Annotated in this window: 218 protein-coding genes, 3 tRNA genes, 1 other RNA gene and 2 pseudogenes (2 of these 224 cut by a window edge); 129 read left to right on the forward strand and 95 right to left on the reverse strand. The window is 70.8% G+C overall.

Annotated features, from left to right (window positions below):
• On the forward strand, window positions 1-114 hold the final stretch of the coding sequence (locus HUG12_RS02115) for a CobW family GTP-binding protein (RefSeq protein WP_179267189.1). 1,188 nt of this gene lie to the left of the window's left edge; 114 of the gene's 1,302 nt are visible here — the last part of the coding sequence; the start codon falls outside the window, past its left edge; its stop codon occupies window positions 112-114.
• A gap of 265 nt (window positions 115-379) precedes the next feature.
• Here the strand turns inward: HUG12_RS02115 and HUG12_RS02120 are convergent, their stop codons facing one another.
• On the reverse strand, window positions 380-682 hold the full coding sequence (locus HUG12_RS02120; protein WP_246308123.1) for a hypothetical protein: 303 nt from the start codon (window positions 680-682) through the stop codon (window positions 380-382).
• 67 nt (window positions 683-749) lie between these two features.
• On the reverse strand, window positions 750-1,145 hold the full coding sequence (locus HUG12_RS02125) for an SRPBCC family protein (protein WP_179267190.1): 396 nt from the start codon (window positions 1,143-1,145) through the stop codon (window positions 750-752).
• 139 nt (window positions 1,146-1,284) lie between these two features.
• On the opposite strand from HUG12_RS02125, the gene HUG12_RS02130 reads away from it, so the two are divergent.
• The 3 genes from HUG12_RS02130 to hemL all read left to right on the forward strand — a co-directional run bounded on the left by HUG12_RS02130 (window position 1,285) and on the right by hemL (window position 5,458).
• Entirely contained in the window at window positions 1,285-1,467 is a 183-nt protein-coding gene (locus tag HUG12_RS02130) for a hypothetical protein (RefSeq protein ID WP_179267191.1), read from the forward strand.
• A 448-nt stretch (window positions 1,468-1,915) separates the two neighbouring features.
• The gene (locus HUG12_RS02135) at window positions 1,916-3,616 is read left to right on the forward strand and encodes an ammonium transporter (RefSeq protein WP_246308124.1); all 1,701 of its coding nucleotides are present in this window, start codon (window positions 1,916-1,918) and stop codon (window positions 3,614-3,616) included.
• 501 nt (window positions 3,617-4,117) lie between these two features.
• The gene (gene hemL / locus HUG12_RS02140; RefSeq protein WP_179267192.1) at window positions 4,118-5,458 is read left to right on the forward strand and encodes a glutamate-1-semialdehyde 2,1-aminomutase; all 1,341 of its coding nucleotides are present in this window, start codon (window positions 4,118-4,120) and stop codon (window positions 5,456-5,458) included.
• Between the two features lie 209 nt (window positions 5,459-5,667).
• Here hemL and HUG12_RS02145 read toward each other — a convergent pair whose 3' ends face one another.
• Window positions 5,668-5,973 (reverse strand): MazG nucleotide pyrophosphohydrolase domain-containing protein, encoded by a 306-nt coding sequence (locus tag HUG12_RS02145; RefSeq protein ID WP_179267193.1) that lies wholly within the window; start codon window positions 5,971-5,973, stop codon window positions 5,668-5,670.
• Window positions 5,974-6,050: 77 nt separating this feature from the next.
• On the opposite strand from HUG12_RS02145, the gene HUG12_RS02150 reads away from it, so the two are divergent.
• Both HUG12_RS02150 and HUG12_RS02155 read left to right on the forward strand, forming a co-directional pair.
• The gene (locus HUG12_RS02150) at window positions 6,051-6,245 is read left to right on the forward strand and encodes a hypothetical protein (protein ID WP_179267194.1); all 195 of its coding nucleotides are present in this window, start codon (window positions 6,051-6,053) and stop codon (window positions 6,243-6,245) included.
• Between the two features lie 93 nt (window positions 6,246-6,338).
• Window positions 6,339-7,055, forward strand: a complete 717-nt coding sequence (locus HUG12_RS02155) for a DUF5828 family protein (protein ID WP_179267195.1) — start codon at window positions 6,339-6,341, stop codon at window positions 7,053-7,055.
• Window positions 7,056-7,140: 85 nt separating this feature from the next.
• Here the strand turns inward: HUG12_RS02155 and HUG12_RS02160 are convergent, their stop codons facing one another.
• The gene (locus tag HUG12_RS02160; RefSeq protein ID WP_179267196.1) at window positions 7,141-7,542 is read right to left on the reverse strand and encodes a VOC family protein; all 402 of its coding nucleotides are present in this window, start codon (window positions 7,540-7,542) and stop codon (window positions 7,141-7,143) included.
• Window positions 7,543-7,601: 59 nt separating this feature from the next.
• Here HUG12_RS02160 and HUG12_RS02165 point away from each other — a divergent pair, with 59 nt between their 5' ends.
• Window positions 7,602-7,838, forward strand: a complete 237-nt coding sequence (locus HUG12_RS02165) for a hypothetical protein (protein ID WP_179267197.1) — start codon at window positions 7,602-7,604, stop codon at window positions 7,836-7,838.
• A 127-nt stretch (window positions 7,839-7,965) separates the two neighbouring features.
• The gene (locus tag HUG12_RS02170; RefSeq protein ID WP_179267198.1) at window positions 7,966-8,364 is read left to right on the forward strand and encodes a helix-turn-helix domain-containing protein; all 399 of its coding nucleotides are present in this window, start codon (window positions 7,966-7,968) and stop codon (window positions 8,362-8,364) included.
• Here the strand turns inward: HUG12_RS02170 and HUG12_RS02175 are convergent.
• On the reverse strand, window positions 8,355-9,632 hold the full coding sequence (locus HUG12_RS02175; RefSeq protein ID WP_179267199.1) for an outer membrane protein assembly factor BamB family protein: 1,278 nt from the start codon (window positions 9,630-9,632) through the stop codon (window positions 8,355-8,357). The genes HUG12_RS02170 and HUG12_RS02175 overlap by 10 nt on opposite strands.
• Before the next feature lie 187 nt (window positions 9,633-9,819).
• On the opposite strand from HUG12_RS02175, the gene HUG12_RS02180 reads away from it, so the two are divergent.
• The 5 genes from HUG12_RS02180 (at window position 9,820) to HUG12_RS02200 (ending at window position 13,389) form a co-directional block, all read left to right on the forward strand.
• Entirely contained in the window at window positions 9,820-10,026 is a 207-nt protein-coding gene (locus tag HUG12_RS02180; RefSeq protein ID WP_179267200.1) for a hypothetical protein, read from the forward strand.
• Window positions 10,027-10,169: 143 nt separating this feature from the next.
• On the forward strand, window positions 10,170-11,429 hold the full coding sequence (thrC, locus tag HUG12_RS02185; protein WP_179267201.1) for a threonine synthase: 1,260 nt from the start codon (window positions 10,170-10,172) through the stop codon (window positions 11,427-11,429).
• A 108-nt stretch (window positions 11,430-11,537) separates the two neighbouring features.
• On the forward strand, window positions 11,538-11,813 hold the full coding sequence (locus tag HUG12_RS02190; protein WP_179267202.1) for a hypothetical protein: 276 nt from the start codon (window positions 11,538-11,540) through the stop codon (window positions 11,811-11,813).
• A 181-nt stretch (window positions 11,814-11,994) separates the two neighbouring features.
• Window positions 11,995-12,936, forward strand: a complete 942-nt coding sequence (locus tag HUG12_RS02195) for a methyl-accepting chemotaxis protein (RefSeq protein ID WP_179267203.1) — start codon at window positions 11,995-11,997, stop codon at window positions 12,934-12,936.
• A gap of 6 nt (window positions 12,937-12,942) precedes the next feature.
• Window positions 12,943-13,389: a chemotaxis protein CheW gene (locus HUG12_RS02200; protein ID WP_179267204.1), complete on the forward strand. Its 447-nt coding sequence runs from the start codon at window positions 12,943-12,945 to the stop codon at window positions 13,387-13,389.
• 55 nt (window positions 13,390-13,444) lie between these two features.
• On the opposite strand, the gene serA is transcribed toward HUG12_RS02200, so the two are convergent.
• Window positions 13,445-15,031: a phosphoglycerate dehydrogenase gene (gene serA, locus HUG12_RS02205; RefSeq protein WP_179267205.1), complete on the reverse strand. Its 1,587-nt coding sequence runs from the start codon at window positions 15,029-15,031 to the stop codon at window positions 13,445-13,447.
• An 815-nt stretch (window positions 15,032-15,846) separates the two neighbouring features.
• Here serA and serB point away from each other — a divergent pair.
• The gene (serB, locus tag HUG12_RS02210; protein WP_179267206.1) at window positions 15,847-16,506 is read left to right on the forward strand and encodes a phosphoserine phosphatase SerB; all 660 of its coding nucleotides are present in this window, start codon (window positions 15,847-15,849) and stop codon (window positions 16,504-16,506) included.
• A gap of 40 nt (window positions 16,507-16,546) precedes the next feature.
• Here the strand turns inward: serB and HUG12_RS02215 are convergent, their stop codons facing one another.
• On the reverse strand, window positions 16,547-17,722 hold the full coding sequence (locus tag HUG12_RS02215; RefSeq protein WP_179267207.1) for a pyridoxal-phosphate-dependent aminotransferase family protein: 1,176 nt from the start codon (window positions 17,720-17,722) through the stop codon (window positions 16,547-16,549).
• A 164-nt stretch (window positions 17,723-17,886) separates the two neighbouring features.
• Here HUG12_RS02215 and ligA point away from each other — a divergent pair, with 164 nt between their 5' ends.
• The gene (ligA, locus tag HUG12_RS02220) at window positions 17,887-20,052 is read left to right on the forward strand and encodes an NAD-dependent DNA ligase LigA (protein WP_179267208.1); all 2,166 of its coding nucleotides are present in this window, start codon (window positions 17,887-17,889) and stop codon (window positions 20,050-20,052) included.
• Window positions 20,053-20,427: 375 nt separating this feature from the next.
• Here ligA and HUG12_RS02225 read toward each other — a convergent pair whose 3' ends face one another.
• The gene (locus HUG12_RS02225; protein WP_179267209.1) at window positions 20,428-21,270 is read right to left on the reverse strand and encodes an ABC transporter permease subunit; all 843 of its coding nucleotides are present in this window, start codon (window positions 21,268-21,270) and stop codon (window positions 20,428-20,430) included.
• Entirely contained in the window at window positions 21,267-22,202 is a 936-nt protein-coding gene (locus HUG12_RS02230; protein ID WP_179267210.1) for an ABC transporter ATP-binding protein, read from the reverse strand. Before HUG12_RS02230 ends, HUG12_RS02225 begins: the two co-directional genes overlap by 4 nt.
• A 109-nt stretch (window positions 22,203-22,311) precedes the next feature.
• Here HUG12_RS02230 and HUG12_RS02235 point away from each other — a divergent pair, with 109 nt between their 5' ends.
• The 3 genes from HUG12_RS02235 to HUG12_RS02245 all read left to right on the forward strand — a co-directional run bounded on the left by HUG12_RS02235 (window position 22,312) and on the right by HUG12_RS02245 (window position 25,880).
• Window positions 22,312-23,598 (forward strand): O-acetylhomoserine aminocarboxypropyltransferase/cysteine synthase family protein, encoded by a 1,287-nt coding sequence (locus HUG12_RS02235; RefSeq protein ID WP_179267211.1) that lies wholly within the window; start codon window positions 22,312-22,314, stop codon window positions 23,596-23,598.
• Complete coding sequence (gene metX, locus HUG12_RS02240; RefSeq protein ID WP_179267212.1) at window positions 23,599-24,825, forward strand: homoserine O-acetyltransferase MetX; 1,227 nt, start codon at window positions 23,599-23,601, stop codon at window positions 24,823-24,825.
• A 251-nt stretch (window positions 24,826-25,076) separates the two neighbouring features.
• Window positions 25,077-25,880 (forward strand): alpha/beta fold hydrolase, encoded by an 804-nt coding sequence (locus HUG12_RS02245; RefSeq protein ID WP_179267213.1) that lies wholly within the window; start codon window positions 25,077-25,079, stop codon window positions 25,878-25,880.
• A gap of 112 nt (window positions 25,881-25,992) precedes the next feature.
• On the opposite strand, the gene HUG12_RS02250 is transcribed toward HUG12_RS02245, so the two are convergent.
• Window positions 25,993-28,407: an amino acid permease gene (locus HUG12_RS02250; RefSeq protein ID WP_246308125.1), complete on the reverse strand. Its 2,415-nt coding sequence runs from the start codon at window positions 28,405-28,407 to the stop codon at window positions 25,993-25,995.
• A 253-nt stretch (window positions 28,408-28,660) separates the two neighbouring features.
• Here HUG12_RS02250 and HUG12_RS02255 point away from each other — a divergent pair, with 253 nt between their 5' ends.
• The 5 genes from HUG12_RS02255 to HUG12_RS02275 all read left to right on the forward strand — a co-directional run bounded on the left by HUG12_RS02255 (window position 28,661) and on the right by HUG12_RS02275 (window position 32,435).
• Window positions 28,661-29,377 carry a type 1 glutamine amidotransferase gene (locus HUG12_RS02255; protein WP_179267214.1) on the forward strand — a complete coding sequence of 239 codons (717 nt, stop codon included), beginning with the start codon at window positions 28,661-28,663 and terminating at the stop codon, window positions 29,375-29,377.
• A gap of 115 nt (window positions 29,378-29,492) precedes the next feature.
• Window positions 29,493-30,656, forward strand: a complete 1,164-nt coding sequence (locus tag HUG12_RS02260; RefSeq protein ID WP_179267215.1) for an acyl-CoA dehydrogenase family protein — start codon at window positions 29,493-29,495, stop codon at window positions 30,654-30,656.
• Between the two features lie 294 nt (window positions 30,657-30,950).
• A complete protein-coding gene (locus tag HUG12_RS02265; protein ID WP_179267216.1) occupies window positions 30,951-31,250 on the forward strand; it encodes a DUF7853 family protein in 300 nt (99 codons plus the stop codon).
• A gap of 120 nt (window positions 31,251-31,370) precedes the next feature.
• Window positions 31,371-32,021 carry a DUF7827 domain-containing protein gene (locus HUG12_RS02270; protein WP_179267217.1) on the forward strand — a complete coding sequence of 217 codons (651 nt, stop codon included), beginning with the start codon at window positions 31,371-31,373 and terminating at the stop codon, window positions 32,019-32,021.
• A gap of 93 nt (window positions 32,022-32,114) precedes the next feature.
• On the forward strand, window positions 32,115-32,435 hold the full coding sequence (locus HUG12_RS02275; protein WP_179267218.1) for a 4Fe-4S dicluster domain-containing protein: 321 nt from the start codon (window positions 32,115-32,117) through the stop codon (window positions 32,433-32,435).
• Between the two features lie 106 nt (window positions 32,436-32,541).
• Here HUG12_RS02275 and HUG12_RS02280 read toward each other — a convergent pair whose 3' ends face one another.
• The gene (locus tag HUG12_RS02280; RefSeq protein WP_179267219.1) at window positions 32,542-34,677 is read right to left on the reverse strand and encodes a (Fe-S)-binding protein; all 2,136 of its coding nucleotides are present in this window, start codon (window positions 34,675-34,677) and stop codon (window positions 32,542-32,544) included.
• A gap of 324 nt (window positions 34,678-35,001) precedes the next feature.
• Between HUG12_RS02280 and HUG12_RS02285 the strand changes: the two genes are divergently transcribed.
• Window positions 35,002-35,601, forward strand: a complete 600-nt coding sequence (locus HUG12_RS02285; protein WP_179267220.1) for a conditioned medium-induced protein 4 — start codon at window positions 35,002-35,004, stop codon at window positions 35,599-35,601.
• 276 nt (window positions 35,602-35,877) lie between these two features.
• On the opposite strand, the gene HUG12_RS02290 is transcribed toward HUG12_RS02285, so the two are convergent.
• A complete protein-coding gene (locus HUG12_RS02290) occupies window positions 35,878-36,270 on the reverse strand; it encodes a hypothetical protein (protein WP_218836386.1) in 393 nt (130 codons plus the stop codon).
• 390 nt (window positions 36,271-36,660) lie between these two features.
• On the opposite strand from HUG12_RS02290, the gene HUG12_RS02295 reads away from it, so the two are divergent.
• Window positions 36,661-37,335 (forward strand): CRISPR-associated protein Cas4, encoded by a 675-nt coding sequence (locus HUG12_RS02295; RefSeq protein ID WP_179267222.1) that lies wholly within the window; start codon window positions 36,661-36,663, stop codon window positions 37,333-37,335.
• Between the two features lie 42 nt (window positions 37,336-37,377).
• Here the strand turns inward: HUG12_RS02295 and HUG12_RS02300 are convergent, their stop codons facing one another.
• The 3 genes from HUG12_RS02300 to HUG12_RS02310 are packed head-to-tail and all read right to left on the reverse strand — an operon-like array spanning window position 37,378 to window position 38,840.
• Entirely contained in the window at window positions 37,378-38,010 is a 633-nt protein-coding gene (locus HUG12_RS02300) for an L-threonylcarbamoyladenylate synthase (RefSeq protein WP_179267223.1), read from the reverse strand.
• Window positions 38,011-38,544 carry a redoxin domain-containing protein gene (locus HUG12_RS02305; RefSeq protein ID WP_179267224.1) on the reverse strand — a complete coding sequence of 178 codons (534 nt, stop codon included), beginning with the start codon at window positions 38,542-38,544 and terminating at the stop codon, window positions 38,011-38,013. It abuts the gene before it with no gap.
• Window positions 38,544-38,840 carry a glutaredoxin family protein gene (locus HUG12_RS02310; protein WP_179267225.1) on the reverse strand — a complete coding sequence of 99 codons (297 nt, stop codon included), beginning with the start codon at window positions 38,838-38,840 and terminating at the stop codon, window positions 38,544-38,546. The genes HUG12_RS02305 and HUG12_RS02310 overlap by 1 nt, the downstream gene beginning before the upstream one ends.
• Before the next feature lie 179 nt (window positions 38,841-39,019).
• Between HUG12_RS02310 and HUG12_RS02315 the strand changes: the two genes are divergently transcribed.
• Window positions 39,020-40,417: a hemolysin family protein gene (locus tag HUG12_RS02315; RefSeq protein WP_179267226.1), complete on the forward strand. Its 1,398-nt coding sequence runs from the start codon at window positions 39,020-39,022 to the stop codon at window positions 40,415-40,417.
• Window positions 40,418-40,516: 99 nt separating this feature from the next.
• On the opposite strand, the gene HUG12_RS02320 is transcribed toward HUG12_RS02315, so the two are convergent.
• The 3 genes from HUG12_RS02320 to HUG12_RS02330 all read right to left on the reverse strand — a co-directional run bounded on the left by HUG12_RS02320 (window position 40,517) and on the right by HUG12_RS02330 (window position 43,333).
• The gene (locus tag HUG12_RS02320; protein WP_179267227.1) at window positions 40,517-41,761 is read right to left on the reverse strand and encodes a homing endonuclease associated repeat-containing protein; all 1,245 of its coding nucleotides are present in this window, start codon (window positions 41,759-41,761) and stop codon (window positions 40,517-40,519) included.
• Window positions 41,762-41,912: 151 nt separating this feature from the next.
• Complete coding sequence (locus HUG12_RS02325; protein WP_179267228.1) at window positions 41,913-43,115, reverse strand: inorganic phosphate transporter; 1,203 nt, start codon at window positions 43,113-43,115, stop codon at window positions 41,913-41,915.
• 62 nt (window positions 43,116-43,177) lie between these two features.
• The gene (locus HUG12_RS02330) at window positions 43,178-43,333 is read right to left on the reverse strand and encodes a DUF7859 family protein (protein ID WP_179267229.1); all 156 of its coding nucleotides are present in this window, start codon (window positions 43,331-43,333) and stop codon (window positions 43,178-43,180) included.
• 146 nt (window positions 43,334-43,479) lie between these two features.
• Between HUG12_RS02330 and HUG12_RS02335 the strand changes: the two genes are divergently transcribed.
• Window positions 43,480-44,136, forward strand: coding sequence for an ArsR/SmtB family transcription factor (locus HUG12_RS02335; protein WP_179267230.1), 657 nt, complete (start codon window positions 43,480-43,482; stop codon window positions 44,134-44,136).
• A gap of 182 nt (window positions 44,137-44,318) precedes the next feature.
• Here HUG12_RS02335 and HUG12_RS02340 read toward each other — a convergent pair whose 3' ends face one another.
• Entirely contained in the window at window positions 44,319-44,843 is a 525-nt protein-coding gene (locus HUG12_RS02340) for a metallophosphoesterase (RefSeq protein ID WP_179267231.1), read from the reverse strand.
• A 108-nt stretch (window positions 44,844-44,951) separates the two neighbouring features.
• On the opposite strand from HUG12_RS02340, the gene HUG12_RS02345 reads away from it, so the two are divergent.
• Together HUG12_RS02345 and HUG12_RS02350 are read left to right on the forward strand one after the other, a co-directional pair.
• Entirely contained in the window at window positions 44,952-45,914 is a 963-nt protein-coding gene (locus tag HUG12_RS02345; RefSeq protein WP_179267232.1) for a cation diffusion facilitator family transporter, read from the forward strand.
• Window positions 45,915-46,024: 110 nt separating this feature from the next.
• The gene (locus HUG12_RS02350; protein ID WP_179267233.1) at window positions 46,025-47,050 is read left to right on the forward strand and encodes a threonine aldolase family protein; all 1,026 of its coding nucleotides are present in this window, start codon (window positions 46,025-46,027) and stop codon (window positions 47,048-47,050) included.
• Between the two features lie 152 nt (window positions 47,051-47,202).
• On the opposite strand, the gene HUG12_RS02355 is transcribed toward HUG12_RS02350, so the two are convergent.
• Together HUG12_RS02355 and HUG12_RS02360 are read right to left on the reverse strand one after the other, a co-directional pair.
• Complete coding sequence (locus HUG12_RS02355) at window positions 47,203-47,835, reverse strand: hypothetical protein (protein ID WP_179267234.1); 633 nt, start codon at window positions 47,833-47,835, stop codon at window positions 47,203-47,205.
• 99 nt (window positions 47,836-47,934) lie between these two features.
• Entirely contained in the window at window positions 47,935-50,676 is a 2,742-nt protein-coding gene (locus HUG12_RS02360) for a GAF domain-containing protein (protein ID WP_179267235.1), read from the reverse strand.
• Window positions 50,677-50,924: 248 nt separating this feature from the next.
• On the opposite strand from HUG12_RS02360, the gene alaS reads away from it, so the two are divergent.
• The 6 genes from alaS to HUG12_RS02390 all read left to right on the forward strand — a co-directional run bounded on the left by alaS (window position 50,925) and on the right by HUG12_RS02390 (window position 58,895).
• Entirely contained in the window at window positions 50,925-53,693 is a 2,769-nt protein-coding gene (alaS, locus tag HUG12_RS02365; protein ID WP_179267236.1) for an alanine--tRNA ligase, read from the forward strand.
• Window positions 53,694-53,929: 236 nt separating this feature from the next.
• Window positions 53,930-55,444, forward strand: coding sequence for a hypothetical protein (locus HUG12_RS02370; RefSeq protein ID WP_179267237.1), 1,515 nt, complete (start codon window positions 53,930-53,932; stop codon window positions 55,442-55,444).
• Window positions 55,445-55,641: 197 nt separating this feature from the next.
• The gene (locus tag HUG12_RS02375; protein WP_179267238.1) at window positions 55,642-57,012 is read left to right on the forward strand and encodes a right-handed parallel beta-helix repeat-containing protein; all 1,371 of its coding nucleotides are present in this window, start codon (window positions 55,642-55,644) and stop codon (window positions 57,010-57,012) included.
• Between the two features lie 66 nt (window positions 57,013-57,078).
• Window positions 57,079-57,411, forward strand: coding sequence for a nucleoside triphosphate pyrophosphohydrolase (locus HUG12_RS02380; protein WP_179267239.1), 333 nt, complete (start codon window positions 57,079-57,081; stop codon window positions 57,409-57,411).
• A gap of 91 nt (window positions 57,412-57,502) precedes the next feature.
• Window positions 57,503-58,588 (forward strand): aminopeptidase, encoded by a 1,086-nt coding sequence (locus HUG12_RS02385; RefSeq protein WP_179267240.1) that lies wholly within the window; start codon window positions 57,503-57,505, stop codon window positions 58,586-58,588.
• Between the two features lie 154 nt (window positions 58,589-58,742).
• On the forward strand, window positions 58,743-58,895 hold the full coding sequence (locus HUG12_RS02390) for a hypothetical protein (protein ID WP_179266815.1): 153 nt from the start codon (window positions 58,743-58,745) through the stop codon (window positions 58,893-58,895).
• A gap of 42 nt (window positions 58,896-58,937) precedes the next feature.
• On the opposite strand, the gene lrp is transcribed toward HUG12_RS02390, so the two are convergent.
• Entirely contained in the window at window positions 58,938-59,393 is a 456-nt protein-coding gene (gene lrp / locus HUG12_RS02395) for an HTH-type transcriptional regulator Lrp (protein WP_179267241.1), read from the reverse strand.
• Window positions 59,394-59,519: 126 nt separating this feature from the next.
• Here lrp and glnA point away from each other — a divergent pair, with 126 nt between their 5' ends.
• Window positions 59,520-60,899: a type I glutamate--ammonia ligase gene (gene glnA, locus HUG12_RS02400; protein WP_179267242.1), complete on the forward strand. Its 1,380-nt coding sequence runs from the start codon at window positions 59,520-59,522 to the stop codon at window positions 60,897-60,899.
• Window positions 60,900-60,974: 75 nt separating this feature from the next.
• Here glnA and HUG12_RS02405 read toward each other — a convergent pair whose 3' ends face one another.
• The 3 genes from HUG12_RS02405 to HUG12_RS02415 form a co-directional block, all read right to left on the reverse strand.
• Window positions 60,975-61,949, reverse strand: coding sequence for a phosphatase PAP2 family protein (locus HUG12_RS02405; RefSeq protein ID WP_179267243.1), 975 nt, complete (start codon window positions 61,947-61,949; stop codon window positions 60,975-60,977).
• 3 nt (window positions 61,950-61,952) lie between these two features.
• Window positions 61,953-63,284: a YihY/virulence factor BrkB family protein gene (locus HUG12_RS02410; protein ID WP_246308126.1), complete on the reverse strand. Its 1,332-nt coding sequence runs from the start codon at window positions 63,282-63,284 to the stop codon at window positions 61,953-61,955.
• 361 nt (window positions 63,285-63,645) lie between these two features.
• Window positions 63,646-64,764, reverse strand: a complete 1,119-nt coding sequence (locus HUG12_RS02415) for a tRNA (guanine(26)-N(2))-dimethyltransferase (protein WP_179267245.1) — start codon at window positions 64,762-64,764, stop codon at window positions 63,646-63,648.
• Window positions 64,765-65,055: 291 nt separating this feature from the next.
• Between HUG12_RS02415 and HUG12_RS02420 the strand changes: the two genes are divergently transcribed.
• From HUG12_RS02420 to HUG12_RS02445, 6 genes are all read left to right on the forward strand, one after another.
• On the forward strand, window positions 65,056-65,373 hold the full coding sequence (locus HUG12_RS02420; protein WP_179270544.1) for a hypothetical protein: 318 nt from the start codon (window positions 65,056-65,058) through the stop codon (window positions 65,371-65,373).
• 147 nt (window positions 65,374-65,520) lie between these two features.
• Window positions 65,521-66,771, forward strand: coding sequence for a hypothetical protein (locus tag HUG12_RS02425; RefSeq protein WP_179267246.1), 1,251 nt, complete (start codon window positions 65,521-65,523; stop codon window positions 66,769-66,771).
• A 91-nt stretch (window positions 66,772-66,862) separates the two neighbouring features.
• Window positions 66,863-67,222, forward strand: a complete 360-nt coding sequence (locus HUG12_RS02430; RefSeq protein WP_179267247.1) for an ArsR/SmtB family transcription factor — start codon at window positions 66,863-66,865, stop codon at window positions 67,220-67,222.
• Window positions 67,222-67,545: a DUF7521 family protein gene (locus HUG12_RS02435; protein WP_179267248.1), complete on the forward strand. Its 324-nt coding sequence runs from the start codon at window positions 67,222-67,224 to the stop codon at window positions 67,543-67,545. The genes HUG12_RS02430 and HUG12_RS02435 overlap by 1 nt, the downstream gene beginning before the upstream one ends.
• 296 nt (window positions 67,546-67,841) lie before the next feature.
• The gene (locus HUG12_RS02440) at window positions 67,842-68,297 is read left to right on the forward strand and encodes a TRAM domain-containing protein (RefSeq protein ID WP_179267249.1); all 456 of its coding nucleotides are present in this window, start codon (window positions 67,842-67,844) and stop codon (window positions 68,295-68,297) included.
• 76 nt (window positions 68,298-68,373) lie between these two features.
• Window positions 68,374-68,862: a Tfx family DNA-binding protein gene (locus tag HUG12_RS02445; protein ID WP_179267250.1), complete on the forward strand. Its 489-nt coding sequence runs from the start codon at window positions 68,374-68,376 to the stop codon at window positions 68,860-68,862.
• 100 nt (window positions 68,863-68,962) lie between these two features.
• Here HUG12_RS02445 and HUG12_RS02450 read toward each other — a convergent pair whose 3' ends face one another.
• The 3 genes from HUG12_RS02450 to HUG12_RS02460 form a co-directional block, all read right to left on the reverse strand.
• Window positions 68,963-69,436, reverse strand: coding sequence for an ester cyclase (locus HUG12_RS02450; protein WP_179267251.1), 474 nt, complete (start codon window positions 69,434-69,436; stop codon window positions 68,963-68,965).
• A 214-nt stretch (window positions 69,437-69,650) separates the two neighbouring features.
• Window positions 69,651-70,733, reverse strand: coding sequence for a mannose-1-phosphate guanylyltransferase (locus HUG12_RS02455; protein WP_179267252.1), 1,083 nt, complete (start codon window positions 70,731-70,733; stop codon window positions 69,651-69,653).
• A gap of 44 nt (window positions 70,734-70,777) precedes the next feature.
• Window positions 70,778-71,089 (reverse strand): DUF7091 family protein, encoded by a 312-nt coding sequence (locus tag HUG12_RS02460; RefSeq protein WP_394354271.1) that lies wholly within the window; start codon window positions 71,087-71,089, stop codon window positions 70,778-70,780.
• Window positions 71,090-71,294: 205 nt separating this feature from the next.
• On the opposite strand from HUG12_RS02460, the gene HUG12_RS02465 reads away from it, so the two are divergent.
• From HUG12_RS02465 to HUG12_RS02475, 3 genes are all read left to right on the forward strand, one after another.
• Window positions 71,295-72,224 carry a replication factor A gene (locus HUG12_RS02465; protein ID WP_179267253.1) on the forward strand — a complete coding sequence of 310 codons (930 nt, stop codon included), beginning with the start codon at window positions 71,295-71,297 and terminating at the stop codon, window positions 72,222-72,224.
• Between the two features lies 1 nt (window position 72,225).
• Window positions 72,226-72,828, forward strand: a complete 603-nt coding sequence (locus HUG12_RS02470; protein WP_179267254.1) for an RPA family protein — start codon at window positions 72,226-72,228, stop codon at window positions 72,826-72,828.
• Window positions 72,829-73,203: 375 nt separating this feature from the next.
• Window positions 73,204-73,641 (forward strand): ribbon-helix-helix protein, CopG family, encoded by a 438-nt coding sequence (locus HUG12_RS02475; protein ID WP_179267255.1) that lies wholly within the window; start codon window positions 73,204-73,206, stop codon window positions 73,639-73,641.
• A gap of 48 nt (window positions 73,642-73,689) precedes the next feature.
• Here the strand turns inward: HUG12_RS02475 and HUG12_RS02480 are convergent, their stop codons facing one another.
• Window positions 73,690-74,145 (reverse strand): DUF5814 domain-containing protein, encoded by a 456-nt coding sequence (locus HUG12_RS02480; protein WP_179267256.1) that lies wholly within the window; start codon window positions 74,143-74,145, stop codon window positions 73,690-73,692.
• A 160-nt stretch (window positions 74,146-74,305) separates the two neighbouring features.
• Between HUG12_RS02480 and HUG12_RS02485 the strand changes: the two genes are divergently transcribed.
• Window positions 74,306-74,378: transfer RNA gene (locus HUG12_RS02485), tRNA-His, on the forward strand.
• 79 nt (window positions 74,379-74,457) lie between these two features.
• Here the strand turns inward: HUG12_RS02485 and HUG12_RS02490 are convergent.
• Window positions 74,458-75,639, reverse strand: a complete 1,182-nt coding sequence (locus HUG12_RS02490; RefSeq protein ID WP_179267257.1) for a M50 family metallopeptidase — start codon at window positions 75,637-75,639, stop codon at window positions 74,458-74,460.
• Between the two features lie 67 nt (window positions 75,640-75,706).
• Between HUG12_RS02490 and HUG12_RS02495 the strand changes: the two genes are divergently transcribed.
• Window positions 75,707-76,111: a cupin domain-containing protein gene (locus HUG12_RS02495; protein ID WP_179267258.1), complete on the forward strand. Its 405-nt coding sequence runs from the start codon at window positions 75,707-75,709 to the stop codon at window positions 76,109-76,111.
• Window positions 76,112-76,596: 485 nt separating this feature from the next.
• Complete coding sequence (locus HUG12_RS02500) at window positions 76,597-78,633, forward strand: DEAD/DEAH box helicase (RefSeq protein WP_179267259.1); 2,037 nt, start codon at window positions 76,597-76,599, stop codon at window positions 78,631-78,633.
• Window positions 78,634-78,693: 60 nt separating this feature from the next.
• Here the strand turns inward: HUG12_RS02500 and HUG12_RS02505 are convergent, their stop codons facing one another.
• On the reverse strand, window positions 78,694-79,785 hold the full coding sequence (locus tag HUG12_RS02505; RefSeq protein WP_179267260.1) for a phosphotransferase family protein: 1,092 nt from the start codon (window positions 79,783-79,785) through the stop codon (window positions 78,694-78,696).
• Between the two features lie 178 nt (window positions 79,786-79,963).
• Here HUG12_RS02505 and HUG12_RS02510 point away from each other — a divergent pair, with 178 nt between their 5' ends.
• From HUG12_RS02510 to HUG12_RS02555, 10 genes are all read left to right on the forward strand, one after another.
• Entirely contained in the window at window positions 79,964-81,826 is a 1,863-nt protein-coding gene (locus tag HUG12_RS02510) for an SLC13 family permease (protein ID WP_246308127.1), read from the forward strand.
• Between the two features lie 68 nt (window positions 81,827-81,894).
• Window positions 81,895-81,967 (forward strand) — tRNA-Pro (locus HUG12_RS02515).
• Window positions 81,968-82,076: 109 nt separating this feature from the next.
• The gene (locus HUG12_RS02520; RefSeq protein ID WP_179267261.1) at window positions 82,077-82,418 is read left to right on the forward strand and encodes a group I intron-associated PD-(D/E)XK endonuclease; all 342 of its coding nucleotides are present in this window, start codon (window positions 82,077-82,079) and stop codon (window positions 82,416-82,418) included.
• A 79-nt stretch (window positions 82,419-82,497) separates the two neighbouring features.
• On the forward strand, window positions 82,498-84,609 hold the full coding sequence (locus tag HUG12_RS02525) for a minichromosome maintenance protein MCM (RefSeq protein ID WP_179267262.1): 2,112 nt from the start codon (window positions 82,498-82,500) through the stop codon (window positions 84,607-84,609).
• The gene (locus HUG12_RS02530; RefSeq protein WP_179267263.1) at window positions 84,609-84,902 is read left to right on the forward strand and encodes a DUF7854 family protein; all 294 of its coding nucleotides are present in this window, start codon (window positions 84,609-84,611) and stop codon (window positions 84,900-84,902) included. The genes HUG12_RS02525 and HUG12_RS02530 overlap by 1 nt, the downstream gene beginning before the upstream one ends.
• A gap of 66 nt (window positions 84,903-84,968) precedes the next feature.
• Window positions 84,969-85,616 (forward strand): DUF7504 family protein, encoded by a 648-nt coding sequence (locus HUG12_RS02535; protein ID WP_179267264.1) that lies wholly within the window; start codon window positions 84,969-84,971, stop codon window positions 85,614-85,616.
• 37 nt (window positions 85,617-85,653) lie between these two features.
• Window positions 85,654-85,992 carry a DUF7855 family protein gene (locus tag HUG12_RS02540; RefSeq protein ID WP_179267265.1) on the forward strand — a complete coding sequence of 113 codons (339 nt, stop codon included), beginning with the start codon at window positions 85,654-85,656 and terminating at the stop codon, window positions 85,990-85,992.
• Window positions 85,989-86,813, forward strand: a complete 825-nt coding sequence (locus HUG12_RS02545; protein WP_179267266.1) for a DUF7856 family protein — start codon at window positions 85,989-85,991, stop codon at window positions 86,811-86,813. The genes HUG12_RS02540 and HUG12_RS02545 overlap by 4 nt, the downstream gene beginning before the upstream one ends.
• Window positions 86,814-86,838: 25 nt before the next feature.
• Entirely contained in the window at window positions 86,839-87,627 is a 789-nt protein-coding gene (locus HUG12_RS02550) for a DUF7857 domain-containing protein (RefSeq protein ID WP_179267267.1), read from the forward strand.
• Window positions 87,624-88,283 (forward strand): nucleotide-binding protein, encoded by a 660-nt coding sequence (locus HUG12_RS02555; protein WP_179267268.1) that lies wholly within the window; start codon window positions 87,624-87,626, stop codon window positions 88,281-88,283. The genes HUG12_RS02550 and HUG12_RS02555 overlap by 4 nt, the downstream gene beginning before the upstream one ends.
• Here the strand turns inward: HUG12_RS02555 and HUG12_RS02560 are convergent.
• Window positions 88,262-89,119, reverse strand: coding sequence for a transcription initiation factor IIB (locus tag HUG12_RS02560; RefSeq protein ID WP_179267269.1), 858 nt, complete (start codon window positions 89,117-89,119; stop codon window positions 88,262-88,264). The genes HUG12_RS02555 and HUG12_RS02560 overlap by 22 nt on opposite strands.
• Before the next feature lie 169 nt (window positions 89,120-89,288).
• Here HUG12_RS02560 and HUG12_RS02565 point away from each other — a divergent pair, with 169 nt between their 5' ends.
• Complete coding sequence (locus HUG12_RS02565) at window positions 89,289-89,804, forward strand: DUF7858 family protein (RefSeq protein WP_179267270.1); 516 nt, start codon at window positions 89,289-89,291, stop codon at window positions 89,802-89,804.
• Between the two features lie 54 nt (window positions 89,805-89,858).
• Here HUG12_RS02565 and HUG12_RS02570 read toward each other — a convergent pair whose 3' ends face one another.
• The 5 genes from HUG12_RS02570 to HUG12_RS02585 form a co-directional block, all read right to left on the reverse strand.
• Window positions 89,859-90,653: a P-loop NTPase family protein gene (locus HUG12_RS02570; protein WP_179267271.1), complete on the reverse strand. Its 795-nt coding sequence runs from the start codon at window positions 90,651-90,653 to the stop codon at window positions 89,859-89,861.
• 42 nt (window positions 90,654-90,695) lie between these two features.
• Window positions 90,696-91,115: an HIT family protein gene (locus HUG12_RS02575; protein WP_179267272.1), complete on the reverse strand. Its 420-nt coding sequence runs from the start codon at window positions 91,113-91,115 to the stop codon at window positions 90,696-90,698.
• 31 nt (window positions 91,116-91,146) lie between these two features.
• On the reverse strand, window positions 91,147-91,272 hold the full coding sequence (locus tag HUG12_RS21835) for a hypothetical protein (RefSeq protein WP_281362327.1): 126 nt from the start codon (window positions 91,270-91,272) through the stop codon (window positions 91,147-91,149).
• Window positions 91,273-91,465: 193 nt separating this feature from the next.
• On the reverse strand, window positions 91,466-92,134 hold the full coding sequence (locus HUG12_RS02580; protein ID WP_179267273.1) for a uracil-DNA glycosylase: 669 nt from the start codon (window positions 92,132-92,134) through the stop codon (window positions 91,466-91,468).
• Between the two features lie 2 nt (window positions 92,135-92,136).
• A complete protein-coding gene (locus HUG12_RS02585; protein ID WP_179267274.1) occupies window positions 92,137-92,364 on the reverse strand; it encodes a DUF7860 family protein in 228 nt (75 codons plus the stop codon).
• Window positions 92,365-92,391: 27 nt separating this feature from the next.
• On the opposite strand from HUG12_RS02585, the gene HUG12_RS02590 reads away from it, so the two are divergent.
• Window positions 92,392-92,712: a hypothetical protein gene (locus tag HUG12_RS02590; RefSeq protein WP_179267275.1), complete on the forward strand. Its 321-nt coding sequence runs from the start codon at window positions 92,392-92,394 to the stop codon at window positions 92,710-92,712.
• Between the two features lie 36 nt (window positions 92,713-92,748).
• Here HUG12_RS02590 and prs read toward each other — a convergent pair whose 3' ends face one another.
• Window positions 92,749-93,600, reverse strand: coding sequence for a ribose-phosphate diphosphokinase (gene prs / locus HUG12_RS02595; protein ID WP_179267276.1), 852 nt, complete (start codon window positions 93,598-93,600; stop codon window positions 92,749-92,751).
• Between the two features lie 69 nt (window positions 93,601-93,669).
• Entirely contained in the window at window positions 93,670-94,485 is an 816-nt protein-coding gene (locus tag HUG12_RS02600; protein WP_179267277.1) for an HVO_0234 family beta-propeller protein, read from the reverse strand.
• A gap of 211 nt (window positions 94,486-94,696) precedes the next feature.
• On the opposite strand from HUG12_RS02600, the gene HUG12_RS02605 reads away from it, so the two are divergent.
• A complete protein-coding gene (locus HUG12_RS02605) occupies window positions 94,697-94,921 on the forward strand; it encodes a hypothetical protein (protein WP_179267278.1) in 225 nt (74 codons plus the stop codon).
• 65 nt (window positions 94,922-94,986) lie between these two features.
• Here HUG12_RS02605 and gvpO read toward each other — a convergent pair whose 3' ends face one another.
• The 4 genes from gvpO to HUG12_RS02625 form a co-directional block, all read right to left on the reverse strand.
• Complete coding sequence (gene gvpO, locus HUG12_RS02610) at window positions 94,987-95,586, reverse strand: gas vesicle protein GvpO, halophile-type (RefSeq protein WP_179267279.1); 600 nt, start codon at window positions 95,584-95,586, stop codon at window positions 94,987-94,989.
• A 56-nt stretch (window positions 95,587-95,642) separates the two neighbouring features.
• The gene (gvpA, locus tag HUG12_RS02615; RefSeq protein ID WP_179267280.1) at window positions 95,643-95,900 is read right to left on the reverse strand and encodes a gas vesicle protein GvpA; all 258 of its coding nucleotides are present in this window, start codon (window positions 95,898-95,900) and stop codon (window positions 95,643-95,645) included.
• Between the two features lie 170 nt (window positions 95,901-96,070).
• On the reverse strand, window positions 96,071-97,801 hold the full coding sequence (locus HUG12_RS02620; RefSeq protein ID WP_179267281.1) for an asparagine synthetase B family protein: 1,731 nt from the start codon (window positions 97,799-97,801) through the stop codon (window positions 96,071-96,073).
• Window positions 97,798-99,675: an asparagine synthase-related protein gene (locus HUG12_RS02625; protein WP_179267282.1), complete on the reverse strand. Its 1,878-nt coding sequence runs from the start codon at window positions 99,673-99,675 to the stop codon at window positions 97,798-97,800. The genes HUG12_RS02620 and HUG12_RS02625 overlap by 4 nt, the downstream gene beginning before the upstream one ends.
• A gap of 391 nt (window positions 99,676-100,066) precedes the next feature.
• Between HUG12_RS02625 and HUG12_RS02630 the strand changes: the two genes are divergently transcribed.
• The 9 genes and pseudogenes from HUG12_RS02630 (at window position 100,067) to HUG12_RS02670 (ending at window position 104,847) form a co-directional block, all read left to right on the forward strand.
• Window positions 100,067-100,696 carry a GvpL/GvpF family gas vesicle protein gene (locus HUG12_RS02630; protein ID WP_179267283.1) on the forward strand — a complete coding sequence of 210 codons (630 nt, stop codon included), beginning with the start codon at window positions 100,067-100,069 and terminating at the stop codon, window positions 100,694-100,696.
• On the forward strand, window positions 100,693-100,950 hold the full coding sequence (gene gvpG, locus HUG12_RS02635; protein ID WP_179267284.1) for a gas vesicle protein GvpG: 258 nt from the start codon (window positions 100,693-100,695) through the stop codon (window positions 100,948-100,950). Before HUG12_RS02630 ends, gvpG begins: the two co-directional genes overlap by 4 nt.
• Entirely contained in the window at window positions 100,947-101,612 is a 666-nt protein-coding gene (locus HUG12_RS02640; protein WP_179267285.1) for an alpha-crystallin domain-containing protein, read from the forward strand. Before gvpG ends, HUG12_RS02640 begins: the two co-directional genes overlap by 4 nt.
• On the forward strand, window positions 101,609-102,472 hold the full coding sequence (locus tag HUG12_RS02645) for a magnesium transporter (RefSeq protein ID WP_179267286.1): 864 nt from the start codon (window positions 101,609-101,611) through the stop codon (window positions 102,470-102,472). The genes HUG12_RS02640 and HUG12_RS02645 overlap by 4 nt, the downstream gene beginning before the upstream one ends.
• Window positions 102,465-102,881, forward strand: a complete 417-nt coding sequence (gvpJ, locus tag HUG12_RS21955; protein WP_179267287.1) for a gas vesicle protein GvpJ — start codon at window positions 102,465-102,467, stop codon at window positions 102,879-102,881. The genes HUG12_RS02645 and gvpJ overlap by 8 nt, the downstream gene beginning before the upstream one ends.
• Window positions 102,868-103,227: a gas vesicle protein GvpK gene (gene gvpK, locus HUG12_RS02655; RefSeq protein WP_179267288.1), complete on the forward strand. Its 360-nt coding sequence runs from the start codon at window positions 102,868-102,870 to the stop codon at window positions 103,225-103,227. The genes gvpJ and gvpK overlap by 14 nt, the downstream gene beginning before the upstream one ends.
• The gene (gene gvpL / locus HUG12_RS02660; protein ID WP_179267289.1) at window positions 103,220-104,005 is read left to right on the forward strand and encodes a gas vesicle protein GvpL; all 786 of its coding nucleotides are present in this window, start codon (window positions 103,220-103,222) and stop codon (window positions 104,003-104,005) included. The genes gvpK and gvpL overlap by 8 nt, the downstream gene beginning before the upstream one ends.
• A pseudogene (gvpM, locus tag HUG12_RS21605) lies at window positions 104,002-104,206 on the forward strand (gas vesicle protein GvpM); the annotation flags it as partial. The gene gvpL and the pseudogene gvpM, both read left to right, overlap by 4 nt.
• Before the next feature lie 374 nt (window positions 104,207-104,580).
• Window positions 104,581-104,847: an HAH_0734 family protein gene (locus HUG12_RS02670; RefSeq protein WP_179267291.1), complete on the forward strand. Its 267-nt coding sequence runs from the start codon at window positions 104,581-104,583 to the stop codon at window positions 104,845-104,847.
• A gap of 74 nt (window positions 104,848-104,921) precedes the next feature.
• On the opposite strand, the gene HUG12_RS02675 is transcribed toward HUG12_RS02670, so the two are convergent.
• Both HUG12_RS02675 and HUG12_RS02680 read right to left on the reverse strand, forming a co-directional pair.
• Entirely contained in the window at window positions 104,922-105,719 is a 798-nt protein-coding gene (locus HUG12_RS02675; RefSeq protein WP_179267292.1) for a glycerophosphodiester phosphodiesterase, read from the reverse strand.
• 88 nt (window positions 105,720-105,807) lie between these two features.
• Complete coding sequence (locus tag HUG12_RS02680) at window positions 105,808-108,201, reverse strand: DUF2298 domain-containing protein (RefSeq protein ID WP_179267293.1); 2,394 nt, start codon at window positions 108,199-108,201, stop codon at window positions 105,808-105,810.
• A gap of 138 nt (window positions 108,202-108,339) precedes the next feature.
• Between HUG12_RS02680 and HUG12_RS02685 the strand changes: the two genes are divergently transcribed.
• The 3 genes from HUG12_RS02685 to HUG12_RS02695 all read left to right on the forward strand — a co-directional run bounded on the left by HUG12_RS02685 (window position 108,340) and on the right by HUG12_RS02695 (window position 109,838).
• On the forward strand, window positions 108,340-109,134 hold the full coding sequence (locus HUG12_RS02685; RefSeq protein WP_179267294.1) for a glycosyltransferase: 795 nt from the start codon (window positions 108,340-108,342) through the stop codon (window positions 109,132-109,134).
• Window positions 109,131-109,688: a GtrA family protein gene (locus tag HUG12_RS02690; protein WP_179267295.1), complete on the forward strand. Its 558-nt coding sequence runs from the start codon at window positions 109,131-109,133 to the stop codon at window positions 109,686-109,688. Before HUG12_RS02685 ends, HUG12_RS02690 begins: the two co-directional genes overlap by 4 nt.
• A gap of 75 nt (window positions 109,689-109,763) precedes the next feature.
• Window positions 109,764-109,838, forward strand: a tRNA-Met gene (locus HUG12_RS02695).
• 224 nt (window positions 109,839-110,062) lie between these two features.
• Here HUG12_RS02695 and HUG12_RS02700 read toward each other — a convergent pair.
• Window positions 110,063-110,341 carry a hypothetical protein gene (locus HUG12_RS02700; RefSeq protein ID WP_179267296.1) on the reverse strand — a complete coding sequence of 93 codons (279 nt, stop codon included), beginning with the start codon at window positions 110,339-110,341 and terminating at the stop codon, window positions 110,063-110,065.
• 158 nt (window positions 110,342-110,499) lie between these two features.
• On the opposite strand from HUG12_RS02700, the gene HUG12_RS02705 reads away from it, so the two are divergent.
• Window positions 110,500-111,699 (forward strand): glycoside hydrolase 5 family protein, encoded by a 1,200-nt coding sequence (locus HUG12_RS02705; protein WP_246308128.1) that lies wholly within the window; start codon window positions 110,500-110,502, stop codon window positions 111,697-111,699.
• A 13-nt stretch (window positions 111,700-111,712) separates the two neighbouring features.
• On the opposite strand, the gene HUG12_RS02710 is transcribed toward HUG12_RS02705, so the two are convergent.
• From HUG12_RS02710 to HUG12_RS02745, 8 genes are all read right to left on the reverse strand, one after another.
• A complete protein-coding gene (locus tag HUG12_RS02710) occupies window positions 111,713-112,312 on the reverse strand; it encodes a right-handed parallel beta-helix repeat-containing protein (protein ID WP_179267297.1) in 600 nt (199 codons plus the stop codon).
• Window positions 112,313-112,465: 153 nt separating this feature from the next.
• A complete protein-coding gene (locus HUG12_RS02715; protein ID WP_179267298.1) occupies window positions 112,466-114,091 on the reverse strand; it encodes a hypothetical protein in 1,626 nt (541 codons plus the stop codon).
• 111 nt (window positions 114,092-114,202) lie between these two features.
• Complete coding sequence (locus HUG12_RS02720) at window positions 114,203-114,631, reverse strand: Rieske (2Fe-2S) protein (protein ID WP_246308129.1); 429 nt, start codon at window positions 114,629-114,631, stop codon at window positions 114,203-114,205.
• Window positions 114,632-114,912: 281 nt separating this feature from the next.
• The gene (locus tag HUG12_RS02725) at window positions 114,913-115,878 is read right to left on the reverse strand and encodes an aminotransferase class IV (protein ID WP_179267300.1); all 966 of its coding nucleotides are present in this window, start codon (window positions 115,876-115,878) and stop codon (window positions 114,913-114,915) included.
• Complete coding sequence (locus HUG12_RS02730; RefSeq protein ID WP_179267301.1) at window positions 115,871-116,467, reverse strand: anthranilate synthase component II; 597 nt, start codon at window positions 116,465-116,467, stop codon at window positions 115,871-115,873. Before HUG12_RS02730 ends, HUG12_RS02725 begins: the two co-directional genes overlap by 8 nt.
• A complete protein-coding gene (pabB, locus tag HUG12_RS02735) occupies window positions 116,464-117,990 on the reverse strand; it encodes an aminodeoxychorismate synthase, component I (protein WP_179267302.1) in 1,527 nt (508 codons plus the stop codon). Before pabB ends, HUG12_RS02730 begins: the two co-directional genes overlap by 4 nt.
• Window positions 117,991-118,086: 96 nt before the next feature.
• Window positions 118,087-118,794, reverse strand: a complete 708-nt coding sequence (locus tag HUG12_RS02740; protein ID WP_179267303.1) for a helix-hairpin-helix domain-containing protein — start codon at window positions 118,792-118,794, stop codon at window positions 118,087-118,089.
• 49 nt (window positions 118,795-118,843) lie between these two features.
• Window positions 118,844-119,701, reverse strand: coding sequence for a shikimate dehydrogenase family protein (locus HUG12_RS02745; protein ID WP_179267304.1), 858 nt, complete (start codon window positions 119,699-119,701; stop codon window positions 118,844-118,846).
• A gap of 109 nt (window positions 119,702-119,810) precedes the next feature.
• Between HUG12_RS02745 and HUG12_RS02750 the strand changes: the two genes are divergently transcribed.
• Entirely contained in the window at window positions 119,811-120,938 is a 1,128-nt protein-coding gene (locus HUG12_RS02750; protein ID WP_179267305.1) for a calcium/sodium antiporter, read from the forward strand.
• A gap of 91 nt (window positions 120,939-121,029) precedes the next feature.
• Complete coding sequence (locus HUG12_RS02755) at window positions 121,030-122,352, forward strand: sodium:calcium antiporter (protein WP_179267306.1); 1,323 nt, start codon at window positions 121,030-121,032, stop codon at window positions 122,350-122,352.
• A gap of 52 nt (window positions 122,353-122,404) precedes the next feature.
• On the opposite strand, the gene HUG12_RS02760 is transcribed toward HUG12_RS02755, so the two are convergent.
• Window positions 122,405-122,647 (reverse strand): ferredoxin, encoded by a 243-nt coding sequence (locus tag HUG12_RS02760; protein WP_179267307.1) that lies wholly within the window; start codon window positions 122,645-122,647, stop codon window positions 122,405-122,407.
• A gap of 210 nt (window positions 122,648-122,857) precedes the next feature.
• Between HUG12_RS02760 and arcD the strand changes: the two genes are divergently transcribed.
• Window positions 122,858-124,315 carry an arginine/ornithine antiporter ArcD gene (arcD, locus tag HUG12_RS02765; protein WP_179267308.1) on the forward strand — a complete coding sequence of 486 codons (1,458 nt, stop codon included), beginning with the start codon at window positions 122,858-122,860 and terminating at the stop codon, window positions 124,313-124,315.
• Between the two features lie 196 nt (window positions 124,316-124,511).
• On the opposite strand, the gene HUG12_RS02770 is transcribed toward arcD, so the two are convergent.
• Complete coding sequence (locus tag HUG12_RS02770; RefSeq protein ID WP_179267309.1) at window positions 124,512-124,865, reverse strand: winged helix-turn-helix transcriptional regulator; 354 nt, start codon at window positions 124,863-124,865, stop codon at window positions 124,512-124,514.
• A gap of 240 nt (window positions 124,866-125,105) precedes the next feature.
• Between HUG12_RS02770 and HUG12_RS02775 the strand changes: the two genes are divergently transcribed.
• From HUG12_RS02775 to rpiA, 4 genes are all read left to right on the forward strand, one after another.
• A complete protein-coding gene (locus HUG12_RS02775; protein ID WP_179267310.1) occupies window positions 125,106-125,525 on the forward strand; it encodes a DoxX family protein in 420 nt (139 codons plus the stop codon).
• The gene (locus tag HUG12_RS02780; protein ID WP_179267311.1) at window positions 125,522-126,349 is read left to right on the forward strand and encodes a DsbA family protein; all 828 of its coding nucleotides are present in this window, start codon (window positions 125,522-125,524) and stop codon (window positions 126,347-126,349) included. The genes HUG12_RS02775 and HUG12_RS02780 overlap by 4 nt, the downstream gene beginning before the upstream one ends.
• A 55-nt stretch (window positions 126,350-126,404) precedes the next feature.
• Window positions 126,405-127,376 carry a glutathione S-transferase family protein gene (locus tag HUG12_RS02785; RefSeq protein WP_179267312.1) on the forward strand — a complete coding sequence of 324 codons (972 nt, stop codon included), beginning with the start codon at window positions 126,405-126,407 and terminating at the stop codon, window positions 127,374-127,376.
• A gap of 301 nt (window positions 127,377-127,677) precedes the next feature.
• Window positions 127,678-128,370: a ribose-5-phosphate isomerase RpiA gene (gene rpiA, locus HUG12_RS02790; protein WP_179267313.1), complete on the forward strand. Its 693-nt coding sequence runs from the start codon at window positions 127,678-127,680 to the stop codon at window positions 128,368-128,370.
• A 23-nt stretch (window positions 128,371-128,393) separates the two neighbouring features.
• Here rpiA and HUG12_RS02795 read toward each other — a convergent pair whose 3' ends face one another.
• Window positions 128,394-128,561 carry a DUF1931 domain-containing protein gene (locus HUG12_RS02795; RefSeq protein WP_179267314.1) on the reverse strand — a complete coding sequence of 56 codons (168 nt, stop codon included), beginning with the start codon at window positions 128,559-128,561 and terminating at the stop codon, window positions 128,394-128,396.
• Between the two features lie 275 nt (window positions 128,562-128,836).
• On the opposite strand from HUG12_RS02795, the gene larB reads away from it, so the two are divergent.
• From larB to HUG12_RS02810, 3 genes are all read left to right on the forward strand, one after another.
• The gene (gene larB / locus HUG12_RS02800) at window positions 128,837-129,709 is read left to right on the forward strand and encodes a nickel pincer cofactor biosynthesis protein LarB (protein ID WP_179267315.1); all 873 of its coding nucleotides are present in this window, start codon (window positions 128,837-128,839) and stop codon (window positions 129,707-129,709) included.
• A gap of 111 nt (window positions 129,710-129,820) precedes the next feature.
• Window positions 129,821-129,973 carry a DUF7563 family protein gene (locus tag HUG12_RS02805; protein ID WP_179267316.1) on the forward strand — a complete coding sequence of 51 codons (153 nt, stop codon included), beginning with the start codon at window positions 129,821-129,823 and terminating at the stop codon, window positions 129,971-129,973.
• A gap of 196 nt (window positions 129,974-130,169) precedes the next feature.
• The gene (locus HUG12_RS02810) at window positions 130,170-130,475 is read left to right on the forward strand and encodes a GIY-YIG nuclease family protein (RefSeq protein WP_179267317.1); all 306 of its coding nucleotides are present in this window, start codon (window positions 130,170-130,172) and stop codon (window positions 130,473-130,475) included.
• A 90-nt stretch (window positions 130,476-130,565) separates the two neighbouring features.
• Here HUG12_RS02810 and HUG12_RS02815 read toward each other — a convergent pair whose 3' ends face one another.
• Window positions 130,566-131,171 carry an NADPH-dependent FMN reductase gene (locus tag HUG12_RS02815; protein ID WP_179267318.1) on the reverse strand — a complete coding sequence of 202 codons (606 nt, stop codon included), beginning with the start codon at window positions 131,169-131,171 and terminating at the stop codon, window positions 130,566-130,568.
• Between the two features lie 148 nt (window positions 131,172-131,319).
• On the opposite strand from HUG12_RS02815, the gene HUG12_RS02820 reads away from it, so the two are divergent.
• Window positions 131,320-132,711 carry a phosphoglucomutase/phosphomannomutase family protein gene (locus HUG12_RS02820; protein WP_179267319.1) on the forward strand — a complete coding sequence of 464 codons (1,392 nt, stop codon included), beginning with the start codon at window positions 131,320-131,322 and terminating at the stop codon, window positions 132,709-132,711.
• Here the strand turns inward: HUG12_RS02820 and HUG12_RS02825 are convergent.
• From HUG12_RS02825 to HUG12_RS02835, 3 genes are all read right to left on the reverse strand, one after another.
• The gene (locus tag HUG12_RS02825; protein WP_179267320.1) at window positions 132,691-133,116 is read right to left on the reverse strand and encodes a GNAT family N-acetyltransferase; all 426 of its coding nucleotides are present in this window, start codon (window positions 133,114-133,116) and stop codon (window positions 132,691-132,693) included. The genes HUG12_RS02820 and HUG12_RS02825 overlap by 21 nt on opposite strands.
• Window positions 133,113-133,313, reverse strand: coding sequence for a ubiquitin-like small modifier protein SAMP2 (gene samp2 / locus HUG12_RS02830; protein WP_179267321.1), 201 nt, complete (start codon window positions 133,311-133,313; stop codon window positions 133,113-133,115). Before samp2 ends, HUG12_RS02825 begins: the two co-directional genes overlap by 4 nt.
• Window positions 133,314-133,694: 381 nt before the next feature.
• Window positions 133,695-134,777 carry a bactofilin family protein gene (locus tag HUG12_RS02835; RefSeq protein WP_179267322.1) on the reverse strand — a complete coding sequence of 361 codons (1,083 nt, stop codon included), beginning with the start codon at window positions 134,775-134,777 and terminating at the stop codon, window positions 133,695-133,697.
• Between the two features lie 138 nt (window positions 134,778-134,915).
• Here HUG12_RS02835 and HUG12_RS02840 point away from each other — a divergent pair, with 138 nt between their 5' ends.
• From HUG12_RS02840 to HUG12_RS02850, 3 genes are all read left to right on the forward strand, one after another.
• On the forward strand, window positions 134,916-135,905 hold the full coding sequence (locus tag HUG12_RS02840; protein ID WP_179267323.1) for a replication factor C small subunit: 990 nt from the start codon (window positions 134,916-134,918) through the stop codon (window positions 135,903-135,905).
• Window positions 135,906-136,256: 351 nt separating this feature from the next.
• The gene (locus HUG12_RS02845; RefSeq protein ID WP_179267324.1) at window positions 136,257-136,676 is read left to right on the forward strand and encodes a PPC domain-containing DNA-binding protein; all 420 of its coding nucleotides are present in this window, start codon (window positions 136,257-136,259) and stop codon (window positions 136,674-136,676) included.
• A 186-nt stretch (window positions 136,677-136,862) separates the two neighbouring features.
• On the forward strand, window positions 136,863-140,426 hold the full coding sequence (locus tag HUG12_RS02850) for a DNA polymerase II large subunit (protein ID WP_179267325.1): 3,564 nt from the start codon (window positions 136,863-136,865) through the stop codon (window positions 140,424-140,426).
• 380 nt (window positions 140,427-140,806) lie between these two features.
• On the opposite strand, the gene HUG12_RS02855 is transcribed toward HUG12_RS02850, so the two are convergent.
• The 3 genes from HUG12_RS02855 to HUG12_RS02865 all read right to left on the reverse strand — a co-directional run bounded on the left by HUG12_RS02855 (window position 140,807) and on the right by HUG12_RS02865 (window position 142,169).
• The gene (locus HUG12_RS02855) at window positions 140,807-141,157 is read right to left on the reverse strand and encodes a DUF7344 domain-containing protein (protein ID WP_179267326.1); all 351 of its coding nucleotides are present in this window, start codon (window positions 141,155-141,157) and stop codon (window positions 140,807-140,809) included.
• Between the two features lie 145 nt (window positions 141,158-141,302).
• A complete protein-coding gene (locus tag HUG12_RS02860) occupies window positions 141,303-141,590 on the reverse strand; it encodes a HalOD1 output domain-containing protein (RefSeq protein ID WP_179267327.1) in 288 nt (95 codons plus the stop codon).
• Window positions 141,591-141,695: 105 nt separating this feature from the next.
• Window positions 141,696-142,169 (reverse strand): Lrp/AsnC family transcriptional regulator, encoded by a 474-nt coding sequence (locus HUG12_RS02865; RefSeq protein WP_179267328.1) that lies wholly within the window; start codon window positions 142,167-142,169, stop codon window positions 141,696-141,698.
• 167 nt (window positions 142,170-142,336) lie between these two features.
• On the opposite strand from HUG12_RS02865, the gene HUG12_RS02870 reads away from it, so the two are divergent.
• Together HUG12_RS02870 and HUG12_RS02875 are read left to right on the forward strand one after the other, a co-directional pair.
• A complete protein-coding gene (locus tag HUG12_RS02870; RefSeq protein ID WP_179267329.1) occupies window positions 142,337-142,630 on the forward strand; it encodes a DUF7130 family rubredoxin-like protein in 294 nt (97 codons plus the stop codon).
• A gap of 118 nt (window positions 142,631-142,748) precedes the next feature.
• The gene (locus HUG12_RS02875) at window positions 142,749-143,675 is read left to right on the forward strand and encodes a ketopantoate reductase family protein (RefSeq protein ID WP_179267330.1); all 927 of its coding nucleotides are present in this window, start codon (window positions 142,749-142,751) and stop codon (window positions 143,673-143,675) included.
• 114 nt (window positions 143,676-143,789) lie between these two features.
• On the opposite strand, the gene HUG12_RS02880 is transcribed toward HUG12_RS02875, so the two are convergent.
• The 8 genes from HUG12_RS02880 to HUG12_RS02915 all read right to left on the reverse strand — a co-directional run bounded on the left by HUG12_RS02880 (window position 143,790) and on the right by HUG12_RS02915 (window position 152,104).
• Window positions 143,790-145,346: a sulfatase gene (locus HUG12_RS02880; RefSeq protein ID WP_179267331.1), complete on the reverse strand. Its 1,557-nt coding sequence runs from the start codon at window positions 145,344-145,346 to the stop codon at window positions 143,790-143,792.
• 381 nt (window positions 145,347-145,727) lie between these two features.
• On the reverse strand, window positions 145,728-146,114 hold the full coding sequence (locus HUG12_RS02885) for a NifU family protein (RefSeq protein ID WP_179267332.1): 387 nt from the start codon (window positions 146,112-146,114) through the stop codon (window positions 145,728-145,730).
• Between the two features lie 70 nt (window positions 146,115-146,184).
• Window positions 146,185-146,523, reverse strand: coding sequence for a DUF5783 family protein (locus HUG12_RS02890; RefSeq protein ID WP_179267333.1), 339 nt, complete (start codon window positions 146,521-146,523; stop codon window positions 146,185-146,187).
• A 284-nt stretch (window positions 146,524-146,807) separates the two neighbouring features.
• A complete protein-coding gene (locus HUG12_RS02895) occupies window positions 146,808-147,434 on the reverse strand; it encodes a DUF7504 family protein (protein ID WP_179267334.1) in 627 nt (208 codons plus the stop codon).
• 74 nt (window positions 147,435-147,508) lie between these two features.
• Window positions 147,509-147,949 carry a hypothetical protein gene (locus tag HUG12_RS02900; protein WP_179267335.1) on the reverse strand — a complete coding sequence of 147 codons (441 nt, stop codon included), beginning with the start codon at window positions 147,947-147,949 and terminating at the stop codon, window positions 147,509-147,511.
• Entirely contained in the window at window positions 147,949-148,644 is a 696-nt protein-coding gene (locus HUG12_RS02905; protein WP_179267336.1) for an RAD55 family ATPase, read from the reverse strand. The genes HUG12_RS02900 and HUG12_RS02905 overlap by 1 nt, the downstream gene beginning before the upstream one ends.
• Before the next feature lie 122 nt (window positions 148,645-148,766).
• Complete coding sequence (locus tag HUG12_RS21610) at window positions 148,767-151,412, reverse strand: DUF4350 domain-containing protein (RefSeq protein ID WP_179267337.1); 2,646 nt, start codon at window positions 151,410-151,412, stop codon at window positions 148,767-148,769.
• A 227-nt stretch (window positions 151,413-151,639) separates the two neighbouring features.
• Window positions 151,640-152,104 carry a chemotaxis protein CheW gene (locus HUG12_RS02915; RefSeq protein WP_179267338.1) on the reverse strand — a complete coding sequence of 155 codons (465 nt, stop codon included), beginning with the start codon at window positions 152,102-152,104 and terminating at the stop codon, window positions 151,640-151,642.
• A 143-nt stretch (window positions 152,105-152,247) separates the two neighbouring features.
• On the opposite strand from HUG12_RS02915, the gene cheB reads away from it, so the two are divergent.
• Genes cheB through HUG12_RS02940 form a run of 5 tightly spaced genes read left to right on the forward strand, consistent with a single transcriptional unit; the run spans window position 152,248 to window position 158,486 of the window.
• Window positions 152,248-153,360 (forward strand): chemotaxis-specific protein-glutamate methyltransferase CheB, encoded by a 1,113-nt coding sequence (cheB, locus tag HUG12_RS02920; RefSeq protein WP_394354272.1) that lies wholly within the window; start codon window positions 152,248-152,250, stop codon window positions 153,358-153,360.
• The gene (locus HUG12_RS02925) at window positions 153,360-155,573 is read left to right on the forward strand and encodes a chemotaxis protein CheA (protein WP_179267339.1); all 2,214 of its coding nucleotides are present in this window, start codon (window positions 153,360-153,362) and stop codon (window positions 155,571-155,573) included. Before cheB ends, HUG12_RS02925 begins: the two co-directional genes overlap by 1 nt.
• A complete protein-coding gene (locus HUG12_RS02930; RefSeq protein WP_179267340.1) occupies window positions 155,570-156,388 on the forward strand; it encodes a CheR family methyltransferase in 819 nt (272 codons plus the stop codon). The genes HUG12_RS02925 and HUG12_RS02930 overlap by 4 nt, the downstream gene beginning before the upstream one ends.
• Window positions 156,388-157,614: a HEAT repeat domain-containing protein gene (locus HUG12_RS02935; protein ID WP_179267341.1), complete on the forward strand. Its 1,227-nt coding sequence runs from the start codon at window positions 156,388-156,390 to the stop codon at window positions 157,612-157,614. Before HUG12_RS02930 ends, HUG12_RS02935 begins: the two co-directional genes overlap by 1 nt.
• A complete protein-coding gene (locus HUG12_RS02940; RefSeq protein WP_179267342.1) occupies window positions 157,611-158,486 on the forward strand; it encodes a CheF family chemotaxis protein in 876 nt (291 codons plus the stop codon). Before HUG12_RS02935 ends, HUG12_RS02940 begins: the two co-directional genes overlap by 4 nt.
• Before the next feature lie 435 nt (window positions 158,487-158,921).
• On the opposite strand, the gene HUG12_RS02945 is transcribed toward HUG12_RS02940, so the two are convergent.
• Window positions 158,922-159,515, reverse strand: coding sequence for a GNAT family N-acetyltransferase (locus HUG12_RS02945; protein ID WP_218836389.1), 594 nt, complete (start codon window positions 159,513-159,515; stop codon window positions 158,922-158,924).
• 428 nt (window positions 159,516-159,943) lie between these two features.
• On the opposite strand from HUG12_RS02945, the gene HUG12_RS02950 reads away from it, so the two are divergent.
• Window positions 159,944-161,368 carry a carotenoid oxygenase family protein gene (locus tag HUG12_RS02950; RefSeq protein WP_179267344.1) on the forward strand — a complete coding sequence of 475 codons (1,425 nt, stop codon included), beginning with the start codon at window positions 159,944-159,946 and terminating at the stop codon, window positions 161,366-161,368.
• Between the two features lie 62 nt (window positions 161,369-161,430).
• Here HUG12_RS02950 and HUG12_RS02955 read toward each other — a convergent pair whose 3' ends face one another.
• Window positions 161,431-162,297, reverse strand: coding sequence for a CheF family chemotaxis protein (locus tag HUG12_RS02955; protein WP_179267345.1), 867 nt, complete (start codon window positions 162,295-162,297; stop codon window positions 161,431-161,433).
• A 157-nt stretch (window positions 162,298-162,454) separates the two neighbouring features.
• Between HUG12_RS02955 and hisA the strand changes: the two genes are divergently transcribed.
• Entirely contained in the window at window positions 162,455-163,183 is a 729-nt protein-coding gene (gene hisA / locus HUG12_RS02960; RefSeq protein WP_179267346.1) for a 1-(5-phosphoribosyl)-5-[(5-phosphoribosylamino)methylideneamino]imidazole-4-carboxamide isomerase, read from the forward strand.
• Window positions 163,184-163,249: 66 nt separating this feature from the next.
• On the opposite strand, the gene HUG12_RS02965 is transcribed toward hisA, so the two are convergent.
• The gene (locus tag HUG12_RS02965) at window positions 163,250-163,402 is read right to left on the reverse strand and encodes a hypothetical protein (protein WP_179267347.1); all 153 of its coding nucleotides are present in this window, start codon (window positions 163,400-163,402) and stop codon (window positions 163,250-163,252) included.
• A gap of 173 nt (window positions 163,403-163,575) precedes the next feature.
• On the opposite strand from HUG12_RS02965, the gene hisB reads away from it, so the two are divergent.
• Window positions 163,576-164,166, forward strand: a complete 591-nt coding sequence (hisB, locus tag HUG12_RS02970) for an imidazoleglycerol-phosphate dehydratase HisB (RefSeq protein ID WP_179267348.1) — start codon at window positions 163,576-163,578, stop codon at window positions 164,164-164,166.
• Between the two features lie 33 nt (window positions 164,167-164,199).
• On the opposite strand, the gene HUG12_RS02975 is transcribed toward hisB, so the two are convergent.
• Together HUG12_RS02975 and HUG12_RS02980 are read right to left on the reverse strand one after the other, a co-directional pair.
• Window positions 164,200-165,357: an MFS transporter gene (locus tag HUG12_RS02975; RefSeq protein ID WP_179267349.1), complete on the reverse strand. Its 1,158-nt coding sequence runs from the start codon at window positions 165,355-165,357 to the stop codon at window positions 164,200-164,202.
• 550 nt (window positions 165,358-165,907) lie between these two features.
• Window positions 165,908-166,762, reverse strand: a complete 855-nt coding sequence (locus HUG12_RS02980) for a hypothetical protein (RefSeq protein ID WP_179267350.1) — start codon at window positions 166,760-166,762, stop codon at window positions 165,908-165,910.
• Window positions 166,763-167,547: 785 nt separating this feature from the next.
• Here HUG12_RS02980 and HUG12_RS02985 point away from each other — a divergent pair.
• The 8 genes from HUG12_RS02985 (at window position 167,548) to HUG12_RS03020 (ending at window position 175,694) form a co-directional block, all read left to right on the forward strand.
• Window positions 167,548-168,048 (forward strand): amino acid-binding protein, encoded by a 501-nt coding sequence (locus HUG12_RS02985; protein ID WP_179267351.1) that lies wholly within the window; start codon window positions 167,548-167,550, stop codon window positions 168,046-168,048.
• Window positions 168,049-168,195: 147 nt separating this feature from the next.
• Window positions 168,196-168,822: a hypothetical protein gene (locus HUG12_RS02990; RefSeq protein ID WP_218836390.1), complete on the forward strand. Its 627-nt coding sequence runs from the start codon at window positions 168,196-168,198 to the stop codon at window positions 168,820-168,822.
• Between the two features lie 97 nt (window positions 168,823-168,919).
• Window positions 168,920-169,774: an SRPBCC family protein gene (locus HUG12_RS02995; protein ID WP_179267352.1), complete on the forward strand. Its 855-nt coding sequence runs from the start codon at window positions 168,920-168,922 to the stop codon at window positions 169,772-169,774.
• Window positions 169,775-169,811: 37 nt separating this feature from the next.
• A complete protein-coding gene (locus HUG12_RS03000; RefSeq protein ID WP_179267353.1) occupies window positions 169,812-170,981 on the forward strand; it encodes a zinc-dependent alcohol dehydrogenase in 1,170 nt (389 codons plus the stop codon).
• A gap of 99 nt (window positions 170,982-171,080) precedes the next feature.
• Window positions 171,081-171,575, forward strand: coding sequence for a hypothetical protein (locus HUG12_RS03005; RefSeq protein WP_179267354.1), 495 nt, complete (start codon window positions 171,081-171,083; stop codon window positions 171,573-171,575).
• A 30-nt stretch (window positions 171,576-171,605) separates the two neighbouring features.
• The gene (locus tag HUG12_RS03010) at window positions 171,606-172,262 is read left to right on the forward strand and encodes an IMPACT family protein (RefSeq protein ID WP_179267355.1); all 657 of its coding nucleotides are present in this window, start codon (window positions 171,606-171,608) and stop codon (window positions 172,260-172,262) included.
• A 112-nt stretch (window positions 172,263-172,374) separates the two neighbouring features.
• Window positions 172,375-173,529, forward strand: a complete 1,155-nt coding sequence (locus HUG12_RS03015) for an NAD(P)/FAD-dependent oxidoreductase (RefSeq protein ID WP_179267356.1) — start codon at window positions 172,375-172,377, stop codon at window positions 173,527-173,529.
• Between the two features lie 77 nt (window positions 173,530-173,606).
• Window positions 173,607-175,694 carry a S9 family peptidase gene (locus tag HUG12_RS03020; protein WP_179267357.1) on the forward strand — a complete coding sequence of 696 codons (2,088 nt, stop codon included), beginning with the start codon at window positions 173,607-173,609 and terminating at the stop codon, window positions 175,692-175,694.
• Between the two features lie 84 nt (window positions 175,695-175,778).
• Here HUG12_RS03020 and HUG12_RS03025 read toward each other — a convergent pair whose 3' ends face one another.
• Entirely contained in the window at window positions 175,779-175,982 is a 204-nt protein-coding gene (locus HUG12_RS03025) for a DUF7569 family protein (RefSeq protein ID WP_179267358.1), read from the reverse strand.
• A gap of 643 nt (window positions 175,983-176,625) precedes the next feature.
• Window positions 176,626-177,132 (reverse strand): DUF7529 family protein, encoded by a 507-nt coding sequence (locus tag HUG12_RS03030; protein ID WP_179267359.1) that lies wholly within the window; start codon window positions 177,130-177,132, stop codon window positions 176,626-176,628.
• A gap of 98 nt (window positions 177,133-177,230) precedes the next feature.
• Between HUG12_RS03030 and HUG12_RS03035 the strand changes: the two genes are divergently transcribed.
• The 5 genes from HUG12_RS03035 to HUG12_RS03055 all read left to right on the forward strand — a co-directional run bounded on the left by HUG12_RS03035 (window position 177,231) and on the right by HUG12_RS03055 (window position 184,308).
• Window positions 177,231-180,047: an ABC transporter ATP-binding protein gene (locus tag HUG12_RS03035; protein WP_179267360.1), complete on the forward strand. Its 2,817-nt coding sequence runs from the start codon at window positions 177,231-177,233 to the stop codon at window positions 180,045-180,047.
• 80 nt (window positions 180,048-180,127) lie between these two features.
• Entirely contained in the window at window positions 180,128-181,810 is a 1,683-nt protein-coding gene (locus HUG12_RS03040) for an ABC transporter substrate-binding protein (RefSeq protein ID WP_179267361.1), read from the forward strand.
• 151 nt (window positions 181,811-181,961) lie between these two features.
• Complete coding sequence (locus HUG12_RS03045) at window positions 181,962-183,005, forward strand: ABC transporter permease (protein ID WP_179267362.1); 1,044 nt, start codon at window positions 181,962-181,964, stop codon at window positions 183,003-183,005.
• Between the two features lies 1 nt (window position 183,006).
• A complete protein-coding gene (locus HUG12_RS03050; RefSeq protein ID WP_179267363.1) occupies window positions 183,007-183,948 on the forward strand; it encodes an ABC transporter permease in 942 nt (313 codons plus the stop codon).
• A 6-nt stretch (window positions 183,949-183,954) separates the two neighbouring features.
• Entirely contained in the window at window positions 183,955-184,308 is a 354-nt protein-coding gene (locus tag HUG12_RS03055; protein ID WP_179267364.1) for a DUF7268 family protein, read from the forward strand.
• 9 nt (window positions 184,309-184,317) lie between these two features.
• On the opposite strand, the gene HUG12_RS03060 is transcribed toward HUG12_RS03055, so the two are convergent.
• Together HUG12_RS03060 and HUG12_RS03065 are read right to left on the reverse strand one after the other, a co-directional pair.
• A complete protein-coding gene (locus HUG12_RS03060) occupies window positions 184,318-185,637 on the reverse strand; it encodes a dihydroorotase (protein ID WP_179267365.1) in 1,320 nt (439 codons plus the stop codon).
• Between the two features lie 176 nt (window positions 185,638-185,813).
• Window positions 185,814-186,458 carry a lipoate--protein ligase family protein gene (locus HUG12_RS03065; protein WP_179270550.1) on the reverse strand — a complete coding sequence of 215 codons (645 nt, stop codon included), beginning with the start codon at window positions 186,456-186,458 and terminating at the stop codon, window positions 185,814-185,816.
• A 115-nt stretch (window positions 186,459-186,573) separates the two neighbouring features.
• Here HUG12_RS03065 and HUG12_RS03070 point away from each other — a divergent pair, with 115 nt between their 5' ends.
• The 4 genes and pseudogenes from HUG12_RS03070 (at window position 186,574) to HUG12_RS03085 (ending at window position 189,576) form a co-directional block, all read left to right on the forward strand.
• Window positions 186,574-187,485, forward strand: coding sequence for a hypothetical protein (locus HUG12_RS03070; RefSeq protein ID WP_179267366.1), 912 nt, complete (start codon window positions 186,574-186,576; stop codon window positions 187,483-187,485).
• A gap of 198 nt (window positions 187,486-187,683) precedes the next feature.
• A pseudogene (locus HUG12_RS21615) lies at window positions 187,684-188,085 on the forward strand (30S ribosomal protein S6e); the annotation flags it as partial.
• 247 nt (window positions 188,086-188,332) lie between these two features.
• Entirely contained in the window at window positions 188,333-188,767 is a 435-nt protein-coding gene (locus HUG12_RS03080; protein WP_179267368.1) for a DUF7112 family protein, read from the forward strand.
• A gap of 392 nt (window positions 188,768-189,159) precedes the next feature.
• Complete coding sequence (locus HUG12_RS03085; protein ID WP_179267369.1) at window positions 189,160-189,576, forward strand: DUF5807 family protein; 417 nt, start codon at window positions 189,160-189,162, stop codon at window positions 189,574-189,576.
• Window positions 189,577-189,580: 4 nt separating this feature from the next.
• Here HUG12_RS03085 and HUG12_RS03090 read toward each other — a convergent pair whose 3' ends face one another.
• From HUG12_RS03090 to HUG12_RS03100, 3 genes are all read right to left on the reverse strand, one after another.
• On the reverse strand, window positions 189,581-190,813 hold the full coding sequence (locus HUG12_RS03090) for a DHH family phosphoesterase (protein ID WP_179267370.1): 1,233 nt from the start codon (window positions 190,811-190,813) through the stop codon (window positions 189,581-189,583).
• Between the two features lie 74 nt (window positions 190,814-190,887).
• On the reverse strand, window positions 190,888-191,340 hold the full coding sequence (locus HUG12_RS03095) for a universal stress protein (RefSeq protein WP_179267371.1): 453 nt from the start codon (window positions 191,338-191,340) through the stop codon (window positions 190,888-190,890).
• Window positions 191,341-191,662: 322 nt separating this feature from the next.
• The gene (locus HUG12_RS03100) at window positions 191,663-192,265 is read right to left on the reverse strand and encodes a TIGR00296 family protein (RefSeq protein ID WP_179267372.1); all 603 of its coding nucleotides are present in this window, start codon (window positions 192,263-192,265) and stop codon (window positions 191,663-191,665) included.
• Between the two features lie 221 nt (window positions 192,266-192,486).
• Here HUG12_RS03100 and rnpB point away from each other — a divergent pair.
• From rnpB to HUG12_RS03135, 7 genes are all read left to right on the forward strand, one after another.
• An RNA gene (gene rnpB / locus HUG12_RS03105) (RNase P RNA component) lies at window positions 192,487-192,830 on the forward strand.
• A gap of 136 nt (window positions 192,831-192,966) precedes the next feature.
• Window positions 192,967-193,242 (forward strand): hypothetical protein, encoded by a 276-nt coding sequence (locus HUG12_RS03110; RefSeq protein WP_394354279.1) that lies wholly within the window; start codon window positions 192,967-192,969, stop codon window positions 193,240-193,242.
• Between the two features lie 216 nt (window positions 193,243-193,458).
• Window positions 193,459-194,379, forward strand: coding sequence for an MBL fold metallo-hydrolase (locus tag HUG12_RS03115; RefSeq protein ID WP_179267374.1), 921 nt, complete (start codon window positions 193,459-193,461; stop codon window positions 194,377-194,379).
• A gap of 82 nt (window positions 194,380-194,461) precedes the next feature.
• Window positions 194,462-194,668, forward strand: coding sequence for a hypothetical protein (locus tag HUG12_RS03120; RefSeq protein ID WP_179267375.1), 207 nt, complete (start codon window positions 194,462-194,464; stop codon window positions 194,666-194,668).
• Between the two features lie 169 nt (window positions 194,669-194,837).
• Window positions 194,838-196,832 carry an AMP-dependent synthetase/ligase gene (locus HUG12_RS03125; RefSeq protein ID WP_179267376.1) on the forward strand — a complete coding sequence of 665 codons (1,995 nt, stop codon included), beginning with the start codon at window positions 194,838-194,840 and terminating at the stop codon, window positions 196,830-196,832.
• Between the two features lie 79 nt (window positions 196,833-196,911).
• On the forward strand, window positions 196,912-198,768 hold the full coding sequence (locus tag HUG12_RS03130) for a cation:proton antiporter domain-containing protein (RefSeq protein WP_394354273.1): 1,857 nt from the start codon (window positions 196,912-196,914) through the stop codon (window positions 198,766-198,768).
• A gap of 5 nt (window positions 198,769-198,773) precedes the next feature.
• Window positions 198,774-199,655, forward strand: coding sequence for a hypothetical protein (locus HUG12_RS03135; protein ID WP_179267378.1), 882 nt, complete (start codon window positions 198,774-198,776; stop codon window positions 199,653-199,655).
• Between the two features lie 25 nt (window positions 199,656-199,680).
• Here HUG12_RS03135 and HUG12_RS03140 read toward each other — a convergent pair whose 3' ends face one another.
• The 4 genes from HUG12_RS03140 to HUG12_RS03155 form a co-directional block, all read right to left on the reverse strand.
• On the reverse strand, window positions 199,681-200,271 hold the full coding sequence (locus HUG12_RS03140) for a diacylglycerol/polyprenol kinase family protein (RefSeq protein ID WP_179267379.1): 591 nt from the start codon (window positions 200,269-200,271) through the stop codon (window positions 199,681-199,683).
• A gap of 198 nt (window positions 200,272-200,469) precedes the next feature.
• Window positions 200,470-202,266 carry a glycine--tRNA ligase gene (glyS, locus tag HUG12_RS03145; RefSeq protein WP_179267380.1) on the reverse strand — a complete coding sequence of 599 codons (1,797 nt, stop codon included), beginning with the start codon at window positions 202,264-202,266 and terminating at the stop codon, window positions 200,470-200,472.
• On the reverse strand, window positions 202,266-203,123 hold the full coding sequence (locus tag HUG12_RS03150) for a CBS domain-containing protein (protein ID WP_179267381.1): 858 nt from the start codon (window positions 203,121-203,123) through the stop codon (window positions 202,266-202,268). Before HUG12_RS03150 ends, glyS begins: the two co-directional genes overlap by 1 nt.
• Before the next feature lie 860 nt (window positions 203,124-203,983).
• The gene (locus tag HUG12_RS03155) at window positions 203,984-206,797 is read right to left on the reverse strand and encodes a S8 family serine peptidase (RefSeq protein ID WP_179267382.1); all 2,814 of its coding nucleotides are present in this window, start codon (window positions 206,795-206,797) and stop codon (window positions 203,984-203,986) included.
• A 179-nt stretch (window positions 206,798-206,976) separates the two neighbouring features.
• Between HUG12_RS03155 and HUG12_RS22170 the strand changes: the two genes are divergently transcribed.
• Window positions 206,977-207,090, forward strand: a complete 114-nt coding sequence (locus HUG12_RS22170) for a DUF7556 family protein (protein WP_449405260.1) — start codon at window positions 206,977-206,979, stop codon at window positions 207,088-207,090.
• A gap of 61 nt (window positions 207,091-207,151) precedes the next feature.
• Here HUG12_RS22170 and HUG12_RS03165 read toward each other — a convergent pair whose 3' ends face one another.
• The gene (locus HUG12_RS03165) at window positions 207,152-207,403 is read right to left on the reverse strand and encodes a hypothetical protein (protein ID WP_179267384.1); all 252 of its coding nucleotides are present in this window, start codon (window positions 207,401-207,403) and stop codon (window positions 207,152-207,154) included.
• 137 nt (window positions 207,404-207,540) lie between these two features.
• On the reverse strand, window positions 207,541-209,238 hold the full coding sequence (locus HUG12_RS03170; protein ID WP_179267385.1) for a methyl-accepting chemotaxis protein: 1,698 nt from the start codon (window positions 209,236-209,238) through the stop codon (window positions 207,541-207,543).
• Window positions 209,239-209,352: 114 nt separating this feature from the next.
• On the opposite strand from HUG12_RS03170, the gene HUG12_RS03175 reads away from it, so the two are divergent.
• Entirely contained in the window at window positions 209,353-211,086 is a 1,734-nt protein-coding gene (locus HUG12_RS03175; protein ID WP_179267386.1) for an excinuclease ABC subunit C, read from the forward strand.
• 386 nt (window positions 211,087-211,472) lie between these two features.
• On the opposite strand, the gene mdh is transcribed toward HUG12_RS03175, so the two are convergent.
• Window positions 211,473-212,387: a malate dehydrogenase gene (gene mdh / locus HUG12_RS03180; RefSeq protein ID WP_179267387.1), complete on the reverse strand. Its 915-nt coding sequence runs from the start codon at window positions 212,385-212,387 to the stop codon at window positions 211,473-211,475.
• A gap of 217 nt (window positions 212,388-212,604) precedes the next feature.
• On the opposite strand from mdh, the gene upp reads away from it, so the two are divergent.
• Window positions 212,605-213,282: a uracil phosphoribosyltransferase gene (gene upp / locus HUG12_RS03185; RefSeq protein WP_179267388.1), complete on the forward strand. Its 678-nt coding sequence runs from the start codon at window positions 212,605-212,607 to the stop codon at window positions 213,280-213,282.
• 623 nt (window positions 213,283-213,905) lie between these two features.
• Here upp and HUG12_RS03190 read toward each other — a convergent pair.
• Window positions 213,906-214,478, reverse strand: a complete 573-nt coding sequence (locus HUG12_RS03190; RefSeq protein WP_179267389.1) for a cysteine hydrolase family protein — start codon at window positions 214,476-214,478, stop codon at window positions 213,906-213,908.
• 146 nt (window positions 214,479-214,624) lie between these two features.
• Here HUG12_RS03190 and HUG12_RS03195 point away from each other — a divergent pair, with 146 nt between their 5' ends.
• The 3 genes from HUG12_RS03195 (at window position 214,625) to ilvA (ending at window position 219,111) form a co-directional block, all read left to right on the forward strand.
• Window positions 214,625-216,271, forward strand: coding sequence for an Hvo_1808 family surface protein (locus HUG12_RS03195; RefSeq protein WP_179267390.1), 1,647 nt, complete (start codon window positions 214,625-214,627; stop codon window positions 216,269-216,271).
• Window positions 216,272-216,381: 110 nt separating this feature from the next.
• Complete coding sequence (locus tag HUG12_RS03200; RefSeq protein WP_179267391.1) at window positions 216,382-217,551, forward strand: nicotinate phosphoribosyltransferase; 1,170 nt, start codon at window positions 216,382-216,384, stop codon at window positions 217,549-217,551.
• A gap of 342 nt (window positions 217,552-217,893) precedes the next feature.
• Window positions 217,894-219,111 (forward strand): threonine ammonia-lyase, encoded by a 1,218-nt coding sequence (gene ilvA / locus HUG12_RS03205; protein ID WP_179267392.1) that lies wholly within the window; start codon window positions 217,894-217,896, stop codon window positions 219,109-219,111.
• 266 nt (window positions 219,112-219,377) lie between these two features.
• Here ilvA and HUG12_RS03210 read toward each other — a convergent pair whose 3' ends face one another.
• The 3 genes from HUG12_RS03210 to rnz form a co-directional block, all read right to left on the reverse strand.
• Window positions 219,378-221,345, reverse strand: a complete 1,968-nt coding sequence (locus HUG12_RS03210; RefSeq protein ID WP_179267393.1) for a DUF460 domain-containing protein — start codon at window positions 221,343-221,345, stop codon at window positions 219,378-219,380.
• A gap of 170 nt (window positions 221,346-221,515) precedes the next feature.
• Entirely contained in the window at window positions 221,516-221,905 is a 390-nt protein-coding gene (locus HUG12_RS03215; protein ID WP_179267394.1) for a DNA-binding transcriptional response regulator, read from the reverse strand.
• 223 nt (window positions 221,906-222,128) lie between these two features.
• Window positions 222,129-223,076: a ribonuclease Z gene (gene rnz, locus HUG12_RS03220; RefSeq protein WP_179267395.1), complete on the reverse strand. Its 948-nt coding sequence runs from the start codon at window positions 223,074-223,076 to the stop codon at window positions 222,129-222,131.
• Window positions 223,077-223,320: 244 nt separating this feature from the next.
• Here rnz and HUG12_RS03225 point away from each other — a divergent pair, with 244 nt between their 5' ends.
• Window positions 223,321-223,829, forward strand: the beginning of a protein-coding gene (locus HUG12_RS03225) for a DUF4382 domain-containing protein (protein WP_179267396.1). It continues 1,225 nt past the right edge of the window; 509 of the gene's 1,734 nt are visible here — the first part of the coding sequence; its start codon is at window positions 223,321-223,323; its stop codon lies beyond the right edge, outside the window.

The following is a 223,829-nucleotide window of genomic DNA, read 5'->3' on the forward strand; positions in this document are numbered from 1 at the left end:
GCGGTCCGGGCCGCGCTGGAGGACTGTCTGCTCACCGACGACGAGTTCGAACTCGACCCGGACGGCTTCGAGAACCCGTTCCCCGGTCTCGAGGACGACCCGGTGGCGCTGTAACAGGAGCGGCGCTCATCCACGTCGACGACCCGCTCGCGGACGGGGAAACCCCGAGCGAGCGGCGTTTTGGCACTGACGAGCGGAGCTCGTCTTGCGGCCAGAAACCGCCGGTTTCCGGCAGCATTACGGGAAATCGAAGATCTCCCGTCAGCAGTGGGATTCCTCCGGAATCCCACAGCCTGAACGGGTTTTGCGGGGTCCGGCCGTAGCGCGTCGGCGGAGCCGACGCGCGAGGACGTGCCCCCGCAAAGGAGGTTCGGGTTCCTCAGCAGGCGCAGCCGGTCGTGGCGGCCGAGCGCTCGAACGTCATCTCCTCGCCGCAGTCGGGACAGGGCGGCGGCTCCTCGCCCTCGACGCCGGCGGCTCCACCGCCCCCGTCTCGAGGCGTCTCCGACGCCTCGTAGTCCACGTCGCGGATCCGTCGGCTGCAGTCGGTACACCAGTACGCGCCCGCGGACGTCTCCTCGCCGCCCGCGCCCCGGTTCGGCGACTGCGTCGAGGCCGCGAACGCCTCGACGATCGTGCTAACGATGCCCGTGATCTCAGGGTCGCCCCCGAGGCCCTTCAATCCACGAGCGGTCGCCCGCCGGGCACGCACGGCCGTCGTGGACCCCGGACCGCCGACGCCGCGGCCGTCAGCCGCGCTTCGAGAGGACCAGCAGCCCGCGCTCCAGTTCGCCGCGTCGCTTCCAGGCGGCCAGCCTGTCGAGCACGTCGGGTCCGCGGACCGCCACCGTGGAGCGCCCGCGGAGTTCGGTTCCCTCGTTCTTCGGGCGGGCGGTGACTGTCGTCTCCAGCGTCGAGAGCGGCCCCTCGATCTGCTCGTAGGCGAGGCCGTCCTCCCGCTCCTCGAACCTGAACCGGAGCGTCACGCCGAAGCGGCCGGCGGTCACGACGGTCCCTTTCGGCGTCTCGCTCACGTCCCGCACGTCGAAGCTCCCCTCGGCCTCGACGACGGCCGCCGGATCGAGCGCCGCCCGCACCTCCGGCGGCTTTGCGGCCACGTACCTGCTGGCCTCGACCTCGCGCATGGACGACCTACGGAACCGGCGGTGAAAAGGTGGCGGGGAGCCGGGGCGAGCGGAACCGGCGTCGCCCTCGCCCGCGACCGGGGACGCCGGCCCCGGGCGACCCGGTGGGTCTAAGTCGTCGGCGGACGCGCCTCCGACGATGGCCTCCGACGGCGACATCCGCGTCCTCCTCGTCCTCGACCTGTTGCTGTCGGCTGCCTTCGTGTACGTCGCCCTCACGGCGCTGAGCTTCGTCGGCCTCGCGGAGTTCACGACGTGGAACTTCGGGGTCGGGACGGCCGTCGTCGCCGGGATCACCTACTTCCTCGTGCTCAGAGGCTGATCGTGCGGAGACGGGTCGGCCGCTCGGAGCGCTCCCTCGACGGTCGGACCGGAGGGCGTGACCGGCCTGGCTACCGACGCATCGTCCCGGACTCGAGGCCGTGACCGGTCCGGACGAGGGTCGTGGCGGGTTAGCACCGTGCCGCGCCAACCGACGGGCAGCGACGGAACCGCGCGCGGCGCGCTCGCCCCGAAACTACCACGGCGTCGACAGTACGTGCGTCAAGTTCGTTCGCAACGTTTGCCGAACCGTTGGCCGATGTACGCCCTAATACACCCCTTATATCGTATTAAACCGGACGCGCATCCGAATGTTCCTACGATATTTTTCTTTCTTCAACGATGGGGTTTATTGCCTTCCGAATCAGCCCTTGTGTCGTGATGCCCGACACGGATCACGCGGAAATCGGTGAATCGGTGAACGAGCGTGAACTATTCGGGGTGGGAGCGTGACGCTCCTCCAGGCCGACCCGGCGGTGATCGCGGAGGGGGTCAACTTCCTCTGGGTGCTCGTGGTCACCTTCCTGATCTTCTTCATGCACGCCGGCTTCGCGATGCTGGAGGCCGGGCAGGTGCGCTCGAAGAACGTCGCGAACCAGCTCACGAAGAACCTGCTGACCTGGAGCGTCGGCGTGACGCTCTTCTTCCTCGTCGGCGCGGGCGTGAACGCCCTCGTCGGCGGGCTGACCGGTCCCGACGCCGTCAGCGTCGCCGACGCGTTCGCCACGCTCGCGCCGGAGGGGGCCAACGCCTGGGTCGGCTGGCTCTTCGGCGCGGTGTTCGCCATGACCGCGGCGACCATCGTCTCCGGCGCCGTCGCCGGGCGGATGAAGCTCCGCGCGTACGTCGCCTACACGGTGCTGCTCGCGGCGGTCATCTACCCGGTCGTCACCGGCCTGACGTGGGCCGGCGGCTTCCTGGGCGCGATGGGCTTTCACGACTTCGCGGGCGGCGTCATCGTCCACGCGATGGGCGGGGTCGCCGGCCTGACCGCGGCCTACGTGGTCGGCCCGCGCATGGACCGCTACAACGAGGACGGCTCGGTCAACGTCATCCCCGGCCACTCGCTGACGTTCGCCGCGCTCGGGACGCTCATCCTGGCGTTCGGCTGGTACGGCTTCAACGTCGGCACGGCCGCGACGGTGTTCACCGTCTCCGACGGCTCGCTCGAACTCGGCGCGTTCGCCACGGTCGGCCGCGTCGCGGCGACGACGACGCTCGGCATGGCCGCCGGCGCCATCGGCGCCGCGGCGGCGACGCTGTACAAGACCGGGAAGGTCGACACGCTGTACGTCGCGAACGGCCTGCTGGCCGGCCTCGTCAGCGTGACGGCGATCACCGACGCCATCGTCTGGCCCGGCGCCGTCGCGGTGGGCCTGCTGGCCGGCATCCAGCTCCCGATCGTCTTCGAGTTCGTCGAGAAGCGGCTGAAGATCGACGACGTCTGTGCCGTCTTCCCGGTCCACGGCTCGGCCGGCGTGCTCGGCGCGCTGGCGTTCCCGTTCGTCGCCACCGAATTCTGGGGCGGCGCGGGCATCGGCTACCTCGTCGACACGTTCGTCGTCCAACTGATCTCGGTCGTCGTCATCCTGGCGTGGACGGTCGTCGCGACGGCGGTCGTCTTCGGGGTCATCAGGGCGATGGGCGAGATCCGCGTCTCCCGCGAACACGAGATCGACGGGCTCGACATCTCCGAACACGGCGTCAACACCTACCCCGAGTTCGGCAGCCCCGACACGGTCACCGACGGCGGCTTCACGGAGGAGAACGGCATCGTGCGCGCCGACGGCGGCGCGCCGAACGACGGCGGCATCAAGATGGTGACGGCGTTCGTCCGTCCGGACAAGCTCTCGGACGTGAAGACCGGCCTCGCGGAGATCGGCGCCCCGTCGCTGACGGTCACCAACGTCTCCGGCCGCGGCTCACAGCCCGCGAAGAAGGGACAGTGGCGCGGCGAGGAGTACACGGTCGACCTCCACCAGAAGGTGAAGATCGAGTGCGTCGTCGCGGACATCCCGGCCGAGGACGTCGCGGTGGCCATCCGCGACGCGGCCCGGACCGGCGAACCCGGCGACGGGAAGGTGTTCGTCCTCCCCGTCGAGGACGCATACCAGATCCGCACGGGCGAACGGGGGACCGTCGCCGTGTGAGGCGTCGACTCCCGGGAGCCGTCGCACCGCCATCGAACCGAACACTGTAAACGGACCGAACCGATCACGGACCTCCGACCGACGGAACGTACCGCGATACGACCGGACGCCCCCTCCGGCGGGCGGCGCGGACGCGGTCGGGCGCGGCGAGGGTACTGGGCTCATCGGGCGCGGGCGTCACCGCGACCCGCGCCCACCAACCGGCGCCGCACCCTGCCATCCGTGTCACGCCGACTCGTCGCGACCGACCGCCGCAGCCGTCCGACGGACGGCGGCGCGTCCGAATCGACCGCCACTCCGGCGGCTTCCGCCGCCGGACCTTCCATGGCACGATATCTTAATACTTGGCGGCGAGTTTCGGGTGAGTTTCGACTTCGAACAACGACGGTCTCCCCTCGAAGCAACCCGCAGGTTCGTCGCCGGCACGATGAACCCCCGCAGCTCGGGCCTGGTGGCGCCCGACCCGGTAACTACTTTCCGCGGGCCGCGTCAAGGCCTCGTATGAACCACGACCGTTCCCGCGACCTGTACGACAGGGCGCTGTCCGTCCTCTCCGGCGGGGTCAACTCGTCGGTCCGGGCGAGCATGCCGTACCCGTTCTTCGTCGAGCGCGGCGACGGCGCCCACGTCGTCGACGCCGACGGCAACCGCTACGTCGACTACGTGATGGGATACGGGCCGCTGCTGTTCGGCCACGACCTCCCCGAACCGGTCACCGCGGCCGTCCAGGGCCACGCCAGCCAGGGGCCGATGTACGGCGCGCCGACCGAGGTCGAGGTCGACCTCGCGGAGTTCGTCGCCCGGCACGTCCCCTCGGTCGAGATGCTTCGGTTCGTCAACAGCGGCACCGAGGCGACCGTCTCGGCCGTCCGTCTGGCGCGGGGCTACACGGGCCGCGACAAGATCGTCGTGATGCAGGGCGGCTACCACGGCGCCCAGGAGTCGACGCTCGTGGAGGCAGAGGGCGACTACAGCACCCACCCCTCCACGCCCGGCATCCCCGAGTCGTTCGCCGAGCACACCGTCGCGGTCCCGTTCAACGACGAGACGGCCGTCAGGGAGGTGTTCGCCGAGCACGGCGGGGAGATCGCGGCCGTCCTGACCGAACCGATCCTCGGCAACACGGGCATCGTCCACCCGGTCGACGGCTTCCACGAGACGCTCCGCCAGCTGTGCGACGAGCACGGCTCGCTGCTCGTCTTCGACGAGGTCATCACCGGCTTCCGCGTCGGCGGCCTCCAGTGCGCCCAGGGCGAGTTGGGCGTCACCCCGGACGTCACGACGTTCGGGAAGATAATCGGCGGCGGGTTCCCCGTCGGCGCCGTCGGCGGCCGCGCGGAGCTCCTCGAGGGGTTCACCCCCGCCGGCGGCGTGTTCCAGTCGGGCACCTTCTCGGGCCACCCCGTCACCATGGCCGCGGGCTACGAGACGCTGAAGTACGCCGCCGAACACGACGTGTACGGCCACGTGAACGCCCTCGGCGAGCGCCTCAGGTCGGGCATCCAGGACGTCTGCGAGGAGCAGGCGCCCGAGTACACCGTCGTCGGCACCGACTCGATGTTCAAGACGGTCTTCACCCGCGAGGCGCCCGAGACGTTCGAGGGCCACTGCGAGGCCGGCTGTACCCAGCGCGAGTCGTGCCCCAGGTACGACGTCTGCCCGAAGAACGGCGCCGACGTGAACGCCGCGGCGACCGACCGCTGGGAACGGGTGTTCTGGCAGGAGATGAAGGAGCGGGGAGTCTGGCTCACGGCCAACCAGTTCGAGTCGCAGTTCGTCTCGTACGCCCACACCGAGGAGGACGTCGAGCGGACGCTGGAAGCGTACAAGGAAGCGCTCTGAGTCCACGTCTCGGACGAGCGTCCAACCGGTGCTTCCGAGGTTGCGGTCGGCGCTACTCCAGCGTCAACTCCGGAAGCTGGCCCCTTCCATCCCACCCTCCGGATGGCCGGCAGAGCGTCGTGGAGCAGGTCCGCGGCGTCGTCGCGGGCGGACACCCGCCGGCGCTGCCGCGGGGCGTCGGCGATCGGTCCGCGGTGGCCCGCCGCGAGTTACTCCCCGGAACCGGGGTCGCCCGACTCCGCCATCCGGGTCTCGTACTTGTCGAGCGCCTCCGCCAGGGCCTCGCCGGCGTCGACGTCGAGGGCCTCGCAGACGGAGAGCAGCGAGAACAGCGCGTCGCCGAGTTCGTCGCGGGCGACGTCGAGGGCCTCCCGGTCGTCGCCGTACCCGGTCGAGACGTTCGCCCCCTTCGCGATCTCGCCCACCTCCGAGACCAGGTCGAGCACCCGGAACTCCGGGTCGCTCTCGAGGTCGTGCCGGTCGAGGAACGCCGCCACGCGGTCCTGTTCGTCCATGGTCGGGGTGCGGGGCGACCCCACCCAAACGTGACGGTTCCGCGACGGCCGAAGGTTTATGACCGACATCGACCCATATGGGAACGAGTACCATGGGAACGCGCGGGATGGAGTCCACCGTCTACCCGGCGACGACGGTCACCGACGAGACCGAGGAGGGGCGGGACGACGCCGAGCGCGCGACGCGGGACCCCTACGCCGAGGAGACGCGGGGGCTCGCGTCGCGGCTCGGCGGGTTCGCCTCGCTGCTCGCGGGCCGCCGGAACCGGTAGGACGGTCGCGGCCGGGAATGACAGCCGTCCGACGGCTGCGTGACGGCGGAGGGACGCTTATCCCTCTCGGGGGCGTACGGCGGCCAATCAACCATGGAGGAGAGCATCTCCGGGTTCAAGGTCCGCGGGGACTGGGGGGACGTCGTCGAACACGGCGAGCGGATCACCCGGGCCCTCCAGGAGGCCGGCGTCCGCGAGGCGACGTCGGAGGCGTTCGAGGAGTGGAACGAGTGGCGCCCGAAGGTCCACGAGCGCCTCGGCGAGGACGTGAACGAGAAGACCGCGGAACAGGCCAGCGTGGGCGAGGGCGAGGGCGAGAAGGCCGGCAAGACCCCGGAGGACGACCTCCAGACCGCCGGCGAGAAACTCTCGGAGTCCTACGAGAAGGTCGACAACGGCGACAGCGAGGGCGCGCTCGACTCCTGGAAGGACTCCATCGACCACGTCGCCCGCGCGGCCGACTCGGCGGGCCGGAAGGCCGTCCGGAAGGTCGAGGACACCGTCTACCGGAAGGTGATGACCCAGATCGCGCCGTACTACTTCGACAACGAACTCGTCTCCGCGAACATCCAGAAGACCACCCGCGGCGAGGAGGAGGGCCCAGCGTTCGTCTTCGAGGTGAACGTCAACGACGACGAGCTGAAGGCGGAGGTGTCCGAGCGCCTCGGCGAGTACGAGGACGAGGTCGACCGATGGCACGTGGACACCGAGAAGGAGATGGAGTCCGCCGAGGCCGCGGAGGGCGTCGAGCCGCCCGCCGAGACCATCGAAGACGCCAGCGAGGGGCGGTCCAAGTCGACTACCAACTGAGCGAGCCGACGGGCGAGCGTCCTTGGCAGTCGGTTCCGAAGAAGTCGACCACGAACTGAGGCAGCTCCGTCGGCCGACCGTCTCCTCACTCCCCCACGGGCTGTTTCAGCTCCAGGCGGTACCCGAACGGGTCCCGCACGTACACCGCAGGTGCGCGTCCCGTCGCACCGGTCGGGTTCTCCAGCCGCCGTTCGACCTCGACCCCGGCGTCGGCCAGTTCGGCCTCGAGTTCCTCGACCGACTGCTCGACGACGAGCGCCAGGTGGTCGTAGTTCGTCCCGTCCGGTTCCGTGAACTCCTCGGTCGGCCAGAGGTGGAGGAGGTGCTCAGGCGCCAGCCGCACGTCGAAGAACGGCGTCTCGCCCGCCTCGAACCGGTCGACCCCCTCCAGGTCGAAGCCGAGCGCGTCGCGGTAGAACGCCGCGGCGTCCGCGAGCCCGTCGCTCGGGACGTGGAGCGTCGCGTGGTCGATGGCTCGTGCGTCCATGCGGGGCGGTTCGGGTCGCGGGGCAAGAAACATGGCGGCTGGCCCCGCAGTCGTAGCCGATGGACCCGCTTCGCATCGAGGCCGGCGAGTTGACGGCCGACGAGATCATCGACGCGATGCGGGGGGGCCGGCGCGTCGTCGTCACCGCCGACCTGTTCGGGGAGGAGCGCGAACTGACGCTCCGGCACGACGGGAAGACGTTCTACTGCGACACGCCCACGCGGCTGCACAAGCACGCCGAGGAGGCGGAGATGCGCGCCTGCATCGAGAAGATGGGCTATGCCCGCGAGAAGTGACCGCAGGGCGAGGGTGGACCGTACGGCCGCGAGTGGGCGGAGGACCCCCGACCGAGGGACGGCGGACGGACGGCAAGCTCGGCCCCATCGACGGGGTTTAACCCCGCTCCCCCGTAGCGTCGAACGGATGAGCGACGCACCCGACATGGAGGACCTCGTGAACGCCGAGGAGCCGACGTTCCAGCACGTGATGGCGTGCGTCTTCGGCATTCAGGAGCACGAGAGCCGCACCTACCTCGTCCTCCGCGAGCACCCGGGCAGCACCGTGGAGGAGCTCGCGGAGGTGCTCGACCGGGACCGCTCGAACGTGAACCGCTCGCTGACGACGCTGCTGGAGAAGAACCTCGCCGAGCGCGAGCGCCGCCTGCTCGACCCCGGCGGCTACGTCTACCAGTACACCGCGACCCCGCTCGAGGAGGCCAAGGGGATGCTCCACGCCGCGCTCGACGAGTGGGCCGAGACGGTTCACGGTCGCATCGAGGAGTTCGGCGATCCGGGACGCGACCCGGAGCGGTCTCAGCCGTAAGCGAGCAGTCGCCCCCGGATCGAGTCGACGACGAACAGGCGTCCGTCGGCGACGCACGGCGAGACGACGTCCGCAGCGGAGTCGGGGAGCGTCCACCGACGTCCGCGGCCGAGGAGACCGAACGGTCGCGACCGGCGGCGGACCGCCCCGGGACGAACGCCCATGCCGACGACCACGTCCGAGAAGGCGACCGGCGTCGCCCCGACGAAGTCCGCCCGGAGGTCGTATCGCCAGCGCTCCGCCCCCTCCCCGCGCCCGACCTCGACGAGGTCGGCGTACGCGAGGAACACGGCGTCGTCGGTCACGGCGGGCGCGCCGACGCCGCCGTCGTCGACCCGCCAGATCACCGACCCGTCCGGCGTGACGGCGGCGACTCCCTCCGCGTGGCCACGCGCGTACACCGTTCCGTCCGGGCCGACGGACGGCGAGGCGTAGCAGTAGGGAACGTCGACCCGCCAGCGTTCGGCGCCCCCCTCCCGGCCGAGCGCGACGAGGGCGTTCCGCGCCGGGACGTACACCCGACCGTCGGCGACCGTCGGGGCCGCCTCGATCGCGTAGACACCGTCGAGGTTGTACTCGTCGTACTCGATCGGGTCGAACCCGTCGGTTCGCCACAGCGGTTCGCCGTCGGCGACGTCCGCGGCGACGCAGGCGGTCGAGGTGCGGACGAACGCCGTCCCGTCGTCGACCCGGACGGCGTACGGCCGCCCCGGCCCGAGGCGCCGGCTCCAGAGGCGCCGGCCGTCCTGCAGACCGTAGCCGTGGAGGAACGCCCCGTCCCCGTCGCCGGTTCGCTCGCGGGTCGAGACGCAGACGAGGCCGTCCCCGCTTATCGCGGGCGTCCCGCCGACGTCGTGGGGGAGGTCCGCGACCCACTCCTCCTCGCCGGTTCGCGTCGAGAACGCGTGGAGGCGCCCGTCGGCGGGCAGGAGTACGAGTCCGTCCGCCGAGACGGGACCGGTGAACGGCCAGGTGCCGATCGGCGCCTCCCACCGTTTCTCGACCGACCGGGGCGCCCGCGCGTCGGGGAACGACGAGGAGTTCCGGGCGTCCCGTCCGACCATCGGCCAGTCGCCCTCGGGGAACCGCCTGCGCTCGCCGTCGACGGCCTCGTCGACCGCGCTACACCCCGCGAGCGTCGGGAGGCCGACCGTGCCGATGCCGGCGAGGAGGCTTCGCCGGCCGACGTGGCGCGGGCGGCGACTTGCATCGGCGTCCCCGTCGCTTCGGGGAAGTCCGGCGGAGGGAGGGGCGAACGGGGCTGACACGTCCGCGGGGTCCGCGGGACCGGCCATAAGCCTTCGGTGGTTCGACGCGGCGGCGTTCGACGGCGGGCGGCGCGGGTTCGGTTCCCGTTCGACACGTCGTCCCCGTCGGTCGCGTTCCGGCACGTTTCAGCGCGCTCGAGGTCGACGAATCGGGAAGGGTTTTCGTGTCCGTCGCCCACCCCCGCCGGTGTCGGTCTCCGACGCGTCCTCGGTCGTCGCGCTCGACGCCGACGAGGTCCGCGCCGCCGTCGAGGCGGAGGTCGAGGGAACGCTCCGGTCGCTCGTCGAGTACGACGACGAGGGGGCGTTCCTGGCGCTCGACCCCGACGAACGCGTGGAACCGGTCGTCCGGGCCGTCGAGGACGCCGTCTCATCTGACGACCGCGGCCGCTGACCGCTCCGTGCGGGCGGGACGCGCCCGACTCACTGGCTTCCCAGCATCGCCCGGCACTCCCGAGCCTCGCGGCCTCCAAGCGCCGCTCGGCACTACCCGCCACAATCCGCCGACTTTTGGTCGCCGAGGTCCACGTCCCGGCAATGAGCGACCTCGTCCTCGACGAACCCGCGCGGTCGGCCCCGCCCGAAGCCGACGACGGCACCTGGCTGGAGTGCATCGCCTGCGGCGCGACGTTCGCGCCGTTCGACGCCATCCGGTACACCTGCGACGACTGCGGCGGGTTGCTGGAGGCGCGCTACGACGACCTTCCCACGTTCGACGACTTCTCGGGGGAGGGCGTCTGGCGGTACGCCGCGGCGCTTCCCTTCTCCGAGGGCGTCTCGCTACCGGAGGGGAACACCCCGCTCCACGAGGTCCCCCGCCTCCGCGAGTCGGTCGGCGTGAACCGCCTCCGGATCAAGCACGAGGGGATGAACCCCACGGGGTCGTTCAAGGACCGCGGGATGACCGTCGGCGTCCGCGTCGCCCGCGAACTCGGCGTCGACAGGCTGGCGTGTGCCTCCACGGGCAACACCTCCGCGGCGCTGGCAGCCTACGGCGCCCGCGCCGGCATGGAGACGCTCGTGCTCCTCCCGTCGGGCAAGGTCGCGGCCGGCAAGATCGCGCAGGCCAGCCTCCACGACGCCCGGATCCTGGAGGTCGACGGCAACTTCGACGCCTGCCTCGACATCGTCCAGGAACTCGCGACCGACGGCGACGTCTACCTCCTCAACTCGCTCAACCCGTTCCGGCTGGAGGGCCAGAAGACGATCGGCTTCGAGATCCTCGAGGGGTTCCGGGCCGACTACGGCACCTACCCCGACCGGATCGTCCTCCCCGTCGGCAACGCGGGCAACACGGCGGCGCTGTTCAAGGCGTTCCGCGAACTCGTTGCCGCGGACGAACTCGGACCCGACGAGGTGCCGGCGCTCACGGGCGTCCAGGCCGAGGGCGCCGCGCCGATGGTCGAGGCCGTCGAGTCGGGCGCCGACGAGGTCCGCCGCTGGGAGGAGGTCGAGACGATCGCGACCGCCATCCGCATCGGCAACCCGGTGAACGCGCCGAAGGCGCTCCCCGGCATCCGCGAGACGGGCGGCACCGCCGTCGCCGTGAGCGACGAGCAGATCACGGACGCCCAGCGCGCGCTCGCCGGCGAGGGCGTCGGCGTCGAACCGGCCTCGGCCGCCTCGGTCGCCGGGCTCCGCAAACTCCGCGAGCGCGGCGTCGTCGACGCAGACGAGGACGTGGCCTGCCTCACGACCGGCCACCTGCTGAAGGACCCCGACGCCGCCTTCGCCGCCGGCGACGACCCCGAACCCGTGGCGAACGACGTCGACGCGGTGCGCGCGCTGCTGGAGTGACGTCGAGGAGGAGCGTCGGCGGCGAACGACCCGAAACGGCGACCGTCACCCGCGCGTGACACGGCCGTCCGACGGAGGTTTTTGGCCCGTCGGGTCCTACTTGTGGCCATGTCCGCAGAGCCAGACGGCGGGAGCGACGCCCGGGTTCCGGGGCTAGTCTACGGCGGCGACGACGCGCCCGAAGTCGTTCGGCTCAGACGGGAGAACGCGCGGCTTCGCCAGCAGCTCGTCGTGAAGGAACGGGAGCGGGAGCACCTCATCGCCCGGTACGAGGCGCTGCTCGCGGACGCGAACTGCGGGGACGGGGGTGGCTCCGAGCGGTCGGCCACGGAGAATCGGTCGGCCCGCGTGATCCGTCGGCTCCCGTGGCCGTTCGACCGATGATCGACCGCCGACCGCTGACCGTCGACGGGAGTTCGCCGGGAACGGACCGGCCCGCTCGACGTGTGGCGGGGGCGCAACGCCTCTAGCGATCCACGTACGTCCGAGTAAAATACGGCTGGAGCTATTTGAACGTGTAATCGGGAGGGAACGGTAATATTGGAACGGGTCGTCGCCGCCGGTTGTGTCATCACACACCACGAACGACGGGCGGACGGTTGAATCGGCCGTAGAGGAAGAACTGGACGACGTCGAGGACGGGGTGTCCGACGCGCTCGCGGAGCTCCAGGGGGCCTCCGAGGAGATCGCCGGCAGGACCGACGCGATCGTGGACCTCGGCCGCGAACAGAGCGAGGGGATGGGCGAGGTTCGCTCGGAGGTCACGGACATGAGCGCCGCCGTCGAGGAGGTCGCCTCCTCGGCCGAGGAGGTCGCGGCCGAGAGCCAGGAGGTCAGCGACCTCGCCAGCGAGGGCCGCCAGTCGGCCAGGAACGTCATCGACGCGATGGACGAGGTCCGACACGCCTCGACCACCGTCTCCGAGCGCGTCCGGAAGATCGACGACGGCGTCGACGAGATCGACGTCATCATCGACGTCATCAACGGCATCGCCGACCAGACGAACCTGCTCGCGTTGAACGCGAGCATCGAGGCCGCTCGGGCGGGCGAGGCCGGCGCCGGATTCTCGGTGGTCGCCGAGGAGATCAAGTCGCTCGCGGAGGAGTCCCAGCAGCGCGCCGCCGACGTCGAGTCGACGCTCGACGGCATCAAGTCCGACACGTCCTCGGCGGTCGACGCGCTCGACGAGAGCGACGAGCGGGTCGAAGACGGAATCAAGGAAGTCGATAATGCAATGGAGAATCTCGAGGACATCTCCGACTCCGTCGACGAACTCGACGTCGGCGTCACCCAGGTCGCCACCGCGACCGACCAGCAGGCCGCGAGCGCCGAGGAGATCTCCGCGATGGTGGACCAGACGGCCGAGAACGCGGACCGGATCCTCACGGAGGCCCGCGAGATCGACGCCGCGGTGCGCGAGCAGTCGGACGCCATCCGGAACGCCGGCGAACACGTCGACGCCATCGACGACGTCGCCGAGGACGTGCTGGCCGACGAGCGACCCTAGCCGCCCATGAGCGAATCCGGCGTCGCGACCGAACTCGAGGTGCTCGAGTTCTCCGTCGGCGGCGAGGAGTACTGCATCGGACTGGAGGGCGTCGAGGAGGTCGTCCGGATGGACGGGGCGCTCACGCCGCTCCCGAACGCGGACCGGTCGGTGCTCGGCGTGATGGACCTTCGCGGACGGACCACGTCCGTCCTCGACCCCGGGGTCGCCTTCGGCGCGGGCGGGTCACGCGCGTCCGCCGCGAACGGCGACGGCGTCGAGTACGTCGTCGTGCTCTCGGGGGACGACGGAACCGGAACGGAGGCGACGGGGTGGCTCGTGGACGAAGTGAACCGCATGGTGAGCATCGGCGAGGACGCGGTGGACACGTCCGTCGCCGACGGGCCGGTCCGGGGCGTGCTGAAGGGCGAGGACGGGTTCACCGTCTGGGTCGACCCGGGTCGGGTGAACTGAGTCCGGGCCTCACGCGGGTCGATCTCGGGAATCGGCGCTCGGACCGACGGCGGGGCTACGTCCCGTCGAGGGTGATCGTCGTCGCCTCGGTGATGCGGTCGTCCCCGAGCAGTCGGTCGAGCGTCTCCGCGGGGACCGGCCCGTCGAGGTTGTAGACGGTGAGCGCCTCGCCGCCGATGGTCTCGCGGGCGTTGAACATTCCCGCGATGTTCACTCCGGCCTCGCCGAGCACGGTGCCGACGAGCCCGATGACGCCCGGTTCGTCGCGGTTGCGCGCGACGAGCATGTGTCCGTACGGCCTCGCGTCGACGCGGTAGCCGTCGATGCGGACGATGCGGGGGTCCTCGCCCGCGAACAGCGTCCCGTCGACCGACATCGAGTCGTCGCCGTCCTCGACGGTGACGGAGACGACGCTCTGGAAGTCCTCCGTCTGGCGGGTCTTGCTCTCGGTCACCTCGATGCCGCGGTCCTCGGCGAGCTGGGGGGCGTTGACGGCGTTCACCTCGTACTCGAGCTGTGAGAACACGCCCTTCAGCGCCGATGCGGTGACGAGGTCGACCTCCTCGTCGGCGATCTCCCCCTCGTAGTGGACCTCGACGGACGAGATGCGCTCGCCGAGCAGCTGGGCGGCGATGCGCCCGGCGGTCTCGGCGACGTCGATGTACGGCTTCACGCGGGGGAACGCCGACTCGTCCATCGAAGGGGCGTTCAGCGCGCTCGTCACCGGCTCCTCCGCGAAGGCGGCGAGCACCTGCCGCGCGGCGTCGATGGCGACGTTCTCCTGGGCGGCCTCGGTGGAGGCGCCGAGATGGGGGGTGACGATGACGTCGTCGACGTCGAGCAGCGGGGAGTCGTCGGGGAGCGGCTCCTCGGCGAACACGTCGAGCGCGGCGCCCGCGAGCGGGCCGTTCTCGACAGCCTCCGCGAGCGCGGCCTCGTCCACGAGGCCGCCGCGGGCGACGTTGACGAGGTAGCCGTCGCCGAGCGCCTCCAGTTCCTCGGCGCCGATCATCCCCTCCGTCTCGGGCAGCAGCGGCGTGTGGACGGTCGCGAAGTCGGCCCGTTCGAGACAGTCGTGGAGGTCCTCGACGAGTTCGGCGCCGAACTGCTCGGCGCGCTCCTCAGAGATGTACGGGTCGAAGACGAGCAGGTCCATGCCGACCGAGTCGAGCCGCTTTGCGACCTCCTGGCCGACGCGGCCGAGGCCGACGATGCCGAGCGTCCTGTTGTTCAGCTCCCGGCCGAGGTAGTCGCCCTTCGCCCACTCGCCGTCCTTGAGGCGGGTGTGCGCCTGCGGGATGGAGCGGGCGACGGCGAACGCCATCGCGACGGTGTGTTCCGCGGCTGCGCGGATGTTCCCCTGCGGGGCGTTGGCGACGATGACGCCGTGGTCGGTCGCCGCGTCGATGTCGATGTTGTCGACGCCGACGCCGGCCCGCGCGACGATGACGAGGTCGGGCGCCGCCTCGAACAGCTCCCGGCTCACGTCAGTGCCCGAGCGCACGACGAGCGCGTTCGCGTCCGCGACGGCATCCAGCAACGCCCCGCCTTCGAGGTCGTAGCCCGTCTCGACCTCGTGGCCCGCTTCCCCCAGTAACTCGATCCCGGCGTCGTCCACCGGGTCCGTGACGAGTACCTTCATGTCCCGAGGGAGCCGCGGCGCGTGGGTAAGCCTTTCCACGACGGCGGAACTCGCCCGCCGCCTCGTGGGTATCGTGGCGGTTCGGGCGGACGGTGCCGGGGCTCCAACCCCTTCGTTTCAGGTGGAAATTTTCGCGGTTCGGGCGGGTGTTTCGTGGGATTTCGGTGTTTTGGTGGAGGCGTCTCGTTTCGTCGCTCGTTCCGGGTTCCGTCGCATCGATCGGATCGCCGTTTTCGTGGCATCGAGTGGACCGCGATTTTCCACGTTACTGAGCAGACAACGATAACCGCGACGCCGAGCGGACCACGACTGCTTGCCCACTGGCGTCCACCAGTTACCTCGGAGCGAGCACCTCGGAACTCACCCTCGCTCGCGTGAGCCTCCCCAGCCGATTCCATCGCTGGGCGCTTCGCGGGACTCGTGGTTCGAGTGACGCTTTTGGCGTCTCTCGTCATCACGAAAATCTTCGATTTTCGTACGACCGCGCTCGACCCGCGTGCTCTCGTTCGCTCCTTCGTCGCTCACGAGGGCGCGCCGGCTCGCTCATCCCTCGCACGCGTGTGCTCGCGCCACAGGGGCGCTCGCGTCACGCGCCCCAACCGCCAGCGTGCGTCACACCGGCTGACCGGGTGCGACGCTCGGCCGACCGTCCGGCGGGCGGGACTGAACGGGGCCGCGGGGGCTTTCGCGGTCGTCGCCAGCGTGGTCCAGTCGCGCAGCTGAACCCCCGGACGTCGCCAGCCGACCCCCGAACCACCGCGGCGAAGAATGGCCAGGACCACGGGGTTCAAGCCGCGGACGGCCGACCCACGGGTATGCACGTCGTCGCGTTCGACTTCGACGGGACGCTCTCGGACTCCGAGATGACGGTTCTGCTGGGCGATCGGGAGGGAGTCGCCGGGGAGATGGCGGAGATCACGGAGCGGGCGATGAACGACGAGATCAGCTACGCCGAGAGCCTCCGGAAGCGCGCGGGCCTCCTGGAGGGGCTCGACGAGGGACTCGCGGAGGATGCGTACGGCGAGGTCAGCCTGCGGCCCGACGCGGCCGACGTGATCGAGCGCCTCCGCGAGCGAGGCCACCACGTCGCAGTCCTGACCGGCGGGTTCGAGCGCGGCGTCGAGCGGGCGCTCGAACGCGAGGGGGTCGAGGTGGACGAGATCGTCGCCAACCGGCTCCCGGTCTCGGGCGGTCGGCTCACGGGCACCGTGGAGGGGCCGCTCATCGAGGGCACCAAGGACGAACAGCTGGAGCGGCTGGCCGACGAGCGGGACGTCCCCCTCGACCGGACCGTCGCGGTCGGCGACGGGGCGAACGACCTCCCGATGCTGGAGGTCGCCGGGCTGGCGATCGGCTACGAGCCGAAGCCGGCCGTCGAACCGGCCTGCGACCTCGTCGTCGGGTCGATGGCGGAACTCTCGGATCTGCTGGAGGACGAGGGGCTGCTGGTCCCCGACGTGCGGAACGAGCGGTAGAAAACGACAGCTCCCGACCGAGTGCCGCCGCGCTTCGGCGCTACTCCAGTTCCGCTTCCGCGGCGTCGAGGCCCGCCTCGAGGTCCACGTCGACGCCGGCGTCGCCCATCGCCTCGCCGACGGTCCGGACCCCGCGGAGGATCTGCTCGTCCGACAGCGACCCCATGTTCGAGACGCGGAATATCTCCCCGCCGAGGTGGGCCTGCCCGCCCGAGATGGAGACGTTGCGCTCGGCGACGGCGTCGAAGAAGTCGTCGGCGTCGCCCCGGATGGACTCCGGCAGCGCGATCGCGGTCACCGTGTTCGACAGTTCCGACTCGCCATCGGGGTTCGAGAACAGGTCCAGCCCCATGCCGACGAAGCCCTCGCGGAACGCGGCGGCCTGGCGGCGGTGGCGCTCGATGCGGGTCGGCATCGTCTCCGACTCGATGCCCTCGACGGCGACCGCGAGCGCGCGGAACAGCGGGACCGCCGAGGTGAACGGCGTCTGGTGCTGGCCGGCCTTCCGCAGGTGCCAGTCGAGGTCCTCGTAGAACGGCGCCGACTCGCCGTCGAGGTGCTCCTCGACGCCGTCGGCCAGGTACATCGCGGAGATGCCCGGCGGCGTCTCGATGGCCTTCTGGGCGTCCGTGAGCGCGACGTCGACGTTCCAGTCGTCGACCCGGAACTCGGCGCCGCCGATGCAGGTGACGCCGTCGACGACGAACCGGGCGTCGTGCTCGGCCGCGACCTCGCCGACCGCCTCGGTGGGGTTCACCAGCCCCGTCGAGGTCTCGTTGTGGACCGTCGTGACGAGCGCCGTGTCGTCGGAGACGGCGGCCTCGACGTCGGCGACGTCGATCGACTCGCCCCAGTCGGCGTCCACCCGAACGACCTCGTCGGTGTACCGCTCGGCGATGCGGGCGAAGCGCCGGCCGAACTTGCCGTTGACGAGCGAGACGACCTCGTCGCCGTCGCCGACGAGGTTGGCGACCGCGGCCTCCATTCCCATCGTCGCCGTCCCGTTGAGGACGATGCTGGTCCCGCCGGCCGAGGTGGACTCGCCGTCCGGGGTCGAGCACTCGAACACGTAGTCCAGCCCGTCCTGTGCGCGTTCGTAGACCGCTTCGAAGTCGGCCGAGCGGTGCGACACCATCGGTTCGCCCATCGCCGCCAGCACCTCCTCGCGGACCGGCACCGGCCCGGGGTTGAGCAGCAGGAAGTCGTCGTCGGTCATGACCTCGGGTTCCGTCGCGTGGGGGATAAGCCTCGCGGGGGGTGCAAGCCTCGCCTCCTCGGTCCGGTGAGGGCCGTCCGTGGGGACTCTCCACGGCCCGGTTCGTCCGCCGTCTCCACGCCGAGTCGCCTGGTTTTACGGCCCGGCGCTCCGACACCCGGTCGATGACCGACGCCCCCGGGCTCGACGCCGAGGACCTCCGCTTCGCCGAACCGGACAACCCCTACCTGCTCGACCCGGACACGGACTTCCCGCCCGCCGACTCGCTCGCCCGCGAGGAGGCCGAGGAGCAGGCGGCGCTGCTTCGCGCGGCCGTCCGCGAGCACGACCACCGTTACTACGCCGAGAACGAGCCGCTGATAGCCGACCGAACGTACGACAGGCTGTTCGAGCGCCTCGTGGAACTGGAGGAGGCGTTCGGCCTGGACGTCGACGGCTCGCCCACCCAGTCGGTCGGCGGGACGACGCTGGACGAACTGGAGACCGTCGAGCACGTCGTGCCGATGCTCTCCATCGACCAGTCCGTGGAGGAGGCCGACGTCCGCGAGTTCGACGCGCGGGTCCGGAGGGAGGTCGGCGGCCGAGGCGACGCCGAACCCGCCGCCGGGGCTGGCGACGTCGAGTACACCTGCGAGCCGAAGTTCGACGGGCTCTCGGTGGAACTCGTCTACGACGACGGCCGGTACGCCCGCGCCGCGACGCGGGGCGACGGCCGCGAGGGCGACGACGTGACCGAGCAGGTCCGGACCATCCGCTCGATCCCGGACCGCCTCGGCGGCGACCCGCCCGAGTTCCTCGCGGTCCGCGGCGAGGTGTACATCCCGCGGGACGCCTTCCAGGAGCACAACCGCGAGCGCGTCGAGCGCGGCGAGGAGCCGTTCGCGAACCCGCGGAACGCCGCCGCCGGCACCCTCCGACAGCTCGACGTCAACGCGGTCGCGGCCCGGCCGCTGGACTGCTTCTGCTACGACGTGCTCGGGTGGGAGGACGGCGGCCGCGACTCGCCCGCGACCCAGTGGGAGGAGCTCTCGATCCTCGACGACTTCGGGCTGAAGACGAACGACCGGGTCGAACTCGTCGGAGACGTCGAGGACGCCATCGACTACCGGAACCGGCTGCTGGAGGAGCGGGAGGACCTGAACTACGAGATCGACGGGACGGTCATCAAGGTGAACGACGTGGAGCAGTGCGAGCGACTCGGAACCACCGCGCGCTCGTACCGGTGGGCGTTCGCCTACAAGTTCCCCGCCCGCGCGGAGGTGACGACCGTCGAGGACGTCGTCGTCCAGGTCGGCCGGACGGGGCGGCTCACCCCCGTCGCGCTGCTTGACCCGGTGGACGTGGGCGGGGTCACCGTCTCGCGCGCGACGCTGCACAACCCCGGCGAGATCGAACGGCTCGGCGTGAACGTCGGCGACGTGGTCCGGGTGAAGCGCGCGGGCGACGTCATCCCGCAGGTCGCGGAGGTCGTCGAGTCCCGGAGCGGGGAGCCCTACCCGTTCCCGGACGCCTGCCCCGTCTGCGGGAGCGAGGTGGAGCGGGACGGCCCGCTGGCGTTCTGCACCGGCGGGCTGACCTGCGGCGCGCAGCTCGAGCGGGCCATCGAGCACTACGCCAGCCGGGGCGGACTGGACATCGAGGGGCTCGGCGAGGAGTCGGTCGAACAGCTCAGGGAGGCCGGGCTGGTCGAGTCGCTCCCCGACCTCTACCGCCTGCCGGACCGCCGGGAGGAACTCGCGGGTCTGGAGGGCTGGGGCGAGACGAGCGCGGACAACCTGATCGCCGAGGTCGAGGCCGCGCGCGAGCCCCCGCTCGCGGAGTTCCTCGCGGCGCTCGGCGTCCCCGAGGTCGGCGGCGCGACCGCCCGGAACCTCGCGCGCCACTTCGGCACCCTCGAGGCGGTCCGGACCGCCGACGAGTCGGAACTCGCCGAGGTCGAGGACGTCGGGGGGACGGTCGCCCGCATCGTCCGGGAGTTCTTCACGAACGAGGAGAACGCCGCCGTCATCGACGAACTCCTCCGGTTCGTGAGCCCGCAGGAGGCGGAGACGCCGGCCGGCGACGCGGACGAACTCGACGGCCTGACGTTCGTGTTCACCGGCGCGCTCACCCGGCCGCGGAGCGAGGCCGAGGAACTCGTCGGGCGCCACGGCGGGAACGCGACGGGGAGCGTGTCGGGCAACACGGACTACCTCGTCGTCGGCGAGGATCCCGGCGCGAGCAAGCGCGCCGACGCGGAGGCGAACGACGTGCCGGTCGTCGACGAGGAGGGGTTCGCGGAGTTGCTACGGGAACGCGGCCTCGACTGGCCGCCGAACGACGAGAGGTAACTTCCCTGCCGGCGCGCGCGACGCGAGCCCCCTCGTGGGGTTCTCGTGAGTGAAGCGAACGAGAGCACGCGGGTCGAGCGCAGTCGTTCGAAAATCGAAGATTTTCGTGATGACGAGAGACGCCACAGGCGTCTCTCGAACCACGAGTCCCGCGAAGCGAGCACACGCGCGCGAGGGACGAGCACCGCAGTGGAGCGAGCAATGCGAGCGACCGAGGAGCACAGCGGCCGCACCGACTCGACGACCGCGGGGGCTCTCCGGGACTGCTCCGCGACGACTGACCGACCTGGAAGTCGATCGCTGCGGGGCCTTCTGATCGTACCCTCGTGACTTGCAGTTTCCGACGCTAGAACCCGAAGACTCGCCCGAAACCGCTCAGAGGTCGGCCAGTTCGAATCGCCACAGCCCCAGCAGCGGCGGCACCAGCAGCCACGCGACCAGCATCGCGATGGCGGCGATCTCCATGTTCGTCGCCCACTGGCCGGCCGCCTCGGGTCCGACCTCGCCGGCCGCCAGCAGCGTCCCGGCGAGGTACTCCCCGGAGATGATCTTGAACGAGCCCGTCGGGTTGAGGAGCCGCACCAGCCGCAGCACCTCGTTCCCGGTGAGCGGGAGCCAGCCGGGCGTCCCGCCCATCAGGAAGAACTGCAGGGGGAGCTGGAGGATCTGCCACAGCGGGACGAACACGAAGTACACCGCGACGGCACCCGCGACCGCGAGCCGCTGGGACGGCACCGCCGCCGAGAAGCCGACCGCGATGGCGACGAAGACGGCCGCGAGGAAGACGACCAGCAGCGTGTAGCCGACGTACGAGCCGACGTCGAACTGGAGCGGCCCGATCGCGAGCACGAACGCGGGCAGCAGGAACCCGACGACGACGGGGACCGCCATCGCGCCGGTCCGGCCGACCACCTTGCCGAAGACGACCTCGGCCCGGGAGTGGGGGAGCGAGAGCAACAGCTTCAGTGACCCCGACTCTCGCTCGCCCACGACCGCGCCGTAGGCGATGACGAGCGCGATGAGCGGGACGAGCGTCGTGACGAGCGAACCGTTCACGAGCCCCAGCATCGCGTTCGAGGAGAACGTCCCGCCGCCGGCCGGCCGGACGATGTAGGCGACCGCCGAGACCAGCAGGACGAAGAACGCCGACAGCGCCAGCAGCCAGCGCGAGCGCACCGCGTCCTCGAAGTCCTTGCGCGCGACGGCCTCCAGGCTCATGCCCGCACCTCCTCGGTCGTGGCCACGTCCTCGCCCTCCGCGTAGTGGAGGAACAGATCCTCGAGGGAGGCCTCCTCGGTGGAGAAGTCCTTCACCGTGACGCCCTCCTCCTCCAGCGCGCCGATGACCCTCGTCTTCGCGTCGCTGTCGCAGGTGACGGTGACGGTGCCGCCGTCCGTGCTGGCCGAGGAGACGCCCGGGAGCGCGCGGACCGCCTCGACGTCGTCCTCGCTCGCCGCGTCGACGGTGACGACGAGCTGTTCCTCGCCGCCGACCGCGTCGCGCAGGCCGGCGATGCTGTCCTCCGCGACGAGTTCACCCTCGCGGAGGATGCCGACGCGGTCACACACCGCCTCGACCTGCCCGAGCACGTGGCTCGAGAAGAACACCGTCGCGCCCCGGCCGGCCTCCTCGCGGACGATGTCGCGCATCTCCTTGGCGCCCGCGGGGTCGAGCCCCGAGGACGGCTCGTCGAGGACGAGCAGGTCAGGGTCGCCCACGAGCGCCATCCCGAGCGCGAGCCGCTGTTGCATCCCCTTCGAGTAGCCGCCGGCCTTCCGGCCGGCCGCGTCGGCGATGCCGACGCGCTCGAGCATCGCGTCCGGGTCGCCCTCGACGCCCTTCGAGCGCATGGCGAACTCGACGTGCTTGCGGCCCGTGAGCCGATCGTACACGTCGTAACCCTCCGGGAGCACGCCGGTCCGCCGACGAACCGCGACCGACTCCGCCTGGGCGTCCCGCGAGAGCACCCGCACGCTCCCGTCGGTCGGCCGGACGAAGTCCAGCAGCATGTTGATGGTCGTCGACTTGCCGGCGCCGTTGGGGCCCAGGAAGCCGAAGACGGTCCCCTCCTCGACGGTGAGATCGAGGTCGCGGACGGCCGTGACGTCGCCGTACCGCTTCGTGACCCCGCGCAGCTCGATGGCTGGCATGGGCCTCGCTACCCGCGGTTCACAATAAAGGGTTTTGGGACGGCCGTCAGCCGGCACCACTTGCCGTAACTGACGTGCATATCCCTATACAGAATTATGCTCATAGCACATGACCGACGAGGACGGACGCGGCGCCCGCACCCGCGCGCTCCACGCCGGCTGGGCCGGCGATCCGGGGACGGGCGCGCGGGCACCGCCCATCCACCAGACGACGTCGTACGAGTTCGCCGACGCCGAGACGGCCGCGGACCTGTACGCGCTGGACCGGGAGGGCGACGTGTACACCCGCATCTCGAACCCGACGACCCGGGTGCTCGAGAAGCGGCTCGCGAGCCTCGAGGGCGGGGTCGACGCGGTCGCCACCGCCTCCGGGATGGCCGCCATCGACGCCGCGACGAGCGTGCTCGCCCGTGGAGGGGACAACGTCGTCGCCAGCAGCGACATGTACGGCGGCACGAGCACGTACTTCACGCACATGGGCTCGCGACGCGGCGTCGACCTCCGGACGGTGCCGACGACCGACGTGGCGGCGTACGCCGACGCCGTCGACGACGACACCGCGTTCGTCCACGTCGAGACCGTCGCGAACCCGTCGCTCGTCACGCCGGACTTCGAGCGGGTCGCCGAGATCGCCCGCGAACACGCGGTCCCGCTCGTCGTGGACAACACGTTCGGCACGCCCGCCCTCTGCAACCCGATCGAACACGGCGCCGACGTCGTCTGGAACTCGACCACGAAGTGGATCCACGGCTCCGGGACGACCGTCGGCGGCGTGCTCGTCGACGGCGGGGCCTTCCCGTGGGATCACCCCGACGCCGACTACGAGGAGCTCTCCGGGGAGAACCCGGCCTTCGGCGTCGACTTCGCGGAGCGGTTCGGCGAGCGGGCGTTCGCGCAGGTCGTCCGCCACCGCGCGGTGCGCACGCTCGGCAACTGCCAGTCCCCCTTCGACGCCTGGCAGACGCTCCAGGGGCTCGCGACGCTCCCGTTGCGGATGGAACGACACTGCGCGAACGCACGCGCGGTCGCCGAACACCTCCGGGACCACCCGGACGTCGCGTGGGTCACGTACCCCGGCTTCGAGGAGCACCCGACCCACGAGAACGCCGCGCGCTACCTCGACGACTTCGGCGGGATGGTCGTCTTCGGCCTCGAGGGCGGCTTCGAGGCGGGCAGGCGACTCTGCGAGGAAGTCGAGCTGATCTCCTTTCTCGCGAACGTCGGCGACGCCCGGAGCCTCCTCATCCACCCGGCGAGCACGACCCACGCACAGCTCGGCGAGGACGAACAGCGCGCGGCCGGCGTGAACCCGGATCTCCTCCGGCTGTCGGTCGGCATCGAGGACCCCGAAGACCTGATCGCGGACCTCGATCGGGCCATCGCGGAGGTGGTCTGAGTGGCGGAGACCGCACCGGTCGGCGAGTTCCGGTTCGCCTGCGGCGAGACGATCGAGGATCTGGAACTCGCCTACGAGACGTACGGCGAGTTCGACGGCTCGAACGCGGTGCTCGTCTGTCACGCGCTCACCGGGAGCCACCACGTGACCGACTCGGGGTGGCGCGAGGATGGTGAGGGGACCTCCACGGCCGGCCAGGCCCGCGCCTGGTGGAACGACGTCGTCGGGCCGGGGAAGGCGGTCGACACGACGGAGTACTACGTCGTCTGCGTGAACGTCCCCGGATCCTGTTACGGCTCCACGGGGCCGGCGAGCGAGCGCGACGACGGCGAGCCGTGGGGGACCGACTTCCCGCCGGTCACGGTCGGCGACTGGACGCGCGCACAGCGGCGGCTGCTCGACGAACTGGGCGTCGGACGCCTCCACGCGGTCGTCGGCGGCAGCGTCGGCGGGATGAACGCCCTCGACTGGGCGAAGCAGTTCCCCGACGACGTGCGCCGCGTCGTCCCGGTCGCGACGGCCGCGCGGCTCGACGCGCAGTGTCTCGCCATCGACGCCGTCGCTCGCCGGTCCATCACGACGGACCCGAACTGGAACGGCGGCGACTACTACGGCGACGGACCCGACCCCGACGACGGGCTGGCGCTCGCCCGCCAACTCGGGCACGTGATGTACCTCTCGAAGGGGTCGATGGAGCGGAAGTTCGGCCGCCGCGCCGCCGGTCGGGACGGGCGCCGGGACGACTTCCCGGAGGACCCTGCGGGGGCGTTCTTCCCGTACCGGGAGGTGGAATCGTACCTGGACTACAACGCGCGGTCGTTCACCGACCGGTTCGACGCGAACAGCTACCTCTACCTCACCCGGGCGATGGACGACTACGACCTCGCGTCGGAGTACGGCTCGGACGCCGACGCGCTGGCCGCCTTCGAGGGCGAGGCGCTGCTGCTGTCGTTCACGGCCGACTGGCACTTCACCGTCGAGCAGTCGCGGTCGCTGGCGGCCGCGTTCGAGTCGGGCGGGGCGCCCGTGGCCCACCACGTCGTCGAGTCGGACCACGGCCACGACGCGTTCCTCGTCGAACCGGAGTCGGTGGGGCCGCCGCTCCGGGACTTCCTCGCGGACGGCGTCGAGGGCCGGGCGGTCCGCGACGAGGGGACGGCGCCCGACGGCGGGGACGGGAGCCGGGAGCGACGCGCACCGGTCCACGCGAGCCTGTTCCCGGGGTGATCGGTCGGGACATCCGGCCGTTGATTCGGGGGCTGACAGGCGGCTCTGTCGCTCCGCCGGCGGGTGAGCCGCGCGACCGCTCGACCGCCGGCGGCGTCGGTCACGTCACGGGAGGTCTGGCCGCGGTATCCGGTTTGAACCCTCGGGTGCTCGTCCGCCGGAGCGACGCCGTCGACACCTACCGCGGTGCGTGGGAGCCGCCGAACTCGGAGCCGTCGATTACAAACCGATGCGTCCCGAACGCCGATCCGGTGCCACACGCGACCGACGGCGACGTCAGGCTCTACTACGAGACCCACGGCGAGGGGTACGCGGCCGAGGGAGACGACGCCGTGGGAACCGTCGCCTTCTGCGGCGAACTCGGCTTCGGACCCTGGCAGTGGGGCTGGCAGCACGCGGCGCTCGCCGGCCCCTACGAGACGGTCGTGCCGGCGACCCGCGGGACCGACGACTCCGACGCGCCGCCCGGTCCCTGCTCGATGGCGGACCTCGCCGCGGACCTCGAGACCGTCCTCTCGGACGCGGGCGTCCGCTCGACCCACCTCGTCGGCGTCGGCCTCGGCGGGATGGTCGCGCTGACCGCGGCGCTGCGGTCCGAACGAATCCGGAGACTCGTGCTCGTCGGTGCCGGCGCCTCCGGGGACGGCCTGAACCCCGACCCTCTCCGGGTCGACCTCACGGACTTCGCCGCGATCGAACGGACGCTGGAGGCCGCCTTCTCCCGCGAGTTCGTCGACTCCCACCCCGACGTCCTCTCCCGCATCGCCGAGTGGCGCGCCGCCGAGGACGCCGGGCCGGAGGCGTGGGACGCCACGCGGGCGGCGCTCGACGCGTTCGACCTCTCGGACCGCCTGTACGAGGTGACGAACGAGACGCTCGTCCTACACGGGAGCGAGGATCGGATCACCCCCCCGGTGCGTGGCGAGGAACTGGCCGAGGGACTCCCACGCGGCACGTTCGAGGCCGTCGAGGGCGCCGGCCACCTCGCGAACGTCGAACGCTCGAAGCCGGTGAACGACCGGATTCTGGCGTTCCTCGGGGAGATGTCGCCCTGACTCGGGCGGGGATTACCCGGACGGGTCGACCGCTCCCGTTCGGGAAACCTCCCTCGGGTACGACCCGGATCACCCAGCCCCACCCACGACCGAAACCCGCGACGCGGTCCGCTCACCTGTTGCGCCGTTTGAACCAGCGTTTCATCCTGGACCTGATCCCGGTGCTCCGCTTGACCATGATCACGGTGTTCTCCGCCCGCTGCCCGATCTCCTCCGGGATCGCTCCGAACAGCAGTTGCTGGAACAGGCCTTCACGGGTCGCGCCGACGAGCGTGACGTCGTACTCGCTCGACATCTCGACGATCGTGTCGGCGACTGCTCGACCCTCGATCACGGACTCGTCGACGTTGGCATCGGCGTCGAACGTCGACCGGATCGCGGCGAGTTTCTCCCGGGCCTCGGTTCGGTCAGCGTTCGAGGCGTCCGGAGCGACGACGTTGATGACGTGGACGTGGGCGTTCGTCGCCCGTCCGATCGCCCGAGCCACCTCCGCGGCGAACTTCGCGTGTGGCCCGCCGGCGATCGGGAGCAGGATCTCCTCCACGGAACCCGGGCGTGGACCGATCCGTTCCACCAGGACGTCACACCGCGCCTTCGTGATGACCTCGTCGACGTTGCTCCCGAAGACGAAGTCCTGGCGGCGGGAGCGCCCGCGCCACCCGAGCAGGACGGCGTCCACGTCGCCGTGTTCGATCGTGTTGAGGATCGCCTGCGCCACGTCGTGGCCGATGCGGATCGTCCCCCCGATGGGGACGTTCGCCTCCTCGCCGATCTCCATCGCGCGGTCGAGGACCTCCCGCTCGTCCTCGACGAACCGACGACCCTCCGAGAGCGGCGTCTGCTGGGGAACCGTCACGACGCTCATCACGACGATCTCCCCGTCGTTCTCGCGTGCGAGGTCGATGGCCGTCCGGATGAGTTGGTCGGCCGACTCGGGGTTGGCGAGCGGGACGAGAATCCGATAGTCGTGCTGGCCGGAGGCCTGCTCGGCAACGATCGCCGGCGACTCCCGCTCGAGTTTCTCCGCCTCCTTCCGCCGGGAGTACCCGTAGTAGATCAGGAGGCCGATCGTCATCCAGATCGCCGTCGTACCGAGGGCGACCAACCCGTGGTTGCCCGTTCCGATGCCGATCGCTTCCAGCCCGAGCGCGCGGATCAGGAACGGCGTCAGGAGCAACTGGAGCCCGATGCCGATCAGCGGGGGCCACGGCATGTACGGGACCTCGTAGGTCCGTGGGAGGTCCGGGTGCGTCTGCCGCATCCGGATGAGCGTCCAGTTCACCTGGACGAAGAGGAGGATGAACATGATGTCGGCCGAGGCCGCGACCGCTTCGATCGGGAGGATGACGGCCATCGCCGCGATGAGGATCGCCGACAGCAGGATCGCCCAGTGAGGCGTCCGCTTCTCCGGGTGAACGTTGTCGAAGAACCCCGGGAGCGCACGGTCCCGACCCATGGCGAACGAGACCCTGGAGGACGAGTAGATCGTGGCGTTGAGGGCGCTCATCGTCGCCGTCAGCCCCGCGATCAGCAGGAGCGGGACGCCGTAGGGGACGAACTGGCCGGCGGCCCGAATGATCCCCAGTTCACCCATCTCCCCGAGGAGCTGCCACGTGTACTCGGGGGCGGGGCCGGGGAACGGCCGCGCGAGTTCGATCGCGCCGCTCGTCACGTCGATGCCGCCGATGGCGGCGAAGGCGACCAGAACGTATATCGGGACGACGATCGCGAGCGAGTAGAAGACGGCCCTCGGGACGTTCGTCCCCGGTTCGACGACCTCCTCGCCGGACTGGACGATGATCTCGTAGCCCTCGAAGGCGATGTACGTGAACCCCATCGCCCCGATGATCCCGACGACGCCGTTGGGCATGAACCCGGGGTTCGAGAGGAACTTCCGGGGCCACGTCGGCGTCGAGAGCGTGGCCATGATCCCGAAGACGACGAACACGCCGAGGAGGATCACCTTGATCGCGGTGACGACGATCCCGGCCTTCCCCGTCTCCTCGGCACCTTGGTAGTTGATGTAGGCGAACGCGCCGACCATCAGGACGGCCAGTGCCCTGTCGGCCATGCCCGGAGTGACGAATCCCCACAGGAGGAAGTCGTGGCCGAGCGCCGTCCCGTAGATGATGAATTCCAGGAGGAAGGCCCCGAAGGTGACGGCGTATAGCGAGCAGGCGACGGCGTGGGCGAACCAGCTCATCCACCCCGCGTAGAACCCGTTGGGGTCGACGAGCGCCTCCTTCACCCAGAGGTACCCCCCACCCGCCTCCGGGAACGCGGCGCCGAGTTCGGCGTACGACACGGCGGTGAACAGCGCGACGAACCCGTTCAACGCGAACGCGAGGACGAGGGCGGGGCCGGCGATGCCGGCGGCGAACCCGGTGAGCGCGAACACGCCCGCGCCGATCATCGCGCCGACCCCGATGAAGGTGATGTCGAAGAGGCTCATGTCCCGGGAGAGTTCGGTCTCGATCCCCTCGGAACGATCGCCCTCGCCGGCGTTCGCGGGCGCGTCATCGCTCATACCTCCAAATATCCCGGCCGCAACCACCGTAAGCGTTCGGAGGGAGCGCCCGGAAGGTCGTAGCGGTCGCTGGCTCCCGAAGTCGGCTACTCCACGTCACCCCTGTGGCACGCCGCTTGGCAACTCACCCGGCTGCAGCGGGGAGGTGGTAACCCTCCCACGCGCCACGGGTCTCGACGAAGCAGCTCCCCCGACCACGGCGTCACCTGCCCGCGGCGCAAGGCACTTCCCGTCGGCGCGCCCACCTCCGCCAATGACACGACTGCGGTTCGCCCTGCTGAACGCGGCCCACGCGGACGCGAACACGACGCGGAACTTCCGGCGCGAACTCGACGCCGACCTCGCCGAGTTCGACGCCAACGCCGGCCACCTCCCCGACCACTTCGACTGGGACGGGGTCGTCATCACGGGGTCACGCTCGTCGGTGTACTGGGACGAGGAGTGGATCCCCCCGCTCGTCGAGTGGACCGCCGAGGCCGCCGAGCGCGGCCTCCCGATCCTGGGAGTCTGTTACGGCCACCAGGTGCTCGCGGATGCGCTCGGCGGTCGCGTCGCCGGGATGGACGAGTTCGAGATCGGCTACAGCCGGATCGAACACCTCGGGAACGACGACCTGTTCGAGGGCATCGACGGGGAGTTCACCGCGTTCACGACCCACGGCGACGCCGTCGTGGACCTCCCGCCGGGCGCGAAGCTCGTCGCCGAGAACGAGTTCGGCGTCCACGCGTTCCGGAAGGGGAACGCCTGGGGCGTCCAGTTCCACCCCGAGTACGACACGGACACCGCACGCGAGGTGACCGAGGGGAAGCGCGAGCGCATCGGCGACGCGAAGGTCGACGCCGTGCTGGCCGGCATCACGCCGGAGAACTACGATGCCGCCTGCGAGGCGAAGACGCTCTTCGACAACTTCACCTCGTACGCTCGTCGGGTCCGCGAGGAACGGGCGGCCGGTGCGGACGTCGAGGCGTGATCGACGGCGCGAGCGTCGGAGCGCCCCTCGACGAATCAGCCCGCTGACCGGTTCGTCGTTCGGGGCGTGGTGACGGTTGCGATTGGCTTTTGGTTCGGGGTTCCGACTCCCGAGTATGCTCGATTACGTCGACCTGGAGGAGGACCTCTCGGCCGAGGAGAAACTGATCCGCGACACGGCACGGGAGTTCGTGGCCGAGGAGGTCCAGCCCGAGATCGCCGACCACTACGAGAACGGCACCTTCCCGACCGAACTCATCCCCGAGATGGGCGAACTCGGCTTCTACGCGCCGAACCTGGAGGGGTATGGCTCGCCGAACGTCTCCGAGCACGCGTACGGCCTGCTGATGCAGGAACTGGAGGCGTGCGACTCCGGGCTGCGGTCGATGGCCTCCGTCCAGGGCGCGCTCGTCATGTACCCCATCCACGCGTTCGGCAGCGAGGCCCAGAAGGAGGAGTGGCTCCCGGCGCTCGGGCGGGGCGAGGCGGTCGGCTGCTTCGGCCTGACCGAACCGGACCACGGCTCGAACCCCGCCGGCATGGAGACCCGCGCGGAGCGGGACGCCGACGGCTACGTCCTCAACGGCTCGAAGACGTGGATCACCAACTCCCCCATCGCGGACGTGGCGGTCGTCTGGGCGCGGGACACGTCGGCCGACGACTCGCCGATCCGGGGGTTCCTCGTCGAGACCGACCGCGACGGCGTGTCGACGAACAAGATCGACGAGAAGCTCTCGATGCGCGCCTCCGTCACGGGCGAGATCGGCCTCTCGGACGTGCGGGTCCCCGAGGAGAACGTCCTCCCCGACGTGGAGGGGATGAAGGGTCCGCTGTCGTGTCTCACGCAGGCCCGCTACGGCATCGCCTGGGGCGCGATCGGCGCGGCCCGCGACTGCTTCGAGACGGCGCGGGACTACCAGCTCGACCGCGACCAGTTCGGCGGCCCCATCGCCCGCTTCCAGATTCAACAGCAGAAACTGTCCGAGATGGCGACCCAGATCACGCTGGCCCAGCTGCTCGCGTACCGCCTCGCGGACCTGAAGGAGGACGGCCGGCTGCGCCCCCAGCACGTGTCGATGGCGAAGCGCAACAACGTCCGGATGGCCCGGAACCAGGCGCGGGTCGCCCGCGAGATGCTCGGCGGCAACGGCATCACGACCGACTACTCGCCGATGCGCCACATGAGCAACATGGAGACGGTGTACACCTACGAGGGGACCCACGACATCCACTCGCTCATCCTCGGGCAGGACCTGACCGGCATCGCCGCCTTCGAGTAGGGATCGAGGTCCTCCCCGGACCGTCGACCCGTCGTTCCCGACTCGGGCGCGCGTCGGTCCGCGGCCGGAACCGATCGCCGGTCGAGCCCCGAACGCCTCGCCGCGTTCCTCCGCGAGGCGTTAGCTGCGCTGAAACGGGGTGAACGAACGGCGATTCGAGCTATAATGTCGCCCTAAACTCGGGTAAATAACCCGTGGTCCGGGGGTAGGAACTGTTTAAGACCGTCCCATCCCGTGAAACGACGGCAACGGTCGGCACCCATGAAGTAGTACCCGGCTGAGCGCCGAGTCGAGATGCCGGCCCCAGTCCGCGACCGTACCGCGCTCCTCGACGTGACGAGGGAGGAGGCGTGGGTGGTCCACTCCGCGCTGATGGAACAGCTCCGTGCCGACGCGGCAGGCGACGGCGACCCCGACGGCGACGCCGTCGAGGTGGACGCGCTCGAGCGCCTCGAGCGATCCCCCGTGCAGTTCACCCCCGACGAGGCCAGAGCCGTCCGCGAGGCGCTCGTGGAGTATCTCGCACACGCCCCGCCCCGGGACCGGGCACCGGGACGGGCCGCGCTCCGCACGACCGAGTCCGTGCTGGGGTGAGTCGACCCCGTACTCGGTGGGCCACCCGTACGCCGTGGGTCGACCTCCGATCCGGAGAACCGAACGCGTGAGCGCCGACGTCCGCGAAATTTTATTCCGGAAGACGCCCCACCTCCGTCTGTGTCCCCACCGTCCGCCCGCCCGTTTCGCCCTGCGCTCGCGGTCGCCTGCCTCCTCGCGGGCGCGGTCGGCGTCGCGGCGGCCCACCCCATCGTCCTCCTCGAGGACCGGTCGCTCGAGGCCGAATCGGGCGGGACGGTCGAGGTGCCGCTCGCGTTCCACGACGTTGACCGGGCGACGCTGACGGTGAGCGACGGGGACGGGTTCGAACTCGCCGCGACGGTCGTCGATTCGGACCGCGACGGCTCGGTCACGGTCGCCCTCGACACGGCGGCGGTCGGCAGGGGGAACGCGACCGCCGCGCTCTCGGCCGAGGGCGGTGCCGTTCGGAACGCGACGGTCGAGGACCCCGCCGGCGGGGCGCTCCCTCCCGGCGAGTACACGGTGACGGTCGCTCCGCCGAACGGCGGGCGAGACGAGGGGACGCTCCGGGTGACGTCCGTCGAGCGAACGGGAGCCTCGGCCGGGTCGACGTCGTCGGACGAGGGACCGACCGAGACGGCGACGACGGCCCCGGCTTCGACCGGAACGTCCGCCGCCGCGGACGGGCCGGACTGGCTCCCCTGGCCGCCGAACCTCCTGCTCGCGCTGTTCGGGCCGGCCGTCCCCGTGGTCGCGCTCGCCGGTGCCTCCCGCCTCGGCGGCGAGTGAATCGCCGAAGCGGACGACGCGAGCGGGAACCGACGGGACCCGCCGGCGGCCAGGCCCGCACGCCTTTTGTACGCGACGGCACAACCTCCGCCGATGGGAATCGACCCGAACTTCGAGGACGCCCGCGAGCGGGTCGGCGAGGAGAACGGCCTGGACGTGTGGGGGCCGGTCGACGAGCCGGAGAAACTCGGCATCCACGGGAGCCACGTCGCCGTCGACTACGACGTCTGTATCGCGGACGGCGCCTGCCTGGAGAACTGCCCCGTCGACGTGTTCGACTGGGTCGACACGCCCGGCCACCCCGCGAGCGAGACGAAAGTGGAACCGACCCGCGAGGACCAGTGCATCGACTGCATGCTCTGCGTCGACATCTGCCCGGTCGACGCCATCGACGTGGACGCCTCTCGGTCCTGATCCGAACCGGGCCGATGCAGTAGATCACGTCCTCGAGCGCCACGCGTTCGGTCTTCAGACTCCGCCACTATGGGCCGAATCTCGGCAACGACCGCTGATTTCGGAGCTAGTCGGCGGTCGTTGGCGAGACGTCTCCCGTCGGGGCCGTCGTCCGGGCCTCCTTCGCCTCCAGCGCCTCGCAGAGCAGTTCGGCCACGTCGATCACCTCGATGTCGTCCTCGAAGTCGCCGGTCTTGCGGCCGTCCTCGTACATCGTGCCGCACATCGGACACGCGACGACGAACTTCTCCACCGCGCTCCCGGCGTCGGTGTCCTCGAGCGCCTCGCGGAGGCGCTCCTCGCTCGGCTTGGGGTCCTCGTCGAAGTCCATCCAGAGGCCGCCCCCGCCGCCGCCACAGCAGAACGAGTCGGCGCGGTTGCGCGGCATCTCCGAGAGTTCGACGCCCGTCGCGCGGATGAGTTCGCGCGGCGCCTCGTACACCTCGTTCATCCGGCCGAGGTGGCACGGGTCGTGGTACGTCGCGGCGTAGTCCAGTTCCGTCCCGTCGAGGCCGAGTCGGCCCTGCCCCACGAGGTCCTCGACGACCTCCGTGTAGTGGAATACTGGGGCGTCGAACTCGCTCATCTCCGGGTACTCGTTCCGGAACGTGTTCATCGAGTGGGGGTCGGTCGTGACGACCTTCTCGAAGGTGCAGGAGGCGAACGCCTCGACGTTGTCCTCGACGAGCATCTCGAAGAGGCCCTCCTCGCCGACGCGCCGCACGTCGTTGCCGTCGTGCCCCTCGTCCTCGTAGAGGATGCCGTAGGAGACGCCGGCGCGCTCGAACAGCGTGGCGAGCGAGCGGGCGACGCGACGGTTCCGGTCGTCGTAGCTCGGGTACTCGCCGACGTACCAGAGGAACTCCACGTCCTCCTCGCGGGCGTCCGGCACCTCGAAGTCGAGGTCGTCGGTCCAGTCGGGGCGCTTCCGGGCCGGGTCGCCGAAGGTGTTCCCGTTCTGGAACACGTTCATCATCGCGTCCTGGACCCCCTCGTCCATCTGGCCCGTCTCCGTCAGGCGGCGGTTCATCTGCGTGAACTCCGCGACGTGCTCGATGTCGACCGGACAGGCGTCCATGCAGGCCATGCAGGACATGCACGACTCCATCGTCTCGGCGGCGATGACCGACTCCCCGCCGTCAGCGATTATCTCGACCTCGTCGGTCCGGCCGGCGTCGAGGTCCTCCCGGTAGGACTTCAGGTCGAGGATGACGTCGCGTGGGTCGAGCGGTCGGCCGGACGCCTTCGCGGGACAGACCGACGAACAGCGGCCGCACTTCGTGCAGGCGTCCTGGTCGAGGATGTGGCGCCACGAGAAGTCCTCGATGGAGGCGTAGCCGATCTCGTCGGGGCCCGCGTCCGCGGGCACGCCCGGCAGGCGGACGCCCGCCTTCTCGTCGCGGGTGACGACGTTGGCGAAACTCGAGAGCATGTGGAACGGCTTCGCGTACGGGATCAGCGCGATGAATCCGAACGCGAGCAGCGAGTGGCTCCACCACGCGGGGTTGTACAGCGCCTCGGCGGTCGCCGGCCCGAGGCCGAGTTCGGCGAACACGCCCGCCAGGAAGAAGCCGACGAACGAGACGCGCTCGAAGGGGATGAACTGCAGCCCCGAGGCGGTTGCCTCGGCGGTGCCGACGATGCGGAGCGCCTCCAGGACGTAGCCGCCGACGCCCAGCAGGAACAGCGTCCAGACGAACGCGTCGTCCTCCAGCGAGGTGTGCTTGCCCCACAGGCGCCCCTCGCGGCGGCGGTAGCGGCGCCAGATGGCCATGCCGACGCCGACGACGAACAGGAGGCCCATCGCGTCCATCACGAACGAGTACGAGAGGTAGAAGTCGCCGACGAAGAACGACTCGCCGGTGACCGGCTGCCACACGTCCATGTCGACCCCGAGGATGGCGGTGCCGATGAGCAGGGTCAGGAAGCCCCAGACGATGAACGCGTGCATCACGCCGGCGTACGCGTCGCGGTCGAACTGGCCGCGGTTCGAGGCGACGGTCGCGGCGGCGGTGAGTACCCTGGAGGGTAGGTCGTCGAGGCGGTCGAACCAGTCGTCGGTCCCGTCGGCGTAACGTGCGAACCGGGCGTAGGTGCCGTGAAGGAAGAACAGGATGGCGACCGCCGCGAGGAAGTAGAAGACGGCCTTCCCGACCGGACCGACCGTCCAGAACGTCTCGCGGGTCACCTGGTCGGCTTGCATACGCACACGCCGGCGGGCGCGGTGGTTAAATCTTCTCACACGGTCGACCCGCGGGGTTCCGTTCACGTCCCCGTCGTCCCGATCGGGACGACGGAGGGTCCGACCGTCGGGAGCGCTGCCGGCGGCAACACTCGGGGCTCGGGGAGTGACGCGGTGCGGTCGACCGCAGCGGCGTCGCCACGCACGGATCCGCGATCCCGGCCGCTTCGACGAACGACGATTCCTCCATCGTCAGTCGTGCGGCGAACCGCCGGAGATCGAACGTCTCGACCCCGCTATTGCCCCCAGTAGGCTTTTGTATCGCCATCGCGTCCAAACGTACCCATGGACGAGAAGACGGCCGAGCTCCGGGACATCTTCATCGACGCCACCGGCTCCGACACGGTCACCGAGAGCCAGGAGGAGTCGCCCGGCTCGCTGGCGGACGAGCAGGGGGAAGACGGGGAGCGGATCCGCGAACTCGTCGCCGCGATGCGCGAGCGCTACGAGTTCGACTCGGGGCTCGACGACGAGACCCTGGAGGCGGTCGTCCGACGGTATCACGACGGCGACGACGACGCGACCATCGCCACGGCGCTCGACCTCGACGAGGGGACCGTGTTCGACGCGCGGATGGACCTCCACCTCGTCCGGGAGTCGGACCGCGACGCCCCGTTCGGGATGGAGCTCCTCCGGTCGATGCACGTCGAGGACTTCTCGACGGAGGAGATCGCGAACCGGCTCGGGAGCGACGAGGCGACGGTGACCCACTACGTCTCGGTCGTCGATGCCGACCTGGAGTCGACGCGGGCGAACGACCGCTTCCGCGACGAGTTCGCGGAGTTGCTCGCGGACGCGGACCTCTCGGGCGGGCTCACCGACGAGGCCCACGAGGACGGCCTGCGGGAGGCGACCGAGGACATGGAGACCGACGTTTCCTTCTAGAGAACCTCTTTTGCGGGGGCATGTCCTCGCGCGTCGGCGGAGCCGACGCGCTGCGGCCAGACCCACGCAAAACCCGTTCATGCCAAAAGGCCGCGAGCACCGGTCGGCGCGGCTGCGCCGCGCCTCTCTCGCTCGCGGTACGACTGCTGGTGCAAACCGCATCCGGTTGGCCGGCCTGGATTACTCCGAGCAAATGGCAGGTTCGACCTCGTGAGTCCTTCTATCGATAGCTACAGTTGAACCATTAACCGCCAAGTATAGAAGTCATCTTTAGAGCTACTCCTCTATCAGTAATTCCGTATCACCATCGTAGATCTCCACGATGAGGTTAGAGCCCATTCGGAGGTCATACTCCTCGATCTGGACTGGATACGTGGATTCGAATCCGCTATCTCCTTCGATACGGAGTTCGTATTGACCTGTCGTGTCAATCTCCGTTTCGACGGTTTCGTGTTCTCCCTGTGAAACCTGCACTTCTCCCTCGGAAACCACCGTTCCTTCAGACATGATGGAAAAGTGAACGGCTACGTCCGCAGAAGATTCATTACCGAACGCGAGCATGATTTTCTCCGCGGACGTTCGGGTTTCAGCCGATTCTGTTGAGCCCATCGGTGTTGGAGAGTTAGCCCCTGTGTCGGTAGGAGTGGATGATGGGTCTCGTTGTGCCAAGCACCCACCACCGGTTACTAGACCAAATGCGGTGGCTCCTTTGAGGAGGGTTTTACGACGAGTGAGCGGAGGCATTGATTGACGCTGAGATTAGTATTGGTAAGTGTTTTGTGACGATGGGTTTGCAGATCCACTTATCGATTATTTTACTTGCTGAATCCGTGGATAGAACCCCTACAACGTTTCTCCTGCTGAGATATTCGGGGACTTCGGAGGCGGTAACCACCAGCGTCAGTACCGCGAGCGAGGGAGCGAAGCGACCGCTGCTCGCGGCATTTTGGCATGAACGGGTTTACCGGGGTTCGACGAGCGAGCGAAGCGAGCGAGGAGGACCCCGGCTAAGAGAGGTTCAGGTTGAGGTTCAAATACGAAAGCGGGACCACACCGCCCATGCCCTCCGGAGACCTGGTCGCGTTCTCGGATCTCGCCAGGGCCGCCTACTGCCCCCGACAGCTGTACTACCTCCGGCGCGACGACCGCGAACCGCCCGAGGAGGCGACCGAGCGGATCGACCTCGCGTTCCGCTACCCGACGTTGCGCTCGGCGGACGACGACGCCCTCCGCGAGGCGCCCGTCGACCGTCCGCCCGACGACTACCGCGCGGCGCTCGACCGCCTCGCCGACCGCGAGGAGTGGGCGGCGCTGACCGACCCGGGTTCGACCCGGACCCTGCTGGAGGGGAAGGACTGCCGCGGCATCGCCCACAAGGTGCTCGACCCGGACGACGGGCCGCCGGTCCCGACGCTCGTCTCGCCCGGCGCCCCGCCCGAGCAGGGGGTCTGGGAGCCGCAGGCGGTCCGGGCGGTGGCCGCGGCGAAGGCGCTCGCGTGGGAGCGGGGGCGCGAGGTGCCGCGGGCGCTGGTCGAGTATCCGGCCCACGGGGTCGTGCGGGAGGTCCGTCTGGGGGTCCGGAAGGCCGCGGCCTACCGGCGGACGCTCCGGACCGTCAGGTCGATGGACGGCCCGCCGCCGCGACTCCGCGGCAGCGACAAGTGCGACCCCTGCGACTACCGGGCGGAGTGCGGCGTCGAGACGCGCAGCCTCAGGTCGTGGCTGGGGCTGTGACCCTGCCAGCCGTGGTCGCGCGGGCGGTCACTCGGGGGTCGCTCAGGGTTCGGAGGCGAGCCACTCGCGGACCGCGTCGGCTCGGAGGCCGGCGCGGTGGATGACGCCGCGCTCGGGGTCGACGACGGTGCTCTCGCCGCCGGGCGTCTCCCCGGCGTCGAGGACGGCATCGACCCGCGCGCGGAAGTCGGGGTCGAGGTCGGCGACGCGGCGGGCGCTCCCCTCGCCCGACCTGTTCGCACTCGTGGCGGTGATCGGACCGGCCTCGCGGGCGAGCGCCCGCGCGACCGGGTGATCGGGCACCCGGACGCCGACGCGCTCGCGCCCGCCGGTCAGGACGTCCGGGAGCTCCGGCCCCTGCTCGACGACGACCGTGACGGGGCCGGGCAGGAACGCCCGGAGGAACCGCTCGGCGCGCTCGCTCGCGTCCGTCGCCGACAGCGCCGCGTCCACGTCCGCGAAGGCGACCGAGAGCGGCCGGTCGCGAGGGCGCCCCTTTACCTCGAACACGCGCACGACGGCGTCGGGGTCCATCGCGTTGGCGCCGAGGCCGTACACCGTCTCGGTCGGGTAGACGACCAGCCCGCCCTCGCGGATCGTCCCGGCGGCCGCCGAGACGTCGGGGTCGGAGGCGCCGTCGGGTCGGGCGTCCGGTTCGGGGTCGGCGTCGGTCATCTACAGGTCGTCGATGCGAGCCTCGATCTCGTCGTAGTCGGGGAAGTCGGGCCACTCGCTCGCGACCCAGGCGTACCGGACCGTCCGGTCGGAATCGAGCAGGAACACCGCGGGCCGGTGTTCCGTGACGCCCGTCATCCCGTCGAGGTCGTGTTCGATGCCGTACTCGGCGGCGACGCCCGCGCCCGGGTCCGAGAACAGCCGGTAGTCCATCCCCCGCTCCTCGATGAACGTCCCGTGTTCGTACGGCGTGGAGACGGAGACGCCGACGACCGTTGGGTCGCCGTCGGCGGGGTCGCCCGCCGTTCCAGTCCCCCACCCCCGACCACGGACCTCGTTCCAGACGTACGTCGCCGGGAACGCCCCGTCCATCGGGAAGAAGACGAGTACGACGGGCCCCTCGTCGGTCAGCTCCGAGAGGGACGCGTCCTCCCAGTACTCCCGGTTCACCAGCGGACGGGTGAAGTCGGACGCCGTGTCGCCCGGTTCGGGGTGGTCCGCCTCGGGGAGGTCGACGACTTCGAAGTCCGGCATCAGTCCTCACCCCCGGCGTCGCCGCTCGCGTCGGCCGCTTTCCCGTCGCCGTACGTCCGCTCGAGGTACTCGACGATGTTCGCGGACTCGGACATCGTGACCCCGGTCCCCTCGTCGACGATGGCCGGGACGGTGCGCTTGTTCGTCAGCCGGGCGACGACGTTCCGGTCCGAGTGCATCGGTTCGACGAACCTGGACGCGTACGGCAGGTCGTGCTCGTCCAGTTTCCGGACGACCCGCTCGCAGTACGGACACGCCTGCAGTCGGTACAGCGTGATGGCCGGTTCGCGTGGCATTGACGGGGCTAGGGCGGGCGCGGCCCTAACGTCTTCGCCCCCGGAACCTCGCGACGGGGGTGCGATACGCGGGCGTCGCCGTCGACGAGGCGCGTCCCGGGCGGTTCTCACGCGCTGTACTTTGAGGACAACGCTTAATTCGGGTCCCCGGTAACCCACGGTATCGCATGGGTTTGTCGATGGGATACCCCGCTCTAGTGGCGCCCGCACCGCTGCAAGTGGGCGGTTTCGCCCGATCGCTGCCGATCAACGACACGACGATCACGATCGGAGGGGCCATCGCCATCCTCGTCCTCGTCGCGCTCTCCGCGTTCTTCTCCTCCTCGGAGATCGCGATGTTCTCGCTCGCGAACCACCGCGTCGAACATCTCGTCGAGGAGGGCAAGCGCGGCGCGCGGACGGTCCAGCGGCTGAAGGAGGACCCCCACCGACTGCTCGTCACTATCCTCGTGGGGAACAACGTCGTCAACATTGCGATGTCCTCGCTGGCGACCGCCATCGTCAGCATCTACTTCGACGCGGGCCCCGCCGTCCTCATCTCCACGTTCGGCATCACCTCGCTCGTCCTGCTGTTCGGCGAGTCGGCCCCGAAGAGCTACGCCGTCGAGAACACCGAGTCCTGGTCGCTCCGCATCGCGCGCCCGCTGAAGTACTCCGAGTACGTCCTGCTGCCGCTGGTCGTCACCTTCGACCACCTCACCAGGCTCGTCAACAAGGTGACCGGCGGGCGCTCGGCCATCGAGACCCAGTACGTCACCCGCGACGAGATCCAGAGCATGATCCAGACCGGGGAGCGCGAAGGGGTCATCGAGGAGGACGAGCGCGAGATGCTCGACCGCATCTTCCGGTTCAACCGGACCATCGCCAAGGAGGTCATGACCCCGCGGCTCGACATCAACGCGGTCCCCAAGGACGCCAGCATCGACGAGGCGATCGAGACCTGCGTGCAGTCGGACCACGAGCGCGTCCCCGTCTACGAGGGGAACCTCGACAACATCGTCGGCGTCGTGAAGGTGCGCGACCTCGTCCGTGCCCGCTACTACGGCGAGGGGACCCCGGACCTCGCGTCGGTCGTCCAGCCGACGCTCCACGTCCCCGAGTCGAAGAACGCCGACGAACTGTTAGAGGAGATGCAGGAGGCCCGGATGCAGATGGTCGTCGTCATCGACGAGTTCGGCACCACCGAGGGGATCATCACGCTGGAGGACATGGTCGAGGAGATCGTCGGCGACATCCTCGAGAGCGACGAGAAGGAGCCGTTCGAGTTCGTCGACGACCGCACCGTGTTGATGCGCGGCGAGGTGAACATCGACGAGGTGAACGAGGTGCTCGGCATCGACCTCCCCGAGGGCGAGGAGTTCGAGACGCTCGCGGGCTTCGTGTTCAACCGCGCCGGCCGGCTGGTCGAGGAGGGCGAGGAGATCAGGTACAACGATGTCTCCATCCGCATCGAGCAGGTGGACAACACCCGGATCATGCGCGCCCGGGTCACCATCGAGGACGACGACGGCGAGGGGGAACCGGAGCCGTCGGAGGAGGCGACCGACGCCGGATCCCAGCAGGAAGTCGAGAACTGAGCGGCGCGGAAGCCGACAGCTGAATCAAGCTGAGAACGGACGTAACGCCGGAACCCGGTCGATGTTTGTCATTCTTGTCTGACCAGCCATTCCAGTCTGCTAGCGATCCAGTCCCTCATTTCTTTGATTTATGTAGTCTGCATAGGGTTGAAGCGCTTTCTCCGAAGGGACTCGAAGACATTCTCCATCGTATTGTTTCAGTTCGTCGTATCCTACAAGTTCAGCATGGCCTTGTAGGCTGATCTCATACTCCTCGTTGAGTTCGAACCACCCGTGGTCAAAAGCCCAATGATGGCGGGAACATAGTGCGAGGCCGTTCTGAGGCAAATCTGGCCCACCGTGAGCTTTGGGCAAGATATGAGCTGCTTCCAAGTTGTGGCTTCCGTCCGGGGATTCAATCAGCCCTCCACAGATCGCACAGCCATCGTAGAGATCATATATCACCTCACGGAATGCTGCCTCTCGTTTCTCTCGTTTTACCTTCTCAAGTTCGGAATCATCACTGTAGACGCGCAGATCTGCTTCTGTTACCTGCCGTAAAATCTCTGCCAAATCCTGAACCGAGTGGTCTTCTTCAAGCTCAAGATCATCCAGTATTCGCTGTGACCCTACACCCTGCTCCAGTAATCTGTCGACGATTTCTTTGCCGATTCCCTTCCAAGACGGCTTGTGTTTCCTGATAGCTATTTTGATCCCATGTGGGTCACGGTGCTCCAATACGTGCGGGTTTTGCTGAAAGAATCGATGGATAACTAATCCTGGTGAGTGTTCCCCATTCAGATAATAGATCGGTTCTGACGGATTGGTCGACCCGGAATCAACATGAAACTTCCAGACTCCACGCTGGCGGTCTTTTGTGCTTACACTCTGTGGCATCTCGGTGGAAGCTGTAGGCCCATTGTTTCGAAGTTTCTCTATGTTCGCCGACCCCCTCTTTTCCTCGGGTGTTTCGATGGAACTGAATCGATACTGTTTCTCGTCCGGGTCTATCCCTGCCTCCTCGAGTGCAACGACGAACGACTCAAACTCCTCGTCGTAGAGGATGTACGGATACTCCCCATGCTCTTCGACATCCGCACGCCGCGGCGGACGGTCCACTATGTCATCGACACTTCCGAGCGCCCTTAGGAGTCGCTCACGACTTACGTCCCATTCTACTCCATGGGTGGGCTGAATATCTGCTGCCCGTAGTGCGTCGTGCCAACTGCCGAATTCCTGCTTGTAGTAGTAGGGGGAATGCGGACCGTTTTCCCGCATTCCACGCACAGTCGGTACACCGTCGACCTTCTCGGCAAACGATCTCAGATCCGCTATGAGACGATTACTTGTGAGTGTTTTATCCATGACGAATCGATCTCATTCCGATTACAAAACATTTCATTGCGTGTGATAGACCGCCGAATTCCTATCTCTCGGTTTGAGTCTTCTTCGAGGGGTTGAGGGTGGCAAGCCATCTGCTTAATTTGGTCGCAATCGCTATCCGGTCAGCCCAATCTCACACCACCGTGTCGACCGCGAGGAACGCCCCGTAGCCGACGCCGAGCGCGAGCGCCAGCGACCCGACCCACGCGAGCACCGTGTAGGCCATCTTCCGGGTGCTGACGCCCGCGCCGCCGGCGGCGTAGCCGGAGCCGACGATGGCGCTGACGATGATCTCGTTGAACGAGACGGGAATGCCGAACGCGACGGCGATCTGTGCGATCGCGAACGAGGGGATGAGCGCGGCGATCGAGCGTCGCGGGCCGAGGTTGGAGTAGTCCTGTGCGAGCGCCTTGATCATCCGCGGGGCGCCGGTCCACGACCCCGCGAGCAGGCCGAGTCCCCCGCCGACGAGCACCGCCGACAGGGGGATCGAGAGCCCCTCGTCGAGCAGCGGGACCAGCGGCCCGATCGCGAGCCCCACCTGCGAGCCCCCGGCCGAGAAGGCAACGAGGCCCCCGAGCACGAGCAGGAAGTGCCGCTGGCCGGCCTCCGGATCCCGGCCGGTGTCGTAGTGGAGCGCCGTGGCCGCCAGCAGCGCGAGCGCGACCGTGACCGCCACCCTGACGCCGATCGCCCCCATGGCCGGGGGGGACAGCGCGAGGAACTCGCGCGTGAGGGCGCCGGCGATCGAGCCCTGGCCTCCCTCGGGGCCGAGCGCCGCGAAGCCGATGTTGACGACGAGCGCACCGACGACCCCCGCGAGCCCGGCGGTCAAGAGCCGTTCCGGCACCCGTTCCTCGCGGAGCAGGCGGGCGGTGAGGTACGCCGTGCCGCCGCCGACGAACGGCGTCGCGACCCACAGCGCGGCGATCTCGCGGTACTTCGCCCACGCCGGGTCGCCGCCGAGCGCGAGCCCCACCCCGACGACGGCGCCGGTGACGGTGAACGCCGTGGCGATGGGGTAGCCCGCGAAGACGCCCACCGCGACGAGCGCGGCGGCGGTGAGCAGCCCGACGATGGCGGCGGTCGCGGTGATGGCCACGCCGCCGACGAGGTCGTTGCCGACCGCCTCGGTGACGTTCGCGCCCTGGAGCACCGCGCCGAGGAAGCCGAGGATCCCGACGACGAGCCCCGCCCGCATGACCGAGATGGCGTTGGCGCCGACCGCGGGGGCGAACGGCGTCGACCCCGAGGAGCCGGCGCCGATGGCCCACGCCATGAACAGCGAGGCGAGGCCGGCGATCGCTAGCGTCGCCAGCGTCGCGAGGTCGACCATACCCCTCGCCTCGGGGGCCGCCTACAAGTCGTTGTCCCTAGCAACTCGCCGTGGGGCGGTTCTCAGTCGCGCTGACCCGCCTCGTATCCCTCCTTCGCGCTGACGAGGATGCGCCGGACGAAGAGGTAGCCGCCGAGCACGAGGGCGACGATGACGACGAGGATGGCCGTGAGCACCGGGTTGGCGGCGACCGCCTCGCCGACGAGGTCGAGTATCATGTCGGTGGGTGGGTCGGAACGGCGGAAAGGCGTTTCGGGTACCCGTCCGGGTTCGCGCCGCTCCCGTCGAGCGAGGGGCCGTCGACGGACGACGACGCCCGAACGACGGGAAGGCTTACGTTCGCCCCCTCGAATACCGCAAGTCGATGGCCGACATACTGCCCTCCACCCCGGACCTCGGGAGCCCCGAGGAGCGGGAGCCTCGCGTGCTCGGCGTCGACGCCGAGGACGCCGAGGACGTGCTCTCGGCGCTGTCCTCGGACACGGCCCGGGAGCTACTCGCGACGCTCCACGAGGAACCGGGTCCCGCCAGCGACGTCGCGAAGCGCGTCGACACGAGCCTCCAGAACGCCCAGTACCACCTCAAGCGCCTCCACGACGCCGGCCTCGTCGAGGTCGGCGGCACCGCCTACTCCGAGAAGGGGCGCGAGATGGACGTCTACACCCCGGCGGACCGCGCGCTCGTCCTCGTCGCCGGCCGCGAGGAGGACACCCGCGGGCTGAAGGGGACCCTCAAGCGCCTTCTCGGCGGGGTCGGCGTCGTCGCGCTCGTCTCCGTGCTCGTCGAGACGTGGCTCGACGGGCCGTTCGCACCCACGCTCCCGTTCGGGCAGACCGGCTCCGCCGACTCGGGCGGCGGCGGCGACGTGGAGATGATGGCGGTCGACGCCGCCGAGGCAGCGGCCTCGGAGCCGACGCTGTGGGAGCAGATCGCCGCCTCCCCCGGCGCGCTGTTCTTCCTCGGGGGCGTCGTGGCGCTCTCGCTGGCCGTAGCGTACGTCTACTGGCGCCACAGCCGGTGACTAAAAGAACTCTTTGAGGGTACAGTAGGTATATGATATTACCGCCGCTACCGGAGGGTACGGGTCCCCGGGACGCTTCGGCCCTCCACCGGTCCCCCTGGACCTCCCTCCACTGATTCTTCGGACGTCGTCGCCCGCCGGCGGGGTCCCACACGGCCCCGGACGGGGGGTCGGCGGTCCGGTCAGTTTCCGCCCGCGTCGACCGTGAACCGCTCGAACACGTCGCCGTCGGGCGTGACGAGTCGCCCGTCCAGGCCGTTCCCGTCGGCCGACGGCTCGAGTTCGGCGTGTGCGGGGCGGTTCCCCCGCGGCTGGGCATGGCTCCCCGGGTTGAGCAGCGGCACCCCCGCGGAGTCGTCGAACTCGGGGCGGTGGCTGTGGCCGAACACGACGAGGTCGGCGTCGCGCTCGCGACCGAACATCGCGAGCCCCGTCGCGCCGCTGCGGCTTCGGTGCCGGACGGCGACGGCCGCTCCCTCGTAGGCGACGACGCGCTCGTGGGGCAGGCGCTCGCGGATGGGCGTGTCGTCGTTGTTGCCGACGACGCCGAACAGGGACTCGTTCTCCGCGAGGAACGCGTCCAGCACCGGTTCGCGGTAGAAGTCGCCCGCGTGGATAACGCGGTCGGCCTCGCGCACCGCCTCCAGGGTCCGCCCGCGGAGGCGGTGGGCGTCGGTGGCGTGGGTGTCGGAGACGACGGTGAGCACGCCGGGAGATACGGGCCGGGGGACCTGAAGGTTAGGTCTCGGCAGCGTCGACGCCGCCACGCGTGGCCCTTCACTACATCTAAGTCCGCCCCGGTCGACATTTGTCCAATGGCCGGGAGCAAATCGGTCGTCATCGCGGCGCTGTTCGCGAACGGCGCCATCGCCGTCATGAAGTTCATCGGCTACCTGCTCACGGGAAGCCCGTCGATGCTCTCGGAGACGTACCACTCCATCTCCGACACCGGCAACCAGGTGTTCCTCCTCGTCGGCATCCGCTACTCGGGGCAGGACGCGAGCCGAACCCACCCGTTCGGCTACGGGAAGGCGCAGTTCTTCTACGCGTTCCTCGTCTCGGTGCTGCTGTTCGGCATCGCCGGCTGGGAGTCGTTCTCACACGGCTGGAACGCGCTCACGGCGGGTGGGCACGGCGGGGAGCAGGTGGACGTCGTCATCGCGGGCGTGAACCTCACCCGGCTCCTCCCCGTGGAGGCGTTCTGGGTGAACGTCGTCGTCCTGCTGGGCGCCATCGGCTTCGAGACGTACGCGTTCGCCAAGGCGTACGCGGAGCTCCAGCGGCAGACGGAGCTGTACGGCTGGTCCGGCTTCCGCGAGGCGTTCCGGAAGACCAGCGACGTGACGACGCTCACCGCGTTCACCGAGGACGCGGTGGCGCTCGGGGGCGCGTTCATCGCGCTGGTCGGCATCACCGCCACGCGGCTCACCGGCGTCGAGGCGTACGACGCGGTCTCCGCGCTGTTCATCGGCGTCCTGCTGATGGGGTTCGCGCTCGCGCTGGCCTGGGAGAACAAGCGCCTGCTCGTCGGGGAGTCGCTCCCCCGCGAGGTCGAGGCGGGGCTCCGTGACGCGATCGGGGGTCGCGACTCGGTCGCCGAACTCCGCGACTTCCGGACGATGTTCATTGGCGCCAACGAGGCGCTCGCGACCGCGGACGTGCGCTTCGCGGACGGGCTGTCGGCCGAAGAACTCGAGGACGAGATCGTCCGGCTCGAATCGGAGCTGAGAGAGCGGGACGAGCGGGTGAAGCTGGTCTTCGTCGAACCGGTGGAGTGAACCCTCGGTCGGTGGTTCGTGGACGGCCGCCGGCGTCGGCGGTACCCGAAAGGAGCAACGTCGCCCGGGGACCGCGCGATATTTCCCCCCGAGCCCCCACCATCCACGCGATGATCGATCTCCGTTCGGACACCGTCACGAAGCCGAGCGACGCGATGCGGGAGGCCGCGGCGGGCGCCGACGTCGGCGACGACGTCTACCGCGACGACCCGACCGTCAACGAACTCGAGGCGCGCGCGGCCGACCTCGCCGGCATGGAGGCCGCGCTGTTCGTCCCCTCCGGGACGATGGGCAACCAGGTCGCCATCCGCACCCACACCGACCGCGGGCAGGAACTGCTCTGTGACGAGGGGGCCCACGTGTACAAGTGGGAACTGGGCGGGATCCCCCAGCTCTCGGGCGTCCAGCCGCGAATCCTCGACTGCGACGAGCGCTGCGTCCCGACGCCGGAAGGGGTCGCGGACGGCTACGTCGCCGAGGACCTCCACCGGCCCGGCACGGGTCTGCTCTGCCTGGAGAACACCCACAACTCGCGCGGCGGCGTCGCCGTCCCGAAGGAGCACGTCGACGCCGCGGCCCGGGCGGCCCACGACCGCGACGTGCCGGTCCACCTCGACGGCGCGCGCTTCCTCAACGCCTGCGTCGCGCTCGGGGAGGAGCCGGCCGCCATGACCGAGCACGTCGACTCCGTGATGTTCTGCCTCTCGAAGGGGCTCGGCGCCCCCGTCGGGTCGGTGCTGGCCGGGGACGAGGCGTTCGTCGATCGGGCGCGGCGGGTTCGGAAGCTGTTCGGCGGCGGGATGCGGCAGGCCGGCGTGATCGCCGGTCCGGGACTGCTCGCGCTGGAGAACGTCGACCGGCTGGCCGAGGACCACGAGAACGCCCGACGACTCGCCGAGGGGCTGGACGACGTCGAGGGGCTCTCGGCGCCCGAACCGGACACGAACATCGTGATGGTGAACAGCGAGGCGGCGGGGCTCACCGGCGAGGAGCTCTCGGCGGCCTGCGAGGAACGCGACGTCGCGTTCGCGGCGTTCGGCGAGCACACCTGCCGGCTCTGCACCCACCTGGACGTGAGCGACGGGGACGTCGCGGTCGCGCTCGACCGCATCGCGGACGCGGTCCAGGCGGCCTGAGGCGGCACCGGGTCCGGCTCTCCCCGGCAGCGCGTCGCTCCTCCGGTCGAACGTCGATACCGGTAGCCGGTCACGTGGTTTCGTTCATCCGATGACGGGCAGGACTGAGCTGACGAGTTCGATACTACGTGTGAAGCTGTGATGGCAAACGGTTACTCGAAACACTCGACGGGATCGCCCGCCAGCCACGGGTCAGGATCGAGCGCAGCCAGGTCCTCGGGCCTATCGCTACTCTCTGCGCGGATGAGGACGGACTGGTCGAGATAGTACGTTACGAAGATCGTCGGAGAATCACCGATAACGGTACCACCCGACCGCTCGACCGTCTCCGAATAGTGATACTGGATACGCACGAGAGCAGCGTTACCGGGCGAACTGAAGCTCTTCGTACCCTCGATCCCCACGAAGAACTGAGTGAGCCGTGCTCCCCACTCCGCAACTAGGGTATTCCGTCGATACGCTCGCTCGTAGGCCTCGACGTACTCGACCGTGGAATCGTCGTCGTCGAACGAATCGAGGGGATCCGGATAGGACGTGGGCTCTACTGCTTCTTCCGCACTGGTGTCGGGTGCGTCGGGTTCTGGACGGTCGGCCGTTTCACAATCGTAGTCTGGTGGCTCGTCCCGGTCCTCGAACGAGGTGCCTTCTCGGGAGAGTCCCGTTTGCTCCGTCGTCGTTTCGGCATCGTCGTTCCCAGCGAGTCGTTCAGTACCGAGACAACCAGCGAGGATACCTGAAAGTCCAACCCCCGTGAGTAGATTGCGGCGACGGATTGGACCGTTCATTCGCAAGATCGTCGACACTCCGTCGATAAATGTTTTCTTCGTATCGAACGCGAGTTTCACGCTCCACCCTGAGTAACGAAACCGTGCTACTACCCACTGTCAGGTCGAGAACTCGAACCGCGCCCCGCCCGACTCCGCCTCCGCGAGGTCGACCGACCAGCCGTGCGCCTCCGCGACGCGGCGGACGATGGCGAGCCCGAACCCCGTCCCGTCCTCGCTCGTGGTCACCCCGGCGTCGAACACGGACTCGCGCTCGTCCGCGGGCACGCCCGGCCCGTCGTCCTCGACGGCGAATCCGGCGTCGGTACACGCCACGCGGACGGTCACGTCGGGGCCGCCGTGTTCGACCGCGTTCCGGAAGAGGTTCTCCAGCAGGTCCCGGAGCCGGTCCGGGTCCGCGTCGACGACGCAGTCGTCCTCGGCGACGAGCGTCGCCGACGGCGTCTCCACGTGGAGCCAGGCGGTCCCCGCCAGGTCGGCGAGGTCGACCGCCTCCGTCTCGCCGACGACCCGCCCCTCGCGGGCGAGCCTGAGCAGGTCGTCGACCAGCCCGCGCATCCGGTCGAGCGCGTCCTCGACGGTCCGGAAGTGGTCGTCGTCGCCGGTCTCGCGCGCGAGGTCGAGGTAGCCCTCCGCCACCGAGAGGGGGTTCCGGAGGTCGTGGCTCACGACGGAGGCGAACTCCTCGAGGCGCTCGTTCTGGCGCCGGAGCGCCCGCTCCCGCTCCTTGCGCTCGCTGATGTCGGAGTAGATGGCGAAGCCGCCGACGTTCGCGGCGTCGAGTTCGAGCGGGACGACGTACATCAGGAAGTCCCGTACCCCCTCGGCGGTGAGCCGCCGACACTCCTGTCTGACGTTGTCGCCGTGACGGAGCCGCCGGTTCAACTCGGCGGCCTCGGCCGCAGTCCCGGACTCGTCGGGGACGATGAACTCGTCCACGCTCTCGCCGAGCACCTCCTCGGCGGGGTAGCCGAACGTCTCCTCGAAGGCGGTGTTCACCCCGCGCGCGACCGGTTCGCCGTCCACCATCTCGAAGGAGACGGCGGCGTCGGGGATGTTCTCGAACAGCGCCGAGAGCCTGTCGCGCTCGTCCCGGAGGTCGCCCTCGGCGCGGACCCGTTCGAGCGCGACCGCGACGTGGGACATCAACAGTTCGGCGAGTTCGAGGTCGGTCTCGTCGAACGCCTCCGGCCGGGTAGACACCGTCTGACAGACGCCGAGGTCGCCGACGGGGACGCTGACCCCGGACCGGTACTCCGACCTGGCCGGGGAGGCGTCCTCGCTGTCGGCGACGTCCTCGATGAGCATCGACTCGCCGGTTCGGTACGTCCGGCCGGTCACGCCCTCGGAGACGTGCATCGCTCGCGAGGCGTCCGGTTCGGCCCCCTCAGGTTCGGCAGCCGGCACGAGCATCTCCCCGCTCTCGTCGAGGAGGCTGATGGTACACCTGTCGAACGAGAGCACCTCCTCGGCGGCGAGGATGGCGCGCTCGAGCACCTCGTCCTCAGTCTCGGCCTTCGCGAGGTCGGCGGCGGCCCCGTGGAGTCGCTCGATGGTCCGGCGCGACTCCCTGAGCGCCGCCTCCGAGCGCACCCGCTCCCGGGTGGCGCTCGCGTGGGTGACGAGCAGTTCGGCCAGTTCCCGGTCCGACTCGTCGAAGGCGTCCTCCGTCTCGGCGATCACCTGGAACACGGCGTCGTCGCCGAACGGGATGCTGATGGCGCTCTGTGGCCCCTCGTGGTGGGGTCTCGCGTCCGGGTGGCCCGCCACGCGGTCGACGTGGAACGTCCGCCCCTCGGCGTGGGTCCGCCCGAGGATGCCGCTGTCGGGCGACCGCTCCGGCGCGTCCGGGTCGGTCGTCGCGACGGTCTCGAACCCGTCGCCGTCCGGCAGCGCGACGAGCAGGTACGACCGGTCGAACGCGAGCACCTTCTCGGCGATGTCGACGGTCAGTTCGAACAGGTCCTCCTCCGTGTCGGCGTCGACGAGTCCGGGCGCGGCGCGGTGCAGTTCGGTCACCTTCCGCTGGCGCTCGCGGAGGTCCGACTCGGCGGAGAGCCGCTGGTGGGCCTGCGCGACGTGGGTCGCGAACAGTTCGGCCAGTTCGAGGTCGGTCCCGGTGAAGGCCCGAGGGGCCCTCGCCGCGGCCTGATAGACGCCGACCTCGCCGACCGGGACGCTGACGAGCGACCTGATGTCGCCCGGGTTCGAGACGGCCGGCCGCTCCCGGACCTCGGGGACGACCTCCGACTCCCCGGTCCGGAGCGTCTCCCCGGCGATCCCCTCGTCGACGTCGGCGCCGCCGGCCATCGCCTCGCCGTCGCCGAGCCGGAACCGGGGGACGAGCCGGTCCCCGTCGCGGGTTCCGAGCCAGCAGTGGTCGAACGAGAGCACCCGCTCGGCCACCGCGCCCGCGCGTTCGTACAGTTCCTCGAACGTCCGCGCCGCGGCCATCTCGGCGGCGCCGTCGTGGAGTTCGGTGACCCGTTGCCGGCTCTCGCGCAACTGCAACCGCGTCTCGCCGGCGAGCGCGTGCCGGATCTCCTCCTCCAGGACCGCGGAGGGGGACTCACAGCGGGGAACGAAGCCGTCGGCGTACGGCGGCGGGTCGGCCGCGAAGGCCACGACCGGCGTGCCGGCGGCGTCGAGGCTCTCCACGGCCGCCCCCGGGAGCGTCGTCTCCCCCACGAGGACGACCGCGTCCGGCGAATCCGACTCGATCCTGGCCGGGAGCGTCGCGACCGTGACCGCCTCCGCGGTCACGTTCTCCCCCGCCAGGTCAGTGGCCACGTCTTCGGCGTCGTCGCCGTCGACGACGAGCAGCGAGAGCGACCGTGCCATGAGATCCACCGATGTATCGCCCAAGAGTTGGCTAACTAGAATTTAAGAATATCGGTGGGGTTCGGCGCGCGGGGAGCGAGCGCGAACGGGCCGTCCACGGGGCGACTCCGGCGGTTTCCCGGATCGATCCGGTCGTCCTCCCCCGAACAGATCCGGCGGCCCGGGACGGCCCCGGTAGGGACCACTTTCGGTCCGGTTTCGGGCTGGCCCGGAACCCTTTTGCACGGTGACGGGGGTAGTGGGGCGTAATGAGCGATCTTACTGGGGAGTACCGCCTCGAGTACTTCGAGGAGGAAGGATTCCATCGACGGGAGTGTAGCTCCTGCGGGGACCACTTCTGGACCCGCGACCCCGACCGGGAGCTGTGCGGGGAGCCGCCGTGCGAGGACTACTCGTTCATCGACGACCCGGGGTTCGACGAGGCGTACAGCCTGGAGGAGATGCGCGAGGCGTTCCTCTCGTACTTCGAGGCCAACGGCCACGAGCGCATCGATCCGTACCCGGTCGCGGCGAACCGGTGGCGCGACGACGTGCTGCTCACGCAGGCGTCCGTCTACGACTTCCAGCCGCTCGTCACCTCCGGGCAAGCGCCCCCGCCCGCCAACCCCCTGTGTATCAGCCAGCCGTGCATCCGGATGCAGGACATCGACAACGTCGGCAAGACGGGCCGGCACACGATGGCGTTCGAGATGATGGCCCACCACGCCTTCAACGCGCGCGAGGAGGTGGGGGACAAGTACGCCTACAGCGGCGAGGTGTACTGGAAGGACGAGACGGTCCGCTACTGCGACGGCTTCTTCGAGTCGATGGGCGCGAACCTGGAGGAGATCACCTACATCGAGGACCCGTGGGTCGGCGGCGGCAACGCCGGCCCCGCCATCGAGGTAATCTACAAGGGCGCCGAACTCGCCACGCTCGTCTTCATGTCGATGGAGCAGGACCCCGACGGCGAGTTCGAGATGAAGGACGGGAACCGCTACTCGAAGATGGACACGTACATCGTCGACACCGGCTACGGGCTCGAGCGGTGGACCTGGATGAGCCAGGGCACCCCGACGGTGTACGAGGCGGTGTACCCGGACGCCATCGAGTTCCTGAAGGAGAACGCCGGGATCGAACTCACCGACGAGGAGGAGACGCTGGTCCACCGCGCCTCGAAGCTCTCGGGTCACCTCGACATCGACGCGGCCGAGGACGTCGAGGCCGCCCGCGACAACATCGCGGACAAACTGGACGTGGAGACCGAGCGGCTGACCGAACTCCTCCGCCCGCTGGAGGACATCTACGCCATCGCGGACCACTGCCGGACGCTCGCGTACATGTTCGGCGACGAGATCGTCCCCTCGAACGTCGGCACGGGCTATCTCGCCCGGATGGTGCTCCGCCGCACCAAGCGGCTCGTCGACAACGTCGGCGTCGACGCCCCGCTCGACGAGCTCGTGGACATGCAGGCCGACCGGCTCGGCTACCGGAACCGCGACACCATCCGCGACATCGTCCGCACCGAGGTCGAGAAGTACCGCGAGACGCTCGAGCGCGGCGGCCGGAAGGTCGAGGCGCTCGCCGACGAGCACGCCGGCACCGGCGAGCCCATCCCGGTCGAGGAGCTCATCGAACTGTACGACTCCCACGGCATCCAGCCCGACATGGTTCGGGAGATCGCCGAGGAGCGCGGCGCGACCGTGCAGGTGCCCGACGACTTCTACGGCCTCGTGGCCGCCCGTCACGACTCCGCGACGGAGTTCGGCGAGGAGGCCGAGGCCGACGAACGGCTCGCGGACCTCCCGGAGACGGAGAAGCTCTACTACGACGACCAGGAGCGCACGGAGTTCGAGGCGGTCGTCCTCGACGTGTTCGAGCGGGAGGACGGCTACGACGTCGTGCTCGACCAGACGATGTTCTACCCCGAGGGCGGGGGTCAGCCCGCCGACCGCGGGACGCTCTCGACCGACGACGTCACCGCCGAGGTGACCGACGTACAGATCCGGGACGGGGTCGTCCTCCATCGGGCCGACGAGGACCCCGGCAAGGGCGAGTTCGTCCGCGGGCAGGTCGACGGCGAGCGCCGGCGCCGGCTCATGCGCCACCACACGGCGACCCACGTCGTCGGCTACGCGGCCCGCGAGGTGCTCGGCGCCCACGTCCGGCAGGCGGGCGCCCAGAAGGGGCTCGACTCCTCGCGGCTCGACGTCTCCCACTACGACCGCATCACGCGCGAGGACGTGAAGGAGATCGAGCGCGTCGCCAACGAACTCGTCAGGGAGAACCACAGCGTCAAGCAGGAGTGGCCCGACCGCCACGCGGCCCAGTCGGAGCACGGCTTCGACCTCTACCAGGGCGGCATCCCGCCGGGCGAGCAGATCCGGATCATCACCGTCGGCGAGGACGTGCAGGCGTGCGGGGGGACCCACGTCTCCCGGACCGGCGACATCGGCGCCATCAAGGTGCTCAAGACCGAGCCGGTCCAGGACGGCGTCGAGCGCATCGTCTTCGCCGCCGGCGAGGCCGCCATCGACGCGACCCACCGGACCGAGGACGCGCTGTACGACGCGGCCGAGGTGCTCGACGTGGACCCGCAGGACGTGCCCGAGACGGCCGAGCGCTTCTTCACCGAGTGGAAGGAGCGCGGTAAGACGATCGACCGGCTCCAGGAGGAACTGGCGAACCTCCGCATCGAGACGGCCGAGCCGGCCGCCGAGATCGACGGCACGCCGGCCATCGTCGAGCGGATGGACGCCGACGCGGACGAACTCCGCGCGGCCGCGAACGCGCTGGTCGAGGACGGCCGCATCGCGGTGCTCGGCTCGGGCGCCGGCGGCGCCGCGACGTTCGTCGTCGGCGTCCCGGACGGCGTGGGGCTGAACGCCGGCGAGGTGGTCGGCGAACTGGCCGACCGCGTCGGCGGCGGCGGCGGCGGCCCGCCGGACTTCGCGCAGGGCGGCGGCCCCGACGTGGACGCGCTCGACGACGCGCTGGAGGCGGCCCCGGACGTGCTCCGGAACGTGCTGAACGCCTGAACTCCGGCGCGTCCTTCGACCGACTCGTTCCGAACCGACGCCGGTAGCAGTCGGACTGCGCGGTGGCGTTCCTGCGGGTCGGGTTACGTGAGTTCACGGAGGGACAGTCCGCCCGAGGGCGACGGTACTTCCGCGAGCACGGGCACCGTTCCTGCCGGGACGAACCGACCGCGCGAGCGCCACCCCCTCAGAAACCCTAAGTCGCTCGGCCCCGACGATTGAAATAAAGCTGACACATGTACGAGGATCTGACCTATAGGCGTGGGTTCCTGCTCCTCGAGGCGGGACGCGACGCCGACCGCTCCCCGATCGGAGGGTGGGACGTCGTTCCCCTCGACCGGTATCGCCTCCACGCACACCCCAAACTCCGGCACGCCGGCGCCGAGGACGGGGACGACAGGCTGCTCCTCCTCGGCCGCGTCTTCGACCCGATAAACGGCGTCGCCGACGCGGACGCGATCCTCGACACGCTCCTCGACCGGCTGGCGGCGTCCGACGAGCGGTTCTTCGACTACCTCGACTGTCTCAGCGGCAGGTTCGTGCTGTTCGTCGAGGGGGACGGTCGCGCGTTCGCGCTCGGGGACGCGACCGGGAACCGCGCGCTGTTCTACGACGACGACTCCGCGGACCCCAGGCTCGCGTCCCACCCCGGGATCCTCGCCGGGATCGGCGGCTACGAACGGACGGACGGTGCCGAGACGATCCTGGACGTCGAGGCGCCGTGGTTCCCGGGCGCGGCGACCCCCTACTCGGAGGTCAAACTGTTGACGCCGAACACGCTGCTCTCGCTCCCCGACGCCGAGGTCACGCGGTTCTTCCCCCGCGAGCCGCTCCCATCGAACCCGCTGACGGACGGCCTGGTCGCCGAGGTCGCGGATATCTTCGAGACCTCGGTGGAGTTACTCGGCCGGGAGGCCGACCTGTCGCTCTCGCTGTCGGCCGGGCTCGACAGCCGGGTGAGCCTGGCCGCGACGCGGGACGTCTCGGACGAGGTGTACTACAACACGTGGATGACCGGGGAGGCGGACAAGGAGGTGGAGACCGTCACGGAGCTCTGTGAGCGCCTGGGCATCGAGTGCGCGCTCACGGACCTGTCCGAGGAGCCGGACGACGAGTTCCTCGAGGTCTTCATGCGGAACACCGCCGGGATGTCGCGGTGGAACCGCGCGCGGAACGCCTACAACCTCCACCGCCGCGACGCCCCCGGCGAGGACGCCGTCGAGATCAGGTCGAACGTCTCGGAGATCGCCAGAACGTTCTACCGGGACCGGTTCACGTTCCTGCCCGACGAGGTGCGCGCGGAGACGTTCGCCAAGCTCTACGCCTACGAGGCCGGCTCCGACTACGTGCAGGGGAAGTACGAGGAGTTCGTCGACAGGACCGACTTCTCCGAGGAGAACATCTTCAACTACGACATTTACGACCTGTTCTACTGGGAGTGCCGCATCGGCTGCTGGCTCTCGCTGTGGCTGCTGGAGACGAGCATCGCCCAGGAGGAGGTCTCGCTGTTCAACAACCGCCGCCTGCTGAAGAAGATGCTGTCGGTGCCCTACGAGAAGCGCCGGAGCGACGAACTGTTCCACCGGGTCATCCGGGAACTGTGGCCCGAGTGTCTGAACGTTCCGATCAACCCGCACAAGGAGTCGAGCTTCGAGGGGATGGACCGGTTGGATCGGTTCCTCTCGGGGGCGATTCTCAGGGCGCCGGCGCCGGCGTACATGAAGATCCGAAAGATGCGGCGGAGCATCTAGCCGCGGCGCGTCCTTGAGGGCCAGCACCTTCCTCGTTCGTGCCGTCGGAGACGTCCCCAGTGCCGTTGGTCCTTCGAGGCGGCTCCATACAGCCGGTTTTTGAACGGCACGGGTCCAGAGCCGTTTGGGCCAGACGGCCGCTCCCCCATCATTTATCCTGAGGATAAGTAAGGATCACTCGGACTATTTTCGGGCGGATGTCACGAGCACTGAACGCGATCGCGTTGACCGCGATCATGGTCCTCTCACTGTTCGCTGGCGGGACAGCGGCAGTAGCCGGGATCGCACAGCAGACCGAGAGCACGGCACCGACGGAGATCACCTCCTGCACGGTGATCGACTCGCCGGGTCACTACGTACTGACCCGGGACATCGTTCGGTCGGACGAGGGCGAGGGCCCGTGTATCGTGATCCGCGCGAGCGACGTCACGGTCGACGGGAACGGCCACGTCCTCGACGGGAACACCACCCAGGAGTCGAGCGACCGGGCCGGTATCGCGACGACCGCCGCCCACCCCGTCGACAACGTCACGGTCGCGAATCTCACGCTTCGCCAGAACAGGGACAACGTTCGGTTCCACTCCGTGAGCGACGCACGGATCACGAACGTCTCGAGCCAGAGCCCGGAAGTCGGCAGCATCGTCGTCCGTGGGTCGGACCACGTCGAAATCAGCGACAGTTACGTGGAGGGGTCGTTCCAGGGGAACGGACTCACCATCGGCAACTCGGAGCACCTGAGCGTCGTGAACAACACGTTCGACGATGGATATTTCACGATCGTAGCGTCGGGGATGAACCGGTCCGTGATACGCGATAACTCGCTCCGCCGCACGAGCACGGCGATCAACCTCGCCAGCGGGACTGACAACGTGATCTCGAACAACACGATCCCGGGTCGCACCGACGAGGGGATCACGGTTCGCGGAAGCAACAACACGGTGCGCGGGAACACGATCTCGCTCGGTCACGACGGCATCGTCGTCTCGGGGTCGAACCACACCGTCGCCGACAACACCGTCGATCGGATGGTCGGATGGGCCGCCAGCGCCGAGGGGACGGGCCACACGTTCGAGAACAACAGTTTCAGCGGCGGTGAGGCCGAGGGCGCGTCGGGTGGAGCGCTCGAGGTCAGCGGGTCCGGGCACGGGATCGAGAACAACTCCCTGACCGGCTTCCACGGCGTCCGGGTCACCGGCGCCACGGGATCGATCTCGATCGACGACAACCGGATTCGCGCCGTCCGCCACGTCGAGGTCGCCGAATCGAGCCTCTGTCCCGACCCCGGCGTCGTCGTCCACGCGCACGGGAACGCGTTCGACGCCGACTCCTACGAGGCGTACGATCGGTACGGCGTGCTGAACCACGACGACGACGTGGTGAACGCGACGAACAACTACTGGGGCGCCGAATCCGGACCCTCGAGTCCCGACGGGGAGAACGTGACCGATCCGGTCACTGGCGAACCCGCAGACGAGACTGGCATCACCGTCTCCGAGGGTGTCCGCTTCGATCCGTGGCTGGAGGCGCCTCCCGAGAACGCGGGAGTCGAAAACGGGACTGACGCCTGACCGGAACCGCCGAGGTTCCCGAACTGACCCCGCCGATTTTTGTCCCGCCGCGACCACCCCGAACCAGTGCCGACCGAGTACGACAAACTGATTCGCGACCGCATCCCCGAGGTGATCGAATCCAACGGCGAGACGGCCGTCACCCGGCGGGTCGAGGGCGAGGAGTACGGCGACTACCTGGCCGAGAAACTGGTCGAGGAGGCGTCCGAGTTCCGCGAGGCCCGCGAGGACGAGGGGGAGGACGCGGACCGCGAACTCGCCGACGTGCTGGAGGTCGTGGAGACGCTGCTCGACCGCCGCGACCGTGAACGAATCGACCGGCTGCGGGCCGACAAGGTCGGGGAGCGCGGCGGGTTCGCGGAGGGGATCGTGCTCGAACGGGTCGAGGGCGGGGACTGACCCACCGGGCCCGACTCCCGTTCCCCGCACCCGGACCGAACGCCCGTCCGGCATCCGAAACCGATACCTTCCGGCGTCCGAATCCACGGGCATGGACCCCCGAATCCGCGAACACGCGGAGACCATCGTCGACCACTCCCTCGACCTCGAGGCGGGCGACGACCTCGTCGTCCAGCTCCCGGCCGAGGCGGCCGACCTCGCGGTCGCCGTCCACGAACTCGCGGGCGACCGCGGCGCGAACCCGGTGTTCCTGAACAACTCCGACCGCGCCCAGCGGGCGTTCCTCCGCGCCCGCGGGGACGACTTCGAGACGCCCGACCACCAGCTGGCCCTGTTCGAGGAGGCCGACGCGTTCGTCATCGCCCGCTCGGGCGGCAACGTCGCCGAGAAGTCCGACGTCGACCCCGGGACGACCGCGGCGTACAACCGCGCGTTCCGGCCGGTCCAGCGGGAGCGGCTCTCCAAGCGCTGGTGTCTCACCCAGTACCCGACCCCCGGCTACGCCCAGCTCGCGGGGATGAGCACCGACGGCTACGAGAACTTCGTCTGGGACGCCGTCTCGCTCGACTGGGAGGAGCAGGGCGAGTTCCAGCAGCGGATGGTGGACCTGCTGAACGACGCCGACGAGGTTCGCATCCGGTCCGGCGAGGGGACCGACCTCACGATGTCCATCGCGGGCAACACGGCCGTCAACGACGTGGGGAGGAAGAACCTCCCCGGCGGCGAGGTGTTCACCGCGCCCGTGAAGGACTCGGTGAACGGCGAGGTCCACTTCGACATGCCGCTGTACCGGCAGGGCCGCGAGATCGAGGACGTCCGCCTCCGCTTTTCGGACGGCCGCGTCGAGTCGTTCTCCGCCGGGCGAAACGAGGACGTGCTGGAGGGCGTGTTCGACACGGACGAGGCCGCCCGCTACCTGGGCGAACTCGGCATCGGGATGAACCGCGCCATCGACCGGTTCACCTACAACATGCTGTTCGACGAGAAGATGGGCGACACCGTCCACATGGCCGTCGGCAGCGCCTACCCGGAGACGGTCGGCGAGGGGAACGAGGTGAACGACTCGGCCGAGCACGTGGACATGATCGTCGACATGAGCGAGGACTCGGTCATCGAACTCGACGGCGAGGTCGTCCAGCGGGACGGGACGTTCGCCTTCGAGGATGGCTTCGAGTAACCGGCCTCGGGGAGCGGCGGCGGGTCGGCCGCGCGTCGTCGGCCGCACCCCGACGGCAACACGCCGACGGCCACACCTCGACGGACGACGGTGCGAGTGACCCACTCGCACGGATTCGGTGGGATTTATGACCGTGGAATCATCTCTCACACCCGTGCCGAAAGTAAACTGTCCCGACTGCGGCCGCGGGATCGGGATGCACGAACTCGAGGCGAAGACGACGGCCCAGTCCGGCGGCTTCTCGACGCGCTACCGGTGCCCCTTCTGTCGAACCGACATGGACGACGTCACCGAGTTCCTCGTGTAACCATCGGTGGCGACGTTTCGGGGGCGAGAACGAGCCGAGTGGCTACTCCACGTCGAGTTGGAACTGGCCGTTCTCCACGACGCTGTTCAACACGACGGAGGTGTTCGTCTCGCGGATGTCCGCGTCCGCCAGCAGCCCCTTGATGCCGTCGTTCATCTCGTCGGTGTCCCTGAACTTCCCGATGGCGATCACGTCGTAGTCGCCGGTCACCTCGTAGACGGACACCATCTGTTTCTGCTGACGGAGCCGGTCGACGATGTCGGGCAGCGCCTCGCCCTCCACCTTCAACTGGACGATGGCGGTCACGTCGTAGCCGAGCTTGCCGTAGTTCACCCGGGGGGTGTACCCCTCGATGACGCCCTCGTCCTCCAGGTCGCGGAGGTGGTTCGAGACGGTGGTCACGGACACGTCCAGCTCCTCGCCGAGGCTGCGGAGGCTGGCGCGACCGTTCCCGAGCAGTGCGTTGACGAGTTTGGCGTCGAGGTTTTCGTACGTCATCACGCTTACCCACGGGATAGGGGGTTTAGAATTTTACGAACGTCCAGTACTATTACCTAGATGGGAAGGTTGCACCGACCGACAACGATTTTATACTGGGAGTGTACCATCCCAACGTCAGAGTTCATGACGCACGACAACGCGGTACCGGACGGCGGGCTGAGCACGGACGAACAGCGGGTCATCGACGCGATCGAGGAGGAGGGGATCGACTTCCTCCGCCTCCAGTTCACCGACATCCTGGGAACCGTGAAGAACGTCTCCATCCCGGCCTCGCAGGCCGAGAAGGCGTTCTCCGAGGGGATCTACTTCGACGGGTCGTCGATCGACGGCTTCGTCCGCATCCAGGAGTCGGACATGCGGCTCACGCCGGACCCGGCGACGTTCGCGGTGCTCCCCTGGCGGACCCGCGAGGGCGAGAACGGCGGCGCCGCGCGGCTCATCTGTGACGTCGTCGACACCTCCACGGGCGAGCCATTCGAGGGCGACCCGCGGGGCGTGCTGAAGGGCGTCATCGACCGCGCCGCCGAGATGGGGTTCGAGGTCAACGCCGCCCCCGAACCCGAGTTCTTCCTCTTCGAGGAGGACGAGGATGGGCGCGCGACCACGAAGACCAACGACGCGGGCGGCTACTTCGACCTCGCGCCGAAGGACCTCGCACAGGACGTGCGCCGCGACATCATCTACGGCCTGGAGGACATGGGCTTCGAGATCGAGGCCAGCCACCACGAGGTCGCCGAGGGCCAGCACGAGATCAACTTCGAGTACGACGACGCGCTCACGACTGCGGACAACGTCGGCACCTTCCGCACGGTCGTTCGGGCCATCGCCGCCCAGCACGACCTCCACGCGACGTTCATGCCGAAGCCCATCGCCCGCATCAACGGCTCGGGCATGCACGTTCACCTCTCGCTGTTCACCGAGGACGGCGAGAACGCGTTCCACGACGACGACGACGAGTTCAACCTGAGCGAGACCGCCAAGCAGTTCACCGCCGGCATCCTCGAGCACGCGCCCGCCATCGCGGCCGTCACGAACCCGACGGTCAACAGCTACAAGCGGCTCGTCCCCGGCTACGAGGCGCCCGTCTACGTGGCGTGGTCCGACCGGAACCGCTCGGCGCTCATCCGCAAGCCGGCCGCGCGCGTCCCGGCGGCCTCGCGCATCGAGGCGCGCTTCCCCGACCCGTCGTGCAACCCGTACCTCGCGTTCGCCGCGCTCATCAGCGCCGGTCTCGACGGCGTCGAGCGTGGCCTCGACTGCGACGACCCGATCCGCGAGAACATCTACGAGTTCGACGAGCGGAAGCGCGAGGAGTACGGCATCAGCACGCTCCCGTCGAACCTCGGCGAGGCCGTCGACGAGTTCGAGGAGGACGAGGTCGTCCAGGACGCGCTCGGCGACCACATCAGCGAGAAGTTCGTCGAGGCGAAGACCGCCGAGTACGACGAGTACCGCGTCGAGGTCTCCGAGTGGGAACTCGACCAGTACCTCGAGACGTTCTAGGCCCGCCCGCAACGGTCCACCTTTCTTCGCGGCCCGGCGCCGAAACGGCGGAGCGACGGCGGCGCGACGGTCCCGTCAGTTCTCCTCGGGCACGCCCGCAACCGAGGGGCGCCCCAGACGGCCGACGACGGTCGGCCACGCGACGACGAGCGCGACCGCGAGGAACGACAGCGGCAGCACGGCGAGCAGCCGGTAGCGCGTCGTGTCGGGGACGACGCCGAACACCACCGGAAGGCCGACGAGGGTGATCCCGTAGGCGCCGAGAAACAGGGCGCCGACGATCGCCGCGCCGAAGAGCGCCCCCGCCGGACCGACGGCCGCGGTCTCGGCCCCGCGGAGCCGCCAGACGAGGTAGCCGCCGAACGCGCCGCCGGCGGCGATGGCCGCCTCGAGCACCTCGCCGTCGTGACCTGCGAGGAACGCGACGACGAGCGCGAGGACGCCGAGGATCGCGGACGTGAAGAACACGCGGTCGGGCCTGGGCCGGAAGCCGGAGCGGGCGATGCGGTGGAGGACGGCCAGCGCCACCAGTCCGACGACGATGCCGGCGAGCACGTCCACCAGGTAGTGGACCCCGAGGACGATCCGCGAGAGCGAGACGGCGGCGACGACGACGCCGGCGGCGAGCCAGCGGACGCGACGGCTCCACACGTCGAGGAACGTCGCGAGGCCGCCGTACACCATCGTCGCCGCGATCGCGTGGCCCGAGGGGAAGCCGAACCCGGTTCCGGTGGCGGCGTTCAGGTAGGCGGCGCCGAGCAGGTCCGGGAGCCACGTGGGGACCGTCGCCGACCCGGCGCCGAGCGGCCGGGGGACCGCGAGGAGGCTCTTCAGCGCGGTCGTCACCGCGAGCGCGGCGAGCGCGATGGCCAGCAGCGTCGTCCCCACGTGCCGGGGATTGACCGCGAGCCGCCGGTTGCCGAACCAGTACAGCAGCGTCAGCCCGAGATAGAGGAACCACGCGTCGCCGAGTTGCGTGACGGCGGCCGCGACCGGGACGAGCCAGTCCGGTCCGGCCGCGAACGCCTCCACGAGTCCGAGTCCCCGCACCGCTCACCTCCGGTCCCGGACGGCGTCCAGCGCCTTGCCCGGGACGTCGAGCGCGTTCAGCCCCACCCCGACGAGGACGAACAGGGTGTAGAGCCCGAGCGTCGAGAGGAACGTCACGACCATCGCCACGATGGCGACCCAGCGGTCGAGCCAGTAGAACGCGCCGAGGGTGAGCACGACGCCGTACAGGAGCACCAGGTACGGTCCCCACCCGCGGGCGTGGCCGCGGCGCATCCGCGCGCGGACGTATCGCTTCAGTTCCGACTCCAGCGCCGGCTTCTCGACGGTTCGGCCGTCGATCTCGTCGACGTCGGCCCGCAGCGCCGCCACCCGCCGGTCGAGTTCGGCGACGTCGGGCGCGGGCCCGTCCTCGTACTCCTCCCCGCTCATGTGTGCTCCGGCATGCGCGGCGTCCCCTTTACCGTGCCGGTCTCCCCGCTCGCGGTGCTCGTCTCCCGGACCGCCCGGCTCGCCCCCGTCGCCGATGGGGGCCCGCGAACCGACGCCGTCGGTCGCGTCGGCTCCCCGACGGCGGTCGGCCGCGAGCGTCACGTTCACGACGACCCCGACGAGCACGACGATGCCGCCGAGGTAGAGCCACGTGACCAGCAGCAGCACCGCGCCGATGACGCCGTACACCTGAGGGCCCCCGCCGGCGCTCTGGAGCCCCACGTACGCCTGGAACAGCGCCTGGAGCACCGTCCAGCCGACGCCCGCGAACACGGCGCCCGGGAGCACCTCGCGGAGGCTCACGTCCCGTTCCGGGAAGAAGTAGTACATCGGGAGGAACGCGACCGTCAGCACGGCCGGGAGCGTCAGGATGCTCGCGACGCCCAACCCGAGGCCGAGGTCGACCGTGAGGAGGACGCTCCCGATCGCGAGCATCAGGACGAAGCTCGCGCCGATGCTGGCTGCGACGACGATCGACTCCCGGAGCTGTGCGAGCAGCGACGGGGGGTCCTCCGAGCCGTAGATGTTGCGGAAGGCGGTGTCGATGCCACGGAACACCTTCAGCGACCCCCAGACAGCGAGCAGGACGCTGAAGACCGTGGTCCCGCCCCGTCCGGCCCCGCTCTCGAGGGCCTCGACGACGAACTCCTGGCCCGCGTCGGTCAGCAGGCCGGAACTGGCGGCGACGACGGTCGTCGCGAGCCGCTCCTCGCCGACCGCCGTCGCCACGATGAACAGCAACACGACCGTCGGGAGCAGCGAGACGAACGCGTAGTAGGCGACGCCCGCCGCCAGGAACGTGACCTCCTGGTCGCTGGCCGTCCGGACGACCCGCCGTGCTACCCTGACTGTCCGCCGAACGCGGGCCCGGGCTCGGGAGGACACGGGCAGTAATTCACCGGACGGCGACAAGAAAGCTCGGGCGGTTTCGGTCGGTTTCCGGGCGTGCTCGGGGGTGACGCCCCGGCGCTCCACCCGCCGGACAGCCATAACCGCTCTGCGCGTGCCGGCCAGCCTCCGATCACGCGAGCGAGGGTGATCTCACGGGACCGAAGGTTCCGGGTAGTGCTCGCCGGACGCACGCGAGGGACGAGCACCACGGCGCGGGAGCGAAGCGAGCGAGCCGAGGAGCACAGAGCGTGCCGCGCGAGTCGACAGCCGCGGGGGCTTTCTGGAGTTCCTCCGCGACGACCGAACCCACCTCCCGGACGACGGCAGCGAGGCCTTGGAACGGCGAAATCAGAACCTACCCCAGGTCGGCGGTCGCCTCGCGCATCTCCGCGACGGTGGCATCCGTCTTCACCGCGGTGCCCGAGTAGTGGGCCCTGCTGGCCTCGTAGCCGGCGTCCCGGAGGGTCGCGACGAACTCGTCCATCCCCGAGGCCGGCCGGTTCCACAGTTCGCAGAGCCGGTGCTGGTCGTAGTGGGTCGGCCTGTCCAGTTCCCCGGAGACGGTCCCGAGCAGCTTCCGGGCGCGCTTCGCGGTGCCCATGTCGTCGGTGACCGCCTCGCGCACGGCGTCCGCGAACCCGGGGTCCGCGATCCGGCCGAGCCAGATTGGCCCCGCCGTGACCGACCGGTTCGAGCCGCAGTGCGGGCACGCCTCCGGCGGGTTCGCGATCAGCCCGAACTCGTGCTCGCGCTCGAGGCAGTCCTGGCAGTGGTGGACGTACCCCAGTTCGTCGACGCAGTCGTTCGCCGCCGAGGCCGAGGCGTCCAGTTCGAGGTACGTCCGAGCGTAGTGCCGGGAGACGTGCGAGAGGACCGGGCGGGCCGCCTTGTCCCGGCTGGCGGCCCGGCGGACGAGCGCGGAGACGAGCACCCGGAGGCCCATCTCGGCGTGGTAGTCGGTGTTGCGCGGCACCGTCGAGTAGCGCCTGACTCCGGCGTCGAAGTGGGCGCCACACAACGGGGCCGTGTCGGTGGCCGTGACACAGAGCAGGTTCCTGGTCCCCGCCACGGCGGCGTCGGCGAACGGCATCGGCGAGCCGTACGGGTCGACGTCGACCACGTCGAAGAAGTCGGTGTGGAGCAGCGCGTTCGCGTCCCCCTCCACGGCCTCGCAGCCGTCGTAGTTCGCGAGGTTCCGGGCGGCGAGCGCGACCGCCTCCTCGTCCACGTCGGCGCAGGTGACGCTCCACCCCTCGGCGGCCGCGCGGGCGCCGCGGACCCCCGAGGCGGCCATCGCGTCGAGGTACGTGTCCGCCCGCGGCTCCCGGTCGGCGTACGCCCGCAGGGTCGCGACGGTGACGTCCCGGTTCAGTTCCATCTCGGGGTTGTAGAACACCTCGCCGCCGCGCCCGTCGCTGGCGCCGTCGCGGGCGCTCTCGACCTCGACCGCCACCCCGCCCTCCTCGATTCGCATCGTGCTACGTTGGTGTGGGCGACTCCCGGGGATAAGCGACCCGACTGCGTGACCCCCGCGACCAGCCGTGTGGCGCCCGGTTCCGCGCCCGACCGCGAGCGACCTGGGCCGCCCGAGCGGTCGACCCGGCCGATTCGGGGCTCCGAAGTGGTTTAGGCCCGTGCCCGCCTAGCGCCTGGCGTGACGGAGGGGAACGCCGACGCCGGCCTGGACGCCGACGCCGACAGCGGCGGCGACGGCCCCTCGGACGCCGAGGTCTCGGAACTCGCCGCGGAGGACTGGCGTGCGGCGCTGGCAGCGGCGGGGGAGCTCGGCCCGGAGATCACCCGTGCCATCATGGACACCCACGGCAACCGCGGCCGGCGGGCCATCGAGGCCGTCTCGGAGGAGCGGGTGAAGCAGTACCGGGACTTCACGGTCGTCGTCGGCCACCGCCGCGAGCACGTCGTCGAGGCGGGCAACTGCGACTGCGAGGACGCGGCGTACAACCTCGACGCCGAGGAACCCGACGAGCGCTGCTGGCACGCGCTCGCCGTCGACATCGCCGAGCGATTGGGGCGCGTCGACCACCACGACATGTGGTACTCGGACGTTCGCGAGTTCCTGTGAGTCGCAACCGCGGACTCGCGGCACGGGCGACGTTCCCGCTGACCGCGCCACGGACCGTCCCGATATGAAAACCTGTCGACGGTCCGCGCTCGTCGGCAGTCCGTGGTTCGGGTATAGGTGGCCCCGGCCCGCTCGTCGAGTCGCGACATGTCCCCCGAACCACGACGGCCCTCCGCCGACCGAACGCGCCGGCGACTGCTCGCGACCGGCGGCGCGGCGTTCGCCGCGTCGCTGTCCGCCCTGACCGCCGGCTGCCTCTCCAGCCTTCCCCCGCTCGGAGAGGGGCAGCGCTACGGGCGCATCGAGGCCCCGCCCGCCGACGACCCCGCGTACCGCCGGTGGCTCCCCGCGCCCTCGAGCGTGGATCACCCCGTCGAGCGGTACCACCTCTCGGCACTGCGACCCGCCGCGTCTCGCGCCGGAGCGCCCGGGAAGCTCGCCGGCGCCCGGGCGCGCCACAGGGCGGACGTCGACTACTTCGGGATCGGCTTCGAGAACCACGACCTGTTCGTCGACTCCGCCTTCGGGACCGTCGTCGAGGCCGCGTTCGACCGCGGGATCGTCGTCGCGACGGTCGCGGACAGCGGCTACGAACGGGCCGGCGAGTACAGCGGCTACACGCTCCTCGAGCGGTCCGACGTCCGGCGACGCGTCGCGGTCGGCGACGACGCCGTCGTGTGGACGAGCGCGTACCACCACGAGCACCCCGACCTGGAGGCGCTCGTCGACGCGGGGGGCGGGAAACGCCGCCGGTACCACGAGCGGAACGCGGCTTTCGAGCAGCTCACCCGAGCCGCGGGCGGGAACCCGTATCTCGGCGTCAACGACGCCGTCCACGACCCGACGGGGCGGCCGGCGATGCTCGCGGACGCCGTCCGGTTCGGCGGCGACGCGGCCTACCAGGAGGTCCGCTACCGGTACCTGACCGACAGCGTGCCGACCGCGCGGGCGCTCGAGGCCGCGCTGGAGGAGGACGACCACCGGTTCGTCGACGGGGCCGACGCGTTCGACGTCCGGATCGACGGACCGCTCGCGACGGTGACGACGCGTGTCCCGCTCCGTCCCGACCGCGGGACCGACCCGGCGCCCGACCTCCCACAGGTTACCTGGGGCGTCGACCACGACGCGGACGCGGGCCGGGTCACGTTCCGCCACGAGGCGGGCGAGCCGGTCCCAGCGGGGATGCTCGGATACGACGTGGTCCGCCCGTCAGCGCCCGGACGGATCCGGGAACGGCCGTTCCCGCCCGGCGTCGACCCCGTCGCCGCCGGTGCGGAGGCGACGGTCGACCTGAGCGAGTACCCGGACGCGACGGGCGTGAACGTCGTCTACGCGGGCGGCGGTCGGCGGTACCACGTCCCGTTCTGCTTCGAACTCGCGGGTGGGAACGATGGCTGAGGCGGCCGCGCGACCGTGGGTTCCCGTCATCCCGCCGGACGTGTCCCGGGGGGGCGCCGCACGCGCGTTCCGGAACGTATTCCAGAGTCCGATGACAGACGAAGGTGAGATGGCCGACGTCGACCTCGAGACCGTCGTCTCGCTGCTGGACGACGAGCACGTCCGGTCGATGCTGGTCGCGACCAGCGAGACGCCGCTGTCGGCCAACGAACTCAGCGAGCACTGTGGGGTCTCCGCGTCGTCGATCTACCGGCGGCTCGACCGGCTGGCCGACGCAGACCTCGTCGGCGAGCGAACGCGGCCGCGGAGCGACGGCCACCACGAGACGGTGTACGTCTCCCGGCTCGACCGGTTCGAACTCGCGATAGGCGACGGAGACCTGTCGTGGGACCTCGACCGCCGACGCGACGACGTCGCCGATCAGCTCACGCGCATGTGGGGGCGGTTCTGATGCCGGTCGTCGGGCTCGGCTCGCCGGTCGGCCTGCTCGCGGGGGTCGCGGCGACGGCCTCTGCGGTCGTCGGCCTCTACATCGGCTACCAGGCGTACCGCGGGCTCCGCCGCAACGACGACCGGTCGATGCGGTGGCTCTCAGTCGGGATGATCCTGCTCTTCGGGCTGACGTACACGCTCGCGGTCGCCGGCCAGGGGCTGATCGCGTTCCGCGTCGTCCCCATCCACCTCCAGGACGCCTTCCGGCTGCTGGTACGGCTGACACAGCTCGTCGGCCTCGGATGCATCGCCTACTCCCTGCGGGTCGCGACGGGCCGGTGAAGCCGGTTCGCGGCGCGTATCGGCCCGTACCGTCGCTCCTCCGCCGCGGACGGGGACTCCCCGTCCCGTCTGCCGTCGGCGTGCGCGAGTTCGGGCGCACGCCGGTTCACGAGCGCCGTTCAGGTCGGGCCGGGAAGTACGCCCCGTCTCGCCGTGCCTGCGTTTTCCCGTCCACGACCCCGAAGCGATCCCGGTCCGCGAGCCGGGAGTCCCCGCAGACGGCCCGTGACGGCCTCGTGCGACCTCCGACCCGCCCAGACGGAAGCGTTTAGACGGCCGGCCGGCTACGCTTCGGTATGTCGGACTGTCCACTCGCCGACGACTGCCCACGGTTTTCGGAGCGGATCAACGGGATGGGATGCCAGCACTACGGCGACCGCGGCGGCGCCGAGTGGTGCAACAACTACGACATGCCCATCGCCGACCTGAAGCAACAGCCCGTCAAGCCGGGCGAGGAGGTCGTCCTCGACGTGGAGGACATCCACGAGAGCGGCGCCGGCGTCGGCCGGACCGAGGACGGCTTCATCGTCATGGTCGACGGCGCGCTCCCCCCGGCCCGCGTCCGCGTCCGCATCGACCGCGTGAAGCAGAACCACGCGAAGGCGAAGGAGGTGCTCGAGAAGCTTCCGCTCGAGGGGGACGGGGACGACGTCGACCTCGACGAGGCGGACCCGGCGAGCGAGCGGGACCGGGAGCGGGAGGAGAAGGAGGAACAGCGGCTCGGATCGCGCGACAACTTCTGGGGCTCGTAGGCCGCCACCGCCCCGGGAATCGCGCAGGGACAGTCCGGACTATCCTTTTTTGTGACCTCCGCCCCGAGTCTCGGACATGGTCGATTCGGAGGGGGACGCCGGCGCGGTCGAGGTCGACGTGGACGAACTCCTCGACAGCGTCGGGTTCGACCCCGAGCGGAGCGTGCTCACCCGCCGGCAGGCCGAGGTGCTGGCGCTCCGCGAGCGCGGCACCCGCCAGGCCGACATCGCGGCGCTGCTTGGCACCTCCCGGGCCAACGTCTCCAGCGTCGAGGCCAGCGCCCGCGAGAACGTCGCCAAGGCGCGCGAGACGGTCGCGTTCGCCGAGGCGCTCGCCGCCCCGGTCCGGGTCGAGGTGGAGACGGGTGCCGACCTCTACGACGTCCCCCAGCGGGTCTACGACGCATGCGACGCGGCGGGCGTGAAGGTGAACCACACCGCCCCGGACCTGATGAAACTCGTGAGCGACGAGGCGGGCGACGCCGTCCAGGGCCGGAAGGTCGTCGTGCCCATCCTCGTCGGCGTCACCAGCGGCGGGTCGGTTCGGGTGCGGCAGTCGGAGTGACGGCGACTCGGGCGGCGACGGCTGTGGTCGCGCCACCGAGCGCACTCGCGTCGGGTCCGCGTGGACGGTCTCTCCTCGACGGCGCTTACCGCGTCGAAACTCAGTCGTCCGCCGGCATCTCCTCGGCGAAGAGGTCGTCAGGGACGGCGCCGATCTGCATCAGCATCGGCAGCATGTTCACTTCCTGCCAGGATTCGGCGAGCTCGCCGTCCTCGACGCGGCTGATGTCGATCCCCGTCATCGTGACCTCCTCGTTCGTCGGCTCGACGCCCGCCATCTCGCCGGTGTGGGTGCCCCGCATCGTCCAGCGTGTCACGACCCAGTCACCGGTCGAGATGACCTGCTCGGCCTCGATCCGACCGTCGACGACGCCGGCGCCCATCTCGGCCATCTCCCGGTAGCCGTCGGGACCGCGTACCGGTTCCGGCATCGACGAGTCGTGGAGGACGTAGTCGTCCGCGACCAGTTCGTCGATGACGTCGAAGTTCCCCTTCTCCCAGACCTCCTCGTTGAGGCGTCGGACCACTCGCTCGTTGTCGTCGGCTCTCGTCGCGTCGTCTTTGGCTGTCGTCATGGTCACGTCCCAGCGTGCCGGGACGTACAGTCCGGACGCTCCCGGAGCGCATTGTTATGAGCGACCGCGTGCCCGGTACGGGTGACACGTTCCCGAAACGGCCATCGGTTCCCCCCGAAACGGGACGTTACCGCCGTCAGTCCGGCGTTACTCCGCGGTTCCGCGCCCGAACGGAATGCGGCCCGGACTCCCGGTAGGGCCGGCGGTCGCCCCGTCAGAACTTCCCCTCCCGCTTCAGTTGCTCGACCACCTCGCGCACCCGCTGGGCCTCGCCCTTCGGCACCACGAGCACGCGGTCGTCGCAGGCGACGACACAGAGGTCGTCAACGCCGACCAGCGAGACGTGTCTCCCGTCGCTGGCGACGACGTTGCCCGACGCGTCGAGCGTCAGCGCGTCCGACGCCAGCGCGTTGCCGTCGGCGTCCGTCCCGAGCACGCGTTCGAGCGCGTCCCACGAGCCGAGGTCGTCCCAAGCGAAGTCCGCGGGCACGACGACGGCGTCCTCGGCCCGCTCCATCACCGCGTAGTCGATGCTCACGGGCTCCACGGCGTCGAAGCCCCGTTCCGGGTCGCCGGCCTCCAGCGCGTCGACCAGCGGCGCCAGCGGCGTGTCGCGCGCGGCCGCCAGGAGCGCGTCGGGCGTCCACGCGAAGATGCCCGCGTTCCAACGGTAGCCGGCGTCGACGTACTCGCGGGCCGTTCCGGCGTCGGGCTTCTCGTGGAACGCGGCCAGGTCGCGGTAGCGGTCGTCGCCCCCCTCCGGCCCGGGTTCGACGTACCCGTACCCCGTGTCGGGCCGGGTCGGTTCCACCCCGAAGGCGACGAGCGACCCGGTGTCGGCGGCGACGCGCGCGCCGCGGGCCATCGTCCCCGAGAAGGCGTCCGCGTCGGGGACGTGGTGGTCCGCGGGGAGGCAGACGACGACCGGGTCCCGGTTCCGGGTAGCGCCGTCGCGGACGCGTTCGCGGGCCGCCCAGGTCGCGTACAGCAGCGCCGGGCCGGTGTCCTTCCCGGCCGGTTCGACGACGACCCCGGCGTCGAGCGCGTGGTCGTCGATCTCGTCCGCGAACTCGGGGCGGGTGGAGACGAGCACCTCGTCGGCGAAGTCGGTTCGGGCGACCGTCCGGGCGAGGAGGCTCCCGTCCGCGTCGCCCGCGGCGCCGGTCACGCCGCCACCGGCACCGAGGGGGAGGAACTGCTTCGGCCGGTCGCTCCGCGAGGCGGGGTAGAGCCGCGATCCGGTGCCGCCCGCGAGCACCACCGCGACGACGGGGCGGGCCGGCGCGTCACCGTTCACGGCCGACGCTTCCGGCCGCCCTCGCCGTCCGTCGTCGGATCCGCTCACCACGTCTGCACCCGTCCGTCGCGCACGTCCTCGGCACAGCCCTCGCAGTCCACGTTGTCGGCCTCGAAACAGTCCGGCCGGCCCTCCGCGTCGACGGCCACGGCGCGCCGCTCGACGTACCGCCGGCAGACGACGCGGGCGTTCCCCTCGCCGTCGTCCGGGAGGCCGAACTCCGCCGGGTCGACCCGGTCCGGGGCGCCTCCTTCCCGTCGGCCCTCCCGGTAGGCGTCCCTGCTCCGGGCGTACTCCCGGCCGGCCTTCCGGGCCTGCTGGCGCAGGACCCGGCGGAGGCGGTCGGTCAACGTCATGCCCGACCCTGCGCCGGCCAGCGACATAGGTCCGTTGCCGTCCTCCCGCCCCTCTCCGCCGGTGCGGTCGACCGCCGGCGCGGCCGGTCCCCGTCGACGCGTCCGGACCCGTTTCACTTCCGCTCCGCTCCCGGAGCGTTAAATAGGATGAGGAACCAACCGGCGTACGCCTCCCACCGAAAAACTGAGCGGAGGCAGGAGAACCATGGCAGATTTGCAAACCCAGGCGGAAGAGATACACGAGCAGTTTTCCGACCACCTCGACGTCACGGTCGAGGAGGTCGAGGAGAAACTCGACGCGCTCGTCACGGAGTACAGCGTCCCCGTCGACGAGGCGCGCCGGAGCGTCGTCAACTCCTACCTCGACGAGGCGGGGATGGAGCGGGACGAACTCGCGCCCGGCGGCGCCGAGGCGGCGCTCGTCGGCGAGATCGACGAGGACGAGCAGTGGGTCGACCTCCGGGTGAAGGTGGCCGACCTCTGGGACCCCGGCCACGAGTCGATCGCGCAGGTGGGCCTGCTCGGCGACGAGTCGGGCACCATCAAGTTCGTCGCCTTCGACACCAGCGACCTCCCGAAGTTGGAGGAGGGCGCGAGCTACGCGCTCGGCAACGTCGTCACCGACGAGTACCAGGGCAACTACTCGGTGAAGCTCAACCGGACGACCACCATCGAGGAACTCGACGAGGAAGTCGAGGTCGGCGACGACTCCTCGGAGGTCGAGGGCGCGCTGGTGGACATCCAGTCCGGGTCGGGGCTCATCAAGCGCTGCCCCGAGGAGGACTGCACCCGCGTCCTCCAGAACGGCCGCTGTAGCGAACACGGCCAGGTCGACGGCGAGTTCGACCTGCGGATCAAGGCCGTCCTCGACGACGGCGAGGTCGTTCAGGAGGTCATCTTCGACGAGGAGGCGACCACCGACCTGACGGGCATCTCCCTCGCGGACGCAAAGAGCATGGCACAGGACGCGCTCGACACCACGGTCGTCGGCGAGGAGATGGCCGACCAGGTCGTCGGACACTACTACCGCGTCCGCGGGCCGACGTTCGGCCGGTACGTGCTCGTCGACGAGTTCGAGGAGCTGTCCGGGCCGGCGGATGCCGAGGACGTGCTGATCAAAGCGAGGTCGATGTGAAATGAGCGGAAACGTTCCCACCCGAGAGGTCGCCCGCCGGGCGTTCGCCCGCGAGTACAACGACGGCAGCTACACGTTCAAGGAGTCCGAGGACGAGCGGGCGCCGCTGTACCTGCTGCTCCCCACCGGGGAGCGCGCGAACCGCGTGTTCCTCGTCGGCACCCTCACCGAGAAGGAGGACGTCGGCGAGGACAGCGAGTACTGGCGCGGCCGAATCGTCGACCCGACGGGCACGTTCTTCGTGTACGCCGGGCAGTACCAGCCCGAGGCCGCCAGCGCGCTCCGCGAACTGGAGCCGCCGGCCTACGTCGCGGTGGTCGGCAAGCCGCGGACCTACGAGACCGACGACGGAAACGTCAACGTCTCGGTCCGCCCCGAGTCCATCACCGCCGTCGACGCCGCCACGCGCGACCGCTGGGTCGTCGAGACGGCCCGGCGGACCCTCGAACGCGTCGAGCGGTTCGACGACGAGGGCAACGAGTACGCGCTGATGGCCCGCGAACAGTACGACCTCCCCGTGGAGGAGTACGTCGACGCGGCCGTCGCCGCGCTCGAATCGCTCGACGGCGGCGACGAACTCGAGGGGGAAGAGGCGCCCGCGTAGGCCCGCCGAGGGTCGCGCGACGCCCCTTCCCGCGTTCCCCCTGCGGCTTTTTCGGGAACCGGCCGGCGAGCGGCGACGATACCTGGACGACCGCCGTCGAGTCGGCAGCAGGGGTGGCGCGCGGCGACCGCGCTTTCGTGCGCGGCCGACGACGCGTGAGGGCCGAGCGGGCCGGCGCGCCATGAAGGCGCGCCGATCGTGAGCGAGTCGGCTGGGGAGGGTGTGGCTCCCATCACGCCCAGGCGTAGTGGTCTGCTCGACCGACCGGCCGGACCGTTCGAACGCACCACCTGCCGATCCGTCGGGATCCCCCCACACGAGGCATACACCCGTCTGACGAACCGTTAAGTGATACACGGACCCAACGAGTACGACATGAGCAACAAGAACAAGACGATCTCCTTCCGCGTCAACGAGGACGCGTTCGAGGCGCTCCGGGAGATCGCGGACGAGCGGGACCTCTCGCTGTCGGCGGTGTTCCGCGACTACGTCGACGCGCTCGTCACCCACGACGGCCAGATCCGGGTCGTCCCCGAGCACGAGTACGAGGCCGACGGCGACGACGACGCGCCGTTCCCGCCGACCGTGTCGGTCCCGCGGAGCTTCGTCCGCGAGCACGAGCGCCTGGAGCTCGAGGCCGAGCACCTGCGCGAGCAGCTCGACGAGTACAAGGAGTACGCGACGTACCTCCACGACCGCATCGAGTCGGACGCCGACGACGGCGAGGACGTGGTGAACCTCGAGGACCTCGACCAGGAGCGCGACGTGCCGGACGTCGACCTGGAGTCCGACGAGCCGTACAAGCTCGGCTGAGCCGGGGGACGAGCGCCCGCCGAACGCCCGCCGAGCGCCCGTACAGCTCTACCCGGCGAGCGCCCGTTTCGCGTCCCGCGCCTTCTCCTCCATCTCCCGGTCGCCCTCCACGTCGGCGAGCGACTCGACCGCCTCCAGCGTCCGCACCGCCGAGTCGAGGAAGGAGAGCACGTCGCCGGGGTAGGCGTACAGCATGTAGTCGTCGCCCATGACGTCGACGATGGCGTCCGGACCCATGCCCTGTGCCCGGAGCTCCAGCAGGTACCGGACGAACTTCCGCTCGGGGTGGCCACAGTAGGGGGCGTCCTCGCAGTCGCAGTCCAGGAAGTCCTCGGCGAACTCCAGCAGGCGGTCGCGCGTCGCCTCGTCCACCTCGGCCAGGCCCTCGCCGGTGAAGACGAGGTCCAGCGTCGCGCCCTTGAACGCGCCCTTCGGCACGCTCGTCCCGAGCTGGGAGGCGATCTGCCGGTGGTTCTTGAGGTAGATCTTGTCCGTGATGGCCACTGCTACTCGAAGGAAGGCGCGAGCGGGCCAAAAGCCCGACGGTCCGCTGGCCGCCGCGTCCGGCGACACGCTGGCTGCGTATCCACCGTGCGTCCGCGTCACACCGCCCGATTGCGTTCGTAACGTATTTGAGTCGGAACGCAGTAGTTGTCGGTGCGTGTCCGGGTTGGGGTAGTGGACTATCCTTCAGCCTTGTGGAGGCTGAGACGCGGGTTCAATTCTCGCACCTGGACCTCGAAACGGTTTCTCGCGGTTCGTCCGTCGCCGGTGGGCCGTCGCCGTTCCCGCCCGGCCGAGCCGGATCCGCGTGGGTCAGCGGCCGCTGACCTCCGGCAGGCTGTCGCCGCCCCGGAGCCCGCCGGTGAGCGCGGTGCCGCCCGACTGGATGACGTCGAAGGCGGTCATCAGGTCGGTCCGGGAGATGAGCCCGACGAGGTCGCCGCTCGCGTCGATGACGACGAGTCGGCCGACGCTCCGGTCCTGCATCTCGTCGAGCGCGTCGAGCGCGTCCGACTCCGGCATCACGCTGGCGATGTCGGTCTCCATCACGTCGTCGACGGTGTAGGCGTCCCGCTCGACCTCCCGAACGCCCTGGGCGTCCTCGAGGGTGACCATGCCGACGAGGCGGCCGCCCTCCATGACGGGGTAGCCCGTGTGACGCTCCGTGAACATCCGCTCCATGAGCCCCGCGACGGAGGTGTCGGGCGTCACCGTCTTCAGCTCCTCGCGTGGGGTCATGATGTCCTCGACGGCGACGTCCTCGAAGGCGGCCCGGAGCACCGTCTGCTGGGCCTCCCCTGCGCCCGCGATGTAGATGAAGAACGCCAGGCCGACGACGATGAGGTCGCCGTTGAACAGCCCCCAGAGCCCGAGCAGGAACGCGAACACCTTCCCGACCTCGGCGGCGATCTTGGTCGCCTGGGCGTGCGGGCGGTTCCGCGCGAGCAGCGCCCGCAGCACGCGCCCGCCGTCCATCGGGAAGCCGGGCAGCATGTTGAACGCCGCGAGCACGACGTTCATCAGCGCCAGGTACGCGACGACGAACGCCACCTCCGGCGGGAGCGACAGCGCCCCGAACGCGACCCAGGCGATGACGCCGAGCAGGACGCTGACGACGGGGCCCGCGACGGCGATGGTCAGCTCCTGTCTCCAGTTCTCGGGCATCTCCTCGAAGCTCGCGACGCCACCGAACAGCCAGAGCGTGATCGACTCGATCTCATAGCCGAACCGCATCGCGACGAACGAGTGGCCGAACTCGTGGAGCAGCACGGAGACGAACAGCCCCACGGCGGCGGCGGTTCCGAGGACGAACGGGAGCTGTCCCCCGGTGAGCGCCGCGGCGTCGAGGGAGGAGCCGAGCACGTCGTTGATGAGTTCGGTGAACTGTCCGACCTGTGTCCCGATGATCCACGCGAACAGCGGGAGCACGAGCAGGAACGTCCAGTTCAACCGGACGGGGATGCCCGCGACCCGTCCCAGCGTGATTCCTCGCATGCGAACCCGTAGCAGTCGGGCAGGTATAAAGCCGGGCGTTGATGTGGGTGCGGAACCAGGGGGTCGTATGGTGGATTCGGAGCCAGCGGCCGAGGGGTCCGAGGTCGAACCGGTCGTGAAGCGCGCCGGGGACGTGGAGTACGCCGACGTCGGCGCGGCCGACGGGATGTCGCGGGGCGTGTTCCTCGACGAGTCGGACGGCGCGCCGAACTTCGCGCTCCGGCGGTTCGTGCTCGACCCCGGAGCGTCGGTCCCCGAGCACACGAACGAGGTGGAACACGAACAGTACGTGCTGTCCGGAGAGTACACCGTGGGAATCGGCGAGGAGGAGTACACGGTCTCGGCGGGGGACGCGCTGCTGATCCCGGCCGGCGTCGTTCACTGGTACGGGAACGACTCCGAGGAGGAGGGGTCGTTCGTCTGCGTCGTGCCGAACGGCGACGACGCGATCGAACTGGTGGATTCCGCCTAGGTTCCCGGTAGCGGTGACGAAGTGACCTCGAAAGCGCCCGGCCCGTTTCGGTCCCACCCTGCCGGATGGTCCGACCAGCGTCGTGTCTGCTTCCCCGCCCCTCCCCGGCGGGCGCGGCTCCCGGCGCCTCCGGCGCCGCTCGCGGTGCGCCCGCCGCATCCCCCCGACCATCGACCAGCAAACGTCACGTCCGACTACCCACGGCATGCACGTTCGGTAGTCGGACCCGCGTCGCTCGGCCGAATTTCGGCAGGGTGGGACTGAAAGGGGCCGCGGCTCTCGGCGAACCGCGGGCCCTCAAGCACCGCAGGAGTGAGGGCGAAGCCCGAACGACGAGGAGCGCAGAGCGGTCCGCGGAAGCCGAGAGCCGCGGCCCCTTTCGAGCCGTTCCGACCAGTCCCGAAGACATTACGAAATCCATCAACGACCCACGAGCAGAAGCCGAACGCCTGAAATAACACACCCGCCTACGAACCCCCAACGACGTGTCCGAACAACTCCCGCAGGTCGAGACGCTGTTCCTCCACCAGCAGGGCGACGAGTTCGCCGTCGCCGTCCGCCGGGGCGGCGAGCGGCGGCTCCGCGGCGTCCTCGAACTGAAGGAGACCGACGCGGGTCCCCGCCCCCGCCGGTTCCGGGTCAAGCGCGGCTCCGACGAGGAGCCCCGACAGCCCGACCAGTTCGTCGACCTCGCCAGGGCGGCCGAGCGCATCCGCATCTCCGAGCAGACCGCCCGGAGCGCGCGAAAGCGGCTCGACGAGATGCTCGACGCCTACCAGCTGGAGGCCGTGCAGGTGCGCACCTGCCGGTACTGCGCGAACGACGGGCGCTACTCGCCGATCACCGAGGAGACGGCGGTGAAGGCCGACCGCGACTTCATCTGCCGGGACTGCGCGACGCGGGAACTCGAGCGCGAGCTCTCCTACAAGGGCCAGTTCACCGGCGCCGCGCAGGACCGGCTGGAGGAACTCCTGCTCGAGGTCGGCGACCTCGACCGCATCACGAACCTGCTCCAGGGGAACCTCGACCCCGACCTCACGAAGTTCGACACCATCTCCGCGACCGTCGACGAGATCGACCCGGTCAGGACGGACGAGCTGACCCTCCACCCCGCGCTCCAGGACCGCACCGAGGACCGCTTCGAGGAGCTCCTCCCGGTCCAGAGCCTCTCCGTGCGCAACGGCCTGTTCGACGGCGACGACCAGCTCGTCGTGAGCGCGACGGCGACGGGCAAGACCCTGGTCGGCGAACTCGCCGGCGTCAACAACGCCCTGAACGGGAACGGGAAGATGCTCTTCCTGGTCCCCCTCGTCGCGCTCGCGAACCAGAAGCACGAGGACTTCGAGGACCGCTACGGCGACGTGCTCGACGTGACGATCCGCGTCGGCGCCTCCCGCATCAACGACGACGGGAACCGGTTCGACCCGGACGCCGACGTCATCGTCGGCACCTACGAGGGCATCGACCACGCGCTCCGGACGGGCAAGGACATGGGCGAGGTCGGCACCGTGGTCATCGACGAGGTCCACACCCTCAAGGAGGAGGGCCGGGGCCACCGCCTCGACGGGATGATCAGCCGCCTGAAACACTACACCGAGCGGCGGAACTCGCCGGCCCAGTGGGTGTACCTCTCGGCGACCGTCGGCAACCCCGCGTGGCTCGCCGAGAACCTCGGCGCGACCCTGATCGAGTTCGAGGAGCGCCCGGTGCCCATCGAGCGCCACGTCACCTTCGCCGACTCGCGCGAGAAGCTTCGCCTCGAGAACGACCTCGTGAAGCGCGCGTTCGACGGCAAGTCCTCCAAGGGCTACCGCGGGCAGACGATCGTCTTCACCAACTCCCGCCGCCGGTGTCACGAGATCTCCCGGAAGCTCGAGTACTCCTCGGCCCCCTACCACGCCGGCCTGGACTACAAGCGCCGCAAGACGGTCGAGCGCAAGTTCGGGAACCAGGACCTCGCCGCAGTCGTCACGACCGCCGCGCTCGCCGCCGGGGTCGACTTCCCGGCCTCGCAGGTGATCTTCGACACGCTGGCGATGGGCATCGAGTGGCTCTCCGTCCAGGAGTTCGAGCAGATGCTCGGCCGCGCGGGCCGGCCGGACTACCACGACGAGGGCAAGGTCTACGCGCTCGTCGAACCCGACGCGGTCTACCACAACTCGATGGAGATGACCGAGGACGAGGTGGCGTTCAAGCTGCTGAAGGGCGAGATGGAGGACGTCCGGACGGTGTACGACGAGTCGAGCGCCGCCGAGGAGACGCTGGCGAACGTCGTCGTCGCCGGCAAGCGCGCGAAGGCGCTGAACGACCGGATGCTCGGCGACGTGCCGACGACCCACGCGGTCGGCAGGCTGCTGGAGTGGGAGTTCATCGACGGCCTCTCGCCGACGCCGCTCGGCCGGGCAGTCACCCGGCACTTCCTCGCGCCCGACGACGCGTTCCGCATCCTCGACGGCATCCGGCGGGGCGCGACCGCGTACGACGTCGTCGCGGACATGGAACTGGCCGACCAGGAGCTGTAGCGAAGGGGCCGACCGATAGCGGGGGCGACGGATAGGGAGGGACGACGGGTGACGAACGGCCTACGGGTCGAACTCCCCGTCGACGATGCTGGCCCCGAGCCTCGCCACGTACTCCGTCCACGCGCCCTTCCCGGACTCGCCGCTCGCATCCAGCCGGTGCCGGTACAGGTCCTCCCAGACCGTCGCGAGTCCGAACGCCGCGTGCGCCAGGAAGAACCGTTCGTGCTCGAACGGGATGCCCGTCCGCTCCTCCCAGCGGGCCACCAGTTCGCGCCTGTCGGGGCCGCCCGGTTTCGCGGAGAACGGACAGAGCCCGGACCCGTTGACCGCCTCCAACCCCCGCATCGCGTCCCTCGAGTAGCTCCCCTCGAGCGCGTCGAGCGACGGCGTCGGGTCGCCGTCGTCGCGCCACCGCAACAGGAGGTAGCCCAGGTCGGTTCGCGGATCGCCGAGCGTCGCGGTCTCCCAGTCGAGACCGCCGGCGAGTTGGGGGTCCTCCGTCCCGGCGAACAGCACGTTGCCGGGTCTGTAGTCGCCGTGGACGAGTGCCGTCACCGGCTCCGAGGGCGGGTTCTCCCGAAGCCAGTCGCCGACCGAGCGAAGCGTCGGGAGGTCACGGCCCGTCACGTCCGTCGCCGCGTCGAGGCGGTCGGCGGCGCGAACGACCTGCTCCAGCGGCGGTTTCCGCTCGCAGACGCCCTCGAACGGCTCGACGTCCAGCGTGTTGATGTCGGCGAGCGTGTCGGTCAGGAGACGGGCCACCCGGCTCCGGGCGCCCGGGTCGCGGAACCGCTCGGGGAGGTCGGTCCCCAGCGGGATCGGCTCGCCGTCGAGGTGCGTGGTGACGACGAACGCGTCCCCCACGATCGAGTCGTCCTCGCGGAACAGGACCGGCGTCTGCGTCGGTATCGCGGCGTCCTGGAGCCTCTGTAGCACCCGATACTCCTGCTCCAGGTCGTTGAACGGGTCCGTCTTCCGCAGCCCGTTCGGTCGGTGCAGAACGTACGCCCGCTCGTCGTCGGGGGTCGAGATCGCGACGATCAGGTTCAGTTTGTCGCTGAGCACCTCCGTGTCGGTCACCTCGACGTCCAACTCCGTCGAGAGGTACGCCGCGAGTTCGGCGCGATCGACGCCGTGCCCGACCCCGTCCATACCCCTCCGACCGCGTCGCCCGGAAAAAGGCTCCCGGTGGTGTGGGACGGCGTTGCGGTCGCGGTCGACGTGCCCCGCCGCCCCGTTTCGATCCCGTGTCCGTTCAGTCGGAATCCGTCCTGATCCGTCCCGACCCCGTTCCCACACCCTTTTGCCGTCACCCATCGTCCGACCGCCCGTGCCGGTCGCCCCCGAGATACTGCTGATACTCGTGCTCGTCCTCGGGGTGCTGGTGCTGTTCGTGACGGAGCCGGTTCCGGTGGACGTCACGGCGCTCGGCCTGCTGGTCACGTTGCTGCTCGTCGGGCCGGTGTCGACGGCGCTCGCGGACGCCGGCCTCGTCGCCGGGTCGGTCGAACTCGTCTCCGTCGAGGAGGGGCTCTCGGGGTTCGCGAACGCCGCGACGCTGACGGTCCTCGCCATGTTCGTCCTCAGCGAGGGCGTCAGGCGGACGGGCGTCGTCCAGCGGCTCGGCGCCCTCATCTCGCGGCTCACCGGGGGCGACGAGTCCCGACAGCTCGGGGCGACCATCGGGCTCGTCGGTCCGGTCTCCGGGCTCATCAACAACACCGCCGCGGTCGCCGTGCTCCTCCCGATGGTGACCGATCTCGCCGACCGCGGGGGGACCTCACCCTCGAAGCTCCTGCTGCCGCTGTCGTACGCCTCGATGGTCGGCGGGACGCTCACGCTCATCGGCACCTCGACGAACATCCTCGCCTCGGACCTGTACGCCCGGCTCGCGCCGGAGGCGATCGCCCGCGAGTTCCGCATGTTCGAGTTCCTCCCGCTCGGCGCCGTCCTGCTGGTCATCGGCTCGGTCTACCTGCTCACGGTCGGCCGCTGGCTCACGCCCGCGAGGATCGAACCGCGCGCGGACCTGACCGAGGAGTTCGAGATGGCCGAGTACCTCACCGAGGCCGTCGTCCGGGCGGACTCCCCCCTCGTCGGACGGCGCGTCGAGAGCGTCCTCGAGGACACGACGTTCGACGTCGACCTCGTCCAGCTCATCCGCGACAGGCGCGTGTTCCTCGAGCCGCTCGGGCAGAAGGAGATCCAGGCCGGCGACGTGTTCGCCGTCCGCACCGATCGGGCCACGCTGGTCGACCTGCTCGACGTGGAGGGGCTCGACCTCGTCCCCGAGGCGACCGTGGCCGAGGAGGACCTCGAGGCCGCGCCCGGGCCCAAGAACCTCGTCGAGGTCGTCGTCGCCCCCGGCTCCTCGCTCGTCGGAGAGTCGCTCGCGACCGCGCGCTTCCGGCAGCGCTACGACGCGACGGTGCTCGCGCTCCGGCGCGGCGGGGAACTCATCCGCCAGCGGATGGACGACGTGCCGCTCCGCGTGGGGGACACGCTGCTCGTGCAGGCGTCGGCGGACTCGCTCGAACGGCTCGACGCCAACCGGAACTTCATCGTCGCCCAGGAGGTCGAACGCCACGACTACCGCGAGTCGAGGACGCCGGTCGCCGTCGGCATCGTCGGCCTCGTCGTCGCGCTCGCCGCGCTGGGCGTCATGCCCATCGTCGTCTCCGCGCTCGCGGGCGCGCTGGCGATGGTACTCACGGGCTGTCTCCGCCCGCCGGAGGTGTACGAGGCGGTCCAGTGGGACGTCATCTTCCTGCTCGCGGGCGTCATCCCGCTGGGCATCGCCATGGAGTCCTCGGGCGCGGCGGGACTGCTCGCCGACGCGGTGGTCGCCGCCGGCGACGTGCTCCCGCCGCTGCTCCTGCTCGGCGTCTTCTACGTCGTCACGGCGCTGCTGACGAACGTCGTCTCGAACAACGCGAGCGTCGTGCTGATGATCCCCGTCGCCATCGAGGCGGCGGAAACGCTCGGCGCGAACCCGCTCGCGTTCGCGATGGCGGTCACCTTCGCGGCCAGCACCGCGTTCATGACGCCGGTCGGCTACCAGACGAACCTGTTCGTCTACGGCCCCGGCGGGTACAAGTTCACGGACTACGTGCGCGTGGGCGGGCCGCTGCAGGCCATCTTCGCCGTGGTGACGACGATCGGCGTGGACTACTTCTTCGGGTTGGGGATGTAGGACTCGGCGGTCGGCGAGCGGTCGGAACGAAACGCTTACCCACAGTTCGACCTCAAGAATAGACGCAAGGGACCGTGGGGTAACCTGGTAACCTTCGAGCCTTGGGTGCTCGTGCTCTTAGTTCAAATCTGAGCGGTCCCACTTTCCGCTGCCGACGGACCCGGACGGTCCGTGGTGTCCCTCGACCGGGTTCGCATCGCCGTTCGTCCCGTCACGTGTGTAGAAATGCGAACACGACCCAGTCCGCCCGATGGGTCCGCTCGACGAACTGGCAACACACGAGAAGGGCGATCACACCGAAGCCGTCGTGATTTCGGAACTGAAACGACGGGGAGTATCGGTGTGTGCCCCGTTCGGAGACAACGACCGGTACGATCTCATCGCCGAGTCCGCGGAGTCCCTGTTCAGGCTACAGGTGAAAACCGGCTGGCTTCGTGAGGTGGTGGTCGAATTTAGCGGTCAATCACAGCACGTGAACGCCGCCGGGAACACATACAAACCGTACGAGGACGACGTCGACTTCTTCGTCGTCTACTGCCACGAGCTCGATTCGATGTATCTAGTAGCGGAGGACGCGTTCGACACCGGCTAGCTCGCCACCCCCTCGAACCCCCCTTCAGTTCCGGTGGAAGGCGATACTTCTTACCCCGGGAGGCAGTAACTCCGTCCCAATGAGCCAGATGGAGCGCCAGGAACTCGACCAGTTCCTGAGTTTCTACCGCACGTACTACGGCGACGACATCGCGTCGCTCGCCCAGCGGTACCCCAAGGAGCAACGCTCGCTCCACGTCGAGTACGACGACCTCTACACGTTCGACGCGGACCTCGCCGAGCGCTACCTCCAGCACCCCGAGGACATGCAGCGCGTGGCCGAGGAGGCCCTCCGGACCTACGACCTCCCGGTCGACATCTCGCTCGGGCAGGCCCACGTTCGGATGCGCGGCCTGCCGCGCGAGCGCACCATCGACATCCGAAACATCCGGGTGCAGGACGACCACATCGGGTCGATGGTCGCCGTCCAGGGCATCGTCCGGAAGGCGACCGACGTGCGCCCGAAGGTGACCGAGGCGGCCTTCGAGTGCCAGCGGTGCGGGACGATGACCTACATCCCGCAGGCCGACTCCGGGTTCCAGGAGCCACACGAGTGCCAGGGCTGTGAGCGCCAGGGGCCGTTCCGGGTGAACCACGACCAGTCCGAGTTCATCGACTCCCAGAAGCTCCGGGTCCAGGAGTCGCCCGAGGGGCTGCGCGGCGGGGAGACACCCCAGAGCATCGACGTGAACCTCGAGGACGACGTCTGCGGGGCGGTGACGCCGGGCGACCACGTGACGGTCGCGGGCGTGCTCCACATCGAGCAGGTCACCTCCGGTCAGGAGAAGACGAACATCTTCGACCTGTACATGGACGGCGTCTCGGTCGTCATCGAGGACGAGGAGTTCGAGGACATGGACATCACCGACGAGGACAAGGAGGAGATCTACGAGCTCTCCAACCGCGAGGACATCTACGAGGAGATGGTCGGCTCCATCGCGCCGTCCATCTACGGTTACGACCAGGAGAAGCTCGCGATGATCCTCCAGCTGTTCTCGGGCGTGACCAAGCACCTGCCCGACGGCTCGCGCATCCGCGGCGACCTCCACATGCTCCTCATCGGGGACCCCGGCACGGGGAAGTCACAGATGCTCTCGTACATCCGGCACATCGCGCCGCGCTCCGTCTACACCTCCGGGAAGGGTTCCTCCTCGGCCGGTCTCACCGCCGCAGCGGTCCGCGACGACTTCGGCGACGGCCAGCAGTGGACCCTGGAGGCCGGCGCGCTCGTACTGGCTGACAAGGGGATCGCCGCCGTCGACGAGCTGGACAAGATGCGTTCGGAGGACCGCTCCGCGATGCACGAGGGGCTCGAGCAGCAGCAGATCTCCGTCTCCAAGGCCGGCATCAACGCCACCCTCAAGAGCCGGTGTTCGCTGCTCGGCGCGGCGAACCCGAAGTACGGCCGCTTCGACCAGTACGAGCCCATCGGCGAGCAGATCGACCTCGAACCGGCGCTCATCTCCCGGTTCGACCTCATCTTCACCGTCACCGACCAGCCCGACCCGGACCACGACGCGAAGCTCGCGGAACACATCATCACCACGAACTACGCGGGCGAGCTGAACACCCAGCGCGAGAAGGTGACGAACTCGGAGTACACCTCCGAGGAGGTCGAGAACGTCACCGAGGAGGTCGCGCCGGTCATCGAGGCGGACCTGCTCCGGAAGTACATCGCGTACGCGAAGCGGAACTGCTACCCGACGATGACCGACGAGGCGAAGGAGGCCATCCGCGACTTCTACGTCGACCTCCGCTCGAAGGGCGCCGACGAGGACGCCCCCGTTCCGGTCACCGCCCGGAAGCTGGAGGCGCTCGTCCGGCTCTCGGAGGCGAGCGCGCGCGTTCGCCTCTCGGACACGGTCGAACGCCAGGACGCCGATCGCGTCATCGAGATCGTCCGGTCGTGCCTGCAGGACATCGGCGTCGACCCCGAGACGGGCCAGTTCGACGCGGACGTGGTCGAGACGGGCACCTCGAAGACCCAGCGCGACCGCATCAAGGGGATCAAGGACCTCATCTCGAGCCTCTCGGAGGAGTACGACGACGAGCCGGGCGCACCCGTCGAACAGATCCTCGAACGGGCCGACGAGGTCGGCATGGACCCGGACAAGGCCGAACAGGAGATCGAGAGCCTTCGCCGGAAGGGCGAGGTGTACGAGCCGCAGAACGGCTACATCAGGACGACGTGATGGATCGGATCTCCGCGCTCCGGAACGTCGAAGACGCCCTCAGGGAGTTCGAGGAGGGCGAGGCCGACCTCGCGGAGACCGAACGCCGCGTCGGCACCGTGCTCCGGACGTTCGCGACCGAGTTCGAGACGCCGGGGAAGCGAGCGTACCGCGCCGTCGTCGGCGGGAGCGACGGGGGCGACGCCGATGCGGGCACCGTCGTCGTCGCATCCTCGCCCGCGGAGGCCCGCGAGCGCGCCGGGACGCTCGCCGACCGGGACCCGGCGGAGGTGACCGTCGAGCCCCTCGAGTGACCGGGAATAGCAAACGACTTATTACATAGTAATCACATATACCGACAGAGTAGTGGGGGTTTACAGGTGACCGAACGCCAACTCGAGCACGACATCAGGGGCCGACTTTCGGACGCAGCGACGGTGCTGCTCCTGTCCCCCTCGTTCACGGAGGGCCAGGGCGACCTCTGTGCGGATCTCCTCGTCCCGAGAGAGTCGACGGGACAGAACGCGCTGTGGGTGTCCTACACCAAGTCCCCCGACGAGCAGGTCCGCCGGTTCCGGTCCCACTCGGCGGGCACGCCGCGCGACGTCGGCGTCATCAGCGTCGACGACGCCGCCCGGTCGGCGACCGCCGCGGCCGGCAACGCCGTGGGGGCGGCCGGCGCCGGGACGGCGGGCGGGCCCGGGGCCACGACGGAGACGGTGACCAGCCCCGGCGACCTGACGGGACTCGGCATCCGCATCACCGAGTACCTGCAGCGCTGGCGGAACGCCGACGGGCGGACCGTCGTCTGTTTCGACTCGCTCACCGCGATGCTCCAGTACGTGGACCTCGAGACGGCATACCAGTTCCTCCACGTTCTCACCGGACGGTTCGCGACGGTCGACGCGTTCGCACACTTCCACATGGATCCGACCGCACACGACGACCAGACGGTGGAGACGATCGTCTCGCTTTTCGACGCCGTCGTGGAACTCGACGACGACGGCGCCACCGTCCGCACGCGCTGACGACAGCTTTATTTTCGATAGCGGATCAGCCGTAACCATGATGCTGGTCGTGGCCCACTCGGCCGGGGCGCGGACGACCCTCCGGAACGTCTGCCGGACCCACGGGGACGTCGTCCGCCAGCGGTTCGGTCGCGCCGCGCTGCTGTCCGAGACGGAACTGGGCGCGTTCCTCGCCTGCCGGCTCCGGGCCAAACACGGCGCGGACGTCCAGGTGGAGCGGACCGAACCGTTCAACGAGTTCCGGTCGGTCCGGCCGGCCGTCAGGGAGGCCGCGACGGCCTACGAGGGGCGCGATCACCCGAGCACGCCGTACGCGAAGTTCGCCGCGGGGACGGTCCACCCGGACACGGACGCGATGGCCGGGACGGAGCTTTGAGGTTCGAGCTGGACGGCCGGGTCCACGCCGGCCGCGCGGTCGACCTGCGGGGAACCGACGCCACGACGGAATCGGTCCTGGAGGCGCTGGAACTCGACGCGGACGACCCGCTCGGGGCCGTCACGGCGGACCCGCCGTCGCTCGTCCGGACGCTCGCCCGCGCCGCCCGTTCGCGGGGACACGGAGCGCCGCAGGACGACCGGATCGCGGAACTGCGGGATCGACTCGCGGACCGCGACGCCGTCGCCGGAGTCGACGGCCCCGACCCCGCCGGTTCCGCCGCCGCCACCGACCTCGCGACGGCGCGCGAGCGGGCCGCGGAGGCGGCGGCCGACGTGGACATGCTGCGCGAACGGGTCGCGGCGGCCCGTGGGCGACTCCAGGCGGCCCGCGAGGCGGGGACCGACGTGGACGAGCGGGCGGAGGAACACGCGGCGGCCGCGCAGGACCTCACCGACGCCGAGACCGACCGGGTTGCCGCCGAACAGGCGCTCGAGGCCGCGACCGAGCGGGCCAGGGAACGCCGGGTGGAACGCCGCCGGACGCTCCGTCTGCGCGACGAACTGGGGAACCGCGAACGGGAGGCCAGACGCGCGCTCGCCCGTGGGGCGTACCGGGAGTTCTCGGCGACCCTCGAACGGGTCCCCGGGAAGGCGCGACCGGGGGACGGACCGACCGAGTTCGAAGGCGACCGCGTCACGGCACACCTGGCCGCGGTCGCGCTCGCGGACAGGGGAGCGCCGGTCGTGCTCGCGGTCGACCGCTTCGAGGGGCCGGCGGCGGCGGCGACGCGGCTCGGGGTCCCAGTCGTCCAACTTTAACCCCGAAGCCGGGGCCAATGTCCCCATGCCAGTCACGCTCGCGGCCGACGTGGAGGTCCGCGCCGACATCGCGCTCGTCACCGCCACCGTCGAGAGCCCGACCCCGGTCGCACGGCGCGTCGAGGTGGCGAACCGGCTGGACGGCCCGGTGCTCCCGCCGCGTCGCGACGGCGTTCCCGAGGCCGGCTGGGACCGGGACGGCCTGACGCTCGTCGTGGACGCGGACGACGCCGTCTCGTTCGGGTACGCCTGTCCGCTCGCGGACGGCGAGGCCGCTGACCCGCCGGCCGAGCTCGCAGCGGTCGGTGACCCCGGCGACGACCGGCCGGGGACGGCTCCGGTCGAGCGCGCACGTCGTGACCTCGGGGGGTTCCGGCCGCCGCGGGACGCCGTTCCGGTCCCCCGTACCGACGGTTCCCGGGACGGCGATGACGGGTCCGAACCGGGGTCGACGGACGACGAACCGGTCCCCGGACCCGACTCCGCCGACGGCGAGGGCGGGAGCCCCGCTACCGCCCGGGCCGGCGTGAACGCTCCCACGGACGACGACGGCGACGCACCGTTCCCGGCGGCCGTGGCCGCGTACCTCGACCGCGCCGAGGGCCGGATCGATCGCGCCGAACGGCTGACCGGCGCGTCGGTCCCCGAGGCGACGGCCGCGCTCGAGAGCCACGACCGGCACCCCGCCGACCTCGCAGCCGCGGTTTCGGCCGACGCGGACTCGCTCGATCTGCTCGCGGAGCGTGCGGCCGGCCTCGCCGCCCGCGCCGGGGAGGCCGACGTCCCCGTCGACGCGCTCGGGAGGCTGGCGTGATCCTCGCGGTGACCGGCGGGAAGGGCGGCGTCGGGAAGTCGACGCTCGCGTACAACCTCGGCGCGGCGCTCGATGCGGTGGTCGTCGACGCCGACCTCGCGATGGCGGACCTCCCGCACGGTCGGGGACCGGACCTCCACGACGTGCTCGCCGGCCGCGCGGACCCCGTCGAGGCGCTTCGACCGGGTCCCGTCGACCTCCTCCCCTGCGGGCGCTCGCTCGCGGGCGCCCGAGCGGCTGACGTCGAAACGCTGGCCGAGGCCGTGCGGTCCGTCGCGCCCGGCAGGGACGTGCTCGTCGACTGCCCCGCCGGGCTCCGGACGGACGCCGGCGTCCCGCTCGCGGCCGCGGACGCCTGCGTCGTGGTCGCCTCGCCGCGCGCGTGGGCGCTCGCGGACGCCGTCCGATCCCGGGAACTGGCGCGGGAACTCGACGCCGGCCTCGTCGCCGTCGCGCTCAACCGCGTCGTCGAGGAGCCCCCGACGGCGTCCGTCGAGCGTGCGCTCGCCGCCCCGACCGTCGCCGTTCCGGCGGACCCGCGACTCGGCCGATCCGTCGCCGAGGAGGAGCCGGTCGGGAATGTGGCGCCGAGCAGCGCGGGCGCCAGGGCGATGGGGGAGCTCGCTTCCGCCGTTCAGTCCTGCAGGTCGGCGTAACTGTTCCGCAGCGTAACCGGGGTGACGTCCGCCACCGCCGCGGCGCCCGCCTGCGTGCAGTCGGCTCCGGCGTCGCGGGCGGCGGCGTACAGGCACGCTGCGGCGACCCCGCCCGGGTTCCTGCCGTTGACGATCCCCCGATCGCGGGCGCGTTCGAGGTACTCCCTCGCGACGCGCTCCACCTCCGGACCCAGATCGAGCTCGGAGGCGAACCGCGGGAGGTACTCGACCGGGTCGATGGGGCCGACGGGGAGCCCGAGGTCGCGGTTGAGCGCGTCGTAGGCCGCGCGGAGCTCGTCCTCGTCGGCCTTGGCCTCGGCGAGTAGCTCCCCGCGCGTCCGGGAGATGCCGGCGACCCGGCAGGCGGCGTACACTGCGGCGGCGGCGAACCCCTCGATGGAGCGGCCGCGGAGGAGGTTCTCCTTCTGGGCCGACTGGAACAGCGAACACGCCTGGTCGCGGATTCGGTCGCCGAGTGACTGGTTGCTCGTCAGCCGCCGGATCTCGGTGAAGCCGTACACCTGGTTCCGCTCGCGTTTGGTCGAGATGCGTGCCCGCGTGTGCTGGCGCCGCATCCGAGCCCACTGCTTGCGTTTTCGTCCCTTCACGCGGCTACGTCCGATCTCGGTGGAGAGGCCGCGGTCGTGCCGCGACCGGGTGAGCGGCGCGCCGGTCCGCCGCGGGTCGGTGTCGTCGTCCGAGAACGTCCGCCACTCGGGGCCCCGGTCCAGTCGGTCGGCGGCGACGACGAGGCCGCAGTCGCCACACACCGTCTCGTCGCCGTCGGCGCGCAGTCGTCCGTCACATTCCGGGCAGGCAGTTCGTGCCGTGCTCATACTCGGAACTTGCGCCCGATTCCTTACTTAAACCAGGGACGAATCGGCGGAATCGGCGTCGGGTTCGCCGGTCGAACGTACCGGTTATCGATACGTTCCGGCACGAGCCGACGATGTATTCCGTCCGATTCGAGGTGAATTTATAACGGATGACGGCGAAGCGACGCGTATGGCGCTGTCGGACATCGCAGCCGGGATCGAGGTGACGACCGAGCAGCGCGACCGCGGCGTCGCGACGGTCGACGACACCGGCGGGGACCTCCGCGACCGGCTCGCGGGTCGGGCGGACGCGCTCCCCTGCACGCCAGCCGCGGCCGCGACGGTGCTCGAGTCCCACACCGGCGGCACGAGCGTCGGCGAGAGCGCCCGCGAGGCCGGCGTCGCGCCGATGACCGCCGCGAAGGCGCTCCACCGCTGTGGGGTCCCCGGCGTCTCGCCGCTCGCGCCGGCCGGCCGTCGGGTGGTCCGCGACTGGCTCGCGGGCGAACTCCCCCGTTCCGACGCGCTCGAACTGACGGGCGGCGACGAGGCGGCGTTCGCGCTCGCCGCATACGTCGAGACGCACGACCCGGTTCCCGAACTGGCCGAAGCCGTCGAGTCGGCCGCCGGTCCGGACGGGAACGCGACCGTCGAGAAGCGCGACGCGCTCGCGGGGACGATGACCGACGCGGCGGACCTCCGCTGACGGACGGTTCGAGCGGCGTCCACGACCGTCGGGCAGCCTCCACGGCCGCCCGGTTCACCGACCGAGTCCGCCGATTCCCTCCCGGATCCTGTCGAGCCCGTTTCCGTCGTCGAACTCCAGGTCGAGTTCCACGTCGAACAGCGATTCGACCGCCGCCGCGGTCGCCGCGGCGAGGTCCCCGTCGCGGGGACACTGCGGCCCCTCCGCGGGGGCGGCGTCCACCGTCGGAACGGTCGCGGCGGCGGCCGGCAGATCCGTTCCCACCGACAGGGTGCGGTCCGGGTCGACGCCGACGTCGCGGAGTCGATCCGCCGTCCGGCGGCGCGCGTCCGCGCCCCGCTCGGAACCGGGAACGACGAGTCCGACGCGGTCGACGGCGTTCACGGCGGCGACGTGCTGGTTCGCGGCGACGGGCGGGACGTCCACGAGGACGCAGTCGAACCCGGCGGCCGCCTCGGCGACGCGGTCCTCGAATGACTCCGCCGCCTCGACCGTCTTCGCGCGGGCGAGGCGTTCGAAGGGGGCCAGCGCGGGCGCGAGCGCGACGCGGCCGGGCGCGTCGGCGGCGGCGAGCCGGTCGGGGGAGTCGACCCCGGCCGTCCGGTCGGGTGCGTCGATCTCGAGGTCGTGGAGTCCGTCCGCGAGCGGCCGCTCCGGGTGGAGACAGAGGTCGGTGAGGTCCGGGTCGACGCGTCCCGGGAGGTACTCCGAGAGCCCCTGGGTCGCGTAGGCGGCGTCGAGGACGGCGACGTCGCGTCCGTCGAGCGCCAGGATCGCCGCACACTCGACCGCCGTTCGCGTGGTGCCGACGCCGCCGGCGACGCCGACGAGCGCGAGCGTTCGGATCATGCCCGTTCTGGTCGCCCCTCCGCCGATAAAATTTCGGGTCGGCTACGACGAAACAGATTCGGCGATGTCGTCGAGCTCCTCGTCGGAGAGCTCCGGCGGGGTGCCCGCGACCCGGTGGATTGGCCCCCCGTCGTCGTCGGCGAAGCGCGGGATGACGTGGACGTGAACGTGGGGGACCTCCTGGCCGGCGTCGGGCCCGTCGTTGACCGCGATGGTGTGGGCGTCGGCGTCGACGGCGTCCTCGACGCGCGGCGCGAGTTCGTGGACCAGGTCGAACACGTGGCGCGACTCCTCCCGGGACATGTCCGCGAGCCTGGTGCGGTGGGCCTTCGGGACGACGAGCGTGTGGCCCGGCGACATCGGGTTCGCGTCGAGGAACGCGACGGCGTCGTCGTTCTCGTCGACGATGCGGCCGGGGATGTCGCCCGCGACGATGGCACAGAAGATGCAGTCCTCGCTCATGGTTGGTACGTGGGCGGTGAGTCGCTTGAATCTACGGGCGATTCTGACTGTTCGTGACCGTTGGGTGTTCGGTGATCGTTTCGAGTATCGGAGCGACGACCGCGGAAGCCCCCGCGGTTCTCGGCTCGGTGCGGCCGCTGCGCTCCTCGTCGCTCACTGCGTTCGCTCCTGCGGTGCTTGTCGGTCCGCGCCTTCCCCGAGAACCGCGGCCCCTTCCAGTCCCGCCCGTCGGCTGGACGGTCCGTCGTCACTCCCGGGGGTTCGGACACGTCGCGGAGGGAATCCGGCCGTGCGGGTCCAGTCGGCCGGTTGGGTCGTCGCGGTGGAAGGGAGAGGTCCGGGAACCGACGTCAGGGCAGATTCGCGGCGATGCGCTCGCGGTACTCCGCCTCGTTCAGGCCGAGCCGCGAGAGCCACACCTCCTGGTAACTCGGGTGGAGAATCGGGAGGAGCGTGACGCCCAGCGTCGGGCACTCTCGAGGGTCACACACCGAGTCGAGGAAGCCGTCGAGCGTCTCGCCCTCGAACGCGAGCAGCGTCTCCGTGGCGTGTCTCCCGGTGGCGACGACGACGTCCGGGTCGACGACCTCGAGTTCCGACTCGAGGTGGCCGCGGCAGTTCGACAGTTCCTCGTCGGTCGGTTCGCGGTTGCCTCCGTCCTCGCCCTCGGGGAAGCACTTCACCGCGTTCGTGTAGAACGCCCGGTCCGCGTAGCCGAGGTCCGCGAGCAGGCGGCGGATCCGGCGCCCGGAGTGGCGCGACGTGTACGCACAGCCCGTGTGGTTGCCGCCCTTCCACGTCCCCGCGTCCGGGTCGCCCGCGCCCGGCGCCTCGCCCACGACGACCACGTCCGCGTCGCGGGGGCCGTTCCCCCAGGAGATGCGGGTGCGCGACTCGACGAGCGCGGGACACCGCCGACAGTCGGCGTCGAGCACCAGGCGGTCCTCCGGGTCGGGGTGGTCCGGTCGCTCCGCGGGGGTCGCCCGGTCCGCCCGGTCCCGCCGCTCCGGGTCGGCCATCGTCACTCCGTCAGCGGGAGGACGACGCCGAAGACGAACACCGAGAGCACGGCGCCGAGGATGCTCAGGTACTCGAGGTCGGTGAGCAGCATGGCTTCCCAGCCCGGGAGCGCGATCCCCGCGGCGGCCGCGCCGAACTGCGCGAGGAGCGCGAGCACGAACGTCGCGGCACAGACCGCGACGCCGCCCTTCGTGAGACGTGCGTAGTCGAGGTCGCCGTATCGACCCATGGTCCGCGGTGGCCCGCACGCGACTGTGTGCTTTTCGGTCCGGTCGTCGCCGGTCCCGACCGAAAGGCCCGGAAGCGTCCGCGGGAACCCCAGACCACGCGTGACCACCTCCTCGACGCGTTCTGGAGCGGAGCCGAGTGGCTCGTCACGGCGGCCGCGACGGTCGGACTGGCGGGGCTCGGCGTCCACTTCGAGCGCGCCGGCGAACTCGCGCTCGCCGCCGGGCAGGTCGAGTACGCCGCCGTCGACTTCGTTCTCGCGGCGCTCGCGCTCGTCTGGGGGCTCTACCTGTGCGGCTACGCGGCGCTCCTGCCGAAGACGCGGGCGTACCTCGCAGACCGGGCCTGACGGGTCCGACCGGCCGTCGACTCGACCCCCCTGCGCCTACAGCGCGTCCGCCACGACCGGCGCGACCGACACCGCGCTCGCCTCGCGCTCGACCGTGTCGGTTCCGAACACGCGCTCGACGCCCGCGGCCGCGAGCTTCGTCCGGGCGTTCCCGACCAGCATCGGGTGGACGCAGGCGGTGAACACGCGCTCCGGGCCGCGCTCGCGGAGCGCCGCCACGGCCTCGCTCATCGTCGACCCGGTGGCGATGATGTCGTCGACGACCACCACGTCCCGGCCCGCGGCGTCGGCGCCGCTCGGCCGCACGGTCACCTCGCCGGTCCCGTGGTCGCGCTCCTTCTCGAAGTGGTCGACCGTCCCCCGGCCGTAGGCGTCGCGGGTCGTCCCGGCGACGCCCTCGGCGCTCGCGTCCGGCCCGAGGAACAGGGGGTCGACGAGGTCGTCCGGCAGGGGGTCGGCCAGCAGCCGCGCGGCGTCGACCACGACCGTCCCGACCTCGAAGAAGTCGGCCACGCCGGCCTCGTGGGGGTTGACGAGCACGACCCGGTCGGCCCCGGTCGAGACGGCGCGGGCGACCGCGCGCGCGGACACCGGCTCGCCGGGCTCGAACGCCCGGTCCTGCCGCGCGTAGCCCATGTACGGCAGCACCGTCGTCACGGTCCCGGCGCCCGCCTCCCGGACCGCGTCCTGGAGCTGGAGCAGCTCCACCAGCGCGTCGTTCGAGACGGTCGCGGCGACGACGACGGCCCCCTCGCCCGCGAAGTCGGGCACCGAGGCGCACTCCTCGCCGTCGGGGAAGACGCGGTACTCCGGCGTCGCGAGCGGCCGGCCCGTCTCGGCGGCGAGCGCGGCCGCGAGCGACTGCGAGGCGGACCCGGGTACGAACATACGCGGGAGTAACCGCCCCGAGGTACAAACCGGTTCCTACTCGGCACCGCACGGCGCCGGGCTCCCGCCTCACTCCGCGCCGGGGAGGACGACCGCCGAGGCGTCCGGCACGCCGAGGTGGCGCCCCCGCCAGTCGCCGTCGCGGTTCACCCGCAACTCCCCGTCGCCGGCGACAGCCACCGCCAGCTCGGCGTCGACCGCGACGTCCACGACGCCGGCCACCGCGTGCTCGGTCCACTCGACGCCCTCGTCGGTCCGCTCGTACACCGCCCCGCCGGTCGCCGCGACCGCCCGTTCGCCGGCCGGGTCGGTCGCCACGGCGCGGAACCCGCCGGACAGGTCCCGCATCCAGCCGTTCCCGAGGGTGTAGAGCCCGTCCCCGGTCACGGCCAGCGGGACGCCGCCGGCGGCCACGTCGCAGGCGTCGTCGAGCCCGACGTGCTCGAGGTCGCCCCCGCGAACGCGGTGGACGCCGTCCGCGGCCGCGACGAGCGGGCCGGACAGCCGTCGCGGCCCGTCGACCCGGCCGAGTTCCTCCCAGCCGGCCTCGTCCCCGCCCGGCGAGCCGTCCGCGTCGCCGCGAAGCCGCGAGACGGTCCCGTCGGGTGCGGCCGCGAGGGTCGCGTCGCCGTCGACGCCGACGGCGACCGCGGGGCCGTGACCGGTCGGCTCGAACGTCCCGACGAGGACGTCCTCGTCGGTCGCGACCGCGAGCGCCCCGCCGTCGTTCGCGAGGTCGTGGGCGGTACAGCGGTGCTCGATGCCGAACTCGCCCACGATGTCCCCGGAGACGCTGGCGGCGACGACGCCGATGGGGGAGGCGACGAGCGCCGTCGTCGTCCCGGTCTTCGCGTCGTAGACGCGCTTCTCGTCGATGGTGGGCATGCTTCCTGCCGGACGCTACCGCGTGGCGGCCGATAAACGGTCCGGGTCCGGTCCCGCCGGTCCGGCATCGGCCCGGAACTCGCTCCGATCGCCGCGGAGGCTCCCGCGGTCGCCACCTCGGGGGTTCCGATCGGGCGTCGCCGCCGGCGAACGGGCCCGCCTTGTACTGGCAGGCAGTCACCTCTTGCTCGGCGTCCCCCGACTGGCGACCGTGCGAAAGACAGCCGACGACCTCCCGATCGGGAAGTTCGACACGATGACGCGCCTGAACCTCGTCTCCATCCTGATCCAGGCCGGGAACGCGCTCCGGAAGGGGAACCGGAGACAGGCGGCGCTGCTGTTCGGCGCCGCGACCATCGCCCCGCGATACAGGCTGGCCTCCTACGTCGTGCAGGGCGGGATCACCCTCAACAACCTCCGGAAGCGGCTTCGCTGACGCCGCCGAACGGGCGAGGTCGAACCGACGCGGGATCGAAGGAGCCGGGGCCGGAAACGACGTCCCTACTCGTACTCGTCGGAGATCTCCCTGGAGCGGCGGTACCGCTCCCGGAGCCGGTAGCCGACGATCCCGCCGTCCGCGCCGAGCTGGATGGCGTACCGACCGAGGAGGTCCTCGGTGTCCGGGATCGCCGACCGCTCCAGCGCCTCGACGACGACGAGCCACTCCTCGCCGTCCTCGCCGTCCCGCCGCTCGATCTCGATGATGCGGTCGAGCGGCGCGCCGACGACCTCGCCGGTCACCGACTCGATGCGCGCCCGGACGTCCATCACGCCCGAGAGGTCCCCGTCCCGGCCGGCGCTCGCGTCCGAATCGCCCGACTGCTCGTCGGTCGCCCCCTCGCTCTCCTCGCTCTCGTCTGCCGCCCCCTCCTCAGCTTCCGCCGCCTCCTCGTCGGTCCCCCCACCGGCGTCGCCCTCGTCGGTCTCTTCGTCCGCGTCGGCCTCGGCGGTCGGCTGGCCGCCGTCCGCGGACGTCTCGTCGACGGTTTCGTCCTCCGGGCCGTGTTGGTAACAGTAGCCGTCCTCGCCCGCCGGACGGGTGCATCGCTCGCCGTCCGCCGTGAGGGCACGACACTGTCGGGTGTCCTGTTTGGTCGCCATCGTTCGTGTCTCTCCGATCAGTCGCTGGCTACTCGTTCAAACCGGAAGCCACGCCGTCAGGCCTCCGGTGCGGTGACTTCGAGCTCCTGGAGGTCCTCCAGGTCGCCGGAGGCCTCCGCTTGTTCGAGTCTCGCCATTTCCGTCGCGTACTGGAGGAAGGTGTCGACCGACGCGACGACGACGCGTGCCTCGACCGTCAGTATCTCGATGCCGACCACCGAGACGCGGGCCCAGATGTCGATCACGATCCCCTTGTCGAGCACCCGATCGAGCACGTCGGCGAGGCTTGAGGTGTCCGGTCCAGTTTCTACCATGGGGCTGTCGGTAGTTCGGTCGCCTCCCGTTTAGGATTTGTTGCCGGCCATGGCAAGCAGCGCCGTCCGACGGCGCCGCCCGACGGCGTTCGGCGACCGGGAACGACGACGGGAGCCGGCGGGAGACGGGCGCACGGGGGAGCGGTCCGCGCGGGGAACCCGGACGTCGGTCACGGGTCCCGCTCGCGAACGGAGAGCCACCAGCGGAGGTCGTCGAGCCGCAACTTCAGCCGCGTCGGGAGCTCCCAGACCGCGGGGTCGTCGGGGAAGAGCTGGCGGTCGAGGTCGTACTTCTCGTAGACCGTGGTGCGGTCGGGCCAGGACGGCTCGACCGACTGGACAAGCGGGAGCTTCCGCCTCGCGAACCGTTCGGCCTGGCTGAGGATGTTCGACCGGCGCGGATGGCTGGGCGGTCGATGGCGGAAGATGGCGTCGTCGAGGTCGGCGAGCGCCTCGTGGACCGTCTCGGGGTGGCGGTGGGTCGGCGGCGTTCGGCGGTGCCACTCGAGGAGCTCGGTGTCGGCGGCGACGAACGCCTCGACGTAGTTGTCCGCGAGGTGGTGCCGGAACGAGAGCGTGGGCTGGTTGCGCACCATGAGGAGGTCCATCGCGTTGTGGACCGAGTCGGCACGGCGCTTGCTGGCCTCGAACTCGGCCCCGAGGGAGTCGGCGAGAAACGCGCCGGGGTCGCCGGGCGCGTCGTCGAGGTCGAGCCCGTGCTCGCGGAGCAGGTCGCCCGCGCAGTCGACGAGCCTGGCGCTCCCGTCGGGCAGGTAGCCGAGCGTGTCGAGCAGCGACGCCACCGGGTCGACGTCGGGGTCGACCGCCTGGAACGGCACCTTCGTCCCGAACAGATCGGCGCCGTCCCGCTCGAGGAAGTACCCCTTCAGTAACGTGTCGTACAGCAGTCCGTGGTAGATCGTCTCCGCGTCGATGGCGTCGTCGTAGCCGGCGTGGTGGATGTGTAGCGACTCGCGCAACCCCTGCGAGTACAGGACCTTCCGGTCGTCGAGGTACCGCTCGTCGGGCGCCAGCACCTCGTGGGCGAGGCCGTACTGGGTCGCGAGCCGCTGGGCGACCGCCGCCTCCTGGGAGTCCGCCCAGCCGACCGTGTAGCTGTGGGAGATGTCCGGCACGCCTGCCAGTAACGAACGGGAGTCCTGGCCGGCCGAGAGCAGGATTCCCTTTCGGTCGGGGAACGAGCGCCGGCGCTGGATGGCTCGCCAGAGCCGCTCGGATAGCTCGCTCACGTAGTCGAACTCCCGGGGATCGTAGACGAACCGCCGGAACTCACCCACGTCGTCCGCGGCGAGGTAGCCGTCGAACGGGATCCGTCGAACCGGCTCGAACAGCGTCTTCTCCCCGAGCACCGTCCCCAGGTGGAGGAACTCGAACGGCGCCCGGCCGTCGATCGGGAGGGCGGCGGGGACGCCTACGACCGTCGAGAGGTCGGTCCCGAAGGCCCGAACGCCGCCGGCGTCGACGTAGAAACACTCCCACGAGCGGACGGCGTCGGTCGCCACGAACGCCCGACCGTCGTACTCGAGGACCGCGACGTACGAGCCGTTGGCGACCGAGAGGCCGTCGCGCCCCGCCTCGACGTACGCCTCGTAGAGCTCCGCCGCCGGCCCGCCGTCGCCCGTGGCGTGGGCCTCCCCCCAGATGACGCAGAAGCCGTCCTCGTCCCGGTGGACGTCGGTCCGTCCGGGGTGGCCGATGTGGCCGTCGCGCACGCCGACGGTCACCGTCTCGCCGGCGACGACGATGTCGAACTCCGCCTCGTCGCGGAGGCTACGGAAGGCGTCGACGTCGCCGAACACACCGAACAGCTCCTTGGCCATGTGGACGCCGCCGGGCGTCGGCGGCCCGGTGGACGTCGCGGCCTCCGCTTCGTATCTCATTGCCGTTCTCTCACGGCGTTCTCGCCGGTCAGTCGGGCGATCCGTTCGGTCACCGGCATCTCGAGGAACGTGATCAGCGAGTAGAGGTGCGGGGCGTTGCTCTCCCCGTCGAGGTGCGCCCGGTAGCACTCGAGGGCGCCCTCGCGGTCGAGGAACGGCAGCGCGTCGAGCACGTCCTCGCGCTCCTCCAGCGTCTCGGGAACGAACGAGCGCGCGCGGACGAGCTCCCCCCGCTTGGGCCAAGGGCCGTGGCCGAGGTGCGGTTTCGGTGGCGACTCGTCGACGAGGTGTTTCCGGCGGAAGCCGTTGATGTTCTTCCCGAGGAAGTCGACGAGGAACGAGTGGTGGAGCGACATGCCGGTGCCGGCGTGAGGGATCTCGGCGAGCTCCGCGTCGAACTCCGCAACCGCTTGCTTGACAAGGTTCCGACGCAGCTGATAGCGAATCGGCACCTGCTGCTGGAGGTCGAGCAGCCGGTTGTCGATGAACGGCGACCGGTAGGGGGCCAGCTGAATCAGGCTCCGCGAGAAGGCGGCAGCGCTCTTCGAGCTCATCGGGAAGAAGTAACCGTACATGAGGAGATCCCGGAGCGACCCGTAGTGGACGCCGTGGCTGACGATGCCGTCCTCGACCCGCCGGATGTTCTCCGACAGCACGTCCGTAACCGAGCGTGACGTCCGGAGGTACGGTACCGGCTCGTCGGCCTCCTCGGTTTGGGCGGCGACGTAGTCGTCGACGGAGCCGATGGGCTTGTTGATCGGGAACGAGACGTTTCCGATCGTCCCGAGCGACACGCTCAACGTCGGGAGATGGTGAGCCGAGAACAGTATATCGGCGTTCAGCCCGGAGGCCAGCACGTCGACGTCGTCCGTGATCTCGTCCTCGAACTCCTGGAAGACCGCCTGGTCGAACCAACTGCTGAAGTTCAACAGCGGTGCGTTTCGCTCCAGCGCCCGCTGCTCGTACCCCTCGTCGCGCTTGAGGAGGTGAAACTCGTCGCCGCGTGCCTCGGCCGCTCGGCGCGCGGTGCGGGCCTCGCGGCTCATCCAGCCCGCGGTGTGGAACGCGGTGACGGGCTGGTCGATCGCAGCCTGCACCAGCCGCGAGTCACTCCCTCCCGACAGCAGGAGGCCGTAGTCGAGGTCGTCGTCCGTCCACTCCGAGAGCACCCGGTCGATCGTCTCGGTGAACTCCTCGAGGAGCTCCGAGAACGGCCGGTCCACGGGCTGGTACGAGGGCCGCCAGTAGCGGTCGACCGTCGGCGAGACGTCCTCGAGGTCGACGGTCGTCACGGCGCCCGGCTGGAACTCCTCGACGCCCTCGAGCGGCGTCTTCACGCCGGGGACGCGTCGAAGCGTCAGGTACTCCTGGAGGTAGTCGAGGTCGAACCGCTCCGTGACCGCGGGGTGGTGGACCAGCGCCTGTGCGTTCGAGGCGAACACCAGGCTTCCGTCGCGACCCCGGGCGTGGTAGATCGGCCTGGTCGCCAGCCGGTCGGTCACGAACGAGACGGTCCCCGCGGCCCGGTCGTGGATCACGAGCGCGAAGTCTCCGTTGAGCTCCGACACGAACGACGGCCCGTACTCGTCGTACCGGTCGGCACAGTAGGCGGCGCTCCCGTCCGGTGGGCCCCGCCGGGGCGCGTAGTCGTCACCGCTGCCGTGACCGTAGACGTCGCCCCACACCCACAGCACGACGTCCCCGTCGCCGGCCGTCGCGGGCTGGTCGCCGGCGAGCAACTCGTGGAACGACGCCGCCAGCGCGACGTCGCCGTCCTCGTATCGGCTCGCCCGCTCGTCGTCGCGCCAGCCGATCCACTCGACCATCGGGTCGACGTCGTACTCCCCTCCGACCTGGCCACAGATGCCTACCATCGAGGAGTCCTCATGCGTCCCGTCGACGACCCTCCCGGTTCCGCCGTCGGCACTTCACGTGGTTCTCTCCTCCCCACATGCATACCATATCACACCGCCTCGCGTCCTTGTATGTGATGGCCTGGTATCAGAAGGACATCAGATGATTCGCTGTGGTCGCGTCGAACGTCGTCCCCGGGGCCCAACCACTTTACTGTCTTCCCGCCCTATGCGTCGAGGAAGACAAGTTCGACACGTGGTCGACACGATCGTGTCGACCAGCGACAACGAACGGAACGAGGACTCCCGGCCGGCGATCGGCGACGACCGAGGCCCGTCACCGCGGCGCCGTCGACGAACGGCGGAACCCCACGCCGATGCAGGCCCGTGCACGTCCTCCCCGCATGACACCATGTCGAGTTCCCAACTGTACCTGTACGGCGTCACGGAATCGACCGACATCCGGTTCGAGACCGACGCGGTCGGCGGTGCGACCGAGGTCAGGACCGTCACCCACGGTCCGCTCTCGGGCATCGTCTCCGACATCGACACGACCGAGCCCGAACGCACCGACGATGACGTCGAGGCTCACGACGAGGTGCTCCGGGAGGTGCTCACGGCCGAGGAGGACCGGACCGTCGTCCCGATGCGGTACGGGATGGCGTTCAAGAGCACGCGAACCCTCAAGAACCTCCTCCGGCAGGCCCGCCCGGTTCTCACGCGCTCGCTGCGCGACGTCGAGGGAACCGTCGAACTCGGCGTGAAGGTCGTCGAACGCGAGGACGCGGACGTCGACCCGGAGGCGCTGGAGGCGGCGGCCGAACGCTTCGACGAGGTCAGCCGGAAGCGCCACGACGGCGACCTGTTCAGCGACAGGCTCCTCCTGAACCGGTCGTACCTCGTCGAGCGGGAGGACACCGACGCGTTCGACGACGCGGTCGAGTCGCTCCGCGAGGAGTACGGCGAGGACGTGATCGTCCAGTACAGCGGCCCGTGGGCGCCGTACAACTTCGTCGACATCGAGATCGGGGTGGACCGATGACGTTCCTCCTCGACGACCTCCTGTTGGGGCCGTTCGTGACGATACTCGACGTGCTACACGCGGTGGCCATCGAGGAACTGTACGACGTGGAGGGGATCCGGGACGACCTGAAGGAGAACCAGTTGCTGTACGAACTCGGCGAGCGCCCGCAGGCGGAGTACGAGCGGCGCAAGGCCGAACTGGAGGCGGAACTCGACGCGGCCGAGGCGGCCCGCGAACAGCTGCGGAACAAGCAGGTGGAGGTGCAGGGATGACCGACGACGCCGACCGCGACGGGGACGACCGAAACGGTCGGGACGTCGACCGCGGCGAGGACGCCGGCAGCCGTGACGAGGACGTCGAGCGGGAGGAGGACCACGTCGAGCGGGAGGGTGAGGACGACGTCGGTCGGGAAGCGGACGACGGCGACCGAGACGACGTCGAGCGCGCCGACGACCCCTCCGGGGACGAACCGGTCGACGACGGGCCGCGTCGGGAGGGCGTCGACCGAAGGCCCGACCGGGAACGGTCGCTCCCCGAACGCCTGCACGAACTGGCCGAGGACCTCCTCGACGCCGGATCGATCGGCGGCGAGGGTCGAGCGGGACGGATCAGCTACGGCTACACGGCCCGGACCGGTCCCGGCGGCCCGCCGTCGGCGAGGCGTCGCCGCGGGGCTCGCCGGACGTCCCCCCGGGCCGACCGTCCCGACGTCCACTCGACCGTCGAGCGGGACGGCGACGACCTCCGCGTCGTCGCGGACCTGCCGGGCGTCGACGTCGAGGAACTCACCGTCGGCGTGGACCAGGAACGGGACGAACTCGTGGTCGCCGTCGCCGACCGAGTGCTCACCCGCGTCCCCCTCGAGGGCGCGGACACCTTCGTGAACGCCTCGCTCAACAACGACGTACTCACCGTACGCCTCACCAGACAATGACCGACACAGCCAAGCGACCGACGGACGACGACCTCGCGGATCGCCTCGGCAGCCTCGACGATCTCGCCCGAGAGGGGCTGTTTCGACTCCACGACCACCTCGACGAGGTCGACGACTTCCTCTCGTGGCTCCGCGAGGAGATCCCGTCCGACGGGGACGGGATCGTCGCGGAGATCCACGACCTCGTCGAGGCCGTCGACGAGTTCGAGGACATCGTCGCCGAACTGGACCCGGAGGCGCTCGCCGAGGCGATCGACCTCGACGAGATCGACGCCGAGGACGTTCGGGCCGTCATGGACTCCGAGGAGGACCTGGACCTCCGGGACTTGCTCGCTGTCCTCGACCTCGAGGGGCTCTGGCACGCGACCGACGTCCGCGACCTCTGGACCGAGATACGGAAGTTCCAGGAGGAGGCCGACGACGTCGACTTCGGGGGCGACGACGGGGAGGCCGACGGGGACGGCGAGGGGGACGGTCTCGACGTTCCCGGCGTCGACACGGACGACGTCGGCATGGACGACGTCCCCACGGACCTGGCGGACGACCTCTCGGAGAAGCGCATCCAGTCGACGGTGATGGACGGCGTCGAGGAGTTCCGCTCGTCGGTGCTGGCCGCCCGCGCGGAACTGAAGGAGGTGGTCGAGGAGAACCGGGAGCGGGCGGAGGACCGGAGCCGGGAGGTCCACTCGCGCAACCCGACCGCGGTGTCGACGCTCCCGCGGTCGCGCTCGACGACGCGGTTCGTCGGCCGGTTCTCGACGGTTCCCCGGGAGACCAGGTACTCCTCGGCGGAGAACAAGCGCCGGCTCTACGGCCGGCGGCTCGAGAGGGAGACCGAGGAGGTGGCGGAGGATGCCTGACGCGCGACCGACGCGGACCCAGAGCGACCTCGCGGACGTGCTCGAACTCCTCCTCGACAAGGGGGTCGTCGTCAACGCCGACGTGGTGGTCTCGATCGGCGACACGGAGCTGCTGTCGGTCGAACTGCGCGCGGCCATCGCCTCCTTCGACACGGCCGCGAAGTACGGGCTCCAGTTCCCCGCCGGCACCGACACCGACCGGCTCGCGGCCGCCGCCGGCGTCCCGGAGATCCGACACACTGCGGACGACCAGACGACGCTCGGCGACCTCGACGACCTGGAGGCGGCCGGCGAACTCGAGGGGGAGTCCGAATCGAGGGAGGAGGAGGCGGAGTCCGCCGAGACGGACGACGAAAACGCGACCGCCGACGAACCGGAGGAGGTGGCCGAGGCGGATGACCAGGATTGAACTCGACGGCGAGGAAGGGAACGCGGGCGACGGGCTGACGGCGCTCGTCGTCGCGGTCGTCGAGGTCCTCGTGGAGGCGCTCCAGCGCGAGGCGGTCCGCCGGATGGAGGGCGGCCGGCTCACGGACGAGGAGATCGAGCGGCTGGGCGCCCAGCTCGCGGCGATCGAGGAGGAACTGGACGACCTGAAGGAGACGCAGGGGATCGAGGAGGAGGTCGGACGGCTCCGCGGCGACCTCGACTCGCTCGTCGGCGACGCGGTCCGGTCGCTGGCCGACGAGCCGACCGGCGACGGGTCGCCCGAGGAGCGCCCCGCGACCGACGGGGGACCGGAGGCCGATGACTGACGCGGACCCGGCGGAGGGTCGCTACCTCTACTGCGTCGTGGACGCGGATCGCGGCGACCCGGACTCGTTCGCGGCCGACGGCATCGACGACGGCGAGCCGTACGTGGTCGCGTCCGACGGGGTCGGCGCCGTCGTCCAGCGGCGCGCCGAGCCGTTCGACAGCGACGACCTCTCGGAGGTGAAACGGTGGCTCGTCTCCCACCAGCTGGTCGTCGACGCCGCCGGCGAGACGTTCGGCACGCCGCTCCCGTTCCGGTTCGACACCATCCTCCGGGGCGACGACGACGCCGTCCGGGAGTGGCTCGCGGCCGAGCGGGGGACGCTCCGCGAGCACCTCGACGCGTTCGCCGGGAAGTGGGAGTACCGGGTGACCCTCTCGACGGAGGGGGAGTTCTCGCCGGAGGGCGACGAGCGGCTGGCGGACCTCGAGGAACGGATCGCGGACGCGGGCGAGGGAACGGCGTACCTGCTGGAGAAGCAGCGCGAGCAGCGCCGCCGGGAGCTCGAACGCGAGCGCGACGAACTGCTGGCCGCCGACCTCCGGGAGCGGCTCGAACCGCTCGTGGACCGGATCGAACCGATCGACGCCGCGGACCCGTTGCGGGAGGGGAACCCGTCGAACCGCGTCGCCGGCTTCACGCTGCTTGCCGGGCGCGACAGCGAGCCCGACGTCGGCGCGGCGCTGGACGCGGTCGCCGCCGACGGGGACGTCGAGGTGGAGTACACGGGGCCGTGGCCGCCGTACTCGTTCGCGCCCGAACTGGAGGGGGAACCGTGAGGCCGAGGAAGGACGAGGGCGCCCTGACCGACCTGGTCGACGTGCTGCTGGACGAGGGCGTGGTGCTGCAGGCCGACGTCGTCGTCTCCGTCGCCGAGGTTCCCCTCGTCGGCGTGAACCTCCGGGCGGCCGTCGCCGGGATGTCGACCATGACCGAGTACGGCTTCTTCGAGGAGTGGGACCGCCGGCACCGCGAGCGGTCGGACTCCGGCGGGCTGGAGTCCACCGGTGACGGTCCGGTGGCCGTCGACGCCGGGCCGGCGGACTCCGGGTCGGCCGCCGCCGAACCGTCCGACGCCGTGCGCTCGGAGCCGGCGGGCTCCCGCCGTTCGGAGCTGCGCCCCGCCGGGATTCCGGACTCCCGGCCGAAGGCGCCGGCGGCCGACCCGGGCCGTCACCGCCCGGAGGACCCCGTCGTGCCGGTCGACGAAGGGAACGACGACGACGCGGACGAAGCCGACGTCGAAGACGACGTACGCGACGCCGGAAGCGCGGGCGACCCCCCCGACTCCGAACGCTGACCGCCGGGGGGCGCTATCGAAACCCTTAGTGTCGGACTCCGCCAAGCCCGGCCCATGCAGAAGCTCATCGTCCACGGCGACCCCGGCATCCGGACGGGCGCCGTCATCGACTACGGGGGCGAGGAGATGGTCGTCTTCGCGCTCCAGCGGCAGGGCGAGTGGCACGGTCCGGACGAGCCCCAGCTCTGGTGTACCATCGGCACCGAGGACGAGCGCGAGGCGTTCGAGAAGCGCGAGTACGTCCCCCACTGGCTCGAGGTCGAGAGCATCGACGCCGAGGCGCTCGACGTCGTGAAGGCGAAGGGCGACCTCGCGGTCTGAGCGGTCCGCGAGCGGTTTCCCCCGACGGGCGGCCCGTCCCTTTGTTCGACCACCCGTCGACCCCCGTCGTTCGACTACCCGTCGAGGACGTCCCAGCGGTCGACGATGAGCCCGTCGACGCCGGCCTCGACCAGCTCTCCGGCGGTTTCCGCGCCGTCGACGGTCCACGCGTTGACCGCGAACCCGTCGTCGTGGGCCGTCGAGACGAGGTCGGACCCCGGGACGAGTTCGTGGTCCGGGTGGACGGCCTCGCAGCCGAGTTCGCGGGCGAGCGAGAGCCGCTCCTCGGTCGAATCGGAGAACACGGGCGCGAGCGCGGCGTCCTCGGACTCCGCCCGCAGTTCCCGGAGCGCGTCCGCCGAGAACGACGAGAGGAGGACCTCGTTCTCGACCCCCTCGACGGCCGCGAGCACGTCGGCCGCCATCCCCTCGTGCTTGAGCTCGACGTTGACGCCGGTGTCCGGCGGCACCGCCGCGAGCAGGTCCGAAAGCAGCGGGATCGGCTCCCCCGAGTCGAGGACGGTCAACTCGCGGAGCGTCCCCCAGTCGGTGCTGGAGACGGTCCCCGCGCCGTCGGTCAGCCGGTTCAGTTGGTCGTCGTGGAAGACGACGAGCTCGCCGGAGCCGCATCGCTGGACGTCGACCTCGACCACGTCGACGTGGGGAGCGGACTCCTCGACGGCGAGAACGGTGTTCTCGGGGTACTGGTCGGCACAGCCCCTGTGGCCGATGAGACGGACGTCGGCCGCCGTCGCGTCGGGCTCGCCCGACCGATCCCCCGGCGATCCGGAACAGCCGGCGAGCGCGACCGCGCCGCTCGCGCCGACCGCCGCCAGCAACTCCCGCCGCGTGCGTCCGCCTTCCGCGCTCATACTGGCGTTCCGACACGACGGCCCGTAATCGTTCTACCGGTCGCGGGAGGGCGTCCGATCCGACAGGCGTCCGCCGCCGCCGTCCGGTCTACTCCGGGAGCTCCGTCCGGTCGACCCGGTACAGCGTCACTTCCGACGTCTCCACCACCGGCTGGACGCCGGGAATCTCCCCGAACGCGACGGTGGCGTCGCCGTACCGGATCCGCTCGCCGGGACCGACCCAGACGTACTCCACGTCGTACTCGCGGAGCACCCGGACCGTCTCGTCGCGGTCGGTGTAGGCGTCGTCCACGTCGCGCACGCGGTCGAAGTAGGCGTCCTCCCCGCGGTAGCCGACCTCGTGGTGCCAGCCCGCGACCGTCGCCACCCCGGTCAGGCTCGCGGCCGGACTGGCCTCCCACCGGTACATGCCGGGGCCGTGCCCGTACCGGCTCTCCGCGCCGGGGTAGACGCCCGTCGCTGGCGCCGAGAGCATCGTCGGCTGGCCGGGTCGCTCGTCGAGGTACTGGATGGCGCGGGCCTCCTCGGGGTGGTGGGTCTCGACGAACCGCGTCGCGTCCAGCGTCGGCCCGCCGGCCGGTTCCCGGTCCACGTGGGCCGGCAGCGCGAAGGCGGCGTACGCGCCGGTCGAGACGAGCAGCGCGGCGACGAACACCGACGCCGCGATCCGCCGCCACTCCCGATTCGGCCAGAGGGTCCCGCGCGAGGGCGGGTCGAGCAGCGCGCCGAGCGCGACGCCCGCCGCGGTCGCCCAGAGCGGCCACACCTGCGCGTACGTCTTGAACACCGTGTTCATCCGTCCGGGACCGGCCTCCTCGGCCAGGTAGACGAGTTCGACGAGCAGCACCAGGCCCGCGCCCGCGACGATCAGCACCGCCTCGAAGCCCGCCCGTTCGGTCCGCAGGGCGACCCAGCCGACGACGAGCAGCGGGGCCAGCAGCGCGAGCGCCGGGAAGCCGATCACGAGCGCGACCGCCGCGAACCCGACCGTCGCGGCCGCGACCTCGACGGGCCGGTCGCGCCCGACGCGCCCGAACAGGAGGGCGGCGAAGGCGGCGACGAAGGCGCCGTGGACGCCGAGCAGGCCGGGGAGCCCCGAGCGCATCTCCGGGGTGAGCAGTTCGACGCTGCGACTGCTCCCGCCGCCGGTAGCGATGCCGAGCAGGAACGGCGCGGCGACGACGACGGCCAGCACCCCCGCGCCGGCGACGAGGACGCCGGCGACGACCGGACGGGCGAGTTCGGCCGCGAGCCGGGAGTCGCCGGTCGCCCGGTCGACGCCCCGCCGGAGCGGCCCGGGGAGGAGCGTCCGCGGGGGCGTCGGGGCGAGCGTCAGGCCGAGCCACGCCAGCCCGAACACGCTGGGGAAGCTCCAGGTGTTGACGACGGCCTGGAACCCGCCGAGGACGGGCACCGCGCCGAACAGCAGCAGCCGTCGGCGCCGCGTCGCCGGCACGTCGGTCGCGGCGTGGGTGGCCGACTCGGGGTCCGCGGCGTGGGTGCCGGAGCCGAACCCGCCGTCCGTCCGCGACCCGGCTCGGTAGAGGGCGAACGCGAGGGCGGCGGCGAGGAGCAGGAACGGCGTGTCGGTCATGTGGGCGTGGAGGTCGCCGTTGAGCCACGCGAACAGGGGGAACTCGTTGATCGTGCCCTCGATGACCCGGCTCGCGGTCCAGTAGGAGAACTCGCGGGCCGCCTCGCCGGTGTGGTCGAACCCGAGGGCGTCGCCCAGGCTCGCCTGCAGATCGGGCGGGAACAGCCGGAACACCGCCCAGCCGGCGGTCACGAGGTTCGAGCCGACGCCGACGAGGAACGCCGCCAACGCGCCGGCCCGCCGCCGGTCGCCACCCCTGCTCGCGGCCACCGCCCCGGCGAGGTCGAACGCCGCGGCGACGAGCATGGCGAAGAAGCCCGCCAACGCGACGTTGTACGCGAAGTCGGCCGTGGTCCCCGTGAGGGTCGCCAGCAGCGCCGTCAACAGGTGGCCGCCGTAGTAGTACTGGACCGCCTCGCCGGCGAACCACACGTCCCGTGGCGGCAGGACCTCGGCCCGGAGCAACGACTTCAGCAGGCCGAAGTCGAGGAACTTCTCCCCGGCCAGCGGGTCGACGGCCGGGTCGAAGCCCCGGATGACGACGACGAGCGCGAACGCGACGAGGAAGACGACGGCCGTGTCGAGGACGGCGTCCCGGTTCACGGGAACCGCGGGCTCGAACTCGCCCCGCCGGAGCGCGTCCCGGTCGAAGGCGGCGAGCGCCGAGAGCGCGACGAGGACGGCGAGCGAGGCGACGAGCGCCGGAACCCCGAACGCGACGCGGCCGACCCAGAAGGAGACGACCCCGAGCACCAGCAGCGAGGTCGGGAGCGCGAAGCCGGCGCCCCGCGAGGCCGAGCGGGGGAACAGCCGGGCTGCGAGCGGGAGCCCCAGGGCGGCGAGGGCGGCGTAGGCGAGGAGCCAGACCGCGAGAAGACCGTACTCCATCGCGTGTGAGAGTCGGCCGACGGGGTAAGTTCCTTTTGGACTGTGCCGACCGCCCCTCGCCGGTCCCGTCGACCACGGCCCCCCAACCGCGCCACGGTTCCGCACGGCTTTTACCCGCGCCGGGGAAACTGGGGCCAAATGTCGCCGTCCGTCGGCGTCGTCGTCCCCGCCTACGACCCCTCGCCCGAGCGGTTGCGCGCCTACCTCCGGGACGTCCGGGACGTGCTCGACCCGGACGAGCTACGGGTCGAACTCGACGCGCCCGCGCCCGGCCAGCCCGCGTCGCTCGACCTGCCGCCCGACGTGGACTGCGCCGTCGCCGGCCGCCGCCGCGGGAAGGGCGCGGCCGTGACGGCCGGGTTCGAGGCGCTCTCGACCGACGTGCTCGCGTTCGCCGACGCCGACGGCGCGACGCCGGCCGCGTCGCTCTCCGACGCCGTCTCGCGGGTGACCGCCGGCGACGCCGACCTCGCAGTGGGTTCCCGCCGCCATCCGCACGCGGACGTGCGGTCCCACCAGACGTTCGCCCGGCGCTTCCTCGGCGACGGCTTCGCCTGGGTCGCGCGCCGCCTGCTCGAAGCCGAGCTGTACGACTACCAGTGCGGCGCGAAGGCGATCACCGCCGACGCGTGGGTCCGCATCCGGAACCACCTGTACGAGCCCGGGTTCGCCTGGGACATCGAACTCGTCGCGGTCGCCGCCGCCCTGGACAACGAGGTCGCGGAGGTGCCGGTGACGTGGGAGGACCAGCCGGGTTCGACGGTCGCGCCCGTGCGCGACACCCTCGACATGGGCCGGGGGCTGCTCGTCGCGCGCCACCGAGCGCGGCTCATCCGGAACGACCGACTGCACCGCCTGCTGGACCGCGAGGGCGCCATCGCGCTCGTCGAGCAGTCGGGCGAGGACCCCGACCCGGGGAGCGACCCGCGATGACCGGCGACGGGGACCGCGGCGGCGGCGGGAGCGGCGAGGGGGTCGGCGACGGGGGCACCTCGACCGTCGGGGGCGACGGCCGCGTCGAGGACGGCACCTCGCGCGCGCTCGCGACGCTCGCCTCCCGGGCCCGCATCGGCCAGTTCGTCTCGGTCGGGGTCGCGGGCGCGACCGTCGAGACGCTCGTCGTCGCGGTGCTCACCGCGGGGGTCCTCGCCGGCCTCGCCGTCGCGCCGCTGGCGGCCAAGGCCGTCGGCGCGGAGGCGTCCATCACGCTGATGTTCCTGCTGAACGACCGCTACACCTTCTCGGGGGAGGGTGCGGCGGGCCTAGCCGCGGTCGGCCGCCGGTGGGCGCGCTCGCACCTCGTCCGGCTCGGCGGGCTGACGGTCGCGTTCGTCGTGCTCTGGCTGCTGACCGCCCGGACGGACGTCAGCCTCGTCGTCGCGGGCGCGGACTTCTGGCCCACCGTCGCAAACGCCGTCGGCATCGGCACCGGCATGGTCCTCAACTACGTCGCCGAGAGCGTGTTCACCTGGCGCGTGCTCGACTGACCGTGGGGCAGAGTCGCATACGGCGCCGCCCCGGGAAACACAACCCTTACAAGCGGCGACCGTGTTCGATTCGGTAGCGGGATGGGATAGCCAGGAGATTCCGCCGGGCTCATAACCCGGAGATCGGTAGTTCAAATCTACCTCCCGCTATTCTGTGACGGCACGCAACCGACGAGCGTCGAGTGCAACGGGACGCGAGACCCACGCGCCGTCGAATTCACCTCCCCCCACGTTCCGTCGACGACCACCGCGCGAGGAACGGCGGCTTCGCCGTTCCGAGCGCCGTCGCCGACCTCGTGCCGGCCACGGCGAACGACGAGCGGAGCGAGCCGTGAGCGGGGCGGTACGGGTCGAAGGTCCACACCGACGAGTCACTACGCCGGGTTCTCGAGCACGGAGTCGACGACGAGGTAGCCGCCGGCGAGAACGAGCGATCCACCGAGCACGTCGATCGGCGTGAACGGGGTCGCCAGAAACACTCCGAGTCCGAGCAGGGTGAGCCACGTCCCGTTGACGGCCCGATGAACGTCACGAATGCGCTCCGTCGTGGCCTCGCGTTCGGAGGGCTTCGTGGGGTCCGTCGACGCTCGATTCCCGTAAAAAACTCTAGCCCGTCCGCTCCCGTCGCGGGACGCCCCTACGGCGGTCGTCACCCATCGGGACGGGTTCTGCGCCGCCGAACGACGCGGTCCGCCCGCCGCGGGGTAGCGCCGGATTACCCCGGCAGCCACGCCGTCTCCCCCGATCTCGACGCGGCGGGCCGGGGATTGGGGGCCGATTAATTATGGGGCATGGCGACGTTCGTGGCCCCGTGACGAACCACAGCCGTCGTCGGTTTCTCGCCGTCGCAGCGGCAGTCGGCGCGAGTGGCTGTTCCACGCCGCTCGGCGGGATGGGGGGCGGGGACTCGGAGGACCCGGCCGGCGGTTCGGGGACGGAAACCCCGACCGATCTCCCCCGGCGGACGACGTCCGCCGGGACGCCCGAACCCCCGTCCGGGACCGTCGACGTTCGCGGGGCGATCTACCTCCCCGCCAGGGCGTTCAACAGCTACCAGATGTGGAGCGACTACGACCGCGAGGTGATAGAGCGCGACCTCGGCTACGCCGCCTCGGTGAACCTGAACGCCGTCCGGACGTGGCTCTGTTACGAGCACTGGCTGGAGGACCCCGAGGCCCACGGCCGGGCGCTCGAGCACTTCCTGCGTGCCGCGGACGAACGGGACATCCGCGTCCTGCTCGGGGTGTTCGAGGGCGTGGGCGAGCCGCCGACCGAGGAGAACCTGGAGAACACGAACCCGGTCGACGCCGTCGGCGTCTTCTCGCCGTCCGGGGACGTCGTCCGCAACCCCGACCTGTGGGACCGACCCCGCGAGTTCGTGCGGTGGGTGATGGACCGCCACCGCGACGACGACCGCCTGCTGGCGATCGAGATCATGAACGAGCCGGGGTGGACCATCCAGAAGTCGTTCGCCCGCGGGATGCACGAGACCCTCCGGGAGGAGCGGGGCGACGTCCCGCTCACGGTCGGGTCGACCAGCCTCGCGAACAACACCGACTACGCGGAGTGGGGGGTCGACGCGCTCCAGTTCCACTACAACTTCCCGTCGAACGCGGCGATCCTGAACGACGTGCTCGACCAGGCGACGTCCATGCAGGAGGCGACCTCGAAGCCCGTCTGGTTCGCGGAGTGGCAGCGCATCCGAACCGGGCGCGGGTTTCACTCGAAGGTCGAGGGCGACGAGTGGCAACCCGACTACTCGTCGATGGCCCCGCACATCCACCGGGCCGGCGTGGGGAACTTCTTCTGGACGCTCATGGTCCAGCCGGCCTACACCGTCGCCCAGCGGAAACAGGGCGTCCTCGTCGGGCTGTTCCACGAGGACGGCGCGGTCTGGGACCTCGAGGACGCCCGGTCGATCAAGGCCATGTCGGGGGACCCGTCCGTCGACCACCTCGAGGAACGGAAGGAGTGGCCCGAGTGGGCCGCCGCCGCGGAGGGCGGCACCTGACTCGGCCGGCCGACTACGCCGTCTCGTTCCCGTCCGTCTCGTTCCCGTTGACGTCCGCGAGGTAGTTCCCGTCCACGCGGTTCCCGTCGAGTTCGACGCCGGTGTTCGACCCGTCCAGGTCGACGCCGATCATGTTCCCCGAGACGTCGTTGTCCTCGAGCGCGACGTCGGCGGAGCGGTCGAGATCGATCCCGAACCCGTTGGCGGTGGCGTTCACGCCGCTGATCGTCCCGCCGGAGACGTTCCTGTAGTAGAGCCCGCGGTCCCAGTCCGAGACGGTGAGGTTCCGAACGGTGACGTTCGCCCCGGTCGCGGTCACCCCGCGGGTGTCGCTGATTCCCCTGCCGTCGACGAGGTGGCCGTCGCCTTCGAGCACCACGTCGTCCGCCGCGATCCGGATGCACGTCTCCGAGAGGCGCGTCGACTGGTCGTCCTCGACGTCGGTCGTGAGGACGTACACGCCCGGTTCGGTGATCCTCGTACACTCGTCGATCCGCGTCACGTCGGCCCCCGCCCCCGCCGCGTCGGACCGTGAGGACGTGTCGAGCGGCGCGTCCACCCGTGACGGGGCCGGGTCGAGCGCGACGGCCGACCCGACCAGCAGCACGCTCACGACCACCACAGTAACGGCAATCTGTCCACGGTGCACGCCACGACCGTACGGCCGGTACGGCCTAAACTAATACCTCCCTAGGGGGGTTCGAAGACCGTCGGACGGCGGTAACCCGAGCGTTCTCGGGGGTCGGACCGTCCCGGCGCCCGACGGTCACAGCAGGCCGACGAGCGGGAACACGAGACCGACGATCCACGAGGTCGCCCCGAGCAGCCGGAGGGGCCGTCCCGACTCCCCGCCGTGTGCGGTTCCGGCGGCGATGAGCCCGAGCGCGACGAGGAGCCCGAACCGGTGAAGGACGAGGCCGATCGGGACCGCGGAGATGCCGATCACGCCGAAATCGAGGACGAAGGCCGCGCCGACGCCGAGGAAGACGAGGAGGAACGCCGCGCTCGGGTCGGTTTCCCGGCCGAACCAGTCGGTTGCGGAGACGGTCGGCAGTCCGATCGCCAGGATCGGGTACAGCACCGCGACGATGAGCTTCGGGTGGACCGCGGGGAACGTGGTCTCGATGACGATGCCGCCGATGCGGACCGCGAGTACCAGCCCACCGAGCACGCCGGCCAGCATGAGTCCCCCTCGCTGTCTGTACACGTCCTGCCGGATCCACTCCAGGGCACGCTCGGTGGCCGCCTGCGTCTCGGTCGATACCACGCCGAGCAGGGCGAGCGTCCCGGCCGCGGCGACGCCGGTGAGGCGTGTGAGGACGACCGGGACCGTGGGGGCGAGTTCGACCTCGGACAGCCACCCGTCGGTTCTCCCGCCCTGGATGCCGTAGTACGTCCGGGTGACGTCGCCGACGTACGGCCTTCCGATGAAGTTGGACTCGACGGTCCGTGCGGCTCCCTCGGTCTCGGAGACCGTGTGCCTGAGGCGGAACCAGTCCCAGTAGTCCTGGTGGACCTGGAGCGCCGTCCAGTCGTCGGACGGCGACGCGTACGCCCGGATGTGTAGGCGCGAACCGAGGTAGGGTCCCGAACGGAGCTGGTAGGTTTCCCTGATCCACTGCCCGCCGCCCTCGCCGGGCGACGTATCGACGTACGTGTAGCGGACGGCGCCGTGAGCGTCCGTCCACTGGATCCCGGAGTCCCTGATTTCGACCACCTGACTCTCGTTGTTGGCCTCGCGGTCGGTCTCGTTGGCCTCCGACTCGTTGGGCGTGAGCGTCTCGTTGGGCGTCGTGGTCTCGTCCGGCGTGGTGGTCACGCCCGGAGTACCCGTCGTCTGGTTCGCCAGGTCGTCGTCGGAGCCGGTTCCGGCGTTCGGGTCGGTCTCGTTGCCCGAGGTCGATCCGTTCGTCGGTGCCGACCCGTTCTCGGGAGCCGACCCGTTCTCGGGAGCCGACCCGTTCTCGGGAGCCGACCCGTTCTCGGCGTCGCCGTCGCCGAAGAGCGTCCCGTCGTCGCTCCCGTTCTCGTGGCCAGTGCCGTTCTCCGTGCCGTTCTGGGTCCCGTTCTCGGTGGCCGTCGCGTTCTCCCCCTCGTGTTCGACCGGCTGGAACTCGAGGTCACCCTGCTTCGTCAGGGTTCGCCGGACGTTCTCGTCGGAGCCGTAGACGACGATGTTGATCGCGAGGGTTCGCTGGTTGACGGTCTTCCCGCTGCTAGTGTAGGGCCAGAGCGCACTCCCGTCGCCGTTGGGCCGAATGAGTCGCTCCTCCTCGAGGCGCTCCGTCTCCGCAGTGCCGCCTTCCCGGGACTCGAAGAATCCCGAGGCCCCCCACATCGCCGCCGTGATGAGCAGTAGCGTTGCAACGGCCGCCCGCCGACGGGATACCATTCAGGTGGTGCTTAACGGCTCCACGTCCATAAGCCGTACTGCCGAAACGTCGCCCTGTCGGCCGCGTAGGTGACGGTTATCTGACTCTCGGGGCGCCGTTCCGCCGTCGACTCACGACCCCGTGAAGTCGATGCGACCCCCGGCGGTCCCGTTCGAGTCGGCGCCGTGGCCGCCGAGGTGGTCGAACCGGTAGCCCTCCTCGGCGAGCAGCACCGCGCCGTCCTCGACCCTGACGTCGAGCGTCCCCAGCGTCGATCCCTGGCAGGGGCCGAAGTCGCAGTATCCGGTGTCTAACTGGAACGTGGCGCCGTGTTTCTGGCAGACGACCTCGCCGTTCCGGACCAGCGCGCCCTCACCCCTGTCGAGGGGGACGTCGGTCCAGTGCGGGCAGACGTTCCGGTACGCCACCACCGTGCCGTCCCCGAGTCGCGTGAGCAGCGCCTCCGTCGGTTCGCCGTCGGGGTCGCGCACCGTGAACAGCAGCGTCGAGTCGTCTGGAACCGCCTCGACTCCGGCGATCCGTGCGGTGTCGTCGGTCACTGGGGGACGTGAGGGGTCGGGGGGTCGTACGTCGTTCGGTTTCGGTTCGATCGGGGCGCGTCCGCGAGTCGACCCGCAGCCGACGAGGCCACGACCGACGGGAGGGTCCACGAAAGCACCCGCCGTCCCTTTCATTCCCGCCCCCTCGACCGGCCGGCCGAGCGGGGCCGCGGGCTTCGGGCACCTCCCGGGGAACGCGCCCCCCGTCGTCGCCGGCGGACGCTCGGTTCGCGCCGCCCGTGGGTCGGACGGTCGTCGCCGACCGGCGGACGTGTTCGCCGTCAGTCGGCTGCCGGGTCCTCCCCCTCCCGGTCGGTCCCGTCGCCCCCGCGTTCGCGCTCGCCCTCCACGTCGCCGTAGCACTCCCGCTCGACGCGGTCGGCGTACAGCCTCGAGAGCAGGCTGGTGACCGGCCCGCCGCCGATTTCGACGCCGTCGACGGTCGCCACCGGCCGGATCTCGCGTACCGATGAGGTGAGGAACGCCTCGTCGGCCCGGCGAACGTCGTCCGGGGCGTAGGTCCCCTCCTCCACGGGGAACCCCTCCCCCGCCGCGACGTCGAGGACCTCCGCGCGGGTGACTCCGGGGAGGACCGGACCGTCGAGCGACGGGGTGCGGATGGCGTCGTCGGCGACGAAGAAGACGTTCGCCGTGGCGCACTCGGCGACGGCCCCGTCGGCGTCGAGCATGAGGGCCGCGTCCGCGTCGGTGACCCGCGTCTCGATCCGCGCGAGGACGTTGTTCAGGTAGTTGTGCGTCTTGGCGTCGCTCGGCAGCGACCGGTCGGGAATCCGTCTGGTCTTCACCGTCTGGACCGTCGCCGGTTCGTCCCATCCCGGCTTCCCGCCGCGGTCCGCCCGGCCGCCGCGCGCGAGCGGTTTCACGACCACGACGACCGTCGGATCGGTATCGGCCGCCGCGGGCGGCGCGAAGCCGGCGTCGACCCCTCGGGTGACCGAGAGGCGGACGTACGCGTCCCCGAGGTCGTTCGCGGCGAGGGTGTCGCGAACGCGGGCACGGAGGTCGATGGCCGAGAGGCCCAGGTCCTCGGCCGGCATCCCGAGCGCCTCCAGCGTGTCGAACAGGCGCTCCACGTGGGCGTCCCACCGGAACACCGTACCGCCGTAGGCCCGCATCGTCTCGAACCCCGCGTCGCCGTAGCGGAACCCCCGGTCGCGAACCGACACCGAGGCCTCGTCGGCCGGGACCAGGTCCCCGTCGACGTGGTAGCGGAGCGCGTCAGTCATCGTCGGCCGACCGGTCCTCGCACAGGCGGATGAAGCTTCGGACCATCGCCTTCCCGTCCGCGGTGAGGATGCTCTCGGGGTGGAACTGGACGCCGACGTGGGGGCGGTCGCGGTGCCGGACGGCCATGACGACCTCGCGCTCGTCCTCGGTACGGGCGGTCTCGGCCAGGACGTCGGGGACGTCCTCCCGCTCGACGCACAGCGAGTGGTAGCGCCCGACCTCGATCCGGTCCGGCAGGTCGGCGAACACGCCGCGCCCGTCGTGGGTCACCCGGGAGGGTTTCCCGTGGACCACGTCGGGCGCCCGTACGACCGGCGCGCCGTTGGCCGCACACAGCGCCTGGTGACCGAGACAGACCCCGAGCGTCGGGTACGACAGCTCGCGGAAGATGGAGACCGACACGCCCGCCTCCGCGGGGGTTCCGGGGCCGGGCGAGACGACGACGCCGTCCGGGTCGAGGTCGCGGACCCCTTCGACGTCGACGCGGTCGTTCCGCCGGACGACGACGGAGTCCGCGAGTTCGCCGACGTACTGCACGAGGTTGTAGGAGAACGAGTCGTAGTTGTCGACGACGAGGATTCGGCTCACTCCTCCACCTCCATCTCCCCGGCCTCCAGCGCCTCGTCCACGGCGTTCACCAGCGCGCGGGCCTTGTCCAGCGTCTCCTCGTACTCGGCCTCGGGCACGGAGTCGTGGACGATGCCGGCGCCGACGCGGAGGTGGTACCGGTCGCCGGTCCGGACGATCGTCCGGATGACGATGTTGAGCGTCGCCCGGCCGTCGAAGCCGAACGCCCCCATCGACCCGGTGTAGGGCCCCCGGCGGGTTCCCTCGAGTTCGTCGATGATCTCCATGGTCCGGGGCTTGGGGGCGCCCGTGACGGTGCCGCCGGGGAACACGGCCGCGACGACGTCGGCCAGCGTCCGGTCCGGCCGCTCTACCCCCTCGACGAGCGAGACGAGGTGCATCACCTCGGAGTAGCGGTCCACGCGACGGTACTCGGGGACCTCGACGCTCCCGTACTCGCACACCTTCCCGAGGTCGTTACGTTCGAGGTCGACGAGCATCGCGTGTTCGGCCCGCTCCTTGTCGTCGCCGGTCAACTCGGCCTCCAACGCGGCGTCCTCCGCCGGGTCCGCGCCACGGGGGCGGGTGCCGGCGATCGGTTCGGTCTCCAGGCACGTCCCGTCGTCGTCGGGCCGCCTGTCGAGCAGGAGTTCGGGGCTGGCGCTCACGAGGTCGACGCCAGGGAACTCGATTAGACCGGAGTACGGCGCCGGGTTCACTTCGCGCAGTGCGGCGTACGCCTCGACCGGATGGACCGCCGCTGGCGCCGAGAGCCGCTGGCTCACGTTCGCCTGGAACGTGTCGCCGGCCCGGACGTACTCCTTCACCCGCCGGACCCGGTCGGCGTACGCCTCCCGGGTGCAGTCGCTCTCGAAGGTCGCGCCCTCGGCGTCGACGGACGGCGGCCCGACCGCCGGGTTACCCTCGGTGGCGCGCGTCGCCAGGTCGCGGGCGGCCGCGAGCGCGCCGTCGTACAGCGCGTCGAGCGCGTCCTCATCCGCGTCCGACGGCACCCGCGGGCACGAGGTGATCCGCAGGAGTGCCTCGGAGTCCCGGGACTTCGTCCACGACGCCAACGTCTCGAAGACGGCGATCTGGAGACGCGGGAGCCCGCGGTCGTCGACCGCCTCGCTCGGCACGTCCTCCAGTTCGCGGGCGACGTCGTAGGAGAGCCAGCCGAGCGCGCCGCAGGGGTACGGGACGTCGCAGTCGCCCCGGACGAGCGTCTCGCCGTCGAGCAGTCCCTGGAGGGCGGCGAGCGAGGGGGAGGGGTCCGCGTAGTCGCCGTGGCCCGGGTGCTCCGGGTCGCGGGTGACGGCGTTGGGGGCGACCGTCAGCCGCTCGGCCGCGTCGACGCCGAAGACGCCCCAGCCGGGCTGGCCGCCGGTCGTCTCGTAGAAGACGCCGCCGGGGCCTTCACGGGCGCGACGGTAGGCGTCGAACGGGTCCGGCACGTCGACGCGAACCTCGACGGGGACCCGGGAGCCCGGTGGCGCCTCGGCCGCGAGCCGCTGGAGCGCCCCGCGGTCCGTGACCGTCTGCATACGCCCGGCGAGGCGCCCGGGCAGGAAAAGGCGTTCCCTTCGGGTGGTCGTCGGTCGATCCCGGTCGTGTCGGTCCGGCCCGCCACGGGCCGTGAGCTACTCCCGGTCCTCGTTCGCGCGGTCGATCCACCGCCGGACGCGGGACTCCGAGGCGGTCGTCTCCGCGGCGATCTCGGCGGCGTCCGCCGCCGCGAGGTCGGCGACGGTCTCGATGCCGATGTCGGCGAGTTGCTCCGCGTAGGCCGGCCCGATCCCCTTGATCTCCTCGACCGGGACGCCGGCGCCCGACGGCGCCTCGTCGGCCTCCGGCGCGGCGTCCTCGGCTTCGGGCGTGCCCTCGTCGACGTCGGTCGAGACGTCCTCCGTCTCCGGGCCGGCCGCCTCGCCGGGTTCGGCTCTCGCGGCCGCCTCCTCGTTCGCGGCCTCCTCGTCCAGCATCGACTCGGTGGAGGCGGCCGCGTCCGTCTCGGCCGCGACCGGTTCGTCGACCTCCTCCTCGTCCGTCTCCTCTTCGATCGCTTCCTCCTCGTCCGTCTCCTCTTCGCCCGCACTCTCCTGGCCCGTCGTCTCGTCCTCGACGTCCTCGCCGGCCGTCCCGGCCTCGACGTCGGTCTCTCCCGCGCCCTCGTCGTCCTCGGAACCCGCCTCGTCGGCCGTCTCGGCCCCTTTCACGGCGGCTTCCGACTCCGCATCGGGCTCGACACCGGTCCCCCGCTCCCGTTCGACGGTCACCGACGTCTCGTCCGACGGCCGGTCCTCGGACGAGCGCCCGATGCCCAGCAGGCGCTTGATTTTCCGTAGCATTTCGTGGGGTGAAACGATGCGACTATTTAAAAAACCAGCGCCCTTCGGGCTACAGTTCGGCCCGCAGCGCGGCGTTCATGGCCTCGACCGGGGCGTCCTCGCCCGTCCACAGCTCGAACGCCTCGACGCCCTGGTAGAGGAGCATCCACGCGCCGTCCACCGTTCTCGCGCCCGCGTCGCGGGCCTCGCGGAGGAGTCGGGTGTCGAGGGGGCTGTACACCGCGTCGAGCACCGCCAGGTCCGCGTGGAGCAGGCCGGCCGGGACGGGCGTCTCGTCGGACTCCATCCCGACGCTCGTCGCGTTCACGAGCACGTCGGCGCCCGGAACTCGGTCGTCCAGCGTCCCCAGGCCGCCCGAACTCACGGTCGTGGGTGCGGTCGGCCCGTCGCTCGCCGACCCACTGGAGTCCCCGACGGTCGCCCCGGCGTCCCGAACGTCCGCCGCGAGCCGTTCCGCGCGCTCGGGCGTCCGGTTCGCGACGTGGAGCGAGGCGACCGTCCCGGCGAGCGCGAACGCGGCCGCCCTGGCCGCGCCGCCCGCGCCGACGACGACCGCCGCCGCGCCGTCGAGCGGGACGCCGTGGTGGTCGAACGCGCGCGTCACGCCGGCGACGTCGGTGTTGTGGCCCGTCGGCGGGTCCGTCGAGAGGTCGACGGTGTTCACCGCGCCGACGCGGGCGGCCAGGTCGTCCGGGTCGACCGCCGCGAGCGCGTCCTCCTTGAACGGCACCGTGACGTTCAGCCCGGCGACGCCGAGGGCGGCCGCCCCGCTGACGGCCGCCGCGGCGTCGGTCGGCTCGAAGGTGACGTAGCGGGCGTCGAGCCCGAGCGCCTCGAACCCCGCCTCGTGCATCGGCGGCGACAGCGAGTGTTCGACGGGCCGCCCGATGAGGCCGTACACGTCCATGTCGCCCGATTCCCGCGGGGACGGATAAATCCGCGTCGGTCGCGGGGCGGAATCAGGGCTGATACTCGGGGGCGGACGCTTATGTGGGTGGTTCGGCTCCACCGTTCGCATGTACGACCTCTCGGCCGCGACAGCGGCCGCGACGCTGGAGGTGAACACCGGCTGGAACTGGCTCGCGACCGCGGCGACGAGCGAGTCCGCCCTCGTCACCCTCGTCGGGGTGGTGTTGCTGTACCTGGGGGCGGAGTCGCTCGTCAAGGGGGCCTCGGGACTCTCGTCCGACCTCGGGATGCGGGCGGCCGTCGCGGGCGTGACGGTCGTCGCGTTCGCCACGACCGCGCCGGAACTGGTCGTCGGAGTCCTGAGCGGGCTGGACTACGGCGCGACGCTGGGGCTCGGCGCCATCATCGGCTCGAACGTCGCCAACATCGGGCTGGTGCTCGGCCTCTCCGCGCTGGTCCGCCCGATGGACGTGTCGGGGGAGACGCTCCGGCGCCACGTCCCGTTCATGGCGCTGGCGGCGCTGCTGCTCGTCGGCCTCGGACTCGACGGGACGCTCGACCGGGTCGACGGCGCGCTGTTCCTCGTCGTCCTCGGCGGGTTCACCTACGTGCTGCTCAACGCCGCCGACGACCCCGGCGCCGCGCCGACGGACGCGGACCGCGTGGCCGCGGACGGCGGGTCGCCGGACGACGTGGCCACCGACGGGGGTTCGTCCGGGAGCGACGGCGCCCTCGCCGGCGGGCCCGCCGCGCTCGACCGGCTGACCGCTCCCGTCCCGGTCGCCGGACGGCGCGTCCGGCCACTCGACCTCGTCCTGGTGCTCGTCGGACTGGTCCTGCTCGTCGCGGGCGCCCAGCGGCTCATCGAGGGCGGGCGGACGACCCTCTACTACCTCGGGGCGACGGACCGCTTCGTCGGGCTGACCGTCCTCGCGTTCGGCACGTCGCTGCCCGAACTCGCGGCCTCGCTGATCTCGGCGGCGCGGGGGGAGGCGGAGTTCAGCGTCGGCAACGTCGTCGGCTCGAACATCTACAACGTGCTCGCCGTCCTCGGCGTGCTCGCGCTCCTGACGCCGGTGGCCGTTCCCGCGTCCACCGGCGCGTTCGACTTCCCGATGCTGCTCGCGTTCACGGTCGGCGCGATCGCGCTCATGGCCCGCGGGTCGCGGGTGACGCGCCTCGACGGACTGGTGCTCGTGGTCGCGTACGTCTGCTTCTTCTCGCTACTGTTGTAGCCCGTACCGGCCGTTATCGGTCGAGACGGCGAGTTCGGACCCCCGGACGAAAGCACAAGAGTAAGGCACGCGCGTCTGCTCGGCAGGGGTAATGAGTTCACGCCTTCGGCACCCCCTCGTCGCGCTGTTCGGGGGGGTGCTGTTGACCCTCCCGTGGGTGTACATCTGGGCGAGCGGGGCGGTCGGCGCGCTGGGGACGCTCCCCCGCGTCACCGTCAGCGGCGTCGCCGTCCTCGGCGCGTCGTTCCTCCTCGCGTGGGGCGCCGAGACGGCCGAGAAGGACGTGCCGCGGGCGTTCGCCATCGCGGTGCTCGCGGTGCTCGCGGTCGCACCCGAGTACGCCGTCGACGCGCTGTACGCCTGGCAGGCCGGCGCGGGCGACCCGGCGGCGGGCAACCTCGCGGTCGCGAACATGACCGGAGCGAACCGCATCCTCATCGGCATCGGCTGGTCGGGCATCGCGCTGTTCTCCATCTACCGGGCCTACGGCGGGAGCGACGACGCCAGCGTCGTGAACACCGACCGAGTGCTGGGCGACTACGTCAGGCTCGATCGCAGCATCGCCCTCGAGATCCTCTTCCTCTTCGCCGCGACCGTCTACGCGTTCTTCGTCCCGCTCGGCGGCGGCATCGGCGCGATGGACACGCTCGTGCTCGTCGGCCTCTACGTCGCCTACATCGCCGTCATCGTCCGGGGCGACGTGGAGGAGATCGAGGACCAGGTCGGCGTCCCCGCCTACCTCCAGAAGCGGATCAGGAACGTCCGGGTTCCCGCCGTGCTCGCGCTGTTCGGCTTCTCGGGCTTTCTCATCTTCACGGCCGTCGAGCCGTTCGCCCACGGGCTGGAGGACCTGGGGCTCCGGTACGGCATCCCCGAGTTCTTCATGATCCAGTGGATCGCGCCGCTGGCGAGCGAGAGCCCGGAGCTCATCGTGACGGCCTACCTCGTGAACAAGGCGCGGTCGACGGCGGCGTTCAACGCGCTCATCTCCTCGAAGCTGAACCAGTGGACGCTGCTCATCGGGACGCTCGTGGTCGTGTACAGCATCTCGCTCGGGAGCTACGGCGTTCTGGAGTTCGACCCGAAGCAGGCGGCCGAGATCTGGCTCACGGCCGCGCAGAGCTTCTTCGCGCTGGCGATCCTGCTGAACTTCCGCATCTCCGTCCGCGAGGCGGTCGTGTTGCTCGTCCTCTTCCTCTCGCAGGTGTTCATCGAGTTCGCCCTCATCCGGACGTACTCGGAGGCGCTGGCCGAGCAGTACTCCATCTACCTGCTGCTTGCGTACACCGCCGTCTACGTCGTCGCCACGCTGGGCCTGCTGGCGACCCGCTGGGGGGACCTCCGCGAGATCGTCTCGATCACGCGTACCACGGTCCGCGAGGCCTGGGTCGGCTCGGGGCAGTCGGCGGACTGAACTCGGCGGCTTGGCCGCGTTGACCGACGTACGATCCGAACCGGCTTTCGGATCAAACGACCTGCTCGCCGTCGTCGTCGTACAGCCTGATGGCGTCCACCGGGCACGTCCGCGCGGCGAACTTCGCGTCCAGTTCCTCGCCTTCGGGCACCTCCAGCGAGAAGACGTCCTCCCCGATCTCCTCCCCGCCACGCAGATCCGCCTTCCCGTCGTCCACGTTCCTCTCGAACGCGTCCCACTCCGCGACGCACTGGAACATCCCGACGCAGGTGTCGCGGTCGAACTCGATCCTCATTGCCGCCCCTAGGCGGGAGGGATACAATAACGGTGCGCTCCGCCGCCGCGATCCGCCGTCGGCGCGCCCACGGTCGCGGTGAAGACCCGCCCCGCGACGACCCGCGTCGCGAACGGCGGGCGGGAGCGTGGGGGACGACACCGCATGCCATGTTTGAGGGGAATAGTCACGACATCTTTAATTCTCTCAGGTTATTACCGGGGCGTACACGTGCCGTCGCTCACCCTCGAACCCCGCACGTACGAGGACGTCGCACCGGAACGGCGCCCGAGCCTCCGCCAGGCGCTCGTGCCCGTGCTCGGCGTGGTGCTCTTCCTCGGCGTAGGGTCCGGCTACCTGCAACTCGACCCGCACGGCCCGCTGCTGTGGAGCGCCGTCCTGACCGGCCTCGTCGGCAGATACTGGCTCGGCTTCACCTGGGACGACCTCTACGAGGGGATGGCCGACAGCCTGCTCATGGGGCTGCAGGCGATCCTCATCCTGTTCGTCATCTACGCGCTCATCTCGACGTGGGTGAGCGCCGGAACCATCCCCGGGCTGATGTACTACGGGCTCTCCGTGCTTCGGCCGGCAGTGTTCCTCCCGGCGACGGCGCTGCTCGCGTTCGTCGTCGCGTTCTCCATCGGCTCCTCGTGGACCACCGCGGGGACGCTCGGAGTGGCGTTCGTCGGCATCGGCTCGGGGCTCGGGATCGCGGCGCCGATGACCGCCGGCGCCGTCCTCAGCGGCGCCTACGCGGGCGACAAGCAGTCGCCGCTCTCGGACACGACGAACCTCGCGGCCGCGGTGACGAACACCGACCTCTACGACCACATCCGCGCGATGCGGAACGGGACGCTGATCGCGTTCGGCCTCTCGGTCGCGCTGTACGCCGTCCTCGGCCTCGGCGCCGGCGACGCCGTCGCGGCGGGCCGGATCGCGGAGATCCAGGGCGCGCTCGCGGGCACCTACGACCTGTCCGCGCTCGTCTTCCTGCCGCTCGTCGTCACGTTCGGCCTCGCGCTGGCCGGCTACCCGGCGCTCCCGACGCTCGTGGCAGGCGCCATCGCCGGAACGGCGACGACGAGCCTGGTCCAGGGCGAGTCGTTCACGGCCGCGTGGGGGGTGTTCCTCGAAGGGACCAGCCCCGAGACGGGCGTCGCGCTGGTGAACGACCTGCTCGCCAGCGGCGGGGTCGCCGGGTCCGCCTGGACCGTCTCGGTCGTCGTCGCCGCGCTCGCGCTCGGCGGCCTGCTCGAACGGACCGGCGTGCTGGCGGTGCTGGCCCACCACCTCGCGGGCGCCGTGCGCGGGACGACCGGCCTCGTGGTCGGCACCGGGGCGTCGGCCATCGCGGTGAACGTCCTCTCCGCCCAGCAGTACATGAGCATCGTCGTGCCGGGCATGACGCTCCGGAACCTCTACGACGAGTACGGCCTCGAGGGCGAGGACCTCTCGCGGGCGATCGAGTCGGCCGGGACGCCCACCGGCGCACTCGTCCCGTGGCACGCCGGCGGCGTCTACATGGCCGGCGTGTTCGGCGTGAGCACGCTCTCGTACGCCCCGTTCTACTTCTTCGCGTTCCTCTCGCCGCTCGTGCTGTTCGCGACGGCGCTCGTCGGTCGGGGGTTCTCGGGGAGCGACGCCGCCCGCGAGGGCGCAAACGCGCCCGCCGCCACCGACGACTGACGGCGAGTCCCTCGTGTACCAGGCTGATCGGGGGTGACGCGGTGGATCGAGCCACGGAAGCGTGCGGGCGGCGGTTCGTGGGACGGTTCATCGGTCGGCGTTCGGGCCGACACGGCTGTCACGGACGGCGAACGTCGTACCGTCGGTGGGGTCGACGGGTGTCACGTGGCCGCGGGGCGTCCGCCGTCGCGTCCGGTCACACGTCGGGTTCAGTGACGTCCATGTGCGTCCGGGCCCACGCGTCGAGTTCGGCGAAGACCGCCTCCAGCGCCTCCCCCTCCTCCGTGAGCCTGTAGTAGACGGCGATCGGCGACGCTCGTTCCGACCGTTCCGCGACCAGTCCGTACTCCTTCAGGGTGTCGAGCGTCTGTGAGAGCGTTCGCGAACTCGCGCCGGTCGACTCCTTGAGTTCGTTGAACCGCTTCTCCCCCTCCTGGAGGTCGTACAGGACGTTCAGCCGCCACTGGGTCCCGATGACGTCCAGCGACTCCACGGTCGGACACGCCTCCGGGTTCAGTTCGGCGAGCCCGTCGTCACCACTGGAATCCATCGTTGGTGGGTTCTCCCGCTCGAACAAATAGATGGGCCCCCGCGGGGGATCGGTTCGCGCGCCGACCGCCCGGTATACCGCGGTACACCCGGTTCCCGCGACTTCCCCCGATAAAATATAATATACTTTATACTTTATGTGGGCGGCGTCCCTCCCTCCGACCGTGATGTACGCGAAGTACACGCGACACGAGCACGGTTCGAACGGACGATCACGAGCGGATCCGGTGGTGAGCGGCTGATGGCGTTCGAAGCGGCGGGAACCGCGGAGGCGTTGCTGGTCGGGCGCGTTCTGTTCGCCGCCGTCCTCGGGTACCTCGCGCTCGGAAACCTGCGGGACCGTTCGGGGACCGTCGCGTACGCCGGGAGCGAGGGGGCACCCGTGCCGAGGCTGACGGTGCCGTCGACGTCGCTCGCGTTGCTCGCCGGCGGGGCCGCGATCCTCGTCGGCGCGTACCCCGTCCTCGGATCGCTGGCGATCGTCGCCTTCATGGTCGGCGTCACGCCGGTGATGCACGACTTCTGGAACGAGGAGGGGATGGAACGCGATAACCAGCGGTTCCACTTCCTGAAGAACGCGGGGCTGGCGGCGGGCGCCGTCGTCTTCCTCGCGCTGTCGAGCACGCCGTGGCCGTACGCGCTCAACGTGGGGCTCTGGTGATCCCCGTGCGAGCGACCCTCACCGAGTTCACGGATCCGTTCTGCACCTGGTGCTGGGGCGCCGAGCCCGTCCTGCGGCGCGTCGAGGAGACGTACGGCGCTCAGGTCGGGGTCGAGTTCGTCATGGGCGGACTCGTCGCCGACTTCGAGTCGTTCTCCGACGCGGCCAACGGCGTCACCGATCCCGCCGACGTCGCACCCCACTGGGAGGCCGCGTCGGCCCGTCACGGGATGCCGGTAGACTCGGCCGTCTGGACGACCGATCCGCCCCGCTCGTCGTACCCGGCGTGCATCGCCTACGAGGCCGCCGAGTTCCAGGGAACGGAGGCCGCACGCCGCTACCTCCGTCGCCTCCGCGAGGCGCTCGCGACCGAGCGACGAGACGTCGGCGACCGCGAGGTGCTCGTCGAGCTGGCCGCCGAGGCGGGCCTCGACGTCGAACGGTTCCGGGCCGCGCTCCACGGCGACGGAGCCCGCGCAGCGTTCGAGGAGGACCGGAAGCACGCCCGCGAACGCGGCGTCACGTCGTTCCCGACGTTCCGGGTCACGGCGGGCGACGACGAACGGTGGCTCGCCGGCTCCCAGCCGTTCGACGCGCTCGCCGGCGCACTGGAGGCGGTCGAACCCGACCTCGACCGCCGGTCGCCACGGCCCCTCCCGGAGTTCGTCGAGCACCACGGCCCGGTAGCCACCCGGGAGGTGGCGGAGGTGTACGGACTCGACGACGACGAGGCGGGACGGCGGTTGAACGAACTCGCCGCCGCTGGAACGGTCAGCGAATCCGAGCGCGGGACCGGCTCGCTGTGGCTCGCGGGCGGGGACTGACGGGAATCGAGACGAAATCGAACCGACGCGACTGAACCGCAGCACTCACGCGACCATGGGACGACTCATCGACGGAACGTGGCGAACCGACGTTACGAACGAGGCGACGGCCGACATCGACTACGAGGGGACGGAGTTCCGCGGCGAACTGGGGGAGGACGGCCCACACCCCGCCGATCCGGGACGGTACCACCTCTACGTCTCGCGGGCCTGCCCGTGGGCACACGGGGCGGTACTCGTCCGAACCCTCCTCGGACTGGAGGACGCGATCACGATGGACGTCGTCGATCCCCACCGCAAGAACGACGGCTGGGAGTTCACCCCCGGGAAGGACGGCTGCACGCCGGACACCGTCGGCGGAAACGGGTACCTCCGGGAGGTGTACACGGCGGCGGACCCGACCTACACCGGGAGGGTTTCGGTTCCGGTCCTCTGGGACGCGGAGGCGGACACCGTCGTCAACGACGAGTCCGTCGAGATCATGCGAACCCTGGCCGACGCGTTCGCCCCACGTCGGGGGCCGGACCTCTACCCCGAGCGGCGTCGCGACGCGATCGACGAGGTGATCGACGCGATCCACGAACCGCTCAACGAGGGCGTCTACAGGGCCGGGTTCGCCTCCACGCAGGAGGAGTACGAGGCGGCCGCCGCGGAGGTCTTCGGCGCGCTCGACCGCTGGGAGTCGGTTCTGGCCGATCGTCGGTTCCTGCTGGGGGATCTGACGCTCGCGGACCTGCGCCTGTTTCCGACGCTGGTACGGTTCGACGCCGTCTACCACACGCACTTCAAGCTGAACGCCCGTCGGCTCGTCGATCACCCGAACCTCTGGGCGTACGTGCGGGACATCTACCAGCAGCCTGGCGTCGCTGAAACGGTCAACGTGGCTCACATCGAGGAACACTACTACCGGAGCCACGATGGGATCAACCCGGCGGGATTCGTTCCCGTCGGCCCGGACCTGGACTTCGAGGCGCCGCACGACCGAAACGAACTCCCGGGAGCGGTTCCCGACGGCCGGCGCCGATAGGAACCGCGCCTGCCGTCGACCTCCCTCTCGACGACGGTTCCGCCCCGACGTTCGATCCGGCAGACCCCGGCGAAGGGGCGGGCAACCGCTCCGCGAACGCCGCACCCTCCCCGGCCGGCCCGTCGGGTTCTCACGGTCACTCGGCAACCCGTCGTTCTCGTGGTCGCTCGGCGACCCGGTCGTCCCCCGCGTCCAACCGCTCGTGGACGCGGCGCGAGCGAACGCGCCACGACGGTCGGCTGCCACGGTGCGGCCCCGGATTCCCGTCAACGCTTTCCCCCGGGACCGAGACGGGGCGCGCATGAAGAACACCGACGGCACCGGGGCGGGAAAGCGCGCCGCGGGCGAGTCGGCCGCGGACCTCGTCTCCGACGGCGACCTCGTCGGCCTCGGCACGGGCAGCACGGCCGCCCACGCCATCCGCCGACTCGGCGCGCGGGTCGACGCGGGGCTCGACGTTCGGGGCGTCGCCACCTCCTACCAGTCGCGCGACCTCGCCCGCGAGGCGGGGGTTCCGCTCGAGTCGCTCGCGGACGTCCGGCGGGTCGACGTCGCCATCGACGGCGCCGACCAGGTCGCGGACGGCGACCTCGTGAAGGGCGGCGGCGCCGCCCACGCCCGCGAGAAGGTGGTCGATTCGGCGGCCGACCGCTTCGTCGTCGTCGCCGACGACTCGAAGCTGGCGGACGCGCTCTCGCACCCGGTCCCGGTCGAGGTGCTGCCCGACGCCCGTGCGACCGTCCGGGAGGCCCTACGGGACGCGGGCGGGGAGCCCGAACTCCGCGCGGCCGAACGCAAGGACGGCCCGGTCGTCACCGACAACGGGAACCTCGTGTTCGACTGCGCGTTCGGGACGATCGAGGACCCCGGCGGGCTGGCACGGGACCTCTCGACGGTCCCCGGCGTCGTCGAGCACGGGCTGTTCGTCGGGCTGGCCGACGAGGTGCACGTGGGGACCGCCGACGGCGGCGTCGCTACGCGGTCGGTTCGATAAAGAAGTGGAGGTGGGTCGCCTGGTTACAGGTCGCGCGGCTGGACCGTCTTTCGGTCGTTCTCCTCCGCGCGGCGGGCGGCGTCCTCGAGCAGCTCCGACACTTCGCCGTCGAGCGCGTCGTAAAAGTCGGACGCGACGTTCTTGTCGTTCAGGTACTCCTTGACGGCTGCCTTGACGATGAGGTCTGCCATGCAGGCGGTTTTTTTCCGTCCCTCCTTATAAGATTTCCCAAGTAGCGGCGAAGCCAACGGCTCTCGCGGCCGTTCGCGGGGGGTTCGCCCCGAATCAACCCCGGCTCGCCCCGGTCGAGCCGTCGCGGCCGGATCGGACCTCGCCCGCGTTCTCTCCCCCGCTAACCCCCGATCTCCCGGGTCGACGGGTTCGATCGGCCGCGTCGTTCGATCCGCTACCGGCCGTCCGCCGCCATACCGACGGGTTCGAGTCGCTCCGGCCCCCACCGTCGGCCATGAGGGACACGCTCGACGCGCTGGCCGCCGGGGAACTCACGCCCGCGGAGGCCGAGGCACGGCTCCGCGGGTACGCCACCGCCGACCTCTCGGCGGGGGAACCGGGGGCTTCCACGGGGTCCGACGCGAACGGCGAGGCGGACGAGGCGACCGCGAACGGGGGCGACCCGCGGAGCGCGCTGTTCGACGCGAGCAGGGAGCGCCGCCGCGGCATCCCCGAGGGCATCCTGGCGGAGGGGAAGACGCCGGCCGAGGTCGCGGCGCTGGCCGACACCGCGCTGGAGACGACCGGGCGCGCGCTCGTCACCCGCGCGGACGACCGGACGGCGGACCGGGTCCGGACGTACCTCGACGAGAAGCGGCCGGGAGCGGCCGTCGAGCAGGACGCGCGCGCGCGGACGCTCGTCGCCCGAACATCCGAGTTCGAGCGTCCGGCAGTCGACGCGACCGTGGGGGTCGTCACCGGCGGCACCGCCGACGCCGAGGCCGCCGGCGAGGCCGCGGTCGTGGCCCGGGAGGCCGGCCCCTCCGTCGAACTCGTGGAGGACGTCGGCGTCGCCAACCTCGACCGGCTCCTGGACGCCGTCCCGAAGCTCCGAGGTGCGGACTGTCTCGTCGTCGCCGCCGGCCGGGAGGGGGCGCTCCCGACGGTCCTCGCCGGGCTGGTGGACGTGCCCGTCATCGGGCTCCCCGTGTCGTCGGGCTACGGCGCCGGCGGTGACGGGCTCGCCGCCCTGCTCGGGCTGCTCCAGTCGTGTACGGTGCTCTCGACGGTGAACGTCGACGCCGGGTTCCTCGCCGGGTCGCAGGCCGCGCTCGTCGCGCGGCGCGTGGCCGACGCGCGGGCCCCCGCCGACCCCGCGAAACGATGATTTCCCGGCGTAGAGCCAGAATAAAGCCCGATTAGCGGCGGATTTGTGAAAGAGTATATGGGGCAGGCAGCCGTACGGACATCCACCGGCTACGGTGGATGCCGGACGACAATGCCACGCTGCGACCACTGCGGGTCGCACATCTCGGACCGTTTCGCCCGCGTGTTCAGTGACGCGAACGGGCGGCTCAACGCCTGCCCGTCGTGCTCGGCGAACGCGGGGATCGCCGAGGCGGCACGAGAGCGGACCCGCGCAGACGACTGAACCGTCATCCGACCATCCCCACGACGCGGCCAGACCTCCACGTCGCCCTCCGACCCGTCGGTCGGAACCCGGACGGGTCGGCGAGGGAGCCGACGAGAGCCCCGTACCCCGACGGTCGGGGAGCCGACGCCGGCGTGCCGCGGACCGACGGGTCGCGGTCGGCTGTTTTATCCCGGGGGCACGCCATCGGGCGAGCGTGAGCGAGCACTTCGTGTACGTCCTCGAGTGTGCCGACGGGAGCCTCTACACCGGCTACACTACCGACGTCGACCGCCGCGTCGCGGAACACGACGCGGGCGAGGGCGCGAAGTACACCCGCGGACGGACCCCCGTCGAGCTGGTCCACGTCGAGGCGTTCGGGTCGCGGTCGGCCGCGATGAGCCGGGAGCACGCCGTGAAACAGCTCTCGCGGGTCGAGAAGGAGCGGCTGGTCGACGGCGGGGCCGGCGACTCCGCGGGGACCGGCGACTCCGCGGCGCGGTCGCCGACTTCGGTGGAGTGACATGGCTTCGGGGTGCGGCCGTCGGGCCGTCGGGCCGTCGGAAGGGGTTTCGGAGGGCCGGTCCGTGGGGGCTGGCCTCCGATCGGAGGCCTACGGGACGTCCATGAACTCGTCCTTGTGGCCGGCGTAGTGGGCGACCCGGCGGCCGAGCTTCAGGGTCCGCTCGCACAGCGCGTCGTCGACGAACTCGTAGCGCGACTCGGCGCCGATCCCCTCGCCGGGCCCCTCGCGCCGCTCGAAGCGGTCGCGGGCGTTGCGGAGGCCGACCTGGAGCGGCACGGTCCAGCCGTGGACGCCGCGGACGGTCGCGCGCATGTGCGCCAGCGTCGACTCGTAGGAGCCGCCCCCGGCCGTGGCGAACAGGCCGACGACGGTGTCCTCGTACTCGTCGAAGCCGCACCAGTCGTGGAAGCTCCGGAACGTCGAGGAGTAGGAGCCGTGGTACACCGGCGAGCCGAGCAGGACGCCGTCGGCCGCGCGCATCCGTTCGAGGAGGGCCGCGACGTCGCCGGCCTCGGCGACGTCCGCGTCGGGGTCGTACAGCGGGACGTCGAGCGCGGCGTCCCCGAGGTCGATGTAATCCGTCTCGGCGCCGGCCTCGGCCGCGGCGTCGAGCGCGTAGTGGAGCGTCGCGCGCGTGTAGCTCCCCTCGCGGCGGGAGCCGCAGACCGCAACGACGCGGGGTACCTCTGCCATCGGTACAGTTCGGACGGGGGGAGCGAAAAACGCGGCGATGGTCCCTCGGCCCGCGACGTGGCGGCGGAAGCCGCCCGGGGTCGCCGACTCGGCCCGGCGCGTCCGGCCCCGGCATCGGCTTTTTCTCCCCCGGCGGCGACCTCCGCGTATGGACACCGACCCCATCTCCTTCGGCACGGACGGCTGGCGGGCGACGCTCGACGAGTTCACCGACGAGCGGGTCCGCGCGGTCGGTCAGGCTGTCGCGGACTACCTCGGCGAATCCGCGGACGGAGCCGCAGAACCCGACCCGGTCGTCGTCGGCTACGACGCCCGGCCGACGAGCGAGGGGTTCGCCGAGTCGCTCGCCGAGGTGCTGGCCGGCAACGGCTTCGACGTGCTCCTGCCGGAGCGTGACTGTCCGACGCCGCTCGTCGCCCACGCGGTCGTCGAGCGCGGCGCCGCGGGCGCGATGATGGTGACGGCCTCGCACAACCCGCCGGAGTACAACGGCGTGAAGTTCATCCCGGGCGACGGCGCGCCCGCGCTGCCCGAGGTCACCGAGCGCATCGTGGCGAACCTCCGCGCGGCCGAGCCGGCGGCGACCGACGAGTGGGGCGACGTCGAGCGGGCCGACCTCGTCGCGCCCCACGCCGAGCACGTCCGCGACCTCGTGGGCGCCGACCTCTCCGGGCTGACGGTCGCCTACGACGCCATGCACGGGAGCGGCCGCGGCGTCACCGACGCCCTCCTCGAGTCGGCCGGCGCGGAGGTGGTCCGCCTGCGCTGCGAGCGCGACGCCGAGTTCGGCGGGTCCTCGCCCGAGCCGAGCGCCGGGAACCTGTCGGAACTGGCGGAAGCCGTCGAGCGCCGCGACGCGGACCTGGGCATCGCAAACGATGGCGACGCGGACCGCCTCGCGGTCGTCACCCCCGGGCGCGGCTTCCTCGACGAGAACCTCTTCTTCGCGGCGACGTACGACGGCCTCCTCGAGGAGCAGTCCGGCCCGGCGGTCCGGACGGTCTCCACGACGTTCCTCATCGACCGGATCGCGGAGGACCACAGCGAGACCGTGTACGAGACGCCGGTCGGGTTCAAGTGGGTCGCCGAGGCGATCGGCGAGCACGACGCGCTGATCGGCGGCGAGGAGTCGGGCGGGTTCACGATACGGGGGCACGTCCGCGAGAAGGACGGCGTGCTGATGGCGCTGCTCGCGGCTGCGACCGAGGCCGACGAGCCGTACGACGAGCGCGTGAGCCGGCTGGAGGCCGAACACGGCCGCATCGTCGCCGACAAGGTCAGCCTCGACTGTCCGGACGCGGAGAAGGCGCGGGTCGTCGACGACCTGGAGAACCACATCCCCGACGAGGTCGCGGGTCAGGCCGTCGCCGACGTGGTGACGGTGGACGGCTTCAAACTGCTCCTGGAGGACGGCTCGTGGATGCTCGTCCGCCCGAGCGGGACGGAGCCGAAGATGCGCATCTACGCCGAGTCGGGGTCAGAGGAACGCTCGCGTGCGATCCTCGCCGACGGACGGAAGCTAGTCGAGCCCCTGGTGTAGGCGGCCGCGGAGGTGGTCGACCCCCTCGGTCCCCCCGTTCCCGTCGTTCTCCGCCTCCTCGACCTCGAACCCCAGCGACTCGTAGAACGGTCGGACGTCCGGCCGGAAATCGGCCGCCAGCGGCCCGTCGACCCGTTCTGCCGCCGCCGCGACCAGTTCGCTCCCGATGCCGTTCCCGCGACGTCGCGGCCGGACCGCGACCGCCTCGACGCGGCTCCCGTCGAGCACGAGCGCCCCGGTCACGGCCCCGTCGTCGGTCGAGACGAGCACCTCCCCCGCGCGGATTCGTTCGTCCAGTTCCTCGGGCACCTCCAGCAGCGCGCCGTCGAGGACGCGCCGGACGTCCAGCGCGTCGTTTCCGGCGGCCTCCCGGACCTCGATGCGTCTCCCGGCGCCCCCGGTCATCCGCCCTTGACGAGTCGGAGCACCTTCACCCGGGTCGCGTCGACGGCGCGGTCGTCGGGGACCGGCGAGCCGTCGACCAGCGCCGTCACCTCGTGCGGGGAGTAGCCGACCGCCCGGCAGAGGTCGGCGTACGTCGCGTCCTCGGCCAGGGACACCTCCTCGGCCCCCTCGCCGACGACCTCGACGGTCACGTCCATGCCCGTCGTCGGCGGGCCGCGGGTTTCAGCGTTTGCTCTCCGGTTCGGAGTTGATTCGGGCGTCGGGGAGCACTCCCCGAGAGCCCCCGCGCGCTCGGCTTCGAGGTCGGGCCGGTCGCCGTGGCACGGTCGTCGAAAGCCACCGCGCGTCCATCGTCGGTCGATTCGTGTGGCGTGACCTCGTTCCCGAAAGCCCCGCGGCCCCTTTCAGTCCCACCCGACCGCACCTCGTCCTCCCCAGCCTCCTGCGCGCCTCGCGTTCGCTCCCTCCGGTCGCTCACGCTCCGGTGCTCGTCCCTCGCGCGCGTCCGGCGGGCACGGAGGCCCGCCGGCACGCGCCACGTGGTACGACCGGCGAGCGAGGTGAGCAGGACTCCGGGCTCACAGTGGGCGGATCCGCGGCGCCGCGGCCCCGGCGCCCCAGAGCGCGAGCGCGAGGACGGCGAGCGGGCCGACCGCGGAGAGGGTCGCGACGAGCGCCGCGAGGACGGCGACGGCGACGGTCCAGACGGCCGCGGAGGTCGGGAGCCTGGCGGCCGTGGCGGCGCCCGCGGCGCGGGTCGCGACGGCGAGCGAGAGGAGGAACCCCGCGGCCGCGACCGGGACCAGCAGGCCGAGCAGGGGGAGGCCGACGACCGTGGCGGCGACGAGCAGGGTGCCGAGGAGCGCCCCGACCGCGAGGCCCGCGCCGCGGGCCAGCGTCCGACCGGGGGCGTCGCGGGCCCGCGTCGCCAGCGCGTCCGTCCGCGGGTCCGCGCGGGCGAGCGCGACCCCCAGCGGCCCGGCCAGCAACGGGAGCAGGACGGGCAGCCGGCCCCCGAGTCGGAGCGCGGTTCCGGCGGGGCCGAGCAGCGCGTCGGTCGGCCGGCGCTCGCCCGTCACGGCCCCGCCTCGGTCGTCGAGTCGGGCGTCGTACTCCAGGTCCCCCTCGACGGTCGCGCCCGCGGCCAGCACGACCGTCGCGCCGAGCACCGTCGCGTCGCCGACCTCGCCGGCCAGTCGGACCGTCTCACCGCCGGCGTTCACCTCGCGGGTCGTCCCGGTCTCGGCGACCGTGACGGTTCCGCCGTAGGCGATGGCGGGGCCGCGGAGGTCGCCCGCGAGCACCACCCTGCCGCCGAACGCCTGCACCTCGCCGGTCACGACGGCGTCCTCGGTCAGGACGACGGTGCCGCCGTAGGCGTGGAGGTCGCCCTCGACGGTTCCGGCGACGACGACCCGGCCGTCCGCGGCGGTCACGGGCCCCTCGGCCGTCTCCCCGGGCGAAACCGCGACGGTCGTGAACGGACCCGAGGGGACCGCGTCCGCGCTCGATGGCCCGCCGCTCGCGACGGGGCCGACGAGCGCCCCGCCCGCGAGGAGCGCACAGAGCGCGACGGCGAGCGCGACGCGAGTGGCTCGAGCGGCGCGTGTGGCCCATTCGGCCCGTTCGACGCGTGCGGTGCGTGCGGCGCGGGACGACACGGGAGCGGGTTCCGTTCCGCCGGATATAGGTCTCGTGGTCGGCCGAACCGGCGCGAACGGGGGACGAGCGTGGCGGGGCGGCCCGACGGGCGTCGCCGTCTCGGGGCGTTTATGCCGGCGGGCCACCCACTCCGGGACATGAGCGAGGCCGACGCCGAGGACGGGGGGGCCGCGCCGGGCCGGGAGGTCTGGATCGAGAAGTACCGGCCGGAGACCCTCGACGACGTGAGCGGGCACGAGGACATCGTCTCGCGCCTGCGGAGCTACATCGAGCGGAACGACCTGCCGCACCTGCTGTTCGCGGGGCCGGCGGGCGTCGGGAAGACGACCTGCGCGGTCGCCATCGCCCGCGAGATCTACGGCGACGACTGGCGGACGAACTTCCTCGAACTGAACGCCTCCGACCAGCGCGGCATCGACGTCGTCCGGGACCGCATCAAGAACTTCGCGCGCTCGTCGTTCGGCGGCTACGACTACCGGGTCATCTTCCTCGACGAGGCCGACTCGCTGACCGACGACGCCCAGTCGGCCCTGCGCCGGACGATGGAGCAGTTCTCGGACAACACGCGCTTCATCCTCTCGTGTAACTACTCCTCGAAGATCATCGACCCCATCCAGTCGCGCTGTGCCGTCTTCCGCTTCTCGCCGCTCTCGGACGAGGCCGTCGAGGAGCAGGTCCGGAAGATCGCCGGGATCGAGGGCATCGAACTCACCGACGACGGGCTCGACGCGCTCGTCTACGCCGCGAACGGCGACATGCGCCGGGCGATCAACTCGCTCCAGGCGGCCGCGACGACCGGCGAGGTCGTCGACGAGGAGGCCGTCTACCAGATCACCGCGACGGCCCGTCCCGAGGAGATCGAGGCGATGGTTGAGGACGCGCTCGAGGGCGACTTCTCGAAGTCGCGCGCGACCCTGGACACGCTGCTGACGGAGACGGGGATGGCCGGCGGCGACGTCATCGACCAGCTCCACCGCTCGGTGTGGGACTTCGGGCTGACCGACCGGGAGGCCGTCCGCCTGATGGAGCGCATCGGCGAGGCCGACTACCGCATCACCGAGGGCGCGAACGAGCAGGTGCAACTGGAGGCGCTGCTCGCGTCGCTGGCGCTCGATTCCGAGGAGTAGGCGTCGTTCGTGGGGTGGGGCGTTATCGTCGGTTTTCGGGGAGGAGCGACTGCTTCGGCGAGCGAACGCGGTCGTTTGGTCCGGATTTCGCTCGATTCGGGTGGTGTGGGAAGCACACCACTACTGTTTGCCCACCGGCGTCCACCAGTTACCTCGGAGCTCGCTCCGAGGTACGGGAGGGTGAGGCCGCGGGCGGGCGGGACTGAAAGGGGCCGCGGGCGCCGCTCCACGACGACCAACCAATCCGGAACGACCAACCGATCGAGAAGCCGAGCACCACGGAGCGTTCCGGAACTGTACCCCGACGACACGAGAGCAAGGCTTTACTCGCATACGACCGACGGAACGGGCATGGACTATCGCGAGGTCGAGGTCGAGGGCGAGTACCTCGCGCGCCTCGAGACGGGGAGCGACTGGCGCGCCGAGATCGAGGCCCTGGCCGACCGCGTCGGCGTCGACGCGGGCTGGTTCACCGCCATGGGCGCCGTGCGGGACGCCGAGGTCTGGTACTACGACCAGGAGGGGACGGAGTACCGCTCGGTGACGTTCGACGAACCGCTCGAGGTCGCCGCCTGCGTCGGCAACGTCTCCCTGCTCGACGGCGAACGGTTCGCCCACACCCACGCCGTGTTCTCCCGCCGGAGCGGCCAGGCGGTGGCGGGTCACCTCGACTCGGGGACCGTCTTCGCGGGGGAGGTGTACCTCCGCGCGTTCGAGACCCCCCTGGAGCGGGAACGCGACGAGGTCACCGACCTCGACCTCTGGCTCTGAGCGGGGGGAGGGTCCGACCGTCCCCGTTTCGGCCGGACGATCGACGGGCGGACGAACGGATTTATCTCCCTCCCCGACACACCGCATTGACGTGCATCGACGACCCCCGCGAGCCGTCAGCCAGGCCGGTCGCCCCGCGGCCGCGACGGGGCGGGGGTCGTCACCGACGCCGACGGGAGGGACGAGATGAGACCGGACGACGAGCGCTACTTCGCCGGCATCGAGGAGCGACTCGACGAGGCGTTCGAGCGCGCCGAGGCCGCGAAGGCGCAGGGGAAGGACCCCGAGACCGAGATAGAGATTCCGGTCGCCCGCGACATGGCCGACCGCGTCGAGAACATCCTCGGCATTCCCGGCGTCGCCGAGCGCGTCCGGGAGCTGGAGGGCGAGATGTCCCGCGAGGAGGCCGCCCTCGAACTGGTGACCGACTTCGTCGACGGCGAGGTCGGCGACTTCGACTCCCGCGAGGGGAAGATCGAGGGGGCGGTCCGGACCGCGGTCGCGCTGCTCACCGAGGGCGTCGTCGCTGCCCCCATCGAGGGCATCGACCGCGTCGAACTGCTGACGAACGACGACGGGACGGAGTTCGTGAACGTCTACTACGCCGGCCCGATCCGCTCGGCGGGCGGGACCGCGCAGGCGCTCTCGGTGCTCGTCGCCGACTACGCCCGGTCGCTGCTCGACGTCGAGGAGTACGCCGCGCGGAGCGACGAGGTGGAGCGGTACGCCGAGGAGGTCGCGCTGTACGACAAGGAGACCGGCCTCCAGTACACGCCGAAGGACGAGGAGACGAGGTTCATCGCGAAACACATGCCGATCATGCTGGACGGCGAGGCGACCGGGGACGAGGAGGTCTCCGGCTTTCGCGACCTCGAGCGAGTGGACACGAACTCCGCCCGCGGGGGGATGTGTCTCGTCATGGCGGAGGGCATCGCGCTGAAGGCGCCGAAGATCCAGCGCTACACCCGCCAGCTCGACGAGGTGGACTGGCCGTGGCTCCAGGACCTCATCGACGGCACGTACTACGAGAGCGACGGCGCCGAGGCGGACGGGGCCGACGGCGACGACGCCGGCGACGGAGACGGGGACGGGGACGAAGAGGCCGCCGCCCACGCCGAGAGCGACGGGAGCGGAGACGACGGCCCCGTGGACGACTCCCCGGACGGCCCGAACCGCGTCGAGCCGGCCTCGAAGTTCCTTCGGGACCTCATCGCCGGCCGGCCGGTGTTCGGCCACCCCTCGGAGGCGGGGGGGTTTCGTCTACGCTACGGCCGTGCACGCAACCACGGGTTCGCGACCGCGGGCGTCCACCCGGCGACGATGCATCTCGTCGACGACTTCCTCGCGACCGGGACCCAGATCAAGACCGAGCGGCCGGGGAAGGCCGGCGGGGTCGTCCCCGTCGACTCCATCGAGGGGCCGACCGTTAGGCTGGCCAACGGCGACGTGCGACGGGTCGACGACCCGGCGGAGGCGCTGGAAGTGCGGAACGGCGTCGAGGAGATCCTCGACCTGGGCGAGTACCTCGTGAACTTCGGCGAGTTCGTCGAGAACAACCACCCGCTCGCGCCCGCCTCCTACGTGCGGGAGTGGTGGGAGCAGGACGTCGCCGCCGCCGGCGCCGACCTCCAGGCGCTCCGGGACGACCCGCGGCTGGACCTGACGGACCCGGACGCCGAGCGGGCGCTCGCGTGGGCCGAGGAGTACGACGCCCCGCTCCACCCGGCGTACACGTACCTCTGGCACGACGTCTCGGTCGAGGAGTTCGACGCGCTCGCGGACGCGGCGGCGGCCGGTGACGTCACCGGCGACGTGCTGGCGATCGAGAACGTCGACGGCGTCCGGCGGACGCTCGAGACGTTGCTCGTCGAGCACACCCAGACGCCGGACGCCCTCCGAGTCCCCGACTTCCGCCCGCTGCTCCGACAGCTCGGCGTGACCGACGGACTGAACCGGGAGTGGGAGCTCTCGGACCTGACCGAGGAGGCCCGCGAGTGGGCCGGCGGCGACGACGCCGTGAAGGCGGTGAACGAGGTGGCGCCCTTCGAGGTGCGCGAGCGGGCGCCGACCCGCATCGGGAACCGGATGGGCCGCCCGGAGAAGTCCGAGAGTCGCGAACTGTCGCCCGCGGTCCACGCGCTGTTCCCCATCCGCGACTTCGGCGGCAGCCAGCGCTCGGTGGGCGAGGCCGCCCGCGAGCGGACCGACCACGGGCGGGGAACCTTCGACGTGCTCGTCGGCGAGCGCGCCTGCCCCGACTGCGACGAGCACACCTACGAGAACCGGTGTCCCGAGTGCGGGACCCACACCGAGCCGCACTTCGAGTGCGAGGACTGCGGGACGACCTGTGAGCCCGACGAGTCCGGCCGCGTCGAGTGCCCGCGCTGCGAACGGGAGGTCGAGAGCCCCGGCTGGCGACGGCTCGACCTCAACTCGACGTACCGGGACGCCCTGGAGGCCGTCGGCGAACGCGAGGGGAGCTTCGAGATCCTGAAGGGGGTGAAGGGGCTCACCTCCGCGAACAAGACGCCAGAGCCCCTGGAGAAGGGCGTGCTGCGTGCGAAACACGGCGTCTCCGCGTTCAAGGACGGCACCGTGCGCTACGACATGACCGACCTCCCGGTCACGTCGGTCCGGCCCGAGGAACTGGACGTGACCGCCGAACACTTCCGCGAACTCGGCTACGAGACCGACATCGACGGCGAGCCGCTGGTCCACGACGAGCAGCTGGTCGAGCTGAAGGTGCAGGACATCGTGCTTTCGGACGGCGCCGCCGAGCACATGATGAAGACGGCCGACTTCGTCGACGAGCTGCTGTCCGACTTCTACGGGCTGGAGCCGTTCTACGAGGTGAACGAGCGCGACGACCTCGTGGGGGAACTCGTGTTCGGGATGGCGCCCCACACGAGCGCGGCGGTCGTGGGGAGAGTCGTCGGATTCACGTCGGCCGCGGTCGGGTACGCTCATCCGTACTTTCACGCCTCGAAACGGAGGAACTGCGACGGCGACGAGGACTGCGTCATGCTCCTCATGGACGGACTCCTCAACTTCTCGAAACAGTTCCTCCCCGACAAGCGGGGAGGGAGAATGGACGCGCCGCTGGTGATGTCCTCGCGCATCGACCCCAGCGAGATCGACGACGAGGCGCACAACATGGACGTCGTCAGGCAGTACCCGCGGGAGTTCTACGAGGCGACCCTGGAGATGGCCGACCCCGGGGCGGTCGAGGACCTGATCCGGCTCGGCGAGGACACGCTCGGCACCGACGACGAGTACCGGGGGTTCGAGCACACCCACGACACCTCCGACATCGCGCTCGGCCCGGACCTCTCGGCGTACAAGACGCTCGGGTCGATGATGGAGAAGATGGACGCCCAGCTCGAACTCGCCAGAAAGCTCCGCGCGGTCGACGAGACGGACGTCGCCGAGCGGGTCATCGAGTACCACTTCCTGCCGGACCTCATCGGGAACCTCCGGGCGTTCTCCCGACAGGAGACGCGGTGTCTGGACTGCGGGGAGAAGTACCGCCGGATGCCGCTCACGGGCGACTGTCGGGAGTGTGGCGGCCGGATGACGCTGACGGTCCACCAGGGGTCGGTGAACAAGTACATGGACACCGCCATCCGGGTGGCCGACGAGTTCGACTGCCGGGAGTACACCAAACAGCGCCTGGAGATCCTGGAGCGGTCGCTGGAGTCGGTGTTCGAGAACGACAAGAATCGGCCCTCGACCATCGCCGATTTCATGTGAGACCAGCAGAGGATGGACTCACACCTGCAAGAGAACCCGCACGGAAAATCCTCCACGTGATTCTGAGTCACTCCGCGTTCTCCGACGTGTCGAAGCCGTGGAACGGCCGTCCTCGTTCCGTACTGAGGATATCGAGTCCGGCCGAGGATCCCATGCCGACGGAGATCGCGACCTGGATCCCGTCCTTTCGCGCGATCCACCCGCCGGCATGGACGTTTTCGACCGTGGTTTCCCCGTCCTCGTCGAGGCTAACCGTTCCGTTCTCGTCGAACTCGCAGCCGAGCGAATCGGCGATGTCGCGCGACCGTCCCGTGGGTGTAGTAAGATGAACGATACGAATCTCGACGACGGTACGGACTTCGCCGATACGGAGCGAGCAACTATCGTTCGTCGACGGCTTCGATGAGGGACAGCGCACGTTCGACCCGGTCGGTCGGTTCCGATGCCCGAGTCAGGTTACGGTCCCGATCGTATTCGACGGCACCCGCATCATCCAGTTTCGGGAGATGAACGTGGTGGAGCGACAGTTGGATCGTTCGCACCTCCGCGTTCGGAACCTCCGTTAGTGAGCCTTCGTTCTCACGGGCGGCGATGTCCTCGGCCAGCTCGGTCAGCGGTATTGACTGTGTGCTTCCCTCCAGACACGCAAGGACGTCCCGACGGCGTTGATCGGCGAGGAGGTCGAGAACGACATCGGCCGATCGTTCGTCCGAGCCACCGCGTCCTGCCACACCCGCGTTTGGGGAATACCCAGCCATATCCGCTAGTAGGGGCCATGGATGGAAGGAGCCCGTGGAAATCAGTGCTTCGTACGCTGGGGATTAAACAGCGTAGGGGTGAGAACGTGGAGAATCCACAGTCCACAGGTACGCCCGATCAGGTGTCGACCGGTTCCTCCCTCGACGACTCGTCCGTTTCCGCCCCCGGTGGCTGCTCGTCGATGAAAACGCTCCCGCTCCCGTCGACGGTGACTGCGTACCCGTAGAACGCGAACCGGACGCGGAGGTGTGCCCGTGGGTGTCGATCGCCAGGACCGTTCGTGAGCGCTTCGAGCGCGTCCGTATCGATCGCCTCGTACAGCGGAACGTCGAGGTCGACCGGGTCAACACCTTCACGCGTAGCGATTCGCTCGACGATCTCGGTGGAAACCCGTACTGATTCCATTACCCCCTCTTACAGATACGGGGGTATTCCCCTGTTGGTTCCTGTGCTTCAATCGATAGTGACTGTTTATTCAGCAGTATTTGGAATGATATCCGTGACGAGTGGTCAATCCTGGACCACGTCAGCTCCGAAGTGGTTGAACGGTTGGGTGTGCAGATCCTTGATGATCTGTGTGGACACGATTTCGAGATCGGTGAGGTTCTCGATTCCCGCGCGGGCCTCGTCAGCGGCGTCGGAATCGACGGCCACCAACTCGATGTGGATGTTGTGGCCGCCGGTCGTCATCTCGCGGACGTTGATCACGCCGGGAAGTTCCAACGCCCTCTCGGCCAACTCGGTTCGTTTCGCTGTCGGCGCTCGACAGACGATGAAAAGGTGGAGCTCGAACCCTGCCTCCCTGTAATCGAGTTCGGGATGGTAGCCGCGAATCACGCCCTCCTCGAGGTACTCGATACGGTTTCGCACCGTGCTTGCCGAGGTTCCGACCATGTGGGCAATGTCCGCGGCCGTCGCGTTCCGTGCGTTCGCCTGGAGAGCATGGAGAATACCTCGGTCGACGTCGTCGAGGTCGTGAACCATCCTGTAGAGGACGGGGAATACAGGCAAAAAGGTACTGGCGCGGTACGGTGTTCGACGAGAACGAGCGGAGCGGCATCGCGGACTTCGTGTAGGTCGGCGACCCGACTCGGCTCCGCCACCCTGGATTCGCCGGCGGAGTTAATCGCTCAGACGTGTTACAGGGACACATGAGCGACGAGTCACTCAACGTCGGCGTCGGCCAGCCGGTCTACACGGAATCGGGGCGAAAGCTCGGCACCGTCCGCGGCTTCGACGAGGGGGGATTCTACGTGACGACGCGGGAGGGCATCGTCTCGCTGTCGATCGAACACGAGCGCGCCGGCCACGAGGTCGGCGAGGGCGAACTGATGTGGCGCTGTAGCGACTGCGGCGAGATGGGCGACCTCGACGACGAGTTCCCCGAGGCGTGTCCCAACTGCGGCGCGCCCCGCGAACACGTCTACTACTGGACCGAGGATTGAGGACCCGCTACCGAACCGAGGATCGAGAACGCCGACGAAGAAAATCGATAGACTGCGACTGGAATCGGAGACGCGGGAGGACCGAACCGCTCTTTTCGCTCCTCCCCCACCCCCGCACATGGACGTCCTCGTCTTCGGCGCCGGCGCGCTCGGGAGCCTCGTCGGGGGCCTGCTCGCCCGCGAGCACGCGGTGACGCTCGTCGGGCGCGACCCGCACGTCGGGCGAATCCGCGAGGACGGGCTCCGCATCTCGGGGGAGTTCGACGCGCACGTCGGCCCCGAAGCGGCGAGCGAGGTCGACGGGCTCTCGGCCGACCTCGCGCTCGTGACGGTGAAGGCGTACGACACCGCCGCGGCGGCGGCGGCGCTCTCGGGCGAGGGGGTGGACATCGACCTCGTCTGCTCGCTCCAGAACGGGCTCACGGAGGGGGAGCTCCGGGCGGCCCTCGGCGACCGCGTGCTCGCGGGGACCGCCACCTACGGCGCCGAACTCGTCGATCCGGGCCGCGTCCGCTGTACCGGCGTCGGCCGGGTCCACGTCGGCGAACTCGACGGCGGGGAGAGCGACCGTGCCGAGCGCGTGGCGGCCGCGTTCCGCGAGGCGGGCCTCGACTGCGAGGCCGACCCCGGGATGCCCCGGCGGCGGTGGGAGAAGCTGGCGGTCAACGCCGGCATCAACGCCGTGTCCGCGCTCGCCCGGGTTCGAAACGGCGCGCTCGCGGAGCCGCCGGCCGCCGACGTCGCGGAGCGGGCGACCCGCGAGGCGGCCCGCGTCGCACGTGCGGAGGGCGTCGACCTGACCGGCGGGGACGCCCGCGCGGCGCTCCGGACGGTCGTCGGGGAGACGGCGGGCAACCGCTCGTCGATGTTCCAGGACGTGCGGGCCGAGCGCCGGACCGAGGTGGACGCGATCAACGGCGCCGTCGTCGAACGGGGCCGAAAGCACGGGCTGGAGACGCCGACGAACCGGACGCTCGCCGAACTGCTGGGAGCGTGGGAGACCGCTCGCGGCCTGCGGCCGGCCGACGGCGACCGGAACCGGTAGCGATCCCACCGATCGCCTCCGATACTGCTCGCAGTACGGTGGTTTTCGAAAGAACAGTCGACGGTCGACTAACGCGAGACCGTAGTTGATATCGGAGAGAAGCAGTCGTTCGACTTACTCCACGTAGCCGAGGTCGCGGAGCCGCTCCTTCGCCTCGTCGTCCATCCCGTCGAGCGAGTCGTCGCCGACCTCGTCGTCGACCGCGTCGGTCCACGCGCCGCCGCCGGCGGATTCGAACGCGCCGAGCGTCGACTCGGCCGCCTCGATCCGGTCGTCGCCGGCGCCCGCGAGGTCGTCAGTCTCCCCGGGGTCCTCGTCGACTCGATACGCCTCGTCGGGGATGCGGTCGATCCGGACGTACTTCGCGTCCGTGCCCCGGGCCGCGCGCATCCGGCTGTAGAACCGGGAGTCCTCGGGGAGGTCGATGCCGGCCGCGGCGGCCTTCTCCTCGAGCTGGTTCAGCTCGACGACGGGTCGGGAGTACTCGACGAACCCGAACTCGCCGTCCGGGTCCGCGGCCTGTCCGGGGTCCGGGTCGTTCGCGTCGGCGAACGCCCGGTACGAGGCGGAGAGCAGCGAGCGGGTCCGATCGAGGCCGATCGCCTCCTCGCCCGGGGCGGCCGGTTCGCCGCCCTCCACGTCGAGCGCGTCGAGCACGGTGTGATAGAGATCCAGCAGTTCGACGGTGTCCTCGCGGCGTCCGCCGTCGAGGTCGGGATGTTTCACGAGCAGCGGGACGTTCACGAGCGGGTCGTACAGGCAGAACTCGTGGCCGTAGAGGTCGTGTTCGCCGTGGAGTTCGCCGTGGTCCGCACAGACGATCACCGTCGTCTCGTCCCACCGGTCGGTCTCCTTCAGCCAGTCGAACAGCCGGGTGAGCTGGTCGTCGATGTGGGCGATCTCGGCGTCGTAGAGGTTCCGGATGTCGGCCCACTCCCCGTCGTCGATGTCGCGTGCGCCCGCGTTGAACTCCTTCGAGTTCTGGCACACCTCGGTGGAGTCGACGCCCGGCGCGTACTCGTCGGCGTACTCCCGGGGCGGGTGGTACGGGAGGTGGGCGTCCATCAGGTTGATGAACGCGAACCAGTCGTCCCCCCGGGCGTCCGCGTCGTCGACGAACGACCGCGTCCGGTCGATCACCGCGGGCGTCTTGGAGTCGGCGCCCTCCCCCGACGCGAGGCGTTCGTGGGCGAGGTTGCCGAGCGAGACGAGTTTGTCCGCGACCGCCCGGAGCGTCTCGCTGTCGTTCATCGTCTTCCAGGCCCGCGCGAGCGGCCCCGAGAGGAAGTCGCCGGGCATCACCTCGAAGAAGTTGTCCTGATCGTCGAAGCCGTCCGTGAGGTGGGTGTACGGCGTGATCCACGCGTTCGATGAGTAGCAGGCGGTCTCGTAGCCGGCCGCCGACAGCGTCTCCGCGAGCGTCGTCGCCCCCTCCAGATACGGGTTCTCCTGGTCGGCGCCGTGCCGGTGGGGGTACATCCCCGTGAACAGCGAGGCGTGGACGGGGAGGGTCCACGGCGCCGGCGCGACGGCGTTCTCGAAGACGGTGGCCTCCTCCACGAACGCGTCGAGCCCCGGCGTCGTGTTCCGATCGTATCCGTACGGGCCGAGTCGGTCCTTCCGGACCGTGTCGAGCACGACGAGGAGGACGTTCCCGGGCTCCTTGCTCATACCCCTGAATCCCACCCGCGCCGAATACGTTTTCTGGTCTCTCGGCGGTTCGCTGGCCCGCTCCCTCGACTGAGTGGGCGCTCGGATCGGGTGGCACGACCGTCCGCCGTTACGGGGGAACTCGCTCGGAGAGCACGACCGGAGGGGGGTTCAGGCCCGTGGACCCGTTCGAGGCGGGATGGCGTCCCGGTCGAGGCGTGGGCGCCCGGAGCAGCATTCTATATCGCGAGATTCTGTTTATTCCGCCGTGATCGTGGGAGCGTCGGGACTAACCGGATCGTTGCCGAGAGCGGCGCTCGACCGCGATATCCGGCGTTCGGCTCGAAACGCGGGCGGCGCCGCCGCTGGACGGGCGGAAAACGGAGGAGAACGGGGCCGGAACTAGAACGGGGCCTGCGGCCCTTCGTCGGACTCGCCGTCGTCGTCGCCGGACTCGCCCGGGAACGACGGGGACATCCCGCCGTCCGAGTGGCCCATCCCGCCGAGGTCGCCGTCGGCGCCGCCGCCCATGCCGGTGTCGGCGTGGACCTGGGTGATCTCGGGAATCTCCTTGGTCATGCGCGACTTGATGGCCTGGATGGTCATCGGGGAGATGCCACAGCCCGAACACGCGCCGCCGAGCGCGATGTGGATCTCGCCGGTCTCCCGGTCGAGGTGCTGGATGGCCGCGCTGCCGCCGTGCATCTGGATCTGCGGGAAGTTGCGCCGCAGGAAGTTCGTGACCCGCTCGCGCAGGTCGTCGTCGGCCTCCTGAGAGTCGGTGCTCATTACAGGTTGGTTGGGAGCACGTCGGTTTATGCCTTGCGCCCGCCGGGGCGATTCCGGGTGTGTCGACCCGCTACACGCCGTCAGCCGGCGGTTCGACGTCGAACACGCGGTACAGTTCGGCCTCGATCTCGTCGACGTACCGGTCCAGGGTCACCGCGAGCTTCTCGTCGTCGACGACGACCGCCGTGAGCCGGTCGGCCGGGTCCTCCGGGAGTTCGACCCGGAAGGCCCCCGACTCGGCGTCGTAGAACGGTTCGCTCTCGTTCAGAACCTGCTGGTCGATGCCGTGGATCAGCTGCGAGTCGTACCGGTCGTTCATCGTCTCGAAGGCGTTCTTGTACGCGCGCTGGAGTTCGGCGAAGTAGTGAACGTACTTGTCCTCGAACTTTTCGGGGTCGAACTCGGCCATTATCGGGCGGTTTCGGCGGCGGCGACGTAAGCCCGGCGGTCCGGGACATAAATCACATTACGCGATACGAAATTTCTCCGGCGCAGGGAACGGCGTCGGCCGGGGTTCGGGGTCGAAACGGGGACGGAAGCCCGAATGCTGTCGATTTCGGGAGAATCGAGGGTGGGAGGTCGGACCCGTCGGTGGCGAGCGTCGCGGGGTCGTCACGAACGAGGTTCGCAACGAGCGGGACAGCAGTCCCTATCGGGCGGGGTGGCGTCGGGTCACGGAACTCCGTCGTCGGGTCAGAAGGTGGTCCAGGCGGTCGCGACCTGCGAGCGGTCCCGGACGCGGAGTTCGCGAGCACCCTCGTTCTCGCGGGTGTTGACGACGGTGTCGAACGGTTCGTACATCGTGTGGAGCGTCTGCTCGTCGTGCATCGTCGAGCCGATGACGGCGACGGTGAACCAGCCCTCGCTCTCGGCCTGCTTCGTGAGCACCCGAGCGAACTGGTAGACGTCCTGGGGGTCGAGATACATCAGGAGCTCCGAGAGCGAGTGGATCCCCACGCCGACCGGGGGGTCGAACTCCCGGTACACCTCGAAGAGGTCGGTGAACTTCATCCCGATCCCGGTGACGTTCTTCGGCGAGGAGACGTACCGGACCCGGTCGGTGACGGGCGTCTCGACGCCCCGCTGTTTCGAGACGCAGTCGACGACGCCCACCTCGTCCGGGTCGAGTCCGCCGATCTCGGCGAAGTCCGCGCGAACGTCGGCGGCCACGTCGCCCGTCGAGATGACGATCCCCCGCTCGACCGCGTCCCCCAGCAGCCGGTACATGAGATCGTACTTGCCGGTCATCGGGGGGCCGGCGATGAGGAGACTCCGCCCCTCGGGAGGCGCGTCGATCGAGAGCGGGGAGTCCTCCAGCATACGTGTGAGGTAGCGACGGACGGTCAAAACCTTTGTCCACACGTTCATCGGGGAGCCGCCTCGTAGTCCCCCGATTACGCCCCCTCGTCCTCGGACGGTCGCCGGAGGAATCGGGGGTACTGGAGTGCGTCGAGGCTGCTGCCGCCCTCGAGGAGGTCGATTCTGTCGAGGCTCTTCGGGCGCCGCTCGGCCGGGCCTCGCTCGGCGCCCGGATGTGGCGGGGGAGTCGAGGGGGAGTCGGCGGCGCTCTCACGATCGGATCCGACGAGCCGTTCCCAGACCGTCGCCCGGTCGGTCGCCTTCCCCCGGAGCTCTCGAGCCTTCTGTTTCCCCTCGCGGTGGGAGAGGTCGATGATGCTCCGGTCGTAGGAGCTGTCGAGCGCGGCCCGGAGCCGCGCGAACTCCTCGCGGTTCTCGTACCCGAAGACGGACGCGACGCCGAGCGCGAACGCCCGGTCGATCGCCTCCCCCTCCGAGAGCGCCTCCCAGTCGGTTCCCAGTCGCTCCTCGTACATCAGTGGGAGACCGTCCGACCGGCCTCGACGACGAGGCCGTTGTCGGTGAAGCGGGCGTCGTGAATGTCGGTGTCGACGTCCGTCCCGCGCATCTTGACGACCTGGACGCCGCGGGCCATCCCGTCGCCCTCCATGTAGTTGTGGAAGAACACCACCCCGTGTGCGAGGTAGTGTTCGTCCGCGTACGCGGACGGGTCGGTCATCTCGGAGATGAGGTACGTCGTCGCGTCCATCCGCTTGAGCGAGGAGAGAAACCGGATCATCGTGTCGTCGGTGTCGTCGAGGAAGAACCGCAGGAGCATCGTCGAGTCGATGACGACGCGGTCGACGTCCCGCGAGTCCACGAACGAGACGATCCGGTTCGTGATGTTGTTCGCGTCCCGCCGCTCGCCCGGGATCCCGAAGAACCGCTTGCCGTCCTTCGAGAAGGCGTCGAGGAACGTCACCTGGCCGGAGTCAAGCGCGTCCTCGAAGCCGAAACCGTACCCGCTCATGTCGCGCTGGAGGTCCGCCCGGCTCTCGTGCATGCTGATGAAGAGGCACCGGTCGCCGTTGGCGACGCCCTCCGTGAGGAACTGGGCGGAGAACGTCGTCTTCCCGCTTCCCGGCGGCCCGCAGACGACGTAGAGCCGACCCGCGGGGAGCCCGCCGTCGACGACCCGGTCGAACCCCGGCACGCCGCTCGATACTCGCATACGTCAGATTCCCCGGAACCGTTCAATAAGGGTTCCCTCCCGAGTATCAGGATGGATAACCGTGTCCGTTCCGGCGCCGGGCGAGCATCCGCGGGACCGATTTGGCGGACGGGGAGGCGGCCTCAGTACGACTTCTCGGCGTGGAGCGTCCCGTCCGGTTCGTACAGGTACACGGTGTCGCCGCCGTCGTTCCAGACGTACGAGCCCGACCCCCAGTACAGGTTCCCGTCGGTCCCGGAATCGTCGCCGTCGCCCGTGTGTAGGCGCACCGTTCCCCCGGCCGTGAGCGTGTAGTCGTCCGGGAACTCGTACCGGTAGCCGGCCTCGTCCTCGACGGCCCAGCCGGTCATGTCCCGGTCCGAATCGGCCGTGTTGTCGAACTCCACCCACTCGTCGTTCAGGCCGCCGCCCGACTCGCTGATCTCGCCGACGCAGATCGTCGAGTCACAGCTCCCGTCGCCGAGATCGTCCGAGGACCGCTCGTCGGCGAGCCGCCCGTTGTCGTCGTGGACGAACGCCGTGTCGCCGCCGTCGTTCCAGACGCCGATCCCCATCCCCCAGTACAGGTCGGTCGTCGTGTCCTCGCCCTCCCCGGTGTGGATCCGGACCGTCTCGCCCGCCCCGAGTCCGAACGAGTCCGGGAAGGTGTACGTGTATCCGGCCTCGTCCTCCAGCGTGAATCCGGACGTATCGAGGATGCTCGACCCCCCGTTCGTGACGTCGACCCACTCCTCCTCGAGGGACATGTCCGTGACGGAGACGTCGTACGGGGCCGGATACGTGTGGTCCCGGACGGGGTTCCCCTCGCCGTCGGTGAGAAACGCCGTGTCGCCGCCGTCGTTCCAGACGAAGCTACCCGATCCCCAGTACAGGTCCGTGTCGGTGTCGTCGCCGTCGCCGGTGTGGAGCCGAACGGAGTCCCCGTCGGCGAGCGTGAACCCGTCGGGGAACCGGTAGTCGTAGCCCGCCTCGTCCTCGACCGTCCAACCGCTCATGTCCACGTCCGCGCCCTCGACGTTCCCGAACTCGACCCACTCGTCGTTCAGGCCGTCGCCCGACTCGCTGACGGTCGGGATGATCACGTCGGGGACCGACCACGACTCGTCGGCCGCGAGGTCGCCGTCGGCGTCGAGGACGGCACATCGGTCCTCGTCGACGTCCCAGCGGAACGTCCCGGCGCCCCAGTAGAGGTCCGCGTCGGTGTCGTCGCCGTCGCCGGTGTGCACCCGGACCGTCTCGCCGGCAGCGAGCGTGAACCCGTCCGGGAACGTGTACGCCCGCCCCTCCTCGTTCTCCACCGTCCAGCCGGTCGCGTCGAGGTCGGCGTCGTCCTCGTTCGTCAGGTCGACGTACTCCTCGTTCAGCGTCGTCGCGTTCCGTTCGACGGTATCGACGGAGACGACGTAGCTGGGGGAGGCGGCGTCACCGGAGTACGCGCTCCAAAGCTGGAAGTCCGCCTCGTTGAACGCGGTCGTCGTGAGCAGGTCGGCGTCGCCGACGTTGTTCGCGTCGTCGGTCACCGCGTCGGAGTTGAGCCGGAGGTCCGAACCGAGGCCGGCCGCGAGGTCGTCGAGGTTCGAGCGCCCCGCGGCCGTCGACTCGGAACTCCCCAGGAGGACGACCGCCCCGCCGTCGTCGACGAACTCCCGGAGCGCGGTCGTTTCGGCGTCGGTGAAGGCGTTCTCGGGGCTCGTGACGAGGACGGCGCGGGCGTCCGCGAGCGAGGGCCCGGCGGCGTCGTCGAGCGCGTTGACGCCGGCCAGTTCGATGCCCTGTCCCTCGAGGTACCGTTGGTAGAACACCGCGTCCTCGCACGAGCAGGCGTGGCCCGCCTCGAACTGGCGGTGGCCGCCGTCCACGAGCACCATCCCCGGCCGGTCCCCGTCGGTTAGGTGGTCGACGAGGTTCGTCAGGAACACGAAGTGTTCGAGGTGCTCGGAGTCGGCGTCGTGGTCCTCCTGGATCGGTTGCCCGCCGAGCAGCGCCGCGTTGGCGGCCTCGTCGACGCCGACGAGCGGGACGGGGTCGTCCCCGTAGTCCACCGCGCCGTCCCCCAGCGTCTGGGTCGCCTCCGCCTCGGCCCAGACGGGGACCCGGGACGGGGGGATGGCTCCGTCGCTCGTCCCGACGCTCGACGTGTTCGGGTGGAACGTCTCGGCCACGTCGTCGTCGCGGACCTCCGGCGTGTTCTCCGGGTCGCTCCCCGCCCAGAGCCCGACCCCCTCGGCCCGCGCCGCGTTCTCGGCGTCCCAGTACTCGTCGGTGTCGCTCATGCTCGCGCTGTAGACGCGAGCGTACCCCTCCTCGAGGGCGTACCTGTTGTACACCGTGCCCATCGACCCGGTACCCGTCCGGTCGTATCGGATCTTCGCGAGCAGCCTGTCGTACCGGTCGATCTCCTCGGACTCCCCGTCCACGGCGATCCGGCACTCGGTTCCGACCGGCAGTTCGTCCGCCGCGAACGCCGAGGCGTCGTCGCCCCAGTCCGCGAGGTGGGACTCGTCCTCGATCCCCTCCCACTCCTCGATCCGGTCGTACCTCGTGTAGCCGGACGCCTCCGGCGTGTCGATTCCGAGCGTGCGGACGGTGTACGCCGTTCCGTCGTCCAGTTCGACGTCGAACGTGTCGCCGTCGACGGCGTCCGTGACGGTCGCGTCGTACCACGTGCCCGGTTCGAGCCCCGAGTCGGCCGCGACGGCCGCGTCGACGCCGACCGTCAGCCCGGTTGCCGTTCCCCCCACCGCTTTCAGAAACGTGCGCCGCTCCATGGAGCGGATCGACCAACCGGGGGACGTCGTAAAAATTTGTTCTAGAACGTCGGTAACATGTCAATGCCCGTCGTCAGATGTCGTATTTATCCGGATGGCAGCCGGTCGCAACTGGCTCCGTTCCGGATCCAAGCGGCACTGACGCTCCCGAACGTGGTGCTCACACGGTGTGAAACTGAACGCTAACTTCGCCGATTCGACGTCGCCGGGTCCGGCGGTCCCGACGGCTATTCGGTCCGCGGTTCGACCCAGACGACGAACCGGTCCTCGCCCTTCACGATGCCGCGAACGTCGTCGTCGCCGGCAGTCGTGCCCTCGTCGACCTCGTCGGGCGCGACGTCGCGGACCTGGAACACCTCGTCGACGACCCAGCCGACGGTGCCGCCGTCGTCCGTCTCCGCCGGGTCGAAGACGATGATGCGCTCGCGGGGACCCTCCCCGTCGATCCCGAGCAGCGTCTTCGGGTCGATGATCGTCGTCGTCTTCCCGCGGAGGTCCATCACCCCCTCGACGTGTCGCGGCGAGTTCGGGATCGCCGTCAGGTCGCCTGCGTCGACGATCTCGTCGATGTAGGCGATGTCGAGACAGTACGTCTCCTCGCCCAGCCCAAACTCCAGTACCTGGGTGATCTCCCCCTCGTCTGCCGACGCGCCGGCGGCCGACTCGTCGGCCCCGTGCTCGCTGCTCGCCATACCTCCTCCGGCCGGCGCGGCGGCCTTAACCGTGTTCCCCGAACTATCACCGCTGAAATTCGGGACGGAGCCTTGAAGGAACGCGTTTCGGTACGACGCCGTATGACAGGACGGGGGACGCGACCGACGGGAGGTGTGCGGCGGTGACCCGCGCGCCGCGGACGGTCGTCGTCGACGACTCGCGGTTCATGCGGGGACTCATCACGGACGTCCTCGAGTCCGGCGGTATCGAGGTCGTCGCCGAGGCGGCCGACGGCGCGGAGGCGCTGACCGTCGTCGCCGAGACGGAGCCGGACGTGGTGACGATGGACGTGGAGATGCCGGGGATGGACGGCATCGAGGCGGTCGAACGGCTCATGCGCGAGCACCCGACGCCGACGCTCATGCTCTCGGCGTACACCGAGGACGGCGCCGAGGAGACGTTCGCCGCGCTCGACGCCGGCGCCGTGGACTTCTTCGCGAAGCCGGGCGGGGAGGTGTCGATGGGCGTCTCGCGGATGGAGACACAGCTCGTCGAGACCGTCCGCTCGGTCGCGGGCGCGGACATCAGCGGAGCGGGCGGGACCGGCACGGGAGCGGGAACCGACGCCGGGACGAACGCCGGCGGCGGAGCGGCGACGGCCGCCGCGGCGGGTCGGGGCGCCGGAACCGCGACGGCGGCGCGGACCGCCGGCGAGGTCGAGCCGAACACCACCGTCGTCGTCGGCTCCTCCACGGGCGGTCCGGACGCGGTCGAGCGCGTGCTCGCCGGCCTCCCCGGCGACGCGGACCTCCGGGTGCTCGTCGTCCAGCACATGCCCGAGGCGTTCACCGGCCGGTTCGCGGAGCGGCTCGACGCCGCCTGTGACCTGGACGTGTGCGAGGCGGCCGACGGCGCGCGGGTCGGCCGCGGCGAGGTGCTCGTCGCACGCGGGGGGAGACATCTGGAGGTCTCGCGCTACCGGAACGGGCGACTCCGGGTGAGCCTCGTCGACGAGGACCGCGGGCAGAACGTCCGGCCGTCGGTGAACGTGGCGATGGAGTCGGCCGCCCGGACCGTCGACGACCCGCTCGTCGCCGTCGTCCTGACCGGGATGGGCGACGACGGCGCCGAGGGCGTCGAGGCCGTCGAACGGGCCGGCGGACGGGTCATCGCGCAGGACGAGGAGACGTCGGTCGTGTACGGGATGCCCAAGCGCGCGGCCGCGACGGGGCGCGTCGACAGCGTGCTGCCGCTCGAGGATGTCGCCGGCGGCATCGTCGGGGGTGCCCCGTGATGTCGGACGCCCACGTTCGGGCGTTCGTCCGCGAGAGCGAGGAGGGGATCACGGAGCTGAACAACTCGCTGCTCGCGCTGGAGTCGGATCCCGACGACGCGGCGGCGATGGACGCCATCTTTCGGACCGCCCACACGCTGAAGGGGAACGCGGCCGCGATGGGCTTTTCCGACTTCTCGGGGCTCGCCCACGCGATGGAGGACCTGCTCGACGAAGTGCGGGACGGCGACATCGGGATCTCGCCGGAGCTGATGGACCTGCTGTTCGAGGGCGTCGACCACCTCGACGCGATGCTCGGCGAGATCGACGAAGCGGGCGAGACGAGCGTCGACCCGGGCGACACCGAGGACGCGCTCCGAACGCTGGCCGAGGACGGCACCGGGGCGCTGGAGTCCGACGACGAGGACGGTACCGCGGAAACCGATTCCGCTTCGGGTTCCGAGGGAACCGCAAGCGGGAACGACGGATCGGAGGACGATTCGGCACCCGCCGACTTCGACCACGGGCTCGACCCGGTCGACGACGAGGGCGTCTACCGCGCGGCGGTGACGCTCTCGAAGACGGACATGCCGGGCGTCGACGCGATGTTCCTCCTGCAGGACGTGGAGAACGCGTTCGACGGGGTGGCGACCGACCCCGACCGGGAGGCCGTCGAGGACGGCGCGGGCGCGGACGGCTTCGACTGCTACCTGACCGCGCGAAGCGCCGAGGAGGTTCGCGCGGGGCTGGAGGCGACGAGCCAGGTCGAACGCGTCGAGGTGTCGACCGTCGAGGCCGCCGGCGGCGATCGGGGTGGCGGCCGCGAGGACGACCCGGCCCACGGTTCCGCCGGCCCCGCGAACGAGTCGGTCGACGGCGAGCCGATCGACGACGAGCCGGTCGACGGCGACGAACCGACCGCCGCCGAACCGAATGACGACGACGGGAATCGGAGCGGCGGTTCCTCGGAGACCATCTCGTCGGTCCGGGTCGACGTGGACCAGCTGGACGACCTCTACGGGCTGGTCGAACAGCTCGTGACGAGCCGCATCAAGCTCCGGCGGGAGATGGAGGAGGCCGACATCGACTCGGAGAACCTCGACGAACTGGACAAGATCAGCTCGAACCTCCAGAACACGGTGATGGACATGCGGCTCATCCCGCTGTCGGCGGTCGTCGACACCTTCCCGCGGCTCGTTCGCGACCTCGCGCGCGGGCAGGACAAGGAGGTCTCCTTCGACGTCGACGGCCGCGACATCGAGCTGGACAGGACCATCCTCACCGAGATCCGGGACCCGCTCGTCCACATCCTCCGGAACGCCGTGGACCACGGCATCGAGGACCCCGACGAGCGGGAGGCCGCCGGGAAGGACCGGACGGGGACCATCGAACTGCGCGCGGACCGCGAGCGGGACCACGTCACCATCGTCGTCGAGGACGACGGCGGCGGCATCGACGCGGACGCCGTCCGCGAGAAGGCCGTCGAGAAGGGCGTGAAGCGCCGTGGCGAGGTCGAGGCGATGGACGACGACGAGGCGCGCGAACTCGTCTTCCACCCCGGCTTCTCCACCAACGACGAGGTGACCGACGTCTCGGGCCGCGGCGTCGGCATGGACGTGGTGAAGACGACCGTCAAGGAGCTCGACGGGACCGTCTCGCTCCGCTCGACGCCGGGGGAAGGCACCCGCTTCGAGATCCGCCTGCCCGTCACGGTCGCCATCGTCCGCGTGATGTTCATCGAGGTGAACGGCGTCGAGTACGGCGTCCCCATCAAGAACATCGCGGAGGTGTCCCGCGCGGACGGCGTCGACGTCGCCAACGGCGACGAGGTCGTCCGCCACGACGGCGACATCTACCCGGTCGTCCGCCTCGGCGAGGTGTTCGCCGACGCGACCGCGGGCGCGGACTCGGGCGACGGCTCGGCGGTCGCCGACGGCGGGAACGACCCGCCCGGCGAGGGAACGCCCGACGGGGGAACGACCAGGGACGGTTCGTCCGGCCGCGCGTCCCCCGGCGACCGGGAAGACCGTACGGACGGGATGCTCCTGCGCATCCGGGAGGACAAGCGGCCCGTCGCGCTCCACTGCGACGAGGTGCTCCACCAGGAGGAGGTCGTCGTGAAGCCGCTGGAGGGCATCCTCTCGGGGACGCCCGGCCTGTCGGGGACCGCGGTCCTCGGCGACGGGGACGTGGTGTCCATCCTCGACGTGGAGACGCTCGGAGGGGGTCGATGAGGGCCGCGAGCGACGGCGGGGACGGGTTCGACGGGGTCATCCGCTACGTCGAGGACGAGGTGCCGTTCGAGCCGGGCTACTACAACGAGGCGTACCTCGGGCGACGCATCGCCGCGCGGATGCAGCGCCGGAAGGCGGCGGACCACGAGGAGTACCTCGGGATGCTCCGCCGGGACGACGACGAGCGCGAGGCGCTGCTCGACGCGCTCACGATCAACGTCACCGGCTTCTTCCGGGACCCGGACATGTGGGCCGACCTGCGGCCGGTGCTGCGCGAACTCTCGGCCGACCGGCGCCGGGTGAGCGCGTGGAGCGCCCCGTGTGCGGACGGCCGGGAGCCGTACTCGCTCGTGATGCTCGCGACCGACGACCCCGAGGTGAACGAGCGGCGACTCGACGTGGCCGCCTCCGACATCAGCGAGGAGGCGCTCGCCGCCGCCCGGGCCGGCGTGTACGAGACCACCCGAACGACCGACATCGGCGAGGAGCTCGGCCCGCTGTCGACCTACGAGCCGTACGTGGAGGAGGACGGGAACGTGTTCCGGGTCCGCGAGGCGATCAAGCGGCGGGTCAGCTTCGAGACGCGCGACCTCGTCAGCGACGGGGGCCGCTCGGACGTGGACCTGCTGTTCTGTCGGAACCTCCTCATCTACATCGACGCCGGGTACAAGGGCCGGCTGTTCGAGACCCTGGAGGCGTCGCTCCGGGAGGGCGGCTACCTCGTGGTCGGGAAGACCGAGACGATCCCGCCGGACAGCCGCGACGCGTTCGAACCGGTGGCGAAACGGAGCCGCATCTACCGCTACACGGGATAATGTCGCTCTACCGCCTCGCCCGGGACAACGAGCTGGACGAGCTCTGTGAGCGGGCCAAACACAGCGACAGCGCGGCGGTTCGGAGACGGGCCGCCCTGATGCTCGGCGACGTGAGCGACCCGGGGGACGACCGGACGATGGACGTGCTCGTCCACCTCGTCACCGAGGACGAGGACGACGCGGTCCGCGCCGGCGCCGTCGACGCGCTGGACGAACTCGGCACCGACGCCGTCGAACGGCTGCTGGCCCGGAAGGCCGGCGTGAACCCCGACGGCGCGAACTGGGTCGCCGTCCGGGCGTTCGCGCGGGCACTCTCGGCGGACGTCCCCGAGTTCCGGATGGCCGCCGCGAACGCGCTGGGCCGCATCGGCGACTCGGACGCCGTCGGCCCGCTGGTGAAACGGCTGGACGACCCGCACCCGCACGTCCGCGAGCGAGCGTGTCACGCGCTCGGGCGCATCGGCGACCCGCGGCCGGTCGGGGAACTGCAGGGGATGCTGGCGGACGACCACGGGGCGGTGAAGGCCGCCGCCGCGGACGCGCTCGGGACCATCGCGTCCGGGCCGGCGCTCGCGGCCCTGCTCGATCTGCTCGAGGACGGGAACCCCTCCATCCGCCGGGTCGCCGCGAGCGCGCTCGGCAACGCCAGCAGCGCGAAGCCGGTGCCGCGGCTCGCTGCGGCGCTGGGCGACGAACACGACACGGTCCGCAGCGCGGCGGTGTTCTCGATCATCGAGCTGCTCGCGAACGCGCCGACGAAGCAGTCACACCAGGTCCGCGAGGCCGTCGTCTCCGAACTGCGGGAGGCCGACGACGACACGGTGCTCGGCCCGCTCGTGGAGATCCTCGAGGAGGCGTCCCAGGCCCGGCAGCGGCGCAACGCCGTCTGGTTCCTCGGGCGCGTCACCAGCGAACGGCCGCCGGACGCGGTGGTCGACGCGCTCGTCGAGGCGCTCTCGGACGACGATAAGATGACCGCCCAGTTCGCCGCGACGAGCGTCACCGAACTGGAGGGACACGGCGTCGAGTCGGCGCTCGTCGGCCTGCTGCGCGACGACGAGGCGCCGACGGACGCGCGGGCGAAGGCGGCGTTCGCGCTCGGCGACGTGGGCGGCTCCCGGGCCCGGGAGGAGCTCGACCGGATCACCGACGCCGACGACGTGGACAGACGGATCAGGAAACGGGCGTTCGCTGCGCTCTCGAAGCTCGGAGGTGTGAGACGATGAACGACGGGAACGACGGGGAGTACAAGGTCGCGGACACCCACGGCCGGTTCGCACAGGCGGTCAAGAACGGCAGAAAGATCAACGACGTGAGCTGGACGAACGGTCGCATCATCCTCTCGAACCGGCGGATCGTCCTCGTGGGCAACGGGGGGAAACGGACCATCGCGCTCTCGGAGGTCGAGGGGATCGGCGGCCGGTACGACGCCAGCCAGGACATCGCGCGCGTCTCCAACTACGTGAGCCTCCGGCTCGGCGAGGAGGTGTTCCTCCTCACCTCGGAGGACCACGAGGCGTTCCGGACGGACCTCTACCGGGCGTTCCTCGACCGCCGGGTCGTGTACGCCCGCCACCCGGCGGTCGCCGGCGGCGTCGTGCAGGACACCGAGTGGGAGCAGGCCCGCGTGAAGGTGGAGGCCGACGGCATCAGCGTCGCCCAGCAGAGCGGCGCGTTCGTCAGGCTCGAGCTCGACGACATCGGCACGCTGGAGGAGGCCGAACGCACCGTTTTCGACGAGAAGCGGACCGTCATCGAGGCCGAGCACACCGACGAGGACGGCACCAGCGTGCGGACGTACCTCTCGGGCGAACCGTGGCACGTCGCGGTCATCAAGTCGTACCTCCGGCAGGGCCAACGGCAGGCCGAGGGCTCGGTCGAGTTGAGCGAGGCCGAACGCGAGGTGCTGATGGCGCTGTACTCGGGGGTCTCCTCCTTCGAGGTGCCGAACTTCCTCGGCATGGACGTCGACCGCGTCGAGGAGACGTTCGAACGGCTCATCGAACTCGATGTGCTGGAGGAGGTGCGGACGCGACGGGAGGTGAACCTGATGCCGCGGGGACGGAACATCGCGAGCGAGGCGATGAACGAGCAGTGATTTCGTGGGGTCGTGCGTTTTCGTGGTCGAGTCGACAGTTTCGCGAGTAGCGCTCTTCTCGGCGGCCTGGACCAGTGGACCGTGACAGAACCTAGTTCCCGAAAGTCCCCGCGGCTGTCGAGTCCGGAATCTGCCCGGTCGTCGGGGGACGGTTTCCGAAAGCCCCCGCGGGTGTCGGCTCGCGCGGCCGGCTGCGCTCCTCGCGCTCGTTACACTCGCGCTGCGGTGCTTGACCGCCCGTGCATCGCCGACACCCGCGGCCCCTTTCAGTCCCACCCCGCACCGCAAACCGCACCTCACCCTCCCCAGCCTCCTGCGCTCCTCGCCTCGGTCGTTCACTCCGTTCACTCCCTCTGCTGCGGTGCTCGTCCCTCGCGCGTCGTCGGCCGCGCACAGGGCGCGGCCGCCGCGCGCCAACCGGCTGATTCCCACCGCTCAGCGATCCACCGACCCCTCGCCCGTCGCCACCGCGTCGTCGAACCACGGCTCCCGGCGCGCGTCGGCGAACGTCGTCGGCGGGTCCGGGTCGTCGGCGTACTCGCCGACCGACAGGTGCCACCAGCGCACGTCGCGCCACTCGCCGTGCTTGTACCCCACGCGCTCGAAGGTCCCCACCGGATCGAACCCCATCGCCTCGTGGAAGCCCGTGCTCGCTGGGTTCGGGAGCGCCGTCACGGCGTAGACGTTCCGGAACCCCTGTCGTCGGAGCACGGCGAACAGCGACTCGTACAGCCCCCGTGCGACCCCGGCGCGGCGCGCGTCCTCGCGGACGTACACCGAACTCTCGACCGACCAGCGGTACGCCCCCCGCCCCCGGTGCTCGTGGGCGCAGGCGTAGCCGAGAACCGAACCGTCGTCGCGGACGAGCCACGGGAGCCGGTCGACCGTGTCGGCGATCCGGCGGCGCATCGCCGCCTCGTCCGGCGGTTCCTCCTCGAACGAGACGCTCGTCTCCCCGACGAACGGCGCGTAGATGTCCCGGATGGGGGCGGCGTCGGCCGCGGTCGCGGGGCGGATGTTCGGGGACACGTCCGTCGGTGGCGGCCGGGAGAGAAAAAGCCGCCCCCCACGTCCGATTCCGTCCGTCACCCCGTCAGAATCCATGAGTCGCCCCCACCTGTCGCTCGCAACGGATGCGACGCCCTCCGGTCGCGCGACGGTACGCCGTCGCCGTTCGTCCTTGGCCACTTCGGAGTCCGGTTCGGAGGGGTGGGACGACTACGTGTTCACCGACTCGATGCGCTGGCTCACGGCGAGGCGACCCTTCGCGGTGAGCCCCGTCCCGGTCCCGGCGTCCACGAACCCGTCGGAAGTCAGTCGGGGCATCCCGGGTACAACCACCGATGTCGGTGGACGACGCAGAACCGATAGCGCTCGCACGAGGGAGGCGACGTCACCGTGCCCATCGACGGAGTCGAGGGCAGCAACTTGATGGAGCGAGACGACGAAAACCGGGCATGTCGGCGCCCTACGCTCCGGGGTTCCGTTCGTTGACGAACGAGGTCACCGACCACCGCCCCCCGGTGGAGGGATCGATCCCCGAGTGGCTCTCGGGGACGCTCGTTCGCAACGGACCCGGTCGCTTCGACGTCGGGTCCGAACGCCTCACCCACTGGTTCGACGGGTTGGCGATGCTCCGTCGCTACGCCTTCGACGACGGCGAGATCACCTACTCGAACAGGTTCCTCCGGACGAACGCGTACGAGGACGCGTTGCACGGGACGCTAACCGGGCAGTTCGCCACCGACACGCGCGGCTGGCGGAAGGTCCTCTCGTGGCTCCGGTCGCTCGGGCCGCCGGACAGCACGGACAACGCGAACGTCCACGTCGCCCGTCTCGACGGCGAGTACGTCGCGCTCACCGAAGCCCCGCGCCGGGTCGCCTTCGATCCGCGGACGCTCGGAACGCGCGGGGAGTTCACGTTCGAGGACGAACTGACCGAACACGTCGCGACCGCGCATCTCGTCGACGACCCCCACCGCCGGGAGTGGGTGGGGTTCGCGACCCAGTTCGGGCGGCGGCCCCGGTACCACCTCTACCGGATTCCCGTGGGGAGCAGGTCGCGTGAGGTGATCGCGTCGATCGACGCCGACGGGCCGGCGTACGTCCACGATTGCAGCGTCACTGCCGACCACGTCGTCGTCGTCGAGACGCCGCTGGTGATCTCCGTGCTGCGGGCGCTCAGCCCGTTCTCCGAGGGTGTACTCGACGCGTTCGACTGGCGGCCCGAGCGGGGGACGCGCGTGCTGGTCGTCGATCGGGAGACCGGCGACCTGGTGGCCGACCCGACGCTCCCGCCCGCGTTCGTGTTCCACCACGTCAACGCCTACGCCGACGGCGACACGGTGGTACTGGACCTCGTCGAGTACCCGAACGCGGACGTCGTCGAGGCGATGCGGCTGGACCGTCTCGCCGGTGACGGGTCCGATGCCGTGTCGGGGTTCCCGGACGTTCCGGACGGGTACCCGGTACGGTATCGAATCGACACGCGACGCGGCATCGTCGATCGCGCTCGACTCCATCCGACTGGGATGGAGCTGCCGCGCGTCCCACGTCGCGTCGTCGGCCGCCGGCATCGCTACGCGTACGGTCAGGGGACGGACCGCGACGGCGCGAACGGCCTCGTGAAACTCGACTGCGAGGCCGGAACGACGCGCGAGTGGTGGGAGCGGTCGGTGTTCGTGGAGGAACCGGTTCCCGTACGGCGACCGGGCGGGACCGACGAGGACGACGGCGTGGTGGTGGCGACGGCGCTCGACGCCGACCGCGAGCGGACGCTCCTCCTCGTCTTCGACGCCGCGACGCTCGACCTCCTGGCCCGGACGGTCCTCCCGCACGCGGAGCCGTTCGGCTTCCACGGCCGGTTCTTCGCGGAGGCGTGATTCCCGATCGGGGCGGTCCGCTCGCCGATGGAACGGAACCTGCGGACCGGAGTCCGGACACCTCAGGTGTTCACCGACTCCAGCCGCTGGCCCACGACGACCCGGCCCTTCGCGGTCAACTCGGTCCCCGTCTCCGTGTCCACGACGATTCCCTGCTCGGCGAGGCCGTTCAACAGCATGGTGAGCCGCTGGGGGTCGATGTCCACGATGGCCGACAGCGAGACGCCCTCGCCCGCCGAGTAGAGCGAGACGAGCACCTCCAGTTCGTCCTCGCCGAGGCTGACGTCCTCGAGTTCCTCCTTCACGTCGGCGTACCGGAGCCGGATGTACCGCCCGAGCAGGTTCGTCTTCCGCCCGGAGCCGATGCCGACCTCGGAGGTGACCGCGGTGCCGTCGTCGATGTGCCGGAAGGTGACCACCGGGCGCGGGCCGTTGCCGAGGTCGCGGTCCTCGCGCTCGACGGCGACGACCGTCTCCAGGTCGACCGTGAACGGGTCCGTCTCGCGGACGAACGTGAGTTTGCCGTGTTCGAGTCGGAGCGACGCCCGCTCGGAGGACGCGTCCGTGACCCGACCGCCCCGCCGCGCCGGGTGGCGAACGAGCGCGGGCGTCTCGTTGAGCAGCACCTTGAACAGCACCGTGGCGAACCGGTCGATGTTCGTGTCCGAGCCCTCGACGGCGGCGACCCGCCGCTCGTCGTCGACGCGGTAGGCGAGGGTGACGGTGTCGTCGAAGTAGGGCGCCATCTCCGGGGGGACCTGCCCCACCTTCACGTCGAACACCGACGAGAGGGGGACCGTCTCCCGCAGGTCGTCGGTCGCGAGCACGAGCCGTCGCTCGCTGAGCAGGATGCGGCCCGTCGGGGGCTCGCCCGCGACGCCGGCCGCGAAGAAGCGGCCGACGAAGTCCGCGACGACCGACTCGCTCATACACCCCGCTACGAGTCGGATTACTTCACAGTTTCGCACGGCGTATTCATCCGAACATCGGGGACGGCGCGGCGTTCGAGGGGAGTCCGCGTCGCCGTCGTAGACTGCCGCCATCACGAACCGTTTTCCCCCTGCCCGGGCTACCGCCGGTGTCCGAATGACGCAGTTCCCCGAGTTCGAGGTCGTTCCGGCGGTGGACGTGAAGGACGGCGAGACCGTCCAGCTCGTCGGGGGCGAGCCGGGAACCGGCTCGCGCCACGGCGACCCGGTCGAGGTCGCCGAGCGCTGGGTCCGGGAGGGCGCGCGGACGCTCCACCTCGTCGACCTCGACGGCGCGTTCGTCGGCGAGCGGGAGAACGCGCCCGCACTCGAGGCCATCGTCGACGCCGTCGGCGACGAGGTCGGCCTCCAGGTGGGCGGCGGCATCCGCTCGGCGGGCGACGCGGCCGCGCTGCTCGACCGCGGCGTCGACCGCGTGATCCTCGGCACCGCCGCGGTCGAGAACCCCGACGTCGTCGCCGAGATATCGGCGGAGTACCCGGGGAGCGTGATGGTCAGCCTCGACGCGAAGGACGGCGAGGTCGTCGTCTCCGGCTGGACCGAGGGCACCGGGCTCGACCCCGCCGAGGCGGCGGGCCGCTACGAGGAGCTCGGCGCCGGCGCCGTCCTCTTCACCGACGTGGACGTCGAGGGACGGCTCGAAGGGGTGAACCGCGAGGCGGTCGAGCGCGTCGTCGACGCCGTGGAGATCCCGGTCGTCGCCTCCGGCGGGGTCGCCTCGCTGGCGGACGTGCGGGAACTGCGCGAGGCCGGCGCCGCCGCGGTCGTGGTCGGCACCGCCCTGTACGAGGGGCGGTTCACGCTCCGCGAGGCGCTGGACGCCTGACGACGTCCGGGGAAGGCGGGTCCTCCCGCCGGTCGCCGACCGACCTCCGGACCCGCCGCCCCGACCTCACTCGCCGAGGAACCGCGAGAGCGACGCGACGGCGAAGGTCGTCGAGAGCGCGACGAGCGTGACGCCCGCGACGACGCCCAGCGCCGTCGCCGAGGCGATGGAGACGGACCCGCCCGCGAACGCGAGCAGCGCGGGGAACTCCGATTGCATGGACCCGACCGACGGGCCCCGACGTCATGAACCCCGAGCAGACGGCCGTCTGACGTGTCTGACGGGTGACGGACGGGCGGGGGTGGCACCCGCGGCGGCGTCCGCCAGCCGGGTGCGGGAACCGCACCCACGGTTCCGCAACCGTCTTGGCGGGTCCGCCCCGAGGTCCGCCCATGAGCGACCGTACGGCCGCCGTCACGCGGGGGACGGCGGAGACGGAGATCGAACTCACGCTGGGGGTCGACGGCGACGGCGACCACGAGGTCGACACCGGCGTCGGCTTTCTGGACCACATGCTCGCCGCGCTGGCGAAACACGGCCTGTTCGACCTGACCGTCCGGTGTGACGGCGACCTGGAGGTCGACGACCACCACACCGTGGAGGACGTGGCCATCGTGCTCGGCGAGGCGTTCGACGAGGCGCTCGGCGACCGGCGCGGCATCCGCCGCTACGCCGACCGCCGGGTGCCGCTGGACGAGGCCGTCGCGAGCGTCGTCGTGGACGTGTCCGGCCGGCCGCACTTCGAGTGGTCGGGGGAGTTCTCCCAGGACCGGGTGGGGGAGTTCACGAGCGACATGGCCCGCCACTTCGCCTACTCGCTGGCGACCAACGCCGGCCTGACGCTCCACGCGTCGATCGAGTCGGGCGTGAACGCCCACCACGAGGTCGAGGCGCTGTTCAAGGCGCTCGCGCGGGCGCTGGACGACGCGACGCGGCTGGACGAACGCCGGAGCGAGGTGCCGAGCACGAAGGGCGACCTCTGAGCGGAAGTCCGTCGCCGGGGCGCCGACGACGGGTCAACTCGGCAGCCGACCCGTTCGCTCGAGGAACACGAGGACGACGATGGAGGCCCCGAGGAGGAGCGCCGCGCCGCCGAACACCGAGTCGTAGGAGTACCCGCGCTCGACGAACAGACCCAGGGCGTACGAGCCGAGCGCCTGCGTCAGCATCCACGTGGAACTGAACGCGGCGTAGGCGCTACCCCGCGTCGAGTCCGGGAGCGTGTCGAGGAGGTAGGTGTCCACCGCCGGGAACAGCGCGTGGACGACGAAGCCGACGACGGCGGTGATCACGACCAGCGGAAGCAGCCCTTCCGCCATCGTCAACGCGAGCAGGCTGGCGGAGAACGCGCCGACGATCCCGAGCAGGTACGGGACGTGGGGGAGCCTGTCGGCCAGGTCGCCGCCGAAGTAGAACGCGGGGACGCCGGCGGCGAAGACGATCGTGAGCATCGCTCCCGCCGCCCGGTCGGAGAGCCCCTTCGACTGCATGTACAGTTCGTAGAAGTTGAACACGCCCTGCCAGACGAACACCGCCGCGCCGACGATCGCCAGCGTCGTCGCGATGATGCGCCACTCCGAGAGCGCGCCGGCGAGGAAGTCGCGATCGGCCTCCCCCGCGTCCGGCATGTCGGTCCCCCGCGCGGCGACCCACGTGTAGGCCGTCACCGCCGCCGCGCCGGCGGCAATCGCCCACAGCGAGAGCCGCCAGTCGACGAGGAGCGTGAGCGCGACGAACGGCGCGGCGACCACCGCGGCGATCTGGCTGGCACCCCCGTGGATTCCCATGACGCGGCCGACGCGCTGCGGGTATAGTTCGCTCAGGAGCGGGTTCGCCGAGACGAAGTACACCCCGGAGGCGATGCCCATGAGGAACGCCCCGGCCATGAGGTGCCGGACCGTCGTCGCCGTGGCGGCGATCCCCGAGGAGACCGCGAGGATCACGCCGGACCCGAGCACGACGTGGTGTCTCGGGACCTTGGTGAGGAGCCACCCGGTGGGCATCCGGAGGGACGCGCTCCCCACCCACGCGAGCGTCACGACGAGGCCGGCGGTCGCCTCGCCGATGGCGAACTCGCCGATGAACACGTCCAGGAGCGGCGCGAAGACGATCCTGGCGAGGTTGACGAGGAAGACGAGTCCACAGAAGGAGGCGAAGAGTCGAGCGCGGGCCACGGTCGTCGTTCCGGCCAGCGGGCCTCAAGCGTTCCGAAATCCGAACGATTCGCCGCAGTCCGGGCGGTCGCCACGGAACCGACGTCCGCTCCTCAGCGAAGGGCCCGTGACACGCCGGACCCGTCGTCCATCCCGAGGCGACGAACCCCGTACTCGGCGCCGCCCGCGAGAAACGCCGCCGCGGCCACGAGGAACCAGCCGACCAGGTACCAGCCGGACGGCGTCGGGTCGGACGGGAGTCGGGGTCACCGGCGGCGCGACGTACACCGACCACGTGCCGTACGCGGACGCGACGAGTGCACCGGCGACGACGATGGCGTACGCGAGGGACGGGTCGACGCGCGTCGAGAAGCCGAACCAGGGCCAGAGCGCTCCCGCGACGACGAGGTGGAAGGCGGCGCCGAGCAGGACGGGGCCGAGCGTTCGGCGGGACGGGAGGGGGACCGCATCCGGGAGGGATGTGGAGCGGGGAGGTCGGCCGGCGGCGTAAATCCTCCTCCGGAGCACGACCGTCCCCGCAGTGTGGCCCCGGGGTCGCGCTACCGGGCCGTCACGCCTTCGTCAGCTTTCCGCGGTTCTCCGCGAGGACGTCGCGCTCGATGGCGTGGTCGATGATCGCCTCGACCTCCGAGACCTCCAGTTCGTAGGCGCCGCTCGCGAGGTCGGTGATCTCCGCGCGGTCGACCGGGAACTCGCGGTTGTTCAGCAGGCGCATCACGGTCCGGAACTCGTCGGGTTCCCCGGGGCGCGACCGCTCCGGACGCCCGTCCTTTCCGGCGGTCTCGTCGTCCGATTCGGTCCCGGCCTCGTCGGCCCCGTCCGCTCCGACCGCTCCATCCGATTCGTCGGCGTCGTCCGCGTCCGCCCCTCCGTCGTCGCTCGCCCCGTCGTCGTCGGCCGCCTCCGGTCCGGAATCGTCGGGCACGGGGTCCTGTTCGGCGGCGGTGGCCCTCCGGACGGCCGCGACGTCCGAGGCGTCCATGGTCCGCCGTTCCGCGCCGTCGGCCCCGTCCTCGTTCCCCCGTCGCGTCCGGGGCGCGCCGGAGTCGATGATGACCGCGTCGTCGGCGGGCGAGACGGGGTTCTCCGAGCGGGCGCTGGCCTGTGCGCCGTCCTCCGGCCCCTCCGCGTCGGCGTCCCCGTCGTCGGCGCCCGACTCGAGGGTGGACTGTGCCGGGTCGGTGGCCGAGGCGGCCCGCGTGTCTCCGCCGAGGTCGGCCGCGGGGTCGGAGGTGGCGCCGAGTCGGGCGAGAAGCGGGGCGGTCACGGAGTCGAGCGTGGTCCGGCAGCGCTCACACAGCACCACGCGCACCTGTTCCTCGGGCGTCGGGTCGAGTTCCGACGGGACGACCTCGTAGGCGCCCGCCGCGCGCGCGCCGCAGAAGTCGCAGTCGAGTTCGCGCATGGGAGGGGCCACTCACGGAGGGGGTTTGGCTCTTCCGTCCGCGTCGCTCGGCGAACCCGTTGGTACCACGTGACGTCCCCGTGGAGTGATCGGAACGGCCGAGTCGACCTCCGAATCCGGGTACGTCGAGGGAACCGCCGGCCTGCGCGCGCGACGCGAGCCCCCTCGTGGGGCGACAGCACACGCGCGCGAGGGACGAGAAGTGCAGCGTGAGTGACCGGAGGGAGCGAACGCGAGGAGTGCAGGAGGCTGCTCACGCGAGCGGAGTCGTTCGAAAGGCGCTTCGCGCCTTTCGTGATGCTGCCGGATTAGGAATCTGGCCGCTGACGGGAACTCGGGGAGTTCCCGTACCGACGAAGATCTTCGATTTTCGAACCACGAGGGCGAGTTCCGAGGAGCGTGCTCCGAGGTACGGGAGGGTGAGGCCGCGGTGCGGTCGGCCGAGACTGGAAGAGGCCGCGGCGTTCGCGGGCGCACGCGCCCGTGAATTCGGGAGGGCGTGCTCTCCCGTAACTCGACGAACCCAGGACCCGCCAAGCACCGGAGCGCGAACGGAGTGAGCGCGGGGAGCACAGCGTGGTCCGCGGGAGTCGAGAGCCGCGGGGGCTTTCGGGAACTGCTTCCCGGCGACCGAATCGACATCGGATCCGACAGCCACGGCACCTTCGAGGCCACGAGGCTGACGAACGGAGGACCGGCGATCCGACCGCGGCCGGATCACGAACGCCGAACGAGCCACGAACACCGAACGATTATGTCCGACGCCGCCGCCTCCACGAACAGCGATGTTCGACGAGATCATGGGGAAGTTCGAGGGCTCGCCGGGCCAGCAGGCGGTCATCCGGCTGCTGCTCGAGCGGGGCTTCTCCGTGAACGACGAGGGGCGGGTCGTCTCCGGCGGCATCGAGATTCCGGACACCGGCATCGCCCGCGAGGCCGAGGTGGACCGCCGGGTGGTGGACGCGACGACGACCGCCATCCTCGAGGACGAGGAGCTGCGCCGCATCTTCCGCAACATCACCGCGATCCCGAGCCTGATGGACCTCGCGCCGGTGCTCGACCTGACGGTGCTGACCGTCGAGGTCGGGGATCCCGACGCCTCCGGCATCGTCGCCGACATCACCGCGATCCTCGCGGACGCGGACATTTCGCTCCGGCAGGTGCTCTCCGACGACCCGGAGTTCGCCGACGACGCGAAGCTGTACGTCATCACTGACCAGGAGATTCCGGGCGACCTGCTGGTGGAGATCCGGGACCTGCCGTACGTCCGGAGCGTGGAGTTCTGACCGCGGGCGTCCGCCGGCCGCGAAGCCGCGTCGGTCGCCGCGGATCCGACCGGATGCCGACCGAAACCGCGGCGCGAGGTGACGGAGTACGTGTAGTTTCCGTGCCTCCAACGCTCCAATTCCCGACGTTCCCGGCGAAATTCTTAGATGGACTTGAACCCAAACGCGGAGGAGTTGCCGAACATGACCACCGACAGGGAGCGGGAGATGGAGCCTCGGACGATCGAAGGGACGGACGCGCTCGTCAACGTCGAGTCCGGCGAGATCTTCCTCGACGTCCCCGCCGCCAGCCCCCGGTACATCCGCGTCGAGGAGGGCGGTACCGTCCGGGAGGGGGACATCCGCTCGCGGTCGGAGGGGGAACTCGAGTCCCCGTCGCTCCGGAAGTGGACGATCGAGACGATCGGGCCGGAGACGGTCATCGGAACGGACCGGAAGACGGGGGAGCGGCGCGAGTGGGAGCGCACCACGCTCGAACGGCAGCTAGCGACCGGCGCGCTCAGCACGACCCTGACCGACTTCGAGCGCGTGAACGTGACCGATCGGAAGGGGGACGACTCGAACGAGCGCTCCGTCGTCGCGGTCGTGTACGGGAACGACGGGGAGAAGTTCTCCCGGACGTTCCGGCCCGTCGACGGTGAGACCGGCGGGGAGGAGCGGCGGCTCGAACCGGTCGATGCCGACGATCGAATCGGGGAGTTCGAGGACGAGCTCCGGGAGCGGTTCGATCGGGCGGTCGAGCTCGCCCTGCGGAACGAGGGGTACGCGGTCTGACCGGCGCTCCGCGCCCCCGAACGCGCCCGACCGGCGAGGACTGCACTTGCAACCCGAGTAGCCGAGGGGAAAGCGGTCCAACCGCGGACGACTCCCGATGTCACCCCCACCACCGTCCGTGGCGACCGCCGGCCCGCCGGAACGCCCGCACGCGCCCCATCGATCGCCCGTCGACGGCTCCCCCGGAACGTGGGAGCGGGCGGCGACCGCGGCGCTCGGCGGAACGCTCCTGGCGCGCGGCCTCCGGCGGCGCTCGTTCGGGGGCGCGGCGGCGGCGCTCGGCGGCGGGTGGCTCCTGTACCGCGCGATCACCGGGCGCGGCCGGTCGGCCCGGACGTTCGTCCCGGCTCCGACGTGGTCGTCGAGCGGAAGCGACCGAACCGGCTCCGGACCGTCGGACGGCGCGACGACGGTCGAACGCGCCGTCACCGTCCGGGGAGACGCGGACGAACTCGCCGGGGTCTGGCGCGACCCGGAGCGACTGGCTCTCGTCGCGGGGCACGTCCTCGAGGTGACCGCCGGGGACGGGGACGGAGACGGGGTCGCGGAGGACGGAAACGTCGAAGGCGGAGCGGACCAAAGCGACGAGGGGCGACTGCGCTGGACCGTTCGCGGTCCGCTCGGCCGGGTCCTGTCGTGGGAGACGCGGGTCGTCGAGGAGCGCCCCGGCGAGCTCCTGCGCTGGGAGTCGGTCGCGGGCGCCGCGGTGCCCAGCGAGGGCGAGGTCCGGTTCGACCCGGCGCCGGGCGACCGGGGGACGGAGGTGACCCTCCGCGTCCGCTTCGACCCGCCCGGCGGCCGGCTCGGCGACGCGGCGATGGGACGGTTCGGCGTCGTGCCCGACGCGCTCGTGGGCGGGGCGCTCCGCCGCTTCCGGAGCCTCGTCGAGACGGGCGAGGTGCCGACGCTCGAGGGGAACCCCTCCGCCCGCGGGCGGGGTGATCTGCTGTGAGGGCGGACCGCCAGTCCGCTGCGACGGGGGTCCGCCCGTGAGGGCCCTCTGCTGGCACGGCGTGAACGACCTGCGCGTGAACGACGTCCCCGAGCCCGAACTCGTCAACCCGCGCGACGTCGTCCTCCGGGTTCGGCTGACGACGGCCTGCGGCTCGGACCTCCACTTCATCGACGGCTACCTCCCGACGATGCGCGAGGGCGACGTCATCGGCCACGAGTTCATGGGCGAGGTGGCCGCGGTCGGCAGGAAGGTGGACGACGTCGAGGAGGGCGACCGCGTGGTCGTCCCGTCGTTCGTCGGCTGCGGCAACTGCGGCTACTGCCGGGGGGACCTCTGGTCGCTCTGCGACAACACGAACCCGAACCCGGAGCTCCAGGAGCCGGTGCTCGGCGACGCGACCGCCGGCATCTACGGCTACACCCACGCCTTCGGCGGCTACGCCGGTTCGCACGCCGAGTACGTCCGGGTGCCCCACGCCGACGTCAACTGCTTCCACGTCCCCGACGAACTGAGCGACGAGCAGGCGCTGTTCGCCTCCGACGCCTGGCCGACCGGCTACATGGGTGCGGACTTCTGCGACATCCGGCCAGGCGACACCGTCGCCGTCTGGGGCTGTGGTGGGGTGGGGCTGATGGCACAGGGGAGCGCGGCCCTGATGGGCGCCGAGCGCGTCGTCGGCATCGACCGCTTCCCCGAGCGCCTCCGGATGGCGCGCGAGGAGGCGGGGTCCGAGACCATCGACTACACCGAGGTGGACAGCGTCGTCGACACGCTGAAGCGGATGACCGGCGGGCGGGGCCCCGACGCCTGCATCGACGCGGTCGGGATGGAGGCGCACGGCACCGGACTCGCCCACGCCTACGACCGTGCGAAGCAGACGCTCCGACTCCACACCGACCGTGGCGAGGCGCTGCGCCAGGCCATCGTCGCCTGCCGCAAGGGCGGGACGCTGTCGATCCTGGGCGTCTACGGGCTGATGGACAAGTTCCCGCTGGGAATCGTGATGAACAAGGGGCTCACCGTGCGGACGGCCCAGCAGCACGGGCAGGCGTACGTCCCGCGACTGCTGGAGCACGTCGCGGAGGGCGAGATGGACCCCTCCTACCTCGCGACCCACGAACTCCCGCTCGAGGACGCCGTGCGCGGCTACGACCTGTTCAAGCACAAGGAGGACGGCTGCGTCAGGCCGGTGTTCGCGCCCTGAGGGGCAGTCGCGGCCAGCACGGCACGCAGCGTTGGACCGCACGTCGAACGCCGCCACCGAACCGACGCCCTCTTCGTACCCCGCACCCCAGACCCCGCCATGGACGACCGCACGGCGACCGTCCTTCGGCTGCTCGCTGTGCAGGCGGCGGTCGTGAGCGCCGCGATCCACCTCATCGAGGGGGTCCCGAAGCTCGCCGTCTACCTCCCGCTGCTCTCGTTCGCCGACCCGCGCGGCTACCTGTTCGTCCCCTCCGCGCTGCTGCTCGTCGGGCTCTCGGCGGCCATCGTCCGCGGCGCGCGCCACCGCCGACTCTACTCGCTCTCGGCCGGCGTGCTCCTCGCGTACTGCGCAGGGTACGTCTGGTGGCACCTCACCGACCACGGGGGACTGGTGCCGAACCACGAGGTGACGGACCCGGTCGGCACCATCGCCGAGCACCTCGTCGGCGACCCGGTCGCGTTCGTGGCGTTCTTCGCCCAGATCGTCGGCGCGGCGCTGTTCCTCGCGTTGTTCGTCGGCGACCCCGAGCTCCCGGGGGCCGGGGACCGCGACGCCGGCGCCGCCGTCGCGGACCGGCCGGCCGACGAGTAACCCTTTGGGCCCGCACCCCGGAGTCGGGGTATGGAGCCGTACCGAACCGTCGCCGACCGCGCCACGGCCGAGTTCGAGGTGCGCGGCTCGCGGTTCCTCGGCCACGTCGCCCCCGTCGACGCCGTCCCGGCGGCGGAGTCGTTCGTCGAGGCGGTCGAGGCCGAGTTCGACGACGCGACCCACAACGTTCCGGCGTATCGGGTTCCCGCGGGAGATCGTTCGAGGTCGCCCGCCGATGTCGGTGCCCGGGGCGGCACCGGAGACGCCGCCGAGGTGATGCTCCGCGAGTACGCCAGCGACGACGGCGAGCCGACGGGTTCGGCGGGCAAGCCCGCGCTCAACGTCCTCCAGCAGCGGGACGTCGAGCGCGTCGTCGCGGTCGTGACGCGCTACTACGGCGGGACGAACCTCGGCGTCGGGGGGCTGGCCCGTGCCTACTCCCGGGCGGTGAAGGAGGGGCTAGACGCCGCCGGCGTCGTCGAGGAGGTTCCCCACGAGCGGTTCTCCGTCACCGCCGAGTACGACGACTCGGGCACGGTCCGGGGCGTCGTCGAGAGCGCGGGCGTGGAGTTCGACGCCGACTACGGAGCCGAGGTCACGTTCGCCGTGCGCGTGCCCGTCGAGGAGGCGGACGACCTCCGCGACCGTCTGCGGTCGGCCACCTCCGGCCGCGTCGACGTCGAGTGACGCGTGTACCCGGCACCGACGATCCGCCCGCGACGGTCAGGTAGCGACGAGCGGAACCGGCAGGCCCCGCACCGGCACGTAGCTTGAGGGGGCTACGGCGACACCACCGCCCATGAGCGATCCGGACTCCGTCGCCGTCGTCGGGGGCGGCATCGTCGGCTCGGCCGCCGCGTACCACCTCGCCCGCGAGGGCGTCGGGACGACGCTGTTCGACCGCCGCGATGAGGGGCGCGCGACCGACGCCGGCGCCGGCATCGTCGCCCCGGCGACGAGCAGCCGAACCGGCTCCGACCCGTGGTTCTCGTTCGCCGTCGAGGCGGCCGACCACTACCCCGACCTCGTCGCCGCCCTCGAGGCCGACGGCGTCGCCGACCACGGCTACGCGTCCGCCGACCTCCTGAGCGTCGCCGTCGACCCGGACGAAGTGGGGGCGTTCGAGACCGCGAAGCGACGGACCGAGCGGCGGGCCGAGGAGTACGGCACGCCCGCCCCCGGAACGTTCGAGGAGATACCGATCGATCGGGCCCGCGAGCTGTTCCCGCCGTTGAGCGGCGCCGAGCGCGCGATGGTGTACCGCGACCAGGCCCGCGTGGACGGGCGGGCGTTCGCCGCGGCGCTCCGGGAGGCCGGGGAGGAACACGGCCTCGCGGTCGAACGTGCGGACGTGACCGGGATCGAAACGGAACGCGTCGACGCCGATGGCGCGACCGTTTCGGGCGTCGTCGTCGACGGGAACGACCGCGAGTTCGAGGCGGTCGTCGTCGCGGGCGGCGCCTGGTCCGGCGCGTTCGCCGACGCGCTCGGGGTGGAGATTCCAGTCGAACCGCAGCGCGGCCAGATCGTCCATCTCGCGGTCGAGGCCGACACCGAGGACTGGCCCATCGTGAGCCCGTTCCGGCACAAGTATCTGGTGTCCTGGCCGAACGGCCGGGTCGCCGTCGGCGCGACCCGCGAGGACGACGTCGGGTTCGCCCCGCGCGCCACCCTCGCGGGCCTGCACGACGTGTACGGCGAGGCGCTCCGGGTCGCGGAGGGGCTTCGGGACGCAGAACCCGTCGAGACCAGGGTGGGGCTCCGTCCCGTGTCGCGTGACGGGTTGCCGGTTCTCGGCCGGGCGCCCGACGTCGACGGCGCGTACCTCGCGACCGGCCACGGGCCGACGGGGCTCACCCTCGGTCCGTACAGCGGGAAGGTCGTCGCCGACCTCGTTCGGGGGATCGAACCGGAAACCGACCGCTCCGCGTTCGATCCCACGAGATTCCGGTAACGGCTGCCGAGAGCGGCGCTACACCCCGCCCTTCCGGGTTCCGAACGTTCTTCCGCCGGCACGCCATCGCCCGCGGTATGGACCGAATCCAGGCGAGCGATTACCACGAGATCGCCAAGCCGAGCGACCCCCGGGTCGCGCCGGACGGCGACCGGGTGGCCTTCGTGCGGACCGTCCCCGACGGGGACGACGAGTACGAGTCGACGGTGTACGTCGCGCCGACCGACGGGGGCGAGGAGCCGCGACGGCTCACCCTCGCGGAGGGGACCGACGCGGAACCGCGGTTCTCGCCCTCGGGGGACCGCCTCGCGTTCACCTCGACGCGGGGGAAGGACGACGACACCCAGCAGCTCTGGGTGCTCCCGCTCGACGGCGGCGAGGCCGAGCAGGTGACCGACGTGGTCGGAGGCGTCTCGGCCATCGAGTGGAGCCCCGACGGCGACCGAATCGCGTTCGTCCAGTCGGTCACCGCCGAGGATCGCGAGGAGGGACGGGACCTCGCCGTGCCGGACGAGTACGAACCCGAGGAACCGGACCCGCGGGTCATCGACCGGACGGTGTTCCGTTCGGGAGAGCAGTACTTCGACGGGAAGCGCTCGCACGTGTACGTGCTCGATCTGGACGCGGCAGACGACGGCGCGGGTGACGCGAACGACGCGCTCGAACGGCTCACCGACGGAGACGTCGACCACGCCGCTCCGACGTGGGGCGACGAGACGACGCTGTACTACGCCGCAAAGGACCTCGGCGAGGACCCCGACGACAACTACCGGTTCAGCGTCCACGCCCACGACACGGGCGCCGACGAGGCCGAGCGCGTCCACGAGACCACGGGCTTCGGGATGGCGCTCGCAGCCAGCGGCGACCGGGTCGCCTGCCTCCACACCGAACCCGACCGGGCGTCCATCAGGCCGACCGACCTGCACGTGTACGACCGCGGGAGCGACGGGGTGGTGAACGTCACCGCCGACATCGACCGGGGTCTCGGGTACGAGGCCGACCCGCAGTGGGGGTCCGACGGCGAGACGGTCTACTTCTCGACGCCCGACGAGGGTGCGACGGCGCTGTGGGCGGCGCCAGGCGACGGCAGCGAACCGCCCGAGCGACGGTACCGGGGCGGCTCGGTCAACGGCGCCCACGTCGGCGAGGACGTCGTCGCGATCACGAAGTCCGAATGGGATCGCCCCGGCGACGTGTTCACACTCGCCCTCGGGCGAGGCGAGGGCGGTCTAACCGCCGAAGCCGACGGAAGCGAGGAACGCCGCCTCACGAACCTGAACGCGGAGTATCTGGAGCGCGTCAGCGTCGGCGAACCCGAGGCGATCGAGTTCGAGTCAGAGCAGGGGCCGGTCGAGGGATGGGTGCTCACGCCGCCCGACTTCAGCGAGGACGAGCGCTACCCGATGATCGCCGAGGTCCACGGCGGCCCCCACGCGATGTGGACCACGTCGGGGACGATGTGGCACGAGTTCCAGACGCTCGCCGCGCGCGGCTACGTCGTCTTCTGGTCGAACCCGCGCGGCTCGACCGGGTTCGGCGAGGAGTACATGAACGCCATCGAACGCGACTGGGGGAACGTCACGCTCACCGACGTGATGGCCGGCGTGGAGGAGGTCGCCGGGCGTGACTACGTCGACGAGGGGAACGTCTTCCTCACCGGCGGCTCATTCGGCGGCTACATGACCTCGTGGACGGTCGGACGGACCGACTACTTCCGCGCGGCCGTCTCCCAGCGTGGCGTCTACGACTTCACCGGCTTCTACGGCTCGACGGACGGCGCCTACAAGCTCCTCGAGGGCGACTACGACGCGACGCCGTGGGAGGAACCGGAGTTCCTCTGGGAGCAGTCGCCGGTCGCCCACGCACACGAGGTGACGACGCCGACGCTCGTCGTGCACTCCGACCGTGACTTCCGGACCCCCGCGGGTACGGCCGACCTGTTCCACCGCATCCTCCGCAAACAGGGGACGGAGACGCGGCTGGTCAGGTATCCGCGGGAGGGCCACGAGCTCTCGCGCTCGGGCGAACCGGCCCACATCGTCGACCGCATCGAGCGCATCGCACGCTGGTTCGACGGCTACAGCGAGCATCACGACGCCGAGAAGGCGATCGACAGGCCCGAGAACGACGGGCTGAGGGCCGGCGAAGGCGACGCGGACGAGTAGGCCCCCGCCACGGACGAACGGCTGCCTCGCCGCCCACGTCGAGGAGTGGGGGATGGCGCTCGGGACGACCTGTTCGCTGGAGCGCTAGTCGACGATGATGTCACCGTCCTCGTCGACCGAGACCGGCGCCTCGGTGGTCATCTCGGTCTCGTAGCGCTCGATCCAGTCGGCGAAACAGCCCGGGCAGAGCCGCTGCTCGTCGACGGTCGACCGGTCGACCGAGAGCCTGACGGTCCGCGCGAGCGCGTCGGCGATCCCGTCTCCACAGGCGTCGCAGGGGTCGGCCATGGTCGGGGGTGGGAAGCCGGGGATAAAGGCGTTACCTCCGAGTAGGGCTGGCAGGCGGTCCGACGGCATCGCGGCGGGGTGGACCGCGCAACCGCGCGTCCCGCCGCGACGGCGTTCAGGTCACGGGGGTGCTGGTCCCGTCTTCGCTGAAAAGGCTGAGGTACGGTGGCCGTGGGAAACGCGGCGAGAGGCCAAACAGGTCGGAGATCGTCGAACCCTCCGCGGCTCTCGACTTCTGGTTCGGTCAGTACGTCGCCGCACGGTTCTCGAAAGCCCCCGCGGCCCCTTTCAGTCCCGCCCGACCGCACCACAACCTCGCCCTCCCCAGCCTCCTGCGATGCTCGCTCGCTGCGCGTCTCGTCCCTCGCGCGGGTCGGCCGCGCGCCGACGCAGGCCGCTCGGCCATCGCCGTCAGAAGACCCAGAGGGGACTCCCCGAGCGGAAAAACGGCACCCAGGGTTCAAACCGGATGACGGGACCATCCCCCGTGTGCGGTGAACGTCACCAGGGGCGCCACGCGGTTGCGCGACGCCGACGTCCCGCGGACCGCCAGGCGTCGCCTGTTCGCCACTGGGCAGCCCCCCTCGGCGCCGTACCTCGCCGGGGAACGTCGGACCTGCTCCTCGCCAGCGACCGCTCCGGGCTACTCCGCTTTCTCCTTACCGTAGCCGGCGGGCAGCAGGTTGTCCGGTTCGTCCTGGGAGAAGACGACGCGTCGGGAGTCGTCGAGCGGCCGCAGGAAGGTCCGCATCTCCCCGCGAGCGGCGACCCGGTCGAGCATCTCCTCGGCCTCGCGGACGGCGTAGTAGAGGGGGAGGACGACGACGAGCCCCGCCTCGGGCGCCTTCATCGCCACGACCAGGAAGACGACGCCGCCCTCCTCCGCGCGGTAGGCGTCGTACTCGTCGAACGAGGTGCCCTCCATCAGCTCCTCCAGCTCGCGGAACTCGTCGCCCGGGAGGAGCACGTCCAGCCCGAGCCGGTCCGACTCCGTTGCGGCCGACGCCGTCGGGAGCGCCGTCACGTCGCCGGGGTGGAGTTCGAGCGCCTCCCAGCCGGCCTCGCGGTACTCGGCGGCGGTCGCCTCCATGTCCTCGATGACGTCCTCCCAGAGGTCCTGCACGCCAGTGAGCGGGTGACTGCCGGCCATAGGCGTGGGTCGGGTGACGACGCGTGAAAACGATTGCCTTCGGGAGCGACGGCACCGCATCGAAAGGTATTCCGGTCGCGGCGAGCGATGCCACCGGCATGGACCTGCTGTCGGTTTCGAACCTCCGGACCCAGTTCGCCACCGAGCGCGGGCAGGTGAAGGCCGTCGACGGCGTCGACCTGACGGTTCGGGAGGGGGAGACGGTCGGGCTCGTGGGCGAGTCGGGCTCCGGGAAGTCGGTGACGGCCCTCTCCGCGATGGGGCTCGTGGACGACCCCGGGGAGGTCGTCGGCGGTGAGGTGACCCTCCGGAGCCCCGACCTCGCGGAGCGACTGCTCCCGCGATTCGCCGACGGGGTCGCTTCCTATCCGAAGGCGCTCGTCGACGCCCTCCGCGAGCTCGCGGCCGCCTGCCGGGACGGCGACCTCGGCGGCGTGGCGGCCGAACTCGACGACATCGCCGAGGACTGCGAGGCGCTCGCGGACCCCGAGGACGTCGGGGACACGGCCGCGGACGCCGCCGAGGACCTCCGGGCCGCGGCCGACCCGGACGACGTCGCGGCCGACCTCGACGCGCTCGCGGAGCGCGCGGCGGACGGCTTCGTCTTCGTCGAGGAGGCCCGGATCGAGAACCCGCCGGCCGAACTCTCGGGGCGTGATCCCCGAGCACTGCTTCGGAACCAGCCCGAACAGGCGGCCGAACACGTCGTCGTCGAGGACGCGGTCGTCGAACTGACCGCCGCGCCCGAGGAGGCGCTCCGGGCGGTCAGGGGCGGGGAGATGAGCATGATCTTCCAGGACCCGATGACCTCGCTGAACCCGGCGCTCACCGTCGGCGAACAGGTCGCCGAGTCGCTCCGGCTCCACCAGTTCGACGGCCGGAAGGAGGACACGTGGCGAAACGCCGTCCGCGAGATCCTCCCGAAGATCGGCGGGGGAGAGATCGACGAGGCGGTGCTGGAACGGACCGTCGAGGTGCTCTCGGAGGTCGGCATCCCGGAACCCACGTCCCGGGTCGACGAACACCCCCACGAGTTCTCCGGCGGGATGCGCCAGCGCGTCCTCATCGCCATCGCGCTGGCGTGTCGTCCGCGGCTGCTCGTCGCCGACGAGCCGACGACGGCGCTGGACGTGACCATCCAGGCCCAGATCCTGGACCTCGTCGGCGACCTGCAGGAGGAACTGGGGATGTCCATGCTGATGATCACCCACGACCTCGGCGTCGTCGCGGAGACGTGTGACCGCGTCGCGGTGATGTACGCGGGCGAGATCGTCGAGGAGGGGCCGGTCGAGGAGATCTTCACGAACCCCTCCCACCCGTACACCTACACCCTGTTGGAGTCGGTGCCGACCGAGGAGAAGGAGCGCCTCCAGCCGATCGAGGGGAACGTCCCCGACCTGATCGACCTGCCCGACGGCTGCCACTTCGCGCCGCGGTGCCCGTGGGCCCACGAGGAGTGCCGGCGCGGGGAGATCCCGTACCTCCAGCACGGCCCCGCGGACGCCGACCACCGCTCGAAGTGCGTCCTCGACGAGTTCGACACGACCGAGTACGGCGACGAGGACGCGCTCGGCGCCGGCGGTCACGAGATCGGCGACCGGTTGGTCGAGGTCGACGGGCTGAAGAAGCACTTCTCGCGGGCCGACGGCTACCTCGACCGCCTGCTCGCCGGCGACGTGGAGAGCGTGAAGGCCGTCGACGGCGTCAGCTTCGACGTCTACGAGGGCGAGACGCTCGGGCTCGTCGGCGAGTCGGGCTGTGGCAAGTCGACGACCGGGCGGGCGCTGCTCCAGTTGCTGGAGCCGACCGACGGGCGGGTCGTCTTCGCCGGCGACGACCTCACGGACCTCCCGAACGACGACCTCCGGGCGCGCCGTCGCGACCTCCAGATGATCTTCCAGGACCCGATGTCGAGCCTGGATCCGCGGATGACCGTCGGACAGATCGTCGCCGAGCCGCTTCAGATCCACGACCTGCCGCCCGAGGAGCCGTCGGAGGGGATCTCGAAGCGAGAGCAGCGCCGCCGCCGCGTCGACGAGTTGCTGGAGGCGGTCGGGCTCGATCCGGGCCAGCGCGGGCGGTACCCCCACGAACTCTCCGGCGGACAGCGCCAGCGCGTCGGCATCGCCCGCGCGCTCGCGGTGGACCCGGACTTCATCGTCTGTGACGAACCGGTGTCGGCGCTCGACGTGAGCGTCCAGGCCCAGATCCTCAACCTGCTGGAGGACCTCCAGGAGGAGTTCGGGCTGACGTTCCTGTTCATCGCCCACGACCTCTCGGTCGTCCGGCACATCTGCGACCGCGTCGCGGTGATGTACCTCGGGGAGATCGCGGAGGTCGCGGACACGGACGACCTGTTCGAGGACCCCCGGCACCCCTACACTCGGGCGCTCCTGTCGGCCATCCCGGTGCCGGACCCGACCGCCGACACGGACGACCGCGTCATCCTGGAGGGCGACGTCCCCTCGCCGATCGACCCGCCGTCAGGCTGCAACTTTCGGACGCGCTGCCCGCAGGTCATCCCGCCGGAGGAGCTCGACGTCGCGCAGGCCGACTTCCGCGCGGTCATGAACTATCGCCAGCGGGTCGAGGACCGTGCGATCGACCCGGAGGGGATCCGCGAGGAGGCGGCGCTGCGTGAGGACGGACCCGCGGGGCGGACCGCCGCGGCCGACGGCGGCGATCCCGTCGACCCGGACGTCCCCCTCGGGCCGGCGTTGCGCGAACGGTTCGGGCTCGCGGACCTCCCGCCCACGGCGGACGGGGCGGTCGCCGAGAGCGTCGATCGGCTGGCGGCCGACGACTGGGAGGGGGCCGAACGGGTGCTCCGCGAGACGTTCGAGAGCGTCTGCGAGCGCGAGAACCCCCGGCTCGGCGATCGGGACCACCCCGCGGCCTGTCACCTCGCCGATTGATTCTCGGGTGAGGTTCGTTAGCATATCCGGAGAAACCCGTTATCACAAGCCTTTTCATGGCAGTTTTTGCATGAAACAGTATGGCACAGGAGTCCATCGACAGGCGAAGTTTCCTCAAGGCGACCGGCGGCGCGGCCGCCGGGATGGCCGTCACCACCGGCAGTGCGGGCTGTCTCGGAATGGGCGGCGACGGCGGCGGCGGCGATCTGGTGTACGCCCGCGGCGACCACCCGACCAACTACGACCCCCAGCAGACCACGAGCGGGGAGGTCGCGAAGGTCACGAACCAGATCTACGACCAGCTCATCAAGTTCGGCGCCGGTAGCGGCGGCGCGCTGGTCGAGGGGCTCGCGACCGACTGGTCGCTCGACGGACAGACGGCGACCCTGACGCTCCGCGAGGGCGTCACGTTCCACAACGGCGCGGAGCTCACCGCGTCCGACGTGCGCGCCACGGTGCGCCGCTTCACCGACTCCGAGTACGACTACTACCTCGGCGACTCGAACCGGTCGGGCTACGGGGCGTTCACGTTCGGCGACTGGGTCGAGAGCGTCGACGACTCCGGCGACCTCGAGGTCACCTTCGAACTGACCCAGCAGTTCGCGCCGTTCCTCCGCAACCTGGCGATGTTCGCGGCCGCGATCCTCTCCCAGCAGCAGATCGAGGACCTGGGCGCCTCCCCTGACGAGCAGACCGCCCTCGGCGAGGAGCCGCAGGGGACCGGAGCGTTCACCTTCGACACGCTCGACAACGAGAACCAGCGCGTCAAGCTCGCCGCCAACGACGACTTCTGGGGCGAGGGTCCCCAGGTGGACGCGGTCATCTTCAAGACCATCCAGCAGAACTCCACCCGGGTCCAGGACGTCATCAACGGCGACTCCCACATCACCGACAACCTCGACTCCCAGTCGTCCACGCAGGTCGAGGACGCCGACTCGGCGTCCCTGGCGTCGAAGAACGGCATCAACGTCGGCTACATGGCGTTCAACATGGACCGGAAGGAGGAGTTCCGGGACAGGCAGGTTCGCCAGGCCATCAGCTACGCCGTCGACACCGAGAGCATCGTGAGCGACATCTACGAGGGCTTCGCCGAGCAGGCCGACCAGCCGCTCCCGCCGGACGTGCTCGGGTACAACGAGGAGCTCGACCCGTACGCGCACGACCCCGAGCAGGCCCAGTCGCTGCTCGAGGAGGCCGGCGCGTCCGACCTTTCGTTCGAACTCGCCACGTTCTCGAACCCCCGCGGCTACAACCCCAGCCCCGTCGAGACGGCGAACCAGGTCCGTTCGGACCTCGAGGAGGTCGGCGTCACCGTCGAGATCAACCAGTTCTCGACGTTCTCGTCGTACCTCGAGTACACCGACGCCGGGAACCACGACGCCTGCTTCCTCGGCTGGTACACCGACAACGCCGACCCGGACAACTTCCTGTACGTCCTGCTCGACCCGAAGGTCGAGATGGACCAGGTGCCCGACGGCCAGGACTGGGTCGGCTTCGACACCGACGGCTACAGTCCCCTCAACGCCGCCGCGTGGGCCAACACGGAGTTCATGGAGACGGTCCGCGAGGCCCAGTCCTCCTACGAGGAGGGCAGCCGCGAGGAACTGTACAAGGAGGCGAACGCCATCGCCCACGAGGAGGCCCCGTGGGTGTTCATCGACTACGCGGAGACCCTGCGCGCGGTCAACGAGGCCGTCGTGGGCGACAGCTACACGGTGAGCTCCGTGGGCGGTCCCCACCTCAACACCGTCGAACTGCAGTAGCCCGGTGATCGCGTAGCCGGCGACCCGCCGGACCGGTCGCGGTCGGTCGGACCATCCGAACCGACCGCGCTCGGTCGAACCGCTCGACCCCGTCGCGGTGGGATGAAAACCGTTTACCGCGGCCGTCCGCGACCCACAACCCGACACCGACATGGTATCGAAGCGCTTCGTCCTGAAGCGGCTGTTGTTGCTCGTTCCCGTGCTGTTCGGGGTGGCGACGTTCGTGTTCGCCATCCTGCAACTGGCGCCGGGCGACCCCGCGAGAGTCATCGTCGGACAGCGCGCCTCCGCCCAACAGGTCGCGCAGGTCCGCACGGAACTCGGGCTGAACGACCCCGTCTGGGTCCAGTACGGTCGGTTCCTCGTCGAGGCGGCCCAGTTCCAGTTCGGCGACTCCTACCAGATCGCGAAGGGCACGCCCGTCCGCTCCGTGCTCGCGGACCGCCTGCCGGTCACCGTCGAACTCGCGCTGTACGGCCAGGCCATCGGCATCCTGCTCGGCATTCCGCTCGGAGTGCTCTCGGCGGTGAAACAGGACTCGCTCACCGACCACGCTACCCGCGTCGGCGCGCTCACCGGCCTCTCGGTCCCCATCTACTGGTCCGGCCCGCTGCTCATCCTGCTGTTCGCGACGTACCTGGGCGTGTTCCCCACGAGCGGCCGCATCAGTTCGACGACGTTCCTCCCGGACCACTGGACCCTCTTCGGGATGGAACTCCCGCTGACCGGGATGGTCACCGTGGACACGCTCCTGCTCGGCGACCTCGGCGCCTGGTTCTCGGCGGTCCACCACCTGTTCCTGCCGGCGGTCACCATCGGGGTGTACTCGATGGCGCTCATCTCGCGGATGATGCGCTCCTCGATGCTCGAGGTCGTCCGCCAGGACTACATGCGGACCGCCCGCGCGAAGGGCCAGGGCGCGAAGATCACCGTGATGAAACACGGCTTCCGCAACGCGCTCATCCCGGTCGTCACCGTCATCGGCATCCAGTTCGGCTCGCTGCTCGGCGGCGCCGTACTCACCGAGACGGTGTTCGGCATCGGCGGCATCGGCACGATGCTCGTCGACGCCATCGGCGCCTCCGACTACCCGCTCGTGCAGGGCGCCGTGCTCACGTTCGCGCTGCTGTTCACGCTCGTGAACCTCGGCGTCGACGTCACGTACAGCTACCTCGACCCAAGAATCCAGCAGTAAGATGGCAACCGAATCAGCCGACACGACCGAACGGGCGTCGCGTCGCGGACTCCTCGACAGGCTCCGCGCCTCGCCGTTCCTGTCGCAACTGCTCGCGAACCGCCTCGCGCTGGTCGGCATCGGCATCATCCTCGGGATGGTGCTCGTCGCCGTCTACGCCCGCGTCTTCTACGACGTCGGCGCGCTCGCGAACTCCCGGCTCGGCGGCACCGTCCCGAGCCGCGCGCCCCCGTCGTGGGCGGGCGGAACCGCACAGACCGGCCTGTTCGGCACCGACGCGGCCGCCCGCGACATCTTCCGGCGGACGATGTACGGCTCGTGGCTCGCCCTGAAGTTCGGCACCGTCACGGTCGCCGCGTCGACGACGCTCGGCGTCTCGCTCGGCATCCTCGCGGCGTACTACGGCGACGTGGCCGACAACGTCATCATGCGCACGATGGACGTGCTGCTCGCGTTCCCGTCGCTGCTGCTCGCGCTCGCGCTCGTCGCCATCTTCGGCGCCGGACTGTGGAAGGTGACGATCGCGCTCACGCTGGTCTACACGCCGCGGTTCGCCCGCGTCGTCCGCGGGGCCGCGCTGAAGGTGCTCGAGGACGAGTACATCGACGCCACCGTCGCGCTCGGCGCGAAGGACCCGCGGGTGCTCGTCCGGCACGTCCTGCCGAACTCGCTCGCGCCCATCACCGTCCAGTCCACGCTCAACTTCGGGCTGGCCATCATCGACATCGCGGCGCTGTCGTTCCTCGGCTTCGGCGCGCAGGCCGGCGCCCCCTCCTGGGGGCTGATGCTCGCCCGCGGCGTCGAGAACGGCCTGCTCACCGGGAAGTGGTGGATGTCGTTCTTCCCCGGGCTGTTCCTGGCGCTCACAGTCCTCGGGTTCAACCTGCTCGGCGACGGGATGCGCGACGCGCTCGACCCCCGGATGCGCGACACGGTGGACTGACCCGCCATGCCGTCCGCCGGCGCGGTCGACCCGCTCGCCGCTCGACTTCGACTGGTCGGCCGTGCGCTGCTGGTCGGCACCGTCGTCGGTCTCCTCGCCGGCGTGGTCGCAGTCTCGCTGTTCTCGCCGCGAACCGTCCGCACGGTGTTCGCGCTCGGCGCGCTCGCGCTGGGGTTCGGCGTGCTCGGTTGGTCCGGGTCGGTGATGGCCGGCCGCGGAATCGAGACGATGCATCGGTACATGGACACCGGGTCGGACTGGACCGAGGAGAAGTCGCGCCGCGCGATGGCCCGCGTCGGGGGCGCGGGCGCGGGCGTGATGGTCGGGTCGGGGCTGGTCGACGCTGTCGTGACGCTCTGACAGGGCGGGCTACGTCCGGACGTTCTGCCCGACGGCGTCGCCGAACTGCTCCCCGCCTTCTCCGCCGCTCCCGCTGCGTCCGTCGCGTCCGTCCCGACCGTCGTACACGACGCTCCCGCGAACCAGCGTCAGTTCGGGGAACACGCCCTCGAACCCCTCGAACGGCGTCCACCCGCACTTCGAGTGGAGGTCGGCGCCGCGGATCTCCCGCGCCTCGTCCAGGTCGACCAGCAGGAGGTCGGCGTCCCGGCCCGCCTCGACCCGGCCCTTCCGCGGCAGGTCGAAGACGTCGGCGGGGTTCGCCGCCACCAGGTCGCGGACCCGTTCGAGCCCCATCCGGCCCTCGCGGACCTCGTTCAGCAGGAGCGGCAGCATCGTCTCGACGCCCGGCACTCCCGACGGCGCCTCCCAGATGCCGGCGTCCTTCTCCCCGCGGGTGTGGGGCGCGTGGTCGGTGGCGACGACGTCGACCGTCCCGTCGCGGACCCGCTCCAGCAGGGCCTCGCGCCGCGCCTCGTCCCTGAGCGGCGGGTTCATCCGTCCGAACGTGCCGAGTTCTGGGAGGTCCTCGCGCGAGAGGAACAGGTGGTGTGGCGTCACCTCGCAGGTCGCGCCCGCGTCGCTGGCGGCGTCGACCCCTTCCGGCGTCGAGGTGTGGGCGACGTGGACGTCCGCCCCGGACTCGCCGCCGACCTCCAGCGCGCGCTCGACCGCGGCGGCCTCGGCCTCGGGGGTCCGGAAGGCGCTCCAGGCGTCGGCGTCGTCGCGCTCCCTCGCGGTCCGGTCGAACAGGTCCGCGTCCTCCGCGTGGACCGTGACGGTCACGTCGTGCTCCGCGGCCCGCGCGGCGGCGTCGGCGAACAGGTCGGCCTCGATCCCCATGTCGCCGGTGGAGTCGGCGAGGAACACCTCCCCCAGCGCGAACAGCGGCCGGTCGAACAGCGACTCGGGGTCCCAGTCGGGCGTGACGCCGCCGTTCAGCCCGTAGTCGACGAGCGACTTCGACGCGAGGTCCGCCTTCCCGTCGAACGCCGCGCCGGTCGTGGTCGGCGGGTCGGTGTTCGGCTGGTCGACGACGGTCGTCACGCCGCCCGCGGCCGCGGATCCGGACCCGGTCGTCCAGTCCTCCTTGTGGGGGAACCCCGGCTCCCGGAAGTGGACGTGGACGTCGACGGCGCCCGGGAGGAGGTGTTTGCCGTCGGCGTCGACGACCGACTCGTCCGCCCCGGGGTCGAGCGTGCCGGCGTCCGCGACCGCGTCGATCTCCCCGTCGGCGACCCGGACGTCCCCGACTCGACCGTCCGCGAGCGTGGCCTGCTGGAACAGCATTTGCCCGGAGTGGGCGACGGCGGGCCGTAAGTGCCGCGGTCGGTCTCGGACCGTGGCTCCCACGGGACGCCAGCAGTCACTGGTGAGACGGGCTTCCAGTCCCACCCGTGGTCGTTTCGGCCGAGCGTCGCGGACCGGGATACCGCTTCTACCGCGGCGGGCATCCAGTGGCGCGCTCAGCCGTCGTCGGTCGGGAGGTCGGCCACGTCGAGTCGAACCGCCTCGCGGTCGGCGACGAAGGCCGATTCGAGCGCGTCGCGGACGACGTCGGGGTCCGACGAGCCGCCCGCCGCGGCGACCGAGCCGACCGACTCGGGGTCGAACGGGACGTCCAGGGCGCCGTACACCGGGACGAGCACGTCGCGGATGGTCTCCTCCTCGGCCACCGTCACGCACCCGGAGACGAGCGCGGCGCCCCGCCGGACGCGCTGGGCGAGTCCGGCGACCTTCCCGCCGCCGGCGACGCGGACGGAGTGGTCGCCGGGGCAGTACGAGCGGGGCGGTTCGCCGGGTTCCACGTCGGCGTCGAGGCCGCGGAGCGCCTCGACGACGGTACGGACGGCCGCGTCGTACCGGTCGTCCATCCCCCGGCGCACGTCCGCCAGCGGGACGGCGCGGGCGAACGCGAGCGTCGAGTCGGCGTACGCGACCGCCCGGCCGCCGACCGAGCGCCCGGTCGGGAGGAACCCCCGCTCCTCGGCCGCTCGCTTCGCGTCCGCGTAGCCGTCCTCGCTGGCGTCCCGTCGACCGAACGCGACCAGTCGGCCGGGCGCCCAGACGCGCAGCGACGGCTCGCCGCTCCCGGCGGTCTCGGCGAGCATCGCGGCCGACGCGGCCCGGTCGCGCTCGCGCGTCGCGCACCGCCCGCGGTACACCCGGAACACGCCAACGGCTCGGAGTCGGGGCGCCTAAGCGTTTCCGCCACCCAGGCGGTGTATGACCGGGGACGAGGGGGACGAGAGGGACGAACGGGTCGTGCTCCCGGCCGACGTTGTGGAACGCTACCCCCGCTTCTCGCTGTACAACTCCCCGTATCCGGCCCACGACCGCGGGCGCGCGATCGACCTCTATCCGGAGGGTGACGTCGGACTCTCGCCGGTCGCCGGCGAGGTGCTCGACACGCGGACGGTCGGCTGTCCGGACCGGCCCTACGCGGTCGACTCGGACCACCTGATCCTCGTCGACGTCGGCGCCCGCGTCGCGCGAGTCCTCCACGTCGACCCGGCCGTCGAGGCCGGCGACCGCGTCGCCGTCGGGGACCCGCTCGGGGAGACGGTCCGCTCGGGCTTCTTCGGCCGCTGGGTCGACGACCACGTCCACCTCGAGTTCCGCGAGTACGGTCGGAACCCCTACCGGGCGTCGGGGTCGCTCCCGCTCGATGTGGACGTGCCGGTCCGTCCCGTCGAGTGGGACGGGACCGGGACCGTGAGCGAGACGGGCGACAGCTACGCGCTGCTCGATTCGCCGGCTCACCACGGCGACGGCTACGCGGCGCTCGCCTCGGACGCTGGCGCGCCCCTGGACGGCGGGCTCCCCCACTACAGCGCGGGCGGGCGGTTCGTCGACGGATCGGTCCACGGGTCCGACTTCGGGTTCGTCGGGGAGGCGCCGGTCGGCCTGCTCGGCGCCCGCGTCGGCACCGCGGCGGGCCGACACGTCGGCTGGGGGGAGGTGACGGTGCTGGCGAACGGCGAACCGATCACGGGGCTCTCGCTGTTCGCCTCGCGGGTCGAGGGGTTCGGGGCGAAACTCGTCACGCGGCCGGCCGCGGGCGACCCGCAGTTCCGGGTCGGCGAGGACGTGCGGGTGTCGATCCGGCCGACCGACGGGGCAGTCCGGCTGGACTGAGCCGGGCAACGAGTCGATTCGGTCGGATCCGGTCCGGCCACGGGTCGGTTCGACCGCCCCGAGTCGGACGGGGTTCGACACGGCCCCGCGGCGGCCCGACCCGCACGTCCTCGCCGCCCCGTGGCGCGATCCCGCGTCGTTCGGCCCCGGGCCTCGCTTTCGACGCTCTTTTCTCCGACGGCCGAGTCCGTTCCCGTAATGGCCGAATTCAAACTCGTCGTCGGCGACTCCTCCGGCGACACCCGGCAGTTCGACGTTGACGGACAGGACGCGAACCGGTTCCTCGGACTCGACCTCGGCGAGGAGGTCGACGCGTCGGTCGTCGACGCGGACGGCATGGCGCTCGAACTCACCGGCGGCTCGGACACGGCCGGCCGGCCGATGCGCGAGGACGTCCCGGGCTCCGACCTGAAGGAACTGCTCCTCGACGGCGGCGTCGGCTACAAGCCCGGCCGCGACGGCGAGCGCAAGCGCGTCACCGTCCGCGGCCGCGAGGTCTCCGAGGAGACGGTCCAGATCAACGCCCAGCTCGTCGGCGGCACCTTCGAGGGCGGCGTCGAGGAGGCCGAAGCGGAGACGGAGGAGTCCGAGGCGGTCGAGGAGGAAGCGGAGGACGAGGCCGACGCCGAGGACGAGGAATCCGAGGAGGCCGACGTCGAGGGAGACGAGACGGACGAGGAAGCGGACGCTGAGGACGAGGAGGAAGCCGAGGAGGCTGACGCCGACGACGGGGAGGGGACGGACGCCGACGAAACCGAAGCCGACGAGAGCGAAGAGGAGGAGGCCGAGTCAGCCGAGGAGGGCGACGACGAAGCCGAGGACGACGAGGAGTAACCCGCTTTCCCCCATGTCCGACAGAGTCGCCAGCGACGCCGCGGCCGTCACGACCTTCCGCGCGCACCTCGCGCGCTCGGGCGGCACGCGCCTCCCGTGTCTCCGGGTTCCGGACGGGACGAAACTCGCGTCCGGCGACGAGATACGGCTCGTGCTCGACGGCGAGTCGCGACACGCCCGGGTCGAGGGCGACGCCGACGGTCTCCTGATCCGGGGTGCGTACGACAACCGACGGCTGCTGCGGAACCCCGGAGAGGGGGAGAACCGGCTGGTGGAGTGGTGCCGCGAGCACGGCCGCGAGGCCGGGGACGCGGTCGACTTCGACGGGGTCGACCCGGGATACCTCTACGGCCTCCGGGTGCCCGGCGAACGGACCGTGTACGAGGTGACGGGCCGGCCGGACGAGGGCCTGCAGGACATCGCCGACTCGCTGCTGGGCGACGAGTAGATCACATTTCTCGGCGGGAGTGAAACCTCCACGCCGTTCGGACCCTCTCCCGGTGTCGTTCGTGGCTCTCGGTCCCGACGTCTCCGAGCACATCGCTAGCGCGCAATCGTCGACAGCCGCGGCCCCTTTCAGACCCACCCACCGCACCATACCTCACCCTCCCCAGCCTCCTGCGCTCCTCGCCTCGGTCACTCTGCTCCCTCGGCTCCGGTGCTCGTCCCTCGCGCGTCGTCGGCCGCGCATGAAAGCGCGGCCGCCGCGCGCCGTCGGCGGTCGGCAGACTGACGACCCACACCGGTACGTCAGCGGAGCCTCACCCGCTCGAACTCGGTCGGAGCCGGACCCGAACCCCGACGAACAGCCCTTTTACCGTTCCGAGCGCCACACGACGTATGAGCAAACTCGACGAGTTCCTCGCCGGCGAGCGCCTGGACGACGTGGCCATCTTCCTCACCCACGAGTTCCTCGACTCGCAGGGGAGGATCGCAAACATGGGCGAGGCCGTGGAGGGCGGGGTCGTCCTCGTCGTCCCCGGCGACGACGGGCGGGCCGCGTTCGCCTCGGGCACCGGCATGGACCCGATGGAGTTCGCCCGCGAGGCGATGGACGGCGAGGGGGAGATCGACCACGGGCTGACCGGGGGGAGCTGCGACGAGGGACACGAGGTCGAACTCATCTTCGCGTTCGCGGAGGCGGAGAACCCGGACGTCGGCGGCCTCTACGCCGAGGGCGACGTGATGCACGCGTACGCCCAGTGTTCCGAGGGGCACGCGTTCTCGGAGAAGTGGATCGTCGGCGACGGGGCCTGACGCCTCACTCGGCCGGTTCGTCGCCGTCCGTACCGTCGCCGTCCGTTCCGCCCTCGCGGTCCGCCGCCGCGTCCTCGGCGACGCGCTCGAACGCCGCGAGGATGACTCGCTTCGTCGCCGCGCCCTCGGTGGTCCAGTGGTGGGCGTAGTCCAGCATGTCGTCGTACACGTCCGGCTTGCACCCTGCCGCCTGCGGGTGGCCGCCGCCGTTCACCTGCCCGGCGACCTCGTGGGCCCGACGGAAACCCTCGGAGCCGCGGATCGACGCGCTGCCGGCCGGCTTGACGATCACGGCGGCGTCCATCCCCTGCCCCCGGAGCGCCTCGGCGACCTCGTTCTGCGAGCAGCGGCCGTAGGTGACGCCGACCCGCCAGTCGCCGACCTCGTGGGCCTCGGCGCGCTCGACGGCCTTCTCGATCAGCAGTTCCTTCTCGACCCGCCGCTCGGTGATGTACTCCACGACCGGTTCGGGGAGGTCGACGCCGTAGGCGCCGACGACCGCCACGTACTCCTCGGCGTCGGTCCAGTAGGCGTAGTCCGCGACGTCGTCGCTGCGCTCGTCCTCCTTCAGCCAGAGGTCGTGGTCCCGGGTGACCCGCGCGAGTTCCGTGAACCGCTCCGGAAAGTCGTACTCGAGCGACCGGAGCGTGACGTCGGTCGAGCACTCCTCCTCGCTGTCGCCGACGACGAGGTCGATGCCCAGGTCGCGGACCGCCGCTTCGACCCCCTCGTCCCACTGGTGGTGGTCGAACCACCGGAACGACCCCGCACGCTCGACGATCGTACGGAGGTCGTCCTCGACGTACTCGAAGGCGTCAGTGGAGATGTCACAGACGAACACGTCCGTCCCGGCTTCGAGGTACTCGGCGACGTAGCCGAGGTCCTCCTCGAAGGAGTGCGGGCCGGAGGGGAGCAGCGCGACGGGGGACTCCTCGCGCTCCTCGTCCGCTTCTCCGTCGTCGGTGTCGTCCTCGTCGGCGAGTCGCTCGCGCAGGTCCTCCTCGAACGGGACGACGTCGAGCGCCGCGTCGTACACCTCCCGGATCAGCGCGACGCAGCCGAGGCCGTCCGCGTCGGAGTCGGTGACGATCACGGCCTCGGCGCCCTCCAGCGCCTCCACGGCGCGCTCCTCCCGACGCTCCTCGTCCAGCGAGTCGGGGTAGAAGAAGCCCTTCCCCGGGAGCTTCGATTTGCGCTCCAGCGAGAGGGAGTCGGTGTCGATGAGTTCGTCTTCCATACCGTCCGTGGACGGCCTGGGGTGAAAACACCGGCGTTAGCGCCCGAGGCGCCGGCGTCGGTGTACGAGTGTCCTCAGGCGGCCTCGACGCCCTCGAACCCCTCGTCCTCGAGTTGCCGGACCGTCAGCACCGGCGTCGGGCAGGTTCGGACGACGCGCTCGGCGACGCTGCCGATGAGAAAGCGGTTCTCGCCGTGGCGTCCCCGGGTGCCCGTCGCGACCAGGTCGGCGCCGATCTCGCGGGCGTACTCGGCGATCTCGTTGGCGGGCCGGCCCTCCCGGACCACGGCGGTCACGTCGCGGTCGGTCCGCTTCTGGACGCCGACGATGGCCTCGCCGCCGCGCTCCTGGAGCGCGTGGCGCATGTCCTCGCGCACGGCGTCCGGCGAGGAGTCGACCTCGCCGGCGTCGACGACGTAGAGCGCGTGGACCGCCGCGTCGAACTTCCCCGCCAGGTCGAGCGCGACGTCCACCGCCCGCCCGACGCTCTCGGAGCCGTCGGTGGCGATGACGATGGTGTCGATCATCACTCCACGTATGGCCCGTCTCCGGCTTAAATCCCCGCGGGTCCCGCGTACTCGCCGGCCCTCTGGTCGGCCTCGCCGAGCGAAATCGGGTGGGGGCGTCGAACGGTCACCCCTGGAAACGCTGTGGCTCCCTGCCGGATACCCTCGATCACCGACCAACCGCTGCGGTATCGCCGGTTCATCCACCGCGAGGGAGGGAGGCGGGGCGAAGCCCCGCCGACCGAGCGAGCGGCGTTTTGGCATGAACGGGTTTTACCGGGGGTCGACGAGCGAGCGCGCCTCCGGCGCGCGAGCGAGGACGCCCCCGGTAAAGGAGGTTCGTTTACAGCTGTTCGACGCTGCCGCCGTCGTCGCGCTCGCGGAACACCTGCCCGTCGATGAGCGTCACCATGGTCTCCTCCTCCTGCCACGCGGTCGGCGCCAGTTTCGCCTTCCGGCAGACCCGTGAGAGGAACTGCTCCTTGCTCCAGCCGTTCTCGACCGGGATCGTCGGGTAGAGCCAGCCGTGCTTCTCGCCGTGGTCGATGGCGACGCCGTGGCGACCGAGTTCCAGGTCGGCGACGGGGTCGTTGGTGAGCGTGACGTTGGAGACGACGCAGGCGGAGACGAGGATCGAGTCCAGCTCCTTCGGTTCGACCTCGGAGCCGCCCGTGTCGGACGAGGCCGCCTTGATGGCCGCGTCGACGATGGCGTGACCGAGCTGTTCCTTCCCCCGATACGACCCGGCACAGCCGCGCATCCGGCGGCGGCCGCGGGTCGACTGGAGGCGGACGAAGGCGCCGGTGCGGGCGTAGAAGGCGTCGCGCATGCTTCCCGGGTGTTCGCGCTGCCCGTGGAGAACGTACGATTCGACCGCTTCCCGAGCGAGTTCGACCGCGCGATCACCGTCCTCGTAGGTGAGTCGAACGGTCTGCGCCTCGGACATGGACATCATAAGGGCACACTCCGACTTGAACCCTTCCCTTCAAGTGAGGGACCGGTATGCGCGCCCAAACGGCCGGTAAGCACGGTCCTAGTTACCTCCTAAGGGCGTCCTACTCGGGCCGATGGCGTCCGGCGGCGAACCGCTTAAACCGCGGAGCGGCGTACGTCACGACGGCAGAGGGAGCCCGATCCCCGTGCCCCCGCAGTCGCGGCGTCGCCGCCGGGACCCGTCGGGGCATGAGGAAAGTCCCCCCACCGCCCGGACGGGCGACCGGACGCAAGTCCGGAGCCGGAGACGGCTGGCGCTGGAACAGAAACGACACCCCCCGGCCCGACCGATGAGGTCCGCGAACCGACCCGCGAGGGGAGGGAGTTAACCGACCGAGGGCCCCGAGACTCCGCGTCTCGCGACGGCCGGGAACGGATGGAACGGCGAATCCTCGCCGGTGCAAGTCCGCGCCGACGGGGCGCACACGCGCCCCCGATGGTAGTCCGGCCGCCGCCTCGCGCGGCGAGGCGCGGACGCGTAGCCGAATGTCGGGACGAACAGAAGGGGGCTTACTCCCCTCAGCCGCTCACCGCCGCGAGCGGCGGCGCCGGGCCGACCGCACCGTCGGACGCTGGTCGTGCGAACGGCTGACACACTCCCGGCGAACTAAAATGCGTGGAGTGCGAAGGGGTGACGTGGACAGCCGAGAACTGATGACGGCCCTGGAGCGGGAGTTCGGCGGCGAGGAGCCGCAGCGCAAGGTCGTCGCCCGACAGGCTCGCGACCTCGCCGACTCCGGCAAGGTCGAGGCCGATCGGGGCGACGAACTGACCGTCGAGACGGTCGTCGGAAACATGGCGGACGCACCGGAGGACAGCGACCTCGTCGAGCGATGGAACTGGTGGCTCGGGTCGCTCGAAACCGCGTACGGCGGCTACGAACGGTTCACCGTCCGCTTCGTCGACGACGGCCCGGACGTGAACGCCTGAGTCCCGCCGTCACCGACCCGACGGACCCGACGGCTCCCGATTCGACCCGTCCCTCCGATTCGATCCTCGACCCGATCGGGTCGATCGACCCGACCCGTCCGTCGTCGACGGTTCCGCCCGCGCCGGACCCGCCCTCCGTCCAACCGTTCGGCCGCCTCGTGGTGTTCCTCCCCCGCGTGGGGAACGTTTTTGGACCGCGCTCGCCCGGTTCGGAGTATGGAACCCGGCGACGTCGAGGCGGTCCCCGGCTGTACCGACCTGTACTACCTGGACACGGGGATGTACGACACCCCGAACTACGGGACAGTGTACGTCCTCGACGCCGAGCGGCCGGCCGTCGTCGACACGGGCATCGGCACGAACCGCGAGTACCTCTTCGACGCGCTGGAGGAACTGGGCGTCACCCCCGACCTGATCCTCCCGACGCACGTCCATCTCGACCACGCGGGCGGCGTCGGCTTCCTCGCCGAGCGTTACCCCGACGCGACGGTCCGGGTCCACGAGGTCGGGGCCCCGCACCTCGTGGACCCGGACCGATTGATCGAGGGGACGAAGGCCGCCGTCGGCGAGCAGTGGGAGTTCTACATCGACCCGAAGCCCGTCCCCGAGGACCGGATCGACCCGCTCTCGGGCGGCGAGACGCTCGACCTGGGCGACCGCGACCTCGACGTCCACCACGCACCCGGCCATGCGCCCCACCAGGTGTTCTTCCACGACCGCGGCGACGACGTCGTCTTCACGGGCGACGCGGCCGGCATCTACGTCCCCGCGTACGACGAGATCAAGGAGACGACGCCGCCCTCGACGTTCGATCTCGACGCCTGCCACGGGGACGTCGACGCGATCCGCGAGCTCGACCCCCGCGTCCTCTGTTTCGGCCACTTCGGTCCCCGCGAGTTCGACGACGGGATGCTCGCCGAGTACAAGCGCACCCTCCTGGAGTGGGTCGAGGCGGTTCGGCGGAAGCGCGAGGGACTCGACGACGACGAGGCGGTCGTCGAGCACTTCGCCGCCCACGCGCCCGAGCGGTTCGTCGACCTCTGGGGCGAGCGGAAGGCCCGAGCGGAGGAGCGACTGAACGCCCGCGGCGTGCTGGCGTATCTGGACTACGTCGAGCGGCAGACGGAGCAGGGATGAGTGTTCCGGACGCCCTGACCACCGGTTCGCACGGGGAGCACGGGGAAGGTTTTCGAGCGTACTGCCGTTGGACTACCGTCACATGAGCCGGCCAGTTCGATACACTGGCGGGGGGATAGCCGTCGTCGGCCTCGCCGTCGCGGCATCGTTCGTCGGACCGCGAACGGCCGATCCGGTGGCGGCGATGGTCGTCGGCTTTCCCTCGCTCGGGGTTCGCATCGGCGGAATCGTCCTCGGCCTGATCAGTATCGCCGCAGGCCTCCGATTGATCGGTAGCGCGGGTGGGTGAACGTCCGCCGACTTCTCACGGGTGTGCCCGGCCGACTCGCCCCCGTCTCCCTCCTGACCCGACGGAAGTCGTGACCGACGGGGCAAGTGACCCACGACCACCAGGAAACCCTCGACAACGGGCGTCGAGTGGAGGCACCGTTAAGGTCCCGCCCTCGCCAGGGGTTCCCATGGCTTGGAGGCAGGCGGAACGGGAGTTCGACCCCGACCTCACGCGGGACTCCCTCGCGGCGACCTTCGACGCGAGCGCCCGCCGGAACGCCGACCGGGTCGCACAGCGGTACAAGGGGGGCGTGTACGACCGCTCGCTCGTCCGCGGCGGCGTGGTCGACGCCGCGCCCGAGGGCGAGTACGCCGACCTGACGTACGCAGAGATGCACGACCTCGTCCGGCGACTCTCCGCCGGCTTTCGCGACCTCGGCGTGGCGCCCGGCGACCGCGTGGCCGTCTTCGCCCACACGCGGATGGAGTGGGCCCAGACCGACTTCGCCTTGCTGGGCGCCGGCGGCGTCGTCACGACCGTCTACACCTCCTCTTCGAGGGGGCAGGTCCGTCACCTGCTCTCGGACCCGGGCGCATCCGGCGTCGTCGTCGAGAACCGGGACCTGCTGGAGCGGGTCCTCGCCGTGGAGGACGACCTCGACCTGGAGTTCCTCGTGCTGCTCGACGGCGACCCCCACGAGCGCGAGGACGTCCACACGCTCGCGGAGGTCCACGACAGGGGCGCGGAGCTGGACCCCGGCGACGGCTGGGTGGTGGACCGCGAGCTCGACGACCTCGCGAGCCTCATCTACACCTCCGGCACCACGGGCACCCCGAAGGGCGCCGAACTCACCCACCGGAACTTCCTGGCGAACGTCGACCAGTGCTACCGGCGGTTCGGCCCCCGCCCCGACAGGGCGGGGTCGGGGGTGCCCGGCATCGACGCGGACTCGGTCACCCTGTCGTACCTCCCGCTCGCGCACGTCTTCGAGCGGCTCGCCGGCCACTTCCTCATGTTCGCGGCCGGCGCGACCGTCGCGTACGCCGAGTCGCCCGACACGCTCCGGGACGACTTCGGGCTGGTTCGCCCGACGACGGCGACGAGCGTTCCCCGGGTGTACGAGAAGCTCTACGCGGCCATCCGCGAGGAGGCGAGCGAGTCAGGCCCGAAGGAGCGCGTCTTCGAGTGGGCGACCGACGTCGGCCGGGAGCACCACCGCGCCGACGACCCGGGGGCGTGGCTGGAACTCCGGTACGCGCTCGCGGACCGGCTCGTCTTCTCCTCGGTGAAGGAGGCGCTCGGCGGCAACGTGGAGTTCTTCATCTCCGGCGGCGGGTCGCTCTCGGCGGAGCTGTGCGAGCTCTACCACGCGATGGGCGTCCCCATCCTCGAGGGGTACGGGCTCACCGAGACCGCCCCCGTCGTGGCGGTGAACCCGCCGGAGGAGCCGAAGGTCGGCACCATCGGCCCGCCGGTCGTCGGCGTCGACGTGAAGGTGGACTCGACGGTCGCTGGCGCGTCGGGTGACGCCGAGGGGGAGGTCGGGGAGCTGCTCGTGAGGGGCCCCAACGTCTTCCGGGGCTACCGCAACCTCCCGGAGAAGACCGAGGCGGCCTTCGACGGGGACGTCCCCGCGAGCGAAGCGAGGGGGGGTACGGACGAACTTCAGTCGTCCGAAAGGTGGTTCCGAACCGGCGACGTGGTCGAACTCCGCCCGGACGGCTACGTCGCCTTCCGCGAGCGCGCGAAGCAGCTGATGAAGCTCTCGACCGGGAAGTACGTCCCCCCGGGCGCGTTGGAGGACGCCTTCGCCGCCTCGGAGTACGTCGAGCAGGCGATGGTGCTCGGGGACGGCCGGAAGTTCGTCTCCGCGCTCGTCGTCCCGAACGTCCCGGCCGTCCGCGAGTGGGCCGAGGGGGAAGGGGTCGACCCGCCGGAGGACCGTCGGGAACTGTGCCGGGACGGGCGCGTCCGCGAACTCGTCCAGCGGGAGGTCGACCGCGTGAACGAGGGGTTCGAGCGGCACGAGCGGATCAAGCGGTTCCGGCTGGTTCCCGAGGAGTTCTCCGAGGAGAACGACCTGCTCACGCCGACGATGAAGAAGAAACGACGGAACGTCCTCGACCGCTACGCCGACCAGGTCGACCTGCTGTACGAGGAACCGGCCGAGAAACCGGCCTGACCGACCGGGCGCGGCAGGTACGATGGCGGTGGACTTATCGGACGTCTCCGACTACGGGCAGTCCAATGGAGGTGTAAGCGTGGCGGGGACGCTCATCGCGCTCGTCGCGGCCATCATCGGCGTCGGCGTCGTCGCCCAGGTGCTATCGGACCGCTTCCAGGTGCCGAGCATCATCTTCCTCCTCGCGGCCGGCATCGCGCTCGGACCGGAGGGACTCGGCGTCATCACCGAGAACTCCTTCGGCGAAGCGCTCCCGACCATCGTCGGGCTCTCGGTCGCGATCATCGTCTTCGAGGGGGCGTTCCACCTCCGCTTCGAGACGCTCCGACAGGCGCCGCGCGCCACGCTTCGGCTGGTCACGTTCGGCGCGCTCGTCGCCTTCGTCGCGACGACGGTCGTCGTCCAGGTCGCGCTGCCGGCCGTCTCCTGGCCCGTCGCGGCGCTCATCGGGGCGCTGCTCGTCGCCACCGGCCCGACGGTCATCACGCCCATCCTGGAGGTGGTCCCGGTCCGCGACCGCGTCGAGGCGGTCCTCGAGACCGAGGGCATCGTCAACGACGTGACCGCGGCCATCCTCGCGGTCGTCATCTTCGAGGCCATCCTATCGGGGACGACCGCGCCCGGCGCGCTCCTCACGCTGTTCGTCGAACGGCTCGGCACGGGCGTCCTCGTCGGCGCCCTCGTCGCCGGCGCGGTGTTCTACGCGCTCCGGTACGTCGACCTCTCCCCGAGCAACGCCCCGCGCAACGCCCGCCTGCTGGTGCTCGCCGGCGCGCTGGTCGCCTACGGCGCGGCCGACGCGTTCTTCACGGAGGCCGGCATCGCCGCCGTGGCGACGGCGGGCGTGCTGCTCGGCAACGCCGACGTCCCGTACGAGGAGGACATCACCGACTTCAAGGGCGACGTGACGCTCGTCGTCCTCTCGTTCGTGTTCATCGCGCTCGCGGCGCTGCTGGAGTTCGAGGAGCTCCTCGCGCTCGGCTGGGGCGGGCTGATCGTCGTGCTCGCGGTGATGCTTCTAGTCCGCCCGGCGCTGGTCCTCCTCTCGACCGCGGGGGACCGGTTCACCCGGAACGAGCGACTGTTCATGTCGTTCGCCGGGCCGCGGGGCATCATCCCGGCGTCGGTGTCGACGCTGTTCGCCGTACAGCTCACCGAGCGGGGCATGCCCGAGGCCGCGAACGCGCTCGTCGGCACGGTGTTCCTGGTCATCCTCGCGACGGTCGTGCTGGAGGGCGGGTTCGCCCGCCGGATCGCGGAGGCGCTGGACGTGATACCAATGCGTGTACTCATCATCGGGGGCGGGACCGTGGGGCGCAGCCTCGCGACCCGCCTCGAAGAACGGGGAGAGAACGTCGTCGTCATCGAGACCGACGAGGAACAGGTACGGACGGCCCGGAACGAGGGCCACACGGTCCACATCGGCGACGGAACCGACTCGGAGGTGCTGGAGGCGGCCGGCGGCGCCAACGCGCGGACCGTCGTCGCCGCGACGGGGGACGACGACGTGAACCTGCTGGTCTCCCAGCTGGCCGCCTCGAAGTTCGACCCGGAGACGATCCTCGCGCGGGTGAACGACCCCGACAACGTCGCGGCCTTCGAGGAACTCGGCGTCCGGACCGTGGCGTCGACCTTCGCGACCGCCCAGGCGCTGGACAACTACATCGAGCGCCCGGCGCTCGCCGACTGGATGGGGGAGATCGGCCGCTCCGGGGACGTCCAGGAGGTCGAGGTGACCGCCCCGGCGATCACCGGCCGCTCCGTCCGCGAACTGGGGCCCGAACTCCCGGAGCGGAGCATCATCGCGCTGGTCACGCGGGACGGCGAGGCCGAGGTGCCGACCGCGGAGTTCACCTTCCGGACCGGCGATCGCGTCACGCTCATCGGGCAGAGGGAGGCCGTCCGCGAGGCGATGCGGCGCTTCCACCCGAGCTGACCGTCGTGAACGCCTCGAACGGTTCGAGGGGCGCCGACCGCCCGCGCACGGTCGAGTGGTCCGCCGACGGCGCCGCCCGGGCCCGCGCGGCAGTTCGCCACCTCGTCGCGGGCGTCCTCCTCGGAACGGCGCTCCTCTGTCTCCTCCTGCTCGCAGCCCTGGCGGTCGGGACCGCCGCCGCCGGCGACGCCGGCCTGCTCGCCCTCGTCGTGGTCATCGCGCTCGTGGGCGGCCCGGCGTCGCTCGTCTACGTCGCCGTCGCGGCCGACCGTGGGGGGTTGAGCGGGCTCGCTGACCGCGTCCCGGGGCTCGGCTCGCTCCGCCCGCGCTGGCTCGCGGCGACGACGCCCCTGGGGGTGGCGCTCCTGCTCGCGGGGTTGGCCTACCCGCCATTGCTGGCGGGCTACCTCGTCGGCTTTCCGCTGCTCGCGTTCGGCGGGTCCGTGCTCTTCCCGGCGGGTCGGCTGGATCCGGGGACTGCGACGCTGACGGCCGCGACCGACGGGCGGGAGCGGACGCACGACCTCTCCGGGCTCGACTCGTTCTCGTGTCGGCGGGTCGGTCCGGTCGCGCTCTGTCGGCTGCGGTTCGTCGGGACGCGGGGGTTGAACGCCCCGTTCCTGTTCGCGGTCCCGGCCGACCGGGTGGGGGAGGTCCGCCCCGCGCTCGCGGCGATCCGGGAGCGGACCGACGCGGCGGGGGCCGGGCGGCCGCGTGCGGTCGTCGCCACGCTGTTCGCGTTCGGGGGGGTCTTCCTCCTCGCCGCGCTGGGGCTGGTGGTCGTCTCGCTCCGACGCGGGGAGGGCGCCGTCGCCGCGTACGGCGGGACACTCGTCGGGGGTCCGGGACTGTTCCTCTGCTGGCTGGGGCTCGCGTCCCGCGGGTGAACCCCGGGTACCCGACCGTACCGACTCACCCCCCGACGAGCGCGAACGCGACGGTCATCCCGACGCCCGCCACGGGCGGGATCGTGAGGTTGTCGTCGATCACGTAGCCGCGGACGACCGGCTTCACGCCGTCGGCGACGGTGGCGCCGAGCGCGCCCGCGGCGGCCACGGCGACGCCCACGAGCGGCGGCCGGCCGGGCGTCACGAACGGCACCGCGAGCGCGAAGCAGACGAGGAACATGACGCCGAGCACGCCCAGTTCCTTGGCCGTGGTGGGGTCGTTCGAGCCGAGGTAGCCCGAGACGGGGTCGCCGATGGAGAGCATCAGCATCGCCGGGACGGCGACGACCGGGTCGAACGCGAACGCGGCCGCCGCCATCCCGACCATGTACAGCGCGTACCCCGCGACGTTCTCGGCCTCGTACTCGCGGGTGAGCCGGTCGTACACCGCGTGGTCGAGGCCGACGACCAGCCTGAGGAACTCCAGCAGGAACGCGACGGCGACGCAGGCGACGAGGAACAGCCGCAACCCCCGCCAGGTCACCAGGTCGAGGACGTACAGCAGGGGGATGCCGGTCCCGGAGGCGTGGACCGCCCGGCGGCCGAGTTCGGTCACGGCCCCACCCGCGGCGGTCGCCGCCGTTCGCGTCCTCCCCGGCCGCGGTTCGTCCACCGCGGTCCGCGGCCGGGCCATTCCTGCCTACGGCCGTGCCGTTGCCGCCCGCGGGCCGTGCGCACCCGGCCGCGAGCCGCCCGGACGAACCGGCCGGTCGCCGCCCCCCCTGCCGCCGGCCGCCGGCCCTCCCAGGTCATCCTACGCCGTCTCGACGTCCGTCTCGACGGTTCCGTACGCCGATTCGAGATCCGTGAAGGTCCGGTCCGTCTCGGCGTCCAGCAGCGTCTCCAGTTCCCCGGCCACGTCCGCGACGGGCACGCGCACCTGCGCGGCCGTGTCGCGCTCGCGGACGGTGACCGTGTCCGGGCCGTCGCCCTCGAGGCCGTCGCGATCGACGGTGACGCAGAACGGCGTGCCGACCTCGTCCTGCCGCCGGTATCGGCGGCCGATGGAGCCGGCGTCGTCGTGCTCGACCGCCAGCCCCGCCGCGCGGAGGTCGTCGGTCACCCCGTCGGCCAGTTCGAGGAGGCGCTCGTCGTTCGAGACGAGCGGGAACACGGCGGCGTCCGTCGGCGCGAGTTCGGGGTCGAGCGCGAGGTACGTGCGCTCCTCGCCGTCGACGGTGTCCTCGCGGTAGGCGTGCTCGACGAGCGTGTACAGCACCCGGTCGACGCCGAACGAGGGCTCGACGACGTGCGGGGTGACGTGCTCGCCGTTCTCGGTCACCTCCTCGACCGCGAAGTTCGCCACCTCGGTCGGGACCGATAGCTCCTCGCCGTCGACCTCGACGGTCACCGTCTCCGCGTCGAACGCGTCCGGGTCGCGCGCGGCGAGCGACTCGAGGGCGTCGGCCACGTCGCCGGCCTGCCCGCCGAACTCGGGGCCGAGCGTCGCCATGTCGGGGTCGACGGTCGGGCGCTCGACCGTCTTCGGCTCGTCGTACTGTCTGAACACGGTGAACGACTCGCCGGAGTGCTCGGCGTGCTTCGAGAGGTCGTAGTCGCCCCGGTAGGCGAAGCCCGTGATCTCGATCCAGTCGCCGGTGACCTCCGACTCGGCGTCCCAGCAGTCGGCCGCGTAGTGGGCGAGTTCGCCGGGGAGGTGCTGGCGGAAGCGGAAGCGGTCCGTGTCGACGCCGACGCGCTCGTACCAGCCCTGCGCGACGCCGAGGTAGTAGCCGACCCAGTCGGAGCCGATCACGCCCTCCTCGACCGCCTCGCCGACGGTCGTCTCGTACGGCTCGCCGTCCTCTGCATCCTGTTCGACGGCGGAGTAGAGCGTCACCTCGACGTCGGCGACCTCCTCGAGCGGCGGCTCGTCAGTCTCGGGGTCGATGAACGTCTCCAGTTCGGCCTGCGTGAACTCCCGGATGCGAATGATGCCCCGCCGGGGGCTGATCTCGTTCCGGTAGGCCGGGCCGATCTGGGTGACGCCGAACGGGAGGCGGTTCCGCGCGTACTCCTTCAGTCGGGGGAACTCCACGAAGATGCCCTGCGCGGTCTCGGGGCGGAGGTAGCCGGGCTGGCCCGAGCCGGGACCGATGCTCGTCTCGAACATGAGGTTGAAGTCCTCGACCGGCTCGTCGGCGAGCGCCGCGCCGCAGTTCGGGCACTCGATGCCGTGCTCGGCGATGAGCTCGCCGACGCGCTCCGGGCCGAGCGCCTCGGCGTCCTCGACGTCGGTCGCGCCCTCGACGAGGTGGTCCGCGCGGTGGGAGACGCCGCACTCGGGGCACTCGACGAGCATGTCGTCGAAGCCGTCGAGGTGGCCCGACGCCACGAAGACGGCCTCGGGCATCACGGTCGGCGCCTCGATCTCGTGGTTGCCCTGCTTCACCGTGAAGCGGTCGCGCCAGGCCGACTCGAGGTTGTCCTTCAGCGCGGCGCCCTTCGGGCCGTAGGTGTAGAAGCCGGCGACGCCGCCGTAGGCGCCGTTCGCGCCGAAGAAGAAGCCGCGGCGCTTCGCCAGCTCCATCACGTCCCGCTGGCTCGCCATCAGAGCGCCTCCAGCAGGTTCACGTCCCGGACGATGCCTGCGAGGTCGCCGCCGGTCACCAGCGGGAGCTGTTCGACGTCGTTCGAGATCATCTCCTGGGCGGCCTCCTGGACCGAGCGCTTGCGCGAGACGGTGAGCACGTCCTCGGTCATGAACCCGCGCACGGGTTCGGCGGGGATCTCGACGTTCCGGGTCGGGATGTAGGCGCTGCCGACCGCCTTGATGCCCTCCCACTTCCAGTCGTCGTCCTCGTCGGCGATGGAGTCGCCGGTGTCGTCGGCGCCCTCGACGACGCGGGCGACCTCGAGGATGTCGACCTCGGTGAGCAACCCGTCCATCTCCCCCTCGTCGTCGAGCGTCACCGCGTACGGGACGTTCGCGAAGTAGAGCTCCCGCTCGGCGACCGGGAGCGGCGCGCCGCTGTAGGTCGTGTTCACGTCCGCGCCGGCGACGTCGCCGCAGGTCGCGTCCGTCTCCACCTCGCCGTGGGCGATGGCGTGGACCACGTCGGTGACGGTGACGATGCCGGCGAGCGCGTCGCCGTCGTTCTCCTCGACGACGGGCAGCCGGCGGGTCCCGGAGCCGACCATCAGCTGGGCCGCGTCCCGGAGGTACGTCTCCGGCGTCACGGTCGGGACCTCCCGCATGAGGATCGCCAACTGGTCCTCGTCGGGGCGCTCGATGAGGTCGTCCCGCGAGACGAGTCCGCGGTACTCCTCGCCGGCGTCCGTCTCCTTGACCACGGGTACCGAGGAGAATCGGTGTTCCTGCAGGTACTCCAGCGCGTCGTCGCGCGCACCCGGAAGCGAGACCGTGACGAGATCGGCCCGGGACGTCATCGCGTCGGCTACCTTCATGACAGGGGTGTACCGCGCGACGCCTCTTGTATACTGCGAAGGTGTGGTTCGGGTTGGTACGGTGTTCCTCGCGATTCGTGGGCGTGGGTTCCGGGGTGGCCTCAAGGGTCCTCGGTGCGGTCGACCTCGGGGTCGGTTCGGCCGTCGTGGCACGGTTTCCGGAACCCCTCGCGGCGCCCGGCTCGTGGTTCGTTCGATTTCCCATCGAGCAGTTGCCGAAAGCCCTCGCGGCGCTGGACGAAGGCGCGGACCGCCGAGCACCGCAGCGCGAGTGTAACGAGCGCGAGGAGCGCAGCGGCCGCACCGAGTCGAGCGCCGCGGCCCCTTTCAGTCCCACCCACCGCACCGCGGCCACGCCCTCCCCAACCGGCGATGCCCTCCCTCCGGTCGGGACCTCGCCTCACCTCGGAGCGAGCTCCTCGGAACTCACCCTCGCTGCGGTCGCGTGAGCCTCGCACGAGCGGCCGCGCTCCGCGCGGCCGCCGCGCGCCACGTGGCTAGGTTCAATGAGTGCGGTGGCGCGTGCCGGCGGGCCTCCGTGCCCGCCGGACGTGCGCGAGGGACGAGCACCGGTGTGTGAGCGACCGGAGGGAGCGAACACGAGGAGCACAGGAGGCTGCGGTGCGGGCGGGACTGGAAGGGGCCGCGGCTGTCGGCGAACCCCGACCACGCAAGCACCGGAGCGCGACCGGAGGGAGCGCGAGGAGCGCAGCGTCGGTCGCGGGAGTCGACAGCCGCGGGGGCTTTCGGGAACTGCTCCGCGACGACCGAATCAACCACCGCGCCGACAACTGCGGGAGGGTTCGAGCCAACCGCGAACGGGCTCCCGCCGGCGAAAACCTAGAACCGAACGACGAGGATTACTCGCCCTCGACGCCGACGGTCCCGGCGGTCCCCGCCACGCCGGTCCACCCGTCACCGGCGTCGATCTGCACCGGTCCGAACAGGTGCTCCTGCGGGAGGTCCAGCAGGTCGGTCGGCGTCTCCACCTCGTAGGTGAACGTCGCCTCCTCGCCCGCCGCGACCTCGCCGAGTTCGGCGTACGTGGCGCCGGAGTCGTCGTCGGTGACGACCGAGAGCAGGTCGTCCATCACGTCCCAGCCGTCCGGGACGACGTCGCGCACGACGGCGTCCTCGTCGGCCTCGACGGTCACTTCGACGGTGTGGAGGACGCCGGCACCGAGCAGGCCGTCGTCCCCGTCGCCGTCCTTCCCGCGTCGCCCGCGGGCGCGGACGCCGGGCGCCTTCTCCACCGAGAGGTCGAACGTGGCCCGGACGTCGTCGCCGTTCACGGCGCCGGGAACGTCGACGAGCTTCGCGACGACGAGGTACGTCGAGCCGCCGCCTCCACGCTCCTCGCTGGCCGAGACGGAGGCCGACCCGGCGACGCCGGCCGCGCGGTCGACGACGTTCGGCTCGCCGTGGTCGGCCGGGTTCCCGCCGTCGTAGACGAACAGGTCGACGTGGGGCGGCGCGGTCGCCTTCCCCGCGTCCTCGCCCTCGTAGCCCGTGAACTCGACGCTCGCGTCGAGGTTCCCGACGCCGAGGTCGACGTAGCCCGCGACCGCGCGCTCGTCGTGCGGGAGGTCCAGTCCGACCGTCTCGCTCGTCGTCCCCGACAGTTCGCGGGTGACGGCGTCGACGGCGGCGTCGCCGTTCAGCCGGCCGTACCCCTCGAACGGGTCCCGGCCGCCGAAGTCGTACGTCGGCGCCTTCGCGCGGTGGTACGGCGCGGCCGTGAGCGCCGTCTCGCTCGCCGTGGCGAGGAGGACGCCCTTCAGCCGCATCGCGTCGGCCATCGCCGCGTCGGCGGGCGCGGGCAGCGAGAGCGCATCGGGGGCGTCCTCCTCCATCGCCTGGGCGACCAGCCCGGCCGTTCCGGTGGTGAACGGCGCCGCCATGGAGGTGCCGGCCTTCCCCGTGTAGTCGCGGATCGGCGCCTGCTCGGACTCTGGAACGTCCGCGACGCCGTTCATCGCGGCGTTCGCCAGGTCCGTGACGGTGCCGCCGGGCGCGGTGACGTCCGGCTTCATGTACGCGTCGTAGTCGTCCTCGTCGATCGCGCCGATGCCGCCCGAGGAGTAGCCCGAGATGCCGTCGAGCGGGCCGGTCGCGACGACGCTCACCGCCTCGTCGGCCACGGCGGGCGAGCCGTTGCCGTTGATCGGCGTCGCGGCGTTGCCGGCGGCCGCGAGCGTCAGGACGCCCGCCTCCGCGATCTCCTTGACGACGCCGGGGATGCGGTCCAGCGTGCCCGCGGCGGCGCCGAGCGGGAGGCCGCCGACGTAGCCCCACGACATGTTGACCGCGCGAAGTTCGAACGTCTCGGCGAACTGGTCGGCGTGGCGTCCGAGGTCCTCGGTCGGGGCGGAGAGCCCCTGCAGACAGATCAGGCTGTGGTCGGGTGCGACGCCGGTGTGGAGGCCGTCGCCGCCCGTCTCCCGGTCGCCGGCGGTCGCCTCGGGGTCCAGGAACGCGCCGGCGGCGACGGACTCGACGTACGCCGACGCGTCGAGTTCGCCCTCGGCGGTCCGCACGGTCACGGTGTACGTGCCGGAGTCGACGGCGGGGGCCTCGACGACGACGTTCGCGCCGGGGTCGCCGTCGGCGCTCACGGTCGCCGAATCCAGCTCCTCCCCTTCGGGCCCCTCGACGAACAGTTCGATCGCGGCGCCGTACGCCGACCCGAACACGCCGGTTCCGGCGTCGGCCTCGACGTCGTAGCTGAGGGCCGCCCCGGCGACCGTGTCGAGCGTGACGCCCGGTTCCTCGACGGTCACACTGTCGGCGTCGACGGCGCTCGCCCGTCCGCTGCCGCCCATGATGGACGAGCAGTGGGTGCCGTGGCCGTTCTCGTCGCGGGGCCGGTCGTAGCTGCCGTACCGCGAACCCGCGTCGTACCAGCCCACGGTCTTTGGCGTGTCAGCGGTCGCCCCGCCGTCCACGCCCTCGAACACCACGTCGTCGCCGTAGGTCGTCCGGGTCCCCTCGATGGCGTAGTAGGTCCCGTCGATCCCGTACTCGGTGGTCGTGTTGAGGTACGCCTCGACGACGAAGCGGTAGTCGGAACCGGGGTCGACCGGGACGCCGACGAGCGTCTCCGGCTGGTCGCCGGTCGCGGCGCGGGCTTCGGTCTCCCAGGCGTCGCCCGTCCACGCGTCGACGCGGAACTCCAGGTCGTTGTCCTCGACGGGTCCCCACGACAGCGACGCGTCGAGTTCCTCGGCGCCCTCGGGGGCCGTGAACTCGTGGTACGCCTCCTCGCCGGTGGCGAACGTCCCCGGACCCATCGTCCCCGAGAACGACTCGCCGTCGCCGGTGTCGACGCGGCTGAGGTCGTTCTCGTCCGGCTTCGTCAGCTTCAGTTCCCCGCCCTCGAGGAACGCGGTGACGCCGTTCCACGGCCCCAGGTCGGGGTGTCGGGAGTCCAGTCCCGAGTCCGTGAGCCCGATTGTCCGGTCCCGACGGCCGCGGTAGCCCCGGTCCCACACCCGCTGGGCCTCGATCGCGCGCCAGTTCCGGAACCCGCCGTCCCCGTCCGTCGCGGCGGCCGTCGTCCGGACGCCGACCCCGCCGAGCAACCCCGCGCCGGCGAGCGCGCCGCTCGCGCGTACGAACGTCCTCCTCGATACGCCTCGTCCGGTTTCATCCTCCCCCGTGTCCTGTGAAGACATAGCTCGTCCCTGGACCGAGCGAAGTAAAATCCATCGGACGGAGTCGAAAATGTATGGGGTTCGGATACGACAATAGGGCCGTGTCCGGGCCAGCGTTCCGGTACTGTCGATTCGATTGATTTATACGTCCCTGTAAGAGAGTCACATACATGACACCCGCTTGCACGGAGTCAGAGGTGATGGCATCGGTCGACGAGGACAGTTCCGAGTTCGTCATCGCCGACATCACGCGGGAGGACGCGTGGATCTCCGTGGAGTCGGGCGACGCGCCGGTGCTCGAGAACTGGCGTTAGGTCGCGCCGGACGGCTCTGCCCTTCCCCGACGTCCCCGTCGAAGGGGCCCGGTTCGGGGAGTCACACCTCCTCGTCGGGGTCGTAGCGCTCGGCCATCCGCCGGGCCTCCGCGGCGTACCGCTCCTTCGTCCCGTCGCTCTCGACGGCCTCCAGGTCCGACTCCGGACGGTCGACCGCCGCGGTCGCCGGGTTCCGACCGAGCAGTTCCACCGACGCCTGCCGCCGGTAGTACCGTTCGCCGTCCTCGCTCGCGTACGTGAGCGAGACGGTCTGTCTGGCGTCGTACTCCCGCTCGACGAGCCACAGTCGCATGCGTCGTGTGTGGGCGAGTGGGGTGAAAAGCGATTGCACGGTCGGCGGGGGAGAGACGGGGTGGCGCCGGGCGCCGGGCTGCGGGTCGACGGGGCCGTCGGGGCCGCCGACCTCCGTGGATCGGCGGTCGGGTCACGTTACTCGGTCGACGCGGGGAACCGGAACCCGCCCAGATCCTCGCCGTCCGCCGACGAGTCCGGGTCGGGTCCCACCCCTCCGTCGGTGCGGAACTCGGCGTCGTCGAACGCCCGGCCGCCGGCGGCGTCGCCCCCGTCCGCGGCCGTCCCGTCGCGGAGTTCTCGCACCTGCGCCGAGAGGTCCTCGATGGCGTCGGTCTGCTGGTCGGTCGCGGCCACGATGCGGTCCGCCGCGTCCTCGGTCTCGCCCGAGCGTTCGCGGACGTCCTCGATGGTCGCGGTCAGTTCCTCGACGGTCGTCGCCTGGTCGTCGGTCGCGCGGGACACCTCGGCGATGCCGTCGGCGGCCTGGTCGATGGAGGCCGCGATGTCCTCGAACGCCTCCAGCACGTCGTCGATCTGGTCGGCCGCGTGGTCGATCTGCTGGTGGGACTGCTCGGCGGCCACGACCGTCGAGTCGGTCTGGTTCTGGAGCTGCTCGATGCTGCCGGTGATCTGCTCGGTGTGCTGGCGCGTCTCGTCGGCGAGCGTCTTCACCTCCTCCGCGACGACCGCGAAGCCGTCGCCGTCCTTGCCGGCCCGCGCCGCCTCGATGTTGGCGTTCAGCGCGAGCAGGTTCGTCTGCTCTGCCACGTCGGAGATGACCTCCACGACCGACTCGATGTCGTCCATCCGGTCGCCCAGATCCGTGACCGACTCGACGAGCTCCTCGCCGATCTCGGTCACGTCGTCCGTCGCCTCCCGCGCGTCCTCGGAGGCGTCCAGCCCCTCGGAGGCCGCCTCGCGGGCCTGTTCGGCCGCGGTGTCGACCTCCTCGGCCGTGGCCGCGACCTCCTCCATCGACGCGGAGAACGTCTGCATCTCGCTCACCCCCTCGGTGAGCAGTTCGTTCTGCTCGCCGACGTTCCGTGCGATGTCCTCGGCCGCGTCGACGGCCTCCTCCACGGACCCCTCCAGCCGGCCGGTCTGCTCGTCGACGCCGGCGGCGGTCGACTCGAACGCCCCCGCCATCTCGTTGAGTTCGTCGACGACGCCGAGCAGCCGCTCGTCGAGGCAGCCGTCCTCGTCGTCGAACGACGCGCGCGCCTCCAGGTGGCCGTCGATGAGCCGCGTGATCGTTCCCTGCAGCTCGTCGACGAGCGCCTCGACCGCCTCCTGACGGCGGACCTGTTCGGTCCGGTCCTGGACCGTCTCGATGACGGCGACGACCTCGTCGTCCTCGTACAGCGGCATCGCCGTGAAGTAGATGTGCCGGTCGTTGCCGTGCTGGTCGGTCATCACGCTCGTGTCGGCGTACAGCGAGAGCCCCTCGTCCGCCAGGTCGACGTCGTGTTCGACGTGGGTCGTCTCCGGGGCCTCGAGCACCTTGTCCGCGAGCGTCTTCGCCCGGCGGCCGTCCGGGTAGAACATCTCGCTCGCGTGGGAGTGTCCGACCGCCTCCTCGCTGGACGCGCCGGTCAGTTCCTCGATCGCCCTGTTCCACGCGACGACCTCCCCGTCGGCGTCCAGCATGAACACCGGCGACCCGACCCCGTCGAGCAGCAGGTCGTCGTCGACGTTCAGTTCGTCCGCGTCCCGTTCCTCCTCCTCGAACGCGGCGCTCCCGTCGGCTCCCGACTCGACGGTCACGCCGCCGTCCGGCACCGGGTCGCTCTCGGCGGCGAACCAGCCCCGAACGCGACTGAGTAGCGACGGCATACGTTCGAGCGGGTCGCCACTCCCCCCTTAACGTTGCCCCCCAATATTCACGTGTGATACCGGCGCGGGGGAGACGCGTCACCCTCAAGCGGCCGGAGCGCCGATGGGCGTTCGATGGATGCGAGCGAGGTCCGCGACCGGGCCGGGACCCTCCCGCGCGAGCCCGGCGTCTACCAGTTCCTCGAGGGGGACGCCGTTCTCTACGTCGGCAAGGCGGTGGACGTCCGCGACCGGGTGCGCTCCTACGCCGACCCTCGTTCCGTCCGCGTCGGACGGATGGTCGAGCGGGCCGACGCGCTGGACTTCGCGGTCACGGACACCGAGACGCAGGCGCTGCTGCTCGAGGCGAACCTCATCAAGCGGCACACCCCGCGGTTCAACGTCCGGCTGAAGGACGACAAGTCCTACCCGCTGGTCCAGTTGACGGACCATCCGGTCCCGCGAATCGAGGTGACCCGCGACCCCGAGGAGGGCGCGACCGTGTTCGGCCCGTTCACCGACAAGGGCCGGGTGGACACGGTCGTGAAGGCGCTCCGGGAGACGTACGGGCTGCGCGGCTGCTCGGACCACAAGTACGCCGGCCGCGACCGCCCGTGCCTCGACTACGAGATGGGACTGTGTTCGGCCCCCTGCACCGGCGAGATCTCCCAGAACGACTACCGCGCGGACGTGGAGTCGGCGACGCGGTTCTTCGAGGGCGAGACCGGCGTGCTCGCCGACCCCCTCGAACGAGCGATGAACGAGGCAGCGGGGGAGCACGAGTACGAGCGCGCCGCGAACCTCCGGGACAGGCTCGACGCGATCGAGTCCTTCCATGGCGAGGGCGAGGAGGCGGTCTCGGGCCGGTCCGACGAGCGGGCGGTCGACGTGCTGGGCGCCGCCCTGGAGGGGGACGCGGCGACGGTCGCGCGACTCCACAGCGAGCGGGGACAGCTGGTCGACCGGACGCGTCACTCCCTCGAGGCGCCGGAGGGCGAGGGCCGAGTCGCGGCGGTGCTCGCGGCGTTCCTCGTCCAGTACTACGCCGAACGGGAGCTCCCGGACGCGATCCTCCTCTCGGAGCGGCCGGCCGACGGCGACGTGCTCGACTGGCTCGCGGCCGAAGGGGTGTCGGTACGCGTGCCGGGCGCCGGACGCGAGGCGAAACTGGTCGAGCTGGCGCTCAAGAACGCCCGGAACGCGCCGACGAAGACGGACGGACTGGCGGCGCTGGGTGACCGACTCGGCGTCGATCGACCGGAGCGCATCGAGGGGTTCGACGTGAGCCACGGCCAGGGGAGACACGTCGTCGGCTCGGACGTCTGCTTCGTGGGCGGGACCGCCGAGAAGTCGGACTACCGGCGCAAGAAGCTCGTCGACCAGAACGACGACTACGGCAACATGCGCGAACTCGTCCGCTGGCGCGCCGAGCGGGCGGTCGAGGGGCGCGACGACAGGTCTGACCCGGACCTGCTGCTCGTCGACGGCGGCGAGGGGCAACTCGGCGCGGCCCGCGACGCGCTCCGGGAGGTCGGCTGGGACGCGCCGGTCGTGGCGCTCGCGAAGGACCGGGAGCTGGTCGTCACGCCCGACGGGGTGCGCGACTGGCCCGACGACGACCCGGCGCTCCACGTGCTCCAGCGAGTGCGCGACGAGGCGCACCGCTTCGCCGTGCAGTACCATCAGACGCTCCGCGACGACGTCTCGACGGTGCTCGACGAGGTACCCGGCGTCGGCCCGCGGACCCGGCGACGTCTGCTCCGACGGTTCGGCTCGGTCGAGAACGTCCGCGCGGCGAGCGCCGACGACCTCCGGGACGTCCCCGGCGTCGGCGCCAAGACGGCGGAAGCGCTCCGCTCGCGGCTGTAGGCTGCTTGGCTGACGGGCGGTGATACGTCCCACACGGCGGGCCACCGCACGACCGCTCGCCGCCGCGTGGCCTCGATCAGGTCACGGGGCGTGTGGTTCCGGTATCGTACTTCAAATCTACGTCGAGTAGTCGCCGCCGTCGCCGGCCGACGTCGGTCGACGTCGACGGTTCCACCCCACCGTGAGCGTCGGCGACCCGACCGACAACCACGCGGCGAGCGCGGCGGACGGAACCATCCCCAGCGGACCGACCGGTAGCAGCCCCAGAAGCAGGTCCCGATGGGGATGTCAGCGGTCCGGGTTCGCGACGCGAGGTGTCCCCGTCGATGGCGCGTCGACGGAAAAGCGGGGGTGCGTCGACGGTACGATCGGACGCGGCGACCGGTCTACGAGATCTTCCCGTACTGGTCGGAGAGCTTCTCGGCGGCCTCGTCCATCAGCTCCCGCTCGTAGTCGTCCAGCTCCCACTCGACGACCTCCTCGACGCCGTTCGAGCCGAGTTTGACGGGGACGCCGAAGGCGGTGTCATCGTGGCCGAACTCGCCGTCGAGCGGGAGCGAGCCAGGGAGCACCTCGCCGGTGTCGTGCAGGACGGCCTCGACCATGTGGGCGACGCCCGTCGCCGGGCCCCACTGGGTCGCGCCCTTGCGTTCGATGACGTCCATCGCGGACTCCTGCAGGTCGCCGAGGATCTCCTCGCGCTCGTCGGCGGTGAACTCGGGGTCGCGGCCGTCGACGCGGACCTTCGAGAAGACCGGGACCTGCGCGTCGCCGTGCTCGCCCAGGATGGTCGCCTCGACGTTCTTCACGGGGGTGTCGAAGCGGTCCGAGAGGACGTAGCGGAACCGGGCGGAGTCGAGTCGGCCGCCGAAGCCGATCACCTCGTGCCGGTCGCGGTCGCCCGCCTCGTACAGGTGGCGGTTCAGCAGGTCGACCGGGTTCGAGGTCGTGATCGAGACGAAGTCGTCGTTGTACTCCGCGAGCGAGGAGCCGATGTCTTCCATGATCGGTGCGTTGTCCCCCGCGAGGTCGATGCGCGTCTGGCCCGGTTGCCGGGGGATGCCGGCCGTGACGACCACGACGTCCGAGCCCGCGGTGTCCTCGTACTCGCCCTGCACGACCGTGGTGTTCGAGTCGTACGCGATCCCGTGGTTGGTGTCGGCCGCCTGTCCCACCGTCGTCTCCCGCTGGTCCGGGATGTCGACGAACACGAGCTCGTCGACGATGTCCCGGAGCGCGAGGTTGTAGCCGGCCGCCGCGCCCACCGTCCCCGCCGCGCCGATGATGCTAACCTTCGTCATACCACGTAAACAGCGACCGGAAATTCGGGTAAACGTTTCGAAAGTCGCGATTTCGGTGGCCGTGCGTCGTAGGAACGATCGACAGTCGTCGAATCACGGCCGCCGACCGCCGACGGCGAGGGACGCGGACGACCGCTCCCCGCCGCGAGCCGCGGTTCGTTGCCCCGGACGGGCCGTTCCGCCGGGGTTTATGGCCGTCCCCGTCCGCCCCTCTAGCATGCCAATCGAGGAACGTGGGGACGCGCACCTCATCACCCACGCGCTCGCCAAGGACACCCTCTCGCGGCTTCGCGACGTGGAGACCTCGCAGGTCGCCTTCCGGAAGGGGCTGGTGAAACTCGGCCGCATCTGCGGCTACGACATCATCGACGGCGCGATGGAGACGGAGTTCGTCTCCATCCGGACCCCGCTGGCCGAGACGACCGGCGAGCGGGTGAAGCGGCTCGACGACGTGGTCATCGTCAACGTCCTCCGCGCGGCGACGCCGTTCGTGGAGGGCCTGCTCAAGGCGTTCCCCCGCGCGAAGCAGGGCGTCATCTCGGCCGGCCGTAACGAGGAGGCCGGCATGGGCGAGGACGGCACTTTCCCCATCAGCATCGACTACACGAAGCTCCCCGAGATCAGGGAGTCCGACACGGTCATCGTCGCCGACCCCATGCTCGCGACCGGGTCGACGATGTGTGCCGTGCTCGACCACGTGCTCGAACAGGGTCCCGACCCGGAACACCTGTTCGTGCTCTCGGCGGTCTCGGCGCCCGACGGACTCGTCCGCGTCGGCGAGCAGTTCCCCGAGGCGGACCTGCTCACCGTCGCCATCGACGACCACCTCAACGACGAGGGGTTCATCGTCCCCGGCCTCGGCGACGCCGGAGACCGGGCGTTCCGGACCGAGTAGCCCCCTCTTCCTGATTCTCCCCGACTCGTTCGACCGGCATTCGGCGCGCGGCGGCCGCGCCTCGGTCACGCGAGCGAGGGTGACCTCACGGGACCGCAGGTCCCGGGTAGTGTGCGACCGAATACGCGCGAGGGATGAGTGAGCGACCGAGCGGCAGCGAGGGAACGAGCGAATCGGCTGGGGAGGGCGTGGCTGCGGCTACGGTGGGTTGGACCGAAAGGGGCCGCGGCTCTCGGGGAAGCACGGGCGGTCAAGCACCGGAGCGCCCGAACGGAGTGAAGGGGCGAGGGTCACGTGAGCACCAGCGAGCGTGACGGTTCGAGACGGCGTGGCCGTCTCGTCGTGCCGAAAATCTCCGATTTTCGTGCACTTCCGAGGAGCTTGCTCCGAGGTAAAGCGCAGCCGGCCGCGCGAGTCACGCGAGCGAGGGTGACAACGGAAGTCACGGCCCGCACAGCGAACGTAGTGAGCGAGCAGGACCGTCTTCCGGTAGCCGAGACCCGCTGCCCCTTTCGGGAACTGCTCCATGACGGGTGGGCCAACATCGGATACGAGACCCGCGGGCGCGTTCGAGGTACATCTCGGCCGGTACTCCCCCATCGAGAGTACCGGGGCAAGCAGGCTCACTCGAACGTCACGTCCGCCAGTTCCGTCGTCTCGCCGAACAGCCAACCGGCGTGTTCGACCGCGTAGTCGCGGTGGTCCTCGGTGATGTAGCCGAGCGCGTCGGCGACCACGACCGGGCGGTAGTCGCGAAGCCCGGCCGAGCCGGCAGTGTGGAGGACGCAGACGTTCGCGAGGGTGCCACAGATCACCAGGTCGTCGACGCCGTGAGTGTCGAGCCAGCCCTCCAGGTTCGTCCGGTAGAACGCGTCGTAGGTGTGCTTCTCGACGACGTGGGCGGCCTCGTCGGTCGGGAGGTCGTCGATCAGTTCGGCGTCCCAGGAGCCCTCGACGACGTGCTCGCCCCAGCGCTCGAACTCGTCGTAGTAGTGGGCGTCCTCGAACTGTTCCGGAGGGTGGACGTCCCGCGTGTACACGACCGGAACGTCGGCGGCGGACGCGCGCTCGACGAGCGTCCCGACCGGTTCGATGGCGGCCTCGCTCCGTTTCGCGTGCAGGCTGCCGTCCGGGTGGCAGAAGCCGTTCTGCATGTCGACCACGACGACGGCGGTGCGATCTGGGTCGAACCTCATGTCGGAAGCGTGGTGACGGGAGAGCAAAAGGACTCGCCCGATCCGCCGGGTCGAACCGGCGGGAGCCGGGGCGACGCGGTCCGGACCGGTACACCCGGGTCGTGCTTGCGGACAAGGTACTTACACCCGCAGTTCCATGCCGGAGTATGCGACGCTCCTCCCCGTCGGTCCGCTCCAGGCGGTTCGGCGCGCTCCTGCTCGTCGCCCTCCTGGTCGTTCCCTCGCTCGCCCCGGTCGCGGCGGCCACGCCGGGCGAGCAGGTCGCGGCCGCGGGGACCTGGGCCGACGACGCGCCGCCCGACCCCGAGAACGACACGATCGGCTGGGAGAACGGCGTCTGGCACAACGAGAGCATCCACGTCGACCAGTCCGACGGGCTGAACGACACGGAGCTGGAACTGTTCGTCGCCCGATCGATGGCGCGGGTCGAGTACGTCCGGGAGGAGGAGTTCGACGAAACCGTCCCCGTCGAGATCCTCAGCCGCGAGGAGTACCGCAACCAGACGGAAGGACGGATGGGCGACCGGCCGGAGTACAACCGCTGGAACGACCAGGTGTGGGAGGCGATGTTCGTGGTGGGCGAGGACACCGGCTCCGCGGAGGCGATCGGCGAGACGCAGGGCACCTCGGTCGCGGGGTTCTACTCGCCACGGGACGACGAGATCAAGATCATCACGGGCACGCCAGAGGAGCCGACCGTCAGCAACGCCACGCTCGTCCACGAACTGGTCCACGCGCTCCAGGACCAGCAGTACGACCTGACGAACGAAACGTACACCGCGCACACCCAGGACGGTGACCTCGGTGTCAACGGCGTGGTCGAGGGCGAGGCGAACTACGTCGAGTCGCGCTACTCGGAGCGCTGCGGGGAGGAGTGGAACTGCGTCGAGACGCCCGACTCAGGGGGCGGCGACGGCGGGAACCCGAACCTCGGCGTCCTGCTCACCATCTTCAATCCCTACTCGGACGGCCCGGTGTACGTGAACGAACTGGTCCAGGAGGGCGGCTGGGATGCGTTCGAGGAGCGGTTCGAGGACCCGCCGCGCTCGTCCGAGCAGATAATCCACGTGACCGACGAGGAGCCCGAATCGATGGAGTTCGAGGACACCGCCCGGAACGGCTGGGAGACGTACCCGGACCGGGGGCAGAACGGCTCGGACACCGTCGGCGAGGCGTCCATCTTCGCGATGTTCTGGTACCAGGCGAGCCAGTACGGCGCCGACACCGTGAACCCACGGACGCTGTTCGACGTCGAGAACGAGTACGACACGTACAACTACGACGCCGAACCCTCGAACGGCTGGGCGAACGACCGCGTGTTCCCGTACCGCAACGGCGAGGGTGAGGACGCCCGGAACGGCTACGTCTGGAAGACGGCGTGGGACACCGAGGCGGACGCGACCGAGTTCAACGACGCCTACCTCCGGATGCTGGAGGCCCACGACGCCCGCGAGACCGACGACGGCTACTACGTCGTGCCCGACGGCCCGTTCGAGGACGCCTTCCTCGTCGTCCGGGACGGCCGGGAGGTGATCATCGTGAACGGGCCGACCGTCGAGGACGTCGAGGACATCCGGCCCGCGCTCGCGGCGGGGACGGCGACCTCGACCCCGGAGGGCCCGACCGCGACGCCGACCGACGAAAACGGCGGGAGCGGCGAGAACGGAGCGAAGGGCGGCAACGACGGGACAGCGACGTCCGCGAACCCGACCGAGACGACCGGCGCCGGCTTCGGCTTCCTCGTCGCGGTCGCCGCCGTGGGAATCGCCGCACTCCTCGCGCGTCGGGACTGACCCGGCCGGTTCCGGCCCGGCATCCCCCGGCGCCCGCCCGTCCCGTCCGCTGGCGCGTCGTCCGGCCGCGAAGCGTGACCTTTTCCCTCGACCGGACGAATCCCCCGGCGATGGACGCTCCCGCGCCCGATTTCGACGTCGTTCCGCCGGCCGCCGTTCGGGAGGGCCGCGCCACGGACGCCTACTTCGCCCGGACCGAGGAGACGCTCCGGCACGCCGACCGGAACCCGAACGTCGTCGCGGAGGTGACCGCGGACCAGTTCCCCGACGGCGAGTTCGAACTCCTCGCCGGCGTGAAGGACGCCGCCGCGCTGTTCTCGGGGCTCGACGTGGACGTCGACGCGCTCCCGGAGGGGACGCTGTTCGACGGGGGGCCCGTGTTGCGCGTCGAGGGGCGCTACCTCGAGTTCGCGCGCATGGAGACGTCGCTTCTGGGCTTTCTCTCGCACGCCTCCGGCGCCGCCACCGCGGCCCTGGAGTGCCGCCGCGCGGCGCCCGACGCGAACGTGCTCTCCTTCGGCGCCCGGCACGTCCACCCGAGCGTCGCGGCGATGGTCGAGCGGAGCGCGCTCGTCGGCGGCTTCGACGGCTTCTCGCACGTCGCCGCCGGGGAGGTGATCGGCCGGGAGGCGTCGGGGACGATGCCCCACGCGCTGATCATCTGCTTCGGCCCCGGGGAGCAGGAGGCCGCCTGGCGCGCCTTCGACGAGGCGGTCCCGGCGGACACCCCCCGCATCGCGCTCTGTGACACCTACACCGACGAGAAGGACGAGACCATCCGCGCGGTCGAGGAACTGGGCGACCGGCTCTCGGGCGTCAGGCTCGACACGACCGGCTCCCGCCGGGGCGACTTCCGACACATCGTCCGCGAGGTACGGTGGGAACTCGACGCCCGCGGGTTGGACGGCGTGGACGTCTTCCTCTCCGGGGGGCTCGGTCCCGGCGACCTCCGGCGCCTCCGGGACGTCGCGGACGGCTTCGGCGTCGGGGGGTACGTCAGCAACGCCGACCCGGTGGACTTCGCGCTGGACATCGTGGAACTCGACGGCGAACCCACGTCCAAGCGCGGGAAGCTATCGGGCGTGAAGGAGGCGTACCGGACCGCCGACGGCGGGCACCACGTCGGGCTTCGGGGGCGCGAGGGCCCCGAGGACGGCGAGCCGCTGCTGGAGCCGCTGGTCCGCGACGGCGAGGTGGTCCGGGAGTTCTCCATCGACGAGGCCGCCGAGCGCGCGCTGGCGGAGGCCGAGGCGACCGGGTTCGGTGCCGATTCGGAGTAGGGAGCGGCGCGTTCGGGTCGGTTCAGTCGTACGCCTCCGGCACAACCATGACGACCTCGAAAGCCCCCGCGGCTGTCGGCGAACGCGGACGAGACAAGCACCACAGTGCGAGCGACCGAAGGGAGCGAGCGCGAGGAGCGCAGCGAGGGTCACGCGGACGGAGTGAGGGTGACCTCGGAAGTCGCAGCCGACGAGCGCAGCGAGGAGGACCGTCTTCCGTAGCCCCGGAGCCGACAGCCGCGGGGGCTTCCGCGGTCGTTGCCACAGCGATACGTCGACCTCCACCCACGGGGAGGGTACCTATTCCCGCAATTTTTGTACGCTCGCGGCGACCCCCGACCCATGACCACCGTCGACGTCACCGCCATCCGGAACGCGAGGGAGCGGTTCGACCCCGACATCGTCCGCGAGACGCCGGTCGAGCGGTCGCGGTCGCTCTCGGAACGCTCGGGCGCCGACGTCCGCCTCAAGATGGAGCACCTCCAGCGCACCGGCTCGTTCAAGACGCGGGGCGCCTCGAACAAGCTCGCCCGGGTCGCCGCCGGCGGCGACGTCGAGCGCGTCGTCGCCGCCAGCGCGGGCAACCACGCCCAGGGCGTCGCGCTCGCCGCCTCCCACGAGGGCGTCCCGGCGACCATCGTGATGCCGAAGACCGCCCCGCAGATGAAGGTGAACGCCACGCGGGGCTACGGCGCGGAGGTCGTCCTCCACGGCCACGAGTTCCAGGACGCGCTCGCGCACGCCGAGGAACTGGCCGACGAGCCGGGGAGCCTGTTCGTCCACGCCTACGACGACCCGGACATCGTCGCGGGCCAGGGCACCCTCGGGCTCGAGATCGCAGAGCAGGTGCCCGAGGTGGACACCGTGGTCGTCCCCATCGGCGGCGGCGGGCTCATCTCGGGCATCGCGACCGCGCTCGACGCCGTGGCGCCGGAGGTCCGCGTCGTCGGCGTGCAGGCCGAGGAGGCCGCGACGGTCCCGCGGAGCCTCGACAAGGGGGAGCCGATCAACATCGAGGAGACCCGGACCATCGCGGACGGCATCGCCACCGGCGGCATCTCGTCGCTCACCTACGACCTGATCGAGGCGCACGTCGACGAGGTGGTGACCGTCAGCGACGACGAGATCTCCCACGCCATCCTCACGCTGCTCCAGCGCGCGAAACAGCTCGTCGAGGGCGCCGGCGCGACCTCCGTCGCCGGGATGCTCTCGCCCGACCTCGACGTGACCGGCGAGACGGTCGTCCCGCTGCTCTGTGGCGGGAACATCGACATGTCGATGCTCCAGACGGTGCTCACCCACGCGATGACCGACCGCGACCAGCTCCTCCGGCTCCGGGTGCGCATCGACGACGAGCCGGGCGAGATGGCGCGCCTCTCGGACCGCATCGCCGCCCAGGGGGCGAACATCCGGAACGTCCGGCACGATCGCGCGGTCGAGGACCTCCGCGTCGGCGAGGCGTACCTCGTCTTCCGCGTCGTCACGAGCGGCCACGAGCACGCGAGCCAGATCCTCTCGTCGGTCCGCGAGTGCGGCTACGAGGTCGAGCGCGTGAACTGAGAACGGGTGCGAACCGGGAACGGGTACGACTCCCGTGGTAAGCACCCACGTTCCACCCGAAACGAAGGGGTTTCCGGGCACCCCCGATGACGGGTCGTTCACGCCGCAGTAGCACGGTTCCGGACTTACCCCGACCCCCGGTTCGTCAGCCGTCCGGATAGCCCGTCGCTAACGGGGTTTCGAGTCGGGTCGAGCCGTGGAGACCGGATTCGCTCGCGGGTCGACGGGTTCGCCCGCGAGCGGAGACTCCGCCCCCGTTCGGCGACTCACTCGACCCCGCTCGCACGGTGCTCGGAGATGATCTCGTCGACCATGTCGACGGTCTGCTGGCGCTCGCGTTCGGCCGCGCGATCGTGCCAGTCGTCGATCAGGTCCTCGACGTCGCTCTCGCGGGCGACCGCCAGTTCGTCGACCTCCTGGGTCCGCACGTCCCCGGCCGGCCCGACCGGGATCTCGTGCTCGAACAGCGCCTCGTCGGCGGCGTCCGAGAGGCCGCCGCTCTTGAGCACCGCCCTCGGCTCCGTCCCGGCGAGCAGTTCCGCGGTCGCCCGGCCGGCGCCCGAGGCGTCCCGGAGGAGGACCACGTCGCCGGCGGCGAGCCCGAACTGCTCGTCTGCGTGCTCGATGGCGGACTTGGTGAACTGCTCTATCACCTTCACCGGAATCAGGTCGCGGCCCCCGGCCACGTCCGAGAAGTTGTCGTGGTCGAGCTTCCAGAGCGCCTTCAGGCGGTCGAGCTTCCCCTCCAGCTCCTCGGCGTGCTCCTCGGCCTCGTCGCGCTCGCGCTCCAGCCGGTCGTTCTCGCGCCGGAGGCGGGTCACCTCGCGGTCCCGCCTGGCCTCGCGGCGCTCCTCCCGACGGGTCTCGGTGAGCTCCTCCTCCAGTTCGGCGATGCGCTCGTCCTTCGCGCCGAGGTCGTCCTTCAGGCCGTCGGCGTGGTCCTGCAGGCGCTCGACGCGGGCCTCGAGGTCGCGGATGCGCTCCTCCTCGGCGGTGAGTTCCCGCGGCTCGTGGCCCGACTCCGCCTCCTCCTCGTCGGGGTCGTCGGTCAGCTCCCGGAGCGCGGCCTCGACCGACTGCCCGCCGGCGACGACGCGGGCGATCACCTCGCCGCGCTCGACCCCGGCGGGCGTCTTGCGGGTGACCCGCTCGAACTGGTCCTCGTGGTCGTCGAAGGCGTACAGCGCCGCCGCGAGCGCGTCCCGCTCGTGGTCGTTGTCGTAGGCGACGTCCTCGGTCCGCTGCAGCTTGTCGTCTACGGGCAGGTCGCGCTCGGGCGCCCAGCCGGCCGCGTCGAAGGAGCGCCTGAACTTCTCGACGGTCTCGGGCATCGGGTGGACGTCCGCGGCGACGACGACCGGCCTGCCGCGCTCGACGAGCCACTCGATGACCTCGGCGGTGTCGGCCGTGCGGGTCGAGAGCACGTCGAGCGCGTTGCCGTCGAGGTCGAGGACGGCCGCGGCGGTCGTCGTCCCCGGGTCGATGCCGACGATGACGTGGTCCCGGCGCTTGGCCAGCGGCTCGAACTCCACGCCGTCCCGGCGCTCCTGTTCGATCTCGACCCGGGTGTCGCCCGAGCGGTTCCGCGAGACGGGGATCTCCCCCGGGGGCGCCTCGACGGTGAAGACGGCGTTGCCGTAGCCGCCGTACTTCTCCTTCGCTTCCATCTCGAACTCGAGTTTCGCCTCCTCGAGCTTCGACTCGACTTCGCGGGCGCGCCGCTTCACGTTGCCGTGGATGCGGCGGGTGTAGCGGTCCTCGCTCCAGCCGCCCTTGCCGGTCGACCGGCCGCGCGAGACCTTCACGGTGGTCGTGTCGGCGAACGCGCGCACCGCGTAGCCGACGTTCGCGGCCGCGAGCCGCGCGGCGGCCTCGGCCTCCTGCATCGGGTCCTTCCCGTACGGGACGCCGTGGCGGGCGGCGACCCGGGAGAGGGGCTCCGGCCGTTCGTCGCCGGTCACCTGCACGAGGGTCGTCTCGGCCGGGAGCGCGCGGAGGAAGTGGACGAGGGCGTCCTTGTCCTCGGCCAGTTCGTACATGTTGTCCGTCGCGACGAGCGCGGGTCCCTCGGCGTCGATGAGTCGCCTGAGCTTCCGGGCGCTCACCACGTCGCGTTCCAGCGTCTCGCCGTCGAATGCCACCAGGGCGTAGGAGGGCGCGTCGCCCCGGATGTCACCGCTCTGCACGTCGACCCCGTACACGAGGGAGTCGAGCACGCTCGTCCGGGCGTTCACGGCCCTCCGTTGGGGGTTCGGGGGTAAAAAGGCCGCGCCGAAACCGCCACTCGGCGTCGACGGACCGGCCGGCGCGCGGCCGGCCGACGTCGGCCGAACGTCCCGTCCGCGGGTCGTTCCACCGCGTCGGCGTCGGCGACGGCGGATCACGCCACGTGGTGATCGCGGGGTCAGGCCGCGTCGGTGACCGGCAGCGGTTCCCGCCGGCCGCCCGCCGCCGCGCGGACCGCCCCGCCGAGCAGCGCGAACGTCTCCCGCCTTCCCTTCTCGACGTAGGCGGCCGCGTCGGCCAGCACGACCTCGGGCACGTCCTCGACGGGCGCGCCGGTCACGACCACGAGCGGCGGGCCGCGACAGGCGACCCAGGCGGCCCGGTACGCCTCCGTCGAGGACCGCGGGTCGACCGCGAGACAGTCGGCCCGCCGCGCGGGCTGGAGGGCGAACTCGACCCGGCCCGCCGTCTCGACGGCGATGCCTTCCCGCGCCAGTAGTTCGACGGCGGCCGCGCGGAAGCCGGCGTTCTCGTCGGCCAGGAGCAGGCGGAGTTCGGGGGTCGTCATCGGACGGGGGTTCGCCCGAACGGACTTTTCGGTCGCTATGAGGGGAGCGGTGCCGGCGTGTGAGAAACGTAGTCAGCCGTGGCGATGAGCGAGCCCCGCGTCGGCCCCGGCACGCGAGTCCGCGTCGGCCCCGGCACGCGAGTCCGCGTCGCCCGATCGGCGCGGACTCGCGTCGGAAGCGACCGGGTTACCTGGGAAGTGCACCGGACGGCCTGGAAGCGGCTCAGCCGGCGTCGGGGAACGGCACCTCGAGTTCGTCGCCGTCGTCGGGGACGAACGCGTCCCCGTCGTACCCCTCCCGCTCGAACGCCTCGCGGGCCTCCGACTCCAGCAGGCCCGCGCGGGCGGCGTAGCGGGAGGAGATGTGCGTGAGCGCCAGTCGGTTCGCGCCGGCCCGACGGGCGACGTCGGCCGCCTCGGCGGCGGTCGAGTGGGCCGTACTGCGGGCGCGGTCGGCGTCCTCGCTCGCGAACGTGGCGTCGTGGATCAGCAGGTCGGCGTCCCGCGCCGCCTCGACGGTCGCCTCGCTCGGCCGCGTGTCGCCGGTGTACGCGACGGTCCGTCCGGGTCGGGGCGGGCCGACGACCTCCTCCGGCTGGACGACCCTGCCGTCACCCAGTTCCACGGCCTCGCCGGCGTGGAGTCGGCCGTACGCCGGGCCGGGCGGGATGCCGAGTTCCTCCTCGGCCTTCTCGCGGTCGAACCGGCCCTTCCTGTCGGCCTCCGCGAGGACGAACCCCATCGAGGTCGTCCGGTGGTCCGTCTCGAACGTCCGAACCTGGTACTCCTCGCGGGCGAGCGCGACGTTCCCCGGGCGGACCTCGTCGACCCGGACCGGGTAGGAGGGGTCGTGGCCGCCGGCGTGGACGAGCTGCCGGAGCGTCCGCTTCGACCCCGGCGGGCCGTGGATGGCGAGCGCCTCCTCGCGGTCGTTGAAGTCGAGGCTCTGGACGAGCCCCGGGATGCCGAGGACGTGGTCGCCGTGGAGGTGGGTGACGAAGACGTGCGAGAGCCCGAATCCGGTCCCGTACCGCATCATCTGCCGCTGGGTACCCTCCCCGCAGTCGAACAGGAGTTCGTCGCCCTCGCGGTTGACGTGGAGCGCGCTGGGGGCGCGCTCGACCGTCGGCACCGCGCCGCTCGTCCCGAGGAAGGTCACCCGCAGCGTCATGTCCGGTAGTGTGGGTGCCCGCTGTGAAACGCTGTCGGAAGCGGCGCGCCGCCGTCCGCGCCCGTCTCGCACCCTCCCCGGGCCGCTCTTGCCGAATCGAAGGGCTCGCGTCGTCCTCGCCCCAGCTACCGCGTGGTGCGTTCGCGTGCCCCACGCCATCCGGCTGCCGTCCCGGATTAATCCGGCTAAATCCCGGTTCGGGAGCTAGCGAATATATCCGGAGCCCGAGTGAGAGCCGAGTACGATGGTACGAACCGGGGGGAACCGCCGCGCGCTCGCCGCGCTCGCCGCCGCGCTGCTCGTCGTCACGGCGGGCTGTGGTGCGGGCGTGACGCCCGGCGAAGATGGCAGTTCGGGCGAGGGAACCGGCACGGTGAACTTCTTCATCAGCGACCAGCAGAACGCGATCGACCAGTTCGAGCAGCTAAACGTCACCGTCTCGGCGGTGATCCTGGTGCGCGCGGACGCCGGGAACGGCACCGCGACGCCGGCCGGGGACGGATCCGGCGCGACCGACGAGAACGGCGACGGGACCGGCGACGACGGGAACCGAACCGCCGAGGACGGCACCGAAGCGCCCGGGCCCGCGGAGGGCGAGCGGGTCACCTACGGGGTGGACGACGTCACGGTCGACCTGACCGAGCTCCGGGGCGCGAACGCCACGCGGCTCGGCGCCATCGACGCGCCGGAGGGGAGCTACACCCAGGTCGTCGTGCGCGTCGAGTCGGTCGAGGGCACGCTCACGGACGGCTC

This window comes from Halorarum salinum (genome assembly GCF_013402875.1).
GTDB classification, from domain to species: domain Archaea; phylum Halobacteriota; class Halobacteria; order Halobacteriales; family Haloferacaceae; genus Halorarum; species Halorarum salinum.

Excerpts from the sequence above, each read along its gene's own strand:
- HUG12_RS02905 (WP_179267336.1), bottom strand. The coding sequence starts at position 148,644 with ATGCGAGTATCGAGCGGCGTGCCGGGGTTCGACCGGGTCGTCGACGGC.
- HUG12_RS02165 (WP_179267197.1), top strand. The coding sequence starts at position 7,602 with ATGGACCCGCTTCGCATCGAGGCCGGCGAGTTGACGGCCGACGAGATC.
- HUG12_RS02745 (WP_179267304.1), bottom strand. The coding sequence starts at position 119,701 with ATGGACGTGTACGGCCTCATCGGGCGGCCCGTCGAACACTCGCTGTCG.
- HUG12_RS02300 (WP_179267223.1), bottom strand. The coding sequence starts at position 38,010 with ATGACCGACGCCGACCCCGAACCGGACGCCCGACCCGACGGCGCCTCC.
- HUG12_RS02160 (WP_179267196.1), bottom strand. The coding sequence starts at position 7,542 with ATGGACGCACGAGCCATCGACCACGCGACGCTCCACGTCCCGAGCGAC.
- HUG12_RS02230 (WP_179267210.1), bottom strand. The coding sequence starts at position 22,202 with ATGCCAGCCATCGAGCTGCGCGGGGTCACGAAGCGGTACGGCGACGTC.
- HUG12_RS02540 (WP_179267265.1), top strand. The coding sequence starts at position 85,654 with ATGATGCTGGTCGTGGCCCACTCGGCCGGGGCGCGGACGACCCTCCGG.
- HUG12_RS03195 (WP_179267390.1), top strand. The coding sequence starts at position 214,625 with ATGCGACGCTCCTCCCCGTCGGTCCGCTCCAGGCGGTTCGGCGCGCTC.
- HUG12_RS03085 (WP_179267369.1), top strand. The coding sequence starts at position 189,160 with ATGAGCAAACTCGACGAGTTCCTCGCCGGCGAGCGCCTGGACGACGTG.
- HUG12_RS02965 (WP_179267347.1), bottom strand. The coding sequence starts at position 163,402 with ATGCAATCGGAGTTCCCCGCGCTGCTCGCGTTCGCGGGCGGGTCCGTC.
- mdh (WP_179267387.1), bottom strand. The coding sequence starts at position 212,387 with ATGACGAAGGTTAGCATCATCGGCGCGGCGGGGACGGTGGGCGCGGCG.
- HUG12_RS02260 (WP_179267215.1), top strand. The coding sequence starts at position 29,493 with ATGCTCGATTACGTCGACCTGGAGGAGGACCTCTCGGCCGAGGAGAAA.
- HUG12_RS02295 (WP_179267222.1), top strand. The coding sequence starts at position 36,661 with ATGCCCTCCGGAGACCTGGTCGCGTTCTCGGATCTCGCCAGGGCCGCC.
- HUG12_RS02355 (WP_179267234.1), bottom strand. The coding sequence starts at position 47,835 with ATGAACGGTCCAATCCGTCGCCGCAATCTACTCACGGGGGTTGGACTT.
- HUG12_RS02625 (WP_179267282.1), bottom strand. The coding sequence starts at position 99,675 with ATGGTAGGCATCTGTGGCCAGGTCGGAGGGGAGTACGACGTCGACCCG.
- HUG12_RS02530 (WP_179267263.1), top strand. The coding sequence starts at position 84,609 with ATGGATCGGATCTCCGCGCTCCGGAACGTCGAAGACGCCCTCAGGGAG.
- HUG12_RS02450 (WP_179267251.1), bottom strand. The coding sequence starts at position 69,436 with ATGACGACAGCCAAAGACGACGCGACGAGAGCCGACGACAACGAGCGA.
- HUG12_RS02770 (WP_179267309.1), bottom strand. The coding sequence starts at position 124,865 with ATGGATTCCAGTGGTGACGACGGGCTCGCCGAACTGAACCCGGAGGCG.
- HUG12_RS02225 (WP_179267209.1), bottom strand. The coding sequence starts at position 21,270 with ATGAGCCTGGAGGCCGTCGCGCGCAAGGACTTCGAGGACGCGGTGCGC.
- HUG12_RS03070 (WP_179267366.1), top strand. The coding sequence starts at position 186,574 with ATGACCGGGGACGAGGGGGACGAGAGGGACGAACGGGTCGTGCTCCCG.
- HUG12_RS02305 (WP_179267224.1), bottom strand. The coding sequence starts at position 38,544 with ATGCCGGACTTCGAAGTCGTCGACCTCCCCGAGGCGGACCACCCCGAA.
- HUG12_RS02430 (WP_179267247.1), top strand. The coding sequence starts at position 66,863 with ATGACAGACGAAGGTGAGATGGCCGACGTCGACCTCGAGACCGTCGTC.
- HUG12_RS03155 (WP_179267382.1), bottom strand. The coding sequence starts at position 206,797 with ATGTCTTCACAGGACACGGGGGAGGATGAAACCGGACGAGGCGTATCG.
- HUG12_RS02995 (WP_179267352.1), top strand. The coding sequence starts at position 168,920 with ATGTCACCCCCACCACCGTCCGTGGCGACCGCCGGCCCGCCGGAACGC.
- HUG12_RS02310 (WP_179267225.1), bottom strand. The coding sequence starts at position 38,840 with ATGCCACGCGAACCGGCCATCACGCTGTACCGACTGCAGGCGTGTCCG.
- HUG12_RS03175 (WP_179267386.1), top strand. The coding sequence starts at position 209,353 with ATGGATGCGAGCGAGGTCCGCGACCGGGCCGGGACCCTCCCGCGCGAG.
- HUG12_RS02565 (WP_179267270.1), top strand. The coding sequence starts at position 89,289 with ATGGCGCTGTCGGACATCGCAGCCGGGATCGAGGTGACGACCGAGCAG.
- HUG12_RS03060 (WP_179267365.1), bottom strand. The coding sequence starts at position 185,637 with ATGCTGTTCCAGCAGGCCACGCTCGCGGACGGTCGAGTCGGGGACGTC.
- HUG12_RS21610 (WP_179267337.1), bottom strand. The coding sequence starts at position 151,412 with ATGGAGCGGCGCACGTTTCTGAAAGCGGTGGGGGGAACGGCAACCGGG.
- HUG12_RS02325 (WP_179267228.1), bottom strand. The coding sequence starts at position 43,115 with ATGGTCGACCTCGCGACGCTGGCGACGCTAGCGATCGCCGGCCTCGCC.
- HUG12_RS02145 (WP_179267193.1), bottom strand. The coding sequence starts at position 5,973 with ATGGACGAACAGGACCGCGTGGCGGCGTTCCTCGACCGGCACGACCTC.
- HUG12_RS02580 (WP_179267273.1), bottom strand. The coding sequence starts at position 92,134 with ATGGCCGACCCGGAGCGGCGGGACCGGGCGGACCGGGCGACCCCCGCG.
- HUG12_RS02470 (WP_179267254.1), top strand. The coding sequence starts at position 72,226 with ATGAGCGGAAACGTTCCCACCCGAGAGGTCGCCCGCCGGGCGTTCGCC.
- HUG12_RS02320 (WP_179267227.1), bottom strand. The coding sequence starts at position 41,761 with ATGGATAAAACACTCACAAGTAATCGTCTCATAGCGGATCTGAGATCG.
- rpiA (WP_179267313.1), top strand. The coding sequence starts at position 127,678 with ATGAAGAACACCGACGGCACCGGGGCGGGAAAGCGCGCCGCGGGCGAG.
- HUG12_RS03215 (WP_179267394.1), bottom strand. The coding sequence starts at position 221,905 with ATGACGACCCCCGAACTCCGCCTGCTCCTGGCCGACGAGAACGCCGGC.
- HUG12_RS02235 (WP_179267211.1), top strand. The coding sequence starts at position 22,312 with ATGACCGACGAGGACGGACGCGGCGCCCGCACCCGCGCGCTCCACGCC.
- rnz (WP_179267395.1), bottom strand. The coding sequence starts at position 223,076 with ATGACGCTGCGGGTGACCTTCCTCGGGACGAGCGGCGCGGTGCCGACG.
- HUG12_RS02895 (WP_179267334.1), bottom strand. The coding sequence starts at position 147,434 with ATGCTGGAGGACTCCCCGCTCTCGATCGACGCGCCTCCCGAGGGGCGG.
- HUG12_RS02950 (WP_179267344.1), top strand. The coding sequence starts at position 159,944 with ATGTCGGCGCCCTACGCTCCGGGGTTCCGTTCGTTGACGAACGAGGTC.
- HUG12_RS02170 (WP_179267198.1), top strand. The coding sequence starts at position 7,966 with ATGAGCGACGCACCCGACATGGAGGACCTCGTGAACGCCGAGGAGCCG.
- HUG12_RS02885 (WP_179267332.1), bottom strand. The coding sequence starts at position 146,114 with ATGAGCACCGACTCTCAGGAGGCCGACGACGACCTGCGCGAGCGGGTC.
- HUG12_RS02250 (WP_246308125.1), bottom strand. The coding sequence starts at position 28,407 with ATGAGCGATGACGCGCCCGCGAACGCCGGCGAGGGCGATCGTTCCGAG.
- ilvA (WP_179267392.1), top strand. The coding sequence starts at position 217,894 with ATGACCACCGTCGACGTCACCGCCATCCGGAACGCGAGGGAGCGGTTC.
- HUG12_RS02445 (WP_179267250.1), top strand. The coding sequence starts at position 68,374 with ATGGTCGATTCGGAGGGGGACGCCGGCGCGGTCGAGGTCGACGTGGAC.
- HUG12_RS03045 (WP_179267362.1), top strand. The coding sequence starts at position 181,962 with ATGGTATCGAAGCGCTTCGTCCTGAAGCGGCTGTTGTTGCTCGTTCCC.
- upp (WP_179267388.1), top strand. The coding sequence starts at position 212,605 with ATGCCAATCGAGGAACGTGGGGACGCGCACCTCATCACCCACGCGCTC.
- serB (WP_179267206.1), top strand. The coding sequence starts at position 15,847 with ATGCACGTCGTCGCGTTCGACTTCGACGGGACGCTCTCGGACTCCGAG.
- HUG12_RS02930 (WP_179267340.1), top strand. The coding sequence starts at position 155,570 with ATGAGGGCCGCGAGCGACGGCGGGGACGGGTTCGACGGGGTCATCCGC.
- samp2 (WP_179267321.1), bottom strand. The coding sequence starts at position 133,313 with ATGGACGTGACCGTCGAGGTCGTCGGCGAGGGGGCCGAGGAGGTGTCC.
- hisA (WP_179267346.1), top strand. The coding sequence starts at position 162,455 with ATGACGCAGTTCCCCGAGTTCGAGGTCGTTCCGGCGGTGGACGTGAAG.
- glyS (WP_179267380.1), bottom strand. The coding sequence starts at position 202,266 with ATGGCGAGCCAGCGGGACGTGATGGAGCTGGCGAAGCGCCGCGGCTTC.
- HUG12_RS02375 (WP_179267238.1), top strand. The coding sequence starts at position 55,642 with ATGTCACGAGCACTGAACGCGATCGCGTTGACCGCGATCATGGTCCTC.
- HUG12_RS02880 (WP_179267331.1), bottom strand. The coding sequence starts at position 145,346 with ATGAGCAAGGAGCCCGGGAACGTCCTCCTCGTCGTGCTCGACACGGTC.
- HUG12_RS02600 (WP_179267277.1), bottom strand. The coding sequence starts at position 94,485 with ATGCCCACCATCGACGAGAAGCGCGTCTACGACGCGAAGACCGGGACG.
- lrp (WP_179267241.1), bottom strand. The coding sequence starts at position 59,393 with ATGACGTACGAAAACCTCGACGCCAAACTCGTCAACGCACTGCTCGGG.
- HUG12_RS02680 (WP_179267293.1), bottom strand. The coding sequence starts at position 108,201 with ATGGAGTACGGTCTTCTCGCGGTCTGGCTCCTCGCCTACGCCGCCCTC.
- HUG12_RS02900 (WP_179267335.1), bottom strand. The coding sequence starts at position 147,949 with ATGTACGAGGAGCGACTGGGAACCGACTGGGAGGCGCTCTCGGAGGGG.
- HUG12_RS02415 (WP_179267245.1), bottom strand. The coding sequence starts at position 64,764 with ATGCGAATCGAGGAGGGCGGGGTGGCGGTCGAGGTCGAGAGCGCCCGC.
- HUG12_RS02750 (WP_179267305.1), top strand. The coding sequence starts at position 119,811 with ATGTACGACCTCTCGGCCGCGACAGCGGCCGCGACGCTGGAGGTGAAC.
- HUG12_RS02755 (WP_179267306.1), top strand. The coding sequence starts at position 121,030 with ATGAGTTCACGCCTTCGGCACCCCCTCGTCGCGCTGTTCGGGGGGGTG.
- HUG12_RS03200 (WP_179267391.1), top strand. The coding sequence starts at position 216,382 with ATGGACGCTCCCGCGCCCGATTTCGACGTCGTTCCGCCGGCCGCCGTT.
- HUG12_RS03165 (WP_179267384.1), bottom strand. The coding sequence starts at position 207,403 with ATGCGACTGTGGCTCGTCGAGCGGGAGTACGACGCCAGACAGACCGTC.
- pabB (WP_179267302.1), bottom strand. The coding sequence starts at position 117,990 with ATGCAGACGGTCACGGACCGCGGGGCGCTCCAGCGGCTCGCGGCCGAG.
- HUG12_RS03030 (WP_179267359.1), bottom strand. The coding sequence starts at position 177,132 with ATGGCCGGCAGTCACCCGCTCACTGGCGTGCAGGACCTCTGGGAGGAC.
- HUG12_RS02740 (WP_179267303.1), bottom strand. The coding sequence starts at position 118,794 with ATGCTACGGAAAATCAAGCGCCTGCTGGGCATCGGGCGCTCGTCCGAG.
- HUG12_RS02845 (WP_179267324.1), top strand. The coding sequence starts at position 136,257 with ATGGACTATCGCGAGGTCGAGGTCGAGGGCGAGTACCTCGCGCGCCTC.
- glnA (WP_179267242.1), top strand. The coding sequence starts at position 59,520 with ATGACGCACGACAACGCGGTACCGGACGGCGGGCTGAGCACGGACGAA.
- HUG12_RS02925 (WP_179267339.1), top strand. The coding sequence starts at position 153,360 with ATGTCGGACGCCCACGTTCGGGCGTTCGTCCGCGAGAGCGAGGAGGGG.
- HUG12_RS02840 (WP_179267323.1), top strand. The coding sequence starts at position 134,916 with ATGAGCGAGGCCGACGCCGAGGACGGGGGGGCCGCGCCGGGCCGGGAG.
- HUG12_RS02265 (WP_179267216.1), top strand. The coding sequence starts at position 30,951 with ATGCCGGCCCCAGTCCGCGACCGTACCGCGCTCCTCGACGTGACGAGG.
- HUG12_RS02690 (WP_179267295.1), top strand. The coding sequence starts at position 109,131 with ATGACCGGCGACGGGGACCGCGGCGGCGGCGGGAGCGGCGAGGGGGTC.
- HUG12_RS02385 (WP_179267240.1), top strand. The coding sequence starts at position 57,503 with ATGGACCCCCGAATCCGCGAACACGCGGAGACCATCGTCGACCACTCC.
- HUG12_RS02990 (WP_218836390.1), top strand. The coding sequence starts at position 168,196 with ATGGACTTGAACCCAAACGCGGAGGAGTTGCCGAACATGACCACCGAC.
- HUG12_RS02525 (WP_179267262.1), top strand. The coding sequence starts at position 82,498 with ATGAGCCAGATGGAGCGCCAGGAACTCGACCAGTTCCTGAGTTTCTAC.
- HUG12_RS02125 (WP_179267190.1), bottom strand. The coding sequence starts at position 1,145 with ATGCGCGAGGTCGAGGCCAGCAGGTACGTGGCCGCAAAGCCGCCGGAG.
- HUG12_RS03080 (WP_179267368.1), top strand. The coding sequence starts at position 188,333 with ATGTCCGACAGAGTCGCCAGCGACGCCGCGGCCGTCACGACCTTCCGC.
- HUG12_RS02465 (WP_179267253.1), top strand. The coding sequence starts at position 71,295 with ATGGCAGATTTGCAAACCCAGGCGGAAGAGATACACGAGCAGTTTTCC.
- HUG12_RS02495 (WP_179267258.1), top strand. The coding sequence starts at position 75,707 with ATGGTGGATTCGGAGCCAGCGGCCGAGGGGTCCGAGGTCGAACCGGTC.
- HUG12_RS02645 (WP_179267286.1), top strand. The coding sequence starts at position 101,609 with ATGACCGACACAGCCAAGCGACCGACGGACGACGACCTCGCGGATCGC.
- HUG12_RS03025 (WP_179267358.1), bottom strand. The coding sequence starts at position 175,982 with ATGGCCGACCCCTGCGACGCCTGTGGAGACGGGATCGCCGACGCGCTC.
- HUG12_RS02435 (WP_179267248.1), top strand. The coding sequence starts at position 67,222 with ATGCCGGTCGTCGGGCTCGGCTCGCCGGTCGGCCTGCTCGCGGGGGTC.
- HUG12_RS02520 (WP_179267261.1), top strand. The coding sequence starts at position 82,077 with ATGGGTCCGCTCGACGAACTGGCAACACACGAGAAGGGCGATCACACC.
- HUG12_RS03005 (WP_179267354.1), top strand. The coding sequence starts at position 171,081 with ATGGACGACCGCACGGCGACCGTCCTTCGGCTGCTCGCTGTGCAGGCG.
- gvpJ (WP_179267287.1), top strand. The coding sequence starts at position 102,465 with ATGCCTGACGCGCGACCGACGCGGACCCAGAGCGACCTCGCGGACGTG.
- HUG12_RS02550 (WP_179267267.1), top strand. The coding sequence starts at position 86,839 with ATGCCAGTCACGCTCGCGGCCGACGTGGAGGTCCGCGCCGACATCGCG.
- HUG12_RS02255 (WP_179267214.1), top strand. The coding sequence starts at position 28,661 with ATGACACGACTGCGGTTCGCCCTGCTGAACGCGGCCCACGCGGACGCG.
- HUG12_RS02150 (WP_179267194.1), top strand. The coding sequence starts at position 6,051 with ATGGGAACGAGTACCATGGGAACGCGCGGGATGGAGTCCACCGTCTAC.
- HUG12_RS02620 (WP_179267281.1), bottom strand. The coding sequence starts at position 97,801 with ATGAGATACGAAGCGGAGGCCGCGACGTCCACCGGGCCGCCGACGCCC.
- HUG12_RS02490 (WP_179267257.1), bottom strand. The coding sequence starts at position 75,639 with ATGCGAGGAATCACGCTGGGACGGGTCGCGGGCATCCCCGTCCGGTTG.
- gvpO (WP_179267279.1), bottom strand. The coding sequence starts at position 95,586 with ATGGCGACCAAACAGGACACCCGACAGTGTCGTGCCCTCACGGCGGAC.
- thrC (WP_179267201.1), top strand. The coding sequence starts at position 10,170 with ATGAGCGACCTCGTCCTCGACGAACCCGCGCGGTCGGCCCCGCCCGAA.
- HUG12_RS02940 (WP_179267342.1), top strand. The coding sequence starts at position 157,611 with ATGAACGACGGGAACGACGGGGAGTACAAGGTCGCGGACACCCACGGC.
- HUG12_RS02985 (WP_179267351.1), top strand. The coding sequence starts at position 167,548 with ATGTTCGACGAGATCATGGGGAAGTTCGAGGGCTCGCCGGGCCAGCAG.
- HUG12_RS02560 (WP_179267269.1), bottom strand. The coding sequence starts at position 89,119 with ATGAGCACGGCACGAACTGCCTGCCCGGAATGTGACGGACGACTGCGC.
- HUG12_RS02820 (WP_179267319.1), top strand. The coding sequence starts at position 131,320 with ATGGACACCGACCCCATCTCCTTCGGCACGGACGGCTGGCGGGCGACG.
- HUG12_RS02715 (WP_179267298.1), bottom strand. The coding sequence starts at position 114,091 with ATGGTATCCCGTCGGCGGGCGGCCGTTGCAACGCTACTGCTCATCACG.
- ligA (WP_179267208.1), top strand. The coding sequence starts at position 17,887 with ATGACCGACGCCCCCGGGCTCGACGCCGAGGACCTCCGCTTCGCCGAA.
- HUG12_RS02585 (WP_179267274.1), bottom strand. The coding sequence starts at position 92,364 with ATGGGTCGATACGGCGACCTCGACTACGCACGTCTCACGAAGGGCGGC.
- HUG12_RS02630 (WP_179267283.1), top strand. The coding sequence starts at position 100,067 with ATGTCGAGTTCCCAACTGTACCTGTACGGCGTCACGGAATCGACCGAC.
- HUG12_RS02155 (WP_179267195.1), top strand. The coding sequence starts at position 6,339 with ATGGAGGAGAGCATCTCCGGGTTCAAGGTCCGCGGGGACTGGGGGGAC.
- HUG12_RS03090 (WP_179267370.1), bottom strand. The coding sequence starts at position 190,813 with ATGGAAGACGAACTCATCGACACCGACTCCCTCTCGCTGGAGCGCAAA.
- HUG12_RS02315 (WP_179267226.1), top strand. The coding sequence starts at position 39,020 with ATGGGATACCCCGCTCTAGTGGCGCCCGCACCGCTGCAAGTGGGCGGT.
- HUG12_RS02440 (WP_179267249.1), top strand. The coding sequence starts at position 67,842 with ATGTCGGACTGTCCACTCGCCGACGACTGCCCACGGTTTTCGGAGCGG.
- HUG12_RS02640 (WP_179267285.1), top strand. The coding sequence starts at position 100,947 with ATGACCGACGACGCCGACCGCGACGGGGACGACCGAAACGGTCGGGAC.
- HUG12_RS02980 (WP_179267350.1), bottom strand. The coding sequence starts at position 166,762 with ATGCGCGAACTCGACTGCGACTTCTGCGGCGCGCGCGCGGCGGGCGCC.
- HUG12_RS03055 (WP_179267364.1), top strand. The coding sequence starts at position 183,955 with ATGCCGTCCGCCGGCGCGGTCGACCCGCTCGCCGCTCGACTTCGACTG.
- HUG12_RS02865 (WP_179267328.1), bottom strand. The coding sequence starts at position 142,169 with ATGGTTCACGACCTCGACGACGTCGACCGAGGTATTCTCCATGCTCTC.
- HUG12_RS02875 (WP_179267330.1), top strand. The coding sequence starts at position 142,749 with ATGGACGTCCTCGTCTTCGGCGCCGGCGCGCTCGGGAGCCTCGTCGGG.
- HUG12_RS02675 (WP_179267292.1), bottom strand. The coding sequence starts at position 105,719 with ATGAGCGCGGAAGGCGGACGCACGCGGCGGGAGTTGCTGGCGGCGGTC.
- hemL (WP_179267192.1), top strand. The coding sequence starts at position 4,118 with ATGAACCACGACCGTTCCCGCGACCTGTACGACAGGGCGCTGTCCGTC.
- HUG12_RS02575 (WP_179267272.1), bottom strand. The coding sequence starts at position 91,115 with ATGAGCGAGGACTGCATCTTCTGTGCCATCGTCGCGGGCGACATCCCC.
- HUG12_RS02350 (WP_179267233.1), top strand. The coding sequence starts at position 46,025 with ATGATCGATCTCCGTTCGGACACCGTCACGAAGCCGAGCGACGCGATG.
- gvpL (WP_179267289.1), top strand. The coding sequence starts at position 103,220 with ATGACTGACGCGGACCCGGCGGAGGGTCGCTACCTCTACTGCGTCGTG.
- HUG12_RS02725 (WP_179267300.1), bottom strand. The coding sequence starts at position 115,878 with ATGACTGACGCGCTCCGCTACCACGTCGACGGGGACCTGGTCCCGGCC.
- HUG12_RS02825 (WP_179267320.1), bottom strand. The coding sequence starts at position 133,116 with ATGACCGGGGGCGCCGGGAGACGCATCGAGGTCCGGGAGGCCGCCGGA.
- HUG12_RS03125 (WP_179267376.1), top strand. The coding sequence starts at position 194,838 with ATGGCTTGGAGGCAGGCGGAACGGGAGTTCGACCCCGACCTCACGCGG.
- HUG12_RS03170 (WP_179267385.1), bottom strand. The coding sequence starts at position 209,238 with ATGCCGTCGCTACTCAGTCGCGTTCGGGGCTGGTTCGCCGCCGAGAGC.
- HUG12_RS02280 (WP_179267219.1), bottom strand. The coding sequence starts at position 34,677 with ATGCAAGCCGACCAGGTGACCCGCGAGACGTTCTGGACGGTCGGTCCG.
- HUG12_RS02815 (WP_179267318.1), bottom strand. The coding sequence starts at position 131,171 with ATGGCAGAGGTACCCCGCGTCGTTGCGGTCTGCGGCTCCCGCCGCGAG.
- gvpK (WP_179267288.1), top strand. The coding sequence starts at position 102,868 with ATGACCAGGATTGAACTCGACGGCGAGGAAGGGAACGCGGGCGACGGG.
- HUG12_RS02870 (WP_179267329.1), top strand. The coding sequence starts at position 142,337 with ATGAGCGACGAGTCACTCAACGTCGGCGTCGGCCAGCCGGTCTACACG.
- HUG12_RS03100 (WP_179267372.1), bottom strand. The coding sequence starts at position 192,265 with ATGTCCGAGGCGCAGACCGTTCGACTCACCTACGAGGACGGTGATCGC.
- HUG12_RS02935 (WP_179267341.1), top strand. The coding sequence starts at position 156,388 with ATGTCGCTCTACCGCCTCGCCCGGGACAACGAGCTGGACGAGCTCTGT.
- HUG12_RS02345 (WP_179267232.1), top strand. The coding sequence starts at position 44,952 with ATGGCCGGGAGCAAATCGGTCGTCATCGCGGCGCTGTTCGCGAACGGC.
- gvpG (WP_179267284.1), top strand. The coding sequence starts at position 100,693 with ATGACGTTCCTCCTCGACGACCTCCTGTTGGGGCCGTTCGTGACGATA.
- HUG12_RS03120 (WP_179267375.1), top strand. The coding sequence starts at position 194,462 with ATGAGCCGGCCAGTTCGATACACTGGCGGGGGGATAGCCGTCGTCGGC.
- HUG12_RS03115 (WP_179267374.1), top strand. The coding sequence starts at position 193,459 with ATGGAACCCGGCGACGTCGAGGCGGTCCCCGGCTGTACCGACCTGTAC.
- HUG12_RS03015 (WP_179267356.1), top strand. The coding sequence starts at position 172,375 with ATGAGCGATCCGGACTCCGTCGCCGTCGTCGGGGGCGGCATCGTCGGC.
- HUG12_RS03035 (WP_179267360.1), top strand. The coding sequence starts at position 177,231 with ATGGACCTGCTGTCGGTTTCGAACCTCCGGACCCAGTTCGCCACCGAG.
- HUG12_RS02275 (WP_179267218.1), top strand. The coding sequence starts at position 32,115 with ATGGGAATCGACCCGAACTTCGAGGACGCCCGCGAGCGGGTCGGCGAG.
- HUG12_RS03065 (WP_179270550.1), bottom strand. The coding sequence starts at position 186,458 with ATGCTCGCCGAGACCGCCGGGAGCGGCGAGCCGTCGCTGCGCGTCTGG.
- HUG12_RS03110 (WP_394354279.1), top strand. The coding sequence starts at position 192,967 with ATGACGGCCCTGGAGCGGGAGTTCGGCGGCGAGGAGCCGCAGCGCAAG.
- hisB (WP_179267348.1), top strand. The coding sequence starts at position 163,576 with ATGAGCGACCGTACGGCCGCCGTCACGCGGGGGACGGCGGAGACGGAG.
- HUG12_RS03190 (WP_179267389.1), bottom strand. The coding sequence starts at position 214,478 with ATGAGGTTCGACCCAGATCGCACCGCCGTCGTCGTGGTCGACATGCAG.
- HUG12_RS03040 (WP_179267361.1), top strand. The coding sequence starts at position 180,128 with ATGGCACAGGAGTCCATCGACAGGCGAAGTTTCCTCAAGGCGACCGGC.
- HUG12_RS02335 (WP_179267230.1), top strand. The coding sequence starts at position 43,480 with ATGGCCGACATACTGCCCTCCACCCCGGACCTCGGGAGCCCCGAGGAG.
- HUG12_RS02370 (WP_179267237.1), top strand. The coding sequence starts at position 53,930 with ATGTACGAGGATCTGACCTATAGGCGTGGGTTCCTGCTCCTCGAGGCG.
- HUG12_RS02360 (WP_179267235.1), bottom strand. The coding sequence starts at position 50,676 with ATGGCACGGTCGCTCTCGCTGCTCGTCGTCGACGGCGACGACGCCGAA.
- prs (WP_179267276.1), bottom strand. The coding sequence starts at position 93,600 with ATGTTCGTACCCGGGTCCGCCTCGCAGTCGCTCGCGGCCGCGCTCGCC.
- HUG12_RS02915 (WP_179267338.1), bottom strand. The coding sequence starts at position 152,104 with ATGGCGAGCAGCGAGCACGGGGCCGACGAGTCGGCCGCCGGCGCGTCG.
- serA (WP_179267205.1), bottom strand. The coding sequence starts at position 15,031 with ATGAAGGTACTCGTCACGGACCCGGTGGACGACGCCGGGATCGAGTTA.
- HUG12_RS02850 (WP_179267325.1), top strand. The coding sequence starts at position 136,863 with ATGAGACCGGACGACGAGCGCTACTTCGCCGGCATCGAGGAGCGACTC.
- HUG12_RS02330 (WP_179267229.1), bottom strand. The coding sequence starts at position 43,333 with ATGATACTCGACCTCGTCGGCGAGGCGGTCGCCGCCAACCCGGTGCTC.
- HUG12_RS02805 (WP_179267316.1), top strand. The coding sequence starts at position 129,821 with ATGCCACGCTGCGACCACTGCGGGTCGCACATCTCGGACCGTTTCGCC.
- HUG12_RS02890 (WP_179267333.1), bottom strand. The coding sequence starts at position 146,523 with ATGGCCGAGTTCGACCCCGAAAAGTTCGAGGACAAGTACGTTCACTAC.
- HUG12_RS02955 (WP_179267345.1), bottom strand. The coding sequence starts at position 162,297 with ATGAGCGAGTCGGTCGTCGCGGACTTCGTCGGCCGCTTCTTCGCGGCC.
- HUG12_RS02570 (WP_179267271.1), bottom strand. The coding sequence starts at position 90,653 with ATGATCCGAACGCTCGCGCTCGTCGGCGTCGCCGGCGGCGTCGGCACC.
- HUG12_RS03050 (WP_179267363.1), top strand. The coding sequence starts at position 183,007 with ATGGCAACCGAATCAGCCGACACGACCGAACGGGCGTCGCGTCGCGGA.
- HUG12_RS02685 (WP_179267294.1), top strand. The coding sequence starts at position 108,340 with ATGTCGCCGTCCGTCGGCGTCGTCGTCCCCGCCTACGACCCCTCGCCC.
- HUG12_RS02785 (WP_179267312.1), top strand. The coding sequence starts at position 126,405 with ATGGGACGACTCATCGACGGAACGTGGCGAACCGACGTTACGAACGAG.
- HUG12_RS02775 (WP_179267310.1), top strand. The coding sequence starts at position 125,106 with ATGGCGTTCGAAGCGGCGGGAACCGCGGAGGCGTTGCTGGTCGGGCGC.
- HUG12_RS03095 (WP_179267371.1), bottom strand. The coding sequence starts at position 191,340 with ATGATCGACACCATCGTCATCGCCACCGACGGCTCCGAGAGCGTCGGG.
- gvpA (WP_179267280.1), bottom strand. The coding sequence starts at position 95,900 with ATGGTAGAAACTGGACCGGACACCTCAAGCCTCGCCGACGTGCTCGAT.
- HUG12_RS02200 (WP_179267204.1), top strand. The coding sequence starts at position 12,943 with ATGAGCGAATCCGGCGTCGCGACCGAACTCGAGGTGCTCGAGTTCTCC.
- HUG12_RS02860 (WP_179267327.1), bottom strand. The coding sequence starts at position 141,590 with ATGGAATCAGTACGGGTTTCCACCGAGATCGTCGAGCGAATCGCTACG.
- alaS (WP_179267236.1), top strand. The coding sequence starts at position 50,925 with ATGAGCGATCTTACTGGGGAGTACCGCCTCGAGTACTTCGAGGAGGAA.
- HUG12_RS22170 (WP_449405260.1), top strand. The coding sequence starts at position 206,977 with ATGGCATCGGTCGACGAGGACAGTTCCGAGTTCGTCATCGCCGACATC.
- HUG12_RS02285 (WP_179267220.1), top strand. The coding sequence starts at position 35,002 with ATGGACGAGAAGACGGCCGAGCTCCGGGACATCTTCATCGACGCCACC.
- HUG12_RS02460 (WP_394354271.1), bottom strand. The coding sequence starts at position 71,089 with ATGACGTTGACCGACCGCCTCCGCCGGGTCCTGCGCCAGCAGGCCCGG.
- HUG12_RS03010 (WP_179267355.1), top strand. The coding sequence starts at position 171,606 with ATGGAGCCGTACCGAACCGTCGCCGACCGCGCCACGGCCGAGTTCGAG.
- HUG12_RS02475 (WP_179267255.1), top strand. The coding sequence starts at position 73,204 with ATGAGCAACAAGAACAAGACGATCTCCTTCCGCGTCAACGAGGACGCG.
- HUG12_RS02130 (WP_179267191.1), top strand. The coding sequence starts at position 1,285 with ATGGCCTCCGACGGCGACATCCGCGTCCTCCTCGTCCTCGACCTGTTG.
- HUG12_RS02190 (WP_179267202.1), top strand. The coding sequence starts at position 11,538 with ATGTCCGCAGAGCCAGACGGCGGGAGCGACGCCCGGGTTCCGGGGCTA.
- HUG12_RS02215 (WP_179267207.1), bottom strand. The coding sequence starts at position 17,722 with ATGACCGACGACGACTTCCTGCTGCTCAACCCCGGGCCGGTGCCGGTC.
- HUG12_RS02505 (WP_179267260.1), bottom strand. The coding sequence starts at position 79,785 with ATGGACGGGGTCGGGCACGGCGTCGATCGCGCCGAACTCGCGGCGTAC.
- HUG12_RS02425 (WP_179267246.1), top strand. The coding sequence starts at position 65,521 with ATGTCCCCCGAACCACGACGGCCCTCCGCCGACCGAACGCGCCGGCGA.
- HUG12_RS02670 (WP_179267291.1), top strand. The coding sequence starts at position 104,581 with ATGCAGAAGCTCATCGTCCACGGCGACCCCGGCATCCGGACGGGCGCC.
- HUG12_RS03020 (WP_179267357.1), top strand. The coding sequence starts at position 173,607 with ATGGACCGAATCCAGGCGAGCGATTACCACGAGATCGCCAAGCCGAGC.
- HUG12_RS03150 (WP_179267381.1), bottom strand. The coding sequence starts at position 203,123 with ATGAAGGTAGCCGACGCGATGACGTCCCGGGCCGATCTCGTCACGGTC.
- HUG12_RS02795 (WP_179267314.1), bottom strand. The coding sequence starts at position 128,561 with ATGGCAGACCTCATCGTCAAGGCAGCCGTCAAGGAGTACCTGAACGAC.
- HUG12_RS02760 (WP_179267307.1), bottom strand. The coding sequence starts at position 122,647 with ATGAGGATCGAGTTCGACCGCGACACCTGCGTCGGGATGTTCCAGTGC.
- larB (WP_179267315.1), top strand. The coding sequence starts at position 128,837 with ATGAGGGACACGCTCGACGCGCTGGCCGCCGGGGAACTCACGCCCGCG.